The following is a 225,716-nucleotide window of genomic DNA, read 5'->3' as shown; positions in this document are numbered from 1 at the left end:
GCTTCACCGGCGCCGCCGCCGCGGTTGGCGCGACCTGCTCGAAGCGGCCGACATTGCCGCAGGCCGACAGCGTCAGGGCCGCGCAGACGAGCGCCAGCGCAGCCGAAAGCCGGCGGCCAGTTCCATCTTCACGCGGTCCAGCGCGCTCAATCACGTCAAAAACCCACAACTTGTCCCGTAATCGGCCAGGCCGTGACCTGTGGGCCCCTAGTTCCCGCCGAGTACTTCAATCTGCCCCACCCGGAGCAATTCGATTCGCGGCCCACGTCGTGCTTCCACCCAGCCTCGGACACGAATCCTACGATTTTCCAGAGACTTGGGCGCAAGGCCAGCCGCCTCAAACGCAGGGACTATGCGCCTTGAAATAGTCAGAGCAAAGTCCCGTGTCCAGTTTCGGCCGAAATTCAGGTAGGTCGTCGCCCCCGCCTGGCGCACGGACAAAACCCTGCCCTCGACCACGGTAAAGCGCCCAATCCCGGCCAAAATATCGTCCGGACTTTCGGCGTTTTTTATGACCGCGGACTCGGCCCAGGTTCCCGATCGGGCGGCCCGCGCCTCGGCCTCCGCTGCCATCAGCGCCACGGCACAGTCCTTGTCGGCAATCTCGGACGACACCAGCGCGAGGCCCTGGCGCAGCAGCTCGCTTTGCACGGGATGCTCGCTGCCTTCGAGGAATGCGTAGGCCGGCTGCCGGCCGTAGCGGTCCGGCGTGTCGTCCTGTCCGCGCAGCGTCACCTCGCGGCCGACCAGCAGCGCCGACAGCGCTGCCATGGCCTTCGCCCGGTCCGCCACCTCGATGCCGGCGAGCTTGACCTCGCGACCGTCATCCAGCCGCAGGCTGCGCGCATCGATCACAGCAGCGACGCGACCTTCGCCCTGAATCTCGAAATTGCATCCGGCCGCATGACTTGCCCCGCAGGCAAGCAGCATCGTGTAGGCGAGGAGAGTGCCGCGAGCCAGCATCGACAGATTCTGCATCGACAATATCTGCATGGCTCGATCTTCGCACATCTTGACCATTCCGTTCAGCGGAAAACACGTGTCAGCTCCGCGGCTTGCCGCTCTGCATGGCATGCGGCATGATCCGGCCCTCGACACGGACCTGATGGAATGAGGTCTGTTCTTCAAGGGAGGATCTGAATGAGACGGGTTTTGGCCGGCGTGTTGGCCTGTGTGTTTGCGATCTCGGCGAATGCGTCGCTGGCGCAGGACAAGCCTCCGCTGAAGCTCGGCGGCATCCTCGATATGTCGAGCCTCTATGCCGACATCACCGGTTCGGGCAGCGAAACCGCCGCCAAGATGGCGGTGGAGGACTTCGGCGGCACGGTGCTCGGCCGCAAGGTCGAGATCGTGGTCGGCGACCATCTCAACAAGGCCGACCTTGCCGCCAACATCGCCCGCGACATGATCGACAACCAGGGCGTCGAGATGATTTTTGACGTCGCGGCGTCCGCGACGGCGCTCGCTGCCGGCGAGATCGCCAAGGCCCGCGGCAAGATCATCATGTTCAACGGCCCGGGTTCGATCCGCCTCTCCAACGAGGCCTGCGGCCCCTACACCGTGCACTACGTGTTCGACACCTTCGCGCAGGCCAATGTGACCGGCCTTGCCGCGGTGAAATCCGGCCTCGACACCTGGTTCTTCCTGACCGCGGATTACGCATTCGGCCAGGACCTCGAAAAGGACACCAGCAATGTCGTGGTGAAGTCGGGCGGCAAGGTGCTCGGCAGCGTGCGGCATCCGATCAACACCTCGGACTTCTCCTCCTTCCTGCTGCAGGCGCAGGCCTCGAAGGCCAAGGTGATCGGGCTCGCCAATGCCGGCGGCGACACCATCAACGCGATCAAGCAGGGTGCCGAGTTCGGCATCACCAAGGGCGGCCAGAAGATCTCGCCGCTCTTGGCTTTCGTGACCGATATCGACAGCGTCGGGCTCGAGACCGCGCAGGGGCTGCTGCTCGCGGAAGCGTTCTATTGGGATCTCAATGACGACACCCGCGCCTTCACCAAGCGCTTCATGGAGCGCACCAAGCGGGTGCCGACCTCGGCCCAGGCCGGCGTCTACTCCTCCGTGACGCATTACCTGCAGGCGGTGAAGGCCGCCGGCACTACCGATGCGGCCGCCGTCATGAAGGTGATGAAGGAGACCCCGATCAACGACATGTTCGCCAAGAACGGCAAGATCCGTGAGGACGGCCGCATGGTGCACGACATGTATCTGTTCGAGGTCAAGAAGCCGTCGGAGTCGAAGGGCCGCTGGGACGACTACAAGCTGCTCGCGACCGTGCCGGGTGACCAGGCGTTCCAGCCGCTGTCAGAGTCGCGCTGCCCGCTGGTGAAGAAGTGACGAAGTCATCCCGGGGCGATGCGCAGCATCGAACCCCGGATCTCGAGGTTCCGGGTCTGGTGCTTGCGCACCATCCCGGAACGACGGGGTAACCAACAACAACGAAAGGCAAAACGCCATGAGCGATAATCAGATGGTTCTCCAATCCCTCGACAAGGGCCTGCTCACCATCACCATGAACCGCCCGGATCGGCGCAATGCGCTCAATCCGGACATGACGCGCGGCCTGGTCGAGGCGGCGCGGCGGGCGCAGGACGATACCGAGGTGCGCGCGGTGCTGATCCGGGGCGCCGGCGGCACCTTCTGCGTCGGCGGCGACGTCAAGTCGATGGCGGAAGGCCGCGCGCCGCTGCCGTTCGAGGCCAAGATGGCGAATTTGCGCCGCGGCATGGAGGTCTCGCGCATCCTGCACACGATGCCGAAGCCCGTGGTGGCGCAGCTCGACGGTGCGGCGGCCGGTGCCGGGCTCTCGATCGCACTGTCCTGCGATCTGCGCGTCGCCAGCGCCTCCTGCAAGATCACCACGGCTTTTGCCAAGGTCGGCTTCTCCGGCGACTACGGTGGAACGTATTTCCTGACCAAGATGCTCGGCAGCGCCAAGGCGCGCGAGCTCTACATGATGTCGCCGGTGCTGTCGGCGCAGGAGGCCTATAACCTCGGCATGGTCTCCAAGGTGGTGCCCGATGCCGAAATCGAGGCCGAGACGCTGGAGCTGGCGCGGTCGCTGGCGCAGGGCCCGTCGGTGGCGCTCGGCTACATCAAGCTCAACATCAACAATGCCGAGACCATGACGCTGGAAGCCTGCTTCGACGGCGAGGCGATCCACCACACCCGTGCCGGCGAAACCACCGACCACAAGGAAGCGGCCAAGGCCTTCGTCGAGAAGCGCAAGCCCACCTTCCAGGGGCAGTAGGCCGTGACCAATCTCATGGCCGAGTACATGCGGTTGCGCCAGATCTGCCTGGTGGCGCCGCAGCTCGCGCCGGTGATCGCGGACATTTCTGCGATCATGGGCCTCGATGTCTGCTATCGCGACGGTAACGTCGCCAAATACGGCCTCGAGAACGCGCTGCTGCCGGTCGATACCATCCTGCTGGAAGTGGTCGCGCCGTTCCAGCCGGGTCCGGGCACCGCGGCCGGCCGCTTCATCGAGAAGACCGGCGGCCGCGGCGGCTACATGGCGATCTTCTGCTGTGAAGATCCCGACGCGCGGGGCGCCAAGGCCAATGCGATCGGCGTGCGCACCGCCAACGTGATCACGCACGCGCCCTATCACGGCGTGCAACTGCACCCGCGCGACTGCCGCGCTGCCTTCATCGAGTTCAATCACACCGACGGCAGCGACGATATTCTTGGGCCATATCCGCCGGCCGGCCCGGACTGGCAGAAGTCGATCCGCAAGGACACGACTTTGGCGCTGACCGAGGTCGAGATGCAGAGCCCCGAGCCCGAGGGGTTGGCGGCGCATTGGGGGAAGATCGTCGGCATTCCCGCGGCTGATGCCGTGGTGAAGCTGCCGAACGCGACCTTCCGCTTCGTCAAGGGCGACGGCGAGATCATGAGCGGCTTGACCTTTAAGGTCGCCGACAAGGCGAAGGTGCTGAATGCCGCGAAAGCGAGGGGCTGCGCGGTGAAGGGCGATGAATTCCAGCTTTGCGGCGTGACGATCAAGCTGACGGCATGATGTCGTAGCCCGGATTGCGCTCCGCTCCATCCGGGCTACGCGAAGATATCCTTCCCCGTCATCCTGAGGTGCGAGCGGAGCGAGCCTCGAAGGATGCACGGCCACAGACGGGCCGATTCATCCTTCGAGACGGCCGCATTGCGGCCTCCTCAGGATGACGGGGTAAGGTTGAGCCCGCGGCCGCTATCCAATATCGTCGAGCGCAATAACAACAGGGAACGCCCCCATGCCGCATCCGCTCGATTCCTTCTTCGCCCCAAAGAGCATCGCGCTGATCGGCGCCTCGCGCGATCACGAGAAGATTCCCGGGCGGCTGCTCGCGATGCTGCGCAAGAACGGCTATCCGGGCGGGCTCTATCCGATCAATCCGAACTATGACGAGATCGACGGGCTGAAATGTTTCAAGTCGATCGCCGACGTCGTCGCGCCGATCGATCTCGCCGTCATCGTCATTCCAGCGCGCGCGGTGCTGCCGGCGCTGGAGCAATGCGCGGCTGCCGGCGTCAAGAACGCGGTCATCATTTCGTCCGGCTTTGCCGAGGAGGGCGGCGACAGCGCAGACATGCAGGACGCGATCGTGGCGCTGGCGAAGCGGACGGGGATGCGGATCTCCGGTCCGAACGCCGAAGGGTTTTACAGCCAGGTGCAGAAGGTCGCCGCGACCTTCAGCCCGACCGTCGACGTCAAGCCGGATGCACCTGACTTGGCTGCGAGCCAACGGCGGATCGGTATCGTCGCGCAGAGCGGCGGCATCGGCTTTGCGATCTATCATCGCGCCAAGGCGCTCGGTGTCGCGCTCAGCTACGTCGTCAGCGCCGGCAATGAGAGCGATCTCGGCGCCGGCGAGTTCCTCGACTACATGGTGCAGGATCCCTCGACCGACGTGATCCTGCTGTTCATCGAGGGCATCCGCGACGTCGACAAGTTCCTGGCCGCGGCGAAGCGGGCGGCACAGCTCAGGAAGCCCATCATCGTAACTAAAGTGGGCCGCTCCGGTGCCGGCGAGCGCGCCGCAGCCTCGCACACCGCGAGCATGGCGGGCTGGTCGGCGGCCTATGACGCGGTGTTCGCGAAATACGGCTTCATCGTCTCCAACGACCTCGACGAGGCGGTGACGATTGCGGCCGTGTTGACCACCAATCCGCTGCCGAAAGGCGACCGTGTCGCGGTGCTGACGGTGTCCGGCGGCGCCGGCATCTGGGGCGCCGACACCGTGTCGATGCAGGGCCTGCGCGTGCCGGAGCTCTCAGTCGCGATCCAGAGCCAGATCAAGCAATGGATGCCGTCCTATGGCGCGGCGGGCAATCCGGTCGACGTCACCGCGCAGGGCGTCTCCTCGGGCGGCCTGCAGAAGAGCATCGAGCTGTTTGACGCGTCAGATGAAGTGGATGCGACCCTGGCCGTGCTGTCGCTGTCGAGCGAAACGCGGATGCCGTTCAAGGAAGCCGAGCTGAAGCCGGTGATCTCAAGGCAGAACAAGCCGGTGGTGTTCTATTCCTACACGCTGCCGTCGCAATTCGCGCGGCAGGAGCTTGCGAAATCGGGCGTGGTGGTGCTCTCGGGGCTGACCCATGTCGGCGTCGCGATGCGGCGGCTGGCGGACTATGCAGCCTTCAAGCCCACGCCGGAGATGGCGGCATCTGCCTCGCAGATGCGCGATCTTTCCGTGCATCTCACGGCGAAGACCCTCTCCGAACATGACAGCAAGTCGCTGCTGCGCGCGGCCGGCATCGCATTGCCGGACGAGGTGCTGGTGACCGACCGCGACGGGCTCGACGCGGCGATCGAGCGGGCCGGATTTCCGCTTGTCATGAAGATCCAGTCGCCCGCGATCGCGCACAAGAGCGAGGTCGGCGGCGTCCGCGTCAACATCGCCGCCAAGGGCGCGGCGTTCACCGCCTATCGCGACATGCTGGAGACGGTGCGGAAGGCGCGGCCGGAGGCATTGATCCAGGGCGTGCTGGTCGGGCCGATGGCGAAGAAGGGCGTCGAGATCATCGTCGGCACCATGACGGACGGTACATTCGGGCCGATGGTGATGGTGGGGCTCGGCGGCATCACGACCGAGCTGTTCAAGGACGTCGTTTATCGTCCGGCGCCGGTGAGCCCGGCTGAGGCGACCGCGATGCTGGAGACGCTGAAGGCTGCGCCGCTGCTGCACGGCTTCCGTGGTGCGCCGAAAGCCGATGGCGCGGCGCTGGCGCGGCTGATCTCGCAGATCTCAATGCTGGCAGCGCAGCATGCAAGCGAGATCGCCGACATCGAGGTCAATCCCGTGCTGGTGCACCCGGAGGGGCAGGGCGTGACGATCGTCGATGCGCTGGTGGTGCCGAAATAGCTTTCCCTTTCGTGACCCCGATTCTTGAGCCGCCGCGCAAACTGCGCGGCGGCTCAAGGGCTGCGAACCGGCTTGCCCCGCGCTCGGCGTTATTTTCCGAGAGCGATCCGGACGAGGTCCTTCAGCGCGAAATTGGGGCCGGATCCGGGGAACCAGTTCTTGTTCATGTTGAGGATCGAGCTGTTGTCACCGAACATCAGCCCGACGAAGACTTCCGCGACGATCCGCCCGCCGACCGGTCCGAGCCGCGGCGTCGTCACCTCGACGTCCGATTTGACCGGAATTTTCACCTTCACCGCGTGATGCATCGCCTCGGCGAGAATGTAGGTCCACAACGGACAATTCTTGCGGAAGACCGGATCCACCGAGAGGATGTTCGGCAGTGCGGTGTCGGGCTTGTCCACGCCCTGACCGATCAGAATCTCCTCGTCGTTGAGCGGCTGAACGCCCATCGCGTAGGCGATGTCCTGGCCCGACGGCAGGCCCAGTCGCCAGCCACGCAGCAGGTTGCGCTCCGCAAGCACCGACGGGTTGGAAGCGACCGCGGGGGGTAGATTCGCCAGCGGATTGACCAGCGCAGTATCGATGCGATAGGCGAACTGCAGCCGCTTGGCCTTGACCGCGTCGTCGCCGTCATAGTCGCGCGTGTCGATGTCGATGAAGCGGCCCCAGTCGATGGCCCAGGCCGGGTTCATCTCGCGGAAGCCGGTCAAGCCATCCTTGTTCTGGCCGCTCGGAAAGATCGGAAGCAGGACGCCGTCGTTCAAACGGTATCCCGGCCGGATCATCGAATGACCGAGCCGATAGCCCGCAACCGAGAACTCGACGGGCATGAAGGGCCCGTTCTTCCAGTGGAAGTATTTCAGCTTCGACTGGTCATATCGTCCGCCGGTCTTGAGCTGGTCGAGCACGCCGTGATCGACGATCCGCGGCAGGAAGTCGTACAGCACGATATACTGGTAGTAGTGTCGCACGATCCGTTGCAGGTCGGAGAATTCGGCGTCGGGGTGCCGCTTCAGCATCGCATTGTGAAAGCGATGAAACAGGCCCTGCAACTGCGAGACGATCGCGTTTTCGTCGTTGCGTGGATCGCCGATCAGGGCGCGTTTCACCGGCGCTCCGTTCCTCGGGAGGTCGTGGGCGTCTGGGTCGCTGGCGCCATGTATGGGGTTGCCGAGCAGGAAGCCGTTGCTGCCGTCATACAGATAGGGCTGGTCGTCCGGGCCGCGGCCGTAGATGCAGTCGAGATCGAATGCAGGCGTCCGGTAGTCGGTCAACGCATCCGGATCGTTGCGCTTCTGCAGTGAGCTGTTCGGGTCGAATGTCAGGTCGTGGTCGATGAACTGGCCGAAATACGTATAGAGCGCGGGGATCCCGCTCTCCTCGTCGTCGCGTCCGTCCTTCGCATCATCGGGGGGCGACGTCATCGTCTTCGCAAGCTTGGCAAGCGCGTTCTGCGCGTCGGTGTCGGTCTTTCCAAATGTCGCTGGCTCCATGCGGAACATGCGACCGAAGCGACCCTGAAAAAGCGGTGAACGGGCCGTTGTGGACAGCCCGCGAACGGGAACGGAATGCTTGGCAGTCATTGCGTTGCTCCATGCTGCGATGAATACGGAGCGCCCAATGTCGGACTGTATGGCCGGTAGCGGACTTCAAATGTGAATTATCTCTCAGGAGTCGCATAAATACATAATACCACTCATGATCGTTCGAATGGATTGTCCGGCGATCACGCGTGATGCATGCATCGCCGAGATTGAGGTTAATCCCGTGCTGATGCCATCCGGAGGGGCAGGGCGTGACGATCGTCGATGCGCTGGCGGTGCCGAGAAGTTAGCGAGCCATCTCCCGAGCGTCGTCCCGGGCTTGACCCGGGACCCATACGCCGCGGCCCGCGGAAAGGGCACAAGGGGAGACGGCTTGTCTCGCCACTCCCATCGGTGGCTACGGGTCCCGGCTTTCGCCGGGACGACCGTGTTGATAGAGCAGCGCTTGCGGTCTCACCGGCCCTTGAAGTTCGCGACGCGGCGCTCGGCGGTGGCTTTGACGCCTTCCTTGAAGTCTTCGGTCGCGCGCAGCTTGGTCTGCTCTTCGAGCTCATGGTTGGTCGCGGCGAGCACGCGGTCGGCGAGGCCGGCGCGCATGGTGGCGCGGGTTGAGACCAGGCCGAGCGGCGAGCATTCGGCGATCTCCTGCGCGAGCTTCATCGCCTCGGCGCGCACTTGGTCCTGCGGCACCAGCACGTTGGCGAGACCCCAGCGATAGGCCTCTTCGCCGGTGACGCGGCGGCTGGTGTAGAACATCAGCTCGGCGTTGTTCTTGCCGATCAGTTCCGGCAGCGTGGTGGTGAGGCCGAAGCCCGGATGGAAGCCGAGCTTGGTGAAGTTCGCCGCGAAGCGCGCCTCGGGGCAGGCGACGCGGAAGTCGGCCGACACCGCAAGGCCGAGGCCGCCGCCGATCGCGGCGCCGTGGATCGCCGCGACGATCGGCTTCTTGTTGCGGAAGATGCGCACCGCTTGAACATAGAGATGGTTGATCGGCAGGTTCGAGGCCGGATCGCTCTTGGCGCGCTCTTCCTGTTCCTGGCGGACAGGATCGCCGAAATTGGCGCCGGCGCAGAACGCCTTGCCTTGGGCGGCGAGCACCGAGGCGCGGATCTCGATGTTGTTGTCGAACTCCTCCAGCGCGTCGGCGATCTGGTTGATCAACGCGACGTCGAAGAAATTCAGCGGCGGCTTGCGGATCTCGATCAGGCCGACATGGCCGTGGGTTTCGACGCCGATATCAGTATATTTGGTCATGATCTGTCCTCGTTGAATTAACGCAAGCCCAAACCGCGGGCGATGATGCCGCGCAGCACTTCCGTGGTGCCGCCCTGGATCGTCAGCTTGGGCGCGGTCTTGATGGCGAAATCGAGCTGCTTCTCCAGTGTCTCGCGATTGGTCGCGGTCTCCTCGACGAACGCCGCGAGATCGCGGACGCGATGCGGCAGCTGCTGCTCCCACACCGTGCCGATGTCCTTGACGATGGAGGCCTCGACCACCGGCTCCTTGCCGGCCTGCAGCATGCCGGCGACCGACACCGACATGCGTCGCATGGTGTGGACCTGCGCGACCAGCCGTCCGATACCCTCGGCGCTGCGGGTGTCCGGGTTCTTGCCGACGGCGCGCACGAGCTCGGTGAGCACGTAATAGGTTTCGAGGAAGCGCTCGGGGCCGGAGCGTTCATAGGCGAGTTCGGACGTCGCCTGCTTCCAGGCGCCGTCGACTTCGCCCAGCACGTGATCGTCGGGTACGAAGTAGTCGGTGAACACCACTTCGTTGAATTCGAACTGGCCGGTGATCTGGCCGATCGGATTCACCTGGATGCCGGGCTGCTTCATCTTGACCAGGAACTGGGTCAGGCCGTGGCGGCGGTTTTCCTTGGTCGGCGGCGAGGTCCGGAAGATCGCGATCATGTAGTCGGCGATGTGCGCCGACGAGGTCCAGATCTTGGTGCCGTTGATCAGATAGCCGCCATCGGTCTTGGTGGCGCGGGTCTTCGCCGCGAACAAATCGGAGCCGGAGTTCGGCTCGCTCATGCCGATCGCGAAGCAGACCTCGCCGCGGCAGATGCGCGGCAGGATATCCATCTTGATGTGCTCGGGCGCGTATTTCAAAAGCACCGGCCCGCTCTGGCGATCGGCGACGAAGAAGCGCCGGGTCGGCGCGTTCGCCACCCGCATCTCCTCGGTCACCACATAGCGTTCGAGGAACGAGCGTTCCTGGCCGCCATATTTCTTTGGCCAGGTCATGCCGAGCCAGCCCTTGGCGCCGACGCGGCGGGAGAATTCCGGCGCGTCATTGTCCTCGCGGTTCGGCGCGTGGGGATCGAAGGTGCCGGCGGCGATTTCCTCGGCGAGGAAGGCGCGCACCTCCTTGCGGAGCTGCTCGCACTTTTCCGGCAGGCGGATCGGATCGAAACGAAGGGCTGCAGTCATGATGTCCAGTCCTGATCTTTCTGCCTGATCTCAGCGCGAAGCCACCAGAGGCCACAATTCATCGGCGCCACGCTCGGCGACGAGCTTGCCGAGCTCGACCGCCCAGTAGCTCTCCGAGCCGAAATCGTCGCGCCACGCCAATGCGCGCAGCGAATAACGGTGCAGGATGTGCTCGTTGGTGAAGCCGATCGCGCCATGCACTTGGTGCGCGATGCCACTGCCTTTCTCGGCGGCTTCCGAACAGCGAATCTTGGCCGCCGCCGCTTCGAGGAACACCGCGTCATTGTCGAACGATGCCGCACTGGCGATGGTGTCAGCCGCGGACGTCGCGGCGGCCAGCGCCGCGGCGGACTCGCCGGCGAGGCGGGCGAGGTTGTGCTGCACCGCCTGGAACTTGGAAATCTTCTTCTCGAACGCGACGCGTTCGTTGGAATAGCGCACCGAGATGTCGAGCATCGCTTCCAGCGCGCCTGCGATCTGGAGCGCCCGCACCACGCCGCCCATCAGCATCAGCGTGGTCTGGTCAAAACCCTTCGGCGCCGGCCTGGTCGTGACCGGCTGCACCTTGTCGAGCGTGACGGTGTCGTTGTGATCGCCACCGAGCCCGATGCCGGATTCGATCCGGCACTTCGCGGCATCGACCAGCGCGATCGAGATGCCGCCATTGCCATCAGCCAGCACCGCGAAATGTTTCGCGTCTTTCGCGAACGGTACGCCGCGGGCGCGACCGGAGAGCGAGCCGTCAGCGCCAACCGTGACGCGGTCCTTCGGGCTTGCCGGCAGCACGGTCATCTCGCCTTCCGGGGAGGTGATCTTGGCTTGCGTCAGCAGCCAGCCGGCCAGCATTGTTTCGGCCAGCGGAACAGCGATCGCATGCCGTCCGGCGACGTTGAGGACGCTGAAACCTTCCGCGAGACTGGCGCCGGAACCACCGAGATCATCGGGCACCCAGGACAGCGGCAGGCCGGCTTCGGTCAGCGCCCGCCACAGCGGCGCCTTCCATGCGCCGTGCTTGTCGTGATTGATGGTTTGGGCATCCGCGAGATCGGCGAAAATCTTTTCCGCGGTCTCGGCGACGATGTTCTCACTCTCCGCCACAGCGTTCCTCGTGTTGATTGGCTTGGGGCTCGCCGTTCGGCTGGCCCTGCTTGCGATGTTGTCTTGCGCTCAATGATGCGGAAAAGCCATAGCCGTGACAAGCGTTGCCCGCAGGGCCACTTGCGCGGATGGCATGAAGCCGGACGAGGCGCATGAATTCCGCATAGTGAACTTTCGACCGCCCCGGTTTGTATGCCACGCGCGGCAGTAAATTGACGGGCAACATGCGTTCAGTCCGCCAGATGAAACTCGATCGCCTTCCGCATCAGGTTGGCGAACTCGGTTTCCTGGGTGACCAGCGCATCGTTTAATCCGGCCACGCACAGCACAAGCGGCTCGTTTGATTCCGCTATCGGCGGCAGGTTCATGGCAACGGCGCCGGCGCCCGGCGTGACCAGGCCGAGCGAGAAGGCATGCCCCTTGGCGCGGACCTTCTTCAGCTCCAGCAGCAACGCCTTGATGTCGATCTGCCGATCGGGTCGCGGCTCGTTGGCGTTGATCAGGCGCACCAGGCGGCGGACCTCCTTGTCCGGATAGGCCGACAGCAGCGCGTAACCCGATGCGGATCGCGCCAGCGGCCGCAGCGTTCCGGCCTTGACATAGAGCCGCATCGGCAGTCTGGCCTGAACGATATGGACATACTGCGCGCTGAGCCCGTTGCGCACCGCGAGCATGATGGTCTCCCCGGTTTTCTCGGAGAGCTCGTTCATCAGATTGATCAGGCGCCCCCGCGTGAACAGCGCCGGGCTCAGCCAGTGCCCCAGCATCGAGATCCGCGGCGTCGGGATATAGGTGCGGCGGCTGGTGTCGTAATGCAGATAGCCGAACGCGGTCATCGTCCGCATCAGCGCCGAGGTGCTGGACTGCGGGAATTTGAGCGCGGCTGCGACCTCGATGGCGGAAGCGGCGCGCTGGTGCTCCTCGAAGAATTCAAGCACGTCGAACACGCGCCGCGCCGACTTGACCGCATTGTCCATCTTCGGCAGGTCGCGCGAGGTATCGCCGGGGAAATCGGGGCCGTCGAAAGACCGCGGGCCGGCGACCGCGCCGGCTTTCGCTGCATCTTTCTTCACCACCGGCATCGCTATCGTCCCTGCTGTGCCACCCGCCGCTTCAGCCACCAGCCATATTGCTCGGGCCAGCTCGTCCACTCGGGATCGCATCCGAGCGCGAGTGCTGTCTGCGCGGGCCAGTTCGGATTCCACAGCAGTTCGCGGCCGAGCGCAATAAGCGTCGCCTTGCCGTCCCGCAAGATGGCTTCGGCGTAGTCCGGCTCGCGGATCAGCCCGACCGCGACCGTCGGCATGCCGGCCTCCTTCTGGATGCGCTCGGCGAACGGCACCTGGAAGCCCGGAGTACGCGACACCAGCGAGTTGCCGCGCGGCAGCTTCATGCCGCCCGATGAGCAGTCCACCATGTCGATCCCGATCGCCTTCAGCTCGGTGGCAAATGCGATCGAGTCTTCGATCGACCAGCCGATGTCGACGCCGTCGACCGACGAGATGCGGACGAAGGCGGGCAGGTGGTCGGGCCATTCCTCGCGCATGATGCCTGCGATCCGCAGCGGCAAACGCATGCGATTTTCGCGCGACCCGCCATACTCGTCGTTGCGGTTGTTGGCGAGTGGCGACAGGAAGGAGTGCATCAGGTAGCCGTGCGCGCAGTGCAGCTCGATGACGTCGTAACCCGCAGCCCTGGCACGGCGAAACGCCTGGCGGTAGTCGTCCACCAGGGCATCGATCTGCTCTGACGTCAGCATCTGCGGTGCCGGCCAGCCGTCGTCGAACGGAATGCCGCTCGAGGCCGCGATCCGCCACGGGCCTTCACCGCGGGCCGTGATGTCGGCTTCGCCGAGCGGATTGCCGCCTTCCCACGGCCGCTGCGCCGAGCCCTTCCGGCCGCCATGCGCGATCTGGATCGCGGCCTTGGCGTTGAAGCTGTGGATCAGCGCAGCGAGGGCGGCATGATCTGCGATGTGCGTATCATCCCAGATGCCGAGGCAGCCATGGGTGATGCGTCCCTGGATGTTCACCGAGCTCTGCTCGACGAACACGAGACCAGCGCCGCCGGCGGCGAGCTTGCCGATATGCGCGGTGTGCCAATCGGTGGCGCGCCCGTCCTGCGCCGAATAGGTCGCCATCGGCGAGACCATGATCCGGTTCTTCAGTTCGAGGTCGCGGAGTTGCAGCGGGGTAAAGAGCAGCGGCAGTTCGGTCATGCGATGTCCAGCCTTGCTTGTGATTTCTTGCCTGTGGTCCTGCGAATTCGTGAGAGCATCATTTCTTCAGCAGCGGGCATGCGCTCTCCTCTGGCGTCGCAAAGGCCTCCTTGCCCGGGATGACCTGAACCAGTTTCTCGTAATCCCAGGCGCCCTTGGATTCCGCAGGCGATTTCACCTGCACGAGATACATGTCGTGGATCAGCTGGCCATCCGCGCGCAGGAAGGCATTGCGGGCAAAGAAGTCGTCGATCGGCATGTCCTTCATCTGCGCGATCACCTTGGGGCCGTCGTCGGTGCCGGATTTCTCCACCGCCTTGAGATAGTTCATTACTGCGGAGTAGAGCCCGGCCTGCACCATGGTCGGCCGCTTGTTGGTCCTGGCCATGAAGCGCGCGGCGAAGTCGCGGGTCTTGTCGTCGAGATCCCAATAGAACGCGGTCGCGAGCTGCAACCCCTGGGCGGTCTGCAAGCCGATCGCGTGAATGTCGCTAGTCTGCATCAGGAAGGCCGCCAGCTTCTGCTGCTGCGCCAGACCGAATTCCTGCGCCTGCCGGATCGAATTGGCGAGGTCGCCGCCGGTGTTGGCAAAGGCGATAACATCCGCCTTCGAGCTCTGGGCCTGCAGCAGATACGACGAGAAATCCATGCTGTTGAGCGGATGCCGCACCTCGCCCGCGATCGTGCCGCCGACCTTCTCCACGGTCTTGGCTGCATCGTTGCGCAAAGCGTGCCCGAAGGCGTAGTCGACCGTGACGAAGTACCAGCCCTTCGCGCCTTCCTTGGCCAGTGCCCGAACTGTGCTGTTGGCGAGCGCATAGGTGTTGTAGGTCCATTGCACCGAATTGGCCGAGCAGCCCTTTCCGGTCAGATCGGAGGAGCCGGCCGACGATACCAGCATCGCCTTGTTCTTCTGCTTGGTGAGTTCGAGCACGGCGAAGGCGACGGCGGAATTGGCGAAATCGACGATGACGTCGACATTCTCCTGCTCATACCAGCGCCGCGCGATGCCGGCGCCGATGTCGGCCTTGTTCTGATGGTCGGCATCGACCATCGCGATCGGTTTGCCCAACACCTTGCCGCCGAAATCCGCGATCGCCATCCGCACCGCCTCGACCGCGCCGGGGCCGGCAGCGTCGGCATAGAGGCCGGCCTGATCGGTCAGCACGCCGATCTTCACCATATCGTCGGAGGTCTGCGCGTGCGATGGCGCGGCTGCGAAGGTGGCCGTCAGCAACGCAGCGCTCGCGGCGATCCATCCGTAACTCGATGTCATTGTCCCTGGTTTCCTCTAGTTCGATTGCCTTATGGCGTTGGTCTTTTCTTGCCGCAGGTCGATCATGCCGGGATGCGACAGCGGGTCTTTGTCCGGGCCGAGCAGCGTGTGCTTCTGGATCTTGTTGGTCGAGGTCAGCGGCAGTTCGCCGACGAAGGCGATCCACGCCGGCAGCTTGAACGGCGCAAGGCGCTCGCGGCAGAAGTGGAAAATGTCCTGCGCAAGTTCGCGCGACGCGGCGGCGCCGTCGTTGATCACGATGAAGGCCGCAACCTCCTCGTCGCGGATTGGATCGCGCGCGGCGACGACGGCCGCCTGTTTGACCAGGTCGGATGTTGTCAGGACGGCCTCGATCTCCGCCGCCGAGATGTTTTCCCCGGCGCGCCGCACCAGATGCTTCAGCCGGTCGACGAACACGAACGCGCCATCCTCGTGCTGCCAGGCGCTGTCGCCGGTGTGAAACCAGCCACCGCGCCAGGCCTGCTCGGTGGCCTCGGGGTCTTTCAGATAGCCCGAGAAAAAGCCGCGCCGCGGCGTCGCTTCGGAATGGCGCACGCAGAGTTCGCCGACCGCGCCCGGCGGCAGCGCATTGCCGTCGGCATCGAGGATGGTCATCTCGAGGCCCGGTACGCTGCGGCCGATCGTGTTGGTTTCGAGATGGCGCGGCTTGGCCGTGTTGAAGGGGCTGCGTCCGGTCTCCGTCATGCCCCAGCCCTCGACGAAGGGGATGCCGAAGCGTTCGCGGGCTCGCGCGCGTTGCTCGGGGTTGGCGCCGACGCCCATCGAGAAGCGCAGCGCATGGGCCTTCTCGTCCGGCGTTTCCGGCTGGGCGAGCAGGGCCGCGACGATCACGCCGAGATAATGCAGCACGGTTGCGCGGCAGGAGACGATGTCGCGCCAGGCCGATTTCGCGTTGAAGCGCTCCGGCAGGATGAGGCAGCCGCCGGTCAGCATCATCGCGATCGGGGTCAGCGTCAGGCCGGCCATGTGGAATAGCGGCAGCGGGCTGTAGAGGCGCTCCGTTCCGGCATGATACGTCGCCTCGCCGCCGTGGCTGACGTACCAGCGGCCGGTCGAGACCACATATTCGTTGGTCAGGATGCAGCCCTTCGGACGCGCCGTTGTGCCCGACGTGTAGAGCAGCGCGGCCTCGGTCTCGCTTCCCGGCTCGCCGGCGTGCGGTGGCGGTCGCCGGACAAGCGGGATTTTCTGCACACTCGCGCCGAGATCGTCGCCGGATACCTCGAGCACGGGCACAGTGCCGATCAGCGCCTTCTGCAACTCCTTCTGATCGTGCAGCGTGATGATCAGGTCGGGTTCGGCATGCGCAATCAGATACGCAATCTCCGCCGCACGATAGGCCGGGTTGATCGGAACGATCGAGACCCCGAGGCCGTTGAGCGCCAGCCAATGCACGATGAAATCCGGCCGGTTCTCCAGCAACAGGCAGGCGCGGTGTCCGTGACCGAAGCCGGCTGCGCGGTAGTGTTCGCGCAATGCGCAGACCTGCCGCGCAATGTCGCCATAGGACAGTTCGACGCCATCGGCAAAATAGCCGCGGTCGGGACGCGCGGGAATGCAGAGGAAGGGTTTGAACGCTGCCGCATCTGCAGTCGCAGCGAACACGCTGAACACGGTGTACATCGTAGCGAAGCTTCCCTCTGGCGGCCGCAGGTCGATGTCAACGATGCCGGTCCATAGAGAGCTGCTTCGTTGAGCGCGTTGCCGCGATCGCGGCGTTGCGCGGAAGCTATAAGGGCGGGTAATGTGCTGTCAAATTGATTATGAGTTTCCAAAAAACTCATATGTAGTTTGAGGCCAAATCGGGAGGTAACGAGATGAAGATGCATATGCTGTCGGGCGGGCGTTTGCGGATGTCCAGGCGGACCTATCTGCCTGATGCCGCACGCGGCGAGATGATCGATCTGCCGGTCGCCTGCGTGCTGTTGCGGCACACGCAGGGCAATGTGCTGTTCGACACCGGATGCCATCCCGATGTCGCGACCGATCCCGAAGGGCGGCTCGGCACGCTCGCCAAATACATGCAGCCGATCATGCCGGCAGACGATCATGTGCTGACGAGCCTGAAGGCCGTTGGCCTTGGCCCCGACGATATCGATGTGGTGATCTGCTCTCACCTGCACACCGATCATTGCGGCTGCAACGCCTTCTTCAAGAAGGCGACGATCTTCGTTCACGCGCTCGAGGTCGAGGCCGCGAACGCCGATAACGCGCTCGAGCGCGGATACATCAAGGCGGATTGGGACCATCCGTTGAAGATGGAAATCTTCGACCGGCAGATGGATGTGTTCGGCGATGGCAAGTTGACGCTGGTGCCGCTGCCCGGACATTCGAAGGGAACGACCGGCGCGCTGGTCAAGCTGGATCAGAGCGGCGAATATTTGCTCGCATCCGACGCGCTCAGCGTGCGCGCCAATCTCGATCAGCGGACCTCACCGAGGAACAGCCTCGACGTCGACCAGTTCCTGCACTCGCTCGACGAGATCGCCAGGCTCGAGGCATCCGGCGTCAAGATCATCTGCGGGCATGACGACGCACAGTGGGCCAGCCTGCAAAAGGGTCCGAACGCGTATACCTGAGGCCCTGTACGTGAGGTTTTGGCGCGGTTTGCAGATGGCATCCCGCGCGATATGGTATGCCGCCGCCGGAGTTCATCTGGCTCACAACAACAAGGAAAATGCAGATGTCCAAGGATGGTTTGTGCGCGATCGTGACGGGATCGGCATCGGGCCTCGGCGCCGCCACCGCGCAAATCCTCGCCACGCAGGGCGCGCGCCTCATCATCAACTATTCCAACAGCAAGGCGGAAGCCGAGGCGACCGCGGAAGCCTGCCGCAAGCAGGGCGCCGAAGTGCTGGTGGTGCAGGGCGACGTCTCGCGCGACGAGGACTGCAAGAAGATCGCAGCCGCCGCGCAGGGCTGGGGCCGCCTCGACGTGCTGGTCAACAATGCCGGCACCACGAAGCATGTGCCGCATCACGATCTCGACGGCCTGACGGCGGAGGATTTCCAGCGCATCTATGCCGTCAACACCATCGGCCCGTTCCAGATGGTCCGTGCCGTGCGCGCTCTGCTCGAGACCGGTGCAAAGGCATCCGGCCGTCCCTCGGCGGTGGTCAACGTCTCCTCGATCGCCGGCATTTCCGGCGGCGGTTCGTCGGTGGCCTATGCCGCGAGCAAGGGCGCGCTCAACACCATGACGCAGTCGCTGGCGCGCGCGCTGGCGCCGTTGATCCGCGTCAACACGGTGTGCCCGGGCTATATCGATACGCCCTGGTTCACCAAGGGCCGCGGCGAGGACGGCGCGAAGCAGGTGCGTGATACCGTGATCGCGCGTGTCCCGCTGAAGGTCGCGTCAACGGCCGAAGATATCGCCAATCTCGTCTGCTTCCTGGCGAGCCCGGCGTCGAGCAACATGACCGGCGAATTCGTCCGCATGGACGCCGGCATGCATCTCATTCAGTGAGCTAGCCATCCACGTCTTCGGAGTGGTTGCAGAAACGAAAATGCCCGGGCAGGCCCGGGCATTTTGATTTTGAACCAGTGTTCGGCTACGGCGTCACCTGTTGCCGATGTCCGGGATCACGCGCGCCGCGACCAGCCGGTTCCAGATGAACAGCACCACCAGCGCGCCGATCGTGGCGGTGATGAAGCCGGCGCCCTGTTCAGGACCGTAATGGCCGATGGCCTGGCCGATGAAGGTCGCGAGAAACGCGCCGACGATGCCGAGCACGGTGGTGAGAATGAAGCCGCTTGGATTGTTGGGTCCCGGCGACAGGAGCCGCGCAATGATCCCCGCGACAAAGCCGACGATGATGACCCAGATGATGCCGCCCATGACTGTCGTCCTCCTCAGATGGAATCAACGCTGGCGCTAAAGCCGGCCGTTCAGCTCGTCGCCGCTCGGCAGCCGGCCGTCCGGCGTCAGATGATTGATCGCGTCGGGCAGATACTGGCTCAGGCCCTGCAGCAATTGGTCGCGCGACATGCCGCTCTGCGACGCCAGCGAGTCGATCTGGTCGGCGCCGAGAGCGTTGGCAAGATCGCCGGGCGCGATCTGCTTGTTGGGGCCGTTGCTGACCCAGGAATTGGCCGCGTCGCCGTGGCCCTTCTGCTGCAATTGGCTGAGCAGATCGCCGAGGCCGCCGCTGAGCACGGTGCCGGCTGCGCCGCCGGCGAGCAGGCCGCCAAGGCCGCCCTTGAGCAGATCACCGAGCCCGCCACCACCGGCGCCGCCGGGCAGGCTCGCGGTGACGTTGCCGGGGAGTGACGGCGCTTGCGCTGGCGTCGGCGGAGGGGCGGTTGCGCCCGGTTGGCCGCCGGAGAAATGCTTGACCGCCTTCCAGGCGAGCAACGCCAGGATGGCCATCGTCATCGGCGACATTCCGCTTCCGCCGCCGCTGGAGCTGTCGGATGGTGTGCTTGGCGCGCTTGGACCGCGTGGGCCGTTCTGCATGCCGTTGAGTACGTCGAGTAAACCCATGATCGTCTCCTGCCGCAACCGTGCCCCGAGCCGGAAACATAGCTTCGGGCCATGACGGTTACAAGGCGGGCCACCCGGGGCGGCGGCGCGTGGAAATAGGCAGGCAACCCCAGTTCTGCTATCGAGCTCTGCTATCGAGGTCTGCTATCGAGCCCTGATGAACGGACATTTAGCCAGATGAACGCGGACCGGCCGATCGCCATCGCGGGCGCCGGAAGCATCGGTTGCTTCGTCGGCGGCATGCTGGCTGCGTCCGGCCGCCGCGTCGTGCTGCTGGCGCGGCCGCGGTTGATCCAGGAGATCGCAGGCAACGGCTTGCGGGTCAGCAGTTTCGACGGCTCGGAGCGGATGGTATCCGCGGACCGGCTCGTTCTGTCCGACGATCCGTCGAGCCTGCGCCACGTCGAGACGGTGCTGGTGACGGTGAAGAGCGCCGATACCGCCGAGATCGCCGAATTGATCGCGCGCCACGCGGCTGCCGACGCCGCGGTGATCAGCCTGCAGAATGGCGTCGGCAATGTGCCGCTGCTGCGCGACCGCCTGCCGGGCCGCAAGGTGCTCGGCGGCATGGTGCCGTTCAATGTGGTCGCGCTCGGCGACGGCCGCTTCCATCGCTCGACCTCGGGCGACATCGTGATCGCGCAGGACGATGCCGGCACCGCCGCGCGGCTTTCGGTGCCGGGCCTTGCGATGAAGGCGACCTCCAACATCGACGGCGTGCAGTGGGGCAAGCTGATCGTCAATCTCAACAACGCGCTCAACGCGCTGTCCAACATTCCGCTGCGGCAGCAGCTCGCACAGCGCAGCTGGCGACAATTATTCGCCGACCAGATGGCCGAGGGTTTGGCCGCGATCCGTGCCGAAGGGATTGTGCCGGTGTCGCCGACGCCGCTGCCTTCGAGCTGGATGCCGGCATTGCTGCGGCTGCCTGACGCGCTGTTCGACATGCTGCTCGGCCGCACCATGAAGATCGATCCCGAAGCGCGCTCCTCGATGTGGGAGGATCTGCAACGTGGCCGGCGCACCGAGATCGACTATCTGCAGGGCGTGATCACCGCGATCGCGGATCGCCGCGGGCTGGAGGCGCCGCTGTCGAGACGTATCATCGCGCTGATCCGGAAGGCGGAGGCCGACGGCAAGGGGTCGCCGGGGCTGACGCCGGAGCAGATTCGCGATGGCCGCTGACCGTGAGCGCCGACGATCGTCTGGCATAGCGTTCGGATAACCGAGGAGGTGACATCATGAAACGATCCTGCATCATGCTGCTCACGTTTGCTGCGCTTGGCACCGTGCCGGTCCGCGCCGCGCCGCCGACCGTGACACCTTCACCAGGCTATGATGCGCGTTTGCAGGAGCAGCGCGCGGCGGCGGCGTCGAGCCAATCGGTCAGGCCTGCGCGCAAACCGGTCACGCATCGACACAACAAGCGCGGTCGCGCGCACTGATCCATTGCAGAGAAGACCTCAGATGAAGCTGCTGTTCCTCGCGCTCACCTTCGTGCTCGGCATCGCTACGACTGCCGACGCCGCCGACTATGCCGGTTCGATCAGTGCCTACCGACGCGCCAACGGCATGCCTGCGGTGAAGCTCGACGCGAAGCTGAATGCGATGGCGCTGAAGCAGGCGCAGGCGATGTCGGTGACCGGATCGGTCAGCCACTCCGCGGGCGGCAGCTTCTTCACCCGCATCGCGCCGCTGAAGAAGCAGCGCGCCGCCGAAAATATCGGCGCCGGTTTCATCGCCTTCGCCGAGATGCTGAAGCAGTGGGAGAACTCGGCGGGGCACCGCGAGAATCTGCTGATGCCGGGCGCGAAGCGCGTCGGCGTGGCCTTCGTCGACAATCCGAAGTCGCCGTACCGCAGGTTCTGGGCGATGGTGATTACCGATTGACCATAGCGTTTTCGAGCGAAGTGGACGCCGGTTCGCGTGAAGAAAACGCGTCAAAACAAGAATCTAGAGCACTTCGGTTCTGATTCAATCAGAACCGAAGTGCTCTAGCGTCAGTTTCGCTTCGCAACCTTGGTCGGCGGCGGAGATGCCGGCGTGAACAATTTCTTCAGGCCGTCCAATCCTTCGGAAAGCCGCGGCCATTCGCAGGAGAACGTACCCTTCACGCAACTCGCTGCCTGCGGCCGTACCCTGGGAAGAGGGGCAGCAGCAACCCGCGGCTTGACCGGCCGTGCGACCGGGGCCGGGACTTTCGCCGGCTCGCTGTGCACCGGCTCGCCGTGCAGTGACGCCTGCTGAAGCGGCGGCGGCCGCACCGGCTGCTTTTCCTGCCGCTCGAGCTGCTTGGCATTGAACGCCGCGACGATGCTCGAGCGGCGCTCCTTCTCGAGATAACCGGTATATTCCTGGTCGATCTTCCTCTGCTCGTCCGGCGTCGGATTGGGGCCGGCGATGTCGAAGCTGCGGTCCTGCATGAAGTCGTAATAGGTGTAGCCGCCGCCGGGCTTGCGGCGTCCGGCAAACTTGGCATTGCAGTCGGCGAGTTGCGCGGTCTTGTCTTCCCTGGACTTCGCCTTCTCGGCGAGGTCGGCGCAATCCTCAAAATCCTTCGGCGCGCTGCGCCACCATTGCGCGTGCGCGGTCGTCGGCGCCAGCGCGAACGCGGCGACAAAAGTGGCAATAGCCAACGTCGATGATCGTGACGGCATCACGGACATTGCAACCAAATCCGAACGACACAGAGTGACCAGATTGTCGCCATTTTAGTGACGCTTGTCACCCCGGAACCGGACGATTTCCCTGATCATTTAAGTCGCAGATCAGCCGTTGGGCTGATCGAGTAATCGCTGTACGCAATTGCAATTTATCAAGAATTCTTACCGTAACGGCGCGCCGGAAATTGGAACAATTCGCCTCGAATAGTTCATTTCACCCGGTGCAGCAATGCGACGAGTTCCGCCTGCCGATGCGTGCCGGTCTTCTGGAAAATCGTCTTGAGCTGATTGCGCGCGGTGGCAAGGGCAATGCCGGCTTCCCGTGCGGCCGCCTCGATCGAATCGCCGCGCGCAAGTCGCGTGGCAAGGCGCGCTTGCGCCGGCGTCAGCTCGAACGCCGCCGCCAGCAGCGCCTGATCGAATGCGGCGTTGCCCTCGAGATCACGGATCAACAGGATCGCGCGCGCGCCCAGGAACGGTGAGCGTGCGGCCGGAGGCACCGGCTGCATCTGGATCACGATCGGCCGCTTGTCGATCCTGCGCACCACGATCGGCGATGTCGGGAGCGGGTGCAGGTCCGAGCTGTGGGCCAGCAGATCGATCAGCCTGGTCAGATCGATATTGGCCTGCCGGTCGAGCAAAGTGAGGCGGTTGTTGCGGATCGCAAGTTCATGGCCGAGGCAGGCTTCCGCCTGGCTGTTCATGCCGATGACGGCGCCGAAGCGGCCGACGGCAATCGCCGCGACCTGGATCAGGTCGAGCGCGCTGGTGATGCCCGAGATTGCGGAGCGCCCGACGACGGTGGACAGCGTCGCGGCTTCGGTCAGCCGCGCCGATATTCTCGAGAGTGCCTTGACCTCGTCGGCATCGAACATGCCTTCCTTTGGCGTGCGCTGGATGCTCAGCGCCCACAATGCCGGGCCGGCGCGGAAGCCGATCCCCGCGAACCATTTCAGCCCGAACTCGCCGAGCGTGGCATAGAGCGGGTCGCGCAGCATCTCGGTTTCGCCGCCGAACAGGTCGGCGTCGGTGATGACGTTGGTGCCGGCGAGCATCAGCGGCACGCCGCGCGCCGCGCGAATGTCGGTGAGATGAAAATTCTGCGGGAAGTAGGTCTTGGTGAAATAGTCGGTGATCGATTGCGTGCGCGGAATGTCTTCGGTGCGGATATCGCTCTGAAGCATCGCAGCCCCGGTCGCGCCGACGGCCGCGCAGACCTCGTCCATAAAGGACGGCCAGGTCGCGGGATCGAGAACCACGTCGCCAAGGCGCGCGGTCACGTCGTCCAGCCTGTGCACGTCGACCAAAGGCTCAGCTCCGCCTGATGCTGTTTTTGTTGTTTCACAGGACGAAACAGGTCGGACCCGTTTGCTCCCGCTACCGTGCATAAGAAAGCCCGGACCGCCAGATATGCAAGCTAAATCAGCGGCACGGCCGAGGGGCGGGCCCGCAAACCCTGACGAAACATGATCGAAAATCGGCGAGTGGCGCGAGCCCGCCGCTACAGCAAATGCAGATCCCGGCGGCGATCGGCCTCGGTCAATGCCACGCGGCAGAAGCTGGCGGCGATCGCGACGACGTCCTCGACGGCTTGCGGATATTGCTTCGAGACCCAGCGCAGCGCGATCGAGATGACCGCGCCGACCATGCCGATCGAGAGCAGCGTGGCAGCCGCGGCCTTGTCGCCGTGTCTGGGATCGAGCGTCGGCGGCACCAGGATGTCGCTGAAGACGCGCAGGGCGTCGAGCTTGACGGCATCGACCGCCGGACTGATGCCGGAAATCTCGAGCAGGAAGACCCGCGCGGGCTTCGGGTGCTCCTTCAAACGCGTGAAATACAGCGTCAGCGCGGCGCGCAGCCTCATCTCGGCATCACCGCCGGCGGCCGCCGCGGCAGCCGTCATCTCCTCGTGGAGGTGGCCGACGACATGGTTGTAGGCGGCGATCAGCAGGGCTTCGCTGTTGGAAAAGGATTCGTAGAAATAGCGTTCGGTGAGCTCGGCCGCCTCGCAGATCGCCTTCACGGTGGCGACCCGATAGCCGACCTCGCCATAGACCTCGATCGCCGCATCGATCAGCTTCAGCCGCCGCTCGGCGCGGCGTTCCTCGGCGTCCATACCGCCATAGAGGCGGGCTTTCCGGCTGCTTGCCATGAAATGTGTATTGACACGCGCCATTGTCAGATGTCAAGTTATCTGACAATACAGATTGTCAATTTTGCCGCCGGAGGGTCAGGGCATGTCTGCTCATTTCGACGTGTTGATCGTGGGTGCCGGGCTGTCGGGCATCGGTGCCGGCTATCATCTGCAGGCCAACAGCCCGGACCGCAGCTACGCCATTCTCGAAGGCCGCGATTGCATCGGCGGGACCTGGGACCTATTCCGCTATCCCGGCATCCGCTCCGACTCCGACATGTACACGCTCGGCTATTCGTTCCGGCCCTGGACCGAGCCGAAGGCGATCGCCGATGGCCCGTCGATCCTGAATTATGTGCGCGAGACCGCGCGCATGTACGGCATCGACAAGAACATCCGCTTCAACCACCGCGTGGTGCGCGCCGACTGGTCGTCGGCCGACTCGCAATGGACAGTCGAGGTCGAGCGCGGGCCGGAGAAGACGATCGAGCGTCTCACCTGCAGCTTCCTGTTCATGTGCAGCGGCTACTACAAGTATGAGCACGGCTACACGCCTGACTTCCCCGGCATCGCCGATTTCGCCGGCCGCGTCGTCCACCCGCAGCAGTGGACCGATGACATCGACTATGCCGGCAAGAACGTGGTGGTGATCGGCAGCGGTGCGACCGCGGTGACGCTGGTGCCGGAAATGGCCAAGACCGCCGCCCATGTCACGATGCTGCAGCGTTCGCCGACCTATGTCGTGGCGCGGCCCGACGAGGACAAGGTCGCCAACTGGCTGCGGGCGCGGCTGCCCGCAAAACTCGCTTACGGCCTCACGCGCTGGAAGAACGTGCTGTTCGGCATGTATTTCTACCGGCTCTGCAAGCGCGATCCGGAGCGCGTGAAGAAGCTGATCCTCGGCGGCGTGCGCCACGCGCTCGGCCCCGATTACGACGTCGCCACCCATTTTACGCCGAGCTACAATCCGTGGGACCAGCGGCTCTGCCTGGTCCCGAACGGCGATCTCTTTCAATCGCTGCGCAGCGGCGGCTCGTCTGTCGTGACCGACCAGATCGAGACCTTCACGCGTGGGGGCATCAAGCTCAAGAGCGGCAATGTGCTCGATGCCGACGTCGTGGTGACCGCGACCGGCCTCGATCTTCAGGTGCTCGGCGGGCTCGAGATCAAGGTCGACGGCGTGCCGGTCGATCTGTCGAAGACCATGAACTACAAGGGGCTGATGTATTCGGGCGTGCCGAATCTCGCCGCGGCCTTCGGCTACACCAACGCATCCTGGACGCTGAAATGCGACCTGACCTGCGAATATGTCTGCCGCATGCTCAACCACATGAAGGCGAACGGCTACGCGCAAGTGACGCCGCGGCGGAACGATCCGACCGTGGCCGAACTGCCCTGGGTGGATTTCTCCTCGGGCTATATCCAGCGCGCCGCCGCCAGGTTCCCCAAACAGGGCTCGCGCCGGCCGTGGCGGCTCTACCAGAACTATGCGCTCGATATCATGACGCTGCGTTTCGGCTCGCTGAAGGACGAGGCGATCGAGTTTCTGCCGGCGCGCCGGGCCAGCGCGGCGAATGCTGCCGCGAATCCGGCCCGGCAGGTGGCGTAGCGCGCGCAGCGCCGAACTCAGTGCAACTTCGCGCCCGCCTCGAGCAGCGGTTCTGATTGGATCAGAACCGCTGCCCTAGCTTCTTGTTTTGACGCGTTTTCTTCACACGAACCGGCGCCCACTTCGCTCGAATACGCTCTAGTGTGGCGCGGGCTGGCGATCATTCGGCACCTCTGCTATGGGAGGGTGACGCCCGCATGCTTTGCAGCGGGCGGTGCGGTCCCGTAGCTCAGCCGGATAGAGCGACGGTTTCCTAAACCGTAGGTCGGAAGTTCGAGTCTTCCCGGGATCGCCATTTTTTGCCTGGCTGCGCCCAATGCGCGCCTCCTCCACCTCTCATCGAAGCCGTAGCGGCCTTTGCGCAACGTGCTCCGCACGGTCTGCCGGGCGTCCGCCCCCTCGGTTCACCCCAAATTAGGGAAAGCCCGGGACAATGGGGAGGGGGCCACCGGAAAACCGCGCGCATGCGAGCCAGCGTTCCAGAACGGGTTGAAGAGGGCGGCAGCGACGCCCTTCGCGATCCGCTGCGCTCGAAGGGCCGGCCGCTCGTTGTCGATGTCGACGAGGTGATGGTCCCGCGAAGCTCCTTCCCGGCGGATATCGCTTCCGAGATCGCTGGCCGCTTTCGCGCCGTCACCACGGCGATCGCCACCGCCTTGGGACTGGCAGCGCGTATTGCCGATGCATCGGGCTTCGATCCATCCCGCGCACGGTTCGACCACGACGTTGTGACCTTCCTTTTGCAGGTGCTGGGCGAAGGCCGCCCGGTCTATCTCTGTTCGGAAACCCATCCCGAGCCGTTCGTCAGCGCGGTTGCCCAGCATCTCGGCGTCTTCACAGCCTGGGCTGCCGCTTCGGGCGGCCGTTCGCCCGCTTCGCGGAGCGACGACCTGCCGCCCGTGCTCCGGCACGGCTTCGACTACATCGGCGGCGAAGCGGTTGCGCTGCCCGGCTTCGCGTCACGCGTGGCGGGCCCCGGTCGATCCGCCCCGGCTGCACCTGCGCCGGCCGGTGTGCGCAGCTGGCTGAAGCTGCTTCGGGTGCATCAATATGCGAAGAACGCTCTCGTGCTGGTGCCGTTGCTGACCGCGCATAAATTTGCATTCGGGTCGGCGGCGACGTCGCTGTTTGCGGTGATCGCATTCTCGCTCTGTGCGTCGGCCGCCTACATCCTGAACGACATTCTCGACATCAACGCCGACCGCGCCCATCCGGCCAAGCGCAACCGTCCGATTGCAAGCGGCGCCATCGCGGCGCCGCAAGCTGCCGGCGCGATGGCCCTGGCATTAGTCGCCGCGTTCGTGATCGCACTGTGCATATCGGTCGAATTCAGCGGCGTCCTGCTCGGCTATTTCGCGCTGACCACCTCCTATTCATTGTGGCTCAAGCGCATCGCGATCGCCGACGTCGTCGTGCTGGCGACGCTTTACACCGTCCGCGTGATCGGCGGCGCGGTCGCGATCAGCGTGCCGATGTCGGAATGGCTGCTCGCGTTCTCGCTGTTCATCTTCATGTCGCTGGCGCTGGTGAAGCGCCATATCGAACTCGCGAGCCAGCCGGACGGCGCGGTGCTGGCTGCGCGCGGCTACCGGATCGAAGACAAGTCGATGGTCGCGATCCTCGCCGCCGCGTCGGGTTTCAATGCCGTCGTGATCTTCACGCTCTACATCTCGTCCGATACGGTTCGCGCGCTCTACAGCCATCCGCAACTGCTCTGGGTCTGCTGCCCGATCCTGATGTACTGGATCGGCCGCGTGATGCTGTTCGCGCAACGCGGATTGATCGATGATGATCCGGTGATGTTCGCGCTCCGCGATCGCGCCAGCTGGGTCGCGCTTGGCGCGATCGGCGTCATCATGCTTGCCGCCATCTAGCGATGCCGGCGGCTGCATTGCCAGGACGCGTGATGACGACCTTCGATCCGGGCGAGATTTGCCTCTCTGGCTGGGGCAACTATCCCAAAATATCGACCGAACTGCTGGCGCCACCGACGCCAGCGGCCGCACGGGATGATCTGCTCGGGCGGTCCGGCGTCGTCGCGCGCGGAGCGGGCCGCGCCTATGGCGATGCGGCGATCGGCACGCAAGCCACGATTTCATCGCGCGGCCTGAACCGGATGCGGCGCTTCGATGCCGCGACCGCCCAGTTGACGATTGAAGCCGGCGTGACCATCGCCGACATCCTTGCCGCGTTCGAGCCGCGCGGCTTCTTCCTGAAAGTCGTGCCCGGTACGAAATTCGTGACGGTCGGGGGCGCGATCGCGGCCGACGTTCATGGCAAGAACCACCATCGCGACGGCGGCTTCGGCACGATCGTCGATTCATTCCGCCTTGCGTTGCCGGGCGGTGAGATCGTTTGCTGCTCAAGGTCGGAGAACGTCGCGCTGTTCGCGGCGACGCTGGGCGGCATGGGCCTGACCGGCATGATCCTCGACGCGACACTGCGGCTGCTTCCGATCGAGACGGCCTGGCTGCGGCAGGACACGCGCGTCGCCGGCAATCTCGACGCGGCGATCGATCAGTTGGAAAGCAACGCGTCCTCGACCTATTCGGTGGCATGGATCGACTGCCTTGCGCGGGGCGCGGCGCTCGGACGGTCGCTGGTCTATCTGGCCGAGCATGCCACGCGCCGCGACATGGACGTTCTGGGGCCCGACCTCGCGCCGTTCCCCAGCCCTCGCACGCAGCGTCTGTCGGTGCCGGAGCTGTTTCCCGGATGGCTGCTCAATCGCGCATCGATGCGGGTGTTCAATGAGCTGTATTTTCGCCGCGGCGCTGCGCATCAGGGCGAACAGAGCCTCGTCCACTGGGATCCCTATTTCTTTCCGCTCGATGCGATCGCCGACTGGAACAGGATCTACGGCCGGCGCGGCTTCGTGCAGTATCAATGCGTGATCCCGCTCGAGCGCGCCCGCCGCGTGCTTGCCGACATCCTGGATCGGGTGTCCCGGCGCGGCGATGCGTCGTTTCTTGCGGTGCTCAAGCAGCTCGGCGACGGCGGCGGGCCGATGTCGTTTCCGCTGCGCGGCTACACCCTGACGATGGACTTTCCCGTCAGCGACACGCTGCTCGCGTTTCTTGATCAGCTCGACGCGCTGGTGGTCGATGCAGGCGGCCGGCTCTACCTCGCCAAGGATGCGCGGCAATCCCGCGCGACATTCGAATCCGGATATCCCGGCCTCGCGGCCCTGCGGGACATCCGCCAGCAGACCGGGGCGACCACGCGCCTTGCGTCCCATCTTTCAGCACGGCTTGGAATTTGATGACCGGCACAAAATCAATTCTGGTGATTGGCGGCAGCTCGGATATCGGGCATGCGACGGCGCTGCGTTATGCAAAGGAGGGGTGGCGCGTGACGCTCGCCGCCCGCGATCTTGCGGCCGCGCAGCGCAACGCGGACGATATCAGGACGCGAAGCGGCGTCGACACAACGGTTCAGTCGCTCGACGTGCTGCAGACCGGGCAGCTTGCCGGCTTCGTCGCCGGCCTTTCCGTGCTTCCGGACACCGTCGTGTGCGTTGTCGGAGAACTCGGCGATCAACTGCGTGCCCAGACCGATCCCGAGCTTGCGACGACAATCATACGGACCAATTTCGAGGCCCCCAGCCTGCTGCTCGAACAGTTCGCGCAAGCCTTCGCGGCGCGCGGCTCGGGAACGATTGTCGGGGTCAGCTCGGTCGCCGGCGATCGCGGGCGGGCGTCGAACTACTACTACGGCGCGGCCAAGGCCGGCTTCACGCAATTCCTGTCCGGCCTGCGCAACCGCCTCGCGCTCGCGGGCAAGGTCCGCGTTGTCACCGTCAAGCCCGGATTCGTGCGCACCAAGATGACGGCGCATATGAAGCTGCCGGCGCCCCTGACCGTGCAGCCGGATCGGGTCGCGGAGGATATCTACCGGGCCGACGTGACGAGGCCGCGGGACGTGATCTATGTGGCCAGGCGATTTTGGCTCGTGATGGCGATCATCTGCGCGCTGCCGGAGACGATCTTCAAGCGGATGCGCATCTGACGCTGGCTTCGCTGATTGCTTCCGCTCTTGAGCTGCGTAGCAGCACAATTCCGACAATGAGCGCGATCAGCGGAATGATCGCGAAGCCGCCGATCGAGAGCGTGCCGAGTGACTGCGCACCCGGGTGAGCGGTCGTCATCTGCGTCGCTTGCAGGTAGCCGAACGCTCCGATCGGGATCGGCAAGGCGTAGATGATGCCTCGCTCCCACTCACGCGCGCTCGCCAGCAGCGCCGGCAACAGCAGTGCCAGTCCGACGCTGAAGATCAGAAAGTCGTAATCGTAGGCGTAGGGGCTGATGCAGACCGACACGATCGCGACCAGGCCGAGGCGCTCGCGCGCCGGCATCGTCCGGTAGGCGGCGATGAGAACGACGGCAAGCGCCAGGACCGCAATAGTGCCCTGGGCGACAAACGCTGCCGACGCGGACATCCCTGCCGTTCGCAGCGCGGCATAGATCGAGATCATGCGATGCATCGGGTAATTTCCTTGCTCCAGGAACACCGACGAATCGCGCACGCTCTGCAGGAACGCGCTCCAGATCTCCGCGCCGAAAACCGCCGTGCAGATCGCTGAGCTGATCAGCACGACGGCGGCCGCAATTATCACCGCGATCCAGGAACGCCGCAGCATGGCGTAGACCGCGAACGCGATGGCGAGATGCGGCTTGATGATCATCAGACCGAGGGCGGCCCCGGCGAGGATTGGCCGCTCTTCAAAAAACAGGCAGACCATTCCGATCAGCGCGGCGGTCAGCAGGCCGTTCTGTCCGCAGGCCAGCGTGATCCCGATTGTCGGAAAGAAGACGATGAGCAGGAGCACAAAGTTCTCACCTGCGAGACGGCGCAGCACGGCAAGGTAAAGCGTCAGCGTCGAGGCGGCGAACAGCAAATAGGCAATCCCGACCGGGATCAGCGCGAACGGCGCCAGCAGCAGGCTGAACTGCGGCGGATAGGTCCACGACATGAAACCATCGTGCCCGCCCGATGCCTCCCTCTGGATGACGATCAGCTTCGCGAACTGATAGGCCTGATCCACGGTGCCCAGCCACACCAGCTTTGCGGTGATGTAGAAGGCGGCAAAGTCGACGAGCTCGCGGCCATGCCCGAGCCCCACTAGGGTGAGCCACACCGCCTTGAAGACGATGGCGATGACCAGGAGCGCGAGGATTCCACGGATGTAGGCGGTCCGCTTCGACGTGGTCGACCGAATTGCTTCGAGGGTAGTTGCGAACATCAAGCCGGGCCCTGTTTCGGCCGTTCAGGCTAGGTCGAATAGGTTAAGCAGTCGAAAAATCGCGCAGGAGAGCGTGGTTCGGCGCCTGTCGCCTGACAGCCGCCGGGACACATCACATCGGCCCGTGCGGGCGTTGCCGGAACCGGGCGGTATCTTGGTGCAGGGGTGCGACTTTCGCTGGAGCTCCGTCGGCGGCAGTGATAACGGCTGGGGAAACCATCTCATGACGGGCCGCATGCCGAAACCTCCGCCTCCTTCCCATCGCGGGCCCAGCCCACCCCCGGCTCTGCAACGCGCCATGGTCGCGTTGCAGATGGGGCAGGTCGTCGAAGCCGAGCGGCTGGCGGCGGAGGTGTTGAAGGCAAACCGGACCGATGTCGGCGCGGCCTCGATCCTGGCACGGGCGCTGATGGCCCAGCGGCGCAACGAGGAGGCGATCGCGCCGCTCGAGCGCGCCACGCGCCGCGTCGAGGATGCCGGCCTCGAAACCCTGCTCGGCGCGGCACTCGGCGGCGCCGGTCGCCGCAGCGAGGCAATCGATCTGTTGCGGCGAACCACCGCGCGGCGGCCGCCGTTCCTTCCCGCATTTCAGGAGTTGGCAGGGCAATTGGCCGCGGCCGGCCGCTTCGACGAGGCGGTTGCCGTCATCGATAGCGCGCTTGCTCTCGCGCCCGCGAGCCTCGAATTGCAGCTCCTGCTCGCGCAGATCTTGCCCCATCGCAATGAGCGCGGCCGCGCGCGCGCGATTCTGGAGAAGCTGCGCACGGTGGCGCCGGGCCATCCCGATATTCTGGCCGCGCTCGCGCGCGTGCTGCTGCTCGATGGCGAATACTCGGCTGCGGCGGATCTCTACCGCCAAGTGCTGGCGCAGCGCCCCGACGATCCCCTGACGCGTACCAGCTTCTCCGCCTGTCTCCTGGAAATGGGCGACCGCGCTGCCGGCGAAGCCAATCTGCGTCTGGCGTTGCGCGGCCGGCCGCAAATGATCGGCCGCACCACGTCCGCGCTGGCCATGGCATCGCATGGCCGCTTCTTCTTCCGTCCCAGCGCAGTTGCGAAATTTCTGAGCTAAGCAAGGCTCGGGCAAATCGTGTCGCGAGACTGTGGGTGTATGATTCACAAGCGGCGCAACGCACTCGGTGTCGTCCCTGCGAAAGCAGGGACCCATAACCACAGCTAGTCATTGTTGTGCGATCGTGGAATGACGAGTCCCGTTCACAATTCGGGCCGCGGAGTATGGGTCCCTGCTTGCGCAGGGACGACGAATGGAGGGAGCCGCCCCGAACGCGGCCACGCCCGCCCGCTCTAGGTCCGAAACTGGCGGCGATAGAGTCCGGGCTCGCGGGCCATCCTGTTGGACAGTTCCTGTGCGCGCGACGTTTCATCCGGCGTCATCGCCGCGGTCTGCGCGACCCAGTTTTCGCGCTTCACCGGGAAGCATTGCGCAACCGGCGTGCCCTTGGGCAAGGTGCCGCTGAAATTGGTGTCGTGCCAGCGCGCCGGGAAATGAATCCAGCTGTCGTGAAACTGATCGCAATCGACCATGCCGGTCAGTGTGGTGAACGGCAGGTCGAACCGATTGACCGGATGGGTGAAGAACAGCGAGTAGCCCGCCGGCGCCTCGATGGTCCACAGATTGACGAACTTGATGAGGAAGCGGTCCTGTTCGAACAGCGGCGAGCCGATCACCTGGCTTTCGTCGTGGAATCCGACCGGCGAGCGCGGGAATTCGAGCACGCCCCCGGACGGAAGGTCGTTGTCCCATGTGATCTCGCCATTCTCGATCTTGAGATCGCAGACCAGCGGCATCAGGAAGCCCGATGTCATCGCATCGACGAATGGCGGGCAGCGCTTGACGGTATCCTCCTCGCGGTTGCTCATCGCATTGAAGGCCTGCGTCGGCATCGCCTTGAGCCATCCGGGAAGGCCCAATGACGCAGGCACTGGCGCTGGAATCTTACCCTCGAGCTCCGCTGGGCAGCGGAATTTGATGGCTAACGCTTCGTTGTTGTTGGACACGGTTTGGCCCTTGGTTCGTTCAGTGTCGGCAGCGCCCTTGCGCCAGTCGATGCTGATCTAGCACGCGATGAGGGGGCGGAGAAAGCAGCCGCATCTCGCGCAGCGCGAGCCGCGGTGTAGATCTATAAGTAGTTGTTATCATGACGGATAAGGTACGCCCTCAATTCTCCGTGCGGCGCGCATGCCGATCCCGTTTTGACGCGTCTTTTCGTTCGCCGGTGTGCAAGACTTTGCCGATAGGCATTGGCTTTCGATGCCTGTCCGGCGCATCATGGCTGGTGTCGCCGACGACGAGATCTGCAGCAGGTAACGGAGGGACAGATGGCCGAATCGAAGGTTGAGACCGCCAACACTGCAGGCGCCGCGCCACCCTCCGGCGACAGCGGCGGCGTCAGCGAGCTCGCGATCGCGACCGTCCGCACCGTGCCGATCGAGCAGGCGCAGTCCCGCACCGAGCACGATCTGCTCGGCGAGGACGATGTGCCGGCCAATGCGCTGTGGGGCATCCACACCAAGCGCGCGGTGGTGAACTTTCCGATCACCGGCGTGCCGGTCGGCCATTTCCCGGAATTCGTCCGCGCGCTGGCGCTGGTGAAGCAAGCGGCCGCCCGCGCCAACAAGCGGCTGGGTTATCTCGCGCCGGAAAAGGCCGATGCGATCGACAAGGCCTGCACCCAGATCGCGACCGACAAGGTCTATGCCGAGTCCTTCGTCGTCGACGCGATCCAGGGCGGCGCCGGGACCTCGACCAACATGAACGCCAACGAGGTGATCGCCAATGTCGCGCTGGGGCTGATGGGCAAGAAGCCCGGCGACTATCACGCGCTGCATCCGAACGACGACGTCAACATGGCGCAGTCGACCAACGACGCCTATCCGACAGCGCTGCGGCTCGCGGTGATCTTTGCCACCCAGCCGCTGGTGCGGGCGCTCGATGACCTCGCCTATGCCTTCAAGGGCAAGGCGGTGGAGTTCGCCGATGTCCTGAAGATGGGCCGCACCCAGCTGCAGGATGCGGTGCCGATGACACTCGGCCAGGAGTTCGACGCCTTCCACGCTACCGTGAAGGAGGACGTCGCGCGGCTGAACGAGATCTCCAGCCTGTTCCGCGAGGTCAATCTCGGCGCCACCGCGATCGGGACCGGCATCAATGCGGATCCACGCTATGCGGCGCTTGCGGTCGAGGAGCTGTCGCGGCTGTCGGGCCAGCCCATGGTGCTGGCTTCGAACCTGATCGAGGCAACCTCCGACCTCGGCGCCTTCGTGCTGTTCTCCGGCGTGCTGAAGCGCGTCGCAGTGAAGGTGTCGAAGATCTGCAACGACCTCCGCCTGCTGTCGTCGGGGCCGCGCACCGGCATCGGCGAGATCAGGCTGCCCGCGGTGCAGGCCGGCTCGTCGATCATGCCCGGCAAGGTCAACCCTGTGATTCCGGAGGTGGTCAACCAGGTCGCCTTCCTCGTGATCGGGCACGATCTCACGGTGACGATGTGCGCCGAGGGCGGCCAGCTCCAGCTCAATGCCTTCGAGCCGACCATCGGCTATTGCGTGTTGAGCTCGCTGCGCATGCTGACGGCGGCGATCGATACGCTGACCAAGCGCTGCGTCGACGGCATCGAAGCCGATCGCGAGCGTTGCCGCAGCCTGGTGCAGGGCTCGATCGGCCTGATCACGGCGCTGGCGCCGGCGCTTGGCTATGAGGCCTCATCGCGCGTGGCGCGCCGCGCGCTGAGGGAGAACCGCTCGGTCGCCGACATCGTGCTGGAGGAAAAGCTCCTGACCGAGGATCAGCTCAACCAGCTGCTCGAGCTCGAAGCCATGATCCGCCCGGCGCGCCGTCAGCCCGTGCCGAAGTTGAAGGACAGTTGAGAGCAGGCGTTACGGATCCCGCGCGACGAACATCCATTTTGACCTTTGCAGGACGGACCTGCCGGCCGCATGCCGACGCGTCCGTGATGGCGCTTTGTGAAGCCGATCACACGTCCATGGGAGATGTATGATACGATGAAGCAACTTTAGATAATTGATGTACCGCGCTCGCGGCACAGGGATTGCGAGGTTTGCCATGGCCACGCCGAACCTGCCGACGCCAGATTTTGCCTTCGATCCCGATCAGCCCGGCGCCTGCATTGCCGGCGTGCGGCCTTATCGCAACGGATCGTACCGGCTCGATGCCGAAACCATCTCGCAGAGCTTCATCGTGCATAATTACGGCCATGGCGGCGCCGGCATCACGCTGAGTTTTGGCTGCGCCGCGAAGGTCCGCGACATCGTCAGGGATCATCTGGCCGCAAGCCGTGGGGTCACCGAAGCCGCCGTGCTCGGCGCCGGCGTGATGGGTCTGACCGCCGCGACATTGCTGCTCGATCTCGGGCTCAAGGTCACGGTCTATTCCGATCGCGCGCCGCTCGAGACCACCTCCGCGAAGGCCGGCGGCCAGTGGGCCGTCTCGGTGGTGGAATTCGCCGGCAAGGAGCGCGAGCTCACCGACATCATCAAGAGCGCCTATCGTGCTTTCAAGGATCGGATCGGGCAGGGGTTCGGCGTGTTCGAGCGGCCGAACTACACCGCGACGCGTGCGCACAATCTCGACATCGTGCTGCAACTCGCGCCCGGCCTGATCCCGCCGCGGCAGCCGCTGCAGCGCTTGCCGTTCGCGCACCACACCAAGCCCGGCTTCGTCTACCAGACCCTGCTGATTGAGCCGCCGGTCCTGCTCGCCAGGCTGAAGGCCGATCTCGACCAGCGCGGCGTCAGCTTCGTGTCGAAGCGGTTCGTCAACCGTTCCGATATCCTGGCCAGCGTGCCGCAGCCGATCATCGTCAACTGCACCGGGCTCGGATCGATGACGCTGTGGAGCGACACCAAAATGATGCCGATCAAGGGACAGCTTGCGCTGCTGCGGCCGCAGCCGGCGCTGCAATATCTCTACGGCCAGAACGGCTACCTGTTCCCGCGCAGCGACCACGTCGTGATCGGCGGCACCTTCGAGCCCGGCGTCAACAACGAGACCCCGGACAAGGCGGTATGCCAGGGCCTCGTCGATCACATCGCCTCGCTGTTCGGCAAGGCACCGGCGAGGCCGCTGCCCGACATCCATATCCACAACCCCGTCCACGCGCCGATCGTCAACCCGGCAATTCCCGAGGTCTGAGGGTTCGCCATGGAACATCCGCTTCGCGTCGACGAGTTCTTGCCTTCCGATGCGCCGGTTGCCGCCGCCGACGCCGAGATCGCCGCGCCGCCGGCGGAGGGCGTGGCACCGCTGCCGCCATTGCCGAACCTGCCGGTGACCGACGTTGAGTTCCTGCGGCCGCAGGACGCGCACTATGCGGATTACCTGCCTGCCGCGAGCAAGCGCAAGCAATTGGCGCCGGCGCTGCGGGCGGTCTGCAAGACCGAGCACGCGGTTGCCGTGATGGTCGACTGGGTGCGCAGCAACGGATTGAGCTTCGCCGTTCGCTGCGGCGGGCATTCCTATGAAGGCCTGTCGCAATCGTCCGGGGTTGCGATCGACGTGCGCGGATTGAAGCAGATTGTGGTCGACAAGGCCTCGAACCTCGTCACGGCAGGCTCCGGCGTATCGCTCTACGAGCTCTATTCCGCGTTGGCCGCCCAGGGCCTCGCACTGCAGGCAGGGAGTTGCCCGACCGTCGGCATCTCCGGTCATCTCACCGGCGGTGGCCACGGCCTGCTCGCGCGCTCGCATGGACTGACCTGCGACGGCCTGCTGCAGGCGAATGTCGTCGACGCCCAGGCGCGTGTGCTGCAGGCCAATGCGACATCGGAGCCGGACCTCTGGTGGGCCTGCCGCGGCGGCGGTGGTGGCAGCTTCGGCATCGCGACCGAGTTCAGGATCGAGGTGTTTCCCCTGAAGACGGCGCGGGTGTTCGGTGTCTCCTGGAAACTGTCGCAGGCCCACGCCGCGCAATTGTTCGCCGCCTGGCAGGACTGGGCGCCGAATGCGCCGTCGAACATCACCTCGATCATGAAGGTCGGCCCGGCCGGCCACGGCCTGATCACGATGCGCTGCATTGGCCAGTCGGTCGGCAGCGAGAGCGAGCTGCGCAGCGAACTCCGGCGATTGACGGCGGTGCGGCCGCCGTCATCGGCGCTGTCGGTGCAATCGCTCGCCTTCCTCGATGCGGTCAAGCACTTTGCCGGACCGCTCGCCTACGAGTCGGTGCTGATGAAGGCGAAGTCGGACTACGTGCTGACGCCGCTCGCCTCCGACGGCATCGAAGCCATGATGGCGGCGGTCGCGCCGATCGCGCCGGGCGGCATCGTGCTGCTGTGCGATTCCTATGGCGGTCGGATCGCCGATGTTGCCGCCGACGCCACCGCATTCCCGCGCCGCGCCGGCACGCAGTACTGTATCCAGTACTTCTCGAGCTGGAGCCGATCCGCCGACACCGCGGCGCATCTCGCTGACGTCGCGAGGGTCTATGCGGCGATGCGCCCTTTCATGCCGGGCGCGTCCTACGTCAATTATTGCGATCTCGACCTCGACGGCTATGCGTCAGCCTATTGGGGCAACAACCTCGCCCGGCTGGTCGCGGTGAAGCAGCAATACGATCCCGATGATCTGTTCCACCACGCCCAAAGCGTGCCGCTCAGCGTCCCGACGGCATGAGGAGCAGGCCGAAGCTCAAAGCGTCTTGATGAACTCGATCAGGGCGCGGCGCTCGTCTTCCTTCAACTCCGGCCCGATCACGCCGAGGCGCTTCTCGTTCGAGAATTCGTGCCCGGAATTGCTGTTGCCGCGTTTGCTGGTGTCGAGCACGAAGGCGTTCTTGATATTGTCCTTCCAGACATGGCCGAGATCCTTGGGGTCGTACTCCCGGTTGCCGAGATAGAAGGTCGAGGGACGATCCTTCACCGGCGACAGCAGCGCGTAGATGGAGGGCACCGATCCGTTGTGCAGATAGGGCGGGGTGGCCCAGATGCCGTTGAGCGGCCGGACCTTGTAGGCCAGCGGCGCCTGGATCTCGTTCGGCCGGTAGCCGTTGATGCGCTTGCGATCCTCCGGCGGGGTCTTGTTCTGGTCGTACCAGGTGTCGACGGTCTTCTCGACCAACTCGCCGAGCGCGGGTCCGAAACCACCGTCCTTGATCTTCAGATTGGCGGGCGTCTCGACGGTGCGGCTCGCAAGGCCCTCGGCCTGCGCGCTGTCGGTGCCGATATGGCTGATCGGAATCATCTCGACGTCGAGCAGCGGCTGGCCGGCGTCGTTCTTGATCCAGCGCTTCTTGTCCTTGAACAGCGCAAAGGCTTCGCTCGCGGGCAGCGCCTTGCTGTCGATCGCCGGGCCATGGCAGCCCTGGCAGTGCGTCTTGTAGAGCTCGCCGCCCTTCTTCGCGAGATCCATGTTGATCTGCCCCAGGATATTCTCCGGCCATTTCGGCGACGCCAGGCCGCCAAAGCCCTTGTCCTCGCTGGGCGGCTCGCCGGCGATCATCCGCTCCATCTCGTGCAGCACGTCGATCCGCGCGCTGGATTTGAACAGGCCCCTGGACTCGTCGAGCAGATTGAGCTCGGCGCTGACGCCGAGCGCCTCGCCGGCATTGCGCACCATCGGCTGCATGATCGAGCCGTCATACTGCACCCAGCTGAACCACGGCGCGTTCCAGATCCGCGGGAAATGCACCGGCGCCGAATGCGAGGCATAATTGTTCGGATTGTTCAGATCGATCGAGAACACCTGGTTGCCGATCCGGTTCAGTGCGTCGAGCCGCGCATAGCCTTCCTCGACGCTGTTGGCGGCGACCTTGGTCTCCAGTGCATTGATGTTGGCGTATTGCTTCAGCACGAGATCGAGCTGGCTGCGCAGCGCCATGCGCTCGTCGAGGCTGGCATCCTTGCCGAGGATCTCGTCGGCGAAGCGCGAGAAGCGGCCCGGCCAGAACCGCGTCAACAGCAGCGAGACGCCGACGCTCTTCTGGAATTCGAACAAATTGGTGTTGGCGGGCCCGCCGTCGATCACGATCTCGGTGCCGCGGTAGCTGAAGCTTCCGGTGTGGCAGGCGGAGCAGGTCAGCCCGACCCCGTTCATGTCGGCCTTGCTATGCGGGTTGCGCCAGGGCGCGCCGTTGGCGTCGGCCATCGGGCCACTCGGCGCGAAGCCGATCGGCAGTGCATCGGGGCTACCCGGAATCACAGTGTCGGGAATAAAGCCGAAGCGGCCGAGATAATTGGTCTCGCTGAGCCGCGGTGCCGCTGTGAGTAGTGGCCAGACCGTCGGCTGCTCCAGCGCCATGAACCATTCAAGGGGAATGCCGAAAGTCCGCGTGCCCTGGTCGGCGTGATAGAACCAGCGCAGCCGCTCGGCGCTGACGTTCTGATCCAGCCACACCGTCTTTGCCGGCGGCTGGTAGTCGACGACCTTGACGCGGAAGCCGCTCGCCACCGTCTCGATATCGTCCTTGAGGTAGAGGACGCCGGCGACAATCAGCAGCCCGATGAAGAATATCGTCTTGCGAGGCATGCCCCATTCCCCAATTCGCGGTACTCGCGCGTCATATTGATGAGATATTAAAAATCGCCGAAACAGGTTCGCGTTAAGCGTGTGATGCGCTGGGCGCCATCCTACAGTGGCGGCGCTCGGTCTACCAACGGAAATGTTGCAAAGGAAATGTTGGTTGGCTGTGAGCCAGTTCACTTGCGGCGTGTTCGCCTCGGCGGCATTTGCGCGCATGGCTGCCCGCGGCTAGAAATGACGGAGCAACAATTCTTCGAGATGTCATCTTGAACGCGCCAAGTGCACAACCGCTCACGATCACGGTCTCGGACGACAACTCGGTGTCCGCACTGCTGCTGCGCCCGGCGCAGGCCCGTGGCGCCTATGTGTTCGCGCATGGCGCCGGCGCCGGCATGGCGCATCCGTCGATGGAGACGATTGCGGTCGGCCTCGCCGAGCGCGGCATCGCGACCTTGCGCTATCAGTTTCCCTACATGGAGAAGGGCAGCAAGCGGTCCGATCCGCCCGCCGTCGCGCAGGCGACGGTGCGCGCCGCGGTGGCGGAGGCCGCGCGCCGTTGCGGCGAACTGCCGCTGTTCGCCGGCGGCAAGTCGTTCGGCGGACGCATGACCTCGCAGGCGCAGGCCAAAGCGCCGCTCGCCGGCGTGCGCGGGCTGGTGTTCCTCGGCTTTCCCCTGCATCCCGCCGGCCAGCCGTCGAGCGAGCGGGCCAAACATCTCGCCGAGGTCAAGGTCCCGATGCTGTTCCTGCAGGGCACGCGCGACGCGCTGGCGGAGCTCGACCTGCTCGAGCCCGTCGTGAAGGGGCTGGGTGCGCGCGCCACGTTGCAGTTGGTGCAGGAGGCGGATCACTCCTTCCATGTCCTCAAGCGTTCCGGCCGCAACGACCGCGAGGTGATGGCCGAAGTGCTGGACGCATTCGCGACCTGGGTCGCGAAGCATGTGTAGGTGGGTAGCCCGGATGCAGCGAAGCGAAATCCGGGGCCGGCCTTTCCACCTGTGACACCGTCCCGGATTGCGCTTCGCTGCATCCGGGCTACTAATCTCGACCCATGACCAAAATCCTGATCGTCAATCCCAACACCACCGCGTCGATGACCGCGACCATCGCCGCTGCGGCCCAGGCGGTTGCCGCTGATGGCACCGAGATCGTGGCCGTCACGTCATCGATGGGACCCGCCTCGATCGAGGGCTTCTACGACGAGGCGTTCGCCGTTCCCGGGCTGATCGACGCATTGCTGAAGACGCCGGACGCCGATGCCGGCATCGTCGCCTGCTTCGACGACACTGGGCTCGATGCCGCGCGGTCGGCAGCGCGTTATCCGGTGGTCGGCATCTGCGAGGCGGCGCTGGTTACGGCCGGGCAGATCGCCAAGCGCATCGGCGTCGTCACCACGCTGCCGCGCTCGATCGTGCCGCTCGAGGAGCTGGTCCGCCGCTACGGCTTTGCCGACCGCGCCACGGTCACCGCCTGCGACGTCGCGGTGCTCGATCTGGAGAAACCGGGTTCGGGTGCGAGGGAGAAGCTGGAGGCGGAGATCGCCCGCGCGTTGGAGAAGGGAGCCGACGCCATCGTGCTCGGCTGCGCCGGCATGGCCGATCTCGCCCATGAGCTGTCTGCGCAATTCGGCGTGCCTGTCGTCGACGGCGTGGCCGCCGCGGTGAAACAGGCGGAAGCGCTCGCCGGCCTCAAGCTCACGACTTCGCGCCGCGGCGCCTATGCTTCGCCTGGAGTGAAGAGATACACGGGTCTGCTCGAAGGATTCGCACCAGGTCTCAAGGAATGACGGTGAGGTGGTTATGACGCCGCGCCGCCATAGATCCGGTCGCGCAGGCGGCGCATGCCGGACAGCCAGCGCTCGCGATTGGTGGCCTTGCGCTGCATGTATTCCTGCACCTGGGGATGCGAGAGAATCAGGAAACGTTCCTCGGCCATCGCCTCGATCACCATCCGCGCCACTTCGCCAGGCTGCAACACGCCGTCGACGCGCGCCGCGCTCGGGCCCGGCGTAGTCATCCCCGTCTGCACCGATTGCGGGCAGAGCACGGAGACGCGGATGCCGCGATCACCATACTGGATGGCGAGATGTTCGGCGAGCGCGACCGCCGCGTTCTTGGTCACGCCGTAAGGCATCGAGTTCAGCGAGGCCAGCAGCCCCGCCGCGGACGCCGTATTGAGCAGATAGCCGGAGCCGCGCGCGAGCATGCCGGGCACCAGCGCGCGCGCCGCGAACACATGGCTCATCACATGCACCCGCCAGCTCACGTCCCAGTCGGCATCGGACGCGGCTTCCTGTCCCTTGCGCGACAGCCCGGCATTGGAGAAGAACACGTCGACCGGGCCATACTTGTCCTCGGCCGCCGCGATCAGCGCCTTGACGTCCTCCTCGAGCCCGACATCGGCGGTAACCGCGAGCCCGTCGATATCGCCGGCGACGCTGGCGAGCCGGTCGCGCGAGGTCTTGAGGTCGGCGACCACGACGCCGCGGGCGCCGGCGTCGGCATAGGCCCGCGCCACCGCTTCGCCGATCCCGCTCGCGCCGCCGGTGACGATGCAGACCTTGTCCTTGACTTGCATGGTTCGATATCCCCGCTTGTTAGCGTCGTGGGGCGGATTGTCAGCTCTGACAGAGCCCCTTGTCACGCGCCTTCTGGATCGCGAGCGCGGCCATCAGGTCGAGCATCGGGGTCGGAAGGCCGGCCGCGCGGGCGAACGCCGCCGGTGCGCGCACCAGCACATCGATCTCCATGGCGCGTCCGAGCTCGTAGTCCTGCAGGATCGATGGCTTGTGGTCCGGCGCCGGGCCTGAGCGGGTGACGCGCTTGACCTCGGGAATGTAGTGCGTCGCCACCGCATTGGCCTCGTCGAGCAGGCGCGGGATCACGTCCTGCAGGTCGGAATCGTCGCGGACGCCGCGTGCGGTCAGCCCCGTCAGCAGGCAGAGCACCGACATCGACATGTTGGTCAAAAGCTTCGACCAGATCGTCTCGCGGATCTCGTTGACCGCGGGCGATTCGATCGATGCGTCATTGAGTGCCGCACGCAAATTGGCGATGCGCTCGCTCCGTCGGTCGTCGCATTCGCCGATCAAAAGCCGGTTGCGATCCGGCGACAGGTTCGCCGCCACGCCGGGCGCAACCACTTCATTGGAGGAGAAGATCACGCCGCCGATGATCCGCTCTTTCGGGACGGCGCTGCGCAGGCGCCCGCCGGGATCGAGGAAGCCGAGATCGGGGATGGCGGGATGCTGCGGCGACAGGCCGAGATCGTACCACCAGGGAATGCCGTTCTGCGCGAACACGATTGATGTGTCGTGCTGAAGCAGCGGCGGCAGTCCGGTTGCGAGCGCGCCGATGCCGGTGGCCTTCAGCGTGCTGATGACGACGTCCTGCGGCCCCAGTTCGGCAGGATCGGCCGACGCCTTCACCTTCGCGGTGACGCTGGTGTCGCCGACCTTCAGCGTCAATCCGCGGGATTTGACCGCGTCGAGATGCGGCCCGCGCATCACGCAGGACACATCGTGGCCGGCGCGTGCCAGCCGGACTGCGAAATGGCTGCCGACCGCGCCCGCGCCGAAAATGCAGATACGCATGGGTGGAACAATTCCTTCCAACGTGCCGCATCAGTTTCCACAAGCGCAGGGCATCGCGCAACCCGTCATGCGCGGGGCGCGGTCGCACGCGCTCGAAAGTGATGGATCAAGGCATCACCTCTCGCCATAGTGGCTTGGCAAGAGCAATTCCGAACGAGGGAGAAACGTCATGTCGGCCAGCCCAGTCCTGTGGAGCCTCGATGCGCGCGGGGTCGCGACCGTCACGCTGAACAGGCCCGAGGTCAACAATGCCTATGACGGCGCGCTGATTGCGGGCGTGCTGGCCGCGATCGACGATCTCTCGACCAGACCGGTGCGCGTCGTCGTGCTGAACGGCAACGGCAAGCATTTCCAGGCCGGCGCCGACCTGAAATGGATCAACGGCGTGCGGCCGAAATCATCCGAGGAGAACGAGGCGGCGTCGCGCGCCACCTTCGAGGCGGTGCAGCGCCTCAACACGCTGCCGGTGCCGACCGTGGCGCTGGTGCAGGGCGGTTGCTTCGGCGGCGGCACCGGCGTGATCTCGGCCTGCGATATCGTGATCGCGGCCGACAACGCGCTGTTCTCGATCACCGAGGTGCGTTGGGGCCTGACGGCTGCGATCATCATCCCGCAGCTTTGCGACGCCATCGGCGCGCGCCAGGTGCGCCGCTACGCGCTGACCGGCGAGCGTTTCGGCGCCGAGGATGCCCGCCGCATCGGCCTCGTCCATGAGGTGGTGCCATCAGCCGATCTCGAAAGCGCGGGCGCCAAGGTCGTGGAGCAGCTGCTCGGCAATGCTCCGGATGCGATGGCCGAGACCAAGAAGCTCGCGATGGAGAGCTCGTTCGGCGGCATGGGTGTGGATGATGAGGCCTACAAGCGCCTCGTCCATCTGCACTCGGCCAAGCGGCAGACCGCCGAGGCGGCCGAAGGACTCGCGTCCTTTGCCGAGAAGCGCGCGGGCCGGTGGGGCGGCGGCGGGGCATAGGCCCGGCCGCTCAGCTCAGCAGCCGCGGCAGATGCCACGCATGCTGCGATAGACCTCTTCGTCGTCACGACGCATCTGCTGCAACTGATCGAACGTCTTCGATTCGCTCGACTGGGTGATCGGCGGCGGCTCGGGCTTGCGCTTCGCCGCCAGCTCCTGCTCCTGGCGATGGTAGCAGGCCTCGCGCTCCGCCTTGGCCTCGATGAAGCGGCATGTCTCGACCGCCGCGGCGGGCGTCGCGACAATGATGAGACCAAGCGACACTGACATCAGGAGTTTCAAGCGGGCGATCCTTATCCGTCCTTGTCTCAGGTCGGCGTGCGGCGAGCAAGACCGCGGCCGTGTCAAAGCGATTGCGCCAGCGACTTTTTCAATGTCTTCAGCAGCGCTTGCACCGCGGCGGCATTGATGCGGCGTTCTGGAACGGCGGCCTTCACCCACAGTTCCGGGATCGGAAACTCGGCGAGGATCGGCTGCAGCGCGCCGTCGCGCAGCGCGTCCGCGACGAGATAGTGCGAGAGCAGCGCGATGCCGTTGCCGGCGATCGCGCTTTGCGTCAGCACGCGGCCCTCGTTCGACGAGAGAATCGGGCGCACCTGGACATTGATGCGGCCGCGTGGTCCCTCGAACGGCCATTCCGGTCCGGTCGGCAGGAAACTGAGGCAGCGGTGATCGACCAGGTCGCGCGGATGTTTCGGCGTGCCGTGCTTCTTCAGATACGCTGACGAGGCGCACAACAGCCGCGGCAGCCGGCACAAAGGCTCGTCGACGACGCCACCGAAGGAATGCGGGAAGGCGCCGATCGCGATGTCAAAACCTTCGGTCACCGGATCGACCGGACGGTCGATCATCACGATCTCGAGCTTCACGCTTCTGTTCTGCTTCTGGAAGATCGTGAAGGCATCGGCGAGCCGCGCGACCGTTAGCGAGGTCGGCGCCTTCACGCGCAGATGATCGGTGAGATCGCGCTGCTTCTCGCCCATCCGCGACAGTAGATCGCCGACATCGGCCACCACGCCGCGGGCGCGATGGACATATTGCTGCCCGGCCTCGGTCAACCGCAACTGGCGGGTCGAGCGGTGGAACAGCGCGGTGCCGATCCGCTCCTCGAGCTGGGTGACGCGCTTGGCGACGACCGACGTCGCGACGTTGAGCTTGCGCGCCGCGGCCGAGAAGCCGCCGGCATCGGCGGTGGCGAGGAAGGCTTCGAGGTTGACCAGCGTGTCCATCCGCTCTTTTCTCTTCCCTTGCCTTTCTCGATTCGCGAAAGCTGATTACATAATCTGGTGGATTGTACTGCAATCCGCATCAATTCATAGTTGGCCCAATCAACTTTGTTCAGGGCGGAAATGATGCTGATGAGCACGATCGAAGAACCTGCGCGGCAGGTCCCGGTCTATGGCGAATATGACGTGGTGGTGCTTGGCGGCGGTCCGGCGGGCATCGCGGCAGCCGTCGGCGCGGCGCGCGCCGGACGGCGGACGCTCCTGATCGAGCGCTACGGCTTTCTCGGCGGCATGGGCACCGCGGCGGGCGTGACGAATTTCTGCGGGCTGCACGCCAACATCTTCGGCGAGATGCATCGGGTGGTGCAGGGCATCGCCTCCGACCTCTTGGCGCGGATCGACCGGCTCGGCGGGTTGAACGCGCCGCATCTGATCCTCGGCAAGATCCTTGCGCAGGCCTATGACACCGCGGCCTACAAGATCGCGGCCGACGACCTGCTGGCGCATCACAAGGTCGATATCCTGTTCCACGCACTCGGCGCCGGCGTCGTCATGGACGGCGCGCACATCCGCGCGCTGATGGTGGAGACCAAGGCCGGCCGGCAGGCCGTGCGGGCCGGCATCTTCATCGACTGCTCCGGTGACGGCGACCTCGCGGTGTGGGCCGGCGCGTCCTATGAGGTCGGCGACAACAAGGGCGGCATGCTCTACCCCTCGATGATGTTCCGCCTCAACGGCATCGATCCGGCGAAAGCCGGCGATGCGTGGCGGACCATCCCGGCGCTGATGGCGCAGGCCGAGGCCGCCGGCACGCATAAATTCCCGCGCAAGTCCGCGATCGTGCGTCCGCAGAAATCGCAGATCGAATGGCGGGTGAATTTCACCCAGGTGACGCGAAGCGATGGCGGCGCCATCTCGGGCATCGATCCTGACGACATGACGCGCGGTGAGATCGAGGGCCGCCGTCAGGCGGTCGAGGCGTTCAAGTTCCTGCGCACGGTGCCGGGCTTCGAGAATTCCTACATCGTCGATCTGCCGCCGCAACTCGGCATCCGCGAGACGCGGCGTGTGATCGGCGGCTACATGCTGTCCGGCGAGGATGTGCTGGGCTGCGCCTCGTTCGAGGACTCGATCGGCGTCAATGGCTGGCCGAAGGAATCGCACGTGCCGGGCGACGTGATCTTCGAGTTTCCGCCGATCCCGGAAAGCCGCGGCTACAACGAGTTGCCGTATCGCATGCTGGTGCCTGATGGCGTCGATAATCTGCTGGTCGCCGGCCGTTGCGCCTCGATGACCCATGAAGGGCAATCGGCGGCGCGCGTCTCCGGTGCCTGTTTCGTGATGGGCGAGGCGGCCGGAACCGCGGCCGCGCTGGCACTGTCGGGCAATACGATTCCGCGCGACATTTCCGTCGAAAAGTTGCAACAACAGCTTGGCAAGCAGGGCGCGTTCATCGGTCGCGATCAGGCCGTGCCTGAAGGAATCTAGAGCGTTTTCAAGCGAAGTGGACACCGGTTCGCGTGAAGAAGATGCGTCAAGACAGGAATCTGGAGCCCCGTTCCGATCTCGTCGGAACGGAAAGGGCTCTTGGCGGAGGACGGCAATGAGAGGTTGGGCGCGGCTCGCACTCGCGGGTCTGCTGGTCTGGGCCGCGAGCGGCATCGCGCGGGCCGATGATCTCCTGAAGGCGAAGGTCGGTGTGTTGCGTCTGTCGTCCTCGGCGCCGGTGTTCATCGCACAGGACAAGGGCTACTTCCGCGACGCCGGCCTCGATGTCGAGCTGAAGTTCTTTGACGCGGCGCAGCCGATCGCGGTCGCGACCACGTCGGGCGATGTCGATTTCGGCATCACGGCGTTCACCGCGGGGCTCTACAATCTCGCCGGCAAGGGCACGCTGAAGGTGATCGGCGGCATGAGCCGCGAGAAAGCCGGCTATCCCCTGATCGGCTATTTCGCCAGCAACAATGCCTATGCGGCCGGCCTCAAGACCCCGAAGGATCTCGCCGGCAAGCGCGTGGCGGTGACCCAGGTCGGCTCCAGCTTCCATTATTCGCTCGGCCTGCTCGCCGACAAATACGGCTTCAGGCTGTCCGACGTGAAGGTCGTGCCGCTGCAATCGCTGTCGAACGCGGCCGCCGCGCTGAAGGGCGAAACCGTCGACGCGGCGCTGCTGCCGGTCTCGACCGCGCGGACGCTGATGGATTCCAACGGCGCGAAATTCCTCGGCTGGGTCGGCGACGAGACGCCGTGGCAACTAGGTGCCATCTTCGCTTCGCCGAAGACACTGGGCAACGCAAAGCTGGTGACCAGGCTGCTCACCGCGCTCACCCGCGCCGACCATGAATACCACGACGTGATCCTGACCGCGATCAAGGATGGCGTCGCGCCGATCAACGAGAAAACAAAACCGCTGCTCGAGATCATCGCCAAATACACCAATCTGCCCGTCGAGCAGGTGGTCGGTAACTGCGCCTATGTCGATCCCGACGGCAAGCTCGACGTGAAGAACGTCGACAACCAGATCAAATGGCTGCAAGGGCAGGGTTTTGTGGACAAGGGCTTTGACGCCGGCACGATCATCGCCAAGGATTATGTGAAGGCGGATTGATGGTGGACGACATCGATCACAACTCTCTCCCCGTCATCCTGAGGTGCGAGCGGAGCGAGCCTCGAAGGATGGACGGCCGAGACATCCGGGCCGTCGACCCTTCGAGACGCCGCTGCGCGGCTCCTCAGGGTGACGGATCCGGCAGTGAGGCTGTAACTCCATGGACCTGATCGCCGACCATATCAGCCATCGCTTCGGCGCGCTCGACGTGCTCGACGATGTCTCCTTCACGGTTCGCGCCGGCGAGATCGTTGCGATCGTCGGGCCGTCCGGCTGCGGCAAGAGCACACTGCTGTCGATCCTCGGCGGCCTGCTGCGGCCAGCCGCGGGCGCCGCCGAGCTGCGCGGGACGCCGCCGGCCGGCAGCCTCAATCCGTTGACTTTCGTGTTCCAGGATTTTGCTTTGCTGCCGTGGAATACGGTCGAGGAGAACGTCGCGTTTCCGCTGCTGCACGCGGCCTTGAGCGCCGGCGAGCGCCGTGCCGTGATCGACGACGCGCTGCGCCGTACCGGGTTGTCGGACTTTCGCGCCGCCTATCCGAAGCAGTTGTCCGGCGGCATGCGCCAGCGGGTCGGCATCGCGCGCGCGCTGGCGGTTCGCCCGGCGATCCTGCTGATGGACGAGCCGCTGTCGGCGCTGGATTCGCAGACCCGCGAGCTCCTGATGGAGGATTTCGTCGGCCTGCTCGCCGACGGCGCGATGGGCGCGGTCTATGTCACGCATAATCTCGAGGAAGCGGTGCGGCTTGCCGACCGCGTCGTGGTGCTGTCGCGCCGCCCTGGCCGCATCAGGGAGATCGTGACCATCCCGATGACGCGCGCCGAGCGCGGCGCGGCGGATGCGCGCGCGCCCATGGCCGCCTTGCAGGGCGAATTGTGGTCGCTGATCCGGAAGGAAGCGATCGATGCCGAGCGCGAGGTCCAGCATGCTTGACCGCTCCCCACAGGAGACGAAGGACCAATCGGCGGAAGCGACGCGGCCGGTCGCGTTTCGCGGCGCCGGCTTCACTCCCGGCGGCAGCCGCTATGCCGGCTGGATCGCGCTCGCGCTCGTCATCGCGGTCTGGCAGCTTGCCGGCAGTGCGGGATTGGTCAACCCGCTGTTCCTGCCGGCGCCGTCGGCGATCGCGGTTGCGATCTATAAGCTCGCGATGTCGGGCGCGCTGTGGCAGCATTTGTCGTGGTCGATCATGCGGATCGGCACCGGCTGGATCATCGGCACGGCAGTGGGCGTCATCGTCGGCTTCGCGATCGGGCTGTCGACCATGGCGCGTGGCGTCGGCATCACCTTCATCTCGGCGCTGTTCCCGATTCCGAAGATCGCGCTGCTGCCGCTGCTCATCCTGTGGCTCGGGATCGGCGAGGAGCCGAAGATCGCGACCATTGCGCTCGGGGTGTTCTTCTCGACCGCGATCTCGGTCTATAGCGGCGTCGACGCGGTGCCGCGCAATCTGATCCGGATGGCGCAGAGCTTCAACGTGCCGTTCCGCGCCATCGTGCGCCGCGTGATCTGGCCGGGCGCGCTGCCCTCGATCCTCGCCGGCTTCCGCATCACTTCGTCGGTCGCGCTGTTGCTCGTCGTCAGTGCCGAGATGATCGGCGCGCAATACGGCATCGGCGCTTTCGTGCTGCAGGCCGGCAATCTGATGCAGACCGATCAGCTGCTCGCCGGCGTCGTGATCCTGTCGCTGTTCGGGCTTGTGGTCGGGAAGCTGATCAACCTGCTCGAGGTGAGGCTGCTGCACTGGCGGTGAGGGCCACACTGCCGGCCACACCCAAGGTGTCGTCCCGGGACCCATAACCACAGGGCGTGGTTGTTGGGAAAAGCTGGGCCCAAGCGCGTTCAACCAATCGAGAGTGGTGGTAATGGGTCCCGGCCTTCGCCGGGACGACGTGGGGTGGGTGCTGCGTGCCTTGCGACGACGGGCCTTATGCGTTGCCGCGATCCTCGCGGAACAAATCCAGCTTCTGCTGCACCGGGCGGTCGGAGAACGAGAACAGCACGGAGTCGGCGTCGGCCTCGTGGGTGACCCAATGCCAGCTCGGCACCACGAACAAATCGCGCGGGCCCCACTCAAATGTCTGGTCGCCGACCCGGGTGCGGCCCTTGCCCTCGATCGCCGCGAACACGGTGGCATCGGTTGACCGATAGCGCGCGGTCTTGAAACCCTTCGGCAGCAGCTGGATGAAGGTGCCGATGGTCGGCATCGCGAAATCGCCGGTCTCGGGATTGGAGAATTTCAGCTTCAGCCCATGGCAGGCGTCCCACTCGTTACTGACCCTGGCCTTCTCTAGCGCCTCGCGGGTGTATTCATATGGATAGTTGAAGATCGGCGAGGTCTTCGAGGTCCGCTTCTGGTCGATCGGCAACAAATTGTGGCCGTAGCGCGCGAAGCTGGCGCCGGCGGGCTTGGAGATCGACTGCTGATCTTCCTTGGCGCCCTCGGCGAACGAGCAATCGAAGAACTGCACCATCGGGATGTCGAGCCCGTCGAGCCAGAACATCGGCTCACTGGTTTCGTTGGAATGGTCGTGCCAGGTCATCGACGGCGTGATGACGAAGTCGCCCGGCGCCATCGCAGTGCGCTCGCCATCGACCGCAGTGAAGGCGCCCTTGCCCTCGAGCACGAAGCGCAGCGCCGACTGGGCATGGCGATGGGCGGGGGCGATGTCGCCCGGCACCACCATCTGCACGCCGGCGAACAGCGAGGTCGTGATCTTGGACTGGCCGCGCAGCCCCGGATTTTCCAGCACCAGCACGCGGCGCTCGGCTTCCTTGGCCGTGATCAATTTGCCGGCCTCGTTCATGTAATCGCGGATCTGGTCGAACTTCCACAGATGCGGGCGGCAGGCGCTCTTCGGCTCCGGCGTGATCAGATCGTTCATCACGTTCCACAGCGCCGAGAGGTTCTGGCCGTCGATCTTCTTGTAGAACGCTTCGCGCTCGGGGGTCTTCTGCACGGCTTCCATGGCAAGCCTCCCATCATCATTCTTGTCGGTTCAATTGATTGACAGTATACTTACAATACGGCTAGCGTCAATGAAGCCGGAGCGTTTTCGAGCGAAGTGGATACCGGTTCGCGTGAAGAAAACGCGTCAAAACTTGAATCTAGAGCTTCGTTCCGATTCCATCGGAACGGAAAAGCTCTAGCCAATGAGGAAATGCAAGGGAGGTTCCGATGAAGCTGCATGGCTATTTCCGGAGCAGCGCGTCCTACCGGGTCCGGATCGCCCTCAATCTGAAGGGGCTGACGTCAGAGCATCTGCCGCATCATTTGCGCAAGGGCGAGCAATGCGCGCCGGCCTATCTCGCGATCAATCCGCAGGGGCTGGTGCCGACCTTGGAGAGCGACGCCGGCGCAATCCTCACCCAGTCGCTTGCGATCATCGAATGGCTCGACGAGACCAATCCCAATCCGCCGCTGCTGCCGAACGACCCATTGCGGCGCGCCAAGGTGCGCGCGTTCGCACAGGCGATCGCCTGCGACACCCACCCGGTGCAGAATCTGAAAGTGCTGGCGCGGCTGCGCCAGCTCGGCCTGCCTGAGGAGCAGGTGACGGGATGGGCGGCCTGGGCCAATCGCGAGGGCCTTTTGGCCTGCGAGACCTTGATCGCGGCGGAGGCCGGGCCATTCTGCTTCGGTGATGCGCCGACGCTGGCCGATCTCTGCCTGGTGCCGCAGCTCGCCAATGCGCGGCGCTTCGGCGTCGACGTCTCGGCCTATCCGCGCCTGCTCAAGGCAGAGGCCGCGGCAAAACAAGTCAAGGCGTTCGCCGACGCCGCCCCGGACAAGCAGCCCGATGCCGAGTAGCAAGCCAACACCCGTCACGATGGACGCGGTCTACACCGCGCCCGGCTATCTGTTCCGGCGCATGCAGCAGATCGCGGTCGCGCTGTTCATCGAGGAGTGCAAGGCGTTCGACCTGACGCCGGTGCAATACGCCGCGCTGGTCACGATCTCGACCCATCCCGGCATCGATGCCACAAGGCTTTCGGCGGTGATCGCGTTCGACCGCTCGACGCTCGGCAATGTGATCGAGCGCCTGCAGGCCAAGGAATACATAGTCCGCAAGCCGGCGTCCGAGGACAAGCGCGTCAAGCTGCTCTACCTCACCAAGGCCGGCGCCGCAGTGCTCAACGACATCATGCCCTCGGTCGACAAGGCGCAGGCGCGGATGCTGCAGCCGCTGAAGCCGGCCGACCGCAAGACGCTGCTGGCGCTCTTGACCCAGCTCGTCGACCTCAACAACGAGGCCTCGCGTGTGCCGCTGCGCGCCGAGGATGCGCTCGAGCATCTCGGGAGGTCAGGCTGATGGCGGAGGGCAAGCCGGTCCTGATCGCGGGCGGCGGCATCGGCGGTCTCGCCGTGGCGCTCGGCCTTGCGCAGAAGGGGATTCGCTCCATCCTGCTGGAGAAAGCTTCAGCACTCGGCGAGATCGGCGCCGGCATCCAGCTTGGGCCGAACGCGTTCCACGCCTTCGACTATCTCGGTGTCGGCGAGGCCGCGCGCAACATGGCGGTCTATATCGACCAGCTCCGGCTGATGGATGCGCTGACCGCCGACGAGATCACGCATATCGACCTCGGCGACAGCTTCCGCGCGCGGTTCGGCAATCCCTATGCCGTGGTGCATCGCGGCGACCTGCATGGCGTGTTCCTGCGCGCCTGCCAGAGCCATGAGCTGATCGAGCTGCGCGTGTCCAGCGAGGTGACAGGCTACGCGCAGGATGGTTCGTCCGTGACCGCAAACCTCGCCAATGGCGAGCGCATCACCGGACGCCTGCTGATCGGCGCCGACGGGTTGTGGTCCAACATCCGCAAGCAGGTGACGGCGGATGGCCCGCCGCGCGTCTCCGGCCACACCACCTATCGTTCCGTGATCCCGACCGAGCAGATGCCCGAGGATCTGCGCTGGAACGCGGCGACGCTGTGGGCCGGTCCGAAATGCCACATCGTGCATTATCCGCTGTCGGGCTGGAAGGTGTTCAACCTCGTCGTCACCTATCACAACGATGCGCCGGAGCCGGTCGCGGGCAAGCCGGTCTCCGAGGACGAGGTGATGAGGGGTTTCACCCACGTCCACGAGCGGGCGCAGAACATCATCCGGCACGGCACCAACTGGAAGCTCTGGGTGCTGTGCGACCGCGACCCCACCGAGCGCTGGATCGACGACCGCGTGGTGTTGCTCGGCGACGCCGCGCATCCGATGCTGCAATATTTCGCGCAGGGCGCCTGCCAGGCGATGGAGGACGCGGTGTGCCTGTCGCACATGCTGGCCAATCACGACGATCATGCGGCCGCGCTGGAAGCCTACCGCGCGCAACGCTTCCCGCGCACCGCGCGCGTGCAACTGATGTCACGCGCAATCGGCGAGCACGTCTACCATCCCGCCGGCGACCACGCCCGCATCCGCAACGCAATCATGAGCGCAAAGTCGCAGACGGAATGGTGCGACGACATCGCGTGGCTGTATGGCGGGACCGGGCTGGGCGGCTAGCTGCTCGATGTGAGATGCGCAACATGCGGCACATTCTCCGTCGTCGTCCCGGACAAGCGAAGCGCGATCCGGGACCCATAACCACCGATAGCTGTTGTTATGACTAGCTGTGGCCCCAGCCTGCTCGCCACAAGCATTTGTGGTTATGGGTCCCGGCTCTCGCCGGGACGACACCGAATTTGCGGTGGCCGCGTCCATCGACCCGCCCCTCACATCCGCATCACCGCCTGGCGATCGATCTTGCCGGTGCCGGTCTTCGGCAGCTCGTCGATGAATTTTACCTCGCGCGGATATTTGTACGGCAACAGCTTTGCCTTGACATAGTCCTGCAGCCGCCGCGTCGCTTCATTGGCGTCGAAGCCGGCCTTGTTCATCACCACCACGGCCCGCAGCGTCATGCGGCGGTCCGGCAGCTCAGCGGCGTAGACGGCGCACTCGCGGACATCGGGGTGATCGGCAAGACACAGCTCGACCTCCAGCGGATAGACCCACTGGCCGGAAATCTTGACCAGATCGTCGGCGCGGCCGCGGAAGAAATGAAAACCGTCGCTGTCGCGCACAAAACGGTCGCCGGTGTAGATCCAGCCGTCCTCGCGCACGGTCTCGGCGGTCTTGTCCGGTCGGTTCCAGTACAGTGGCGTCGCGGAATCGCCGCGCACCCACAAAATGCCTTCCTCATTGTCGCCGACCTCGCGGCCGTCGCTGTCGCGCAGCATGATCTCGTAGCCGGGCACGCGCAGGCCGGCGGCGCCGAGCTTCTTCTGCTCCGCGCGGTTGCTGAGATAGACGTGCAGCACCTCGGTCGAGCCGAGCCCTTCGATGATCTCGAGCCCGGTGAGCCGCTTCCAGCCGTTGAACACGTCGGCCGACAGCACCTCGGCGGCCGAGACCGCCATCCGCAGCGAGGAGAAATCGGCCTGCTCGGCGCCTTCGGTTTTGGTCAGGGTGATGTAGAGCGTCGGCAGGCCGAAGAACACGGTCGGCCGGTACTGCGCAATCGCGGCGAAGATCGCGGCCGGCTTCGGCTGGCCCGGCAACAGCAGCGTCGCGGCGCCGACCGAGAAGGGAAACGTGATCGAATTGCCGAAGCCGTAAGCGAAGAAGATCTTCGGCACCGAGAAGCAGATGTCGCCGGGCGAAAGCTTCAGCACGCTGCGGGCAAAGGCCAGCTCGCTATAGGCCATATCGTGCTGCAGATGCACGATGCCCTTGGGACGGCCGGTCGAGCCCGACGAATACATCCAGAACGCCATCTCGTTGCGGTGGGTGTCGGCCGCGTCAAGCTCGGTCGGAAACGCTTGCAGCCAGTCGCCGGCGTTGCGCGCCTCCGCGACGGCATGCCCGGTACCCGTGCCATTGACCACGACCAGCGTGCGCAGCGACGTGTCCTTGCAGGCCTCGGCGTCGAAGCGCGAACAGAACTCCGCATCGGTGACGGCGACCTGCGCGCCGGCATCGGACAGATAGAATTGCAACAGCTCCGGCGTCGTCAGCGTGTTGATCAGCAATGGCACGAAACCGGCGCGCACCGCGCCGAAGAACGCTGCCGGATAGGCTGGCGTGTCGTCGAGGAACAGCAGCACGCGGTCGCCGCGCTTTAGCCCAAGCGACTGGAAGGCGTGGCCCCAGCGCGCCGCCTCGGTGCACAGTTCGCGATAGGTCCGCGTGCCGGCGGGACCGGTCAGCGCCAGGCGGTCGGCATTGCCGTTGCCGAGATTGTCGAACAGGATGCGGCTCGCATTGTAGCGCTCGGGAAGCGCAAAGCCGATCTCGCGCGCACCGGGATTGTCCTGCGGAACCAGGTCGGCGATCCCAGTCATGAGCGTCCCTTTGCGGCCTCAAAACGGGCCATGAAGGCGGGCGACATCGCGCGCAACCGCGCATCGTCGATCCGGCCGGAGCGGGTGATGTAGCTGTAGGCGAAATCCATCAGGCCGCGCTTCATGTGCGCGGGGAAATGCTCGTACCAGTCGGCGCTGGTCCGCGCTGCGGTAACGAGCTTCTTCACGATCGGCTTGCGCTCGGCCTCGTAGCGGGCAAGCGCAGCGGCGATGCTGCTTTCGGTCTCCAGCGCCTTGGTCAGCGCGATCGCATCCTCGATCGCAAGCCGGGTGCCCGAGCCGATCGAGAAATGCGCCGAATGCAGCGCGTCGCCGATCAGCACCATGTTGCCGTGCGACCAGCGCTCGTTCCAGATCCACGGGAAATTGCGCCACACCGATTTGTTCGAGATCAGTCTGTGACCGTCCAAGGTCGCGGCGAATACGTCTTCGCAGATCGCCTGCGATTCCTCGATCGTCTTGTCGGCGAAGCCGTAGGCCGCCCAGGTCGCCGCGTCGCATTCGACCAGGAAGGTGCTCATGTCCTTTGCATAGCGATAATGATGGGCGTTGAAGTTGCCGCGCTCGGTCGCCACGAACGTTTGCGACAGTGTCGCGAAGGGTTTGCTGGTGCCGTACCAGGCGAATTTGTTGGTCGAATGCGAGACCGACGCGCCGAATGCGGCCTCAAAATCGCGGCGGACCATCGAGTTCAACCCGTCGGCGGCGACGATCAGGTCGTAACCCCTGAGTTGGTCGACCGATTGCACCACGGTGTCGAAGCGCGGCGTGACGCCAGTGCTGCGCACGCGCTCCTGCAGGATCGTCAGCAGCGCCAGCCGGCCGATCGAGGAGAACCCGACGCCGTCGATCTCGACGCTCTCGCCGCGCAGATTGAGCCTGATGTTCTTCCAGCTCTCCATCCGCGGCGCGATGGCGTCGACCGTCTCGGGGTCGTCGGCGCGCAGGAACTCCAGCGCCTGTTCGGAGAACACCACGCCGAAGCCCCAGGTGGCGCCGGCGGCGTTCTGCTCGAACAGATCGATCTCGGCGTCAGGATGACGCTTCTTCCAGAGATAGGCGAAATAGAGCCCGCCGGGCCCTCCGCCAATCACGGCGATCCGCAACGTCTGCCTCCCAGATTGACAGTGTACTTACTATTTGGGTCCAGACTAATCGCCCTCTGGCGGGAACGCCAGAGGGAAAATGCACGCGGCGACCAGAAGCGTGGCCGCGAACGGCTCAGTAGCAGCGGCGGACCTTGACCCCGCCGACCCACACCCAGCGGCAGCCGGCGACCACGGGCTTGCGGACGACCACCGCGCCGCGCGTGCTCGCGCATCCGGCACGATAGGGGCCGCGTCCGCACACCACGGCGTTGGCATCGGAGGACTCGAAGGTCATGGTCGCGGCAAAGGACAGCAGGGCCGCAGCGATCAGCAATAATGAGCGCATGATATTCCCTCTCCCGGAGTGAGGTTGGTTGGCCTGTTTGTGACAACAAGGTGCTGCGGCTCCGTGCCCGGCAAATCACCGCGCAACTATCGTCTCACCGCCTGCGCGGCTATTTCTTTTCCGCTGCCGCCAGCACTTTCTTGCAGGCGGGCGTCAGCTTGTCGCTCTCCTTGGCAAGACAGGCGATGATGCGTCCGCCGCCGGGCGTCACGCTTTTGCAGAACTTCTGATAGTCGCCCATGCAGGCGTCGCGTTGCGCCGATGTCAGCTCCTGGGCGTAGACGGCGGTTGAGCCGCAAAGCAGAACGGCGGTCAGGACAAGACGCAGCATCGATCGCTCCCTTTTCCGATCAGTCGCATGACAACAGGGTTACCGCGCCGCGAACGGCGCCAGCACCTCGCGGCACGCCGGCGACAGTGAGCCGGCATTGGTCGCCAGGCATTGCACGATCCGCCCGCCGCCCGGCTGGACGCCGCCGCAGATCGAGCGGACGTCGGCGCCGCAGGCCGAACGCAGCACGAAAATCTCTTCGCGCGGCCGCAGCGGCCGCAACGCGATCACCGCCGGTGCAGCCGCCGGAGCTGCCGTTGTCGCGGCACCCGCGGCCGGCGCGGCGCCACCGCCGCCGGCGGCCGCCACGGCCTTCTCGCAGGCCGGCGAAAGCTTCTCCTTGTTCTTCTCGAGGCACTGCAGCGCCGGCGCACCGCCGGTCGGCACGCCCGCGCAGACCTTGGGATAATCGGAGCGGCATGCGCTGCGGATCGCGGAGATCTGCGCGCTGCTTGGCTTTCCTGCGGCGGCCTTCGGTGCCGCCGTCTCCGCGGGCTTGGCCGCCGTCGCCGCCGGAGCCGCGTCGGTCTTGGCTGCTGCGGGCGCAGCGCTTGGAGCTTCCACGGCCTTCACGGCGCTGGCGCAGCCAGGGCCGAGGCTTGCCATGTTCTTCTGCAGGCATTGCAGTGACGCTTCGCCGCCGGGCGGAACGCTGGAGCAGTGTGCGATGTAATCGTTGCGGCATTGCGACTTGATGGCGTCGCGCTGCGCCTGGGTCGGCGCCTGCGACAAGGCCGGTGCGGTGCTCATCAGTGCCGCAAGCGCGAGCCATGCGGAGAGCCTCGTTGCACGTGTCAACGCGTTGATCATTTGAATAAATCCTCTCGTCGCGCCGGAAGCCTCCGGCTCAACTGAACTGAGTCTCAAAAAGTTTTGCTCTAACAACCTTCGCGAGCGACATCATTTTCGCTTTCGAGTTCCGCTGCAAGCGGATTGTTGCTATGGAATACGTCGGCTGAATTTTTTGCTCGCTTCTATATCTTTGAATTAAGACATTTGAATTGAGGCTCGGAAATGAGGCATGCGCGCGCGTCGGCACATTTCAGTCAGAGCGATTTTGTGCGGCTGCGAAATGCGCCGCTTGTGCGCATCGCCTTCGTCGTAGCAGCCCTGGTCAGTTTAAGTGCCTGCGAGCAAAACAGTTTTGTTGCGCCGCCGCCGCCCAAGGTCGAAGTCGCGCCGCCGGTGCAACGCGCCATCACGCGCTACCTGGACGCCACCGGAAACACCGCGCCGATCAAGACCGTCGATCTGGTCGCGCGCGTGCAGGGTTTTCTGCAGTCGATCAACTATCAGGACGGCTCGCCGGTGAAACAGGGGACCACCCTGTTCACGATCGAGCCCGAGACCTACAAGCTGAAGCTGGAGCAGGCGCAGGCCGCGGAGGTCGGCGCACAAGCAACGCTGAAGCAGGCCGAGTCCGATTTCAAGCGGCAGCAGGATCTGGTGCAGCGCCAGGCGGTCTCGCAGGCGACGCTGGAAAACTCGACCTCGACGCGGGACAACGCGCAGGCCAACCTGCAGCAGGCCCAGGTCAACACCAAGATCGCCGCGGTCAATTACGGCTACACCAATGTGGCCGCCCCGTTCGACGGCATCGTCAGCAACCATCTCGTGTCGGTCGGCGAGCTGGTCGGCGTGGCCTCGCCCACCCAGCTTGCCACCATCGTGCAGCTCGACCCGATCTATGTGAATTTCAACGTCAGTGAGCAGGACGTGCAGCGGGTGCGTGACGAAGCGCGTCGCCTCGGCATGACGGTCAACGATATCAGGCAGTTGCCGGTCGAGGTCGGCCTGCAGACCGAGACCGGTTATCCGCACAAGGGCAAGCTCGATTACGTCGCACCAACCGTCAATCAGTCGACCGGAACGCTTCCCGTTCGTGGCTTAATACCCAATCCGGATCGCGTGCTGCTGCCGGGATTCTATGTCCGCGTTCGCGTGCCCTTCACCAAGCAGGAGAACGCGCTGCTGGTGCCGGACGTTGCGATCGGCAGCGACCAGGCCGGCCGCTACGTGCTGGTGGTCAATGCCGACAATGTGGTCGAGCAGCGCAAGGTGACGATCGGTCCGCTCGACGAAGGGCTGCGCGTCATCGAGAGCGGGCTGAAAGCCGATGACCGCGTCGTGACCGCCGGATTATTGCGCGCGATCCCCGGGCAGAAGGTCGATCCGCAGATGCAGAAGGGCGACGCGACGCCGGCACCGGCCAAGTGAGGGGCGCGCCATGATCTCGAAATTCTTCATCGAGCGGCCGGTCCTTTCCAACGTCATCGCGATCCTGATGATCCTGATCGGCGGCGTCGCGCTGTTCAATCTTGCGGTCGCGCAATATCCCGATGTGGTGCCGCCGACGGTCCAGGTGACGACGCGCTATCCCGGCGCGTCGGCAAAAACCGTGATCGACACCGTGGCGCTGCCGATCGAGCAGCAGGTCAACGGCGTCGAGGACATGCTTTACATGCAGTCCTACAGCGGCGCCGACGGCACCTACACGCTGACGGTGACCTTCAAGATCGGCACCGACCTCAACTTCGCGCAGGTGCTGGTGCAGAACCGCGTCTCCTCGGCATTGTCGCAACTGCCGACCGCGGTGCAGAACCAGGGCGTCACGGTGCAGAAGCGGTCGACCTCAATCCTGCTGTTCGTGACGCTGACCTCGCCGAACAAGACCTACGACAGCCTGTTCCTGTCGAACTATGCCACCATCAACATTCGCGACGAGCTGTCGCGCCTGCCAGGCGTCGGCAACGTCACGGTGTTCGGCGCCGGGCAGTATTCGATGCGGGTGTGGCTCGATCCGAACAAGCTGCAGGCGCGCGGGCTGATGCCGCAGGACGTCATCCAGGCGATCCAGCAGCAGAGCCAGCAGGTCACCGCGGGTCAGGTCGGCGCGCCGCCCGCGCCGCAGGGGCAGGCGTTCCAGTACACACTGAACGTCAACGGCCGGCTCGACGATGCGAGCCAGTTCGAGAACATCATCGTCAAGACCGGCAATGTCGGCGACGTCACCCGCGTCCGCGATCTCGGCTCGGTCGAGCTCGGCGCGCAGACCTACAGCCAGGTGTTCTCGCTCAACCAGAAGCCGGCCACCGGCATCGGCGTGTTCCTGTCGCCGGGCGCCAACGCGCTGCAGGTCGAGAAGGAAGTGCAGAAGAAGGTGGCGCAGCTCGCCAAACAGTTCCCGCAGGACATCAAGTACGACACGCCGTTCGACACCACCAAATTCGTCCAGGCCTCGATCGACGAGGTCTACCGGACGCTGATCGAGGCCGGCCTGCTGGTGCTGGTGGTGATCCTGGTGTTCCTGCAGGACTGGCGGGCGATGCTGGTGCCTGCGACTACGGTGCCGGTCACCATCATCGGCGCGTTCGCGGCGATGGCCGCGCTCGGCTTCACCATCAACCTCTCGACGCTGTTTGCGATCGTGCTGGCGATCGGCATCGTGGTCGACGACGCCATCGTGGTGGTCGAAGGTGCCGCGCACAATATCGAGCGCGGCATGTCCGGGCACGATGCCGCGATCAAGGCGATGGACGAATTGTTCGCGCCGATCGTCGGCATCACGCTGGTGCTGATCTCGGTGTTCCTGCCGGCGGCCTTCCTGCCGGGGCTGACCGGCCGGATGTACGCGCAATTCGCCCTAGTGATCGCGGCGACCGCGCTGCTCAGCGCCGTCAATGCCGCGACCTTGAAGCCGACGCAATGTGCGCTTTGGCTGCGCCCGCCGGTACCACTGGCGCAGCGCAATGTCTTCTACCGTGGCTTCAACGCGGTCTATGACCGGGTGGAGCGGGGCTACACCCGGATGATCGGCGGCATTGCCGGCCACGCCAAGACCTCGGTCCTCGTCGCGCTGATCCTGATCGGAATTGCCGGCTACGGGCTGTCGCGGGTGCCGACCGGCTTCATTCCGATCGAGGACCAGGGCTACGTGCTGGCCGCGGTGCAGCTGCCCGACGGCGCCGCGATCGATCGCACCCAGCGGGCGCTCGATCAGGTCACCGAGATCGCTCGCAAGACACCGGGTGTCGAGCAGGTGGTCGCCATCGCAGGCATCTCCGCGCTCGACAACTCGTCGAGCCTCGCCAATGCCGGCGTCGCCTATGTCATCCTGAAGGATTGGGGCTCGCGCGGCCCCGGCGAGGATCTGCGCTCGCTGGTCTACGGGCTCAACGACAAGCTTGCGGTGATCCCGGAGGCGCGGATCCTGGTGATCCCGCCGCCGCCGATCCAGGGCATCGGCAATGCCGCCGGCTTTGCCATGCAGGTGCAGCTCCGTGACGGCAACGCCGATTACGGCAAGCTGCAGGCGGTGACCGGCGCCGTCGTCGGCAATGCGCAGACCCAAAGCGCGCTGCAGCGGGTGCAGTCGTCGTTCCGCTCGATGGTGCCGCAGTTCGACGTCCAGGTCGACCGCGTCAAGACCGAGACGCTGCACGTCACCACCGACCAGATCTTCTCGACACTGTCGACCTATCTCGGCGCGAGCTACGTCAACCAGTTCACCAAGTTCGGCCGCACCTTCCAGGTCTACACCCAGGCCGATGCGCAATACCGCCTGACGCTGCGCGACATCGAGAACATGATGGTGCGCAACAGCAATGGCGACATGGTCCCGCTCGGCACCGTGGCGAAGATCACCCCGTCGGTCGGGCCGTCGCTGATCAGTCTCTATAACCTCTATCCGTCCGCGACCATCATCGGCCTGCCGTCGCAGGGCTACAGCTCCGGCCAGTCGATGGCGCTGATGGAGGAGATCGCCGCCAAGACGCTGCCGCCCGGGACCGGCTATGAGTGGACGGCGATGTCGTACCAGGAGAAGGAGGTCGGCAGCCAGATCTACTATGTATTCGCGCTGGCGCTGCTGCTGGTCTATCTCGTGCTCGCCGGACAATATGAGAGCTGGTACGCGCCGATCTCGGTGATCCTGGCGGTGCCGCTGTCGCTGCTCGGGCCCATGCTGGTGCTGACGTCGCTTCGGATCGAGAACAATCTCTACACCCAGATCGGCACCATCCTGCTGATCGCGCTGTCGGCCAAGAACGCGATCCTGATCGTCGAGGTCGCGCTCGAGCATCACATCCGCGACGGCAAGCCGGTGCTGGAATCGGCGATCGACGCGGCCCGCGCCCGGTTCCGGCCGATCCTGATGACGTCGTTCGCCTTCATCCTCGGCGTGCTGCCGCTGGTGCTCGCGACCGGCGCCGGCGCCAGCGCCCGCAAGTCGATCGGCATCACGGTGTTCTCCGGCATGATCGCCTCGACCTGCCTCGCGGTGCTGTTCGTGCCGGCATTCTTCGTCGTGGTGCAGAATTTCGAGAACTGGCGCAAGGCAAAGAAAGGCAAGGCGGCCACGCCGCAAGCCGCACCGCAGGCGTCGGGGACCGTGCATTAGGGCCGCGCGCACCAAACCCATCCCCGTCACCCTGAGGAGGCCGCGAAGCGGCCGTCTCGAAGGGTCGACGGCCATCAGCCGGCCGTGCATCCTTCGAGACGCGCTTCGCGCTCCTCAGGATGACGGGTTTGAGAGCGCTTCCCGCTACACCCTCACCATGCGCTTGCCGCGGTTCTCGCCGGCCAAGAGCCCGATCAGCGCTTGCGGCGTGTTCTCGATGCCGTCGATGACGTCTTCCTGGACCTTGAGCTTGCCCGAGGAGACCCAGGATTGCAGGTCGGCGAGCGCGGCATCGCGCTGGTCCATGTAGTCCATCACGATGAAGCCCTGCATGACCAGCCGCTTCACCACGATCAAGCCGGGCACGCCGCGCGGGCCGTGCGCGGAGGGCACGCCGTCATATTGCGAGATCGCGCCGCAACAGGCGATCCGGCCGCGATTGTTCATCTGCGCCAAACAAGCTTCGAGGATGTCGCCGCCGACATTGTCGAAATAGACGTCGATGCCCTTGGGCGCCGCTGCGCGCAGCGCCTTGTAGGTGGCGCCGTCCTTGTAATCGACCGCGGCGTCGAAGCCGAGCTCCGAGGTCAGCCAGTGGCACTTGTCCTTGCCGCCGGCGATGCCGACCACGTGGCAGCCCTTGATCTTGGCGATCTGGCCGACGATCGAGCCGACCGAGCCTGCGGCCGCCGACACCACCACGGTCTCGCCCTCCTTGGGCTTGCCGACATGGAGCAGGCCGAAATAGGCGGTCAGGCCGGCAATGCCATAGACGCTGAGCAGATGCGTCATCGGCTCGAGCTTCGGCATCCTGGCTAGGTGCTTGGCGGGCACGGCGGCATAGTCCTGCCAGCCGGTGTCGCCGAACACGATATCGCCCGGCTTCAAGCCGGGGTCATTCGACGCCACCACTTCGGCGATGCCGCCGCCGGCCATCACGGTGTTGGCTTCCACCGCGGCGCGGTAAGTGGCGCCGTGCATCCAGGCGCGGTTGGCGGCGTCGAGCGAGATGTAGCGCGTCCGCACCAGCGCCTCGCCGTCCTTCGGCGCGGGGACCGTGCCCTTGGTCAGGCGAAAATGCTCGGGGCCAAGCTTGCCGGTCGGCTTCTCAACAAGCAGGATCTGGCGATTGACGGTGTCGTTCATTGGCGGTGTCTCCCCTCTTGGCTTCCCTTGGCGTTGGTCGTTTCGCATGCAGTTTGACTGCACTGTGCGCAGCTCATTGCACAGATTGTGCGCTGCATGAACGCTAGTCCGCGCGCTGGCATTCCACAACGGGAACATATCGGCAAAGTCCCGCTCGGCGCGAAGCGTGTTGCGTAGCTGCGTAAATCTGCCACACTTGCCCTTCGCCGGGAACTTACGGGGGTAAGAGAATGTCGAACAGGTTTACGCAATACATCCTGCTTGCGATGGTCCTTGGCATCGCAATGGGGACGATCGTCTTCAACTACTTTCCTGACAGCCGTGCCGAGATCGCAGCCGACGTCAACCTGATCGCAATGCTGTTCCTGCGCCTGATCAAGATGATCATCGCGCCACTCGTGTTTGCAACCCTCGTCGGCGGCATCGCCCATATGGGAAGCGGCGCCAAGCTCGGGCGCATCTTCGCCAAGACCATGGGCTGGTTCGTTTCCGCCTCGTTCGTTTCGCTGCTGCTCGGCCTCGTGATGGTCAACCTGTTGCAGCCCGGCGCCAATTTCCCCGGCACGCTGCCCGACAAGGCCCAGTCCACCGGCCTGCCGGTCTCGGCCTTCTCGATCGAGAAGTTCCTGACCCATCTGATCCCGACCTCGATCGCGGATGCGATGGCGCAGAACGAGATCCTGCAGATCGTGGTGTTCGCGGTGTTCTTCGCGGTGGCGCTCGGCGCCATGCCTGAGCGCGCCAAGTCGATCATGAGCCTGATCGACGATCTCGCCCACATCATGCTCAAGGTCACGAGCTATGTGATGCTGTTTGCACCGATCGCGGTGTGGGCCGCGATCATGGCGACCGTTTCCAAGAACGGTCTCGGCGTGCTCTGGAAGCTGATCGTCTTCATGGGCGGTTTCTATCTGTCGCTGCTGATCCTGTGGGCCATCCTGGTCGCGGTCGGCTTCGTCGTGATCGGGCCGCGTTACAGCCATCTGCTGCGGCTGATCCGCGAGCCGCTGATGATCGCGTTCTCGACCGCCTCCTCGGAGGCGGCCTATCCGAAGACGCTGGAAGGGCTGAACAGGTTCGGCGCCTCCTCGCGGATCTCGGCCTTCGTGCTGCCGCTCGGTTATTCCTTCAACCTCGACGGCACGATGATGTACTGCACCTTCGCGAGCATCTTCATTGCGCAGACCTACCACATCGAGATGTCGCTCGGCACGCAGTTCGCGATGCTGGCGACGTTGATGATCACCTCGAAGGGCGTGGCCGGCGTGCCGCGCGCTTCGCTGGTGGTGATCGCCTCGACGCTGTCGCAGTTCGGCATCCCCGAGGCCGGGCTGCTGATGATCATGGGCATCGACACCTTCCTCGACATGGGCCGCAGCGCCACCAATGTGATCGGCAACTCGCTGGCCACCTCCGTGGTCGCGAAGTGGGAGGGCGAGCTGAAGGCCGAGCACGAGCTCGGGCCCGACGACGCGGTGCCGCAGGATGCGGTGCCCGGCGCCGTGATGGCCGGTCATTGACGGGAGGGATGCATGCATCGCGCCCGCTGGAGGCCGAAACGGGCTGAGGCGCCTCTACTGTCGACATGCCTGCTGTCAGCATGTCTGCTGGCGGCAAGCCTGCTGATCGGACCGGTGTCCGCACAGCCGGTGGGCGAGGGGCTCAGCCCCACGCTCGCCAACATCAAGGCCACGCACGCGGTGCGGATCGGCTATCGCGAAAGCTCGCCGCCGTTCTCGTTCCTCGATCACTCCAACCGGCCGATCGGCTACAGCCTCGAGCTGTGCGATGCGATCGTCGACGAGATCGCAGCCGAGGTCGACGACGCCAACCTCAAGGTCGACTACGTCAAGGTCACCTCCGACGACCGCATTCCGGCGGTCGTCGACAAGAAGATCGATCTCGAATGCGGATCGACCACGGCGAATGCCGAGCGCGGCAAGCAGGTCGCATTCTCGCCGCTGATGTTCGTGGCCGGCACCAAGCTGATGGTGCCGAAGGCCTCCGGCGTCAACCAGGCCGCCGACTTGAAGGGCAAGACGGTGGTGGTGACCAAGGGCACCACCAACGAGCAGGCGTTGCATAATGTCGACGCCAAGCAACAGCTCGGCCTCAACATCGTGACCGCCGGCGACCATGAGCAGTCCTACCAGATGCTGGTGGACGGCAAGGCGGATGCGTTCGCGACCGACGACATCCTGCTCTACGGCCTGATCGCGCGGCACAAGTCGCAGGACAAGTTCCGCGTCACCGGCGACTATCTGTCCTACGATCCCTACGGCATTATGTACCGCAAGGGCGAGCCGCAGATGAAGGACGTGGTCGAGCGCGCCTTCCGCAAGCTCGCCTCGAACCGTGACATCATCCCGCTCTACAACAAGTGGTTCGTCGCCCGCCTGCCGACCGGCGAGAAGCTCAACGTCGCGCTCTCACCGCAGCTCGAAGACGCCTTCAAGGCGCTCGACGATTCTGCGGGCGGAGCGAACTAGCCTCGAAGTCCGGCCTCTCTCCTTGCGGGAGAGGCCGGATTGCGTTGCAGACGCAATCCGGGTGAGGGCAACCGAACCGTTCCCGAACGGTCCCGACGAACCGCAACCTCGTTTATCGCCAATAGCGATGCGACAAATCCAGGCACTGCCGGACCCAGAATCCGTTCACATGGATCAACTGGCATGTGCTCGGCGGCGGCTCCTTGATGATCGGATATCCGTGGATGTCGATATTCGTCGGGGCGGTGACGCCGCGCCAGAACACGGCGTTAGCGGCCGGAGGATTGAAGGCGGCGACGAACGCCATGATTGCAAGGAAGCTCAAAAGAAGTTTGCGCATAATCTGTATCCGGATCGATTAATGCGCATCAGCGTACTCCCTTGAGCGGGATGAGCAAGCCGCTGAATGGATCAAAATGGCGGCGAGAATTTTGCGGCAAGCTGTACTGCCGCATGCGCGTAGCCGCCGTGGACCGCCATAGAAGCGAGGGCAACGATGCCGACCGCCGCCAGAACAACCATGACCTGGAAGATCGCGCGTCCAAGGATCGCTACCATCAAAACTCCATTGATCCGGCGGGGATCTTGGTTCGAGTTTCCGCGCCGCGATCTCTGGAGCATCATCGGCAGGCGAGATTCCGCTGTTGAAGTCTGCGAACTCGTCGCTTCACCAGCTGGAGCGTTTTCGAGCGAAGTGGATACCGGTTCGCGTGAAGAAAACGCGTCAGAACAAGAGTCTAGAGCCCCGTTCCGATTCAATCGGAACGGGATAGGCTCTAGTGTCGCTCCGCGACAAGCCGATCGACCTGCTGCTTGAGCTCTGCTTCCATCTCGGAAACGATATCGTGCGGCAGGCGAGCGCCAAAGGGATCGCCAAGCGAACCGGTCGTCTCTCGCTCCATCGCCTGATACCGCATGTCATTGGCATCCGGGACCGGGTCTTCGACCCGTCGTCGAGAGGATAGATAGCTGGGCGCGCCAGCCGCCGCGTCGGCTTTGTAGGGTTCAGAAAAATCCTGATCCGACCGTACAGCATTCTTCATCAGCTTTGCCTCCTGGCACGACGTCCTGTCCCCAGGCCCGAACCATCCGGCTCGTCTCTCATCAATGACGCGCCAGCCTCGAATGTTGTTCCGCTCGGAACTTGCAAACGTCCGCCGGAACCCGCCGGTTATCGGAGTCCGGAACCAGAACTTTATGCGTCCCCAGTCATTGAACACTGGGGTTGACCGTTTGGAGGTTGCCATGGGCTACGCGAGGTCAATTCACCAAACCGCTATTGTGGTCGAAGACGACACGATCCAGCGCGACATGATTGCGCTGTTGTTGAAGGAAGGGCATTTCGACGTCATCCAATGCGAAGACGGCGAGACGGCTGCGCTCGCCATCAAGATGCGTCACCCGTCACTGCTGGTCACCGACGTCAAGCTCACGGGCAGAATGAACGGCATCGAACTCGCACAATGGGCGCTGGATTGCGATCCGGGCGTGCGCGTGCTCGTGATCTCGGGCCTGGCGCCGCCCAGCGATCTGCCTGACGGCGTCAAATTTTTTGCCAAACCGGTTTATCCATCCACTCTGCTGCGCGAGCTGGCGTCGTAAGCCCTGGCCGATCGAGACATAGATCCATGCAAGACGATCCCGAAATCGATTGGCACCGCGAGCAGATCACGAGGAATCGTGAACTGCTCGCGGAGTTGCAATCCGGAAATACGGCAGGCGCTGGCGTGTTTCCGGAGACGCAAGCCGAGATCGACCGTCTCACCGCACAGGTCGAGCAATCGGAACTGATCGTCGCTGCCTATGAGAAAGAGCACCCGCGAGAATGATCGGAGGCTCAAGGCGAGCGCGTCGCACGTCGCTTACGCGAACACGGCGTCCAGCGCAGTGTGATACGCCGCCTCGACCAGCGCCGGATGGCGGCGGCCCAGTGCCTCCATCTTCACGCCCGAATTCACTTCCAGCACCTGCCACGCGCCATCAACGTGCACGACGTCGATGGAGGCGAACCGGATGCCGACTGCCTGCGCAGCCTTGATCGCGAGCGCGACGCAAGCGTCGCGTGTCGCAACATCGGTGAGCAGCACCGGCTCGGCGCCGGCATCGAGATTGTGCCGCCAGTTGAGCAGAAGCCGTTCGCCGGCCGGCGGAACGGCGTCGAGCGCGGCGGCATCGAAATCCGCGGAGAGGGCCTTCAGCTGTTCGGCCGGCGCGGTCGCCTGCGCCAGCGCGCGCAGCGAGCGGACGCCGTCGCCAACCACCGACGGCCGTGTCTTGCGGTAGACGATCAGCGCGCGATCATCGAGCAGCACCACGCGAACCTCGTCCTTGATCTCGACGTAAGGCGAGATCGCAAGGCTCGGATGCGCGGCGAGGATGCGGGCGACCGCGGTCTCCAGCTGCGTTCGTGTCGTCACGCGGAAGACGAGCTCGCCGGAGGTCCCCTCGTTGGGCTTGACGACGAGGCCGCGCGGATGCTGGTCGAGCAGAAGCAACATCGTATCCAGCGAGTCCGATCCGGGGATGTGCTTGCTGAGTTTGCTGCCGAGAAACAGGCTGTGCGGAATGGCTGATATGCCGGCCGATGCCAGCACTTCGGCGCAGGCCGATTTGTCGTTGGCGACCTGATGCGCGACCGCGCTGTTCAGCCCGATGTCATAGCCGATCGCAAGCCGCCGCGCGTCGCCCTTGGTCATGATGACCAGCCAGCCGCCGGACCGCACCTCGACGGCAATGGAGTGCGCCAAACAATATTTTTTGATGGTTTCCAGGAAGATTCGCTGGCTGATCAGGACCACGAGATCATTTTCCCTTCGACCTACGGTTTTCGTAGCAATTAATTGCCAGATCGGCGCCGATCTCAGCAAGTAAATTACCTGCAGCACCACGCGTTAACGATGTCGTGGCTGAACCTCTGCGCGAAATCGAACGACTGCCATTCTGAGATCGCAATTGCACGCCAGTTGATCTTGACTATCTCATGCATTGGCGCAATGGAAACGCGAGATCTTCAATGATTTCGGCCACTTCAGCGCCGTCGCGAGCAGTCTAGAAATCAAACCATTCTAAATCTGATCAGTCGAGAAAACGAAAACCCATGAGCGCGTTCTATCGAGAGAAAGTTCTTTCTGTCCAGCACTGGACCGATACGCTTTTCAGCTTCCGAGCCACCCGCGATTCCGGTTTCCGCTTCCAGAATGGCCAGTTTGCCATGATCGGCCTTGAGGTCGATGGCCGGCCGCTGCTGCGCGCCTATTCGATGGCGAGCGCCAATCACGAGGAGGAGCTCGAGTTCTTCTCGATCAAGGTGCAGGACGGCCCGCTCACCTCCAAGCTGCAGAAGATCCGCGAGGGCGACACCATCCTGGTCGGCCGTAAGGCGACCGGCACGCTGATCACCGACAATTTGATCCCCGGCAAGCGGCTGATGCTGCTGTCGACCGGCACCGGCCTTGCGCCGTTCGCGAGCCTGATCAAGGACCCCGAGGTCTACGATCGCTACGATCAGATCCTGCTGGTCCATGGCTGCCGCCAGGTCTCCGAGCTCGCCTATGGCGAGGAGCTGGTCGCCAAGCTGCGCGACGACGAGCTGTTCGGGCCGCTGCTGTCGGAGAAGCTCTCCTACTATCCGACGGTGACGCGCGAGCCGTTCCGCAATCGCGGTCGCATCACCGACCTGATCACCTCGAACCTGCTGTTCACCGACCTGCATCAGGGCCCGCTCGACATCGAGACCGACCGCATCATGATGTGCGGCAGCCCGGCGATGCTGGACGAGCTGAAGCAGCTGTTCGAGACCCGCGGCTTCAAGGAAGGCAGCGGCAACACCCCCGGTCACTTCGTGATCGAGAAGGCGTTCGTCGAGCGCTAGTTGTCGTCCCGGCCAAGCGAAGCGCGAGCCGGGACCCATAACCACCGTTGCTGATTGGACAAAGGCTGGGGCCCCATCGGGCTCCAGCCTTTTTCATTTGTGGTTATGGGTCCTGGCTCCTGTGCGCAATTCCGCACTAGGCCGGGACGACGATGGTGTTTGTGGCGCCGTCCAATCCCCCACTGCTATAACGCCCACCAACGCCGCGCAGCGGTTTCCCGAACGCGGCGATAAGGGAGCAGCACCTTGTCCATCACCGATCCGGATGCGCCGAAGACCGCCTTTGTGTTCGCCGGCGGCGGCAGCTTTGGCGCGGTCCAGGTCGGCATGCTGCAGGCGCTGGCCGCGCATGGCGTCGCCGCCGACATGGTGGTCGGCTCCAGCGTCGGCGCCTTGAATGGTGCGTTCTATGCCGGCGACCCGACGGTCTCGGGCGTGGCGCGGCTGGCCGAGATCTGGCGCGGCCTGAACCGGCAGGACGTGTTTCCGGTGAGCTGGCGGACGCTGGTGGGCTTCCTGTGGCGGCGCGACTTCCTGATCTCGCATGACGGCGTCCGCAAGTTGATCGACGATTACATCCCGTTCCGCAATCTCGAGGACGCGCGGCTCCCGATCCACATCGTCACGACGGACATCATCAGCGGCGACAGCGTGGTGCTGTCGGAGGGCTCGGCGGCCGAAGCGATCGTCGCATCGACCGCGATCCCCGGCGCATTCACGCCGGTACATTACCGCGATCACTACCTCGCCGACGGCGCGATCTCCAGCAACACGCCGGTCCGCGTCGCCGTGAAGCAGGGGGCCAAGCGCCTGATCGTGCTGCCGACCGGGCATGCCTGTGCCAACCAGGCGCCGCCGGTCGGCGCGCTCGCCAATGCGCTGCATGCGCTGACGCTGCTGATCGCGCGGCAGCTCGTCAACGAGCTCGAGAATATCGGTCCCGACGTCGAGTATTTCGTGGTGCCGCCGCTGTGCCCGCTGGTCGGCTCGCCCTACGATTTCTCCCGGACCTCCGATCACATCGCCCGTGCCCTCGACACCACCAACGCGTGGCTCGCCAGCGACGGCCTGAAGGCGGGGCATATCCCCCACGAAATGCGGCCGCACGTCCATTGATGCCGGACAGGGCTCTCTTCCCTGTGAGGCTACATCCTCGTCCACAACTGTCATCGCCCGGCCTGTGCGCAATTGCGCACATGGACCGGGCGATCCAGTACGCCGCGGCTCCTCGATTCAAGCACGGACGTCTCTGGAATACTGGATCACCCGCATGCGCGGGTGATGACACTGCCAGAGGCGTCTGCACGATTTCGGAATAATGGAATAATGCCGGTGAGTTGCCCGACGTGTCAAGTTGCCCGGTCGAACGCCGGCAGCCGCCGGCTACTGTGCATGGGGTTGTTTTCGATATTTTGACAGGGCGCCCCTCGCTCCACTGCGTTGCACTGCAAAAGGCGATTTCGTTTCAATTTGACTGGTGCCGTACCCGCCCATCCGGGCGGTTGTCACATCTGTGACTGCTCGGCCGTATAACCGTAGTGCACTTGTTCCGCGAGTTGGATTAGCTTACGGCCGACGGGGTATTCAAGGCAGACCGGAGGGATTTGATGGATACGATGCTGCTTCCGTTCTCGCCGCGCTTCATCGTGCTGACGATCTGCGCCGTCGTCACCGCGCTCCTGCTGCTGGTCGGGATTTTCGACCACAAGGTCTTCAAGATCGTTGTGGTCCCGCTGGCGATCTTCGGCGCGCTGACATTGCTCGGCATCCGCGACCTGACGCAGAAGAACCATGCGGTGCTGCGCAACTACCCGATTTCGGCGCATGTCCGCTTCCTGCTCGAGGAAATCCGCCCGGAGATGCGGCAATATTTCTTCGAGAGCGAGAAGGACGGCATGCCGTTCTCCCGCGACACCCGCGCGGTGGTCTATCAGCGCGCCAAGATGGTGCTCGACAAGCGGCCGTTCGGCACCCAGGAGGACGTCTATCGCGAGGGCTACGAGTGGATGCACCACTCGGTGGCGCCGAAGCCGCATGCCGACCAGAAATTCCGCATCACCGTCGGCGGCCCCGACTGCACCAAGCCGTATTCGGCCTCGGTCTTCAACATCTCGGCGATGAGCTTCGGCGCGCTCAGCCCGAACGCGGTGCGGGCGCTGAATGCCGGCGCCAAGAAGGGCGGCTTCGCCCACGACACCGGCGAGGGCGGCGTCAGCCCCTATCACCGCGAGATGGGCGGCGACATCATCTGGGAGGTCGGCTCCGGCTATTTCGGCTGCCGCAACCGCGACGGCACCTTCAATCCGGAGCTGTTCGCAAGCGTCGCCGGCGACGACCAGATCAAGATGGTCGAGCTCAAGATCAGCCAGGGCGCCAAGCCCGGCCATGGCGGCGTGCTGCCGGCCGCGAAGGTCTCCGAGGAGATTTCCAAGATCCGGGGCGTGCCGATGGGCGAGGACTGCATCTCGCCGGCCTATCACAAGGCGTTCTCGACGCCGCTGCAGATGATGGAATTCGTGGCGCAGATGCGCAAACTGTCAGGCGGCAAGCCGGCCGGCTTCAAGATGTGCATCGGCCATCCCTGGGAGTTCCTGGCGATCTGCAAGGCGATGAAGGAGAGCGGGCTCTATCCCGACTTCATTGTGGTCGACGGCAATGAAGGCGGCACCGGAGCCGCGCCGCTCGAGTTCATGGACCATCTGGGCATGCCGATGCGCGAGGGCGTCAGTTTCGTCCACAACGCGCTGATCGGCATCGGCGCGCGCGACCGCATCAAGATCGGCGCCTCCGGCAAGATCGCGACCGCTTTCGACCTGGCGCGCGCAATGGCGATCGGGGCCGACTGGTGCAATTCGGCGCGCGGCTTCATGTTCGCGCTCGGCTGCATCCAGTCCCTGAGCTGCCACACCGATCGCTGCCCGACCGGCGTCACCTCGCAGGACCCGATCCGCAACCGCGCGCTCTACGTGCCGGACAAGATCGAGCGCGTGTACAACTACCACCACTCGACCCTGCACGCGCTGACCGAGCTGCTCGCGGCCGCCGGCCTCGAGCACACCAAGGATCTGCGCCCGATCCACTTCTCGCAGCGGAGCTCGACCACCGACGTCCGCACCTTCGCGCAGCTCTATCCGGCGCTGCGCCCGGGCGAACTGCTCGAAGGCACCCAGGATCCCCGCTTCCGCGAAGCCTGGGCAATGGCGCGCGCGGACTCGTTCCAGCCGGCGGGGTAGGGACGAAAACGTCGCGCCCGTAGCCCGGATGGAGCGTAGCGAAATCCGGGGCCGCTCTCTCTGCGGATCGACCGATCCCGGATTACGCTTCGCTCCATCCGGGCTACACTCACGATATACCGCCAGGCACGCCGAACCATTTGGTCAGCGCCTCGGCGAGGCGCAACTGACTCCGGTCTCCGACCCACGCCACGTAGCCGTCGGGCCGGACCAGCACCGCGCCGGGTGCCGGAACCGTTCCGAGGGCGGGAAGCTCCCACGCGCCGGCGTAATCGGCGTCGACCAGCTGAACCCGATCTCCCCATCCCGCGATGTCGAGGCTGCCGGGCTCGCCAAAGTTGAGCAGCGCCGGCCGCGCCTGGTGCAGCAGCGCGAAGACCCGCAGCGGGCCGTTGGTCGTCACCAGATCGAGATCGGGCATGCGGCGTCCGAGCAGCGGATGGCCATCGCCGAGATCGTAGTGCAGGTCCAGGCCGGACATCATCGCGGCGAATTTTCGGCGCGGCTCGTCCATGCGCAGCAGTTCGGAGACGATCTCGTGCAGCGCCTTGCTGCGCGGGTCGGTCCGGCTGAGCGCGACATGCGCCATGGTGTTGCGCAGCACGCGTGCCGCGACCGGATGCCGTTCGGCCTGATAGCTGTCGAGCAGGCCGTCCGGCGATGTCAGCTTGACCACCTGGGCGAGCTTCCAACCCAGGTTCACCGCGTCCTGCACGCCGATATTGAGGCCCTGACCGCCCATCGGCGGATGCACATGGGCGGCATCGCCGGCCAGCAGCACGCGCTGCTTGCGATAGGTCACGGCCTGCCGGGTCATGTCGGTGAAGCGTGATATCCAGACCGGGCTATGGATGCCGAAATCGGTGCCGTACACGGCGACCAGCCTCTCGCTGACGTCACCCAGGGTCGGCTCCCTGTCGGTGCCGAGTTGCCGCTCGGTCAGCACGAGCCGCACCCGTTCACCGTCTTCCACCTTGCCGATGGCATAGATGCCGGCGTCGTCGTGGCGAAAGCCCCATTCCGGCTCGTCCGATATCTCGGCCTCGGCGATCAGCCAGCTCCTGGTCGGATCCCATCCGGCGAATTCGATGCCGGCCGCCTTGCGGACGATGCTGCGGCCGCCGTCGCAGCCGACCAGATACCGTGCGCGGAGCAACTGGCCATCCGACAGCGCGACATCGACGCCATCATCGTCCTGCGTGAAGCCGGTCACGTCGCGCCCGCGATCGATCGGCACCGCCAGTTGTTCGGCCCATTCGCCGAGCACGCGCTCGATATGGTTCTGCCGCAGCCCCAGCGTGAAATTGCGCCGGGTCGGGAAGTCCCTGATCTCAAGCGGAACCAGATGGGAGTGGAACAGCACCGCCGGATGGCGCGTCCCCAGCGCGACGAAGCGGTCGCCGATGCCGCGCTGATCGAGCACCTCGATGGTGCGCGCGTGCAGACCGCCTGCCCGCGCGCCGATCAGGTCCGGATTCTCGCGCCGCTCGACAATCGCAACGTCAACGCCGGCCAGCGCCAACTCGCAAGCCAGCATCAGCCCGGTCGGTCCTCCGCCGGCAATCACCACAGCATGTTCCCGCATCGCGCACTCCTCCGTTCGATTGGGCGCGCGTTCTACGGGATGACCCCGGGCTTGCGGCAAGCCCGGGGGGTCTACATATATTTGAGTGGGGAGAGGGCTTTTGTTGCCCGAACCAATTCAGCCGTCATTGCGAGGAGCGAAGCGACGAAGCAATCCATGCTTCTGCGTGCCCGGAGCTATGGATTGCTTCGCGGCGCTCGCAATGACGGTGAGGCTTCGTAGCCTGGATGCAGTGAAGCGAAATCCGGGGGCCGGTCTATCGACGAGAGAGCAGATCCCGGATTGCGCTGCGCTGCATCCGGGCTACGTGATCGCTCAAAACTCGCCGTGGATGCGGCCGGAGAAGATGTGAACCGGGCCGCGATCGGCGTTGTAGGCGGGGTTGGTGATGAACTGATAGTCCGCGGTCAGCGTCAGGCTCTTGTTCACCTGGTAGGCATAGTAGGTCTCGAAGATCCGCTCCAGACTGTAGTTGAGCGCGCCGTCGCCGATCAAAAGACCCAGGCCGCCGGCGGCGAGGTAGTCGCGATGCGCCGATGACAGCCCGTTGACCGCGCCGCCGATGCCGATCGTGTCGTTCGCCCGGCCCCAATAGCTACCCTTGACCGACACGCCGCCGGAGACGCTGCGGTCGACGTCGGTGAACGACAGGATCTCGTTCCGGCCGTCGTTCCAGCTCAGGCGGCCGAACAGGCCGACATCGGTTGCGATCTGCTGCTCGCCGTTCAGGTAGAAGCCGTATTTGGTGTTGTCCTTGCGGATACCGGCCATCACGTCGTTGATGTCGAGCCCGGGGTTGGCGTCCTCGATCGCGAGCGCCTGGCGATAATTGCCGGTGTTGCCGCGATTGCCGAACACGCCGACGCGCAGCTTGCCGGGTTGATCGAAGATCGAGTAGCGGCCTTCGAATTCCACCACCGCGCCGCCATTGTTGGCGTTGGAGATCAGCACGTCGCTGTTCGGTGCATTGGGCACCTGGAACACGCCGGCGCGCACCGCCCAATCCTTGCGGTTGAGCTCGACCACGGCGCCGCGGGTGTACCCTGGCAGATCGGCCGGGAAGTCGTAGGCGGCGGAGGCCCACATCGCCCAGTTCATGAAGTCGGCGCGTGGGTCCTTGGCGTAGGAATTGCCGTCGAAGAAATCGCCCACCGCAAAGCGGCCGACGATGATCGTGAGGCGGTCGATGTCGCGCTTGCCCGCGATCTGGTTGGGGCCGTCGGGGACGTCTTCCTGCTCGCCGCCGAAGCCGAAGGTCTGCTTGAAGTAGTAGCGCTGCGGCCGGATCTTCGGGAACGCGGCGCCGGCCTTCTGCGCCTCGCCGTTCGAGAAACCGGCCAGGCCGAGCGTGCCGTTGAGGCCGAAGCCCTGCGCCGTCTCCGGATTGAAATAGAACTCGCCGCCTTCCCAGAGCCGCACGCCGAGAAACGCCGTCGTGGTCCAGGTCTGTTGCATTTGCCCCGGGCCCGGAAGGCTGTTGGTGCCGGTATAGGGCGCGCGGAACGACGGATAGCCCTGACCGAGCAGCGTCGTCTGTCCGTGCACGCTCCAGTCGCTGGACTCAGGCAGCGCGGTCCGGGTCGGCGTCGTCGACCAGGGCGAATCGCCGAGCTGGTAGTTCAGGCCGAACTTCAGGAGGTGAATGCGCGGGTCGACGCTGACGCCGGGCATGCCGAAATCGTTGAGACCGAGCGTGCGGCGCGACAGGTCGATGTAGTCGTATTCGACCTTGGCCGTCCAATTGCCGCTCACCGCGAATTCGGCACCGGCGCCGACGGTCCAGCCGGTCTGGTACTGGCCGGGCTGCGAGATCACATTGCCACCGGCATCATTGACCCTGACCTCGGTGTGTCCCCAGGCGAAGCCGCCGGTCACATAGGGCATCCAGGTGCCGAAGCTGTAACCGGCGCGGCCGCGCAGCGTGCCGACATAGTCGATCGACGAATTGAAGGGCCCCGGCACGCGCCGCGGCTGGTCGGTCGGGCCGGTGAAGGTCGCATCCGCCTCGATGCCGAGCACGAAGCGGTTGGCGAATTCCTTGTTGTATCCGGCCTGGAAGCCGCCGATCCCGCCGGTGATCGTGGGCGGGAAGAACACGCCCTGTTCCAGGATCGGATTGGTGCCCGGACCCAGCGTGCCGTCGCCATAGCCGACATGGCCGCCGACATAGAAGCCGGTCCAGCTGTAGACCGCCCTGGCGGCGGGGGACTTGACGGGCAGGTCGGCCGCAGACGCCGGCGTGCCGAATGCTGCCGCACCGAGCGCTGCGCCGGCGGCGATCCGAACCCGGAAGAGACGGACGCAGGTCATGACGCGGCTTTCCGCGAACGGTTGGCGGTTTTGCCCGGCATTGCAGATTTGGCGGCCACTTGCCACCCGAGATTTGAATTCATCGCCCGCCGTCCCCGGTCCGATCCGTGTCGTCCCATCCAACGCCAGATCAGCACCTAGCATCCTCAGCGACTTGTTGCAAGTAATTCGCAATAGCAACTGAGACGCGACGGATACCTCTCCGATTTGCACGCCACTATGACAGTCGCGTAACACCCCGAGGCCGTGGGCCTCATCCGCTGCGATCGCCCGCACATCTGTGGCAAATCGGTCGAGAACCGACCGTTCAATCGAGGCCACCATTGTCTTCGTCCCTTGTCTTGATGAATGCCGGCTGTGAGGTGCTGCCCAGCACGACCCTCGCGCCGGCCCGTTCGACGCATCGCGCCATCGACAGCGCCGTCCGCAGGTCGGCGCCTGAAATCACACGCCGCCGATAGAGCGCGGTGGCGCCGCGCAGGATGGCGCTTGCCAGCCTGAACAACACGATCGCGCCCCATCGTCGGCCGCGGCCGAGTCTCGTCACGCCCCCACCGTGGCGAGCTGGACGATCCGCAGCAGCACGAGCCCGGCGGCGACGACCAGATAGCCGCGCAGCACCAGCATCCAGATCCGGCTCAGCGGGCTGAGCCGTGCCGGCGGCAGCCGGTCGAGCGGCGGCATCCGCCAGGTGTCGCGGTCGAACAGCGGCGGCTTGTGCGTGAAACGGGAGGACGCGCGACCGTGCGACAGCATCTCGTACAGCTTGACCGCCGCGGTGACTGCGAGCGCAAGCAGGCTGCCGCCGACCAGGATGCCGATGATCCATTGCTCGCTGAGATCCGGGAACAGCACCGCGGCGGTCAGGATCACCGACAGCATCACGAGGCCCGCCACCACCGCGCCGGTGAACAGGTTCAGCCTGACAGAGTTGACCCACGGCCCGAGGATGTGGCGGTCGTTGCACAGCAAGAGCAGGAACACGGTCGCGCTCGGCAGCAGCACGCCGGCCAGCGTCTGCACCGCGTTGGTGAGCAGTCCGAGCGGCGTGCCCGGCGTCAGCACCAGCACGGCGGCGAGCACGATCAGCCCGCAATAGACGCCGTAGAAGCCCTTCGCATCCCACGGCTTGCGGTGCAGCGAGTGCTTGACCGCGAACACGTCACCGATCGCATAGGCAGTCGAGAGGGAGACCGCGGCCGCGCCGATGATGCAGGCATCCAGCAGTGCGAGGGCAAACAGCACCGCCGGCAGCCGGCCGGCATATTTCTCGAGTCCGACCGCGGTCCCCAGCGCGTCGGTGTAATTGCCGAATTCGGGCTTTCCGGCGAACACTTCGGCGCAGAACGAGATCATCGCCACGGCGCCGACCACGACCAGCACGATGCCGATGCACAGATCCGTCCGCTCATAGCGGATGAAGCGCGGGGTGATCCGCTTGTCGACGATGTAGCTCTGCTGGAAGAACAATTGCCACGGCGCCACCGTGGTGCCGACGATGGCGACGATCAAAAGCATCACCTCGCTGAGCTTGGCGTCTTGCGGCATCTTCGGCACGAAGAAATCAGCTGCGATCTGCCCGATCGGCGGATGCACCATCAGGATGACGGGCACCAGCAGCAGGCTGCCTGCGACCAGCACGATGCCGAAGCGTTCGAAACGGCGGAAGTCCCCGGTCGAGACCGCCAGCATCACGATAACAGCCGAGGCCAGCACGCCCCAGAACTGCGAGACGCCGAGAAAACGAAGCGCGAATGTGATGCCGATGAACTCGGTGACGATGGTCAGCGCGTTCAGCACCAGCAGGTCGATGACGCTGAAGGCGCCCCAGAACTTGCCGAAGCGCTCGAAGATCAGCCGCGCATGGCCGACGCCGGTCACGGCGCCAAGCCGTACCACCATCTCCTGGTTGACGTAGAGCACGGGAATCAAAAGCAGCAGCGTCCACAGCAGCGTGGTGCCGTAATTCTGACCGGCCTGGGTATAGGTGCCGAATGCGCCGGCATCGTTGTCGCCGACCATCACGATCAGGCCGGGGCCGACGATCGCCAGCAGGGTCTTCAACCGGGCCAGCAAGGTCGCGCGCGGCGCGGTGTCGTCCCGCGCGATGCTGCCGAGCGCGCCGCGGATGTCGCCGGCATGCGCGGTGTCGAGAATGGCGGTTTGGGTGGACTTGGTTTCGGTCATATCGCGTCTCCTCGCCGCCCTTCGGGCACGGCAAGGGACGCGGACCGTCAGGCGCGCACGTCTCCGCTACCGTGAGCAGCGGCATTTCCGGATGTGATGCAGGTCGAGGGTCCCGCTGCCGCGCCGCAATGGCGCGCAACGGGACGACTAGGTCCTTCGTCCATATTGGCCTCCTAAGCGCACAGCCGCGGCTTTGCCGCGGCGTGACGCGCAGTTGTCGCGCGCGGGCCAAGATGCCGGCCCGCGCGCCGCTGATGATCGAAATCACCGCTGGTGTCGTCGACGGTCCACCGGCATTCCAGTTGGCCGTCGATCAGGATCCAATGACAGGCCGGGGTTGGACGCCGGCGATCCGGCGGGCGGCGAAAACCCGGCAGGTTGTCATTGGAATAGGTGGCCGCCCGCGGCGGGATCTGCCGCGGCTCAAACGGCCGGAATTTTGCGAGCTTTTCGAACATCGCTCACCTCCACTTCCGCTGTCTCGCGGCAGGCCGGTGAGGAGCAGGCGGTTACGTGAGGCGTGACCACCCATCCACGCAGGCGAAATCTGCGCGATCAGTCTTGCTGTGTTGCGGCGTCAATAGTCCCGTCAGCGGTCTACTGTCGCCTGAGTTGCTACTGCCCATGTGCCTTCTGTGTTGGCTCGTGGTCGGGTTGATGTCCGGGGTCAGACCCCGGTGCGGAACGCATGTTCCGACGATCGGGCACTACGCCTGCCACAATGGCCTGTCAAGCCGATTCTGCTATCCTCCGGGGAGGATCATGATTATCCTCCAGGGAGGATAGGAGAACCGCATGCCAGACGACCATCCGCACGCAGCGATTGCCCGGCGCCTGAAGCGCGCCAACGGCCATCTCGAGACCATCGTCGAGATGATCGAACAGGGCCGGCCCTGTGCGCAGATCGCCCAGCAATTGCAGGCGGTGGAGAGTGCGATCGAGAGCGCCAAGAAGGCGCTGATCCACGATCACATCGGCCACAGCCTGGAGGAGACGCTAAAGGTATCGGGCCCGAAGGGCCGCAACGTGCTGCGCGACTTCCGACTGATCGCAAAATATCTGTGATCGCCGCCTTCAAGAATCGACCCGCCCGGGGGGATCACCGGACGGGTCGTGTGCGACACGGGGTGGATGAGGACCCGCGCCGAACGCAGGATCCGCAGCCTTCAAAAAATCCCGTCGATCAGTAGCAGGAGCGCACGCGGCCGATGTAGTTGCCGTAGGCGTCGAACTGGCGGACCCAGGCGCAGCGCCGATAGCCGCCGTCGTAATAGCCGTCACTGGCCGCGATCGCGCTGCCGACGATGGCGGCGCCGACGAGGCCCGCGCCGACGCCCCAGCCCCAGCCATACGGCTTGGCGTTGGCCTGCGACGTCGTGGACGCGATGGTGCCGGTCACGGCGAGCGTAGTGAGGGCGAGGGCGGCAAACTTGGTCTTGATCGACATGGGATACTCCATCCTGTTTGAGCGCGGCGCCGGTATGGTCCGCATGCCCGTTGGACGGAGGCTTTTCGGTTCCGGTTCGAAGGCCGTGCCGGAAATATGGTTTCGTGGATTGTTTCGTCGCCTCCGCCAGGACGAAGGAATTCCCGGTCAGTCGCCCCGAAATACGCCCGGATCGAACCTGTCGACGTCGGCCAGCAGCTCGCAGAACGCACGCGCGCCGTGCTCGAGCAGCTGCTCGCCCTTCGCGGCCGAGGCCTTGGTCGCATCGCCGATCGCGCCGCTCGGATTGAGGTCCTGCGCCTGCCAGGCGAACGGCGCTGGCCGCTGGGTCGACAGCAAGCGATGGTCCTTCTCGATCTGTACGCTCGCCGGCTTGAAGTCCGCGATCGCATCCTTGCGCACATGTTGCGGATACTTCGCCAGCATGATCGAGGTCTCGACCGCGCCGCCATGGATGCCGTGGCGCAATTCGTCGGCATCGAACAGCCCGTCCGGCGTGCCGAAGCGCGACCAGCTCGTGGTCACCACCAGCATCTTGTGTTGCGCGTGCAGGTCCTGCGCCACGAGCTGCATCGCGGCGGAATTGCCGCCATGGCTCGTCACCATCACGAGCTTCCTGACGCCGGCGCGCGCCACGCTCTCGCCGAGCGCCATCCAGCTGTTCAGCGCCACCTTGGTCGGGAGGGTCAGCGTGCCCGGAAAATCGATGTGCTCGGTGGAGATGCCGACCGGCTGCAGGGGCAGGAACGTCGCCGGTATGGCCGCCGGCAGCAGCTCCCGAACCCGTGCCAGATACGCCTCACCGATCATGACGTCGGTTCCGAGCGGCAGATGCGGCCCGTGCTGCTCGGTCGCGGCCAGCGGCAGCACCGCGATCCAGCGCGCGGCCGCACCCTTGGCGAGGTCGGGCCAGTGGATGGCGGTCCAGTCACGGGGCGGAAGCTGAGAAGTCATCAAAGCCGGTCGTTTCAATACAAGCGTTTCATGGGATGGATTTGCAGGCTAGTTTGTTTAACATCGGTGAGGCGTTCGCGTCTCCGGGCGCGGTCCACCTCTTCCCGCCTTCCATCATGGGCCATAATGATCGACGGAGTCCAACCATGATCCCGGCCTTTTTGCCGCGAGCGTTAACCACGGCCCTTCTGGCCGCCACCCTCGGCGTTTCCGCGGGCCTCCTCCCGGCGCGGGCGCAGACTCTGGACAAGGTCTCGTTCGGCACCAACTGGGTCGCCGAGGGCGAGCATGGCGGGTTCTTCCAGGCGCTCGCCGACGGCACCTACAAGAAATACGGCCTCGACGTGTCAATCGTGCCCGGCGGTCCCAACGAGAACAACCGCATGCTCTTGATCGCGGGCAAGCTCGACTTCTTCATGAGCGCGAACTCGCTGCAGACCTTCGACGCCGTCACCAACAACGTGCCGCTGGTCGCCGTCGCGGCGATGTTCCAGAAGGACCCGCAGGTCTTCCTGACCCATCCTGAGGTCAAGGTCAGCAAGATCGAGGACCTGAAGCCGCTGACGCTTTTGATCTCGAAGGAAGGCATCACCAGCTACTTCCAGTGGCTGAAATCCGAATACGGCTTCGACGAGAACAAGGTGAAGCCCTACACCTTCAACCCGCAGCCCTTCATCGTGAACAAGCAGACCGCGATGCAGGGATATGTCACCTCGGAGCCCTTTGCGGTGGAGAAGACCGCCGGCTTCAAGCCGAACGTGCTCCTGCTCGCAGACTACGGCTTCAACTCCTATTCGACCCTGATCGAGACCCGCCGCGACCTCGTCGACAAGAAGCCGGATCTGGTGCAGCGCTTCGTCGATGCTTCCGTTGTCGGCTGGTACACTTACGTCTACGGCGACAACTCGGCCGGCAATGCGATGATCAAGAAGCTCAATCCCGAAATGAACGACGAGCTGCTGGCCTATTGCGTCGCCAAGATGCGCGAACACGGCATCGTGGATTCCGGTGACTCCATCAAGAACGGCATCGGCGCCATGACTGACGAGCGGATGGCGAGCTTCTTCGACAAGATGGTGCGCGCCGGTGTGGTCAAGAGCACCATCGACTATCGCCAGGGCTACACGCTGCGCTTCGTCAACAAGGCGGTCGGCGTCGAGCTCAGGCCGAAGAACTGACGGGGTGCGGACGCGCGATGGCGGAGCCTGCGTTGTCTGGACCTGATGCCGGATGGGCGGTGCGCCTGCGCGGCGTCACCAAGACCTATGACAGCGGGGTGATGGCGCTCGGGCCGCTGGACCTCGACGTGAGACGCGGCGAGTTCGTCTCGCTGCTCGGGCCCTCCGGTTGCGGCAAGTCCACCGCGCTGCGCCTCATTGCGGGGCTTGCCACCCCAAGCGCCGGCACGGTCGAGCTCTCGCATCAAGGCGCCGAGCAGCGCGGCAGCCACAGAGTAGGCTTCGTGTTTCAGGAGCCGACGCTGATGCCGTGGGCCAATGTGCGCGACAATGTCCGCCTGCCGCTGAAGCTCGCCCGCGCGCCGGCGACTGACGCCGATGCGCGCATCGATGCGGCGCTCGATCAGGTCGGGCTGGCGGAGTTCGCGACCGCCTATCCGCGCGAATTGTCCGGCGGCATGAAGATGCGGGTGTCGCTGGCGCGCGCGCTGGTCACCGATCCCGATATCCTGCTGATGGACGAGCCGTTCGCGGCGCTCGACGAGATCACGCGCTTTCGCCTCAACAACGACCTGCTGTCGCTGTGGCGCAATTTGCACAAGACCGTCATTTTCGTGACGCACTCGGTGTTCGAGTCGGCCTATCTCTCGCAGCGCGTGATCGTGATGACGGCGCGCCCGGGCCGGATCGGCGCCGAGTTTCGCATCACCTCGCCCGAGCCGCGCGGCGAGGAGTTCCGCACCTCGGCCGAATATGCCGCGTTCTGCCGCGAGATCTCGGCCGCGCTGGCGCCGTCTTATGCAGGGCAGGCGGGCGCATGAAGTCTCCGCAGGATCTCGTCCGCTTTCTGCTTCCGCTTGCGGTGTTCGCCGCGGGCCTTGTGCTCTGGGAAGCGATCGTCCGCGGCTATGGCATCCAGCCCTATGTGCTGCCGAGCCCGCTATTGGTGCTGAAGACGCTGGTTGCGGACTGGCCGGTGCTGTCGCAATCGCTCGGCGTCACATTGCTGACCACGCTCGAAGGCTTCGCCGCCGCCGCGATCGGCGGCGTCGTGCTGGCGCTGCTGTTCAACCAGTCGAAATGGCTTGAATATTCCCTGTTCCCTTACGCGGTGGTGCTGCAGGTCACGCCTGTGATCGCGATCGCGCCGCTGCTCCTGATCTATCTGCAGCAGCAGACCGCCGTGATCGTCTGCGCGTGGATCGTGGCGTTCTTTCCGGTGCTGTCGAACACCACGCTCGGCCTCAACTCGGTCGATCGCAACCTCGCCGGATTGTTTCAACTTTATGGCGCATCACGGCTGCAGACGCTGCTGTTGCTGAAGCTGCCCGCGGCGCTGCCCTATATCCTCGGCGGCCTGCGCATTGCCGGCGGTCTGTCGCTGATCGGCGCTGTGGTCGCGGAGATCGCGGCGGGCAGCGCCGGCGCCGGCTCGGGCCTTGCCTTCCGGATCGCTGAATCGGGCTACCGGCTGAATATTCCCCGCATGTTCGCAGCACTTCTGCTGCTATCGCTGGCCGGGATTGTCATCTATGGGGTGCTGGCGTTAGTTTCGCACCTTCTGTTGCGGCGTTGGCATGAAAGCGCGTTAGGAAAGGACAATTGATGGCCCCGATTTCTTCCGAAAAGATCGATCTCCTGATCTATGGACCGATCCGGCCAATCCTCGAAAACGGCTTCTCCGATCAATACGTGCTGCACCGGGCCGAGAGCCGCGGCGACCTCGAGCGCCTGACTCCCGACACCATGGCCAAGATCCGCGGCATCGCCGTCACCTATCACACGATGGCGACCGACAAGACCGCGATGGCGATGTTTCCGAAGCTCGAGATCGTCGGCAGCTTCGGCGTCGGCTACGACCACGTCGATTCCGCCTATGCGCGGGATCACAATATCGTGGTCACCAATACGCCCGACGTGCTGACCGAGGAGGTCGCCGACGTCGCGATGGGCCTGTTGATCGCGACGCTGCGCGAATTCGTCAAGGCCGACCGCTATGTACGTTCCGGCCTGTGGCAGACCCAGAACTATCCGCTCAGCGTTGGCTCCTTGCGCGACCGCAAGATCGGCATCGTCGGCATGGGCCGGATCGGCCAGGCGATCGGGCGCAGGCTCGAGGCCTCGCGCGTGCCGGTGTCCTATCACTCGCGCAATCCGTCCAAGGACGTCGCCTACAAGCACTATCCCGATCTGATCGAGATGGCGAAGGCGGTCGATACCCTGATCGTCATCGTGCCGGGCGGCGCCTCGACGGCGAAGATGATCAACGCCGACGTCCTGAAGGCGCTCGGCCCGCGCGGCGTGCTGATCAATGTCGCGCGCGGCTCGGTGGTCGACGAGCCGGCGCTGGTCGCGGCGCTGAAATCCGGCACCATCCTGGCCGCCGGTCTCGACGTGTTCGCAGCCGAGCCGAACGTGCCGGACGAATTGAAGGCGATGCAGAACGTCGTGCTGCTGCCGCATATCGGCTCGGCCTCGGTGGTGACGCGCAATGCGATGGACCAGCTCGTGGTCGACAACATCACGAACTGGTTCGCCGGCAAGCCGCCGCTGACGCCGGTTGCGGAAACGCCGGTGAAGGGCCGCTGATGTCATTGTCCCGCTTCAGCGTCGTGCTGCTTATGCTGCTGGCCGCGTGCGGTCCGGCCGCCGCGCAGGACGCCTCGACGTTGAAGAAGGACATGATCGGGCAGTGGGAGCTCGCCACCACCGAGCGCAGCAAGACCTGCGTCGTGACGCTGAAGAGCGATGCGACGCCGCAAGGTTTCAAGCTCGAGCTCGAGCCGGCCTGCGCCGCCGCGCTGCCTTTCACCAAGGACATCACGGGCTGGAGCATCAAGGGCCTCGGCGACATCGTGCGGCTGCAGAATGCGGCCGGCGACGCCGTGATCGATTTCACCGAGGTCGAGACCGGCATCTTCGAGGGCATGCGCACCAATGAGGGCGTCTACATCCTGCAAAACCTCGCCGCTGCCCGCGCGCTCGCCAAGTCGATGGACCAGATGATCGGCGACTGGTCGATGGTCCGCGGCAACGGCCAGGCGATCTGCGCCCTGGTGCTGACCAACACCGACGCCGGCAACGACAATTTCCAGCTGTTCCTGAAAGGCAAATGCGATCCCGCGGTCGCAGCCTTCAACCCGACGCTGTGGCGGCTCGACCACGGCCAGATGATCCTGATGTCGCCCAAGGGCGAGACCTGGCAGTTCGAGGCCGACGACAACGCCCAGTGGCGCCGCGTCCCCGACAGCGCCGACCCGCTGATCATGCTGCGGGAGCAATAGGCGGCGCTGGCACAAACTCGGTGTCGTCCCTGCGAAAGCAGGGACCCATAGCCACGATGCCAGTTGGTTTTGCGCGGCTGTGGCGACCGCTCGCCTCAACAACTCAACCCTGTGGTTATGGGTCCCTGCTCCCGTGCGCAATTGCGCACTAGGCAGGGACGACGATGGGGGGCGATCTGCTTCTCGATGACACCCCCAAAATAATTCCCTGGCCCCTGTCGATCCGACGGCTGCCGGATCGTCGTTCCCCATAGCGAGCCGATTTCACCGCGATAATCCCGTGGCTTGCCGCAAACAGGAGCAGTTCATGCGCTTTATGTCGATCGTCACCTCTCCCCAGCCGCCCGCACAGCCGACCACGGCGCTGCTGGAGGCCATGCACAAGCTCGCCGACCGCGAGATCAAGGCCGGCCGCATGGTCGATACCGGCGGGCTGATGCCGCTCGCGACCGGCGCGCAGGTCCGCATTGTCGACGGCCATCTCAGCGTCGTCGACGGTCCGTTCGTCGAGGCCAAGGAAGTGATCGGCGGCTACGCGATCTTCGAGCTGGGCAGCAAGGAAGAGGCGGTGGCGCTCGCAGTCGAGTTCATGCAGCTCCACAAGGATCACATGCCCGGCTGGCAAGGCACCTGCGAGGTCCGCGCCTTCGCGGGCTTTGCCGGACAGTGTCCCGAGTGAGCCGAAGGAGGACAGGCGATGCGCTTCATGTATGTCCTGGTGGCGGAGAAGCCGATGCTGCCGAATCCACCATTGAGGGAGGCGATCGGCAAGCTCGCCGAACGCGAGATCGCGGCCGGCCGCATGCTCGATACCGGCGCGCTGTTGCCGCGCACGGCGGGCGCGGAGGTGAAGATCAAGGACCGCAAGCTCACCGTCACCGACGGTCCTTTCATGGAGGCCAAGGAGGTGGTCGGCGGCTACGCCGTGTTCGAGCTGAAGGACAAGGAGGAGGCCGTGGCGCGCGCCGTCGAGTTCATGCAGCTTCATCTCGACCATATGCCGGATTGGGAACTGTCATGCGAGGTTCGCCCCTTCATGGACTGCTGACGGCCGCCTCGGTCGCATACCGGTGGCCGGCGTGACGGAGGACGAGGTCAAGCGCACCATCCTCGGTGTGTGGCGCATCGAGCAGCCGCGGCTGATCACCAGCCTGTCGCGGATGCTGCGCGACGTGCCGCTCGCCGAGGATCTGACCCAGGAAGCGCTGATCGCGGCGCTCGAGCACTGGCCGCTCGGTGGCGTGCCGGAGAAGCCGGGTGCCTGGCTGATGGCGACCGCCAAGCGGCGTGCGCTCGATCATATCAGGCGCAACCGCATGCTGACCGAGAAGCACGGCATGCTTGCGCATGATCTGGTGCGGGAGCAGGAGACCATGCCCGATTTCGATTCCGCGCTCGACGACGATATCGGCGACGAATTGCTGCGGCTGATCTTCACCGCCTGCCATCCGCTGCTGTCGCGCGAGGCCCGCGCCGCGCTGGCGCTTCGGATGATCTGCGGTCTCACCACCGAGGAGATCGCGCGCGCCTTCCTGCAGGCGGAGGCGACCATCGCCCAGCGCATCGTGCGCGCCAAGCGCACGCTGTCGGAATCCGGTCTGGCCTACGAGACGCCGCGCGGCGCGGCGCTGTCGGAGCGGCTCGCCTCCGTGCTCGAGGTCGCCTACCTGATCTTCAACGAGGGCTATACCGCGGCAAGCGGCGCCGAATGGCTGCGGCCGCAGCTCTGCAACGAGGCGCTGCGCATCGGCCGTGTGCTGAGCTCGATCGCGCCGCACGAGCCGGAGGCGCACGGCCTGCTGGCGCTGATGGAATTCAACGCCTCGCGGATGGCGGCGCGCACCGACGCGGCCGGCGAGCCGATCCTGTTGATGGACCAGAACCGCGCGCTGTGGGATCGCCTGCAGATCCGCCGCGGGCAACTGGCGCTTGCGCGTGCCCGCGAGCTCGGCGGCGCCGGCGGCTTCTACGCGCTGCAGGCCGCGATCGCCGCCTGCCACGCCGAGGCCGATACGCCTGGCGCGACGGACTGGCGCCGCATCGCCGCGCTGTACGGCGATCTCGCCGCGCTGCTGGATTCGCCTGTCATCGCGCTCAACCGCGCGGTCGCGGTCGGCATGGCCGAAGGGCCGCTGGCCGCGCTTGCGATCGTCGACGGCCTCGCCGACGAACCGGCGCTGAAATCCTATCATCTGCTGCCGAGCGTGCGCGGCGATCTGCTGCACCGGTTGAGCCGCTTCGCGGAGGCGCACGCCGCGTTCGAGGCCGCTGCCGCATTGGCCGGCAACGCACGCGAGCGCGAGTTCCTCAAGCGGCGCGCCGCGGTCGCGGCACGCGCCGCGCAGGATCACGACGGCCGTTGAATGGCTTCGCGATTTCGACGCAAAGCGCCGGCATGTTAGCCGAATCGCAGTGCGTCAGGGAACCGCGACCATGACGAAACCATCCGTGCTGGCGATCGGGCTCGACCCCACCTTCGTCGATCTGTCCGTCATGCCCCAATTCACGCCCGAGCTCGTGCGCAGCTACATCGACGCGCAGATCGAGGGCCTGCGGACGCTTGGCTACGATGTCGAAAGCTGTCTCATCGACCTCGGCGATACGGCCGAAGCGGTGACGGCGGCGGCCCTCAACGCGCGCCGCTACGATTGCGTGGTGATCGGTGCCGGGTTGCGCGAGCCGCCGGAGCGGCTGTTGCTGTTCGAGACGATCCTCAATCTGGTGCACCGGCTCGCGCCTGGTGCCGCCATCTGCTTCAACACCAACCCAGCCGACACCACTGCTGCCGTGCAGCGCTGGGTCAAGCCTTAGCGCGCGGCGCGCGCAGCCTTGCCGCGCAGCCCCCACAACAGCAGGATCGCTGCTGCGATGATCGCAAGACCGATCGAGACGAATCCAGTGGTCACCAGCGCCTCCTGCCACGGCGCGGCGCCACGCCCGGCCGCAGTCACCGGCGACAGCGCGCCGGTTCCGAGAACGGCGGCGAGCGTCGCCACGGCCCAGTTGCCGTACGTCCCGCACAGCAGCGCCCAGTAGGCTACGGCGCTCGCGCGCGGCGGCAGCCTGACCTCGCTCCAGATCGCGCCGACCGCGAGCAGGAATGTGCCGTTCATCACGCCTTCGAGATGCGCCGCGAGCGCCATCCGCACATTGACGAAGTGCTGCTCGAGAAGGCCGGTCAACAGCCCGATCAGGAACAGGGTCATGCCGTGAAAAAGCAGCCGCCGCCGATCATCCATTCTCGTCCCCTCAAATCACTGGTGTGAATAACGGCCGACCATAGCAGAATGCGCCAAGACGCCCGCGCGCGAATGGCGCCTGCCGCGCCGGCTGCCGGCCGAAGCATGGGCTGGCCGCACGCCCGGACTGGACCTGAGCCGGCACGGGCCGGGGCCGCCCGTCTGCAAAAGCCCGGCGGTTGTTGCCGGCGGCAACCTATGACACCATCCCGATTCCGGTTTGTTTTTTGACTTTGGAAGCCTATGCCGCGCCGCAAATTTGCCTGGGAGAAGCTCACGGATGCGCAGTTGCTCGAGCAACGCCTCAGCAGTCTGAGGGTTGCGGTCGATGGCACCTGGCTCGCGGATTGTGTCAGCACGCTCTACGAAGAGCTCGAAGAGCGGGGGATACGGCTGCGGCCGCACGCATGGATCTCGAGCGAATGGTTTAGCCCGGCCGATGTGCCCGGCATCGCCATTCCGTTCTATCTCGCCCATCCGCGCCTGATGAAGCTCGAGAAGAAGATGATGCTCGACGTCGAGGGCGCCTCGTGGTCCGAGTGCATGGCCATTCTCCGCCACGAGGCGGGGCACGCCATCCAGCACGGCTACCAGCTGCAGCGCCGCCGGCGCTGGCAGCAGCTGTTCGGTCCATCGTCGCAACACTATCCGCGCTACTACCGGCCCAATCCGGCCAGCCGCAATTATGTCCAGCATCTCAGGCTCTGGTACGCGCAGAGCCATCCGGACGAGGATTTCGCCGAGACCTTCGCGGTGTGGCTGCGGCCGCGCTCGAACTGGCGGACGCGCTATGCCGGCTGGCCGGCGCTGAAGAAGCTCGAATATGTCGACGAGCTGATGGGCGAGATCGCCGGCGAGCGGCCGCTGCTGACGACGCGCGAGCGGGTCGATCCGCTGCATACGCTGAAGCAGACGCTCGGCGAGCACTACAAGAAGAAGCAGGCGTTCTACGCCTTCACGCCGCCGAAGACCTACGACCGCGATCTGTCCAAGCTGTTCTCTGCCGATCCGCGGCATCACCGGCATCCGCCGGCTGCGTCCTTCATCAGGCGGCACCGCGCCCAGATCAGGCAGCTGGTCGCGCGGTGGACGGGCGAGAACCAGTTGACGCTCGATGCCGTGCTCGACGACATGATCTTGCGCTGCCGCGAGCTCAATCTGCGTGCCGTCGGCCCCGAGCAGAAGCTGGTGACCAATTTCACCATCCTGCTGACAGCCAAGACCATGCACGCGCTGTTCGGCCCGTCGCGCCGCAAATGGATCGCGCTATGAAACACTTTCGCATTCTGGTGCTGATGCACCCGGACTGTGTGCCGCCGGACTCCAGCGACGGATACTCGGCGCGGGAAATCAACGAGTGGAAAACCGAATACGACGTGGTGAGTACCCTGCGCGCGGCCGGCCATGAGGTGCGTCCGCTCGGCGTGCAGGAGGAAATCAAGCCGGTGCGCGACGAGATCGAGGGCTTCAAGCCGCACGTGGTGTTCACGCTGCTGGAGGAGTTTCACTACGACGTCGTGTATGACCAGCACATCGCGAGCTATCTCGAGCTGATGAAGATCCCCTATACCGGGTGCAATCCGCGCGGCCTGATCCTGGCGCGCGGCAAGGATCTGTCCAAGACGCTGGTGCATCACCGCCGCATCCCGGTGCCGGCCTTCGCCGTGTTCCCGATGCGCCGCAAGGTCAAGCGGCCGCCGCGGCTAGCGCTGCCGCTGATCGTCAAGAGCCTGAGCAGCGATGGATCGCTCGGTATCTCGCAGGCGTCGATCGTCGATACCGACGAGAAGCTCGCGGAGCGCGTCGCCTTCATCCATGAGCGGATCGGAACGGCCGCGATCGCCGAGCAGTTCATCGAGGGACGCGAGCTCTATGTCGGCGTGATCGGCAACAACAGGCTGCGGGTCCTGCCGGTTTGGGAATTGAAGTTCGGCAGCATGGGCGGCCCCGCCGCGCGCCAGATCGCCACCGAGAAGGTCAAGCACGATACCAGCTACCAGGAGCGCATCGGAATTGCGGACGGGCCGGCGGAGGACCTTACGCCGGAACTATCAGCGCATATTCAACGGCTGGCGAAGCGGATCTACCGGACCTTGGGGCTCGACGGCTACGCGCGCATCGACTTCCGCCTGTCCACCAACGGCGTTCCGTATTTCATTGAAGCCAATCCCAATCCCGAAATCGCCAAGAGCCAGGAGTTCGCGACAGCCGCCGGGCATGACGGACTGGACTATCCGGTTCTGTTGAATCGCATTGTGGCACTCGGGATCAGCCGCGCCAAGGCCGGCGTATCCCTGGGCTGAAACGAAGCGGTTAGAGGCTGCGCTGCAGCGCGTGGCGTCGCGCGTCCCTGGGGATGAACATCGCAAACGTTTCCCTAACGCGCGCCGCCGGCGTCGCGGCGGCAGTGGCTGTGGGAGCGGGTGCCGCCTCCGGACGAAACGCATCCGGTTCCGGCCAGCGCCGTGCAATCACGTCGCTCACGGCAGTCGCCCTGAGCAAGCCGTCGCTGCGGCAGGCATCGTAGACGTACAAAACGGCAAGAAAAATCGATACGACAACAAGGATCGTCTTGAAAATCGGCATTGTGATTGCGCCTTCTTGATTGAGGCGAACAATGCCCGGTCACGGTGAACCGCGCGTTTAGCGCGCCGGCCGACCGGCCGATACGGTTCCCAACTCATGAACGGGCTTGCGTAAACGGCTCGCTTACCAACGCCTTCAAGGTTGCGGCAACCAGCTTTCCTCACCGGCGGGAAAGAAGTCTCTGGCATCAAGAGACCAACAAGAAGACTGAGGAGGCACCATGTTCGTCGCCATTCGAGTCATGATCCTGATCGCCAGTGCGTACGCCGGCTCGGCCGTCGCGGAGATGCAGTTCGCGCCGCTGCCGAGCCTTGCGGCGTCGTCCGCGCCGTAGCACCGGCAACCGACGCAGTGCCCCGGCGCTTTACGCCGGATTGGGTGTTGCCGCGGCAACCCCGATTGCGCGGGCGGCGTTTTCCGTCATCCGGGTCGCCGTTAGCCGGAGGAAATACAGCGACAACCCCGGATTGCGTTCGCACAGCTTCCGCAGTGCGCCGTCGCTGATCCACAGCAAATCCACATCGGTTGCTGCCATGGCCGTCTGCGTGCGGCGCCGTTCGAGGGAGAACAGTCCGATCTCCCCGAACAATTCGCCTGCCGAGACCCCACGATCGATCTCGGGAAACCTGACGTCGCCCGATACGACCATGTAGAGCAGGTCGGCGTCGTCGCCTTTCCTGAAAATCGTTTCTCCAGCCCTGACGTGCTTCGCGTGCATGAACGGTTGCAGCCAGTTCGGAGAAAGGTCCGTCGCGGCAGCGCGCCTGGCCTTGCGAAGCAGCCGAACCATCTGGAACAGCAACACCACGTTCAGCGGCAGCAGAATGATGTGCAGGATGAGCACCGGGTAGATCCGGTCGCCCAATCCATAGCTGATGAATGCCAGATTGCTGAATATCGCGACGGTGCGCAGGCTCAACATCGTGCTCATGCAGAACGTCAGCAACACAAGAGCTGACGCCAGGTAACCCAAGCCATCGATCAGCGTCATGACAGCGCCTCGTCGGAAATGAATTGCAAGAAATGCGCTCTGAAAACGACTGGAAACATATACGAGTGCGCTTATTCTCTTGGGCAGAAATGAGGCCGAGCCGCCATGCATCTCAAACGACTGGCCGTATCGATCCTGAGCGGAGTGCTGCTCGCAGCCTCGGCCTGGTCAGGCGCAGCCCGTGCGGAGGGCGCCGCCGATCCGGCGTGGCCGACCCGGCAGTGGCAGAGTTCGACGCCGGAAGAGCAGGGGATGGATTCCGCCGCGCTGGCGCGGCTCGTCAACTTTGGCGCGGCTCACAGTTTCGATAGCCTCCTGATTGCGCGTCATGGCCGGATCGTGCTCGACGCTTACTATGCGCCGTACACGCCGGAGATCCCGCATCTCTTCAATTCCGTCACCAAGGCGGTGACCGGCACGCTGGTCGCGATGCTGCTCAGGGACAATTTGCTCGACAGCCTCGACCATCGCATGGTGGATTTCTTCGGCGACCGCACCATCGCCAATCTCGATGACCGCAAGCGGGCAATCACGATCCAGACCATGCTCGACATGACCTCGGGGATGGCCTGGACGGAGGGCGTCGAGGGCGGCAGGCCGGAGTCGCTAATCGAATGGGGGCGCAGCCCCGATGCGATCCAGTTCATCCTGGACCGTCCGATGGCGAAGGCGCCGGGCGAGGCGTTCTACTACAACACCGGCAATCCGCAGCTGCTGGCCGCGATCATCAACAAGCTCACCGGCGTGCGCGCGCGGGATTATGCGGTGACGAAACTGTTTCGTCCGCTCGGGATCGCCGCGCCCTACTGGCACAGCATCGGGCCGGGGCTGACGCAAGGCGGCGGCGGGCTGCTGCTCGCGCCGCGCGACGCCGCCAAGATCGGGCTGCTGTATCTGCATGACGGCGAATGGGAGGGGCAGCGGCTGCTGCCGTCCGGCTGGGTCGATCGCATCAAGCACGCGACGACAGAGATGCACGCTTCGTTCGATCGGTCCCTGCGCTATGCCAATTTCTTCTGGGTGATGCCGAAGCAGCAGGCCTTCATGGCGGTCGGCGACCGCTGCCAGCTGATCATGATCCTTCCCGCGCTCGACATCGTCACGGTCGTGACCGCGCGCGACTACTGCTCATTCGGCAGGATGGCCGACGACATTTCCGGCGCCGTCAAGTCCGACACGGCGCTGCCGGTGAACTCCGCCGGCGGCAATCAGCTTGCCGCGGCGCTGCGCGATGGCGCGACGGAAAAGCCGTCGGCGGTTGGTGCGGTGCCCGAGACTGCGGCCGCCATCTCGGGCAAGACCTGGCGCTTCCCGCCCAACGGCCTCAATCTGCGGGCGCTGACGCTGCATCTGACCGATCCGTCCGCGCACTACGAGCTGGAAACGGCGACGCCGGATGCGGCGAGGCCGGTAGTCAAATTGGCGGGACCGATCGGGCTCGACGGCACCTATCGTCTCGGCCAGCCAACGCCGCTCGGCGTGATGGCGCTGAAAGGGACGTGGCAGACCGCTGAGACGTTTGCGATCGACCTGCGTCTGGTCGGCGGTGATACCGACCGCAGATGGCTGCTCACGTTCGACGGCGGCAAGGCCAGGCTCAGCGGCAAGGATAGCTTCGGCCACGAAGTGCAGGTCGATGCGGAGGCGCAGGGCGCGCAATAACGATTCGCTATTTTGAGGCAACGCGCACGGTGCAATGACGGTGATGTGTGCACGCACCCGGCTTTCCCTGCGCCCTCTGTTCAAGAGAGAGGGCGGAATGAGATGCAAAACTCGGACGAAACGCGCCGCGAGAATGCGGACGCATGGTCCGCAGGCGGTCCAACAAACGCGATGTCGTCCCGGCGAAGGCCGGGACCCATAACCACCGAAGATGATTGTTGCGCGACGCTGGGGCCACAGCCCTCTTCAACAACACGACCCTGTGGTTATGGGTCCTGGCCTTCGCCAGGACGACAGTCGTGTGTGGTACCCGCACTGTCATCGCCCGGCCTCGACCGGGCGATCCAGTACGCCCCGGCTTCTCGGCTCAAGCCCTGGCGTCTCTGGAATACTGGATCACCCCGCATGCGCGGGTGATGACACCGAGTAGCTGTTTGACAGGTGAATCGGAATCGCCCCGTCGTTCCCGCACGGTGGCCTCGCCGTCGTGACCGGAGCAGGGCGCATCACGACTGACGCACGCCAACGCGCACGCCGGCCATTGTCAGATGGCCGCGCGGGTCAGCAATGCTGCGGAGATTGTGCGCCCTCGCGTCGAGGCGCGGCAGCGCGCCTAGTGGTCTGTCTTCGGTGTCTTGGCTGCGAAGTCGAGGCCGAGCCGAAGGGCGCGTTCCTGGCGCTCTTCCGTCAGGAACTGCAGCTCCCGTTCCAGCGACCGCGCCACCTCGTCCTGCGTTTCCTTGGAGTGGCGGCGGGAGCCGCCTTGCGGTTTGGCCGATTGGGCAGTCACGGGAGAATCCCTGTCATCGCAGTGTCACAGGCCCTGATGCCACGGCCGGAGTCCGGCGGACAATCAAAAAGAATTCAGCGGGGTCCCTTTGGAATGTTTGTTGTGCATCTGACTCAAATTTAAGCAGGAAATTCTCCCGGCCTTGTCGCGAACGCCGAAGCCGTAGACCCGCGGTCTCATCAATTCGGATGAGACGGCCCGGTTCCCACGAAATCATTTCTGGATTCGCACGAAGACGTCCCGAAACCGACAAGGTCTAACCTTAGTAGCGTTGTGAAGGACGGGTGTCTGGTGAGACGCTGACGATTGAGGTCGTGAGATTCTCGACCGAGGTTGTAAGGTTCGTCGGTGCACCTGAGACGTTGGGGATGATCTCGGAAATGAACAAGCCGAATGCTGTGCCATATGTCTGGGCGGCCGCGCTGATCGCGGTCGTGGTCTGGGGCGTGGGCGGCACCCCGCAGATGGCACATACCTCTGCCAGCAGCACGCATCTGGCCCGGGCGCGCTAGCGCGATTTCAAGCGAAGCGGCTTCCGGCTCGCGTCAAGGCAACGCGTCTCCACAAAAGCCTAAAGCTTCGGCCGCAGCGAGCGCTGCATGTCCATCGTGTAGGTGTAGCGCCCTTCCGGGTGCGTGGTGATGGTGACCTCGAACAGTTCCTCGCGCAGGCCGAAGTAGCGGCGTACCACGGTGAGCGCCGGCGATCCGGTCTTGACGCCGAGTGCCTTGGCGATCGGCGCCGGCATGCCCCGCACGAAGATTTCCATCTGCGCGCGCTCGGTGACCTGGCCATACATCTTGGCGATCTGCTCATGCACCGGAGTGCGGCCGTGGTCGGGCCGCGTCACGACATCGGCGAACCGGCGCAGCACGTAGATCTCGGTCCAGCCGAGCGGTGCTGCGAACTGGTCGGAGCGGCGCACGGCCTCGATCAGGAACCAGCTCTTGCCGGGCTCGCATTTCAGGAGCGCAGCCAGCTTGCGGTCGGCGACGATGTCGCTGCTGCCAACCACGTCGCGGTAGGTCTCGTTGGAATAGCGCAGCCACTCGCCGAGCGACTTGACGCTGTGGGTGAACAGCACCGGCGGCTCGGAGGCGATCACCACCGAACCGAGGCCGGCGCGGCGCACGATCAGGCCCTGGTCGATCAGGATGCGCAGCGCCTCGCGCACGGTCTGGCGGCTTGCCTGATAGCTCGCCATCAACTCGGTTTCGGTCGGCAGCAGATTGCCGACCGCGTAGGTGCCGAGACGGATGTCCTTCTGCAGCCCGGTGGCGATGTCGCGGTAGCGGGACGATCTCGCCCTCTCCGGTTGTTCAGACATGGCGGATCACTGGTATGCCGTATGGCAGGCAACCGGATGTCCAGACTGCATCGACTGCAACGCGGCCTCGAACGCGGCGAGCGTAGCCAGCACATCTGCTTCGGGCGCCGGGAACGGCAGCTTGCGTTCGACCGCGTCGGCAAAGGCGGCAAGTTCCGCGGTGAGCGTGTTGACCGCCGGATAGCGCGTCGTCGCAGGCGCCTCGCCGGATTTCCGTAGCACCATCGTCCCCTCGTCGAGCACCTCTGCGGATCCCTTCGTCCCGAACACATGCACGCGCCAATAGAACGGTGTTGCGCGGACCGTAGCAAGGGTTGCACTCACGCCATTCACAAATTCAATCGCTAAAGTTGCAGTGTCGAGCGGCGGCGGTCCGGGCTCGCGTTCACTCAACCGGGCATAAACCTGTCGGGCAGGACCAAGGAGGCTGACGAAGCCGTCGAGCACATGCAGCCCGGCGCCGGTCAGCCCGCCGCCCGGCGACTCCGCGGGCGACAGCCGCCAGCCCTGCGTGATGCCTTGCGAGTTCTCGTTGCTGTTGTGGCCCTCGACATGCAGGATCGTGCCGAGCTCGCCGCTGGCGACAATCGCGCGCAGCGCCTGCATCGACGGCCAGAACCGGCGGTTATGTCCGACCGCGAGCAGCACGCCGGCGTTGTGGCAGGCCGCGAACATCTCGGCCGCATCGCGACGTTTGAGCGCCAGCGGCTTCTCGCAAAACACCTGCTTACCGGCCGCGGCGGCCGCGATCACCTGGCTCCTGTGCAGCGAATGCGGTGTTGCCAGCAGCACGGCATCGATGTCGGGCTCGGCCAGCACGGCCTCGAGGCTGGCCGCGGGGGACAGACCGTGCGCTGCGCAAAAGCTCGCGGCGGCGCTCATGTCGGGTTCCACCGCGCGGACGATCCGCAGCCGCGGCTCGCCCTGCGCAGCCTCGACCAGTGCGCGGCCCCATCGTCCGAGGCCCGCGATCGCACAGTTGATCATGTGTGTTTCCTGTCCTGATCGCGTCCGGCTCGGATCGCCTCGATGACCGCGGCGCTGTCGCTGTCCGGGCCTTGAAGCGCGATCGCCTTGCGCAGCAGCTCGGCCTGTATCGAGGTCAGCGGCAGAGGCAGGCCGTGCCGGCCGGCTTCCTTCAGGATCAGTTCGGCGTCCTTCAGGGTCTGTGCGATATGCGATTGCGGCGCGAAATCCCGCGCCAGCATCTTCGGTCCCTTGCTGTCCATCACGGCGGAATATGCCGCCGATTGCCGTGCCGTCGCAAGGAACGTCGCGCCGTCGAGGCCGAGGCTCTCGGCAAAGGCGATGCCTTCGGCGAGCGCGGCGCGGTTGTTCTGCAGGATCAGGTTGATGGCGAGCTTGGTGCGGCTGGCATTGCCGATCGCGCCGACATTGATCCGTTGCGGGCAGAGGATGTCGAGCGTCGCCGCGGCGGCTGCGATCACGTCGCGATCGCCGGCGACCAGCGCGGTGGCCGTCCCCGCGCGGACCTCGGCGCTGGTGCCGGAGATCGGCGCTTCGATGAAGGAGAGGCGCGAGCGCGCGGCGAATTCGGCAATCGTCGTGATCTCGCCCGGCGCGCAGGTCGTGGCGCAGATCACGAGCGGCGGCGGCTCGGCGTTCGCAAGGTCCGGCAGCAAGCCCGTGACCTGGGTCGCGTCGTACACCGCAATGACGATGGTCCGGCACCGCGCTGCCACATCGGCGGCGAAGGCCGCGAACTCGGCGCCGCTGGCCCGCAACCCATCCGTCTTCGCGGCATCGATGTCGAAGCCGATTACGCCTAAGCCGACATCGATCAGCCGCGCGGAAAGCGCCGATCCCATCAGGCCCAGGCCAATCATGCCGACAGGTGTCTCGCGAGCCATGATGCAATGCCGCTTCGCGCTATTGCGGCTGGATGCCGGCCGCCTTCACCTCGGCCGACCAGCGCACGACCTCGCTCTTGACGAAGGCGCCGAACTCGGCCGGCGCCAGCGGCGCCACCATCACGCCGACATCGGCGAGCTTCTTCCTGGTCTCCGGCATCGCGAGGTACTTTGCGCACTCGGCGTAGATCTTGTTGACCACCGGTTCCGGCGTCCCGGCGGGCGCGAACAGCCCGTACCAGATGGTGGCCTCGAAGCCCGGCATCGCTTCGGAGAGCGCGGGCAGGCCGGGCGTCAGCTCGTTGCGGGTCGCCGATGTCACGGCGATGCCGCGCAAGGTGCCGCCCTGCATCTGCGGGATCGCGACCGAGAAGTCGCCGAAGGTCAGGTCGATGACCCCCGCCATCACGTCGGTCATCGCTTGCGGCACGCCGCGGTAGGACGCCGCGATCAGCGACAGGCCGCCGCGCGACTGCAGCTGCGCGATCGAGATCTGCGATGCGCCGGAGCCGTAGCCGGCAGTCAGATTGGCGGTGGCCTTGGCGTAGCTGAGGAACTGCGGCAGGTCCTTGGCCGCGAGCTTGGGGTTGACCAAAAGCACCATCGCCGTGGTGGTGGTGCGGATCACCGGCGCGAAATCCTTCACCGGGTCGTAGGGCAGGCTCTTGAGCGTCGCGACGTTGCTCGCATGGGTGGTGTTGGTGCCCATCAACAGCGTGTAGCCGTCGGGCGCGCTGCGAGCGACTTCCTGGGCGCCGATGCTGCCGAGCGCGCCGGCGCGGTTCTCGATCAGCACGGTCTGGCCGAACGCGTCCTGCAGATGCTGGCCGACCAGCCGCGCGACGTTGTCGGGCCCGGCGCCGGCCGGGAAAGGCACGATGATCTTGATTGGCCGTAGCGGGAAATCGTCCGCCGCGAAAGCCGGCAGGGCCGGAAGCACAGCGAGCAGGACGACGAGTAGCCCCAGCCGTAACTTCATCCCGGTCCCCTCCGCCTCTGCTTTTGGCAAATTTATACGGACAAATAGCTCGGAAAGGCAAGCATCAAGCCTATCCGAATATTGAGGTGCGGCATATTTATCCGTATAAATAGCCCATACAGGGGAGCCAGACGACGATGGTGGACACCAGCGATCTCCATGCCCGCGGACTGCGCCGGCGCCAGAAGATGTTCGGCGAGGTCGATGTCGCCAAGCGGATGGCGGCCGCCGGCGATTTTGGCACGCCGCTGCAAAACATCATCAATGCTTACGTCTATGGCGACGTCTGGGAGCGCAGCGGGCTGTCCGACCAGATCCGCAGCCTCGTGATGCTCGGCATCACCGCGGCGAGCAGCAAGCCGACCGAGTTCCGCGTCCATGCCAAGGGCGCGCTGGCCAATGGCTGCACCGCCGCGCAGGTGCAGGACGTGCTGCTGCTGGTCGCGATGTATTGCGGCATTCCGGCCGCGATCGAGACCAGCAAGATCGCAGCCGAGGTGTTCGGCGAGGCGCCGGCGGAGGGGTAGGGCGCGGGCCTGCGCCGTGATAGGGACGTTGCCGACTGCGAACGGCAACAGGATTTGCCCATGTCCGCCTTCCCGACCTCGACCACCGTGCTCGATTCCGTGCTGTTTCGCGATGCCTTCGGCACAAGCGCGATGCGTGAGGTGTTTTCCGACCTGCGGCTGCTCCAGCGCTATGCCGAGGTCGAAGTTGCGCTCGCCAAGGCCGAAGCGCGCTGCGGCGTGATCCCTGCGGAAGCGGCCGAGGAGATCGCAAGGCGCACCGATGTCGCCGCGTTCGATTTCGATCTGCTGCGGCAGGAAACCGATGTGGTCGGCTATCCGATCCTGCCGCTGGTGCATCAGATGGCGAAGCAGTGCGGCGAAGCCGGCCGCTATGTCCATTGGGGCGCCACCACGCAGGACATCATGGACACCGCTGTGGTGCTGCAACTGCGCGATGGCCTGACAATCATCGAGGACGACATCGCCGCGCTGCGCGGCATCCTCGCCGATCTTTCGAAGAAATACCGCGACACGCCGATGGCCGGCCGCACCCATCTGCAGCAGGCGCTGCCGGTGACCTTCGGCTACAAGACCGCGATCTGGCTCGCCGCCTTCGATCGCCACGCCGCGCGGCTGGCGGAGCTGAAGCCGCGCGTGCTGGTCGGCCAGTTCGCCGGCGCCGCCGGCACGCTGGCCTCGCTGGGCGACATGGGCTTCGAGGTCCAGCAGGCGCTGTGCGAGGAACTCGGCCTCGGCGTGCCTATCTCCACCTGGCATGTCGCGCGCGACGGTCTGGCGGAAGCGGTGAACTTCCTCGCGCTGGTGACGGGAACGCTCGGCAAGATCGCACTCGACGTCATGATCATGGCGTCGACCGAGTTCGGCGAAGTCTACGAACCCTTCGTGAAGGGACGCGGCGCCTCCTCGACCATGCCGCAGAAGCGCAACCCGATCTCGTCGGAGCTGATGCTTGCCGCTTCCAAGGCGGTGCGCCAGCATGCAGGGTTGATGCTGGACGCGATGGTGCAGGATTTCGAACGCGCCACCGGCCCGTGGCACGCCGAATGGATGGCGATCCCGGAGAGTTTCGTACTGACCGCCGGCGCCCTGCACCAGGCCAGGTTCGCGCTTGGCGGCCTGATCGTCGACGAGAAGCGGATGGCCGGCAATCTCGACATCAGCCGCGGGCTGATCGTCGCTGAAGCCGTGATGATGGGCCTCGCGCCCGCGATCGGCCGGCAGGAGGCGCATGATGTGGTCTACGACGCCTGCCGTGTCGCCAACGACAGGGGCCTGACGCTGGCCGAGGCGCTGGCAGCGGATGATCGCGTCGCGAGCCGGATCGACCGGGCGACGATCGACCGCCTCACCGCGCCGAAAAACTATCTCGGCCTCGCGCCCGAGATGGTCGACCGGGTGCTGGCGTCTGTGAAGCGGTAAAATTCGCGGCAATTGCTCGCCGTCGCGTGATCGGGTGCGGCGGGCGGGAACCTTGCGAATGCGGATCGAATTGGACTACGAATCCTTTAAAGCCCTCAAACGACATGGCCGGACACTTCATGACTGCACACCAACGCAACCTTTCCGCCTCGATCGATCCTGTCAAACTCGATCGGCTCGCCGAAGTCGCGATCAAGGTCGGCCTGCAACTGCAGCCGGGGCAGGATCTGCTGCTGACGGCGCCTGCGGCGGCAATGCCGCTGGTGCGGCGGGTCGTTGAGCATGCCTACAAGGCCGGCGCGGGTCTCGTGACCCCGTTCTTCTCGGACGAAGAGCTCACGCTGGCGCGCTACCGCTACGCCAACGATGCGAGCTTCGATCGTGCCGCGAGCTGGCTCTACGAGGGCATGGCGAAGGCGTTCGGCGCCAACACGGCGCGGCTTGCGATCGTCGGCGACAATCCGATGCTGCTGTCGGGCGAAGACCCGACCAAGGTGGCACGCGCCAGCAAGGCGAATTCGATCGCCTACCAGCCGGCGCTGCAGAAGATCGTCAATTTCGACACCAACTGGAACATCATCGCCTATCCGAGCACGTCCTGGGCGAAGCAGGTATTCCCCGATGATGCCGAGGACGTCGCGGTGGCGAAACTCGCGGACGCGATCTTCTCCGCGTCCCGGGTCGATCAGGACGGCGCCGTCGCCAACTGGGAACAGCACAATGCCAGGCTGCGCGAGCGTACCGAATGGCTGAACGGCCAGCGCTTCCACGCGCTGAAATATTCCGGTCCCGGCATGGACCTCACCATCGGCCTTGCCGATGGTCATGAATGGGAAGGCGGCGCGTCGACCGCCAAGAACGGCATTGTCTGCAATGCCAACATTCCGACCGAAGAGGTGTTTACGACGCCGCACTGCCGCCGCGTCAGCGGCCACGTCGTCAGCTCCAAGCCGCTGTCCTATCAGGGCACGCTGATCGACAACATTTCGGTCAAGTTCGAGGACGGCCGCATCGTCGAGGCCAAGGCCTCGCGCGGCGAGGAAGTGTTGAACAAGGTGCTCGACACCGACGAGGGCGCACGCCGCCTCGGCGAGGTCGCGCTGGTGCCGCATTCCTCGCCGATCTCGAAGAGCGGGCTGTTGTTCTTCAACACGCTGTTCGACGAGAATGCCGCCTCGCACATCGCGCTCGGCCAGTGCTACTCGAAATGCTTCGTTAACGGCGACAAGCTGACGCCGCAGCAGATCGCCGAGCAGGGCGGTAACAAGAGCCTGATCCATATCGACTGGATGATCGGCTCCGCCCACACCGACATCGACGGCATCCACGCCGACGGCCGCAGCGTGCCGGTGTTCCGCAAGGGCGAGTGGGCGTAGCAGCCGCTAACCACTCAGTCCCGTCATCCTGAGGTGCGAACGAAGTGAGCCTCGAAGGATGCACGGCCCGGATATCGCGGTGCGGAGAGACCTCGGCCGTTCGCCCTTCGAGGCTCGCTTCGCTCACACCTCAGGGTGACGGGGAAAAATTAGTGTGCTCGAACCATTACAAAAGGCCGGCTAGTGGAATCGCAGCTCACGCGCGGCGAGCAATTCGCCTCGCGGTGCGCTGAAGCGGCAGGTCTCGTGCTGGGGCCGGAAGCCGAGCCGGCGGTAGATCTTCAGCGCGGGTGCGTTGCGGCTCGAGACGTTGAGCCAGCAGGGATGTTCGACCGACACGTCGTGTGCGGCCAGCACGCGATAGACCAGCAGCTGGCCGAGCCCGCGTCCCTGCCGTGCCGGGTCGACGGCGACCGACTCGATCCACATCGAGTTCCGCTCCGGCTCGGTCAGGCAGAAGCCCGACATCTGGCCATCTTCCGACGCGATCCAGACTTCGCTCTCGGTCAGGACCTGCGCCATCTCCTCCGGCGAATACCGGCGGAACGCGGAGTCCGAGGCATAGGCGGCGTTGTGGAGGCGCGCCACCTCGCCGGCGCAGGCGGTGACGTCGCTGACCTGTTCGATGGTGGCGCGGGCCGCCGCGAGCGTGCGCGCCGGCTGCAACGGCTCGACGCATTTCATCCCGATTTCGGACTCGACATGAACAAAGCCGAAAGCGGCCACGAACGCCATTCCCGCCGGCCAATCGCTGCTCACCAGCGTCTGGACGGTGAGATCGGGATCGGTGTCGATCGCAAGCACGTCGTCGAACAGCGCGAGGCCAATCCGCCGGCGCCGGACCTCAGGCGCGACGACGATCTTGAGGAACCGGGAATGATGCGCGCCCTGATCGCGCAACGATGACTCAGCGAGGCCAAGGAGTCGGCCGTTCCGCTCGGCAATGCGGAAGTCGCGGCCGCCACGGTTCTGCGGCAGTTTCAGGAACTGATCCCACTGCGGCAGCGTGACAGGGCCCAGCCGCGGTTCCACCGCAGCCGCCTTTGCGTAGAGTTCGACCACCGCTTCTGCATCAGCCTCACGAAGCGGCCGGATGGTGATGCTGTCATCCATGAGTCGCAAGTTTACCCGATATCGAGCCGATAGACATCCTTTGCCGTCTGCAAGAACAACGCCGTCTTCTCGGCTTCGCTATATTGTGATGCAAGTCGTTTAAAGGTGTTGAAGATCACCTGATAGCTGCACTGTCCCTTATCAGGTGGGAAGTTGCTTTCGAACATGCAACGGCTCGGGCCGAACGCCTCGATGCAGGTCTCCACATAGGGCCGCCAGGCGGCGGCGAGTTCCTCCGACGACGGCGGCCTGGGGCGGAGGTGGAAGTCGTAGCCGAGCAGGCACATCGCCAGCCCGCCGAGCTTGACCACGACGTTCGGGCATTTGGCGATCTCCTGGATCGACGCCTTCCAGACCGGAAAGGTCTCCTCGCGCTTGCCGGCGAAACGGCCGGTGCCGACCGGACCGCCGCAATGGTCGAGCACGATCCGGGTGTCGGGAAAGGCGCGGGCGAGGTCGGTCAGCTGGCCGATCTGCGGGTGGAACAGCCAGGCATCGAAGCTGAGGCCGAGCGGCGCCAGGCAGGCGAACCCCCTACGAAAGGTGGAATCGAGCAAAATCCCCTTCGGCCGGTTCGCATACATGTGGGCGACGTTGGGGTCCTCGTCCCAGGCCGAGGAGTGGCGAATGCCGCGGAACCGGCCGTTGCCGGCTGATATCTCCGCCTCCAGCACCGCTTTGGCCTGGTCGCCGATCAGAAGGTTAACGTGGCTGACGATGCCGGCGCAGATCGCCGCCTTGCCATAGCCGCCGCTCGCCGCCATCGCCGCGACGCCGTTGGCGAACTCGACCTCGCCGACCGGCCGGAACGCCTCCGGCCCGTCGGCGCGATACATCGACCGGCAGTCGACATAGACGGTCGCCACGATGTTGTGGCCCGAGGCGATGTCGTCGCGCATCTCCTCGATCAGATAGCGCAAGCCCCCGCGGTCCCAGAGATGATGGTGCGGATCGACGATCGGCCTGTTGGGATCGATGATCTCCTCGGTGTATTGGGCGAGCCAGTCTTCGCGCGGATTGGCATAGAGCCCGCTCGCAGAGGCGGGCAGAGTGCTGGCCATGGATGATACTCCCTGTTCTTGCTCTTGTCGGCCGCCGATCCGGTGTCGGCTGCAGGGAGGATAACGAGCCGCGCGCGAACAGGTCAAATGCGCAGGCGTGGCGCCTCGTGCCCCGTCACCATCCACGCCACGCCGGCGCCAGCGAACTGGACGAGGCTTCCGGCGATCATCGTGAGCAGCAGGCCGTGGCTGCCGCCGCCGGTTGCCGCGTAGCACGCGCCGAGCACCGCAACCCCGATCGTCGCGCCGCTGATCCGGGCCACGTTGATCAGCGCCGCAGCCGTACCGGCCCGCGCGGCGGCGACGTCGCCGACCGCCATCGCCGAGAGCGGCCCGGCCGCGAGGCCGAGCCCGAGGCCGGTGATGGCCAGTCCGAACTCGGCCAGGGCGATGTCCGGTCGCAGGCCACCAAGGCCAATCATCAGGAGGCCGACACCCATCAGCGTCACGCCGCCCGAGGTGGCCGCGCGCAGCCCGAGCTTTTCCGACAGCATGCCGGAGAACGGTGAGACCATCACGAAGACCAGCGACATCGGCAGCAGCGCGGCGGCGCTTGCCGCGGCATCGAGCCGTCCGCTCGACTGCCACGCCAGCGGCAGCACGAAGACCATGCCGTACCCGCCGAATGTCATGCCCGTGGTGGCGATCATGGCGGCGCGGAACCGGCGTGCGCTGAGGATATCCGGCGACAGCAGCGCCTCCGAGCCCTTTCTCCTTTCGACCGCGATCAACAGGGTCGCTGAAAGCGCAGCAACGAGCAGCGCGGCGGTCATCGCGCCCGGCGCCGATTGTGCGCCGATGGCGGCATAGGTCAGGCTTCCAAGCGCCAATGCACCGCAGAGCTGGGCCGGAATGTCGACCGCGCGCCGCTGCGGGTTCACCGATTCCGGGATCGTCGACCCAGCCATCAGTACGACGAGCAGGCCGAACGGCACGATCACCAGGAAGATGCTGCGCCAGCCCAACCATGGGATCAGCAGCCCGCCAAGGCTCGGTCCCAGTGCCATGGCGACGCCGTTGCAGGCGGCCCAGATACCAAGCGCACGGGCGCGCTCCTCCGGCCGGTCCCAGACCACCCGGATGATCGCAAGCGAGCCGGAATCATCAGCGCGCCGCCGGCGCCGGTGAGGGCGCGACCGCCGATCAGCACCAGCGCGGACGGCGCGGCCGCGCACAGCAGCGACGCGAAAGTGAAGATCAGAGCGCCGCAGATCAGGATTCGGCGCCGGCCATATCTGTCCGCGAGCATTCCGCCGGTCAGCAGCGAGACCGCGTAGACCAGATTGTAGCTGTCGACGATCCATTGCAGCTCATCGACACCCGCACCGAAATGATTACCGATCGCGCGCGCGCCGAGATTGACGATGAACGTATCGATATGCGCGATCGTGACGGCGAGGCACAGCGTCAGCAGCGTCAGCCGCTGCGATGCGCGCATGGCAAAGGGTTTACGCCGAAGCATATCGTCCATCGCGGATACTGCTATTCGATGTCGGGTTGGGCGTTCAGGCCCTGGTGGCGGACCGCTTGGCGCGGGCGCGCTGCTGTGGCGAGACCTTGGGCCGCGTGCCTGCCGCGACCCACTCGTCGTAGAACTCGATCTTGGCGTCGACCAGCGCGAGCGCTTCGGTCCATTTGGCGATCATGGCCCGGACGCGGAGCTGGTGCTCGGCGAGCAGCGCGCGGCGCTTGCGCAAGGTCGCGCTGCCCTGCTTCACGAGCGTGGTATAGTCGCGAAGCTGCTTGATCGACATCCCGGTCAAGCGCAGCCGCTCCATCAGATCGAGCCAGCCGATGTGATAGTCGTTGTAGACGCGGCGGCGGCCGCGGTCTCTGACGACGCCGGGCATCAGGCCCTGCGCTTCATACCAGCGGATGGTATGCACGCTTCGGCCGGAGCGCCGCGCGATGTCGCCGATGTAGAGTGCGTTCGGCGTCGCCTGCAAATTGGGTGTCCGGGCGTCCATCACAGATAGACCGCCTTCATCGCGCCGGCCGGATAGCGCTCACCTGCCGCGGCGCCGGCCGGGATGGCTGCTGAGATCCGTGCCAGCTCGTCCGGCGAAAGCACCACGTCGAGGGCGTCGATGTTCTCGTCCAGCCGGCTACGCTGCTTGGTGCCGGGAATCGGCACGACGTCCTGTCCCTGCGCCAGCAGCCAGGCGAGCACGAGCTGAGCCGGTGTGCAATTCTTCTCGCGTGCGATCGTCACGATGCCGCTGACGAGATCGCGGTTGCGGGCAAAATTATCGCCGGCGAAGCGCGGATGGTCGCCGCGGCGATCGCCCGCGATGTCGGCCTGCGACTGGATCTGGCCGGTCAGGAAGCCGCGGCCGAGCGGCGAATAGGCGACGAAGGCGATGCCGAGCGCCCGCGTCGTCTGCAGGGTCTCCTCGGCCTCGCTGCGGTACAGCAGGGAATATTCGGTCTGCACCGCGGCCAGTCTGTGCACCTTGTGCGCGCGGCGAATGGTTTCAGGGCGCGCCTCGCACAGGCCGAGATGGCGAACCTTGCCTTGCTCGACGAGGCGCGCCATCGCGCCGACCGTATCCTCGATCGGAACGTTCGGATCGATGCGGTGCTGGTAGTAGAGATCGATAGTTTCGATGTTGAGCCGCTTCAGGCTCGCCTCGCAGGCTCCTTGGACATAAGCGGGCCGTCCGTCCACGCCCTGTCCGGTCGCGGTCTTCACCTGACCGAATTTGGTCGCGATCACGACCCTGTCGCGCAGGCCCTTCAGCGCGCGGCCCAGCAATTCCTCGTTGTGGCCCCAGCCATAGAGATCGGCGCTGTCGAGGAAGTCGATGCCGCGGTCGATGGCGTAGCGGATGAAGTCGGGCGTCGCCGTATCGTCGTTGGCGCCGTAGACGCCGGACAGCGACATGCAGCCGAGCCCGACGGCGGAAACCTGCGGGCCGTCATTGCCGAGTCTGCGGTGCGGGAGCTTGCTTGAAGGTGTCATGCGATTGGTCCTCGTGGCCGGGTGTTGCCGGACAATCCCGAGTGAACAAGCTAGAGTATACTCTAGGTCAAGCGCGAAAGTGCCGGCGCACGAAATCGTGTCAGGGGCAGTCGGGCGCCTTACACGCCGTCGAGGATGATCACCGTTGGGGTCGCCGGCAGCGTGTCGCGCGAAATCCGCAAGGTGCGCTCACCGCCGCGGCGGTCGATCTCGAATTGCTGGCCGATCAGGCGCATGAACTCGTCGAGCGGGGTGGCGAACCGGTGCATCGGCAGCACGACGGCGGCGCGCAACCGCTTGGTGATCTCGGAGATGCCGTCGAGCGACATCGTATAGGTGCCGTCGATCGGCACCATCACGATGTCGAGCCGGCCGATCGCCGCGAAATGGCTGTCGTCGAGCTTGACGTGGAGGTGGCCGAGATGGCCGATGCAGAGGCCGGCGACCTCGAAGATGAAGATCGAGTTGCCGTCCTTGATCATCTCGCCGCCGGAGTCCTCGCCCCAATAGCGGCGGATGTCGGTGGTGACGTTGCGGATATAGACGTCGCCGATCCGCATCCCGTAATGCGCGGCCTGGCCCTTCTCGCCCCAGCCATGCAGCACGTGCGGAATCCCGGGGTCGGGAAACAGCGTATAATGCGTCGCGTGGGCCCGGTTCATGGTGGCGATGTCGGGCAGCCGCCCGGTCTGATAGACGCCGTTGTAATCGGTCGCGATCCTGATGCCGCCGGGCGTGTCGATGTAATAGGTCGAATGGCCGGCATAGGTGATCGCGACCTCGTCGGCTTTGGCCGCGATGCGCCGGTAGTTCACCGGGACGGCGCGGGGCGGCGCATTGGCCATCGCCAGGCACTCGCTGCGCTGGGCATCCTGCGCCAGGGTGTGGCTGGTGAACGTTCCCAGCAAGACGAGCGCGGCGAGCAATCTCAGCATGACCTGTTCCGCCTTCGGCGATATCCGCCGGCATCAGATTATCGCGCAATTGGCGTGCCGTCATGATGAGGCGGGCGCATCGCTCCATGGCGTAGGCTGCAATACGATCCGGGCGATTATTTCATTGGCAGGCGCTATCATGCCGCGCAGATCAGCGATCAGGGAGTTCTGCGTGACTGACAATAGCTCCGCGCCGCGCGCATCATCCACCAAACGGCTCGAGCCATTGCGCCATGTCGACGCAGGCGTGCTCGACATCGCCTATTATGAGGCTGGCCCGGCCGATGGTCCCGCCGTCATGCTGATGCACGGCTTTCCCTACGACATCCATTCCTATGTGGACGTCGCTCCGCTGCTGGCGGCGCAGGGCTGCCGGGTCATCGTGCCCTATCTGCGTGGCTACGGCCCGACGGCGTTCCGCGACAAGGCGACGCCGCGCTCGGGCGAGCAGGCGGCGGTCGGGGCCGACCTGATCGCGCTGATGGATGCGCTCGGCATCAAGCGCGCGGTGGTCGCCGGCTATGACTGGGGCGGCCGCGCCGCCTCGATCGGTGCGGCGCTGTGGCCGGGGCGCTGCATCGGGCTCGTCTGCACCAACGGCTACATGATCCAGGACATCGCGCATGCGATGGTGCCGGCGCGCCCGGAGCGCGAGGTGCCGCTGTGGTATCAGTACTACTTCCAGCTCGAGCGCGGTCGCGCCGGGCTTGCCGCCAACCGGCGCGGCATCGCCAGGATATTGTGGTCGCAATGGTCGCCGAGCTGGGTATTGGACGATGCGTGCTTCGAGCGGACCGCGGTCGCATTCGACAATCCCGATTATGTCGACGTCGTGATCCACAGCTACCGGCATCGCTACGGCGTTGTCGCCGGGGATCCGCAATATGCGGATTTGCAGCGGCGGCTGGACGCGCTGCCGGTCATTACGGTCCCCACCATCACGCTCGACGGTGCCGATGACGGGGTGACGCCTGCGCGCGACGGCAGCGCCAGCGCGGCAAGATACGCCGCCCGCCGGGCGCATCGCGTGATCCCGGGCGCCGGACACAATCTGCCGCAGGAAGCGCCGGAGGCGTTCGCCGCGGCGGTGATGGAGCTGGTGAAGGGTTAACGTGGTTCCTACCCACGCCGCGGGCTGATCTTCCAGGCGATGGCGAGTGTCAGCAGCGTCAGAATGCCGCTGACGAGCGCGGCCGTCGGGATCGTCAGGGCCAGCGCTGCGGTTGCGGCCCAGCCGATCGAGGAGAAGGCTTCCGCGAAGGTGGCGATGCGGGAGGAGGTCTGGCGCCGGCGGAACTGGCTGCGCTTGGCCTGCGCGCGGAACCAGAGCTGGACCGCGGCGGCGGATGCGGTCGCGATGACGATCGCGATCGCCGTCACCACGGCCTGCCCCGGCGAGGCGAACGCCAGCGCGGCCACCAGCGGCGCGAAAACCGCGGCGATCGCAAGCAGGACGACCTCGACCTTGGCGCGGATCACACGCGACGGCGGCAGCGGCGCCGTCGCCACCAGATCGGGCGCGTCTTCGCCCGAGATGGTCAGCCACGCCAGTCCGCCGGCGAGCTGGCCTGCGGCCATCACGATGACAGGCGTGATCAGCACGATCGCGGTCGACGTACCGGAGAAACTTCGCCACAGCATCAGCGCCGGCGGCACCAAATAGAGCATCTGCATCAGGCTCTGCGACAGCAGCCACGGATCGCGGCGCAGCAGCAGGACTTCCTTGCGCCGCAGCGCCTGCTGCCGCGAGCCGGTCCGGAACGCGCGGGCCCGTCCCTGCGTGACCGCAGCCGGATTGGCGGCAACGCGCGCGACGGTGTCGGCAAACCGCGGCGCGAACACCGCCATCACGACGCCGAGCAGCACGAGCGCGGTGGCGAGCAGCAGCATCATGATGTCGACATCGCCGAGCGACGCGCGGGCCGGCCACCAGACGAGGCTGTCGGGGGCCGGGGCAATGCGTGCCGCGGTCTCCGAGGTCAGAAAGGCAAAGCGCGACAGCGTGCCGTAGGACAGCACGGCGACGACCTGCAACGCGATGACGAAGCCGGCGCCGATGACGGCGGAGACGATCTGTGCCACCAGCCGCGTCCGGCCCGGTCCGATCAGGCGAAACAGTAACGCGGTGACGGCGATCGCCGCGGCCGCCGCCGACAGCCCGATCGCAAGGACGACGCCGAAGCCGGCAAGCCAGCGTGCACCGCCGAGATACACCAGTACGTCGATGAACGGCGTCGACAGCAAGAGCGCCATGCTGCTCACGGTCAGCGCGATCGCGGCGATCCGGATCGAGAAGATGTTGGTGAGTTTTGCCGGCGACGACATGATCAGATCGAGATCGGCGCGGGCGTAGAACACCCGTGTCACCGACTCGATCGCCTGCGAGAGCATCAGCGCCCAGGACAGGAAGATCGTCGCGGTCAGTACGATCAGCGAGGACGGATCGAGCGGAAACCGCAGGTCGACATAGCGGGCGACCACGGCATAGGCCGGCAGATGCAGGATCGCCGCGAAGATCAGCAGGCCGATCACGGCGCGATTGCGCCGGCGCCGGCCGCCGGTCATCATCGCCAGCCATTCGCGCCACGCCAGGCGGAATTCGTGGCGGGCGAACCAGGTGAGATGGGCGGTCGAGCTCACGCGGCGGCCGCCTCGGTATCGACCAGCGCGATGAACATGTCCTCGAGGGTGGTGTCGTTGCGGCCGTTCTGCTCGCGCAGCTCGGCCAGCGTGCCCTCGGCGATCAGCCTGCCGGCCGCGATCACGCCGATCCGGTCGGCCATGCGCTCGGCGACCTCGAGAATGTGGGTGGTCATGATCACGGTGCAGCCGGCGCGGACGCGCTCCTGCAACAGCCCCTTGACGTGACGCGCCGACAGCGCATCGAGGCCGGTCAGCGGCTCATCGAGAATGATCAGGCGGGGATCGTGCACCAGCGCACCGGCGAGCGCCACCTTCTGGCGCATGCCCTTGGAGAAGCCTTCGCAGCGCGCGTTGAGATGGGGCTCGAGCCCGAGCGACCCCAGGAGATCGCGCGCCGACTTCTCCGACGTGCGGGGATCGATGCCCCACAGGCCGGCGACGAATTCGAGATATTCGAGCGGCGTCAGCTTGTCGTAGATCATCGGCTCGTCGGACACCCAGGCCATGATCTGCTTGGCTGAGACCGGGTCGGCCAGTGCATCGATGCCGAGGATCGACACCGAGCCGGCATCGGGCCGCAATAGCCCCGCCACCATGCGCAACGTCGTGGTCTTGCCGGCGCCGTTCGGCCCGAGCAGCGCATAGAATTCACCGACACGGACGGTGAGATCGAGCGCGTCGACCGCCGGGCGGTCAAAACGCTTGGTTAACCCTCGCACGGCGAGTGCGGACAGTTCCGAAGTCATGGTGCGTTGGCGATCCGGGAGTTCGCTCGTCGGTTGCGCAAGCTTGGACAAAAACCGTTTCGGTGCAGTGAATCGCACGGGGCAAATCGAACGCGATATCCGTATTAGTCCGTGCTGCGGCATATCTCCGCAAATGTGATGATACAGCCGGATCAGCGGTTTGTTGACAGGGATCGGGCCTTTTGGCTCAATCCGAGCGGACATAGGCAGCTTTCAGCGCTTCCGACACAAGGGCGTGAAGGCGGGATGCAACGAGCGATCGGGAAGAATCGCCGGGCATCGGGGAGGGAACGATGCTGGACTTTGTTCAGCAGCTCGTCAGCGGCATCGCGCTCGGCTGCGTTTACGGCCTGATCGCGCTCGGCTTCGTGCTGGTCTACAAGGCAACCGAGGTCGTCAATTTCGCGCAAGGCGATTTGATGATGCTGGGCGGCTTTTTCGCCTTCACCTTCATCGGCATGCTCGGACTGAATTACTGGGTCGGCTTCGCCGGCGCGGTGATCTGCATGGCGCTGTTCGGCATGCTGGCCGAGCGGGTCGTGGTGCGGCCGATCCTCGGCTATCCGCAGTTCTCCATCATCATGGCGACGATCGGGCTCGGCTATTTCCTGCGCTCGGTCTCCGGCATGATCTGGGGCACCGACGACTTCAAGATCGAAACGCCGTTCAGCCAGGGCGTCCTGAGGATCGGCAGCCTGGTGCTCGCGTATGACAAATTGTCGGTGATCGCGGCGACCATCATCCTGTGCGCGCTGCTGTATCTGTTCTTCAACCGCACCACGCTCGGCACCGCGATGCGCGCCAGCTCCGAGAATATGCTGGCTGCCTATTACATGGGCATCCCGGTCAAGCGTGTGGTCTCGATCGTCTGGGCGATCTCGGCGGCGGTGGCGACCTGCGCTGGCGTGCTGCTGGCGCCGATCACCTTCATCCATTCCAATGTCGGCCTGGTGTTGGGGCTGAAGGCGTTTCCGGCCGCCGTGCTCGGCGGTTTCGGCTCGATCCCGGGTGCCGTGGTCGGCGGCGTGCTGATCGGCGTGATCGAGAGCATGGCCGGTTTCTATCTGCCGCAGGGATGGAAGGACGTCGCGCCCTACATCGTGCTGCTCGCGGTGCTGCTGCTCAAGCCCGAGGGCCTGTTCGGCCTTCACGTCCGCAAGAAGGTTTGAGGAGTAACGCATGCGGTTTCTCTTCAAGACCGACTACGAAGACGACATCAGGCTGTTCCCGCATTCGGGCTATATCTATTCCTACGGCCTGCTGCTGGCGGTGCTGCTGATCGCGCCCTACGTGCTCTCAAGCTATCTGATGAGCCAGCTCGTCTTCGTCTGCATCTATGCGACCGTCGGCGTCGGACTATTGATCCTGACCGGCTTCACCGGACAGGCCTCGCTCGGCCATGCCGCGTTTCTGGCGATCGGTGCCTACACCGCGGCCTATCTGCAGCAATTCAGCGTGCCGTTTCCGGTCTATTTCCTCGCCGCGGGGCTGTTGACCGGCGTGGTCGGCGCGCTGGTCGGATTTCCGGCGCTGCGGCTGCAGGGCATCTATCTCGTGATCGCGACGATCTCGTTTGCCTTCATCGTCGAGGAAATCCTGGCGCGCTGGGAAAGCGTGACCCACGGCAATGAGGGCATGCGGGTCAAGACCATTCAGCTGCTTGGCACCACGGTGTCGCGCGACGGCCCGACCTTCTACTATCTGTGTCTCGCGGTGCTGGTGCTGACCATCGTCGGCACGCTCAACCTGCTGCGCTCGCCGACCGGGCGCGCCTTTGTCGCGATCCGCGACAGCGAGACCGCGGCGCGCAGCATGGGCATCAACGTCGCGCTCTACAAGGTGAAGTCGTTCGCGATCTCGGCGGCCATCACCGGCTTTGCCGGCGTGCTGTTCGCCCACAAGCTGTCCTTCATCTCGCCCGAGATGTTCACTTTGCAGCTCTCGATCGAGTTTATCATCGTGATCCTGATCGGCGGCACCTTCAGCCTGCACGGCGCGGTGCTGGGCGCGATCTTCCTGGTCATGATCGATCCGTTCCTGACCTATCTGAAGGACGACATGCCCGGCGTGATCAGCGGCGTCGCTGCCACGCTCGGCGCCGGCGCGGAACGCGTGGGCCACATCCAGGATGCGGTCGCGGCGTTTGCCTCGGCCAACGGGCTGAAGGGCGCGATCTACGGCATCATCATCGTGGTGTTCGTGTTGTTCGAGCCACTCGGACTCTATGGCCGCTGGCTCAAGATCAAGCTCTTCTTCCAGCTGTTCCCGCTGTACAAGCGCGCGACCTTCAAGCGGCAGAAGATCTACGTGAAATCGGAGCGGAACCGATGAGCTATTTCCGCGCCGAGAACCTGTCCCTGCATTTCGGCGGCCTCAAGGCCGTCGATGCGGTCAGCTTCGCGGTCGAGAAGGGCGAGATCCTCTCGATCATCGGGCCCAATGGCGCCGGCAAGAGCTCGATCTTCAACCTGATCTCGCGGATCTATCCGCCGACCTCGGGCAAGATCTTCTTCGAGGATCAGGACATCACCCAGCAGCCGGCCTACGACATCGCGAAGCTCGGCATCGCGCGGACCTTCCAGAACATCGAGCTGTTCGAGAATGCCACTGTGCTGAGCAACCTCCTGGTCGGCCGGCATCGCCATTCCACCACCCAGCTGTGGCAGGAGCTCTTGTTCCTGCCGAGCGTCCGCGCCGGCGAGAAGGCGCATCGCCGCCGGGTCGAGCAGGTGATCGAATTCCTCGATCTCGAGCCTTATCGCGACAAGCTGATCTCGGGACTGCCTTATGGCGTGCGCAAGGTGATCGAGCTGGCGCGCGCGCTGTGCTCGGAGCCGAAGCTGATCCTGCTCGACGAGCCGTCGTCCGGCCTCAACGTCGAGGAGACCGGCGACATGTCGTTCTGGATCCGCGACATGAAGAGCGAGCTCGGCATCACGGTCTTGATGGTCGAGCACGACATGACGCTGGTCAACCGGGTCTCCGACCGTGTCATCGCGCTGAACTACGGCCGCGTGCTGGCGATGGGGTCGCCGTCCGAGGTGCAGCACCATCCCGATGTCGTCGCAGCATATCTCGGCGCATGAGGATGATGCCATGAGCGCAGCAGACATCATCCTGAAACTCTCCAACATCGAGAGCTATTACGGGCCGATCATGGCGATCCGCGGCATCAGCCTCGAGGTGCCGCGCGGCCGGATCGTGACGCTGCTCGGTGCCAACGGCGCCGGCAAGACCACGGTGCTGAAGACGATCTCCGGCATCCTCGATCCGCAGAAAGGGTCGATCGAATTCCTGGGCAAGCCGATCCAGCGCATGGAGGCCGACCGGATTGTGCGGCTCGGCCTCAGCCACGTGCCGGAGGGACGCGAGGTGTTTCCGTTCCTGTCGGTGCGCGAGAACCTGATGATGGGCGCCTATCTGCGCAAGGACCGCGACGGTGTGGCGCAGGACCTCGAACGCGTCTACGGCTATTTTCCACGGCTGAAGGAGCGGCTCGGCCAGCCGGCCGGACAGCTTTCGGGCGGCGAGCAGCAGATGCTTGCGATCGGGCGGGCGCTGATGAACCGGCCGACGCTGCTGCTGCTGGACGAGCCGTCGCTCGGGCTGTCGCCGATCCTGGTGAAGGAGATCTTCACCATCATCCGCCGCGTCAATGAGGAGCAGGGCATGTCGATCCTGCTGGTCGAGCAGAATGCCAAGATCGCGCTGGAGACGGCGCATTACGGCTATGTGCTGGAGATCGGCCGCGTCGTCATGAACGACACCTGTGAAAGGCTGTTGAATTCGCCCGATATCCAGGAGTTTTACCTCGGCGCCAAGGAAGCGGGCGCGCGGGGCGAGCGGCGCTGGAAAAAGAAGAAGACGTGGCGCTGAGAAGGTCGGCGTTGGCGAAGGTTGGCGTCGACTAAAGTTGGCCGAGGAAGGTTTGGCGCTGAGAGCCAGTTGGAGCTAGATTTCAGGCCTGCTTCGCGAACAAGACCGGCATTCGAGCCGGCGGGTGAGGCAAGCGGCAGAGGAGGGAGCGCGCATGGCAGGACCAGCGGTGCTGACGGTTGCCGACACGATCGCGAGGAGCTTTCTGCTCGCGGTGCAAACGCGTGGCGACAGGCCCGCGATCCGCGAGAAGAAGTTCGGCATCTGGCAGCCGACCAGCTGGCGCGAATGGCTGCAGATATCCAGGGACATCGCCTTCGGCCTGCATGCGACCGGCTTCCGCCCCGGCGATGTTGCCTCGATCATCGCCAACGCGGTGCCGGAATGGGTCTATGCCGACATGGGCATCCTGTGCGCCGGCGGTGTGTCCTCCGGCATCTATCCGACCGATTCGGCGGCGCAGGTCGAATACCTGGTCAATGATTCCCAGACGCGGGTGATGTTCGTTGAGGACGAGGAGCAGCTCGACAAGGTGCTGACCTGCCGGTCGCGCTGTCCGACGCTGGAAAAGATCGTCGTGTTCGACATGGAGGGCCTCTCCGGCTTCTCCGATCCGATGGTGCTGTCGCTCGCCGAATTCACCGCGCTCGGCCGCAATCATGCGCAGGGCAATGATGCCTTGTGGGATGAAATGACCGGCAGCCGCACCGCCTCCGATCTTGCGATCCTGGTCTATACGTCGGGCACCACAGGTCCACCGAAGGGGGCGATGCACTCCAACCGCAGCGTGACGCACCAGATGCGCCACGCCAATGATCTCTATCCCTCGACCGACAGCGAGGAGCGGCTGGTGTTCCTGCCGCTCTGCCATGTCGCCGAGCGGGTCGGCGGCTACTACATCTCGCTGGCGCTGGGTTCGGTGATGAATTTCGCCGAGAGCCCGGAGACGGTGCCGGACAATCTGCGCGAGGTGCAACCGACTGCATTCCTCGCGGTGCCCAGGATCTGGGAGAAGTTCTACTCCGGGATTACCATCGCGCTGAAGGACGCGACCCCGTTCCAGAACTGGATGTATGCCCGCGCGCTTGCGATCGGTAACCGGATGACCGAGTGCCGGCTGCAGGGCGAGACGCCGCCGCTGTCGCTGCGGCTCGCCAACCGCGCCGCCTACTGGCTGGTGTTCCGCAACATCCGCCGCATGCTCGGGCTCGACCGCTGCCGGATCGCGTTGACGGGCGCGGCGCCGATCTCGCCGGATCTGATCCGCTGGTATCTCGCGCTCGGCATCGACATGCGCGAGGTCTACGGCCAGACTGAGAATTGCGGTGTCGCGACCATGATGCCGGCGGACCGCATCAAGCTCGGCTCGGTCGGCAAGGCCGCGCCCTGGGGCGAGGTCATGATTTGCCCGAAGGGCGAGATCCTGATCAAGGGCGACTTCCTGTTCATGGGCTATCTCAACCAGCCGGAGAAGACCGCCGAGACGATCGACGCCAAAGGCTGGCTGCACACCGGCGATGTCGGCGCGATCGACAATGAAGGCTATGTGAAGATCACCGACCGGATGAAGGACATCATCATCACCTCCGGCGGCAAGAACATCACCCCGTCCGAGATCGAGAACCAGCTGAAATTCTCGCCCTACGTCTCCGATGCGGTCGTGATCGGCGACAAGCGGCCGTATCTCACCTGCCTGATCATGATCGATCAGGAGAATGTCGAGAAATACGCCCAGGACCAGGACATCCCCTTCACCAACTACGCGAGCCTGTGCCGTGCCCGCGAGATCCAGGACCTGATCCAGCGCGAGGTCGAGGCGGTCAACGCCAAGTTCGCGCGCGTCGAGACCATCAAGAGATTCTACCTGATCGAGCGCCAGCTCACGCCCGAGGACGAGGAACTGACGCCGACCATGAAGCTGAAGCGCAATTTCGTGAACAAGCGCTACGCGGCCGAGATCGACGCCATGTATGGCGCGCGGGCGGTGGCATAGCCAACGACGAGGAAATTGGCGAAGGAGCGAGCAGGCCCGACCCTTCGCTCAACATGGGCCATGTAAGGAGGAGACTGCAATGTCGAAATCGCTGAAGGCGCTGGGCCTTGCGGTGAGCGCGCTGGCGCTGACCTGTCTGCCGGCCGCAGCCCAGACCAAGGTCACCAATGAAGGCATCTCGCCGACCGAGATCGTGATCGGAACGCATCAGGATTTGTCCGGCCCGATCAAGGTCTGGGGCGTTCCGGTGTCCAACGGCATGAAGATGGCGGTTGAGGAAATCAACGCCAGCGGCGGCATCAACGGCCGCAAGATCAAGATGATCCTGGAGGACAACGGCTACGACCCGAAGAAGGCCGTGCTGGCCTCGCAAAAGATGGTCGAGCGCGACAAGGTCTTCGCGATGATCGGCCCGATGGGCTCGCCGACCGTGCTCGCCGCGCAGGACATCCTGTTCGATGCCGGCGTGCTGCAGCTGTTCCCGCTGACCGCCGCCGAATTCACCTTCAAGTTCGATCCCGCCAAGCCGCAGGAGCGGCTGAAGTTCAACAACCTGCTGCCCTATGTCGAGAGCACGCGCGCCGCGATCCAATACATGATGGAGTGGAAGAACTTCAAGAAGCCCTGCATCATGCACCAGGACGACGAGTACGGTAAGAACGTGCTCGACGGCTTCACCCAGCAGCTCGGCGCGATGAAGGTGCAGCCGGCCTCGGTCACGAGCTACAAGCGCGGCGCTTCCGACTTCTCGGCGCAGGTCGCCAAGATGAAGTCCGACGGCTGCGACCTCGTCGTGCTCGGCACCGTGATCCGCGAGACCATCGGCGCGATGAACGAGGCGAAGAAGCTCGGCTGGGACGTCACTTTCCTCGGCGCCACGCCGACCAACGTGCTCGAAGTGCCGGCGCTCGGCAAGGAAGCCGTCGAAGGCCTCTACGCAGCGTCGGGCTTCGAGATTCCCTACGAGGACACGGCCAAGGGCAAGGTGAAGGACTGGCTGGTCAACTACAAGAAGATGTTCAACAGCGAGGCCAACACGCAGGCGATCATCGGCTACAACGCGGTGATGACCTTCGCGTTCTACGCGCAGAAGGCGGGCAAGGATCTCACCGGCCAGAAGATGCTCGACGCGCTGGAGTCAGGCGACAAGTTCCTCGACATCTTCAGCTCGCCGCCGACCAAGTTCTCCAAGACCGATCATCTCGCCAACACCATCACCCAGGTGCAGCAGGTCAAGGGCGGTCGCTGGGTGCTGGTGAAGGACAATTTGATGTTCTGAGGGTAGGCGCTCCTCTCGATTCAGTCGTCATTGCGAGGAGCGAAGCGACAAAGCAATCCACCTTTCCGCGGAAGGATGGATTGCTTCGCTTCGCTCGCAATGACGGAAACTATGTCTGGCGATCTCTCAGTTCACCGCCGCCGTCGGCCGCCACGCGGCCTCGATGACGAGCGGCGCATCGACATAACGGCTGACACCGTTGTGGTCGATCACGAAGGTCGGCCGAAAGCGCCTGATGTCGGCATCCTCGATCATCGCCATGCGGCGGTTGTCGAGCGTCAGCCAGTGGCCGTCGAGCCGCGCCGCGACCACGGCATGATCCTCGCCACCGAGCAGGTCATGCATGACGACGATGCGCAAATCTTCCGGCGCGACGCCGGCCTTGCCGAGCGCCACGAATTTCGCGATCGCATAGTCTTCGCAATCGCCGCTTCCTCGAGCAAACGTGGTGAGCGGCGTGGCCCAGACGTCGGGCTCGCCATAAGTCGCGAGATCGCTGCCCGGGCGGATCGCCAGATTGATCGCGCGGTTGATCTCGCCGAGACGGGCGCGGCCGGTGCGCGCGCGTCCGGCATCGACGATCGCCAGGAATCGCAACGCCTCCGGCGACGCACACCCCGCGCGGTCGCTCTCGCAGGCTGCGAGCTGCACCAATTCGTCGGCAAGCTGGCGCTGCACGCCGAGCCATTTGTCGCGCAGGCCGCCGTCGGCAAGCAGGCTGGTCGACAGGCCGAACGGCTCGGTCGACTTTCTGAGCAGTGTCGCCGGGCCGGGCGAAAGCACCGAGGCGGCATTGAGCTCGGCAATTGGCCCGGCCAAGGCCAAGCCGAAGCCCAGCATGATGGCGCGCAGCGCAAACGAGCGAAGCGAGTTACCCATGTGACACCCCCTGTCCGCTCATCGACGGGTGGATACTGCACCGCGCACGCGACCGGATCGTTTCATGCCGACAGCATGGCAACGATCCCTTCGAATCGACTTAAGATGTGGGGAAACCGGGCAGGAGGCTAAAGGGCGTCTGCTCCGGGTCCCGAAAACTTTACTGGTTTGTGAAACGAACCGGCGAACCTTTTTCCACCGCAAAACGCCTCATCCTTGCCTTCTGGTTAACCCGGCCGGTCCGCGCACGGGATAGCTTCGATTTGTAAGCCAGGTCACAGCTTTAGCCGGAAAATTGGGGTCAAATGCCCTCTCGGGGCTCCGGGGAAATAAAGGCAAGTAGAGAAATGCCAGTCAATACCACGAATACGTGGCGCAGTACCCATCTTGGCTCGAATCCCATCTCATGGTACCGTCAGATCAGTCTGAACTACACGACTCATGACAGCGTGAGCCAAGTCACACCCAGTCAAACCGCGCGATCAGAGCACCTTGCGAAAGCACAGGATGGTTTCGCGAAGCTTTATCCGATGATATGCAGGCGTAATCATCTGGATATTCTACCAATATTAACCTTCGTGCGGTGATCCGCAGTGAACTTTGTCGAGAAATTCGACGGCTATTTGCCGAACACGGACGCTTATGCCCGTGGATCAGTGCATGTCGACAGCGTTTCCACGCACGCTCCGCCCGGCGCGATCACCGTCGACGACGGGCAATTGCTGTTCACCGGCGACTTCAAGCGGGCCGGGCTCGATCTCGTCATCTCGAAGGACGACCGGGAACTCGTCCTGCACGACTACTTCAAGGGCGAGAAACACGCGGCCCTGGCATCGCCTGAAGGCGCGCATCTCACCGGCGACCTCGTCAAGGCGCTCACCGGCCACACCCAATATGCCCAGGCCGGCGGCGCGGTGGAACCGGCGAAGGTCATCGGCCATGTCACCAAGCTGGCGGGCAACGCCACCGCAATCCGTAACGGCGTCTCGATCGTCCTGAACCAGGGCGACAACGTCAACAAGGGTGACGTGGTTCAGTCCGGCAGCGACTCGACGCTCGGCATCACCTTCATCGACGGCACCGTGTTCGGTCTCGGGCCGAACGCCAAGATGGTGCTGAACGAGATGATCTACGACCCGAACGGGTCGAGCAATTCGTCGTTGATGAGCCTCGTCTCGGGCACCATCTCGTTCGTTGCCGGCGCGACTGCCAAGCATGGCGACATGAAGGTCGATACGCCGGTCGCGACCATGGGCATCCGCGGCACCGCGGTGCTGGTCGAGATCGATTTCGACGTCCAGGGCACGGGTGGTGTGCCGCCGGCCAAATTTCAGGTGCTGGTCGAGCCCGACGGCGCCACCGGCTCCTACATCCTGTTCGACAAGACGACGCTCAATCCGATCGCAACCGTCGATCAGGCCGGCACCCAGACCATCGTCAACGGCCAGGGCAGCGTCAGCTTCGTCTCGTCGGCGCAACTGTCGACCGATGCGCAGAAGCTGATCTCCGACGTCTTCGCGCTGAAGTTCACCGACAATTCGAATCCCAACACCAAGCTCACGACGAACTTCACGGACAGCGTCGTCCCGGTCACGATCGGCCTGAAGCTCGCGACCGGCGACGCCTTCGTGCCGATCAACTTTCTGCTGGGGTTGACCAACAATTCCGGATCGCAGGCCGCTGCCCCCAAGTCCGACCACATCGCCGGGGCGCCGCATGTCGTGACACAGAATGCGGCGTTCAGCGAACAGGCCGGGCAGACCCATAGCGGACTGCCCGACACGGTGAGCGGCCAGATCACGTGGGTGGATGTCAACCTCGGCGACAAGCCGACTGCAACGATCAACTTCAGCTCGTTCAGCTACCACGACGCCAGCGGCAACGACGTCACCTCGTCGCTGACGGCGGCGGAACAGGCGGCCATCGCGGCCGTCGAGGTCCCGGTGCTGCTCGACCCCAATCCGCTGAACAACAACATCGGCTCGGCGACCTGGACCTACAGCCTTGCCGACGGCGCCTTCGACTTCCTCGCCGCCGGCGAAACGCTGACGCTCACCTATATGGTGCGTGTCGATAACAACTACGCGCTGAGCAACGAGACCGCGTTCAAGACCATCACCATCACGATCACCGGCACCAACGACACGCCGGTCGTGACGTCCTCGGCACAGGTCGGTTCGATCACCGAACTGCCATGGACGACGAATTCCGCCGTGCACGATACGGCGCATGGCACGGTGACGTTTACCGATGCGGATTTGACCGACACGCACACGGTCGCCATCACCGGCGTCGCGGCGACCGGCTTCACTGGCGGAATTCCCAACCCGGCCACCATGCTGAGCTGGCTGTCGCTGGGCGCACTGACCGATTCGACCGACGGCATGACGGGATCGCGCTCCTGGACGTTCTCGGCCGCCGACAAGAGTTTCGATTATCTCGCCGCCGGCGAGACGCTGACGCTGATCTACACGGTCCAGATCGACGACCATCATGGTGGCGTCGTCACGGTCCCGATCACGATCACGATCGTCGGCACCGACGACAGGCCGGTGATCACCTCGCCGACCCAGGCAGCCGCCATCACCGAGGCCGAGGGCGTAACCGGTTCGGCGAATTCCGATACCGCGTCCGGCACCGTGACCTTCACCGATGCCGATCTCAGCGACACCCACAGCATCACCGTGGCCAGTGTCACCGAAACGGGCGTGACCACCGGGCTCCCCGATCAGGCGACGATCCTGAGCTGGCTCTCGCTCGGCACGCTGAAGGACACGACCGGCGGCGTGGCCGGATCCAATGCCTGGACGTTCTCGGCCGCCGACAAGAATTTCGACTATCTGGCGGCCGGCGAGAAGCTGACGCTGACCTACCTGATCCAGGTCGACGACCACCATGGCGGCGTCGTCACCCAGCCGGTCACGATCACCATCACCGGCATTAATGACACCCCGACATTCACGTCGGAGCCGTCGACCACCTCGGTGCCCGAGGCGATCGGCGAGACCGGCTCGACCAAGCCGGACGTGGCTCAAGGCGTGGTGGCGTTTGCCGACGTCGATCTCAGCGACACCCATACCGTGTCCATCACCGGTGTCGCGGAATCCGGCACGACCAGCGGCCTGCCGGAGGACCAGTCCACGGTGCTGAACTGGCTCTCGCTGGGGGCGCTGACGGATTCGACCGGCCGTGTGAACGGATCGCAGGCCTGGACCTTCTCGGCCGCGGACCAGAATTTCGACTATCTCGCCGCCGGCGAGACGCTGACGCTGACCTACACAGTCAAGATCGACGACCATCATGGCGGCGTGATCAGCCAACCGGTGACGATCACGATCGTCGGCAGCAATGACGCACCCACCGTCACGTCGGCGCCGCAGACCGCCACCATTCCCGAGCAGCCCGACACGACGGGTTCATCCAAGCCGGACGTCGCATCGGGCGTGGTGGGATTTGCCGATGTCGATCTCAGCGATAATCACACCGTATCCATCACCGGCGTGATCGAATCCGGGGCGACCGCGGGCCTGCCCGAGGACCAGTCCACGATCCTGAACTGGCTTTCGCTGGGGACGCTGACGGATTCGACCGGTCATGTGAACGGATCACAGGCCTGGACCTTCTCGGCCGCGGACCAGAATTTCGACTATCTCGCCGCAGGCGAGACGCTGACGCTGACCTACACGATCCAGATCGACGACCATCATGGCGGCGTCATCACCCAGCCCGTGACGATCACGATCAACGGCGCCAACGACGCACCCACGCTCGCCGACGTCAATGCCGGCACGCTCACCGACACCGCTGCTAACGACACGTTCAGCCCGCTCACCGGCGCGCTGCACGGCCATGACGTCGACGACGGCGAGACGGCGACGCTGACCTATGCCGCCCTCAATTCGGACCACGTCGCGGTCAACTCCTCGATCGCGGGCCTCTACGGCTCGCTTACGGTCAACGCCGACGGCACCTACAGCTATGTTCCCGACGCCGCCGCGATCAACGCGCTGGCCAAGGGCACCTATGCCGACACGTTCACCGTCGAGACCATCGATGCCCATGGCGCGACCGGGACTGCGACGCTGACGGTCGATGTCGTCGGCGCCAACGACGCGCCGGTGATCCATGCTGACAACATCAGCATCACCGATAATCCCAACGGGACCGAAACGATCTCCGGCTTGACGGTCACGGATGTCGATGCCGGCGCCAACGAGAACCTCACCCTGGCGGCCGCGACCAACCCCGGATCGGGCAGCAGCGTCGCGCCGCCACCGTTGGTCGGCCATCTCCCGGATATCAACACCGCGCTCGGGTCGCCCGGCCTTGTCTACAATCCGGGCCAGACCCCGCCGGCGACCGACAAGATCGCGCTCTCCGTGACCGACGGCCACGGCGCGAGCGATACGGTCAACCTGATCTTCAACGTCCAGCAAAATCCGCCCCAGCCGGTGACGCTGACGGGCACCAGCGACAAGGACGTGTTCTTCGGATCGGGCTATCAGGACAAGTTCGTGTTTGCGCCGAACTTCAATCACGACACGATCCTGAACTTTACGCCGGGCCAGGACCAGATCGACCTGTCCACGGTCGTCTCGACAAGCACCTTCAGCAGCTGGTTCGATCAGCATGCGACGACGTCGCCGACGAATTCGGCGGATACGCTGATCACGGTCGACAGTGCAGACACGATCACGTTGCACAATGTCTCGAAGGCGAGTTTGCATCAGAGCGATTTCATCATTCATTATACCTGATGGGCGTCGGCCTCCTGAAAAAGGCCGGCTGGATCCTGCATTGCGCAACGTCTGCTCGATTGGAACAACTCTCCGCGCGTGATATCCAGACGGTATGAGACGGCTGAAGGCGATACGAAGGTGGTTCGGACGGCGCTTCGGCTATGCGCGGCTGGCCTGCGTGGCGCTGTTGATCGGCATTGCCGCGCTGCGGATCGCGGATCCGGCTCCGATTCAGGAGCTTCGCGTCAGGACGTTCGACACATTCCAGGTGATCGAACCCCGCCAGAAGACCGCGCGGCCCGTCACCATCGTCGATATCGACGAAAAGAGCCTCGCCGATCCCCGGCTCGGGCAATGGCCGTGGCCGCGGACGCGGCTCGCCGACATCGTCATCAATCTCACCCGGCTCGGCGCCGTGGTGATCGCGTTCGACGCGGTGTTCTCCGAGCCCGACCGTCTCAACCCCGATATCGCGGCCGATACGTTCAGCAGCCTCGACGAGGAGATGCGCGCCAGGCTACGGCAGCTGCCGAGCAACGACAGCATCTTGGCCGACGCCATCAAGAACTCGCGTGTGGTGCTCGGCGAGTCCGGCGGCCCCAACGTGCGCGCCGACCTCAACGAAAAGCTGCCGGTCACCGGGCTTGCGATGCTCGGCGAGGAGCCGCAGAGCTTCATGTTCCAGTTTCCGGGATTGTTGCGCAACGTTCCGGTGCTCGAGGAGGCCGCGGCCGGGCGAGGCCTGTTCACGATCAGGCCGGAACGCGACGGCATCGTCAGGCGGGTGCCGATGATGATGGTCGCGCAGGGCATCACCATGCCGTCGCTGACCTTCGAAATGCTGCGGGTGGCGGGCGGTTCGGGCACCATCCTGATCAAGGCCGACAAGGCCGGCATCAAGAGCCTCGGTATCAAGGGCTTTGCGATCCCGACCGACCTCTATGGCCAGCTCTGGATCCATTACGCACGCCGTGACCCCTCGATCTACGTCTCGGCCGTCGACGTGCTGGACGGGCGGGTGCCGCCCGACCGGATCGCCGGCAAGCTAATCCTGATCGGCACCTCCTCGGTCGGGCTCAACGACATCAAGACCACGCCGGTGACACCGGCGATGCCCGGGGTCGAGGTTCACGCCCAGGTGCTGGAGAGCGCGCTGACCGGCGACGTGGTTTCGCAACCGAACTACGGCATCGGCATCGAGTTCTTCGCCGCGCTGATCATGGGGCTGCTGGTCATCGCCTTCGCGCCGAAGTTCGGTCCGATCACGCTGGTCGTCGTTGGCGGGATGTTCGCCTCGGTGCTGACCGGCACGTCCTGGTATTTCTATTCCCAGCATCGGCTCCTGATCGATTTCACCTATCCGCTGATGTCGACCACGGCGATCTACCTCACGCTGATCTTCTCCGCCTTCGTGCGCGAACAGCAGCAGCGCCGGCAGATCAGGTCGCAATTCGTGCAGTACATGTCGCCCGCGCTGGTCGAGCAGCTGGCGCAGTCGCCGGAGCGGCTCGTGCTCGGCGGCGAAGAGCGCGAGATGACCATCATGTTCTCGGACATGCGCGGCTTCACCTCGATCTCGGAAACCTACAAGCGCGATCCGCAAGGCCTCACGGCGCTGATGAACCGTTTCCTCACGCCGCTCACCAACGCGATCCTCGCCCGCAAAGGCTATATCGACAAATATATGGGCGACGCCATCATGGCATTCTGGAATGCGCCGCTCGACGACAAGCAGCACCAGCTCAACGCCTGCGACGCCGCGCTTGACATGCTGGAGCACGTCGGCGACCTCAACCGCAAGCGCGAACAGGAAGCGCAGGACGGTGGCCACGTCTATGTGCCGCTCAACATCGGCGTCGGCCTCAACACCGGCACCTGCGTGGTCGGCAATATGGGGTCTGATCTCAAGTTCAATTATTCGGTGCTCGGCGACAGCGTCAATCTGGCGGCGCGGCTGGAGGGGCAGTCCAAGGAATACGGCTTCCCGATCATCGTGGGATCGAAGACCGCGCTCGCGGTGAAGGAGAAGTTCGCGATCCTCGAACTCGACTTCATCATGGTGAAGGGCAAGAAGGAGCCCGAGGTGATCTATGCGATCGCCGGCCGCGAGGACGTGGCCGGTTCTGGCCGCTTCCAGCGGCTGCGCAACCTGACCATCGAGATGCTCGCCTGCTACCGCGGCCGCGACTGGGACGGCGCGCTCGCCGCGATCGAGCGTGGCCGCAAGACCGACGAGGCGCAGACGCTGCAATATCTCTACCGCCTCTATGAGGCGCGCATCCGCGCCTTCCAGAACGAGCCCCCGCCGGACGATTGGGACGGCGCCTTTGCGTTGACGACGAAATAGGCGCCGCAAACGCAGTGTCGTCCCGGCTGACGACGAAATGGGCGCCACAAATCCGGTGTCGTCCCGGCGAAGGCCGGGACTCATATGCCGTGGCCGGCGTAGTGGGCAAGCGGCCAGACGGCTTTCTAACAACACCCATTCGTTGTTATGGGTCCCGGCCTTCGCCGGGACGACGAGAGACCTACTCCAGACCGATCTGCGTCAGATCCTGGAACCAGTGCTGCGCCTGCACGAAGGTTTTCACCTTCGGCGACAGCGCGTGCGGATTGGTGTCGTGCACCACCCACACCAGCGCAGCATCGTCGACGATCAGCGCGTGCGCCTGCGCCAGCAGCGCATCCTGTTTCGCGCTGTCGAAGGTCTGTTTGGCCTCGTCGATCAGCGCGTCGACCTTCGGATTCTTGTAGCCGCCCCAGTTAACGCCTGTCGGCGCCACCTGGCCGGAATGGAAGAACCGCACGATGGCGTAGAGCGGATCCGAGGTGACATAGGCGATGTTGTTGGCGGTGATGCCGGCGTTCATCTCGTCGGCCGCGCCCTTGCGCCAGTGCGAATAGAGTGTCTCGAGCTCGACGACCTTGAAGTCAATATCGATGCCGATCTCCTTGAAACTCTGCTGCAGGAATTCGTTCATCGGCAGCGACAGCATCTGCCCGGTGCCACCCTGGGCGATGATGAAGGTGGTCTTCAGCGGCTTGTCCTTTGAATAGCCGGCTTCCTCCACCAGCTTTTTGGCGGCCGCGAGGTCGTATTTCAGTTCGAAGCTCGGCTTGCCGAACCACGGGCTCGACGGGTCGACCTGGCCCTTGGCCGGCTTGGCCAGGCCGTTCATCAGGCCAACCACCGCATCGCGGTCGATCGCGAGGTTGAGTGCCTTGCGCAGGCGGATGTCGGTCCAGGGCGAACCCGGCAGCACGCTCAAGTGATAATTCCAGACATGCGGCGTCACGTTGTCGACGATCCTCATGCCGGCGGCCTTCAGCTGCGGCACGGCGTCGGGCGCCGGTGTTTCGATCAGGTCGACCTGGCCGGCCAGCAGCGCGTTGGTGCGGGTCAGCGCCTCCGGCATCGGGATCAGGATCATCTTGTCGACCTTCGCCAGCCGCTTCTTGTCCCAATAGTCCGGGTTCTTGGTCAGCTCGGCGAGCTCGCGCGGCACCAGCTTGGTCAGCTTGAACGGGCCGGTGCCGGAGGGCTGGCTGGCGAACTTGTCCCAGTCCTTGCCGAGCTTCTCATATTGCGCGGGGCTCGAGACCAGGAACCAGAGCATCTGGTAGGGGAAGAAAGAGTCGACCGTCTTGGTGGTGATCTCGATGGTCTGGTCGTCGATCTTGGCGTAGCTCGCGACCGAGGGCAGTCGGGTCTTGACCTGCGCGCTCTGCCGCTTGTCGAATTGCGGTGCCTTGTCGTTCAGCACCTTGTCGAGATTCCAGATCACCGCGTCGGCGTTGAAGTCGCTGCCGTCGTGGAATTTCACGCCCTTGCGCAGGGTGAAGCGCCACTTGGTCTTGTCGTTGTCATCGACCTTCCATTCGGTCGCAAGCCCGGGCACCAGTTTTCCCGGCCGGTCGGCCACGTCCATCTCCCAGGCCACCAGCGGATCGTAGATCGTGTAGGCCGTGAACTGATAGGCGCCGGCGCCGCGATCGGGCTGGCCGGTCGTCAGCGGAATGTCGGCCATCGAAATGCCGTAGCGCACAATGGACTCTGCTCGCGCCGAGGTGGCCGGCCAGCCCGCGGTCAGGGCGAGCGCCATTGCCGCCGTCAGGATCGAATTGCGCGCGCGCATATGAAGGCTCCGTTGGTGGGAAGTCGGGGCCAAATCCTGCAAGCATGATGCCAGAATAGGCATCTTCGCACGGTTGGGGCGCGAGGTGGGAAGAAATGACGCGCCCAGCGGTTATTTGCTGAAGAACTATTCCCCTTGGCACAGGCATTGCATACGCTTGCCCAAGAAATAATCACTAAAACGTCACCAGACTTCGAAGGGGTTGCTCAGATGCGTAACAGGAAGACCAATGCGACGGCGATCATGCTGGCGCTTGCGATCGCCAACTGTGTGCCGGCGATCGCCAGCGCCGAGACCGTGCTGCGCATTGGCATGACGGCTGCCGATATTCCGCGCACGCTCGGGCAGCCCGACCAGGGTTTTGAGGGCAACCGTTTCACCGGGCTCACGATGTACGACGCGCTGACGATGTGGGACCTGTCGTCGTCGGACAAGGCGAGCGCGATGATCCCGGGCCTCGCCACCGAGTGGAAGGTTGACGATGCCGACAAGACCAAGTGGGTCTTCAAGCTGCGTCCCGGCGTCAGCTTTCACGACGGCTCACCGTTCAATGCTGACGCCGTGGTCTGGAACGTCGACAAGGTGCTGAAGCAGGACGCGCCGCAATACGATGCGAGCCAGGTCGGCGTTACCGCCTCGCGCATGCCGACCTTGGTCTCCGCGCGCAAGATCGACGACATGACGGTGGAGCTGACCACCAAGGAGCCGGACAGCTTCCTGCCGATCAACCTCACCAATCTGTTCATGGCGAGCCCGGCCAAGTGGCAACAATTCTACGACAAGGCCGAAGGTGCCGACGCCAAGGCGAAGTCGCAGGCCGCATGGGCCGCGTTCGCCAAGGACGCTTCGGGCACCGGCCCCTGGAAGATGTCGAGCTTCACCCCGCGCGAGCGGCTTGAGCTCGTGAAGAACGAGAACTACTGGGACAAGGCCCGCGTGCCGAAGACCGACAAGATGGTGCTGTTGCCGATGCCCGAGGCCAACGCGCGCACTGCGGCGCTGCTGTCGGGGCAGGTGAACTGGATCGAGGCGCCGGCGCCCGACGCGCTGCCCGAAATCAAGCAGCGTGGCTTCAATCTCTATTCCAATGAGGAGCCGCATGTCTGGCCGTGGCAGTTCTCCCGCGTCGAGGGCTCGCCGTGGAATGACATCCGCGTCCGCAAGGCCGCCAATCTCTGTGTTGATCGCGAAGGGCTGCGTGACGGCCTGCTCGCGGGGCTGATGGTGCCGGCCACCGGCACGTTCGAGCCCGGCCATCCCTGGCGCGGCAACCCGACCTTCCAGATCAAATACGACAAGCCGGCCGCGCAGAAGCTGATGCAGGAGGCCGGCTTCGGTCCGAACAAGAAGCTGACGGTCAAGATCCAGACCTCGGCGTCGGGTTCGGGCCAGATGCTGCCGCTGCCGATGAACGAGTATCTGCAACAGGCTCTGGCCGAGTGCTACTTCGATGTGCAGCTCGACGTCATTGAGTGGAATACGCTGTTCACCAACTGGCGGCGCGGCGCCAAGGATCCGTCGGCCAACGGATCGAACGCGACCAACGTCACCTATGCGGCGATGGATCCGTTCTTCGCGCTGGTGCGCTTCCTGCAATCGGGCATGGCGCCGCCGGTCTCGAACAATTGGGGTTTCATCAACAATCCGAAGTTCGACGAACTGGTGAAGAAGGCCCGCCAGACCTTCGAACCGGCGGCGCGCGACGCTGCGCTCGCCGAACTGCACGCCGCCTCGGTCGATGATGCGGCGTTCCTGTACGTCGCTCACGACGTTGCGCCGCGTGCGATGAGCCCGAAGGTCAAGGGCTTTGTGCAGCCGAAGAGCTGGTTCGTCGACTTCTCGCCGGTCTCGGTTGTGCCGTGAGATAACCCGCGGCGCTCTTGGGTACCCTCTCCCCTTGTGGGAGAGGGTGGCTTCGCGAGAGCAAAGCCGAGTGAGGGGTTGTCTCCGCGGGCACTCCTCGCTGAAATGAAATGACTGTATCCGCGGATAGAACCCCTCATCCGGCGCGCTCTGCGCGCCACCTTCTCCCACAAGGGGAGAAGGAAGAAAGAACCCAACGTGCTCGCCTATACGTCCAGACGGATCGTCTACGTCATTCCGATCGTGCTCAGCGTTGCGCTGGTGTGCTTCCTCTTGGTGCACATCACGCCCGGCGATCCGCTGGTCGCGGTGCTGCCGGCTGACGCCTCGCAGGAGCTCGCCGCGCAATTGCGCAGCGCTTACGGCTTCGATCGCCCGCTACCGGTGCAGTTTGGCCTGTGGCTGTGGCGCGCGATCCATGGCGATCTCGGCAATTCGATCGCCACGGGACGGCCGGTGCTGTCGGAAGTGATGCGCGCGGTCGGCAACACCGTGATGCTGGCGATTGCGGCCGCGATGATCGGCTTCACGCTCGGCCTGCTGTTCGGGCTGATCGCCGGCTATTTCCGCGACACCTGGGTCGACAAGGTCGCGACGTCAGTTGCCATCGCCGGCGTCTCGCTGCCGCATTACTGGCTCGGCATGGTGCTGGTCATCATCTTCTCGGTGCAGCTCAACTGGCTGCCCGCGGTCGGCGCAGGTCCCGGCGGCTCCGGCGCCTGGGCATGGGACTGGGAGCATCTGCGCTATCTGGTGCTGCCCGCGATCACCACCTCGGTGATCCCGATGGGTATCGTCACCCGCACGGTGCGCGCGCTGACCGGCGATATCCTGAGCCAGGATTTTGTCGAGGCGCTGCGCGCCAAGGGCCTGCGCGAGACCGGGGTGTTCCGCCACGTCATCAAGAACGCGGCGCCGACCGCGCTTGCGGTGATGGGTCTGCAACTCGGCTACATGCTCGGCGGCTCGATCCTGATCGAGACCGTGTTCTCCTGGCCGGGCTCGGGGCTCCTGCTGAACTCGGCGATCTTCCAGCGCGATCTTCCGCTGCTGCAGGGCACGATCCTGGTGCTGGCGCTGTTCTTCGTGCTGCTCAATCTCCTGGTCGATATCGCGCAGGCCGCGATCGATCCGCGCATCAAGCGGAGCTAGCCATGAGTGCGATGTCAGATACTGCATTGCAGGCCGCCCCCGTGACCAAGGCACGCGGCTACTGGGCGACGGTTGGGCGCCGCATCAGGCGCGACAAGGTCAGCATGGCCTGCGCCACCATCCTGGTGCTGATTTTCGCCTCCGCGCTGCTGGCGCCATGGCTGCATCTCGCCGATCCCTATCAGGGCTCGATGATCCGCCGTCTCCGCCATATCGGCACGCCGGGCTATCCGCTCGGCACCGACGAACTCGGCCGCGACATGCTGGCGCGGCTGATCTATGGCGGACGGCTGTCGCTGGTGATCGGCATTCTGCCGGTGATCCTCGCCTTCATGATCGGCACCTCGCTCGGCCTCGTCGCCGGTTACGTCGGCGGCAAGCTCAACACCGCGATCATGCGCACCGTCGACGTGTTCTACGCATTTCCGTCGGTGCTGCTGGCGATCGCGATCTCGGGAGCGCTCGGCGCCGGCATCACCAATTCGATCGTATCGCTGACCATCGTGTTCGTGCCGCAGATCACCCGCGTGGCCGAAAGCGTCACCACCGGTGTCCGCAACATGGATTTCGTCGAGGCGGCGCGCGCGTCTGGCGCCGGTCCTTTCACCATCATGCGCGTGCACATGCTCGGCAATGTGCTCGGCCCGATCTTCGTCTACGCCACCGGCCTGATCTCGGTGTCGATGATCCTCGCGGCCGGTCTCTCCTTCCTCGGGCTCGGCACCAAGCCGCCGGAGCCGGAATGGGGCTTGATGCTGAACACGCTGCGTACCGCGATCTATGTCAATCCATGGGTCGCGGCGCTGCCGGGTGCGATGATCTTCGCGGTCTCGATCTGCTTCAATCTGCTCAGCGACGGCATGCGCAGCGCCATGGACATCAGGAACTAAGGCATGAGCGAGGCAAATATCCCCGTCGATATGCTGGAGCCGGTCGCCGATATCGGCGGCGCCGCGCAGCCGCTGCTGCAGGTCAAGGGGTTGACCAAGCACTTCCCGGTGCGCGGCGGGCTGTTCAGCCCGCGCAAGACCGTGCGTGCCGTCGACGACGTCAATTTCGCGGTCATGAACGGTGAGACCGTCGGCATCGTCGGCGAATCCGGCTGCGGCAAGTCGACCACCGCGCGGCTGCTGATGCACCTGATGGCGCGCGATGCCGGCGACATCATCTTTGACGGCCGGCAGGTCGGCCCGGCGCTCTCGCTGCGCGATTTGCGGCGCGGCGTGCAGATGGTGTTCCAGGACAGCTACGCCTCGCTCAACCCGCGCCTCACCATCGAGGAGTCGATCGCCTTCGGACCCAAAGTCCACGGCATGGCCGACGACACGGCGCGGACGCTGGCGCGCGAGCTGCTCGGCAAGGTGGGCCTGCGGCCAGAGATCTTCGCCAACCGCTATCCGCACGAAGTGTCCGGCGGCCAGCGCCAGCGCGTCAACATCGCCCGCGCGCTAGCGCTGTCGCCGCGGCTCGTGATTCTCGACGAGGCGGTTTCTGCGCTCGACAAATCGGTCGAGGCGCAGGTGCTCAATCTGCTCGCCGACTTGAAGCGCGAATTCGGCCTGACTTATCTGTTCATCAGCCACGATCTCAACGTGGTCCGCTACATCTCCGATCGCGTGCTTGTGATGTATCTCGGCGAAGTCGTCGAGCTCGGCCCGGTCGACGCGGTCTGGGACGCGCCGGCGCATCCCTATACCCGCGCGTTGCTGGCGGCGATGCCGTCATCCGATCCCGACAGGCGCACCGAGGTGCCCCCGATCTCGGGCGATCCGCCCAATCCGATCGATCCGCCGGCCGGCTGCCGGTTTCACACCCGTTGTCCGTTTGCGGAGCCGCTCTGCGCAAACGACACGCCAAAACTCAGCGATCTCGATACAATGGGCCATCAAGCGGCGTGCTACATGGCCATTCCTGGCTCGGGGCACAGCCGCGCGCCGGCAAAAGCAAAAGGAGAAAACGCGGCATGACCAGACCAACTCCCAAAGACGTCAAGGTGATCGCGCACGTCGCCGACGTGCCTGCCGATGACGATGTCGCCACCCGCATCGCCAACTCGATCGGCCCCGCATTCGACGGCTTCGCACCGATCTCGGGCACGCTGCCGTTCGATCTCGAACCCGCGAGCTTCCTGCTGGCACAGAAGGTGTCGAAATGAGCACCGAGCCAGCCCTGATGACGCTGACCGCGGTCGCCAAGGCGATTGCCGACAGGAAAGTCTCCTCGCATGAGGTGACGCGCGCCGTGCTGCATCGCGTTGCGGAATGGCAGCCGCGCCTCAACGCCTATATGGCGATCGAATCCGAACAGGCGCTTGCCGCCGCCACCGAGGCCGATGCCGCGCTCGCCAAGGGCAACAGCCGCGGCCCACTGCACGGCGTGCCGCTGGCGCACAAGGACATGTATTACGAGGCCGGCAAGGTCGTGACCTGCGGCTCGCTGATCCGCCGTGACTTCGTGCCGAAGACGACCGCGACGGCATTGCAGCGGCTGAAGGATGCCGGGCAGGTCCGGCTCGGCTCGCTGCAGATGGTCGAGTTCGCCTATGGGCCGACCGGCCACAACGTGCATTACGGCGCGGTGCGCAATCCCTGGAACGTCGAGCACATCACCGGTGGTTCGTCGTCGGGCTCGGGCTCGGCGGTCGCCGCGCGGCTCACCTTTGCCGCGCTCGGCTCCGACACCGGCGGCTCGGTCCGCATGCCCGCGCATTTCTGCGGCGTCACTGGCCTCAAGACGACGGTCGGCCGCGTCAGCCGCGCCGGCGCGATGCCGCTGTCGCAGTCGCTCGATACCGTCGGCCCGCTGGCGCAGACCGCGGAGGACTGCGCGCTGCTGCTCGGCCTGATGGCCGGCGCCGACCCCGAGGATCTGACGGCGTCGACGCAGCCGGTGCCGGACTATCTGGCGGCGACAAGGCAGTCGCTGAAAGGTCTCAAGATCGGCGTCCCGACGGCGTTCTATGTCGACGACCTCGATGGCGAGGTGGCGCGCATCCTCGATGAGACGGTGGCCACCTTGAAGAAGGAAGGCGCCGAGATCGTCAAGGTCGAGCTGCCCGATCAGCGCCAGCTCAGCGCCTCGTCGCAACTGGTGCTCGCGGCCGAGGCCGCGGCCTACCACAAGCGCTGGATGATCGAGCGGCCGCGGGATTACGGCGCGCAGGTCCTGATGCGGCTGCAGAATGGTCTCACCATTCCCGCGGTCACCTACCTTGAGGCGATGCGCTGGCGCGGCCCCGCACTCGCCGCGCACAATGCGGCGGTCAGCGGTGTCGATGCGGTGATCGCGCCGTCGGCCCCGGTGCCGGCCCCGACGATCGCCGAGAGCGACGTCGGCAATAGCCCGGGCGCGGAAGCGGTGATCCAGCGGCTGACGCGGTTCACCCGCCCGGTCAACTATCTCGGCCTGCCGTCGCTCTCGATCCCCTCGGGCTTCACCAAGGCGGGCCTGCCGGTCGGCATGCAGCTGATCGGCCGCTCCTTCGAGGAAGCGGTGTTGGTCCGGATCGGCGCCGCCTTCCAGCGCGCGACCGACTTCCACGCCAGGGTGCCCAAGCTCGCATGACCAATCTCGTCGAGATCAACAACCTCAGCATCCGCTTCACCGGAGATCGCACGGTCCATGCCGTGAACGACCTCAGCCTACAGCTCGGCGAGGGCGAGGTGTTGGGGCTGCTCGGCGAGTCCGGCTCGGGCAAGAGCGTGACGCTGCGCGCGCTGATGCGGCTGTTGCCGAAGAAGCGCACGCAGATCACCGGCAGCGTCAGTGTGCTCGGCCGGGACGTGCTGGCGATGGATGACGAGGCGCTGTCCGCATTCCGCGGACAGACCGTCTCGATGATCTTCCAGGAGCCGGCGCTGGCGCTCGACCCGGTCTACACCATCGGCCGCCAGATCGCGGAAACGGTGATGCGTCACGAGGGCAAGAGCGAGCGCGACGCCACGGCGCGCGCGCTCGAAATGCTCGAAGTGGTGCGGATCCCCTCCGCGAAACGACGGCTGGACTCCTATCCGCACGAGATGTCGGGCGGCATGCGCCAGCGTGCGATGATCGCGCTGGCGCTGGCCTGCAAGCCGAAGATCCTGCTGGCGGACGAGCCGACCACCGCGCTCGATGCCACCGTGCAGATTCAGATCCTGCTGCTGCTGCGCGAGCTGCAGCGCGAGTTCGGGATGTCGGTCATCTTCGTCACTCACGACATCGGCGTTGCCATCGAGATCTGCGACCGGGTCGCGGTGATGTATGCCGGCCAGATCGTGGAGCAGGGCGCCTTGCGCGATATCGTGCGCACGCCGGTTCATCCCTATGCGAAGGGCCTGCTGGCCTCGACCATTCACGGCGCGATGCGCGGTCAGCGGCTCGAGACCATTCCGGGCACGCCGCCCTCGCTCGATCACGCGCCGGCCAGTTGCTCGTTTGCGCCGCGCTGCAAGTTCGCCGAGCCGCGCTGCAGTGAACAATTGCCGCTCAGCGTGCAAACCGCGCCCGGGCATCTGGCGCGCTGCGTTCTCGCAGAACCGGCAGTCGCCGCGGTTTAGCTTGCCCGCTCCACTGCGTCGGCGATCCAGCGCCGCACCGCCGCGATCCGCCGGTCTCGTGCCTGCTCGGTGCGGGAGATCAGGTAGATCGTCTCGTGATGCGCGGCCTCGAACGCAAACGGCGCCACCAGCCGCTTGCCGAAGCCCGGCCGGGCCTTGATCAGGGGCGCCATAGCGAGCGCCACGCCGAGCCCGTGTTCGGCGGCCTCCAGCATCGCCGGCACGCTGTCGAGCCACAGATGCCCGCGCGGGGCGAGATGCGGCAGCCCGGCCTCCTTCAGCCAGGCCGGCCACGCCCGCGGTTGCGTCGTGACATGGATCAGCACCTCGCGCGACAAGTCCGCGGGGCTCCGAAGCCCCGCCTTGACCATCGCCGGCGTGCAGACCGGCAATCCCTTGACCTGGACCAGCGGTTCGACCTTCAGCCCGGCGGCATGTTCCCGCCCGTAGCGGATCGCGACATCGACGCGCGAGCCGTTGAAGTCGGCATATTGGTGCGTGGCCTCGATCCGCAGCGTCAGTTGTGGATGGCGCTGCTTGAACTCTGGCAGCGCCGGCAGCAGCACGGCGCTGGTGAAGAACGGCAGTGAGCTGATCCACAGCTCACCGCTGGTCTCGCCGCGTTGCCGCAGCATGTCGCGGCTCGCCTCCTGCAGCGTCGCCAGCGCGGCCGACACCTTTGCAAGATAGCGCTCGCCGTCCGCGGTCAGCCGCACTGAGCGCGCGCCGCGGACGAACAGCTTGGTGCCGAACTGCTGCTCCAGTCCGCGGATCTGATGGCTGATCGCCGACGGGCTCAGCGACAGGTCGCGCGCGGCGCGGCGGAAGCTGAGCTGGGTTGCCGCGCGCTCGAAGGCGAGCAGCGCCGGCAGCGGTGGGATGGCCCGTGGATCCGGGGCATCCCATGGATGAATCCTGTTCACCTGAAGTGATGAATGGCCTTTTGTCATGGTCGCTATTCTTGGATCAGATTGCTCCCACGCTCAATCCTGCTCACCTCAGGAGATATCATCCGCCTTGGCCATCTTCGAACCTCTCGCCACGCCGCATCACTGGAAGCCCGCCGCGCTGGCGGCGGGGCCGTTCGCTGGCCTCCAGGGCGGAGCGGTCGCAAGCCTCTTGACCGCCGAGGTCGAGGCGATGGCAGGTCCGCGCAACTGGGGCACCGCGATATCGGCGTCAGCCTGGTTCCTGCGGCCGACGCCGATGGCGGAATTGCGCACGCAAGTCGCCGTCGTGACCGAGGGCGGCCGGGTCAGCGTCGTCGACAACACGCTGTGGCCGGCCGGCGAGGAGCAGCCCTGTGCGACGGTGCGCGTGACGCTGTCGCGCGAACGTGCGGTCGAGGTCCCCGGTTTTCACGGCAGCGCAGCCGACCCGGTGGATCCCACGGTCTTTCCGTTGCGCAGCCCGCACGCCGTCCACGGCCGCAGCTGGTTCATGGACGCGATGGAAGCCCGTGCCGGCGGCGACGTCGCCTGGTTTCGTATGCATCATAGCGTGATCGCGGATGCCGGCCCGCTGGCGCGCGTGCTCGGTCCGGCCGACTGGACCCACGGCATCGCGCGCCCAGTGCAGAACGTGGTGGCCGACCCCAATCCGAACCTCGCGGTGCAGCTGTTCAGGCCGCCACGGGGCGCGTGGATCGGTATTCGCGCCGAGGCCCGCTGGCGCCCGGAGGCCGGGCTTGGCGTCGGCAGCGGGGTATTGCTCGATGTGGATGGCGAGATCGGCCGGGTCTCAATGTCGGTCATTCTCGTGCCCTTTCCAGGAAGCGCACCTGCCTCAAGCCCGGGTTCCGCGGCGGGCTAACGCTAATTATTCCTTCAACTGTCTGTGGCATCACAAAAATAGGCCGCGAACCATGCTTTGGTCGGCGCGACTTGAATTGGACGGTGGTCGCAAACGTCTATACAACGTGGTGATCACGTAGCCCTTTTGATTTGCAGAGATCGGTTTTTATGGCAGTCGCGCCCGCTGTCCGGCGTTCCGAACTGGCTGAGGCGCTGCGCGCATGCCGCAGTGCCTTTATCGGCGTCGGCCTCATCAGCTGCATGATCAACCTGCTCTATCTGACAGGTTCGATGTTCATGCTGCAGGTCTACGACCGCGTGCTGCCGAGCCGCAGCGTTCCGACCCTGGTCGGCCTCGTCGTCATCGCCGCGGTCCTCTACATGGCCCAGGGCATGCTCGATCTGTTGCGCGGACGAATCCTCGGCCGCGTCGGCACCTCGCTCGACGAAGCGCTCAATGCGCGGGTGTTCGACACCATCGTGCGGCTGCCGCTGATGGCCGGCAATCGCAGCGAGGGCCTGCAGCCGCTGCGCGACCTCGACAATGTGCGATCCTTCCTCGGCAGCATGGGTCCCGGCGCGTTCTTCGACCTGCCCTGGCTGCCGTTCTACATGCTGATCTGCTTCGCGTTCCATTGGCTGCTCGGCGTCACGGCGCTGGTCGGCGCTGTCATCCTGGTGACGCTGACGCTGATCACCGAATACATGTCGCGCACGCCGGCCAGGGAAGCGATGTCGCTCGCGGCGCGACGCAACGATCTCGCCGCCTCCAGTCGCCGCAACGCCGAAGTGCTCGTAGCGATGGGCATGGCCGGGCGGATGAACAAGCGCTGGAACGAAGCCAACGAGGAGTATCTCTCCGGCAACCAGCGTGCGAGCGACGTGAGCGGCGGGCTCGGTGCGGTCGCCAAGGTGCTGCGCATGATGCTGCAGTCGGCCGTGCTCGCGGTCGGTGCCTATCTCGTGATCCACCAGGAGGCCACAGGCGGCATCATCATCGCCGGCTCGATCCTGAGCGCGCGGGCGCTGGCGCCGGTCGATCTCGCGATCGCGCATTGGAAGAGCTTCGTCGCCGCGCGGCAGAGCTGGCAGCGCCTCAACCGCCTGCTGCAGCAGATTCCGGCGCGGCCGGAGCAGACGCTGCTGCAGGCGCCGCAGAAGAAGCTCTCGGTCGAGGCGGTGACCATGGTTGCGCCGGGCGACCAGCGCCCGATCGTGCAGGATGTCACCTTCGCCGTCGAAGCCGGCAGCGGCGTCGGCGTGATCGGCCCGAGCGGGTCCGGCAAGTCGTCCCTGATCCGGGCGCTGGTCGGCGTCTGGGTGCCGGCGCGCGGCAAGGTACGGCTCGACGGCGCCGCGCTGGATCAGTGGTCATCGGACCAGCTCGGCCGCCATGTCGGCTATTTGCCGCAGGACGTTGAACTGTTCGCCGGCACGGTCGCGCAGAATATCTGCCGGTTCGATCCCGACGCCAAGTCCGACGGCATCATCGCGGCGGCCAAGGAGGCCGGCGTGCATGAGATGATCATCAAGATGCGCGAGGGCTACGACACCCAGGTCGGCGAGCAGGGCACTGCGCTTTCCGCCGGCCAGGCGCAGCGCGTCGCGCTGGCGCGCGCGCTCTACGGAAATCCGTTCCTGATCGTGCTCGACGAGCCGAACTCCAATCTCGACAGCGAAGGCGACGAGGCGCTGACCCGCGCCGTGCGTGGCGCCCGCGAGCGCGGCGCCGTCGTCATCGTGGTCGCACACCGGCCGATCGGCATCGAGGGCGTCGACCAGCTGCTGGTGCTCAAGGACGGCCGCATGCAGACCTTCGGGCCGAAGGAGACCGTGCTCGCGCAGGTGCTGCAGCGCGTCGCGCCGCCGGCGCCCACACCGATCAAGATCGTCGCCGACGCGGGGGCGACCAAGTCATGAGCGATCGCATGACCGATCAGCCGCGCAACGCACATGCTTCGATCAGAAAGCACCTCGTGGTCGGCCTCGTCGTGGTCCTGGTTCTGGGCGTCGGCGTCGGCGGCTGGGCCGCGACGGTGCCGATCTCGGGCGCGCTGATCGCGCCGGGCTCGGTGGTGGTCGATACCAACGTCAAGAAGGTGCAGCATCCGACCGGCGGCGTCGTGGGTGAAATCCTGGCGCGCGACGGCGACACGGTCAAGGCGGGCGACGTCGTCGTGCGTCTCGACGAGACCGTCGTGAAGGCGAGCCTTGCGATCGTGGTCAAGACGCTGAACGGTCTCTATGCGCGTGCGGCCCGGCTCCAGGCCGAGCAGCAGGGCCTCGACAAGATTGCGTATCCGCCGCAGCTCACCGAGCAGGCGCGGGATCCCGACGTCCGCGATATCATGGCGAACGAAACCAAGCTGTTCGAGGTCCGGGTCAACGGCCGCGCCGGCCAGAAGGCGCAGCTGCGCGAACGCGTCACCCAGCTCAACGAGGAAATCGCCGGCCTGCAGGCGCAGGAAACCTCCAAGGACAAGGAGATCGCACTGGTGCAGCAGGAGCTGGTCGGCGTCCGCCAGCTGTATGAGCAGCATCTGGTGCAGCTCACCCGCCTCACCACGCTGGAGCGCGACGCGGCGCGGCTCTCCGGCGAGCGCGCGCAGTACATTGCGTCGCGCGCCCAGGCCAAGGGCAAGATCACCGAGACCGAGCTGCAGATCATCCAGGTCGACAAGGACATGCTCTCGGAGGTCTCCAAGGACCTGCGCGAGGCCAACGACAAGATCGGCGAGTTCGTCGAGCGCAAGGTGACCGCCGAAGACCAGCTCCGCCGCATCGATATCCGCGCCCCGCAGGACGGCGTGGTGCTGCAATCGACCGTCCACACGGTCGGCGGCGTCGTTACCGCGGGCGATGCCATCATGATGATCGTGCCCAGGGCCGATGACCTATCGGTCGAGGCCAAGGTCAATCCACAGGACATCGACAAGCTCCAGGTCGGACAGAAGACCGTGCTGCGGCTCTCCGCCTTCAACCAGCGCACCACGCCGGAGCTGAACGGCGTCGTCACCCGCGTCTCCGCCGACGTCAACACCGACCAGCGCACCGGGCAGAGCTACTACACGATCCGCGTCTCGATGCCGCCGGAAGAAGTCGCGCGCCTCGGCAGCGAGGTGAAGATCATCCCCGGCATGCCGGTGGAAGCCTTCGTCCAGACCGGCGACCGCACCATGATGTCGTACCTGATGAAGCCGCTGAGCGACCAGTTCATGCGCTCGTTCCGCGAGAAGTGAGTTTTTTCTAGGCCACTCATCTTTGCCCCGTCATCCTGAGGAGCGCGAAGCGCGTCTCGAAGGATCGACGGCCCGGCTGGTTGCCGTGCATCCTTCGAGGCTCGCCGAAGAGGCTCGCGCCTCAGGATGACGGGGTGAGATTGAGTTGTAGCCCGGACGAAGCCAACGGGTCGCGCGAACGCGCGCCCGATGACAGGCTCCGCGAAATCCGGGGACGGTTACGCGGCAGATACAGTTGCCCCGGATTGCGCTTCGCTCCATCCGGGCTACGGTCCCTTAACCCAGAGCGGGCTCTTTCCCCATGTCGTCCCTGCGAAAGCAGGGACCCATAACCACCGCAGATCATTGCGGCGCAACGCTGTGGCCGCAGCGTTCTTGAACGATGGCATCGTGGTTATGGGTCCCTGGGGTCGCGCTGCGCTTGCCCGGGACGACGGCGGAAAACTATTGCGCCAGATTCTTCAGCAGCAGCTCCAGCGCCGCCTTCGCGAACGCCTGCATGTTGGCCTGTCGGTCGCCGCTGGCAGTCTCCAGCGTGATCACCTGTTGCCGGGGACCTGCGACCGCCATGCAGCTGTGGCCGGCGGCATCGCCGTAGCGGTTGCCGGTCGGGCCGGCGGCGCCGGTTTCGGACAATCCCCAATCGGTCGAAAGGCGTTCGCGGATCTGGCGTGCCAGCAGTTGCGCGTAGGGTTCCGACGACGAGCGGAGGCCGCGCATGGCGTCGTCGGGAATGTCCATCAGCGCGCGCCGCGCATCGCGGGTGTAGATCACGCCGCCGCCGAGGAAATAGGCCGACGCGCCGGGCACGGCGAGCAGCGACGCCGAGATCAGCCCGCCGGTGGACGATTCCGCGACCGCAATCGTCTGCTTGTTCGCGATCAGCTTCGCAGCGACCTGTTCGGCGATGGATATGAGTGCGTTCATCGGCGCTCTTTCTCGTTGCTTGCCATGAAAATCCCGTGGGGCGTTCTGCCTTCCTAGCACACCACACCGGCCCCTGCCGAGTTGCGGACCGCAGCCTGGCCTGATTGAATATCGGACAAGAACCAAGCGGCGCCCGACAAGTTGTTGTGAGAGCGTGCGCCGGAGGAAACACCATGACGTTGCCGATCGCGGGTGGCGTGGATTGCGATCTGCATCCCGCCGTGCCTCACCTCACCAGCCTGCTGCCGTACATGAACGACTACTGGCGCGACCAGGTGACGACGCGCGGCATGACTGACCTGATCTCGCAATCCTATCCGACCAATTCGCCGATCGCCTCGCGGCCGGACTGGCGTCCCGCCCAAGGCAAGCCGGGTTCGAGCCTTGCCGACATGCAGCGCCAGGCGCTCGACCGGTTCGGCACCGCCACCGGCATCTGCAATCCGCTCTATGGCGTGCAGATGGTGTTCTCCGAGGACATGGCCGATGCCTTCTGCCGCGCGCTGAACGACTGGCTGGTCAGGGAATGGCTCGACAAGGACGATCGTCTGCGCGGCTCGATCGTGATCCCCGTACAGAGCATCGAGAAGGCGGTCGCCGAAATCGAGCGCTGTGCGCAGGACAAGCGCTTCGTGCAGGTGCTGATGCTCGTGATGGGCGACATGCCACTCGGCAAACGTCATTATTGGCCGATCTACGCCGCGGCCGAACGGCTCGGCCTGCCGATCGGCATCCATGCCGGCAGCGCCTATCACAACCCGCCGACCTCGGTCGGCTGGGGTTCCTACCACATCGAGGATTATGTCGCGCAGGCGCAGGCGTTCCAGACCCAGCTCACCAGCCTGATCGTCGAGGGCGTGTTCGCGCGCCATCCGAACCTGAAAATGGTGATGCTGGAGTCCGGCTTCACCTGGCTGCCGCCGTTCTTGTGGCGGCTGCATAAGTTCTGGCGCGGCGTGCGCATGGAGACGCCGTGGGTCGACCGCGCACCGCTGGAGATTGTGCGTAGCAACATCCGTTTCTCGCTGCAGCCGGTCGATGCGCCGCCGGACGGCGACACCCTGAACCGGCTGTTCGACCATATGCAGTCGGACGAATTGATCCTATTCTCGACCGACTACCCGCATTGGCAGTTCGACGGTGACGAAGTGCTGCCGAAGGGGCTGTCGCAGGATCTGGTCCGCAAGATCATGATCGACAATCCGCACGCGACCTATCCGCGCTTGCAGGTGAAGGAGACGACGCCATGAACATCCAGATTCGGGAACGTCCCGACGCGGCTGCGTCAGCTGGCATCAAGACCGCGATCGCCGATTGCGACATCCATCCCGCACGCGCGACCAAGGACGAGCTGCATCCTTATCTGGCCAAGCGCTGGCACAGCCATCTCGAAACCTTCGGCGTCCATCCCTATCAGGGCATGATGGAGGGCCCGCCCTATCCGAAGGCGCAGCCCAATGCCTCGCGCCGCGATGCCTATCCGCCGGAAGGCGGCCCGCAGGGCTCGTCGCTGTCCTTCATGCAGAAGCAGCATCTTGATCCCAACAATGTCGCGCTCGGCGTGCTCAACCCGCTCAACACCGGGCAGGGCATCCGCAACCAGGATCTCGCGGCCGCGATCTGCTCTGCGATCAACGACTGGCAGATCGAGAAATGGACAGCTAAGGACTCGCGCCTGAAGGGCTCGGTCGTCGTCGCCAATGAGGACGGCGTGTCGGCCGCGGCCGAAATCCGCAGGCGCGCAGGCGATACGAATTTCGTCCAGGTGCTGCTGCTGAGCCGCAATGTCGAGCCGCTCGGCCAGCGCCGTTACTGGCCGATCTATGAGGCGGCGCAGGAGGCCGGTCTTCCGATCGGCGTGCACGCCTTCGGCTTCGGCGGCAACCCGATCACCGCGTCGGGCTGGCCGAGCTATTACATCGAGGAGATGGTCGGGCATTCGCAATGCCAGCAGACCGCGCTGGCGAGCCTCGTGCTCGAGGGCGTGTTCGAGCGTTTCCCGAAACTGAAGATGGTGATGGTCGAGGCCGGGTTCGGTTGGGCGCCGTCGTTGGCGTGGCGGCTCGACAAGGTGTTTGCGCGGCTGCACGCCGAGGTGCCGCATCTGAAGCGCAAGCCGTCGGAGTATATCCGCGATCACATCTGGTGGACGACGCAGCCGATGGAGGATCCGGAGAGCCGCGACCATCTGTTCCAGACCATCGAGTGGATCGGCTGGGACAAGCTGCTGTTTGCGACCGATTACCCGCACTGGGACTATGACGAGCCGTCGCGTGTGCTGCCGGCCGGCGTCAGCGACGCCAATCGCCAGGCATTCTATCTCGACAATGCGAAGCAGCTTTACGGTATCTCATAGATGGCCCGTCATGTGATCGCCCCGGTGGACGAGCTGCCGCCGGGGTCGCGAAAGTTCCTCGAGATCGACGGGCGGCCGATCGCCGTCTTCAACGTCAAGGGCGAGTTCTTCGGCTTGCTGAACCGCTGCCCGCATCAGGGCGCGGCGTTGTGCGAGGGTCCGCTGATCGGGCTTGCGTCGTCGTCTGACCCCGGCGAGATCGAATACACCAAGCTCGGTGAGATCCTGCGCTGTCCCTGGCACGGCTGGGAGTTCGATATCCGCACCGGCCAGTCCTATTGCGACCCGCGCCGCTTCCGCGTGCGCGCCTATCCTGTGAGCGTCGAGCCGGGCACCAATGTGGTGAAGGGGCCGTATGTCGCCGAGACCATCAAGGTCGCGGTGGAAAGCGACTACGTCGTAGTGGATCTCTGACCACCCGTCATTCCGGGGCGCCGCGAAGCGGCGAGCCCGGAATCCATTCCACCGCTTGTTCGGTGGCCCGATGGATTCCGGGTTCGCTTCGCGCCCCGGAATGACAGTGGTCGGAGCTTACTCCGCCTTCCCCTGCGCCATCATCTGCCGTTCCCGCGCGTAGCGCACCATCGCAACGAAGCGGTAGATGCCGTGCACGAACTTTCCGTAGGGCATGGTGATGAACAGCGCGAACACCACGCCGAGATGCAGCGCCAGCAGCGGACCCATCGCGGCGCTCTCGCGCCACAACAGCAAGGCAAGGCCGGTGACGCTGGTCAGGAACAGCATCAGGATGAACGCGGTGTCCATGCCCATCTGCTGCTCGTCGACCAGCACGCGGTCGCGTTTCCATTTTTCTGACAAGAGCCCGATCGGGCCGACCACGAGGCCGATGCCGCCGAGTGTACCGAGCACCACCGGCAGGTCCCACCACGCATAGGGCGCTTCGCGCGCCAGCAGATAGTGGTACAGCGTGCCGACGCAGGTCGCGGCGAAGCACAGCACGAAGCCGTAGAAGGTGAAGTGGTGATACAGCTTGCGGCGGTCGGTCGGGTGGTCGTCCTCGTTGAAGCAGCCGACACCGCCGCCGTCGAGATAGCGCAGCTCGCCGGCGTCGCGGACCGCCTGCAACAGCGACTTCGCGTCCGTTTTCATGCCGACGGGCTCGCCGATCGCGCGCCAGAATGCGCGCACGCCCATCACCAGCGCGAGGATCGCATAGAGCAGGGCGGCGCCGAACAGCAGCGCCATCGCATTATGCGGCATCAGCTTGTAGAACACGCCGGGGCCGGTGTGGATGCCATAAAGCACGCCGCGGTCGTTGATCGCGGCGAAGCCGAAGATGAACGCGGCGACGCTGAGTGCGGCGATCAGGCTGATGACGAGGCCGTTGCGCGCAAACGCGCCGGCAAATGCGCGCGGCCAGGCATAGGCGGCGTAGGACTCGGCGCGCGCCACCGCCAGCGTCTTCGGGACATTGACGTTGAATTCGTGCGGTGGCGAGAACTGGCAGTCGGTGTAGCAGGCGCCGCAGGCATGGCAGAGATTGGCGAGATAGTTGAGGTCGCCGTCGGAGAAGGCGCGGCGCATCTCCATCGCGGGAAACACCGCGCACAGGCCCTCGCAATAGCGGCAGGAATTGCACACCGTCATCAGACGGTCGGCTTCCTGCAAGATCCTCGTCCCGTGCATCTCGCCAGCCTTGTCCTCAGTTCCGCGCATTCTTCGCCGCTTCCTGCCCGGCGACGCGGCCGAACACGCTGCCGATGGTCATGCCGATGCCGGCGGCGTAGCCCTTGCCGAGCACGTTGCCGGCCATGATCTCGCCGGCGGCGAACATGTTGGCCGACGGCTTGCCGTCCTTCATCAGCATCCGCGACTGCTTGTTCACGCGGGTGCCGAGATAGGTGAAGGTGATGCCGGGCCGCACCGGATAGGCGAGATAGGGCGGCGTCTCGATCTTGCGCGCCCAATGCGTCTTCGCCGGCGTGATGCCTTCGGTACGGCAGTCGTCGAGGATGGTATGATCGAACGTGCCGGGCTGCACCGCGGCGTTGAAGTCGGTGATGGTCTTTTCCAGCGCTGCCGCATCGAGCTCGAGCTTGCCGGCGAGCTCGGCGATCGTTGCGCCCGCGATCGGCGGAAACAGCGTCGGCATGAAGCTCGTCACGACGGTCGAGTCGAAGATGATGTAGGCGATCTGGTCCGGCTGGGCTGCGACCAGACGGCCCCAGATCGCATAGCGCTTCGGCCAGATGTCCTCGCCCTCGTCGTAGAACCGCTCGGCGTGCTTGTTGACGACGATGCCGAACACGACCGAGTCGTGGCGGGTGATGATGCCGCCGTCGAATTTCGGCGCACGCGCATCGATCGCCACCGCATGGCATTGCGTGGGATCGCCGATCTCCTGCACGCCCTTGGCGAGCAGCATCTTCAGGATCGCGCCGCGATTATAGGGTGTGCCGCGGATCAGGAAATTGTCGGCGGCCTCGCCCCAATATTGTTTCAGCCATTCGATATTGGCCTCGAAGCCGCCGGCCGCCGCGACCAGCGTCGAGGCGCGCACCTCGGTCCTGCCGCCGACCGGCTGCTTCAGCTGCGCCGACAGGAACATGCCGTTCTCGATCACGAGATCGATCACCTCGGCATCGTAAAGGACGTCGACGCCGAGCTCCTCGGCGGTGCGATAGAGCGCGTTCAGCATCGCGCGGCCGCCGCCGAGGAAGAACGAGTTGGTGCGGCCGAGGCTGAGCGTACCGCCGAGCGAGGGCTGCCAGCGTACGCCCTGTTCGACGATCCAGTTCAGGATGTCCTTGGACTCGCGGATCATGAAGCGGGCCAGTTCCTCGTCGGTCTGGCCGCCGGTCACCAGCAGCAAATCCTTCCAGAACTCCTCCTCGGTGTAGGGACCGGTGAGGATCTCGGTCGCCGCGTCATGGGCGCAGCGCATGTTGCGGGTGTGGCGGGTGTTGCCGCCGCGGTAGAATTTCGGGGCGCCCTCCAGCACCAGCACGGAGGCGCCGGCGCGCCGTGCACTGATTGCGGCGCAGAGGGCGGCGTTGCCGCCGCCGATCACCAGCACGTCGAACCTGCGCGTCAGATCAGCCATGCGCTCTTGTTATCGTTGTTGGCATGGAAAGCAACATGTCGGGGCAGGCGATCGGCCTGCCCCGAATGCATATGCCAATTACGCCGCAACCGTCTCGCGCTGCTCGATGGTCTGGCCGCCACGGTAGACGATCAGCGCGGCGATGATGCCGAGAACAGCGCCGAACATCAGCCAGTAGGCCGGCGAGGCCTTGTCCTGCCCGGTCATGGCGATCAGCTTGGTCGCGACGAAGGGAGTCGACGTGCCGAATATGCCCGCCGCCAACGCGAACGCGATCGAGAAGCAGGTGGTGCGGACATGCGCCGGCACGATCTCGACCAGGCATCCCAGCATCGTGCCGCTGTAGACGCCGAAGTAGAACGAGAACATCATCTGCACGGCCAGCAGTTTTCCTAGCGTGGGCTCATGTGCGAGCCACGACAGTGCCGGGTAGGCGGTCACGAATGACAGGCTCGCGATCGCGATCAGCACCGGCTTGCGGCCGATCCGGTCCGACAGCGCGCCGCCGACCGGATTCCAGATGAAATTCGTCACCGCAACGAGCAGGGTCACCAGCAGCGTCCCGGAGGCCGAAAGGTGCAGCTCCTTGCCGAAGCCGGGCGCATACACGGTGATGAAATAGAACGTCGTGGTGGTCAGAACCGCGATCATCATGCCCAGGATCACGATGCGCCAGTTCTCCAGCGCCGAGGCGAACACTTCGCTTGGCGTCGGATGCTTCTTCATGGCCAGGAAGGCCGGCGTTTCCTCGAGCGAACGCCGCAGCATGAAGATCACGGGAATGATGAGGCATCCAATGAAGAACGGGATGCGCCATTTGGCGACGCCGCCGCCGATCGCATCCAGGAAGGTGTCGCCCGGGATCACTTCTCTCAAGAAGAAGCCGATCACGGCTGCGACGAAGATCGCGACCTGCTGGCTGGAGGATTGAAACGAGGTGTAGAAGCCGCGGTTGCCGGGTGTTGCGATCTCGGAAAGATAAACGGAGACACCGCCCAGTTCGACGCCGGCGGAGAAGCCCTGGATCAGCCGGCCAATCAGCACGATGATCGTTGCGGCAATGCCGATCGATGCATAGGACGGGCAGAACGCAATCACCACCGTGCCAAGCGCCATCAGCGCGAGCGTCACGATCAGGCCCTGGCGGCGGCCGATGCGATCGATATAGGAGCCGAGCACGACCGCGCCCACGGGACGCATCAGCGCGCCGAGCCAGAACACGCCATACGCATTGAGCAGCGCCGCGGTCTCATTCTGGGCGGGGAAGAATGCTTTCGCGATGTCCTGCGCATAGAAGCCGAACAGGAAGAAGTCGAATTGCTCGAGGAAATTGCCGCTGGTCGCGCGCAGGATGGCGCCGAGACGCGACTTGATCTGCGGGACTTGCGATGAACTCGACTGCGACATAACGCCCTTTCCTCCCCGTGACAAAACGGCCGGCGCAAATTGTGTCGCCGGCCAAGGCAGTTAACTGCCATATGCGGCAATTTGGCACGGCTGTCCGGCGCGACCAACCCGAAATCGCGCCGCCGCTATGGGAAAAAAGCCGTAGGTGGAATTTGATGAGAGCGTTTTCGAGCGAAGTGGGCACCGGTTCGCGTGAAGAAAACGCGTCAGAACAATAATCTCGTGCGGCGTGCGCCGCATCAAGGCGCTGTATGCGCCGCGGCGAGCCAGGATCGGAATGCAGAGAGCTTTGGGGAATCGGCGCGTCCCTGCGGCGTGACCAGATAGAAGCCGGCATCGGCGGGCAGCGCGATCTTGAAGGGAACCACGAGGCGGCCCTTGGCGATGTCGTCCTGCACATAGGAGGTGCGGCCCATCGCAATGCCGATGCCGTCGATCGCGGCCTGGATCGTCACGAACAGCAGGTCGAAGGTGACGCCCGGCTGCTTGGAAATGTCGGTCGGCAGTCCCGCCGCGGTCAGCCACAGCCGCCAGTCGTCGCTGTTGGCATTGCTGGTGTGCAGCAGCACATGGTCCCTGAGGTCTTCGGGGCATTTGAGCGGCTTGGTTCCATCCAGCAGCGACGGGCTGCATACCGGAAACAGCTCGTCCGCCATCAGCCAGTCCGCGCGCAGGCCCGCCCATTGGCCCCGGCCGTAGCGGATCGCCGCGTCCACCTTGTCGCGCTGGAAGTCGACCAGACTGGTCGAGGTGGTGATGCGGACATCGATGCCGGAATGCGCCTCCTGGAACGCCGACAGTCGCGGCAGCAGCCATTTGGCGGCGAGCGATGCCAGCGTCGAGACGGTCAGCACATGATCGTCGTCCCGGCGCAGCAGGCGGTCGGTCGCGAGCCTGAGGTCATTGAAGGCCGCGCGGACGCCGGGAAGGTATTCGGCGGCCTCCGGCGTCAGGCTCAGTGAGCGGTTCTGGCGGACGAACAGACGAACGCCGAGCTCTTCCTCGAGGCGCCGGATCTGATGGCTGATCGCGGTCTGCGTCACGTTCAATTCGGACGCTGCGACCGTGAAGCTCATATGCCGCGCGGCGGCCTCGAACGCCCTCAGGCCGTTCAACGAAGGCAGGCGGCTGGTCATGTCAGATGGTCTCCAAATGCATGATTTTAATTCATGCGAAGCGGTACAAAGTGTCGTTTGTGAACAGGCCGAATAGCTCCGATATTACCGCCAACAGGTTACCGATAGGAGCCGCAGATGTCCATTTTCACCCATGAATCGATGACAAATCATCATACGCTTGGGTTGCTGAACCAGGTCGGCGAGACCCTGCACGTCTGGTGGGATCGCTACGAGCGCCGCCGCGAGCTGTCGCAGTGGACCGAGCGCGACCTGCACGACATCGGCATGTCCCGCAGCGACATCGTTTTCGAGACCGACAAGCCGTTCTGGCGGGCCTGAGAAGGACGCCATCGCCGGCGCCGCCTCGATCGAGGGGTGTCGGCTAATTCTTCACCCGAGGAGCGTGTCATGACTGCGCTGCATCTCGACGATCTCAAGCAATACTCTGACGTGCTGCGCGCCAAGAACGGCAGCGAGATCAAGGTGCGCTTCGTCGAGCCGCGCGATCGTGAAGAGCTGCAGAATTACATCCGCTCGCTCTCCGCCGGGTCCCGTTACAACCGCTTCCTGGGTGCACTGAGCGAGCTGCCGAAGATGGAGCTCGAGCGCTTTATTCACGTCGGCGAGGCTGACCGGTTCACGGTGGTCGCGACGATGGTGGTCGATGGTTTTGAGACCATCGTCGGCGAAGCCCGTTACGCCTTCCATGCCGATACGTCGAGCGTCGAGTTCGGCCTGTCGATCGATGACCGGTGGCAGGGCCACGGCATTGGCAAGGCGCTGCTGAAGAATCTCGAATGCCGCGCGGCGTCTTTCGGAGCCGAGCGCATCTTCGGCGACACGCTGCGGTCCAACGCCACGATGATCGGTGTCGCCCGCAAGTCCGGCTATGCCTTCACTGCAAGCCCCGGCGATTGGAAGCTGGTGCGCTTTGCGAAAGAGATCTACGTCGAACCACAAGACATTCCCTGTGCCAGCTGGCGGCTTGCCGCTACTTCCCGCTCGGCCACGATGTCCTCGCTTGCGGTTTGACTGACTAGGCGGCGTGGACAAATTTGAGCCAGTATCTGGCCGTGGCGATGTTGACCATGCCGAGGAAGGTTTCGGGGAGCTGGTCGTAGCGGGTAGCAATGGCGCGATTGACTTTGAGATGGCCGAACATGCGCTCAATGCGGTTGCGCTGTTTGTAGAGGGTGCGGTTGTGCTCGATTTTCACGCGTCGGTTGGACCGTCCCGGAATTACGGCCTCGATGTTGCGAGCGGCAAGGTCAGAACGGATCGCATCGGCATCGTAGCCCTTGTCTGCGAGCAGTGCGTCTGGCACGCGTTCGGGCAAATCGATCAACGCATCATACGCCTTGCAATCTGCTGACTCACCGCCTGTCAGATGGAAGGCGAGCGGTCGTCCGAGGGCATCAGCCAGGCAGTGAAGCTTACTGGTGAACCCGCCCCGCGAGCGGCCAAGAGCGCGTCGATGAGCCCCCCTTTTCCGCCCGCTGCCGAGACGTGGGCGCGAACCGTGGTGCTGTCGATGCTGTAGTGACCGCTGTCTGCCATGATCTCGGCCAGCGTCACTGCCACCGTTTCCCAGATGCCGGCTTCGCTCCAACGTCGGAACCGCCGATAGATCGTGTTCCAGTTGCCGTATTTGGACGGCACGTCGCGCCACGGAGCGCCGCAGCGAAGTCGCCACAGTATCCCATTAATGATCGAGCGGTTCTCTTCAGGAGGTCGGCCTCGACCTCGGTTCGACGCTTCGATCGGGAGCAAGCCTTTCAAAACACGCCATTCCGCTTCGCTCAGGTCGCCTCTGCTCAAGTCTGCCTCCAAAAAGCAGTCTTGAATCAATGCTTTTGGCTCAAGTCAATCAGGTCCGATTGCCACCATTGCTGTGTCGTGCCAGAAAACTCTTCATGAAAAATATCCAGATCGTCGACGGCGCTGCAAACGCCACTTACAGCGTGTATCAGGCAACAGAGGAAGAGTTCGTTGCCATCTTCCCGGACGGACGAGACATGGAACTGGTCGAAGACTTAATCGAACGGCTTGGCGACGAGGTCGCAGGTTCCGTGCTGAAACCGCTTTGGAATCGCCCGATCCTGAAGCGTGATGCGCTCGGAATCCATGGGACGCTATTCTACGACAATGAACATCGACGGGACCATATCCCGCCGTCGAAGCGCGAAATTGATTGGGATGATCGCTCGGTCAATCAAGCCCAGCGAGACCTATTCGCCAGACATCGCTAATTTGTCCACGCCGCCTAGGCCCGGTTCTGGCCCCTCCAGAACCGGGCCCTTTTCTTTTTTGCTTGCTCGGAACCTGTAGCCCGGATGAAGCGCAGCGAAATCCGGGGCAGCCCTTACCGCGGCGAGACTTGTCCCGGATTGCGCTGCGCTCCATCCGGGCTACATTTCTTCAACCAGAGTTGCCGGGTTACCTCCCCTTGAAAAGGGGAGGTCGCTTTGCTCGTCAGAGCAAAGCGGGTGGGGATCTGCTCTCTCCACGAGCAATGGTGCGTGTGGCTGGACCCCCCATCCCGACCTTCCCCCTTTCAGGGGGAAGGAGAAGACGCGCCTAATTACCCCGGAACACCGGCTTGCGCTTCTCGATGAAGGCCTGCACCGCCTCCTTGTGATCCGCCGTCGCGGTGAGGCGGATCAGCCGCTCGGCCTCGTGGTCGCGCGCGGTGGCGAAGTCGAATTGCAGCGCCTCGTCGAGATTGTCCTTCATGTAGCGCAGCGCCAGGGTCGGGCCTTCGGCCATCGACTTCGCCAGCGCGAACGCCTCGTCCTGCAGCGTCTCGTCCGGCACCACGCGGTTGACGAGACCGATCTGCTCGCATCTGGTGGCATCGACCTTCTCGGACGTGAACATCAGCTCGCGGGCGCGCGAGGTGCCGACCAGGCGCGTCAGCAGCCAGGCCATGCCGTAGTCGCCGCTCAGCGCCACGCGCAGATAACCGGTCGAGATGAAGGCGGATTGCGCCGCGATCCGGATGTCGCAGGCCATCGCGATCGCAAGGCCGGCGCCGACCGCCGGGCCGGGCAGCGCGGCAATGGTCGGCTTGCGTACCGAGGCGAGCGCGCCGGTCAGCAGGCGCTGGCGCTCCTGCAGGTCGGCGACCTTGTCCTCATAGGACATTTCGAGCTTCTTTGGATCGCGATTGGCGCCCATGCCCTTGACGTTGCCGCCGGCGCAGAACGCCTTGCCGGCGCCGGTGATGAGCAGCACGCCGACCTCGGGGTTCTCGCCGCAGGTCCGGATCATCGTGCGCAGCGCCGGCGTCAGCGTGTCCGACAGCGAGTTGCGGGCGTCCGGGCGGTTCAACGTGATGACGGCGACGCGGTCGCGGATCACGCAGAGCAGTTCGTCGGTGCCGGTCTCGATCTTGATTTCAGCGGTCATGATTCCTTCCCCTGTTTCCTTCGTCATTGCGAGCGCAGCGAAGCAATCCATGCTGCCACGCGTGGAGAAATGGATTGCTTCGTCGCTTCGCTCCTCGCAATGACGGACGGCGCTCAAGCCAGCCTACGCCGCTTGCATGATCTCCGTCATCTCAAAACTTCTCAACCCAGGGCCGCAATTCCAGCTCCCAGGTCCAGGCGCTGCGCGGCTGCTGCAGCACGTTCCAGTAGCTCAACGCGATCGCGTCGGGATCGAGCATCGAATCCGGGCGGTCGGCGGGCTCGGCGCGCGCGGAGCTGCGGATGCCGCCGTCGATCACGAAATGCGCGACATGGATGCCCTGCGGCGACAATTCGCGCGCCATGCTCTGCGCCAGCCCGCGCAATGCGAACTTGCCCATCGCGAACGGCGCCGATTGCGCATAGCCCTTGACGCTGGCGGAGGCGCCGGTGAACAGGATCGCGCCCTTCTTGCTGGGCAGCATGCGCTTCGCCGCCTCCTGCGCCACCAGAAAGCCGCCGAACGCCGAGATCGCGATCGCCTGCTCGACCTCGGAGGGGACGAGTTCAACGAAGGGCCCGCGCGAGCGGCCGGAGGCGTTATAGACCACGAGATCAGGTGTTCCGATCTCGCGCTCGACCAAACCGAACAGACGCTCGACGTCTTCGGCCTTGGTGGCGTCGCAGGCATAGGCGCGCGCGCCGGTCTCCGTGCAGAGCGCGCCGAGCTTCTCGATGCTGCGCGCGCCCAGCGCGACGCGAATTCCCTCCCGCGAAAATAGCCGCGTCAACGAGGCGCTGAGGCCCTCGCCGGCGCCGACGATCAGGGCGATCTTGTACTTCGGAATATCCATTGGGCTTTCCTTTGCTCGGCCGGAGGAGGATAGTCGTGCCCAAACAAATGAGCACCGCAGCCGGGAATTCAATGCAGCCGCACAAGCAGGATCTGAAAACGTCGTCCGCCAGCCAGCCGGGCCTTTTGGCGCCCGACACGACGGGAATGAATTTCTACCGGGCCGATCCCGCGCTGACCGATCTTCTGAAACTGCATCTGCCCGAGGCGTTGTTCCGCCACATCGCGCCGCATCTCGACCGGCTCGGCGGATTGGCCGGCGGCTATCTCGACGAATGCGCGCGGCTTGCCGACCGGCATACGCCGGTGCTGCACCAGCGCGACAAGTTCGGCCGCGACGTGCAGCACATCGAATATCATCCCGCCTATCGCGAGATCGAGAAGGCCGCGTTCGGCGAGTTCGGCATTCACGCGCTGTCGATCCGCAAGGGCATCATGGGCTGGCCCGACAAATATCCCGTGGTGGCCAAGCACGCCTTCACCTTCCTGTTCAACCAGACCGAATTCGGCATGGGCTGCCCGATCAACGTCACCGATGGTTGCGCAAAACTGCTGGCGAATTTCGGCAGCGAGGCATTGAAGGCGAAATATCTCGACGGCCTGACCCAGACCGACATGAGCAAGCTGACGCAGGGCGGCCAGTTCATGACCGAGAAGGAGGGCGGCTCCGACGTCGGCACGCTGACCACGCGCGCGGTGCAGGAGGGCGACCACTGGCGGCTCTATGGCGAGAAGTGGTTCTGCTCGAACGCCGATGCCAAGGTGGTGATGCTGCTGGCGCGCCCCGAGGGCGCGGGGCCGGGCACCAAAGGCGTCGGCCTGTTCCTGATGCCGCGTTTCCTCGATGACGGCTCGCAGAACCACTACCGGATCGTGCGCCTGAAGGACAAGCTCGGCACCCGCTCGATGGCCTCGGGCGAAATCAAGTTCGACGGCGCGATCGCGTATGCCGTCGGCAAGCTTGATCGCGGCTTCGTGCAGATGGCCGAGATGGTGAACTCGTCGCGGTTGTCCAACGGCGTGAAGTCGACCGCGCTGATGCGCCGTGCCTGGCACGACGCGATCACGGTCGCGAAGGGCCGCGTGGTGTTCGGCCAACGGATCATCGACCTGCCGCTGGCGCGGCGCCAGCTGATGAAGATCATGCTGCCGACCGAGCAGGCGCTGTCGATGAGCTTCCTGACCGCCGACGCGCTCGACCGCGCCGAGGCCGGCAGCCAGGACGCCGCGGCGCTGCTCCGCATCCTCACGCCGACCCTGAAATTCCGCGCCACCCGCGATGCCCGCAAGGTCTGCGGCGACGCCATGGAGATGCGCGGCGGCATCGGCTACATCGAGGAATTCGTCACGCCGCGGCTGCTGCGCGATGCGCATCTCGGCTCGATCTGGGAGGGCACCGGCAACATCGTCGCGATCGATACGCTGAAGCGCGCGGTCGGACGCCATGGTGCCGACAACGCGCTCGCCGCCGATCTGCATGCGCGGCTCGATGACAGCCCGAATGTGCCGCAGGCGTGGCGCAACCGGCTGCGTGATCTCAGCGATCGTGCGATCGGATTTGCGCGCGAGATCGCAAGCCGTATCGACAATGAGGGCGATGCGCGGCGCGCCACCAGCCTGCTCTATCATGTCGCGAGTGCGGTGGCGCTGGCATGGGAGGGCGGACGCATTCATCAAATGCGCGGCGACGCGCGCCGGCTGCTGCTGTCGCGGATGGTGATCGACCACCGCGTGATGCCGGGCGATCCGTTCCGGCTTACGGAAAATACCGTTCAGCGCAGGATGACCGAGCACCTACTCGGCGATCGCGCCGTCGGCATGGCCGAGGTTGGCGAATTGCTCGTCGCGGCGTAGTCTGCCGCGCGAGCGCAACGCTTAATCAAAACAGAAACGCCAAGGGAGACCCCGATGAAGGCCGCCGTCCTGCATGAAGTCAATCAGCCGCTGGTGATCGAGGATGTCAGCGTACCCAATCCGGGGCCGCGCGAGGTCTTGATCCGCACCGCGGTCGCGGGTCTCTGCCATTCCGACCTGCATTTCATGGAAGGTCTTTATCCGCATCCGCTGCCGGCGGTGCTCGGCCATGAATCGGCCGGCGTGGTCGAGAAGGTCGGCGCCGACGTCAATTACGTGAAGCCCGGCGATCACGTCGTCACCTGCCTGTCGGTGTTCTGCGGCACCTGCGACAATTGCACGACCGGCCGCACCGTGCTGTGCACCGACACCACGGTGAAGATGCTGCCCGGCGCCTCCAACCGCCTGTCGTGGGGCCGGAAGGAGAAGCTCAACCAGTTCCTCAATCTGTCGTCCTTCGCCGAGCAGATGCTGGTGCACGAGAACGCGATCGTGAAGATCAAGAAGGAGATGCCGCTCGATCTCGCCGCGCTGATCGGCTGCGGCGTCATCACCGGCTATGGCGCCGTGGTGAACACCGCGAAGGTGACTGCCGGCGAGACCGTCGCCGTGATCGGCTGCGGCGGCGTCGGCATGGCCGCGATCAACGGCGCGCAGATCGCCGGTGCCGGCCGCATCATCGCGATCGACACCAATCCGGCGAAGCTGCAACTTGCGACCAAGCTCGGGGCGACCGACATCGTTGATCCCGCGCGCGGCGACGTCGTCCAGCAGGTGCGCGAGCTTACCGGCGGCGGCGTGCATCACTCCTTCGAGGTGCTCGGCCGCAAGGAGACCGCCGAGCAGGCCTTCGCCATGCTGGCGGCGGGCGGCACTGCGACCATCGTCGGCATGATCCCGTTCGGCCAGAAGATCGAGCTGCACGGCTTCGACTTCCTGCGCGAGCGCCGCATTCAAGGCTCGTCGATGGGGTCGAACCACTTCCGCGTCGACATGCCGCGCCTCGTCGACTTCTACATGCGCGGCAAGCTGCATCTCGAGGACTGGATCTCGGCCAAGCTCAAGCTCTCCGAGATCAACGAGGGCTTTGCCAACATGAAGGCCGGCAAGACGCTGCGCAGCGTGATCATGTTCGACAGCTGAGGCGCCATCGTCCCGGCCAAGCGAAGCGCGAGCCGGGACCCATACGCCGCGGCTCCGCTTTGGGCACGAAGGTGGACGACTTTCTTTACTCGCCACAGATGGCGGTGGTTATGGGTCCCGGCCTGCGCCGGGACGACACCTGAATCGTTCACCGTGCGACGTGCGCAGACACCGCGAGCCATTTCCCGTTCTGCCGTGCCCAGCAATCGGTGTAGCGGCCGTGCGCGGGCTCACCGTCCGCGCCGGTGTAGCTGGTCTGGGCGTGGATGATGGCGAAATCGCCGAGGATGCGGATCTTGACGTCCTCGGCCTTCAGTCCCTTGATCTTCACCGGGATCGCCGTCTGCTTCAGGAAGGCGGCGCGATCGACCAGGCTCTTGTCGGGATTGGTGCAGTAGAAGTCCTGCGCCAGGATTTCATCGAAACGCTTGACGTCGCAGTTCTGAACTGAGTCGACGTAATCCTTGTTGAGCTTTGTCAGCTCTTCGAGGTCCTTGCTCATTGGTGTTCTCCCTGTTGTCGTCATTGCGAGGAGCGGAGCGACGAAGCAATCCATCGTTCCGCGTACGTTGCTATATGGATTGCTTCGCTTCGCTCGCAATGACGGCAGCAACCCACCTAATCGTCGAACATCTTCGGCGGCACGAAGCCGCCAAACTCGCGCTCGATCAGCTCTGCGAGCTTCAGCGGCGTGCGGTCTTCCAGCATGGGACCGACGATCTGCACGCCGACCGGCAGTCCGTCGGGCGCAAAGCCGGTCGGGATCGCAGTCGAAGGCAGGCCGGGCAGCGTTGCGATGCCGGGCCAGGCGAGCTGGTCGGTGTAGACGTGCGGTTCACCGTCGATCAGGATTCGCCGCTGCTCCTGGTCCGGCGAATGATCGTGCGGATAGGCCGGCGTCGGCATGATCGGACAGATCACGGCGTCGAACGATTTGAACAGCTCGCGCCATTGCGCGCGCAGCCGCGCGCGGGCGTAGGTTGCCTGCACCCAGTCGCGATGGCTGAGCGCGATGCCGCGCAACCGCTCGGCACCCAGGCTGTTATCGCTGGCCGGCAGCGCCGCCGCAGCTGCGCAGGCGCCGGCATAGACCTCCGGCGGGAAGCTAGCTGCGAGGAACGATAGCAGCATCCGCATATAGAGCCGCGAGGAGGACGCGAAATCGGGCAGCAGCGGGCTCGAACGCGATATCTTCGCGCCGGCCTTGTCGAGATTGCTGGCGAGCTTGTCGATGCTGCCGCGAACTGCCCTGTCGGTCGGCAGCACCGGATCGGTGTCGATGACGAGGATGTGGAAATCCTTCAGGCTCGTGTGGCGCGCCGCGGGCAGCTCGAGACGATAGGCCTTACCGGTATCGAGCGGGTCGGGGCCGGCCATCACATCGAGCAGCAGCGCGAGGTCGGCCGCGCCGCGCGCCATCGGGCCGATCACCGCAAGGTCACGCTCGTAGATCAGCGGCGGCGCCGGCGGCGCGGTGTGGCCGCGAGACGCCAGCAGATCGAAGGTCGGCTTGTGCGCATAGATACCGCAGTGGAATCCCGGCACGCGCAGCGAGCCGCCGATGTCGGAGCCGAGCGACAATGCGCCGTAGCCCGCGGCAAGCGCCGCCGACGATCCGCCGGAGGAGCCGCCCGGCGTGCGGCCGAGGTCGTAGGGGTTGTTGGTGGTGCCGTAGATCTCGTTGTAGCTCTGCCAGTCGGCGAGGGCGACCGGCACGTTGGTCTTGCCGAGGATGACGCCGCCGGCGTCCTTCACCCGCGTGATCGCGAGCGCGTCCTCAGCCGGCACGAAATCCTTTTGCGGCGGGAAGCCCCAGGTGGTCGGCAATCCAGCGACGTTGAAGGACTCCTTCACCGTCATGGGGATGCCGAGCAACGGCTTGTGCTCGCCGCGCGCGATCGCGGCGTCCGCAGCGCGTGCCGCAGCGAGGCCGCGCTCGAAATCGCGCACGCAAACCGCGTTGACCTTGCCGTCGTGGCGCTCGATGCGGCCGATCGCGTCTTCTGCGAGCTCGACGGCGGAGACCTGCTTGTTGTGCAGGGCTTTCGACAGTTCGACGGCGGTCTTGAAACTGTATTGTGATTTGGCCACGGCGTGCTCCCTGATTTTGGTGGCGATCATGCGCAGAATGGAGCGCGCGGGCAAGACCGGCTTGATCGCAATTGCGCTGGCGCGGCGCGTCGACGTCACACATCGCCTAACGCGATCGTGATCATCGGGCTCTGCCGGATGCTGACGCGCGCCTAATAAGGCGTGCTGCGCGCGGACAGATGCGCCATTGGATTGATGAGGCCGCTCGCGCTGGCGCGCTCGCTGCTCTCCTTGGTCCCGGGCACCGGGAAGGCGTATCCGATGATGGTCTTGACGACGAGCCGGTCGGATGCCCGCGTCAGGCCGTAGCCGACGCCGAAGTCGATGTCGACGTCGCCCACCTTGAAGTCGGTCACCGCGAACAATGTGTGCTGCTGCTCGGCGAGCGGGCTGAAGGCGCCGATCTTGCCGAAATCGGCGTAGTATTCGAGGCCGACATACACATCATTGTTGAGCTTGCGCGCCACACGAGCGGCGGGAGCGAAGTCCGCCTCGCCGTATTTGCCGAAACCGACGTCGACAATCGGATTGACGATGAATTCATAGTCCGCGTTGCGCACGCCGATTATCGGCCGGATCTCAAGGCCCCAGCGGGTCTGTGCGAATTTCGGCATCTGGTAGCTCAGCTCGAAATTGATGCCGTAGAACAAATTGCGCTTGTCGGCGTTCGGCGAGACGAACAGCGTGCGTAGCTTGAATGCGTCGGACAGGAATTGCCGGTCCTGCACGGCAAACGGCAGATAGAGCCCGAGCTCCCACCAATCGGTCATGCCATAGGCAAACTCCGGCGTGCCGTTGAGGCTGCCCTTGGAGGGAAAGCCGCCGGGGAAGGGCGGATCCTTCTGCCCGATGCCGACATAGTTGAGATGCTGCTGGATGGTGAACTGGCCGACCGCCGCGATGCCGGCATTGTAGACTTGGATCTCGTCGGTCGCCTGCGCGCGACCGCTGCATCCGAGCGCGCCCAGCATGGTCAATGCTGTGCCGGCCAGAACGCGATGTTTGCGGAGACGGGACATCGGATACCTCGATTCCGCGCTACGCCGCGCCGATCAATATGCCGACCGCGAGCACGATCGCGCCGCCGAGCACGATCTGGAACACCGCCTGCAGGAACGGCGTATCCATGTAGCGCGAGCGGATGAAGGCGATCGCCCACAACTCGAAGAACACCACGATGCCGGCGATCGCAGTCGCGATCCAGAATGCGTTCGGCCAGGCGTCGGGCACCAGATAGGGAATGGTGTGGCCGAGACCTCCGAGCGTCGTCATCAATCCGCAGGTGATGCCCCGCAGCCAGGGCGAGCCGCGGCCGGTCAGCGAGCCGTCGTCGGACAGCGCTTCCGCAAAGCCCATGCTAATGCCGGCGCCGATCGAGGCCGCAAGGCCGACCAGAAAGGTCTGCCAGTTGTGATGCGTGGCGAAGGCGGCGGCGAACAGCGGCGCCAAGGTCGAGACCGAGCCGTCCATCAGTCCGGCGAGGCCCGGCTGCACATATTGCAGCACGAACATTCGCCGCCGCGTGCGGTCTTCCTCCGCGCGCACGTCGGGCTTGAGGATCTCGCCGGTCAGGCGGACGGCGAGCTTCTCGTGGCCCTTCTCCTCCTCGGCGAGATCGCCGAGCAGCCGGCGCACGCCGACATCTTCGGCCCTTTCGGCGGCGCGGGCATAGAAGCGCTCGGCCTCCAGCTCCATGGTCTCGACTTCCTTGCGGATGGTGTCTAGCGGCAGGTTCTTGGTCAGCCAGATCGGGCGCCGGCGCAGAAAGCCTTTGACGTCCTCGCGCCGGATCGGTGGCAGATGCGGGCCGAAGCGCTGCTCGTAGGTTTCGAGCAGACGGTGGCGATGGCCGCGCTCTTCCTCCGCCATCTCCTCGAAGATCTTTGCGGTATCTGGATAGCGTTCGGTGAGGTCCTCGGCGAAGGACATGTAGATGCGGCTGTCCTCCTCCTCGGAGGCAATCGCGACCGCCAGCACCTCGCGCTCGGTCAAATCGGCGAAATTCTTCACGGCAACGCCTTCGTTTCCAATTTAGAATTAGAATAATTCTAATATTTGCTCGTCAGGCCGAGGTCAATCCTGGATGGGTGCGTCTCTGCCCGTTCGTGATCAAGATCAGGGGAACTAGGCTGTGCTACGTCCGTTCGAGTTCCTGCTGTGCACGAGAGGATGCCATGGACACCGTCAAATTCCGCCTGAACGACGCGCGACTGGCGCCGCGGCGGACGAAACTCGAGATTCCGGGCTGGGCCGGCAACCGTGAGCCGCGCAGCGATGGTTCGCGCGAGCAGGTCTGGCATTGCGTGCCGTTCTCGGAAGGCGCGCAATACGGGATCGAGCTGTTCTATCCCTATGATTTCGAGCTGCACGTCACCACGAAGGACGGAAGATTACAACTCGACGCCGACTGGGGTGAGCCGCCGGACAGCGGCGTGCAGTGGCCGCCGTTCCGGAATTTCGGCGACGCGTTCTACACCTATCAGATATTGCTCGATCTCAAGGTCGAGAAGGGCATGGCAATCCGTACCGAACCGCATCCGCGCTTCTACACCGATCGCTCCGACACCGTGCCGATCGCCGTTCCGGCGCTCGTGCGCAATTGGTGGCCGATGATGTTCTTCACGGTGTTCAAGGCGCCGGCGGAAGGGCGCACCCACATTTTCCGGCCGAACGAGCCGTTCGCCCAGATCATCGTGATTCCCGAGGAAGCGAACTTTCAACTCGAGCAGATGGGCGAGGAGGAGGCCGCCGAACGCGAATTGCAGGCGCGCCGCATCTACAACAATCGGCCCAAACTGGCCGCCGGAACGGAATGGACGTCGTCATCGGACACGGTGTTCGACGGCACATATCGCCATCTGCACCGCGCCGCAAAGGAGAAGGCGCGCAACGATTGAGCGAGATGCCGCATCATGGTTGACAAAACAACGGGGCCCGCGGGCCCCGTTGTGGTATCGCCGATCGGTCGCCATCGCTCAGTAATCGCGACGGTAGAAGCTGTGATGGTGATGGTGGTGATGATGGTGATGGTGGTAGCGCCGATAGCGCGGCACCACGATGACCGGGCGGTCGTAGTAGTCGCGGCGATAGTAGCCGTGATGATGGTGGTGGTGGTGATGGTGGTGGTAGTACTGTGCAAGCTGCACGTTCTCGCGGACCGGAGCGGGCGCAGCCTCGTCGAGCGCCTGCAGCTTTGCGGAGGCGTTCGAGATCGGCTCCAGCAGGTCCGCGTATGAGTTCGCCTGCAGAACGTCGGCCGGGTTCGGCCCAGGCGCAGCTTCGGCGGCACCGACCGCGCCGAACGCGGCCACCGCTCCCAGAAGTCCAGCGATTTTCCTATCCATCTTTGCTCTCCTCAAAAAGTCGCCGGACCGAGCGCCGGTTTGTAGCAACGCCAATCATTGCCCAATGTTTCGTGAACCGCGCATTAACGCCCTGTGACGGGATCGTGGCGGCAGGCACCCGCATCTGACACGGGACGGATGCCGATTCGCGCAAAGAAAACCTGCCAAAACAAGAATCTAGAGCGACTGATTCGATCAGAACCGAAGTGGCTCTAGCTTGCACGCGCGAGGAACTGAAGCAGCAGCCGGCTCACTTCGTCCGGCTGCTCCTGCTGCACCCAGTGGCCGGCGCCGTCGACCAGATGGCAGCCGATCATTTTGGTACAGGCCCTGGTCTGCATCGCCTCGAACACGCCGGGCCGCTGATAGGTGCCCCAATCCTGCTTGCCCGAGATGAACGCGGACGGCTGGTCGATGCTGCGGCCGCTCCAGGTTTGCAATTCCGAAGTGAACGCGCCTGACGTCCCGCAGCGATACCATTGCAGCCCGCCCTGGAATCCCGTGCGCTGATACTCCGCGCTGTAATAGGCGAGGTCGCGGTCCGGCAGCCATGCGTTGGCGGCGATCGCCTCGTGCGACGGCATCTCCTCGGCCACCGTCGCGGCCATGTCCTTGGCGAGGTCCATCACATAGTAGGTCGGCAGCTTGGCCAGCTCCCCCGCTGACCAGAATTGCAGCGGATACGGCTTGTTGTCTTTCCAGTCCGCGCTCTTGTGATGGTAGTAGGCGCGCAGGAAGTCGTGCACCCCCTGTGGGGCGCGATGCATGTCGGCATTGGCCGGACGCGTCGAATAGTACCATTGGTAGTGCTTGCGCGGACGCGGCAGCGCCGCCAGCTCGCGATGCACGGGGTCCTCGCTCGCGGGGTTCGCGGGCTCACTTGCGGTGTTGAACGGCAGCGACGGCGTTCCTCCGAACGGCGCGCTCATCATGACGACAGCGCGGAACACGTCGGGGCGGATCAGCGCGCACCATGCCGCGACCGACGAGCCGAAATCGTGCCCGATCACGGCATCGACGTGCGTGTAGCCGAACGCTGCGACCAGCCCGAGCGCATCGCGCACCAGATTGGGCAGGCGGAATGATGTGAGGTCGCCGTCATAATCCGCGCTCCAGCCTGTGGTGCGGCCATAGCCGCGCTGGTCCGGCGCGATCACGTGATAGCCGGCCGCGGCGAGCTTCGGCATCACCTTGCGCCAGGAAAACGCCAGCTCCGGAAAGCCGTGCAGCAGCAACAGGCAGGGCCGGCCGGCTGTTTCGAAGCCCGCCTCCAGCACATGCATCCGCAGGCCGTTGATCCCGTCGACATAACGTGAGCGGATGGTGGCGGGGAGCGGGACGTCGGGGAGCGTTTCCATCGTGCAGATCACCTGTTGGGCATCGCCGCAGAACCAGCGCATTTTGCTGTATGCTGGCGGCCATTGATTCACGATAGCAACTTTGGCCACGGGATGCATACCGCATGCGCCACGCGAGGATTGCAGAGCTGCCCGGCTGGATGTCGCGTCTCGGCCTGATGATCGTAGCCGCCGGCCTGGTGCTGATGCCTGCGGTCCGTGCGGCCGACATCAAGGAGCTCACCGAAAAATTGCCGCGCGCCTATATCGGCGAATTCCTGTGGGATGGCGACAACACGGTGCAGAACGTCGTCATCACCTTCGACAAGGTGCAGGCCCTGAACGAGCAGAATGCGGAGGCACGCGGCTGCGGTTCATATGAGGTCGGCCGTCACGTGACCAGGATCGGCGTGCAGATGTTCATCCGGCTGTCCGATCTCGAGGTCGAGATCTTTGAACAATCGCCCGATGGCAATGGAGCGTTCGAGACCGACGGCAGCCATCGCGGCAAGCTGTCGGAAGATTTTCAGCAGATCGACGCGCAATGGACCAGCACGGCATCAGGCAAGCACGGCCAACTGCACCTGCGTGCTGCGGCGTCGGTGGCATGCGGACCGGCGGAGGACTTGTAGTGCTGCATAACGCTAGAAGCGTTGTCCATCCTTCACCCTCCCCTGGAGGGGGAGGGTCGGCTCACAGCGAGCGAAGCGAGATGTGAGGCGGGGTGGGGTGATCTCTCAACACGGCAAGTCACCGATACGAGGGACTTTCACCCCACCTCGGTTCGCATTCCATGCGAACCAATCCTCCCCTCCAGGGGAGGATAAGAGGAATCACGCCTTGGCTGACGCCTTCGGCCAATAGCGGTCACGCAGATGCCGCTTCACCAGCTTGCCCGTCGGGGTGCGCGGCAGCTCTTGCTCGAAATCGATGCTCTTCGGGCATTTGATCGGCGACAGATGCTGGCGGCAGAATGCGATCAGCTCGGCCTCGAGCTCCTTGCCGGCCCTGGTGATGTCGTGCGGCTGCACCACGGCCTTGACCTCTTCGCCCATCTCCTCGTTCGGCACGCCGAACACCGCGACGTCGGAGACCGCGGGATGCGTGATCAGCACGTCCTCGGTCTCCTGCGGATAGATGTTCACGCCGCCGGAGATGATCATGTAGCTCTTGCGGTCGGTGAGATAGAGGAAGCCCTCTTCGTCGAGGTAGCCGACGTCGCCGAGCGTCGACCAGCCCTTGGCGTTGTAGGCCTTCTTCGTCTTCTCGGGATCGTTGTGATAGGTGAACGCGGGCGCGTCGGCGAAATAGACCTGGCCGATCTGCCCGGTCGGCGCCTCCTCGTCGTTCTCGTCCAGAATCTTGACCTTGCCGACCACGGCGCGGCCGACCGTGCCGCGGTGGGTCAGCCATTGCTGCGAGGTCGAGACCGTGACGCCGTTGCCCTCGGAGCCGGCGTAATACTCGATCAGGATCGGTCCCCACCATTCGATCATCTTCGCCTTGACGTCGACCGGGCAGGGCGCCGCGGCGTGGATCGCGCCCTTCAGCGATGAGATCTTGTAGCGGGCGCGTACCTCGTCGGGCAGCTTCAGCATGCGCACGAACATGGTCGGCACCAGCTGCGACTGCGTCACCTTGTGCTTCTCGACCTGCTTCAGAAATTCCTCGGCGTCGAAATGCTCCATGATGACGGAGGTGCCGCCCAGCACCGTTGCCATCATGTTGAAGCGCAGGGGGGCCGCGTGATAGAGCGGCGCCGGCGACAGATAGATGCTGTCGGCATTCATGCCGCACATGTCGGCGGTGAGAATCCGCAGGAACGGGCTCGGCACGTCAATCCGGTTTCCCTCGAACTCCCTCTTGATGCCCTTGGGCCGGCCGGTGGTGCCGGAGGAATACAGCATGTCGTAGCCGGCGACCTCGTCGGCAACCGGCGTGTTCGGCTGCGCGGCGGCCTCCTTGTCGTAGGAGCGGAAGCCAGGGGCCGGCTCGTCCATCATGTAGAACAGCGGCTCGCCCGCCTCGCCCTTGATCAGGCCCTTCACCTTGTCGGCGCATTGCGGTGTGGTGATGAATACCTTGGCTCCGCAGTCTTTGATGATGTAGGCGATCTCCTCTTCGGTCAGGTAGCGGCTGATCGCCGTGTAATAGAGCCCCGAGCGCTGCGCCGCCCAGCAGATCTCCATGAAGGCGAGGCGGTTTTCCATCAGTAGCGCGATGTGGTCACCGGCCTTCAGGCCGAGCGAGCGGAACAGATGCGCGCCCTGGTTCGAGAGCTCGTCGAGCTCGCGATAGGTGATCGCCTTGCCGGACGCCGCCATCCGATAGGCGATCTTGTGCGGATGGTTGCGCGCGTGGATGGACGGATGGGTCATTGTGTTTCCTCGGAGCATCAATAGTGGTCGTCCCGGCCTAGTGCGCAATTGCGCACGGGAGCCGGGACCATAACCACTGATTTTTGTTCTTGGACTGGGTTGTGGCCCCAGCCGGGCCTAACCACAAGCACCTGTGGCTATGGGTCCCGGCTCAAGGCCGGGACGACACTTTTTTCGTGGAGGCCCTTCGGACCTAATCGAACGCTTCTTACAGTCGCTCGACAATCGTCACATTCGCCATGCCGCCGCCTTCGCACATGGTCTGCAGGCCGTAGCGCTTGTTGCGCTGCTTCAGGGCATGCAGCAGCGTCGTCATCAGCTTGGTACCGGAGCCGCCGAGCGGATGGCCGAGCGCGATCGCGCCGCCATTGACGTTGAGCCGGGCCGGATCGGCGCCGGTGGTCTTCAGCCACGCGGTCGGCACCGAGGCGAACGCCTCGTTGACCTCGAACAGGTCGATGTCGTCGATGGTCATGCCGGCCTTCTGCAGCGCGCGCTGGGTTGCCGGCAGCGGCGCTTCCAGCATGATCACGGGGTCGCCGCCCATCATGGTGAGGTGATGGATGCGCGCCATCGGTTTGACGCCGAGCGCCTTCAGGCCCTTCTCGTTGACGACCATCACGCCGGATGCGCCGTCGCAGATCTGGCTGGCGCTCGCCGCGGTCAGCTTGCCGTTCTCGGCGATCAGCTTGACGCCCTTGATGCCGTCGAGGCTGGCGTCGAAGCGGATGCCTTCATCGATATGGTGGGTGTCGGTCGAGCCGTCGGCGCGGGTGATTGTCACCGGCACGATCTCGTCCTTGAAGTGGCCGGCTTGCGTCGCCGCGATCGCGCGCTGATGGCTGTTGTAGGAATATTCGTCGAGTTCGTCCTTCGATAGGCCGTACTTCTCGGCCATCATCTCCGCGCCGGTGAACTGGCTGAACACGATGTTGGGATACTTCGCCTCGATGCCCGGGCTCTTGTAGTGGCCGAAGCCGTTCTTGGCGGGCAGCGAGGAGGCGAGCCCCATCGGCACGCGGGTCATCGATTCCACGCCGGCGGCGATCACGCAGTCCATGGTGCCGCTCATCACGGCCTGCGCCGCGAAGTGCAGCGACTGCTGCGAGGAGCCGCACTGGCGGTCGATCGAGGTCGCGGGCACGCTCTCCGGCAGCTTCGAGGCCATCACCGCGTTGCGCGCGACGTTGTTGGACTGCTCGCCGGCCTGCATCACGCAGCCCATGATCACGTCTTCGACCTGCGCCGGGTCGGCACCTGATCGTTCGACCAGCGCATCGAGCACGGTCGCGGCCAGATCGGCCGGATGCCAACCGGAAAGACGCCCTCCCTTGCGGCCGCCGGCGGTGCGGGCGGCGGCGACGATATATGCCTCGGCCATGTCTGATCTCCCTGGTGTTTCTGGATTGGGCGGTTTCAAAGTTGGGCCGGATTTAAGGGGCGGCTCAGCATTTAGTCAATCAATCAATTAACTCTTGAGTGCAGCCCCGCCATGGGCTTATGTGCGGCCTCGATTTACCGGCGAGCCAAGAAACAGCCGGGGACACAGAGCGGGACCAGAGCGCAGTTGAATACCAGCGTACCGACGAAACTTCCGGCCGGCAAAAATGCCACTGCCGACAAGCTATTGGTCGCAGCCAGCGAGCTGATGATCGAGCGCGCCTCGATCGAGGTTTCGCTGTCCGACATCGCCCAGAAGTCGGGCGTCAACGCCGCGCTGGTGAAATATCATTTCGGCAACAAGGACGGGCTGTTGCTGGCGCTGCTCGCGCGCGACGCCGCCACCGAGATATCGCAACTCGAATATCTCCTGGCACAGCCGATCACGCCGTCCGCGAAACTGCGGCTGCATATCGGCGGCATCATCCGCGCCTATCACCAGTTCCCCTATATGAACCGGCTGATCCATTATCTCCTGCACGAGAGCTCGACTGCCGCCGCGAACGAGGTGTCGAAATTCTTCGTCGCGCCGCTTTTGGATTTTCACCGCCGGCTGCTCGCCGAGGGCATCAAGGCCGGCGAATTCCGCAAGATCGATCCGGTGCTGTTCTACACCAGCCTGATCGGCGCCTGCGATCACCTGTTCTTCGGCCGCCACGCGATGTCGCGCGCAGTCGGTGTCGGTCCGGTCACCGACGAGGTCTGCCGCGAATACATCAGGCACATGGAAGCCTTGATCTTCGGCGGCGTGCTGGAAGCGAAGGAATCGCGGATGGCGAATAGCGAGTAGCGGATTGGGAGAGGTCATCTTTTCCACTCGCCATTCGCTGCTCACCATTCGCCATAACAAGTCTAGAGAAGAAACGCCCAAGGAAAGGTTGTTCCCATGCAGTTGAAAGACGTTGCCGTTCTCATCACCGGCGGTGGCTCCGGCCTCGGTGCCGCCACCGCGCGCGCCATGGCCGCCAAGGGCGCCAGGATCGGCGTGATCGACCAGAACAAGGAAAACGCCGAGAAGGTCGCCGCCGAAGTGAAGGGCGTTGCCCTGCACGCCGACGTCACCGACGAGGAAGCGATCAAGGCGGCGATCGCCAAGGCCGAGGCCGCGCACGGCATCGCGCGCGTGCTGATGAACTGCGCCGGCATCGGCGGCTCGCAGCGCATCGTCGGCAAGGACGGCGTCTATCCGCTGGCGAAGTTCGTCCGCATCATCAACGTCAATTTGATCGGCACCTTCAACGTGCTGCGCCTGTTCGCCGAGCGCCTCGCCACCGAAGCCCCGATCGGCGAGGAGCGCGGCGTCGCGATCAACACCGCGTCGGTCGCGGCCTATGAAGGCCAGATCGGCCAGATCGCCTATTCGGCCTCGAAGGGCGGTGTCGTCGGCCTCACGCTGCCGGCCGCGCGCGACCTCGCCAGCCTGAAGATCCGCGTCAACACCATTGCACCCGGCCTGTTCCTGACGCCGCTGCTGATGGGTCTCAACGAGGAAGCCCGCAAGAGTCTGGGTGCCCAGGTGCCGCATCCGGCCCGCCTCGGCGATGCTTCCGAATACGGCAACCTCGCCGTCCATATCGTCGAGAACCCGATGCTCAACGGCGAAACCATCCGCCTCGACGGCGCCATCCGCATGGCCCCGCGCTAGCGGCGAGTTCCACTGTCGTCCCTGCCTTGCGCGCAATTGCGCGCTGGAGCAGGGACCCATACTCCGCGGCGTCTGTAACAGGCAAACCTGGCAGACGTCGCGCAAAACAACAAAAGCCTGTGGTTATGGGTCCCGGCTCGCGCTTCGCTTGGCCGGGACGACGGTCGGGAGGACCAAGCGCGTGTCTCAGCCGCTGCTGATCGAACATCACGATGGAGTCGATTGGGTCACGCTCAATCGTCCCGAAAGCCTGAACGCGCTCGATCCCGCGCTGATCGATGCGCTCAATACCTATTTCCAGGGCCTGCAGCGCAATCGCGACACCCGCGTCGTGGTGTTGAAGGGCGCTGGCGTGAATTTCTGCGCTGGGCTCGACCTCAAGCACGCGATGGCGCGCCGCGGCGGCCAGGCCGAGCCGCCTGGTGTCACGGAGTCGCTCGACTCGCAGCGCCGCATTGCCGACATCGTGATGCTGATGCGGCGCTGTCCGCAGCCGATCATCGCGCTGGTGCAGGGCGCGGCCGCCGGCGGCGGCTTCGCGCTGGCGCTCGCGGCCGACATCCGCATCGCGGCCAAGAACGCGCGGATGAACTGCGCCTTCATCAAGCTCGGCCTGGGCGGTTGCGACATCGGCACCAGCTACTTCCTGCCGCGCCTCGTCGGCGTGTCGGTCGCCTCCGAATTGATCCTCACCGGGCGCTTCATCCATGCCGACCGCGCGCTTGCGCTTGGCCTGGTGTCCGAGGTGGTCGAGGCGGCCGATCTCGACGTCGCGGCCAATCCTTACGTCGAGGCGATGATGACGGCCTCGCCGACCGGTCTCCGCCTGTCGAAGGAATGCCTCAACATGAGCGTCGATGCCGGCTCGATCGAGGCCGTGATCGCGATGGAGGATCGCAATCAGGTGCTGTGCAGCCGCTCGGAAGATTTCCAGGAAGGCATCAAGGCCTTTCTCGAGAAACGAAAGCCTGTCTATATCAGGCGCTGAGAACAGATCCTCAAAAGGACAAGAATTCCGGGAGACGCAAAATGGATGGAGACGCGGCGATGCTGACGAAGCCTGCCTTTCGCAAGGTGGACTGGCTCGCACGTGACATCGCGGTCGAGCGGCGCGCTGACGGTACCGTCGTGCTGAAGTCGCGGATCCCGTTGCAGGCTTACGAGACCCACATCCCGGCCTATCTCGCCAAATGGGCGGTGCAGGCGCCGGAGCGGATCTGGCTGGCGCAACGCGGCGGCCCCGACCGGCAATGGCGCAAGGTCTCCTACGGTGAAGCCAAGCGCACCGTCGATGCGCTGACACAAGGCCTGCTCGATCTCGGCATTGTCGACGGCCGGCCCGTCGCGATCCTGTCAGGCAATTCGATCGAGCACTCGCTGATGACGCAGGCTGCGATGCAGGCACGGCTGCCGGCCGCGCCAGTGTCGCCGGCCTATTCGCTGATGAGCCAGGATCACCTCAAGCTCAAATATCTCTTCAACCTGATCAAGCCCGCCGTCGTGATGGTGCAGGACGGCCCGACCTTCGAGAAGGCGCTGAAGGCGATCGATCTCACCGGCATCACGGTCATTCACGTCCTGCGTCCCTGCGAGGGGATCAAGAGCACAGCCTTTGCCGAGCTCGCAGCAACGCCGGTGACGGCTGATGTTGGCGCCTCGATCGCGAAGATCACGCCTGATACCGTTGGCAAGCTGCTGTTCACCTCGGGCTCGACCGGCATGCCCAAGGCCGTCATCAACACCCAAGAGATGATGTGCGCCAATGCGGCGATGATGATGCAGGTGCGCCCACGTGAAACGGCCGGCCCGATCCCGACCGTGCTCGACTGGATGCCGTGGAATCACACCATGGGCGGCAATGCCGCGTTCAACCCGGTGCTGGTCGACGGCGGCACGCTCTATATCGACGACGGCCGGCCGATGCCGGGCCAGCTCGAGGAGACCATCCGGAATCTGCGCGAGGTGTCGCCGACCTACTACGCCAATGTGCCGGCCGGCTATGCCGCGCTCGCGGCTGCAATGGAAAAGGACGAGGAGCTGTGCCGGAGCTTCTTCAAGAACCTCTCGATCATGGCCTATGGCGGCGCGCGGCTGCCCGACGATCTCTATGACCGGATGCAGGCGCTGGCCGTGAAGACCACGGGCGAGCGCATCGTGTTCTACACCGGCTGGGGCTCGACCGAGACCGCGCCGACCTCGACCGGCACCTATTGGGACACGGAGCGCGTCGGCCTGATTGGCCTGCCGTTCCCCGGCGTCGAGCTGAAGATGGTGCCGTGCGGCTCGAAATACGAATTGCGGCTGCGCGGCGTCAACGTCACGCCGGGCTATTTCGGCCAGCCGGACCTCACCGCAAAGATGTTCGACGAGGAAGGCTTCTACTGCATCGGCGATGCCGGCGTGTTCGTGGATCCTGCGGACCCGCTGCAGGGCATCATCTTTGCCGGCCGTGTGGTCGAGGACTTCAAGCTGACGACCGGCACCTTCGTCCATGTCGGCTCGCTGCGCACCGATGCGATATCAGCCGCGACCCCGGTCGTACACGATGCATTGGTGGCGGGGCAGGACCGCGAGTTCATCGGCCTGTTGTGCTGGCCCAACCTGCATGCCTGCCGCCAGCTCGTCGGCAATGCGGATGCGAGCTACGAGGACGTGGTCCGGCATCCCGAGGTGGTCGATTGCCTCAGGAAGGGCTTGCAGGCGCACAATGCATCTTGCACCGGCAGCAGCATGCGCATCGCGCGTGCGATGCTGATGGCCGAGCCGCCGTCGATCGACGGCAATGAACTCACCGACAAGGGCTACATCAACCAGCGCGCCGGCCTCGAACGCCGCGCCGCGCTGGTGGAGAAGCTCTATGCCGACAAGCCCGGTGATGAGGTGATCGTGCTGTGATGAAGCTGATGCTCTCTCAACACGTCATTCCGGGGCGCGCGAAGCGCGAACCCGGAATCCATTTTGCAGCGAGTCCGGAGCCCGATGGATTCCGGGCTCGCGACTTCGTCGCGCCCTCAGATGCGCAATTGCGCATCGGGGAATAACGAAGAACAAGTGACCGCAAGAAAAAGGTAGCCGCCATGAATTTCGATTTCTCCGACGAACAGAAGCAGATGCGTGACGAGGCGCGGAAGTACCTCGCCGAGCAGTGCCCGCCCAAGGCTGTGCGCGAGGTGCTCGACGGCAAGGTGCCCTACGACAAGGCGCTGTGGAAGGGCCTCGCCGAGATGGGCTTCCTCGGCGTCGCGATCCCGGAGAAGTTCGGCGGCGCGGGTGCCGGCCATCTCGAGCTCTGCGTGATCGCGGAAGAAATGGGCCGCGCGCTGGCGCCAGTGCCGTTCTCCTCCACCGTGTATCTTGCGGCCGAGGCGATCCTGATCGCAGGCAGTGACGCGCAGAAGCAGAAGTGGCTGCCGAAGATCGCCTCCGGCGATGCCATCGGCACGCTGGCGCTGTTCGAGGGTAAGGGCAACCCGTCGCCGAAGGCGGTCAAGGTCACGGCCAATGGCGGCGTGCTCAATGGCGTCAAGAAGCCGGTTGCTGATGGTGCGATCGCCGATTTCGCCGTGGTGGCCGCGCGCACCGGTTCGAGTGGGCGCGAGTCTGATATTTCCTTGTTCATCGTCGATCTCAAGGCCGGCGGTGTCGCGGTCAAGTCGCTGACCAACATCGATCTGACCCGCGGCCAGGCCGAGATCACCTTCAAGGACGCCAAGGCCGAGCCGCTCGGTGCGGCCGGCGAGGGCTGGAGCGTCATCACCCAGGTGCTGGATCGTGCAGCCGTGTTGATGGCGTTCGAGCAGGTCGGTGGTGCCGACCGCGCGCTCGAAATGGGCCGCGACTATGCGCTCGACCGCATCGCGTTCGGCCGTCCGATCGGCTCGTTCCAGGCGGTCAAGCACATGCTGGCCGACATGTATGTGTCGGCGACGCTGGCGCGCTCGAACTGCTATTACGGCGCCTGGGCGCTCTCGACCAATGCCGGCGAACTGCCGGAAGCGGCCGCTGCCGCGCGCATCAGCGCGACGCAAGCGTTCCAGCACTGCGCCAAGAACAACATCCAGGTCCATGGCGGCATGGGCTTCACCTGGGAGTTCGACTGCCACATGTACTATCGCCGCGCCAATGCGGTGGCACTCGGCCTCGGCAGCCTGTCCTATTGGGAAGACGCGCTGATCGACCGCATGCGCAAGAAGAACGCGGCGTAACCTAGCGCGTCATTCCGGGGCGCGACGAAGTCGCGAACCCGGAATCTCGAGATGAGAAAATAGCCTCTAGATTCCGGGTTCGAAGCTCCGCTTCGCCCCGGAATGACCGAAAGAGAACCGTCATGAATTTCGACGACACCCCGCAGGAGGCCGCATTCCGCGCCGAGGCGAAAGCCTGGATCGCGGCCAATGCGCCGAAGCAATATGAGGACGAGCTGCGCAAGGCCTCGCTCGGCCGCGTGCAGCTCAAGGGCGCCAACATTCTCGAGGTCGCCAAGGCCTGGCAGAAGAAGAAGGCCGATGCCGGCTGGGCCTGCCTGCACTGGCCGAAGGAGTATGGCGGCCGCGGTTCGTCACCGATCGAGCGCGTGATCTGGCAGCAGGAGGAGGGCCCGTTCGGCCGCCTCAGCTCGATGTTCATCATCGGCCACGGCATGTGCGGCCCGACCATGATGGCGTTCGCCGGCGAGGAGCAGAAGCGCAAATATCTGCCGCCGCTGGCCTCCGGCGAAAAGGTCTGGTGCCAGCTGTTCTCCGAACCGGCCGGCGGCTCCGACGTCGCTGGTCTGCGCACCCGCGCCGAGAAGCAGGGCGACGAATGGGTGATCAACGGCCAGAAGATCTGGACCTCGGGCGCGCATTATTCCGACTACGGCATCCTGTTGACTCGCACCGATCCCAATGTCGCGAAGCACAAGGGCCTCACCATGTTCTTCCTGGACATGAAGAGCCCGGGCGTCGAGGTCAGGCCGATCAAGCAGGCGAGCGGCGCCTCCGACTTCAACGAGGTCTATTTCACCGACGTGCGCATTCCGGACTCGCAGCGGCTTGGCAATGTCAATGACGGCTGGAACGTGTCGCTGACGACGCTGATGAACGAGCGCATGTCGATCGGCGCGGGCGTTGCCACCGGCTTCCCCGAGCTGTTCGACTTCTGCAACAGCCTGATGCTGGAGGATGGCCCCGCGATCGAGAACCGCGCGGTGCGCGCGAAGCTCGCGAACTGGGCGGTGAAGGCGAGCGGGCTGAAATACACCAGCATGCGCGCGATCTCCGCGCTCTCCCGTGGTGAACGCCCGGGGCCCGAGAACTCGATCGGCAAGCTGGTCGCCGGCCCGATGATCCAGGACGTCGCAACCTACGCGCTCGACCTGCAAGGCGCCGCCGGTGCGCTCAACGGGCCCGAGGATGCCGAGGTCGCCGGCAAGTTCCAGGCGATGCTGCTGCGCGCGCCGGGTACCCGCGTCGAGGGCGGCACCGACGAGATCATGCGCAACATCATCGCCGAGCGCGTGCTGGGCCTGCCCGGCGACATCCGGGTCGACAAGGACGTTCCCTTCAACAAGATCCCGACCAAGGGTCGAGCATAGAAAATCGTAGGGTGGGTTAGCGCAGCGTAACCCGCCATTTCGCAACAACGTTTCGATGGAATCGGTGGGTTACGCCTTTGGCTAACCCACCCTACGCAAAAAAAGAGGTTCGCCATGAATTTCGATGACACGCCGCAGGAAGCCGAATTCCGCAAGATCGCGCGCCAGTGGATCGCGGCCCATGCTCCGAAGGAGTTCGAGGAGGAGTTGTCAAAATCCTCGCTCGGCCGCATCAGGCTCGCCAAGCACGACATGGTCGAGGTCGGCAAGGCCTGGCAGAAGAAGAAGGCGGAGGGTGGCTGGGCCTGCCTGCACTGGCCGAAGGAATATGGCGGCCGCGGCGCCACCCCGATCGAGCGCGTGATCTGGCAGCAGGAAGAGGGCGTCTACGGCAAGCTGACCCAGCCGTTCCAGATCGGCGAGGGCATGTGTGGCCCGACCGTGATGGCCTGGGGCTCTGAAGACGCCAAGCGCCGCTATCTGCCAAGGCTCGCCTCCGGTGAGGAGATCTGGTGCCAGCTGTTCTCCGAGCCGTCGGCGGGCTCCGACGTCGCCGGCCTGCGCACCCGCGCCGAGAAGAAGGGCGACAACTGGGTCGTCAACGGCCAGAAGATCTGGACCTCCGGCGCGCATTACTCCGACTACGGCCTTCTGATCGCGCGCACCGATCCGAATGTGCCCAAGCACAAGGGCCTCACCATGTTCTTCCTCGACATGAAGAGCCCGGGCGTCGAGGTCAGGCCGATCAAGCAGGCCAACGGCATGCAGGAGTTCAATGAGGTCTATTTCACCGACGTCGTGATTCCGGACAGCCAGCGCCTCGGTGCGGTCGGCGAGGGCTGGAGCGTGTCGCTGACCACGCTGATGAACGAGCGCATGTCGATCGGATCGCGGCTCGCGACCGGTGTCCCTGAAATGTTCGAGTTCTGCTCCAATCTGATGCTGGAGGATGGCCTCGCGATCGACGATCCGGCGGTGCGCTCCAAGCTTGCGAGCTGGGCAGTGAAGGCGAGCGGGCTGAAATACACCAGCTACCGCGCGATCTCGGCGCTGTCGAAGGGCGAGCGTCCGGGCCCAGAGAACTCCATCGGCAAGCTCGTCTCCGGCCTGATGCTGCAGGACATCGCGACCTACGCGATGGACCTCGAGGGCGCCGCGGGCAGCCTCACCGGCACCGATGAGGAGCAGGCCAACGGCCAGTTCCAGCAGATGCTGCTGTCGTCGCCCTCAATGCGTATCGCCGGCGGCACCGACGAGATCCTGCGCAACATCATCGCCGAGCGCGTGCTCGGCCTGCCGGGCGATATCCGCGTCGACAAGGACGTGCCCTACAACAAGATCCCGACCAAGGGGCGTTAGGGGAACGTAGGGTGGGTTAGCGAAGCGTAACCCACCATTGGCTATCAACCACGTGCGATAGAGGCGGTGGGTTACGCCTTTGGCTAACCCACCCTACGCAGACAATGGGACGCGCAATGGACGCTGCAGTGAACCAACAAGAACGCATTGACGTACTTCAAAGCCTGCTCAACGAGCGCTACTCGGTGCGCGCGTTCCAGCCGCGCGAGGTGCCGCGCGACGTCATCGAGCACATCCTCGCCACCGCGCAGCGCACAGCGTCGTGGTGCAACAGCCAGCCCTGGGAAGTCCTGATCGTCTCCGGCGAGGCCAAGGAGCGCTTTCGCAAGGCGATCTATGCCGAGGCTTCGCGCGGCCTCGGCGAGGACTACGACTTCACGCCGCCGCGCGAATATGTCGGGGTCTATCTGGAGCGCCGCCGCGAGAGCGGGTTCCAGCTCTACAACACGCTCGGCATCGCGCGCGGCGACAGGGGGGCCTACGCCAAACAGGCGCTGGAGAACTACAATTTCTTCGGCGCGCCGCACATTGCCGTGATCCACACCAACGAGCCGCTCGGCATCTATGGCGCGATCGACTGCGGCGGCTATGTCTCGAACTTCATGCTCGCCGCCCAGGCGCTCGGGCTCGGCACCATCCCGCAGGCCGCGATCGCGCGCCATTCCGGCCTGATCCGCCGCCATTTCAACCTGGCTGGGGATCGCCGGGTTGTCTGCGGTATCTCGTTCGGCTATGCGGATCATGCGCACAAGGTGAACAGCTACCGCACGTCGCGCGCAACTGTGGCGGATACTGTCACATTTGTGGATGTATAGTTTCCTCAAGGCGGGAAGGTCGGTTCACCCTCCCGCCGAGGACAAGAAGAAACGACAAGAAGAACGACTAGAACAACAATGGCGAATAACGCCTCCCTGACGCCGGCGGAGATCAGCTGGCAACTGCACCGTCTGCCTGCGCTTGAGCGCGACGCGTTCATCGCCGCGCATTACTTGGGACAGCCCGTCGCCTGGCAGACCCGCTTCTTCGATGCGATCGACTGGGGCGCGGGCTCCGTGCTGCAATTCAGCTTCCTGCAACGCGGCTGGCATCGCCATTCCCGGCTCGACAACCCGATCTATGCCTATATCGACATCGAGCAACATCCGGAAACACGCGGCCTGCGCCGCGGCCGGCGGATCGATCTCGAGGGCACGATCAAGGGCGTCGACTTCGTGACCGGGATTACGCTCACGCTCGACCGGTTCGAGATCCTGCCCGTCAACTTTCTCGACCGCTTCGTCATCAGCTCCGACAGCCGCTATTAACATGCGCCCAGCGGCTCAACCCTTGCGTCCCGCCACGGCGCGGCGCGGCGGCGCGTCCGCATAGCGCGCGGCCATCGCGCCCGCCAGCTCCGCCATCTTCTCGCGCAACTCCGCGGGCGCGATCACCTCGGCCTCGGCGCCGAGCCGCAGCAATTCGGAGGCGGCGTGCCACACCGTCTTACCGACCGGCATGGTGGCGATCCGCCAGCCGTCGGTGTCGGCGGCTTCAGCAAGCCGCATCCGCGCCTTCACGTAAGGGTGGGCCAGCGCATCGAACAGTTGCAGCCCCAACGGCGACAGCCGCACCGTGGCCTCGTTCGGATGAAGCTCGGCCTCGAGCCGCGCGATCGAGGCGCGCCAGTAGGTGGCGAGATCGAACTCCGCCGGCCGCGCGAACGGCGTCTCCAGTGCGGTGCAATCCAGCACCCGCGCGACCCGGTAGGTGCGCACATTGCCGTCGACGAGGCCGGCGAGATACCAGCTGCCGCCCTTCAGCACGAGGCCGAGCGGCGCCACGCGCCGCCGCTTCTCGGCCTTCCAGCTCTGGTAGCGGATCTCGATCAGGGTCTCGCGCAGCACCGAGGCTGCAATGGCGCGCAGATGCTTCGGCTCCTCGGTCTCGCCGAACCAACCCGGCGCGTCGAGATGGAAGCGCTGCTGCATGCCCCGCGCGTTGGGGCGAAGATTCTCCGGCAGCGCCGCCATCAGCTTGGTCTGCGCCGCCGACATCGCGACATCGAGGCCGAGTGCGGCGGCGGGGCCGGGCAGGCCGGCCATGAACAGCGCCTCGGCCTCGCCCTGCGACAGCCCGTTGAGCCGCACCCGATAGCCGTCGAGCAGGCGATAGCCGCCCTCGGCGCCGCGGTCGGCATAGACGGGGACGCCGGCGGCCGAGAGCGCATCGATGTCGCGATAGATCGTGCGCACCGAGACCTCGCAGGCTTCGGCCAGCTCGGGTGCGGTGACCTGTCCCCGTGCCTGCAGGGTGGTGAGGATGGAAAACAGCCGGCTCGCGCGCATGGGACGATCATACCTGACACAAGATGTCAGGTATAGGCGCACATAAGGAGGCCACGCCCCTGACGGCGCAAGGAGACCCGCTGATGACCACCGTTGCCCCCACCGACCGCGTCACGCTGTATTACTCGCCGCAGAGCCGCGCCACCGGCACCCGCGTGCTGCTGGAGGAGCTCGGCGCGCCTTATGATTTGCATATCCTCAACATGAAGGCGGCAGAGCAGCGCAAGGACGCCTATCTCGCGATCAATCCGCTCGGCAAGGTGCCGGCGATCCGCCATCGCGATGCGCTGGTGACCGAGCAGGTCGCGATCTTCATCTACCTTGCCGATCTGTTCCCGCAGGCGGGCCTGACGCCCGCGCTGAACGACCCGCGCCGCGGCCCCTATCTGCGGTGGATCGCCTATTACGGCGCCTCGTTCGAGCCGGCGGTGATCGACCATTTCATGAAGCGCGAGCCGGCGCCGATCACGCAGTCGCCCTACGCCGATTACGACACCATGCTGGGCACCCTCGAGGCGCAGCTCGCAAAGGGGCCCTATCTGCTCGGCGAAGAGATCACGGCGGCCGACATCCTTTGGGGCATCGCGTTCAGTTGGACCATGATGTTCGGCATCGTGCCGAAAAGGGACGTCTTCGTCCGCTATTCCGAACGCATCGCCGCGCGCCCGGCTTTCATCCGGATCTCGAAGGCCGACGACGAGATGGCGGCGCAGCATGCAGCCGCCGCCGGAGTGTGATACGGATCGTGCCGATGGCGAAACCCCTGTACAGCACCAACTGCTTCAACACCCTGATCCGCGTCGCCGAGGATTGCCCGGCGCAGCGCGGCGAGGAGCCGCAGCTGCGTGGCGGTCAGCCGACGGTTGCCGTGCTGCAATACCGGATGATCGCCGGAGCGCCCTACAAATACACCTCCGACGACGTGGTGTTCGCGACCTCGTCGGCCGGCCGCGCGCTCGATGCGAAGGCGGCGAAGAAGGCGCGCAGCCTCGCCCGCGAGACGTTCTTCTCGCGCGGCCAGGCCTGCATGCGCGCCTCGCCGCTCGGAAAGCGTTTCGGCTGGGGCGTCCACGCCGACGCCGAAGGCCGCATCGCAATCTACGCCGTCGACAGCAAGCGTTATCAGGCGCTGGCCGGTGATCCGGAGATTGCGCAGACGCGCGCGATGCGGTCGAAGCGGGCGTGACGCTTTTTATCCTCCCCTGGAGGGGGAGGATCGACGCGAATGAAATGAGCGGCGAGGTGGGGTGAAAGTCTCTCCAATCGGGCACTGCCCGCGTTGAGAGATCACCCCACCCCGTCTCACATTCCGCTGCGCTCCATGTGAGCCGACCCTCCCCCTCCAGGGGAGGGTGAAGCATCGGTGCATCCTCCCAGTCCCGTCATCCTGAGGTGCGAGCGCAGCGAGCCTCGAAGGATGAATCGGCCACCAGCCGGGCCGTCGACCCTTCGAGACGGCCGCTTCGCGGCCTCCTCAGGGTGACGGTAGTTAGAGCGCGAAGGGTCAGCTAAAACCTCGGCGCCCGCTTCTCGGCGAACGCTTTGATGCCTTCCTTGATCTCATCGCCGCGCATGCTGTCGCTGTGGCGCTGGTCGGCGGCGGCCTCATCCAGCTCGCCGCGGGCGAATTCGTTGATCGCGCGTTTCATGCCGGCCATCGCCTTCGGAGCATTGCCGGCCAGGATCGTGGCGAGCTTGTCGACCTCCTCGTCGAGCAGGTCGAGCGACACCATGGCGGTGAGGTAGCCGATCCGCAGCATCTCCGGCGCCGTAATCTTCTGCGCGGTCAGGAACAGCATCTTGGCGTTGTCGACGCCGAGCCTCGTGACGTAGCGCCGGATGCCGCTCTTGTAATAGTGCAGACCGAGCCGCGCCGCCGGCATGAACATCTCCGCGGTATCGACGCCGATCCGGAAGTCGCAGGCGAGCGCCAGGTCGGTCGAGCCGCCATAGACGCCGCCATTGAGCCGGCAGATCGTCGGCACGCAGAGATCCTCGATACGGTTGACCACCACCTCGAACGCCGAGCCCGCACTCTGCTGCTCGCTCGCGCTCACCGCGCGCTCGGCCACCGAGTTGAGGTCGTAGCCGGCGGAGAACGCGCGGCCGGTTCCGGTCAGCACCAGCACGCGGATCGCGGGATCGGCCTCGATCCGGTCGAACAGCCTGACCAGCTCGCCGAGATCCTCGGCCTGCAGGCGGTTGAGATGCTTCGGCCGGTTGAGGCGGATCGTGGCGCGTGCGCCCGCGATTTCGAGCACGGGTCCGCTGGCGGTGTCGGCCGCGTCGGCCATCTTGGTCTCCATCATTGGTTCTCACGTTCGCGCCGCTTCGCCTCGGCGTCGATGGTCTCGGCGAGATCGGGATGCCTTGCCATCAACAGGCGGAAATCGACGAGGTCAAGCACCAACAGCCGGGTCACCTTGCTGGTCGAGACGCTGGCGCCCCGCTTGGCGTTGCCGAGCAGCGCCATCTCGCCGAAGAATGCGCCTTCGCCGAGCTTCACCTTGCGTCCGGGCAGGTCGACCTCCACCTCGCCGGCGGCGACGAAATACATGCAGTCGCCATTGGTGTCCTTGCGGATGATCATGGTGCGCGGCGGCAGGTCCATGGTCCGCAGCACCTGAGTGACGTCGGCGATCGCGGCCGGGCCGAGATGCGCGAAGAACGGCACCTTGCTGACGGTCTCCCAGGTTCTCAGAAAATTGTCGCGGCGGGTTTCCGCGGCAAAGCCGGTCGCCAGAATACCGGTCCACAGCCCGAACACGCCGAGGCCCGAGATCATCACCATGGCAGCGACCATGCGGCCGAGCGGGGTGATCGGCACCACGTCGCCATAGCCTGTCGTGGTCAGCGTCACCACCGCCCACCACAGCGCCGCCGGCACGCTGCCGAAGGTCTGCGGCTGGACGTCCCGCTCCAGGAAGTATTCGGCGACGGAGGCCAGGAACACCACCATCAGGAAGATCACCAGCACGCTGAGCAGCGGGCCGGATTCCACCACGAGCACGCGCCGGAGCTGGCGCAGGCCGGGAATGCCTGGCACCACCTTGAGCATCCAGAGCACACCGAGCAGCCATGCGGTTTTCGGCTCGATGCCGCTGAGCAGGGCCAATGGCACCGCCAGCGCACCGACCGCATCGACGACGCCAGCGCTTGACAGCGCGTAGAACCAGAGCTTGTCCTGCCGCCGCATGTGCCGCAGCCGCACCAGCCATTCGAACACGAAATAGGCAAGGCAGGCCCACAGCAGCGCATCGACCCAGTGCGGGACCGTGTCATAGGCCGGCGCGACCGTCAGCAGCGTCATCATGGCGACACCGACCGTGACCGCGACATAGGCCGCCGTGGTCATGTTGCGGCCGGCGGTGGCGGAAACGAAGCGCGTCAAGGCCGGAAGGACGATCGGCTTGGACATCGGAACGGAGCTTGCCTGTCGCTGAACTACTGGAATTGAGGCGCCCCTGCGAATGGCGGAGCCTGTGTCACAACGTGCCTCTCCCGGTTGAGGCCGTCAACGCGCAGGCGGTGGCGGGATGGTCGCGGCGAAAGTCCCAAATGTTGGACGAATGGCCTAACCATGTTGGCCCGTTTTTGCGCCCGCGAATGTGAGAAATCAGACAAATCGTCGCTTTTTCACCGTATATCAGGGATGCTGGTCACCGATGCGACCTCGGCCGGAATGAAGCGACTAATAAGGCGATCTTGTTCACTTCTTGAGAAATTGGTTGGTTTCCGATGGATACCTCACATCTCGCGGAGCACGCCGGCGCCGCCGGCAGTTTCTTCGCATCGATCTTCGTGGTCGCCACGCTGTCGATGCGGACCATGATCCCGTTGCGCGTCTTTGCCATCCTGACCAACATCATCCTGATCGCGACCGCCGTCCCGACCCATAATTACGCGACGCTGATTCTGCATGCCGTGCTGCTGCCGGTGAACACCTATCGTCTGCACCAGATGCTGCAACTGGTCCGCAACGTGAAGAAATCGGTCAACAGCGATCTGTCGATGGACTGGCTGAGGCCATTCACGACGGAGCGCAAATGCACCGCGGGCGAAGTCCTGTTCTACAAGGACGAGAAGGCCGACAGCATGTTCTACATTGTCAGCGGCCGCTTCCGCCTGGTCGAATCCGGCATCGAGCTGCCGGTCGGCGCCCTGGTCGGCGAGTTTGGCATGCTGTCGCCGTCGAACACCCGCACCCAGACGCTGGAGTGCGTCGAAACCGGCATGGTGCTGTCGGTGACCTATGACCAGGTCGAGCAGCTTTACGTTCAGAACCCGGCGTTCGGCTTCTACCTCCTGCGTCTGTTCAGCGCCCGCCTGTTCGAGAATATCTCGACGCTCGAGCAGCGGCTCGCGCAGCACGCCACCCCACAGGTCGCGGAGCCAAAACCTGCATGAGCCCCGCGACGAGTTCTGGAGGCGCCGCAGTGCCGGATGACGACAGTCTGCTGGCTTCGCTTCGTTACCTGTTTGCCGATATCATCGGCGATGAGGACGAGGGGCCGCCGGTGCTGCCCGACGCCTGCCCGGACCACCTCGGGCCCGCGGTCACCGATGCCATCCATCTGTTGATCGCCTATCAGAGCACGAGCTACGCCCAGCTCTACATCGACCGGCTCAAACGCTTCGTCGGCCGCCGCGGCGTTGACGACGCCCTGCTTGCCGAGATCGCGCGGCTGATGGCCGAGCGCATGGCCTATGAGGACGCGATCCGCATCGCGCAGCTCAAGCTCGGCGAAGTCAACGCGGCGGGCGGCCTTGCGGCGCGCTCGGCCGACGACGTCAAGAAACTCCGCCTCGACGAGTTGATCGACGCCCTGCCGGAGATGATCGCCGATCCGGTGCTTGCCGTGCTCGACCGGCTCGGCTGGCGCCGCCGCCGGGTCTCGATCCGTTTCAGCGCCAACACCCGCTTCAGCGTTCGCCGGCTCCGGATCGAGGCCGGCCTGAAGCGCTGGCGGCTGTTCTCGGGGCGCTACGCCAAGGAACGCATCTGGGTCGAGCGCTGGCTGCACATGATCGACCGCAGCCTGACCAAGCAGCCGGGCGCGGCCTCAGCGATTGTGCAGACCGCGACCATGATCCAGGGCTACGGCGATCCCTATCGCCAGGGCATCGCGGACTGGCACGTGATCATCGACGGACTGGTCAAACCGACCTTCGACGGCGTGCTCGCGCTTCCCGATCTTGCCGCCGCCATCACCGAGGCCCGCGCCGCCATCATGCCCGATCCACGGCAGGCCTCGCTCAAGCGCAAGATCGCAGAGATTCGCGCACGGGTGCCGGCGGCGGCGCCGTAAGAGTGCAGACATTCTCGCTTGCAATGACGTGGAGAACGTGGACCGTCACCCTGAGGTGGCCGCTTCTTCAGCGGCCCTCGAAGGGTCGACGGCCTGACTGTGGCCGTGCATCCTTCGAGACGCGCTGCGCGCTCCTCAGGATGACGGAGCTAGAGCTTTGTTACGCGCCGTCCGAGCCGACTCACCGCTTGATATGCGGCCGCTCGTCCTAGCCGGTACGCAGTGTCGTCCTGGCGAAAGCCAGGACCCATTACCCCAAATGCAAATTGTTGCGCGACGTTGGGGCCGCGATCCCGTTCGGCACCGAAAGCGGTGGCAATGGGTCCTGGCTTTCGCCAGGACGACAGCAGTGGATTTGGCGCGACCGCCTCATCCGTTCGCGGTCTTCACCACCACGAGATTGTCATCGACTGCCGGCGGGTGGCGCTTGAGATGGTCGCGGCGCAGCGCGATCTCGTCGCGGACCAGCTCGTAGCCGAGCTTGAAGGTGTCGAGGCCGTCGCCGGAAACGGTGCCGTCGCGCAAGCCGATCACCGCGCCGCGCAGGATCGCCTCGAGCTCGTCCTGCAATTCGTCGAGATGCTCGGCGCAGGTGGTGTGCTCGACGCGCTCGCCGATGTCGAGGATCCGGCCCGCCAGTTCGCTGGCCTTCTCCGGCGCGACGCGGGTGATCTTGGTGTAGATCGCAGCGAAGATCGAGCCGATGATGCTGAGCGCGGCGGCGCCGAGATACATCACGTCGCTGTAGCGATCCATGAACGATTTGGTATCGTCATTGATGTATTCGGCCGCGCCCTGATGGGCGACGATGAAGGCGTCCTTGTCGGTCGCCGCCGGCTCGATCTTGGAGGCGAAGCCGTCGTCGAGCGCGAGCTCGGACTTGTTCTCATAGACGATGCGCGCGAGCTCGGCCGCCGTGGTCGTGGACATCGAGGATTGCGCGACCAGCAGCCATTCCAGCCCAATGCTGTCCACGTCGTCGTCGGGGATCGCCGGCGAGGACGACAGCATGCCGGTCGAGATCGTCTCCTCCGAGATCGCCGGATATTTGCGCGCCAGCGCCTTGGCCTCGTCGATCGCGTTCAAGGTGAAGCCGCCGGCGCGCTTGGCATATTGCTCGTAGGTCTTGTCCTTGATGATCTTCGAGGCATGTTCGATCACGACCACGGCGGCGAAGCCCGAAGCGAACAATTTGTCGAACGGCGTGTTCGGCGGCGCCTGCTGCACCCGCTGCGCCGCATCCGGGCTGTCGGAAATCTCCAGCGCGCTGCGGACGAAATTGACGCTGTTCTCGCCGTCGCCGACGACTGCGATCTTCCTCCTCTTCAGTTCGGTCAGCGACTTGATCTTCTTGCCGCCGGGGCTCAGCACCAGCACCACATCATGCTCGAGGATCGCGATGGCGCGGGCGCGCGGCGGTACCTTGGCATCGGTGCGCAGGATCGCAAGCGTTGCGGCGCGACGATCGAACTGCACCAGCGCCTTGGCGTTGTCGGGGTTCGGCGCGATCTTCAGCCGCAGCCGCGACGAATTGTTTTTCAGCACGGTGGCGAGGCGGGCGGCGAATTTGGCCTCCGGGCCGTTGGCATCGCCGACCGCGAACACCAGCGTTTCCGAATTGCGCAGCCAGACCCGGCCGCCGATCACGGTGATCGCGCTCAAGAACAGCGTCAGCATGGTGAAGATGATGATCTGCGCGCGGTTGCTCTTGGCGACCGGAGGGCGTGGTCGCGGCAGCACTGGCGAAGGCGCGGGGGCTTCGGCACTCATGGCTGATCACCCGACCGGGACGGCCCGTTGCCGCAACGGCGCGGCGCTGCCCGATGAATCCGTAAATGACTATAAAAGAAAGAAAATTTCCTGTGCCGCCGACGATATACCTCCGCGGCGGGAATGCAAACCGGCCACCCGCCGTAACCTTAATCCCGATTGACCTGCGCCGCGATGCCACATGACCATCGCCACTATCGACGTCCGAACCCAGATGTGATTTTCGGGGGACCGCAGGTGCATTCCGCCGCCGGAGATGTCATAAATGACACAAGCTCCGCTTTGCGGAATTGTGCTGACGGCCTGACCCGGATTTCTTGCAATCACATTCATCGAAGTAAAAGGGCGTCAGCTTGTTGTTTCCTTCCATGTCATCGTCGGTGTCGGTTGGTGCCCTGGTGGGATGGATGTTGCTTCTCACCGCAAAGCACATCATCGCTGACTTCATGCTGCAGAACGCCTGGATGGCGATCGGCAAGGATCAGAAGACCGGCTGGGCCATGCCGCTGCTCGCGCATTGCCTGGTCCATCTCGCGGTCGCGCTGGCGCTGATCCTGGTGGTGGCGCCGCGCTTCTGGTACGTCGCCTTCGTGGACTTCGTGATCCACATCATCGTCGATCGCTGCAAGGGCATCTGCGCCTCGCATTTCGGCGTGACGCTGGAGTCCGGCCATCCCTGGTTCTGGACCCTGATCGGGGTCGACCAGGCGCTGCACCACCTCACCGGATTCGCGCTGTCGATCTACATGGCCGCGAACTGAGCGGCGCGCGGACGCCTCCTCCTACATTTCAGACCATGACCGGGCCGCAAGAGCCGCTTCCATTCCGATGGAATCGGAAGGGGGCTCTGGATTCTTGTTTTGACGCGCTCTCCTCACGCGACCGGTATCCACTTCGCTTGGAAACGCTCCAGCGGCGGGCGGATGTGATTCGCGTGCAACGGGCAAGGGCCCCCGGAGGCGACCGGAGGCCGTGGTTAACCTTTCGTTAGAGGATTGCGCGGCATCTTCCCGATCGAGGGGGATTTGCAAATGTTTTCAAGCCGCGACGCGTTCGAGAACGATGCCTGCCCAGTTGCGGACGACCTGCTCGGCCAGATGTACCGCGCCAATCCGAACGGGCTTACGCTGCTGGTTGCCAATGTCGCGCCCGACGTCAGGGCGATGCTCGCGCTGTTCTGCTATCGCCGCAGCCATCTGCACGCACTCGCGGTGGCGATTGCGTCGAGCTGCAGCGAATGGGAACTGGTCAATTCCGGCGGCCGCGTCGGGTCGACGCTGTACGCATTGTCGCGTGAGCCGGCCCGTGTTGCGACCGTATCGCATGGCGGCCGCAAGCCGATCACGCTGTCGACCAAGCCGCTGTCGAGCTTCGCGCCTGTTGTCGATGACGAACTCGACGACGAGGACGTCAGCGAGACGGTGACTGTGACGGCTTAAGCATGATCCGGAAAAGTGGAAACCGGTTTTCCCTCGCGACAAACGCGGAACGCGTTTGCGCGGAGATCATGCGCAAATAAAAGAGCCGTGCTCAATCCGGCTGCGCGCTCGGGATGAGCGGCAGCCCGTGCCGGCGCCGCGCCATCGCGCATTCTGCGTCGCCCGGCAGACAGGTTCGGCACACCTCCGGTCGCACCGCATAGACCTCGCAGCGCGTGGCCTCGCCGACCCGGCCTGACAGCGCCGAGCAGCGGTCACCCTCGCAGCGCATCCCTGATTGTCGCGCGTTGACGAATTGCGCTGGGATCAGATCGAGCTGCGCGTCGTCTTCCACGGTGAAGCGCGGCCAGTTCTCCGAATAGCTGCAGCAGGCGCCGCAGGACTGGCAGGGGCTCGCCTCCGCCGCGTCAATCGCGTTGCCGGTCATCAGGTGTCCCTCGGTGCTTCCCACACCAGGCTGCGCCGCCAGCGTGCCCTGAGCAGGTCGCGCCGCTCCGGGTACTTCTCGTCGTGATAAACAGCGGTGACCACGCGGTCGGTGCGGAAGCTACGGAAATCCTTGCGTAGCTCGCACCAGGCGGCGAGCAACCGCACCGCCTCGTGATAGCCGACCGCGATCGGCCAGACCGTGCGCTCGCTATCGCGGCCATGCTCGTCGCGATAGTTGAGCGTGATCTTCTTGCCTTCGTGGATCTGGCTGCGGGTCCGGACCATGTCGATGCGGTCCGGCTCCCGGTTCCAGGCGGAGCGGGCGCGGCTTGCCGGCTCCAGCACGAACGGCCGTAAGCGGTCCGGCACGGTCTCCGCGATCTTGGCCATCAGGTCCTCGGCCGCGCGCGCCAGCGCCGGATCGGCGTGACCGACCACCCATTGCGCGCCGAGCACGCAGGCCTCGATCTCGTCGGGTGTCAGCATCAAGGGCGGCAGGTCAAAACCCTTCTCCAGGATGTAGCCCATGCCGGCCTCGCCGCGGATCGGCACCCGCTGCTCGATCAGGCTGGCGATGTCGCGATAGATGGTCCGCTTCGATGTCTCGAGTTCGGCTGCGATCGCATCCGCGGTCAAAGGCTTACGGGTGCGGCGGAGCACCTGGATGATCTGAAACAGCCGGTCGGCGCGTCTCATGGCAATTCTCTTGGTCGCTCTCTTGGCGGGTGTCTTGGCAGTGTTTTGGCAGCTGTCTTGACGAGTGTCTTGACGGGTCTCGCAGTGTCTCGGCGCGTCGGCTTTTCGCGCCCCCTGTCACTGCTGCTGACAGCATGTTGGCAGCAGGTGGGGGCTATAGCAGGACAACACCTCAAGTGAAGGGAATTTGTCCATGACGAATCTTGATGAACTCGGTTTCCGGCAGGCGCAGAGCTTCGCGCTGGAACAGCTGGTCACGGTCTACTCCACCTCCGGCGACCTGCGCTGGGCCCTGGTCGCTCTGGTCGCACAGTCGATCAGTGCCGCCTGGTCCTACGGGCGGGCACGGCTGGTCAAGCGCGTTCGCGAGGCGGTTCGCCGCCTCGCGCCCGTCGGCCCGCTCGACACTGAATGCCACTACTGCTGACACCATGCTGGCAGCAGGGGGCAGCTAGCTTCAATTCACGACCACAGGCGATCGGGAGCTTCATATGATTACGCTTTTTGGCTTTGGCACGGGCTTCGGCTTGCCGGAAATCAGCCCCTTCGTGACCAAGACCGAGGTCCAGCTCAAGATGGCCGGGCTTGAGTATCGCAAGGAGAAGGCGACGCCGCCGGCCTCTCCCAAGGGCCAGTTGCCCTTCATCGCCGATGACGGCGAGACGATCGCCGATTCGACCTTCATCCGCGCCCATATCGAGGGCAAATACGGCTTCGATTTCGACGCGCCGCTGAGCTTGCAGGCGCGCGCGCAGGCCTGGGCCTTCGAGCGCATGATCGAGCATCACGTCTACTGGGCGCTGGTCGGCGCGCGCTGGGTCGACGACACCAATTTTGCCAAGGGGCCGGCGCATTTCTTCGACGGCGCGCCCGACCACATGCGCGACAAGATGCGCGAGGACGCCCAGTTCCGCGTCGCCGAGAACTATCTGTTGAGCGGGCTTGGCCGCCACGGACCCGATGAGGACGTCGATCTCGCGCTCCGCTCGCTGTTTGCGCTGTCGGTGCAGCTCGGCGACAAGCCGTACCTGATGGGGAACGCGCCGTGCGGCACCGACGCCACCGCGTTCGGCGCGCTCGCGGGAATCCTGACGCCGTTCTTCGATTCGCCGCTGCGCGAGCGCACCGAGAAATTCGACAATCTCACCGCCTATGTCGGCCGGATGATGCAGCAATATTATCCGGAGTTCGCCTGGGCGCCGCTGCAGCAGCAGGCGGCCTAACCGGCTGGGGCTGGAGCGGGCTCGCCCTTCAACGCGGCGAGCTCCGCCTCGAGCTCGGCGATGCGCTGGTCGCGCGAGGCGAGCGCGCTGGCCACATCGGCCGCATCGAACTTCTGTGGGATGTGCTGCGGGCAGTTGGTGTCCCACGCCGCGACCTTGAACAGGATCACCTGCTCGGGCCGCGCGCGATAGCCCTGCGGCATCAGCGAACGGGTCAGCGCCGGATCGTCTTCAACCACCCGCGCCTCGCCCCAGATCTTCACGCGCTGCCGGTACGCGTAGTTCATCACGAAGATGTAGGCCTTCGGGTTCTCCGAGAGATTGCCCTGGGTGATGAATTGCCGGTTGCCGCTGTAATCGGCGAACGCGATGGTGTGCTTGTCGAGCACCTTGATGAAACCCTTCGGCCCGCCGCGGTGCTGGATGTAAGGCTGGCCGCCGGCCGAGGCGGTGGCGAGATAGAAGCTGTTGGTGTTGGCGAGGAAGGCGGTGAGGTTCTCGTCGACCTCGGTTTGCCAGCCGCCATGGGCCTCGACCTCGGCATAGGTCTCGCGCGAGCCCTTGCGGGTCTGAATTTCCTTCACCGCCGGGGTGAACCCGACATCGCTCGAATAGCTGCGAACCTCTGACATCTCAGCCTCCCGCCCACGGGCGACAAAGCGGCCGTCCTCGGCCCGCTAAGGTGGGTATTTCCGGATCGTAGGCAATCTTGGGAATTGACACTTCACTGTTGCCGATTATGCAATAGTGTCATGGACCGGATCGACGCCATGCAGGCCTTCGTCGCGGTGGCGGACCTCGAGGGGTTTGCCCCCGCCGCCCGCAAGCTCGGCCTGTCTCCGTCAGCCATCACGCGGCTGATCGCGGCGCTGGAGGAGCGGCTCGGTGCGCGGCTGCTGCAGCGGACCACGCGGCAGGTGACGCTGACCGACGCCGGCTCGCGCTATTTGGAGCGGGCGCGGCGGATCCTTGCCGACGTCGAGGAGGCCGAGGACGCGGTAGAGAGCGAGCGCACCCGCCCCGAAGGCCGCTTGGTGATCTCGGCGCCGTTCGGCTTCGGGCGGCTCCATGTCAGCCCGGTCGTGACCGCCTACCTCAAACGCTATCCCGATGTTGGCGTCGACCTGCGGCTGTCGGACCGCCGGATCAACCTCGTCGAGGACGGCGTCGACCTCGCGGTCAGGCTCGGGCACTTGCCGGATTCGACGCTGGTGGCGCGCCATGTCGGCCAGATGCGCCGCATCGTGGTGGCTTCGGCCGGCTATCTCAAGCTTCGCGGCGAGCCGAAGCGGCCGGCGGACCTCACCGCCCATGACACCATCCAGTTCGGCGCGATGACCGCGACGCCGGATTGGCGCTTCGTTGAGGACGGCCAGGAGATCCGCATCACGCCGACGCCACGCTTCACCAGCAACAGCTCGGACGCTGCCATCCAGTACGCCGAGCAGGACGGCGGACTGACTCGGGTGATGGCCTACCAGGCCGCCGAATCGCTGAAGGCGCAGCGGCTCAGGATCGTGCTCGCCGAATTCGAGCAGCCGCCGGTGCCGATCCATGTCGTCTACCCGACATCCCGGCTGTTGTCGGCCAAGGTGCGGACCTTCATCGATCTCGTCACCGAGATCACCGACTGGCAGTTCGGTTAGCGCCAAGCGCCTAGCTGACCGGCGCCTTCTTCGGCACCACGCGGAACGTGCCGCTGGCGCGCGCGATCGTGACGCCGTCGGCCTTGATCAGGCTCTGCGCGAAGCAGATCGTGCTGCCGGTCTTGATCACATCGCTCTCGATTGCGAGCCACTGCCCGACATTGGCGGAGCCGACGAAATCAACCGTGAGCGAGATCGTCACATACGAGGTGGTCCAGCCGGTCGCGTGGCCGCAGCTATAGCCCATCGCATTGTCGGAAAGTGCTGCGATCAGCCCGCCATGGATCAGGCCGCGGCCGTTGGTGTGCGGCCTCGCCAGCCGTAGGCCGATGATGACGGATCGCTCGGTCTTCTTTGCATAAAGCGGCTCCCAGGGCTCGGTGAGCGGGCTCTTGCGGAACAGCGGCTCGAAGCCTTCGGGGACGTCTTGGGGAATGTCGGGGGCGACCTGCGTATCGGTGGTCATCTGAATCTCGTGCATGGCGTTGCGTTGACGCCATTGAACGCGATGTCGATCGCGGTTTCACCGCCTACAAAGTTTTAAACGGGATTTGCGTGGGTGTTTGAAAGCGCGACGCGCCGACTGGTCACGCCGGCAATTCGTAGCCGACTTCGCTCTCGATCTCGATCGTCTTCTGCACCGCCGGGCGCGCCATCATCTTCTCGTAATGCGCCGTGAGGTTGGAGAACGTCTCCAGCGGCAGCTTCAGCGAATTGGCGAGCCGCCAGTACAGGCGGAACAGATGGATGTCGGCGATCGAATAGCTGCCGATCGCCCAGCCGTGACCGAGCCGGCGGTCGGCGATGCCCCAGACCGCCTTCGCGTAGTCGAGCCCGCGCGCCCTTGCCGGATGCAGCGTCGAGGCGATGAAGGACATCCACGACAGCGCCTGCGCCTCGGCCTCGATATCGTCGCGCGGCAGCAGCTCAGCTTCGGGGAATCGCCTCGCGAGATAGAACAGGATCGCCGCGACCTCGGTCATCGGGCGGCCGTCGATCAGGAGCGTCGGGACCTTGCCTTCCGGATTGAGCGCGAGATAGTCGGGCGCTTGCATGTCGTTGCGCTTGAACGACATCGGGCGCGCCTCGAAGCCCGTGCCGATCTCGTGCAGGGCGATATGCACTGCCATCGAGCTGGCGCCCGGTGCGAAATAGAGGGTGAGCATGGCGGCTGCTCCTAGCCGGGAACACTCGCGATGCTAGGGCTTTCAGGAGGGACTGCCTAGCGGCGAGCGAAATTCTATCTCCGTCACCCTGAGGTGGCCGCTTCTTCAGCGGCCCTCGAAGGGTCGACGGCCCGGCTGGTGGCCGTGCATCCTTCGAGGCTCGCTCCGCTCGCACCTCAGGATGACGGGACGAAAATTGCAAGCAAAGCAAGCAAAGCCGCTCCCGCTAGAACGGCAGCCCCACATAGTTCTCCGACAGCGAGGTCGACGCCGCCTTCGAACTGACGAGATAGTCGAGCTCGGCGATCTGGATGCGCGCGGCGAATTCGCCCTCGTCGGGGAATTTATGCAGCATCGAGGTCATCCACCACGAGAAGCGCACCGCCTTCCAGACCCGCGCCAGCGCCTTTGCCGAGTAGCCGTCGAGGCCGGCAGAGGATTTCTCGTCGTAATATTCGCGCAGCGCCTGCGACAGATAATGCACGTCGCTGGCCGCAAGGTTCAGCCCCTTGGCGCCGGTCGGCGGCACGATGTGCGAGGCGTCGCCGGCGAGGAACATCCGGCCGAACCGCATCGGTTCGGCGACGAAGCTGCGCAGCGGCGCGATGCTCTTTTCGATCGACGGGCCGGTGATGATTTCGTCGGCGGCCTTCTGGTCGAGCCGCCACTTCAATTCATCCCAGAACCGCTCGTCCGACCATTGATCGACGTGGTCGTCGAGCGGGCACTGCACGTAATAGCGGCTGCGATGGGTCGAGCGCATCGTGCAAAGCGCAAAGCCGCGCGCATGGTTGTTGTAGATCAGCTCCGGCGAGACCGGCGGCGTCTCCGAGAGGATGCCGAGCCAGCCGAACGGATATACCCGCTCGTAGCTGGTGATCGCCGACGCCGGCACGCTGGCGCGGCTGACGCCGTGGAAGCCGTCGCAGCCGGCGATGAAATCGCAGGCGGTCTCGTGGGTGACGCCGTCCTTGACGTAGGTGACGCGCGGATGATCGGTGTCGAAATCGTGCGGTGTGACGTCGGCGGCGGAGTAGACCGAGGTCAGGCCGGCCGCCGTGCGGGCGTTCATCAGGTCGAGCGTGACCTCGGTCTGGCCGTAGATGGTCACGGTCTTGCCGGTCGCCGCATGCATGTCGATGCGGTGCCGCGCCCCACCGAACGCCAGCTCGACGCCGTGATGAACCAGGCCCTCCTGGTGCAGCCGGGCACCCGCGCCGACGCTGTCGAGCAGCGACACGGTGCCTTCCTCGAGCAGGCCGGCGCGGATCCGCCCCAGCACGTAATCCGGGGTCTGCCGCTCGAGAATGACGTTGTCTACGCCGAAAGTATGAAGTAGTTGCCCAAGCAACAGTCCGGCCGGACCTGCGCCTATGATTGCTACTTTTGTCCGCAACACCTGCTCCTCCCGATCGGATAGGTTTTCAGCAGGCGCCCGCGCCGGGGCGGTCGCCATCAACTTGCCAAGGCAACTATATCATATAACAGTTTTGGCAAGGCGGATTTGCGCGGCAAGCGCGTTCGCCGCAGCGCAAGATGCCGGAGGGGCCGGGTGCGACGAGGCGTCGTCCCTGCGGATTTCGTCTTGAATATCCGCGCGAATTAGATAACATGTTAAGTAATGAGACCGGGCACGAAGCCCGTCCTGGAGAGGAGGAGAGGTGATGAGGAAGAGTTTGTTGGCGCTGCTGATGGCAGCCGCCGCCGTCGTGCCGGCCGCAGGTCCTTCGCAGGCGCAGGACAAGACCGTCAATCTCAAAGTGTCGCTCTGGGTGCCGCCGGCGCATCCGCTGGTGCCGGCGACGCAGGCCTGGGCCGCCGATATCGAGAAGGCATCGGGCGGCACCATCAAGGTCACCGTGTTTCCGTCCGAGCAGCTCGGCAAGGCGTTCGACCATTACGACATGGCGCGCGACGGCATCGCCGACGTCACCTATGTCAATCCCGGCTATCAGCCCGGCCGCTTCCCGATCGCGGCCGCGGGCCAGCTCCCGTTCGTGTTCTCGGACGGCAAGAAGGGCACGCTGGCGCTGAACGAGTGGTACCACAAATACGCGCCAACCGAGATGAAGGATACCAAGCTCTGCTTCGCCTTCATCCACGATCCGGGCGCGCTGCACGGCAAGAAGAAGATCCTGCTGCCGAGCGATCTCTCCGGCGTGAAGGTGCGGCCCGCGCAGAGCACCATCGGCGAGATGGTGAAGATGTTCGGCGGCACCAATGTGCAGGCCTCCGCGCCGGAATCGCGCGACGCGATCGAGCGCGGCGTCGCCGACGAGATCACCTTCCCCTGGGGCTCGATCTTCCTGTTCGGCATCGACAAGGTGGTGAAGTACCACATGGATGTGCCGCTCTACACGACGGTGTTCACCTACAACATTAACCTCGCCAAATATAATGCGATGTCGGATGTCCAGAAGAAGGTGATCGACGATCATTGCACGCCGGAATGGGCCTCCAAGGTCACCGATCCCTGGACCGATTTCGAAGCCAATGGCCGCACCAAGATGAAGGCGCTGCAAGGCCACGAGGTCTATCCGCTGACGGCGGATCAACTCGCCGAGTGGAAGAAGGCGGTCAAGCCGCTGCGCGACAGCTGGGCCGAGGCCGTGAAGAAGGCCGGCGGCGATGCGGAGAAGATCGAGGCCGATCTGCAGGCCACGCTGAAGAAGTACGAAGCGGGGATCTGATCCCGTTGCCCCTTCACCTCTCTCCGCTTGCGGGGAGAGGTCGGATCGCATCGTCAGATGCGATCCGGGTGAGGGGGTACAGGTCTCACCGCGTTCACAACTCGTGGAAGCAGTCCCTCACCCCAACCCTCTCCCCGCAAGAGCGGGGCGAGGGAGTTCATCGAAGCAACGCATGACGCAATCTGCCGAAGTTTCCCAGGACGGCGCGATCACCGGTCCACCCGAGCCGGTGCGCAAGAATTTCATGGACCGCTTTATCGATTCGATCGAATGGGTGGCGGCTTTCTTCGTCGGCGTCGTCGCGCTCAACACCTTCACCGCGGTGTTCATGCGCAAGTTCTTCTCGGTGACGATCCCCGACTACTACAATTTCGGCCAGTTCCTGCTCGGCATCCTGATCTTCTGGGGCATCGCGGCGACGAGCTATCGCGGCACCCACATCACCGTGGATCTGGTCTGGGCCAATGCCTCGCCGCGCTATCAGCGCTGGATCGACATCTTCGCGACACTTGTGCTGCTGTTCGTGGTGACGGTGCAGACCTACACGCTGGTCGACAAGGTGATCGACACCAGGAACAGCCACATCGTCACCATGGATCTCGGCGTTCCGGTCTGGCCGTTCTTCCTGGTGTCGTGGCTCGGTGACGTCTCCGCGGTGTTGCTGATCGCGATCCGGACCTACCGCCTGATCTTCCATCCGGAAGATATCCATGATGCCAAGATCAAGACTGCGGAGTAGACGGCCATGAGTCTCGATTTGAGTCCCGAGGCCGTCGCCGTCATCGGCTTCGTCTGCCTGTTCGCGCTGATGCTATTGCGCGTGCCCGTCGGCATGGCGATGGGCCTCGTCGGCATCACGGGCTTTGGCTATCTCACCGGCTTCGCCCCGGCGCTGAAGCTGGTCGGCCAGACCACGATGCGCACGGTGACGGATTATTCCTTCGGCGTGATTCCGATGTTCCTGCTGATGGGCGCCTTCGTGTCGGTTTCGGGCATCAGCCGTGAGCTGTTCCGCGCCGCAAACACTTTTGTCGGCCACTGGAAGGGTGGGCTCGGCATTGCGACCATCGCCGCCTGCGGCGGCTTTGCCGCGATCTCGGGCTCGTCGGTTGCGACCGCCGCGACCTTCTCGGCGGTGGCCTATCCCGAGATGCGCCGCTTCGGCTATCCGCAATCGTTCTCGACCGGCGTGATCGCGGTCGGCGGCACGCTCGGGGCGATGCTGCCGCCATCCACCGTGCTCGCGGTGTACGGCATCATCACCCAGCAGGACATCGGCAAGCTGTTCATCGCGGGCGTGGTGCCGGGCCTGCTCGCGATCGCGATGCACATGATCACGATCGGCATCATCGGCGTGACGCGGCCGGGGTTCCTGCCGGCAGGCAAGAAGGCGTCGTGGCATGAGCGCGCCATGGCTATGCGCGACGTCTGGTCGCCGCTGCTGCTGTTCCTGTTCGTGATCGGCGGCCTCTATGGCGGCTTCTTCGTCCCGACCGAAGCGGGTGCGGTCGGCGCCGTCGGCGCCTTCATCATCGGCATCCTCCGCGGCAAGCTGACCAGGGACGGCATCCTGCAATCGCTGCTGCAGGCGACGCGCACCGCGGCAGCGGTGTTCACGGTGCTGATCGGTGCGCTGTGCTTCGGCTACTTCCTCACCATCACCCAGACGCCGCAGAACGTCACCGAATTCCTCACCGGGCTCGGCATCGGTCCTTACGGTGTGCTGGCGCTGATCCTCCTGATGTATCTGGTGCTCGGCTGCCTGATGGACGCGATGGCGATGGTGATCCTCACCGTGCCGATCGTGTTCCCGGTGGTGACCGCGCTCGGTTTCGACCCGATCTGGTTCGGCATCATCATCGTCATGACGGTGGAGCTCGGACTGATCCATCCGCCGGTCGGCATGAACGTGTTCGTGATCAAGAGCGTGATCAAGGACGTCAACATGTCGACGATCTTCGTCGGCGTGCTGCCGTTCGTGATCACCGATTTGATCCGGCTGGTGATCCTGATCCTGTTCCCGCTGCTCGCGACCTGGCTGCCGCAGCGCATGATAGGCTAAGCATGATCCCGGAAAAGTGGGACCCGGTTTTCCCTGCGACAAACGCAAGCGTTTGCGCGGGGATCATGCCTCAATAAATAGGTTCTCCATGGCTCCCGAGCTTCAGACCAGATACGTCTTCACCATCACCGCCCGGATCGCGGAGGTGACCTCCGCCGGCGACATCGGCACCGGCGTCCGCCGCATCATTCCGATCATCGGCGGCGAGGTGAGGGGCGAGACCGTCAACGGCAAGGTGCTGCCGTTCGGCGCCGACTTCCAGATCATCAGGCCCAGCGAGCTGATCGAGCTGGAGGCAAAATATGCCTTCGAGACCGACGACGGGGCCGTCGTCTATGTCGAGAACAAGGGCATCCGCTTCGGGCCGGTCGATCTGCTTGAGAAGCTCAAGCGCGGCGAACCGGTCGACCCCAAGCTGATCTATTTCCGCACCGTGCCGAAATTCGAAACCGGCGCCGAAAAGTACCGCTGGCTGATGGAGCACATCTTCGTTGCCTCCGCCGCCCGCCACGCCGACCGCGTCGTGATCGACGTGCATCAGGTGTTGTGAGGCTCCGCTCCCATCCTCCCCTGGAGGGGGAGGATCGACGCGCATGAAAATGCGCGGCGAGGTGGGGTGATCTCTCCACACGGGCACTGTCCGGGTGGAGAGAGCGTCACCCCACCCCGCCTCACATTCCGCTTCGCTTCATGTGAGCCGACCCTCCCCCTCCAGGGGAGAGTGAAGTCCTGCGCCGCCACGCCCGTCTTGACTCCTGTGATGATAGTTATAGAATATAACTATTCTGAATAGGAAACAATAACGCCATGGGAAACGCTGCCGACGCGGGTGATGCCTCGCTGCTCAGGATCGAGATGCGAGGGGCGGTGCTGACCGTCGGGCTCAACCGGCCGGCCAAGCGCAATGCGCTCAACGACGGCATCATCCTGGCGCTGCGGGACTGCTTTTCCGCGATTCCCGACGCGGTCGGCGCCGTCGTGATCCATGGGGTCGGCGATCATTTCTCGTCCGGCCTCGATCTCTCCGAACTCACCGAACGCGACGCCACCGAGGGTTTGGTGCATTCCCAGATGTGGCACCGGGTGTTCGACCGCATCCAGTATTGCCGCGTGCCCGTGATCGCCGCGCTGAAGGGCGCGGTGATCGGCGGCGGGCTGGAGCTGGCCTGCGCCGCGCATATCCGGGTCGCCGAGCCGTCGGCGTACTTCGCGCTGCCGGAGGGCCAGCGCGGTATCTTCGTCGGCGGCGGCGGATCGGTGCGGCTGCCGCGCCTGATCGGCGTGCCCAGGATGGCCGACATGATGCTGACCGGCCGGGTCTATTCGGCGACCGAGGGCGCGGCCTACGGCTTCTCGCAATATCTCACCGAGGCCGACGGCGCGCTGCCGAAAGCGCTGGAGCTTGCCGAGCGCGTTGCCGCCAATGCGCCGCTGACCAACTTCGCGGTGTTGCAGGCGCTGCCGATGATCGCCGAGGCCAATCCGCAGACTGGCCTCTTGATGGAATCGCTGATGGCGACGGTAGCGCAGAGCGACAAGGAAGCCAAGAAGCGCATCCGTGCGTTCCTGGATCGCAAGACCGCCAAGGTGAAGCCGACATGAACGCCACGCCGTCTGTGTCCACTGCGAGTGCGCATCCGCTGCGCCCGATCTCGTTCGGCAATCCCGACGTCACCGTCGAGCGCCGCGCCGACGGCACGATCTATCTTCGCCCCAAGCTCAATCTCGCCGACTATCCCGTTCGCCTCACCGATCGCCTGCATCACTGGGCGACGGCCGAGCCGAACCGCGTGTTCATGGCGGAGCGCGCAGCCGGCGGCGGCTGGCGCCAGATCAGCTACGCGCAATTGCTGGTGACAACCCGACGCATCGCGTCCGCGCTGATCGCGCGCGGGCTGTCCGCCGAGCGGCCGATCGTGATCCTGTCGGGCAATTCGATCGATCACGCGCTGATCGCGCTCGGCGCGCTCTATGCCGGCATTCCGTTCTGCCCGGTCTCGCCGGCCTATTCGCTGGTGTCGCGCGACTACGGCAAGCTCGGCTTCGTCATCAAGCTTCTGACGCCGGGCCTGGTCTTCGTCGACGACGCCGACAAGTTTGCCGACGCGCTGCGCGCCAATGTCGGTCCCGATGTCGAGATCGCGGCAAGCCGCGGGACCGTGCCCGGCCGCGAGGTGACGCGGCTCGCCGATCTGATGGCAACGCCGGAAGAGCCGCGGCTCGACGCGACCCACGCCGCCATCGGTCCGGATACGATCGCAAAGTTCCTGCTGACGTCGGGCTCGACCGGCAATCCCAAGGCCGTCATCAACACCCAACGCATGATCTGCGCCAACCAGGTGATGCTGCGCGAGACATTGGCGTTCCTGAAGGACGAGCCGCCGGTGATTGTCGACTGGCTGCCGTGGAATCACACCTTTGGCGGCAACCACAATGTCGGGCTGACGCTCTATAACGGCGGCTCGATGTATCTCGACGAGGGCAAGCCGATGCCCGGCGGCATCGAGGAGACCGTGCGAAACCTGCGCGAGATCTCGCCGACGGTCTATTTCAACGTGCCCAAGGGCTATGAATCGCTGCTGCCCTATCTCCGCGACGATGCCGGCCTGCGGGCAAAGTTCTTCCACCGGCTGCATGCGATGTTCTTCTCGGGCGCCGCACTGTCGCCGTTCATCTGGAACAGCCTCGATGCGCTCGCGGTGCAGGAGAAGGGCTATCGCGTACCGATGCTGACCGGGCTCGGCGCCACCGAGACCTCGCCGTTCTTCATGTCGGTGCGGCCCGATACCAGCCGTTCCGGCCATGTCGGACTTCCGGTGTCGGGCAATGACGCGAAGCTGGTGCCCAACAACGGCAAGCTCGAAGTGCGTGCCAAAGGCCCGAACGTGACGCCGGGTTACTGGCGGCAGCCTGAACTGACCGCCAAGGCGTTCGACGAGGAGGGTTTCTATAAATTCGGCGACGCGCTGAAGCCCGCCAACGCTGGTGATCTCGATGCCGGCTTCGATTTCGATGGCCGCATCGCCGAGGATTTCAAGCTCGCAAGCGGCACCTGGGTCAGCGTCGGGCCCTTAAGGGCGCGCTTCGTCGGCACCTGCGCACCGCTGGTGCGCGATGTCGTGATCGCGGGGCTGAATCGCGACGAGCTGGCGGCGATCGTGATCCTCGATCTCGATGGCTGCCGCCTGATCAATCCACAGCTTGCCTCTGGTGACATCGCGGCTGCGGCCAACGACCCGCTGGTGCGTGCTGCCTTCCGTGAACGTTTCGCGCGGGTCCTTGCGAGCGCCACCGGCTCGTCGAACCGGATTGCGCGGGCGATCCTGCTCGACACACCGCTGTCGATCGATCGCGGCGAGGTCACCGACAAGGGCTCGATCAACCAGCGTGCGGTGCTGGAGCATCGCACTGACATCATCGAAGCGCTCTATGCGCCGGTGCCGCCGGCATCGGTGATCAAACTCGTCTGACCAATTAAGGAGAGAATGCCATGCAGTTGAAGGACCAGGCCGCCATCGTCACCGGCGGCGCATCGGGATTGGGTGCTGCGACCGCGCGCCGTCTGGCTGCGCAGGGCGCCAAGGTCGCGGTCTGCGACCTCAACGCCAAGCTGGCCGAGAGCGTCGCCACCGAGATCGGCGGCATTCCTGTGGTCTGCGACGTGGCCGATGCAGCGGCGGCCGAAGCCGCGGTCGCTGCTGCCGCCAAGGCGCACGGTCCGGCCCGCGTGCTTGTCAACTGTGCCGGCATCGGGGTGGCCAAACGCGTGATCGGCCGCGAGGGGCCGATGGCGCTCGCTGACTTCGACAAGGTGATCAAGATCAATCTGATCGGCTCGTTCAACATGCTGCGGCTTGCGACCGCCGAGATGGCGAAGCTCGAACCGCTCGCGACCGGCGAGCGCGGCGTCGTGATCTCGACGGCTTCGGTCGCGGCCTATGACGGCCAGATCGGGCAGGCGGCCTATTCGGCCTCCAAGGGCGGCATTGTCGCGATGACCTTGCCGATCGCGCGCGAACTCGCGCAATTCGGCATCCGCGTGCTGACCATCGCGCCCGGCCTGTTCATGACCCCCTTGCTGGCCGGCCTGCCGCAGGAGGCCCAGGATTCACTCGCTGCCGCGATCCCGTTCCCGCGCCGGCTGGGGCATGCCGACGAGTTCGCCTCGCTGGCGCTGCACATGATCGACAATCCCTATCTGAACGGCGAAGTGGTGCGGCTCGATGCCGCGCTCCGGATGGCGCCACGCTGAAGCATGATCCGGAAGAGCACAAAACGCCCTTCCGGATCGATCACGCTCAACCGAGGATAGACCATGTTCGTCAACCGGCGCGACGTGCAGATCCAGTGGGGTGATTGCGACCCCGCCAACATCGTCTACTATCCGCGCTACTTCGCGATGTTCGACGACTCGACCTCGATCATGTTCGAAGCGGCCGGTTGCTCGAAGCAGGACCTCGTCCACAAATACGGCCTGGTCGGCATTCCCATGGTCGACACGCGGGCGAAATTCCACATCCCGTCGACCCATGGCGACTGGATTACCATCGAGAGCCGGATCGAGAGCATCAAGCGCTCGAGCTTCGAGGTGGTGCACCGCGTGTTCAAGGGCGAGGCATTGGCGATCGAGGCATTCGAGACCCGGGTGCTGGTCGGCCGCCACCCGGACGATCCCGCCAAGCTGAAATCGGCACCATTTCCGCAGGAGATCATCGACCGCTTCCTGAAGGGCTGACTTGTTCAGGGCTGACTTGCGGCCCCTCATGACCTAAAGAAGGGGCTGAATTGGCCCGCAAAACTGGTTTAAACCCAAAGAACATATCCGCAGGGAGGAATGAATGAGGAAGGCCACTCTCGCCGCAGCAGTGCTCGCAGCTGCTATCGCGCTGCCGGGCGCGTCAGCACTGGCGCAGACCAATGAAATCACCATCGGCATCTCGATCTCGACCACCGGCCCCGCCGCAGCGCTCGGCATTCCTGAGCGCAACGCGCTCGATTTCGTGCCGAAGGAGATCGGCGGCGTACCGCTGAAGCTGATCGTGCTCGACGACGCCGGCGATCCGACGGCAGCGACCACCAACACGCGGCGCTTCGTCACCGAGTCCAAGGCCGACATCATCATGGGCTCCTGCATCACGCCGACGACGATCGCGGTATCGACCGTCGCCAACGAGGCCGGCATCCCGCATCTCGGTCTCGCGCCGTTCCCGATCAATGAGGCCCGCGCAAAGTGGTCGGTCGACCTGCCGCAGTCGATTCCGATCATGGGCAAGGTGCTCTACGAGCACATGAAGGCGCACAACATCAAGACCGTCGGCTATATCGGCTATTCGGATTCCTACGGCGATCTCTGGGTCAACGACTTCAAGGCGCAGGCTGTGCCGATGGGCCTGACCATGACCGATGAGGAGCGCTTCGCGCGTCCGGATACATCGGTCGCGGGCCAGGTGCTGAAGCTCGTCGCCGCCAATCCCGACGCCGTCCTGGTCGGCGCCTCCGGCACCGCCGCGGCGCTGCCGCAGACCGCGCTGCGCGAGCGCGGCTACAAGGGCCTGATCTACCAGACCCACGGTGCCGCCACGATGGACTTCATCCGCATCGCCGGCGCGTCGGCGGAAGGCGTCATCATGTCGGCGGGCCCGGTGATGTCGCCGGAAACCCAAGCCGACAGCGCGCTGACCAAGAAGCCGGGCCTGACGCTGAACGCGGCCTATGAAGCCAAGTACGGCGCCAACAGCCGCAGCCAGTTCGCCGGCCATTCCTTCGACGCCTTCGAGGTGCTGAAGCGCATCATCCCGACGGCGCTGAAAACCGCCAAGCCCGGTACGCCGGAATTCCGCGAGGCGATCCGCCAGGCGTTCATCTCCGAGAAGGAGATCGTGGCGAGCCAAGGCGTCTACAACTGGACCGAAAAGGACCGCTACGGCCTCGATGACCGTTCGCGCATCCTGCTGACGGTCAAGGACGGCAAATACGTCCCGGCGATGTGAGCTGGTCGCGATCTGCGGTAACGAAGAGCCGGTCCCGATGAGGGGCCGGCTTTTCCTTACCCTCCCCTGGAGGGGGAGGGTCGCTTCGCATCGCGTGAGCGATGTGAAGCGGGGTGGGGTGACACTCTATCGTCGTCGGTGGTGCTTCAGCGGCACAGCTCCCGCTTCGCGAGCGCCGTAGAGCTCGACATAAATCCGCTCCAGCACAGCGCCGAGGTCAGCCATGATCTCCGAGTTCCAGAACCGGATGACGCGGAAGCCCTCTTTTTCGAGCCATTGTTGTCGCTCGCGATCGCGCATTGCCGTTTCATCGTCGTTGTGATGCCCGCCGTCGAGTTCGATGATCAGCCGCTTGGCCGGGCAGAAGAAGTCGACGATATAGGAGCCGATCGGAGCTTGCTTTCGGAAATGCGTGCCTTCCGTCGGCAGCTCCTTCAGCGCACGCCATAATACCCGCTCGTGCGGCGTGGCATTCGCGCGCAGCTTCTTCGCAGCCGCTCTTCGGATCGAAGCTGAGACCATTTGTGCGGCTTCACCCCACCCCGATCGCACCCGACGATGCTGCGCATCGCCGCGCGCGCTCGACCCTCCCCCTCCAGGGGAGGGTGAAGTGAAGCGCAAGCTTTGCGCGAATGCAAGCGTGGTCGGACGTGGGTCATCAGAACACGCACCCGCTTTCATCCTCCCCTAGCGGGCGAGGTGGGGTGACGCTCTCTCCGCGCTGGCGCGGCGCGTTCTAGATCGCGCTCTCGCCTTCGAGCTGGAAGCCGAGATAGCTCGCGGCGACGCCCTTGTTGGCGGCGATCTCCTTCGCGGAGCCGCTGAGCACGAGCTCGCCGAGCTCCATCACATAGGCGCGGTCGGCGATCTGCAGCGCGGCCTGGGCGTTCTGCTCGACCAGCAGCACCGAGACGCCGGCTGCGCGGAGCTCGCCGACGATGCGGAAGATGTCGGCGACGATGATCGGGGCGAGGCCGAGGCTCGGCTCGTCCAGCATCAGCAATTTCGGCGCGCCCATCAGCGCGCGGCCCATCGCCAGCATCTGCTGCTCGCCGCCGGACAGCGTGCCGGCGAGCTGCTTGCGCCGCTCCTTGAGCCGCGGAAACAGCGTGTAGACCCGTTCCATCGAGGCCGCCGCGGTTGCCTTCGCGATCCGGAAGGCGCCGAGCTCGAGATTGTCCTCGACATTCATGGTGCCGAACAATTCGCGATGCTCGGGCACCAGGCCGAGGCCCGTTGCGACGCGGTCCTCGATGTCGAGCGGCGCCATGTCGACGCCGGCGAAGGCGGTGCGGCCCCGCAGCGGCAGCACGCCCATGATGGCGTTGAGCAGCGTGGTCTTGCCGGCGCCGTTGGCGCCGATGATGGTGACGATCTCGTTCTCTCCAACGTCGAGCGAGACGCCGCGCACGGCCTCGACCTTGCCGTAGGCGATATGGACGTCGGCAACCGTCAGCAGCGCACTCATGCGGCGGCTCCGAGATAGGCCTTGATCACGTCGGGGTTACGCTTGATCGCGGCCGGCGTGCCCTCGGCGATCTTGGTGCCGAAATCCAGCACCACGATGCGGTCGGCGAGATCCATCACGAACCCCATGTCGTGCTCGACCAGCAGCACCGACATGCCGCCGTCGCGCAATTGCCGGAGCAGCGCGGCCAGCCGCTGCTTCTCCATGTGGCGCAGCCCGGCCGCCGGTTCGTCCAGCAGCAGCAGCATCGGGTCGACGCACAGCGCACGCGCGATCTCGACGATGCGCTGCTGCCCGAGCGACAGCGAACCCGCGAGCTGGTCGATCTGGTCGGACAGGCCGACGCGCGCGATCTGCCGCGCGGCTTCCGCCAGCAGTTTCGCCTCGTCGGTGCGGTCGAGCCGCAGCATGCTGGAGACCGCCCCGGAATTGCCGCGCAGATGCGCGCCGATCGCGACGTTCTCCAGCACGGTCATGTCGGGCACCAGCTTGACGTGCTGAAACGTGCGGGCAACGCCCAGCTTGACTACCTCCTGCGGCGGAGCGTTCGCGACCTCGTTGCCGAGCACGGCGATCTTGCCGCTGGTCGCGCCCAGGACGCCGGTGATCAGGTTGAAGGTCGTGCTCTTGCCGGCGCCGTTCGGGCCGATCAGCGCGACGATCTCGCGGGCGTTGACGTCGAACGAGACGTCGTTCACCGCGAGCACGCCGCCGAACTGCTTGCGCGCCTTGTCGATGTGCAGCAGGACCGGAGACGTTCCCACCGCCCGTTCACGGTGTTCCAGCTTCACCGATGTGTCCGGCGTCTTGCGGGCCGGCTTGAACGGCAGGTGCGACATCAGCCAGGGCCAGACGCCCTGCGGTGCGAGCTGCAACAGCAGTACCAGCATGATGCCGAACACGATGGTCTCGAGCTGGCTCTGGCCGCCGAAGATGTAGGGCAGGTAGCTCTGCAGCACCTCTTTCAGGATCACGACGATGCCGGCGCCGAGCACGCCGCCCCAGACGTAACCGGCACCGCCGACGACTGCGATGAACAGATACTCGATGCCGGCCTGCGCGCCGAACGGGGTCGGGTTGGCGGCGCGCTGGAAATGCGCATAGAGCCAGCCGGACAGGCCGGCCAGCACCGCCGCATAGATGAACACCAGGAGCTTGGCGCGCGGCGTCTGCACGCCGAACGCTTCGGCCGCGATATGGCCGCGCCGCAACGCGCGGATGGCGCGCCCGGTGCGGGAATCCAGCAGGTTCATGGTCAATAGCGCGGAGAGCAGCACCGCGACCCAGATCGCGTAGTAGATCGTGTCCGGGCTCAGCATCTTGAACGAGCCGATCGAGAGCGGCGGGATACCCGAAATGCCGTCGTTGCGGCCGAGGAATTCCAGCTTGCTGAACAGGTAGAACAGGCCGATGCCCCAGGCGATGGTGCCGAGCGGCAGATAGTGGCCTGACAGCCGCACCGTGACGATGCCAAGCAGCACCGCCGCAATGCCGCTGACCACGAGCGAAGCCGGCAGCGTCAGCCACGGTGAGACGCCGTAGGCGGTGGTCAGCACCGCCGTGGTGTAGGCGCCGAAGCCGCAGAATGCGGCCTGTCCGAACGAGGTGAGGCCGCCGACGCCGGTGAGCAGCACCAGCCCCATCGCGACCAGCGCGGCGAGGCCGATATTGTCGAGCAGCACGATCCAGAACGGCGGGATGCCCGGTAGCAGCGGGATCACCGCCATCACGAGCGCGAAGATGATGAGAGGAAGCCGCTGTGTCATCGCGCTCAGTCCTTCTCTTCCTCGACCTGGGGTGCTGCGAGCGAGCGCAGCACCAGGACGGGAAGGATCAGCGTGAACACAATGACTTCCTTGAAATTGCTCGCGTAGAACGATGAGAAGGCCTCGACGATGCCGACCACGATGGCCGCGACAGCGGTCAGGGGATAGCTGACCAGGCCGCCGATGATGGCGGCGATGAAACCCTTCAGGCCGATCAGGAAGCCGGTGTCGTAATAGAGTGTCGTGATCGGCACGATCAGGATGCCGGAAATTGCGCCGATCACGGAGGCGAGCAGGAATGCGATCTGGCCCGACAGCGTGGTGCGGATGCCGACCAGGCGGGCGCCGAGGCGATTGACCGCGGTGGCCCGCAGCGCCTTGCCGGTCTTGGTGTAGCCGAAGAACAGCCACAGCCCGACGATGAAGCCGATCGTCAGGCCGTAGACGGCGAGGCTCTGGCCGGTGAAGCGCAGCGGACCCGCGGTCACCGCGGCGCTCGACAGCGCCGGGGCGCGCAGGCCCTCGGCGCCGAAGAACACCAGGCCGAGCCCTTGCAGCGCCAGGTGGCAGCCGACCGAGGCGATCAGCAGCACCAGCACGGAGGTGTGTGCGATCGGCTGGAAGGCGATGCGATAGAGAAACAGCCCGATCGCCGCCACGATCAGCAGCGCAAGCGCAATGTTGACGGCGATCGGCGTGTTCGGACCAACCAGCGCATAGACGAGGCCGAGCAACGCTGTGGGAAAGACGATATTGAGCGCCACCGAGCGGATCACCAGCCGGGCATGCAGCGCCTTGCGGGCGAAGAATAGATCGAGCGCGAACGCGACGAGGCCCATCGCGACGGCAAGGCGCACGGTGCCGGGCACCTGGCCGGTCGCCAGCATGGCGTAGCTCAACGCGCCGTAGGTGACGAATTCGCCCTGCGGGATCAGGATCACCCGCGTTACTGCGAACACCAGCACCAGGGCCAGCCCGAGCAGTGCGTAGATCGCGCCATTGGTGATGCCGTCCTGCAGCAGGAACAGCATGATCGTTGTGTTCAAGGCCGAGCGCTCCCCCTCAAGCGTCGGACCGCCGCAGCCGGCTGTGCCGGTCGGGTCGGCCGAGATCGGCTGTTGATAGCCGTCGATATTTGATATGGTGCATAACGATTATTAGATATAATCTCAAGGTCCCCGAGCGTCCCGCGGGGTTTTTTGTACCGGGATTGCGAGCCTGGAGCGATGACTGTTTCCAAAACCGCCTCCGATGCCGTCAGATCGTCGCGTGCCCTGCGCAGGGAACCGGTCGATCCTGCCGGGGACGACAGCATGCTGCAACTGGGCGAACTGTCCGGATTGCTCGGCTATTCGTTGAAGCGTGCGCAGCTCAAGGTGTTCGAGGACTTCCTGCGCTGCGTCGCGCCGCTGCAACTGACGCCGGCGCAGTTCTCGGTGCTGCTGCTGCTGGACAAGAATCCGGGCCGCAACCAGACAGAGATTGCCAACACGCTCGGCATCCTCAGGCCGAATTTCGTCGCCATGCTCGACGCGCTGGAGAGCCGCGACCTTTGCGCGCGGATGCGCTCCACCAATGACCGCCGTTCCCACATCCTGGTCCTGACCGACAAGGGCCGTGCCGTGCTGGCGCGCGCCAAGAAGCTGGTCGCCAATAAGCACGAGGCGCGGCTGATCGAGGTGCTCGGCCCGGCCAACCACGCCGCGCTGCTGGAGATGCTGGCGAAGCTCGCGCAGGAGTTTTGAGGCCCTGTCATTCCCCGGTGCGCAATCGCGCACCGGGGAATGACGAAGGTGGATCAATCCACCAGGATCACCCGCACGTCGTTGACGTTGGTCAGCGTCGGGCCGGTCAGCAACAGATCGCCGGTTTGCGCGAAGAAGCCCGTGGCGTCGTTGTTTTCGAGATAGGCCCCGGGATCGAGGCCGATCGATTTCATCTTCGCGAATGTCGCCTGATCGATCACGGCCCCGGCGGGATCAGTGGCGCTGCCGGCACCGCCATCGGCACCATCGGTGTCGGCGGCGAGCGCCGAGATGTCGGGCGTGTCCTTGAGCAGGTCGGCCAGCGCCAGCGCGTATTCCTGGTTGGGGCCGCCGCGGCCGTTGCCGCGCACCGTCACCGTGAGTTCGCCGCCGGAGATGATCGCGACGCGCTTGCCCTCACCGCGGGCTTTCAGTGCGAGCCTGGCGTGCCCGGCCGCGACGTCGCGGGCCTCGCCTTCGAGATCGGCGCCGAGTGCGATCGTCTCGTAGCCGGCGTCCTGCGCGACCTTCACCGCGGCGTCGATCGAGGCCTTGGGCTTTGCCAGCAACTCGAATGTCGCCCGCGCAAAGGCGGGATCGCCCGGCTTGCAGCTCTCGTTCCTGGGATCGTCGAGCGCGCGGCGGACCGCGTCATCGACCGAGAGGTTGTACTTGGCGACCAGCGCGCGGGCATCCGCGAGCGTGGTCGGATCCGGCACCGTCGGCCCCGAGGCGATCGCGGAGGGATCGTCATGCGGCACGTCCGAGATCGCCAGCGTCACGATCTCGGCGGCGTGCTGGCCGGCGCGTGCCAGCCGCCCCCCTTTGATGCGCGACAGATGCTTGCGAACGATGTTCATCTCGCCGATCGGCGCGCCGGAGCGCAGCAGCGCGCGATTGACCTGCTGCTTCTGGGCAAAGCTCACACCCTCGACGGGCGCGATCCAGTTCGCCGAGCCGCCGCCGGTCAACAGCACGAGCAGAAGATCATCAGGCGTGGCTTCCGCCGCCAGCCGCAGCGTATCGTCGGCCGCACGCAGGCCGGCCTCATCGGGCACCGGGTGGCCGGCCTCGACCACCTTGATGCGACGGGTCGGCACGCCATGGCCGTGGCGGGTGGTGGCGATGCCGACCAGTCGCGACGGTTCGAGGCCGAGCGTGTCGAGATAGTGCCGCTCCGCCGCCGCGGCCATGGCGCCGGCGCCCTTGCCGGCGGCGAGGCAGATCACGCGTCCCTTCGGCGTCGGCCGAAGCCGCGATGCCAGCACGACATCGGGATGCGCAGCCGCCACCGCGGCATCGAAGATCGAACGCAGGAAGGGACGACGGTCGGTCATGGCTGTGCTTTCGTTACGCGGTCAGTTTCCGGCGACTTCGCCGCTGATGACGTCGCCGAACAACTGCCAGCGCTCGCCTTTGAACTGCATCAGCTGCAATTGCTCGATCGGCTGGAAGTCGGCAGGACCGGTCGACAGCGTCACGCCGGGCAGCAGGCCGCCCTGCGCAAACTGCTTCAGGCTCGCCGCCTGCTTCATCACATTGGCGCGGGTGAGGTCGTCGCCGCAGCGGCGCAGCACCTCGACCATCGTGGTCGCCATGTTGTAGCCCGTCATCGCCGAGGCATCGACGCGGTTGGTGTCGGGCATGTACTTGGCGAGCAGTTCGTCGAACGCCTTCATGCCGGCGTCGTCCTTCCACTGCGGGTCGCTGGCGTCCTTGGCGTAGGCCGCCGAGATCACGCCCTGCGCATTGTCGAGCCCGGCGGGACGCATCACCGTCGCGGTGGAGGCCGAGACGTTGGAGACGATGGTCACCGGCTTCCAGTTCATCTCACCGAGCTTCTTGATCGCCTGGGCGCCGAATTTCGGCGTGGTGAAGAAGATGATGACGTCGGGGTTGGCGGATTTCAGCCGCACCACATGGGAATCGATGGTGGGCTCGGCAACTTCGTAACTCTCCTTGGCGGCGATCCGCGCCGGATCGCTGGCGAAGCCGTCTTCCAGGCCCTTGAGGTAATCCTTGCCCATGTCGTCGTTCTGGTAGAGCACCGCGACTTTGGCGGCGGGCTTCTCCTTGAGCAGATATTTCGCGTAGATCCGCGACTCGCTCTGGTAGCTCGGCAGCCAGCCCATGGTCCACGGGAACGCTTTCGGATCGTTCCACTTGGTCGCGCCGGTGGCGACGAACAGCTGCGGCACCTTCTTGGCGTTGAGGTATTTCTGGATCGCGGTGTTGGAGGCGGTGCCGAGCGTGCCGAACAGGAACAGCACCTCGTCGCTCTCGACCAGCTTGCGCGCCTGCTCGACCGCCTTCGGCGGCGAATAGGCGTCGTCATAGGAGATGAAATTGATCTTGCGGCCGTTGATGCCGCCATCGTCGTTGACCTTCTTGAACACCGCCGCCATCGCCTTGCCGACCACGCCATAGGCCGACGCCGGACCGCTATAGGGCACGATGTTGCCGATCTTGATCTCGGTATCGGTTGCACCGGTGTCGTATTTCTTCTGCGCCCATGCGGCATTGCAGCTCGCGGCGGCGACGGCGAGGCCGAGCAGGGCGGTTGCGACACGGTGACGGATCGGCTTCGGCATTTCCCGAAAACTCCTTGTTGTTGCCGGCGCGCTGGGGGGCCGGGTTCTCTTCGGTTGTTGCCGGTTTTCCTAGCGCATTGCCGGGCAAAGTGTAAGCAGGCATTGCCCCGGGCCGGTCGCCCCATGATGAATGAAAAGCCCCCTGCGACGGTATCGCAGGGGGCCATTGTCGGTCGATTGTCGGCAGGAAATCAGCCGCCGACGTCGGCGCTGATGACGTCGCCGAACAGTTCCCATTTATCGCCCTTGAACTTCATCAGCTGCAACTGGCTGATCGGGGCGAAATCGTTCGCGGCGGTGTTGATCTTGATGCCGGGCAGCAGCACTTCGGTGCGGAAGTCCTGCAGGCTCGCCGCCTGCTTCATGATGTTCTCGCGGGTGAGGTTGTCGCCGCACTGCTTCAGCACCTGAACCAGGGTCTGGGCCACGCCGTAGCCGACCACGGTGCCGCCGTCGAGCTTGTCGCCCTCGGGGAAGTCCTTGGCCATGAAGGCGTAGAATTCCTTCATGCCGGGATCATTGTCCCATTGCTTGTCGGAAGCGTCCTTCAGGTAGGCGGCGGAGATGATGTCCTGCGCATTCTCGAAGCCGGCCGGTTTGATCACGCTGCCGACCGAGGCCGACACGTTGTTGAGGAAGTGGGTCGGCTTCCAGCCGATCTCGGCGACCTTCTTGATCGCCTGCGCCGCGAATTTCGGCGTCGCGATGTCGATGAAGACGTCGGCGTTGCTGGCCTTCAGCTTGACGATGTTGCTGTCGATGGTCGGCTGGGAAGTCTCGAAGCTCTCCTCGGCGACGATCATGCTGGCGGCCTTCTGGCCGAGACCGTCCTTTAGTCCCTTCAGATAGTCCTTGCCGTAATCGTCGTTCTGGTAGAGCACGGCGATCTTGGCGTTCGGCATGTTCTTCAGGATGTACTTTGCGTAGATCTGGGTCTCGCTCTGGTAGTTGGGCTGCCAGCCCATGGTCCAGGGAAAGTCCTTCGGATCGTTCCACTTGGTGGCGCCGGTGGCGACGAACAGCTGCGGCACCTTCTTGGAATTCATGTATTTCTGGATCGCCGAGTTCGACGGCGTGCCGAGCGAGTTGAAGATCAGCAGTACCTCGTCGCTTTCGACCAGCTTGCGGGCCTGCTCCACGGCTTTCGGCGGCGAGTAGGCGTCATCGTAGGAGATGAAGTTGATCTTGCGGCCGTTGATGCCGCCGGCGTCGTTGATCTTCTTGAAATAGGCGGCCTCGGTGCGGCCGATGATGCCGTAGGCGGAGGCAGGTCCGCTGTAGGGCATGATGTTGCCGATCTTGATCTCGGTATCGCTCGCGCCGGTGTCGTATTTCTTCTGGGCAAGCGCAGCGCTGCTGGATGTCGCGACGAGCGCGAGCGCGGCCCCGAGGACCGCAAGTCTTGTGGTGGCGGACATCTATGTCTCTCTCCCTGTTGTCAGACGAATGCGTCGCGGCCCCCTGCTTCGAGGACTCTCTTGTTATTCGGTGAAAATACCATCTTACCCGGGTCACCTCAATGAAAAGCCCCTGCGACAACGCCGCAGGGGCTCTCGTCTTTAGTCGACAATTCCGGGTTAACCGCCGACGTCGCCGCTCAAAATATCGCCAAAGCGCTCCCAGGTCTGGCCCTTGAAGCGGATCAATTGCAGTTGCGAGAGCGGCGCGAAATCGGTCGCCGAGGTGTTGACCTTGACACCCGGCAACAGGCCGCCGGGTTCGTAATCACGAATGCTGGCCGCCTGCTTCATGACGTTCTCGCGGGTCAGGTCGTCGCCGCACGCCTTGAGCACATGCACCAGGCCCTGCGAGACGATGTAGGCGTACATCACGGAGGCATCGGCGCGGTTCGCTTCCGGATAGTATTTATCGAGGAACTCGTTCCAGGCGATCATTGCCTTGTCGGTCTTCCACTGCGGGTCGGTCGGGTCCTTGAAATATTGCGACGAGATGATGTCCTGGGCGTTCTCGAAGCCCGCTGGCTTGATCACGCTGCCGATCGATCCGGAGACGTTGTTGAGGAAATGCAGCGGATGCCAGTTGAGTTCGGCGTTCTTCTTGATCGCCTGCGCCGCGAATTTCGGAGTCGTGATGTTGAAGAACACGTCGGCGCCGGAGGCCTTGAGCCTGACGATGTGGGAGTCGATGGTCGGCTCCGTCACCTCGTAGCTGTCCTCGGCGACGATCATCGATGCGGCCTTGGCGCCGAGCCCGTCCTTGAACCCCTTCAGATAGTCCTTGCCGTAATCGTCGTTCTGGTAGAGCACCGCGATCTTGGCGTCCGGCTTGTTCTTCAGGATGTACTTTGCGTAGATGATGGACTCGCTCTGGTAGTTGGGCTGCCAGCCCATCGTCCAAGGAAATTCCCTCGGGTCGTTCCACTTGGTGGCGCCGGTGGCGACGAACAGCTGCGGCACCTTCTTCTGGTTCATGTATTTCTGGATCGCCGAGTTCGGCGGCGTGCCGAGCGAATTGAAGATCAGCAGCACCTCGTCGCTCTCGACGAGCTTGCGCGCCTGCTCGACGGTCTTCGGCGGCGTGTAGGCGTCGTCATAGCTGATGAAGGTAACCTTGCGGCCGTTGATGCCACCCTCGGCGTTGATCTTGCGGAAATAGGCCTCCTCGGTCTTGCCGATTACGCCATAGGCGGAAGCCGCCCCGCTGTAGGGCATGATGTTGCCGATCTTGATTTCGCTGTCGGAGGCACCGATGTCGTATTTCTTCTGCGCGACGGAGGGACTCGTGGTCGCTGCGAGCAATGCGAGGGCAGCCGAAAAGGCCCCCAACCGCAAACGGATAGCAGGCATTTTGATCTCCCTTGGATCACGGTGAATGTGTCACGATTTTTGGAGTTGGAGCACTTTGCGGCTCCTTTCGGCATTGAATACCTTTCGTCAGGTGCCAGCAACAGAAAGCCCCCCGCGGCGCTGCCGCGGAGGGCGTCATTTAGTCGAACGCGTTGCGAGGAAAGCCGGTGCCGCGAAATCGCTTCGCAACACACGCGAAGCGTTTGCGTGGAGATCGTGCGCCGTCCTAGTTGCTGAGCCCGCTCGAGATGATGTCGCCGAACAGCTCCCACTTCTCGCCCTTGAAGCGCATCAGCTGCAACTGCTTGATCGGCGCGAAGTCGGTCGCCGAGGTGTTGATGCTGATGCCCGGCAGCAGCGTGCCGGGGACATAGTCCTTCAGACTCGCGGCCTGCTTCATGATGTTGGCGCGGGTGAGATCGTCACCGCACATCTCCAGCACCTGCGCCATGGTCTGTGCGGCGGCGTAACCGTAGGAGGTGGCACCGTCGAGCTTGTTGGCGTCGGGATAATCCTTCTTGAGGAAGGCAAGGAATGTCTCCATGCCCGGATCCTTGTCCCATTGCGGATCGGCGCCGTCCTTGAGATAGGACGCCGACAGGATGCCCTGCGAGTTCTCGAAGCCGGCCGGCTGCATGACGCCGCCGACCGAGGCTGAGACATTGGCGACGAATTGCAAGGGGGTCCACGCGATTTCGGCGGCCTTCTTGATCGCCTGTGCCGCGAATTTCGGTGACGTGATGCTGATGAAGGTATCGGCGCCAGCGGCCTTCAGCTTGACGATATGACTGTCGATCGCAGGCTCCGACGTCTCGTAAGCTTCTTCGGCGACGATCATCGAGGCCTTGTCGCCGAAGGCGTCCTTCAGGCCCTTGAGGTAGTCCTTGCCGAAATCGTCGTTCTGGTAAAGCACGGCAATCTTGGCGTCGGGCTTGTGCTTCATGATGTATTTTGCGTAGACCCGCGCTTCGTCCTGGTAGGACGGCTGCCAGCCCATGGTCCATGGATAGTTCTTGGGGTCGTTCCACTTGGAGGCGCCGGAGGCGATGAACAGCTGCGGCACCTGCTTTTCGTTCATGTATTTCCGGATCGCCGCGTTGCCTGCGGTGCCGACCGAGCCGAACAGCAGCAGCACCTCGTCGTCCTCGACCAGCTTGCGCGCCTGCTCCACCGTCTTGGGCGGCGAGTAGCCGTCGTCATAGGAGATGAACGTGATCTTGCGGCCGTGGATGCCGCCGGCCTGGTTGATCCTCTTGAAGTAGGCCGCCTCGGTCCTGCCGATCACCCCATAGGCCGAGGCGGGGCCGCTGTAGGGCATGATGTTGCCGATCTTGATCTCGGTGTCGCTGGCCCCGGTGTCGTATTTCTTCTGCGCCAGCGCGACATTGCAGCTCGTCAGGATCAGAGCCAATGCGGACAAGAGCGCCGTCAGGGACGGACGTGCGGCAGTCATGGTTTCCCCACCTCGGGTTCTTAATTTGGAGTATTCAATACCATCGGCGCAGGGCGTCAACAAAAAGCCCCCGCGACTGATATCGCGGAGGCTGCTGTTTTATTCCCGCAGTGCAACCTCACTCGGAGGGCACGTCGCCGGAAATGATGTCACCGAACAGTTCCCACTTCTGACCCTTGAAGCGCTGCATCTGCAGCTGGGCGATCGGGGCGAAGTCGGTGGCGGCGGTGTTGATCTTGACGCCGGGCAGCAGGGTGTCCGGCGTAAAGTCCTTCAGGCTCGCCGCCTGCTTCATGACGTTGGCGCGCGTGAGATCATCGCCGCACATTTCCAGCACCTTGGCGAGCGTCTGTGCGGCGCCATAGCCGTAGACATAGCCGCCGTCGGTCTTGTCGGCGCCCGGCATGTACTTGTCGAGAAACTCGGACCACTTCTTCATGCCGGGGTCGTTGTTCCACTGCGAGTCGGCACCATCCTTGGCGTAGGCTGCCGACAGCACGCCCTGCGCGTTGTCGAAGCCGGCCGGCTGCATCACGCTGCCGACCGAGGCCGACACGTTGGTGATGATCTGCAGCGGCTTCCAGCCGAGCTCGGCGGTCTTCTTGATGGTCTGCGCGCCGAACTTCGGCGTGGTGTAGATCAGCAGCACGTCCGGATTGGCGGCCTTGATCTTGACGATGTGGCCGTCGATCGACGGCTCGGACACCTCATAGCTCTCCTCCATGATGATGCTGGAGGCTGCCTTGGCGCCAAAACCGTCCTTGGTGCCCTTGAGGTAGTCTTTGCCGAAATCGTCGTTCTGATAGAGGATCGCGACCTTGGCGTCGGGCTTCTCCTTCATCAGCCACTTGGCGTAGATCTGCGCTTCGCTCTGGTAGCTCGGCTGCCAGCCCATGGTCCACGGGAAGTTCTTCGGATCGTTCCACTTGGTGGCGCCGGTGGCGACGAACAGCTGCGGGATCTTCTTGGAATTCAGGTATTTCTGGATCGCGGTGTTGGACGGCGTGCCGAGCGGGTTGAAGACCAGCAGCACTTCGTCGCTCTCGACCAGCTTGCGCACCTGCTCGACCGCCTTCGGCGGCGAATAGGCGTCGTCATAGCTGACGAAATTGACCTTGCGGCCGTTGATGCCGCCGCGGTCGTTGATCATCTTGAAGTAGGCTTCTTCGGTCTTGCCGATCACGCCGTAGGCGGAGGCCGGTCCCGAATAGGGGATGATGTTGCCGACCTTGATCTCGGTATCGCTTGCGCCGGTGTCGTATTTCTTTTGGGCGAATGCGGCAGTGGACGTCGCGGCAACAGCGACGATCGCCGCGGAAATCGCGGCGATCCGAACGGTAGAAAGCATAATGTCTCCTGGTTTGGTTCTAAAGATTCTTAGTTTTTCTTGAGCTTTGCGGCCAGTTGCTGGGCAACGATCGCAACCTGCCTGGCGCCGTGCGGCACGAGGAAGATGACGAGGAACAGCAACACGCCGAACACCGCGCCGGAGAGGCCCTTCGAGATGCCTTCGGCGATGTTCGGCACGAAGATGATGAAGGCGGAACCTACGATCGAGCCGGGCAGCCAGCCGACGCCGCCGACGACCATGCCGAGGAACAGCGAGATCGCAAGCTGGATAGTGTAGCCGTCGGGCGCCACGAACTGCACCGCGATGGCGCCGAGACCGCCGGCAACGCCGGTGATGCCGGCCGAGACGCCGAACGCCAGCGTCTTGTACAGCGCGACGTCGACGCCCATCGCGGAAGCCGCGATCTCGTTGTCGCGGATCGCCATGAAGGCGCGGCCGGAGCGCGAGCGCAGCAGGTTCACCGAGGCGACGTAGATCGCGATCGAGACCGCCAGGGTGAAGTAGTAGAGCCACATGTCCTGCCCCATCGGCAGCCCAAACGGGGCATCCGGCTTGGTGACGACGAGGCCCTGCACGCCGCCGGTCCAGTGCTCGAAATAGCCGAGCTTGAGGAGCTGCGGCATTGCGGTCGCGAGCGCGAAGGTCGCGAGCGCCAGATAGACGCCGGATAGCCGCAGCGCCGGCTGGCCGAACAGGAAGCCGAAGCCGAAGCAGACGATGCCGGCGACCGGCAGCGTCAGGGCATAGTTCATGCCCGCATGCTCCATCAGGATCGCCGACGTATAGGCGCCGACGGCATAGAACGCGCTCTGGCCGAGCGAGAACTGGCCGCTTCCGCCGGTCAGGATGTTGAGCGCCATCACCGCGAGGGCGTAGATCAGAAGCATCGTCATCTGGAAGATGATGAAGTTCTTCACGAACAGCGGGATCAGGATCAGCGTGGCAAGCACGACGAGCGAGGTGCCGTAGCCCAGCGTCATGGCACGCTTGGGCACAGCCTCGACGGCGGGGGCTTCTGTGACGATTTCTTCAGCGGCGCTCATGATCAAACTCGCTTGACGATGGCGCGGCCGAACAGGCCTGCCGGTTTAACGACCAGGACGACGATGATCAGCGCGAGCGCGATCGGAAGTTTCAGTTCATTGCCGACGCCGGGGATGTAGGTGCCGACGAGGTTCTCGAAGATGCCGACCAGGAAACCGCCCATCACGGCGCCGAACGGCGAGGTCAGGCCGCCGAGCACGGCTGCGGCGAATCCGTAGATCAGCACGCCGAGCATCATGTTCGGCTCGAGGAACACCACCGGCGCGATCATCATGCCGGCGATCGAGCCGATCGCAGACGCCATGCCCCAGCCCAGCGCGATCATCCAGGAGGTATTGATGCCGACCAGCCGGGCCGATTCAGGCAGCGAGGCGGCCGCCCGCATCGCAAGGCCGACCCGGGTGAAGCGGAAGAAGAAGAACAGCAGCGCCAGCATCAGCAGCGTGATGCCGATCATGCCGGCCTGGTGGGTCGAGATCAGCTGGCTGCCGAGGAACGGCGAGGAGCCGAACGGCGTCGGATACTGCTTGATGGTGAAGTCCCAGATCAGGCCGGCGACCGAGTTGATGATCGCATACAGCGCGATGAAACCGGCGACATTGGTCAGGATCGGGGCCTTGGCCAGCGGCTTGAACAGCAACCGTTCGATGACGATGCCGGCGGCAAACGAAAACGCGACGGTGAGCACGAAGGCGCCCCAATATGGCACACCCCATTGCATCAGCTGCCAGGACACGAAGGTCGAGAACATCGCCATTTCGCCCTGGGCAAAATTCAGGTGGTCGATGGCCTGGTAGATCATAACGACCGCGAGCGCCATGCAGGCATAGATCGCGCCCGTGGCGATGCCGGCCAGGACCTGGTTGGCAAAAAGCTCCATTGTGCCAGCTCCTCAGTAGCCGAGATAGGATTTGCGGACGTCTTCGTTGTTCGCGATGTCCTTGGCATTGCCCGACATCACGATCCGTCCGGTTTCGATCACATAGGCCTGGTCGGCGAGCTCGAGCGCGAGCTGCGCGTTCTGCTCGACCACCAGGATGGTCACCTTTTCCTCGCGATTGATCTTGCCGAGGATGCGGAACAGGTCGCGTACGATCAGCGGCGCGAGGCCGAATGACGGCTCGTCGAGCAGCATCAGGCGCGGCCGCAGCATCAGCGCCCGCGCCACCGCGAGCATCTGCTGCTCGCCGCCCGACAGCGTGCCGGCCTGCTGGGTGTAGCGCTGCTTCAGCACCGGGAAATGTTCGTACATCCGGTCGATGTCGGCGCCGATGGCGTTCTTGTCGGAACGGCTGATGGCGCCGAGCTGCAGATTTTCCTCCACCGTCATGTTGGTGAAGGTGCCGCGGCCCTGCGGCACATGGGCGATGCCGAGGCGGACCACGTTCTCGGTGGAACGGGTGCCGATCGGCTTGCCCTCGAACTCGATCGCGCCGGTTGAACGCACCATGTTGCAGATCGCCCGCAGCGTGGTGGTCTTGCCGGCGCCGTTGGCGCCGAGCAGGGTGGTCAGCGAACCCTCGTTGAGCGAGAAGCTGAGGCCGTGCAGGGCCTGGACCTGGCCGTAATAGGCGCGCAGGTCCTTGACGTTGAGCATCGCGGTCATTGGTCCTTGCTCCCCAGATAGGCCTTGATGACGTCGGGGTCGGCCTGGACCTGGGCCGGCGTGCCTTCGGCCAGCTTGCGGCCGAAATTGAGCGCGACGACGTGGTCGGCGATCGACATCACGAGACCCATGTGATGTTCGACCAGCAACACCGTAATTTTACGGTCATCGCGGATTTTGCGGATCAAATCGCCGAGCACATAGACTTCCTCGTGATTGAGGCCGCCGGCCGGCTCGTCGAGCAGCAGGATCTTCGGATCCGCGGCCAGGGCGCGCGCCAGCTCGACGCGCTTCTGGGTGCCGAACGGAAGTCCCGAGACCACGGTGTGGGCGACGTCCTCGAGATCCAGATAACCGAGGATGTCGTGCACCTTCTTGTTCATGTCGTGCTCGCCGCGGCGAACCCAGGCGAGACGCAGCGAGTCGCTGACGATGTCGCTCGAGGTGCGGGCATGTGCGCCGACGCGCACATTGTCGATCACGGACAGATTGGGAAACAGCGCGACGTTCTGGAAGGTGCGGCCGATGCCGATCTCGGCAATCCGGTGCGGCGGCCGCGACAGGATGCTCTTGCCTTCCATCAGGATGTCGCCGGACGATGGCTGGTAGAGCCGCGACAGGCAATTGAACAGCGTCGTCTTGCCGGCGCCGTTCGGTCCGATCAGGCCGAGGATCTGCCCATGGCGCATGTCGAACGACACGCCATTCAGTGCGATGATGCCGCCGAACACGACGCTGACGTCGCGAACCGCGAGCAGGGGATCGTTCCCCTGCGCGAGCTGTGCCTGCGTCATCTCGTCTCGCCCGCCATCTCTGAGCGGTGCGAGCGGCCCTGCGATGGATTTCGCCGGACGCGATGGAGGCTATCTGATCCCCTCGGCCAAACGTGCAACTTTCCCTCCTACTCTAGACTTTTTGCTTTGTTCTTTTTTGGATTGCGGCGCTATTCCACCGAGCGCCTGCTCGATGTTCCTTACCATCGCGACAAGGCGAGGTCCAATGTCGTTGAGTAATCTATCTTCCGTGAAGCGGAATGCCGGCGCGCCGCAATTGAAGGCGTAAGGACCGGTTCCGTCGTTCAGTCTCAATGCAACGCCAACCGCGGCGACGTCGTCCTGCCAGTCGCCGGTAGACATGGTGAAGCCGTACTTCGCCACCGTCTCGCCGGAGCGCTCGATGCCGTCGCGCATCTTGGCCCAGCGGCTGCCATAGTGATCCCGCAGCTCGCGTAATAAAGCCGCACGTTCTTCGGGTGGCAATGCCCAAATGTAGGCACGGCCCATCGCGGTGGTCGCGATCGGCACCCGCGAGCCGACGTCGAGCTGCACGCCAAGCGCCAGGCCGTTCCGGCTCTGGCCGAAATAGATCATGCTGTGACGGTCGCGGCCGCCGACCGCGACCGCGCCGCCGGTCGCGCGCATCACTTCTTCTCGATACGGCTCGGACAAATGCCGAACGCCGAGATTGGCGAGCGCGGCATAGCCGAGCGCCATCGCCGACGGCGCGAGCTGATACTTTTCGAATTTCGGTACAGGTGTAAGGTATCCCAGCTTGGTCAGCGTGTAGGTCAGCCGGGAAATGGTTGGCTTAGGTAACTTGGTGCGGGCTGCAATCTCCTGATTGCCGAGCAGCCCGTCATTGGGTTGAAATGCACGCAGGACATCCAGTCCGCGGGAAAGCGCGACGACGAAATTGCGATCGGTCGCTGCTTTCTTGCTGGCGCGCTTCATTCCCTGCCCTTGTCATGCTCGTTGACAAGGCTCGTGCTTCAAAATAACCCTCCGTGTCAAGATGTGGAATTAAATTTCGCAGTGCGAAATTGGTCTAATCTAGCCGCTCGACGCCAGTCGCGCAGCTACTCAACGCAAGTTCAAGAACAAAGCATCCAGGGAGAGTCCCGGTGAGTGAAGTCGTCAAGCTCGAACGTCATGACAACATTGCCGTCGTCACGGTTAACAGTCCGCCTGTAAACGCGCTGAGCGCCGCCGTGCGCGGCGGCATCTTCGATTGCGTCAAGAGCGCGATCGATGACGCGCAGGTCCAGGGCATCGTGCTGACCTGCGCCGGCCGCACCTTCATCGCCGGCGCCGACATCACCGAATTCGGCAAGCCGCCGAAGCCGCCCGGCCTCGCCGAAGTGCTGAGCCTGATGGAGAGCTCGCCGAAGCCGATCGTTGCCGCGATCCACGGCACCGCGCTCGGCGGCGGCCTCGAGGTTGCGCTGGCCTGCCACTATCGCGTCGCCACCAAGGACGCCAAGCTCGGCCTGCCCGAGGTAAAGCTCGGCCTGCTGCCGGGCGCCGGCGGCACCCAGCGTCTGCCGCGTGCGGTCGGTCCCGAGCTCGCGGTCAAGATGATCGTCGGCGGCGATCCGATCGGTGCGGATGCCGCGCTGAAGGCCGGCCTGATCGACGAGATCGTCGAGGGGCCGGCGTCGGGCGGTGAGGCATTTGCGCGCAAGGTGGTCGCCGAGAAGCGTCCGCTGCGCAAGCTGCGCGATGACGACAGCAAGCTCGCCGCGGCTAAGGCCGACCGTTCGATCTTCACCAATGCGGTTGCGGCGCTGACCAAGAAGTCGCGCGGCCTCGAGGCGCCGTTCGCCGCCGCCGACGCCGTCGGCGCCGCGATCGACCTGCCGTTCGATGAGGGCCTGAAGAAGGAGCGCGAGGGCTTCCTCAAGCTGATGAACGGCGAGCAGTCCAAGGCGCAGCGTTACGCCTTCTTCGCCGAGCGTGAAGCCGCCAAGATCTCCGGTGTCCCCGAGGGCACCAAGGGCCGCAACGTGGCGCGCGTCGCCATCCTCGGCGCCGGCACCATGGGCGGCGGCATCGCGATGTCGTTCGCCAATGCCGGCATCCCGGTCACCCTGATCGAGACCGGCGAGGAGCAGCTCAAGCGCGGCATGGGCATCATGCAGAAGAACTACGAGGCGACCGCCGCGCGCGGTGGCATCCCGGCGGACGCGCCCGCCAAGCGCATGGCGCTGATCAACGGCGTCGTCGGCATCGAGAACATCGGCGACGCCGATCTGGTGATCGAGGCGGTGTTCGAGACCATGGCGGTCAAGAAGGAAGTGTTCGGCAAGCTCGATCAGTACGCCAAGCCGGGCGCGGTGCTGGCCTCCAACACCTCCTACCTCAACATCGACGAGATCGCGCAATCGACCAAGCGTCCGCAGGACGTGCTCGGCATGCACTTCTTCTCGCCGGCCAACGTCATGAAACTGTGCGAGATCGTGCGCGCCGACAAGACCGCGCCGGATGCGCTGGTCACCGCCGTCTCGATCGCGCGCAAGATCGCCAAGGTGCCGGCCGTGGTCGGCGTCTGCGACGGCTTCGTCGGCAACCGCATGCTGGCGCAGCGCGGCAAGCAGTCCGAGAAGCTGTTGTTCGAAGGCGCGCTGCCGCAGCAGGTCGACGCGGTTGTCACGAAGTTCGGCATGCCGATGGGCCCGTTCGCGATGGGCGATCTCGCCGGTCTCGATATCGGCTGGCGCTCGCGCAAGGACCGCGGCATCAAGTCGGAGATCGCGGACGCGCTCTGCGAAGCCGGCCGCTTCGGCCAGAAGACCGGCAAGGGCTACTACAAGTACGAGCAGGGCTCGCGCGCGGCGTTGCCCGATCCGGAGGTCGAGAAGCTGATCGACGAGACGCTGGCGCGGCTCGGCCGCAAGAAGCGCGTCGTCAGCGACGACGAGATCCTCGAGCGCATGATGTACCCGATGATCAACGAAGGCGCGAAGATCCTCGCCGAGGGCATCGCGGCGCGTCCGTCTGACATCGACGTGGTCTGGCTCTATGGCTATGGCTGGCCGATCTATCGCGGCGGCCCGATGTTCTGGGCCGACACCGTGGGCCTCAAGCACATCGCCGATCGCCTGGCCTTCTATGCCAAGGAGACCAACGATCCCTCGCTCGAACCGGCGCCGCTGCTCAAGAAGCTCGCCGACGAAGGCAAGACCTTCGCCTCGCTCGCCGCCGCGTCGAAGGCGGCGTGATCGGCCGAAGGCCTGATCACATGTCGTTCCGGGCATCGCGAAAGCGATGACCCCGGAACCCGTCGCGCCTCGGCGCGTGTGGATTGATGGATTCCGGGCCTGGCCCTTCGGGCCATCCCGGAATGACGACTTCATAGAGTCCCTGCGAAGGCATCCATGACCTATCCCGGCGAACAATATTATCCCAAGGGCGTGCAGTGGAGCGACGAGATCACGCGCGGCACGCTGCCGGACCTGCTCTCGAATGCCGCCGCCGAGTTCGGCGCGCGTCCGGTGCTCGAATTCCGCGACCAGCAGATCAGCTACGGCGAACTCGAGGCGCTGGTCGAGACCGCAGCGGCCGCCTTCATGCGCGCCGGTTACGGCAAAGGCACCTCGGTCGCGCTGTTTCTCGGCAACTCGCCCGACCATCCGATCAACTTCTTCGGCGCGCTGAAGGCCGGAGCACGCGTCGTGCATCTGTCGCCGCTCGACGGCGAGATCGCACTGTCGCACAAGCTCTCCGATTCAGGCGCACGGGTGCTGGTCACCAGCAACCTGTCGGCGCTGTTGCCGACCGCGCTGAAATTTCTCGCCAAGGGTCTGCTCGACCGTCTGATCGTCTGCGAGGATGACAATTGGGGCAAGGTTGGTACGCCGCAGACCGCGTTGCCCGATAATCCCGCGATCATCACGCACCGGCAGTTCATCGACGGCGCAGTCAAGCCGTCGCAATGGCCCGCCGTCGACGTCGAGGACGTCGCGCTGCTGCAATATACCGGCGGCACCACGGGCCTGCCCAAGGGTGCGATGCTCAGCCACGGCAATCTCACCGCGGCCGTGTCGATCTATGATGTCTGGGGCAAGCCAGGGCGGCTCGAACGCAATGCGATCGAGCGCGTCATCTGCGTGCTGCCGCTGTTTCATATCTACGCGCTGACCGTCGTGCTGCTGTCGGTAATCCGGCGCGGCCATCTGATCTCGCTGCATCAGCGCTTCGACGTCGAAGCCGTGATGCGCGACATCGAGGTCAAGCGCGCGACGGTGTTTCCCGGCGTACCGACGATGTGGATCGCGATCGCCTCGCTGCCGGACCTCGACAAGCGCGATCTGTCCTCGCTGGTGGTCGCCGGCTCCGGCGGCGCGCCGTTGCCGGTGGAGGTCGCAAAGATCTTCGAGCGCCGCGTCGGCATGAAGCTGAAGAGCGGCTGGGGCATGACCGAGACCTGCTCGCCCGGCACCGGCCATCCCAAGGAGGGGCCGGAGAAGCCGGGCTCGATCGGGCTGATGCTGCCCGGCATCGAGATGGACGTGGTGTCGCTGGAGGATCCCACCAAGCTGATGCCGGTCGGCGAGGTCGGCGAAATCCGCATCCGCGGCCCGAACGTGACCAAAGGCTACTGGAACAGGCCGGCGGAGACCGCCGAGGCCTTCGTCGGCGACCGCTTCCTGACCGGCGACATCGGCTACGTGGATGCCGACGGCTATTTCTATCTGGTCGACCGCAAGAAGGACATGATCATCTCCGGCGGCTTCAACGTCTATCCGCAGATGATCGAGCAGGCGATCTATACGCATCCTGCCGTGCAGGAAGTGATCGTGATCGGTATCCCTGACGACTATCGCGGCGAGGCGGCAAAGGCCTTCATCAAGCTGCGCGACGGCGAGAAAGTGTTCTCGATCGACGAGCTGCGCGCGTTCCTCACCGGCAAGGTCGGCAAGCACGAACTGCCGGCCGCCGTCGAGTTCGTCGACGAACTGCCGCGCACCCCGGTCGGCAAGCTGTCGCGGCACGAGTTGCGCCAGCAGCAGCCCAAGGCATCTCCAACCCAACCGCAACAAACCGCATCAGGATCGCGCTCATGATGGACGATATGGTGCAATGAATCCGTCGTCCCGGCGAAAGCCGGCAACTGTTATGTTGGTTTGGTCTGCAGGTACGGCTTCCGGTCTCGCATCATGGCATTGAGGACCGTGAGCAGC

At 64.7% G+C, this 225,716-nt stretch carries 210 protein-coding genes, 1 tRNA gene and 2 pseudogenes (1 of these 213 running past the window's edge); 113 read left to right on the top strand and 100 right to left on the bottom strand.

From position 1 onward, the window contains the following. Window positions 1-154, bottom strand: the beginning of a protein-coding gene (locus JQ573_RS30040) for a M48 family metalloprotease (RefSeq protein ID WP_212311891.1). 1,340 nt of this gene lie to the left of the window's left edge; the window shows 154 of its 1,494 coding nt (coding positions 1-154); it begins with the start codon at window positions 152-154; its stop codon lies beyond the left edge, outside the window. A gap of 53 nt (window positions 155-207) precedes the next feature. After that, window positions 208-930, bottom strand: coding sequence for a thermonuclease family protein (locus tag JQ573_RS30035; protein ID WP_212312920.1), 723 nt, complete (start codon window positions 928-930; stop codon window positions 208-210). Between the two features lie 210 nt (window positions 931-1,140). Between JQ573_RS30035 and JQ573_RS30030 the strand changes: the two genes are divergently transcribed. From JQ573_RS30030 to JQ573_RS30015, 4 genes are all read left to right on the top strand, one after another. Next, window positions 1,141-2,346 carry an ABC transporter substrate-binding protein gene (locus JQ573_RS30030; RefSeq protein WP_212311890.1) on the top strand — a complete coding sequence of 402 codons (1,206 nt, stop codon included), beginning with the start codon at window positions 1,141-1,143 and terminating at the stop codon, window positions 2,344-2,346. A 118-nt stretch (window positions 2,347-2,464) separates the two neighbouring features. After that, a complete protein-coding gene (locus JQ573_RS30025) occupies window positions 2,465-3,259 on the top strand; it encodes an enoyl-CoA hydratase (protein WP_212311889.1) in 795 nt (264 codons plus the stop codon). A gap of 15 nt (window positions 3,260-3,274) precedes the next feature. Further along, window positions 3,275-4,030 (top strand): hypothetical protein, encoded by a 756-nt coding sequence (locus JQ573_RS30020; protein ID WP_212312918.1) that lies wholly within the window; start codon window positions 3,275-3,277, stop codon window positions 4,028-4,030. A gap of 226 nt (window positions 4,031-4,256) precedes the next feature. Continuing rightward, the gene (locus JQ573_RS30015; RefSeq protein WP_212311888.1) at window positions 4,257-6,368 is read left to right on the top strand and encodes an acetate--CoA ligase family protein; all 2,112 of its coding nucleotides are present in this window, start codon (window positions 4,257-4,259) and stop codon (window positions 6,366-6,368) included. Between the two features lie 89 nt (window positions 6,369-6,457). Here the strand turns inward: JQ573_RS30015 and JQ573_RS30010 are convergent, their stop codons facing one another. The 8 genes from JQ573_RS30010 to JQ573_RS29975 form a co-directional block, all read right to left on the bottom strand. Further along, window positions 6,458-7,864: a heme peroxidase family protein gene (locus JQ573_RS30010; protein ID WP_249132517.1), complete on the bottom strand. Its 1,407-nt coding sequence runs from the start codon at window positions 7,862-7,864 to the stop codon at window positions 6,458-6,460. Between the two features lie 504 nt (window positions 7,865-8,368). Beyond that, a complete protein-coding gene (locus JQ573_RS30005; protein WP_212311886.1) occupies window positions 8,369-9,169 on the bottom strand; it encodes an enoyl-CoA hydratase/isomerase family protein in 801 nt (266 codons plus the stop codon). 17 nt (window positions 9,170-9,186) lie between these two features. After that, window positions 9,187-10,347 carry an acyl-CoA dehydrogenase family protein gene (locus JQ573_RS30000; RefSeq protein WP_018269158.1) on the bottom strand — a complete coding sequence of 387 codons (1,161 nt, stop codon included), beginning with the start codon at window positions 10,345-10,347 and terminating at the stop codon, window positions 9,187-9,189. A 30-nt stretch (window positions 10,348-10,377) separates the two neighbouring features. After that, complete coding sequence (locus JQ573_RS29995; RefSeq protein ID WP_212311885.1) at window positions 10,378-11,445, bottom strand: acyl-CoA dehydrogenase family protein; 1,068 nt, start codon at window positions 11,443-11,445, stop codon at window positions 10,378-10,380. 230 nt (window positions 11,446-11,675) lie between these two features. Further along, a complete protein-coding gene (locus tag JQ573_RS29990; RefSeq protein ID WP_212311884.1) occupies window positions 11,676-12,527 on the bottom strand; it encodes an IclR family transcriptional regulator in 852 nt (283 codons plus the stop codon). A 2-nt stretch (window positions 12,528-12,529) separates the two neighbouring features. Further along, window positions 12,530-13,663: an NADH:flavin oxidoreductase/NADH oxidase gene (locus JQ573_RS29985; RefSeq protein WP_212311883.1), complete on the bottom strand. Its 1,134-nt coding sequence runs from the start codon at window positions 13,661-13,663 to the stop codon at window positions 12,530-12,532. A gap of 58 nt (window positions 13,664-13,721) precedes the next feature. Then, window positions 13,722-14,939, bottom strand: a complete 1,218-nt coding sequence (locus JQ573_RS29980) for an ABC transporter substrate-binding protein (protein WP_212311882.1) — start codon at window positions 14,937-14,939, stop codon at window positions 13,722-13,724. 15 nt (window positions 14,940-14,954) lie between these two features. Next, on the bottom strand, window positions 14,955-16,583 hold the full coding sequence (locus tag JQ573_RS29975) for an AMP-binding protein (protein ID WP_249132514.1): 1,629 nt from the start codon (window positions 16,581-16,583) through the stop codon (window positions 14,955-14,957). A 194-nt stretch (window positions 16,584-16,777) separates the two neighbouring features. Here JQ573_RS29975 and JQ573_RS29970 point away from each other — a divergent pair, with 194 nt between their 5' ends. Together JQ573_RS29970 and JQ573_RS29965 are read left to right on the top strand one after the other, a co-directional pair. Next, the gene (locus tag JQ573_RS29970) at window positions 16,778-17,539 is read left to right on the top strand and encodes an N-acyl homoserine lactonase family protein (protein ID WP_212311881.1); all 762 of its coding nucleotides are present in this window, start codon (window positions 16,778-16,780) and stop codon (window positions 17,537-17,539) included. 104 nt (window positions 17,540-17,643) lie between these two features. Then, window positions 17,644-18,426 (top strand): SDR family NAD(P)-dependent oxidoreductase, encoded by a 783-nt coding sequence (locus tag JQ573_RS29965; protein WP_212311880.1) that lies wholly within the window; start codon window positions 17,644-17,646, stop codon window positions 18,424-18,426. A 93-nt stretch (window positions 18,427-18,519) separates the two neighbouring features. Here JQ573_RS29965 and JQ573_RS29960 read toward each other — a convergent pair whose 3' ends face one another. Next, window positions 18,520-18,798 carry a GlsB/YeaQ/YmgE family stress response membrane protein gene (locus tag JQ573_RS29960; protein ID WP_212311879.1) on the bottom strand — a complete coding sequence of 93 codons (279 nt, stop codon included), beginning with the start codon at window positions 18,796-18,798 and terminating at the stop codon, window positions 18,520-18,522. A 36-nt stretch (window positions 18,799-18,834) separates the two neighbouring features. Then, window positions 18,835-19,443, bottom strand: a complete 609-nt coding sequence (locus JQ573_RS29955; protein ID WP_212311878.1) for a YidB family protein — start codon at window positions 19,441-19,443, stop codon at window positions 18,835-18,837. 177 nt (window positions 19,444-19,620) lie between these two features. On the opposite strand from JQ573_RS29955, the gene JQ573_RS29950 reads away from it, so the two are divergent. Genes JQ573_RS29950 through JQ573_RS29940 form a run of 3 tightly spaced genes read left to right on the top strand, consistent with a single transcriptional unit; the run spans window position 19,621 to window position 21,333 of the window. Further along, entirely contained in the window at window positions 19,621-20,628 is a 1,008-nt protein-coding gene (locus tag JQ573_RS29950) for a 2-dehydropantoate 2-reductase (RefSeq protein ID WP_212311877.1), read from the top strand. Window positions 20,629-20,684: 56 nt separating this feature from the next. Beyond that, window positions 20,685-20,888, top strand: a complete 204-nt coding sequence (locus JQ573_RS29945; protein ID WP_212311876.1) for a hypothetical protein — start codon at window positions 20,685-20,687, stop codon at window positions 20,886-20,888. A gap of 22 nt (window positions 20,889-20,910) precedes the next feature. Further along, window positions 20,911-21,333: a CAP domain-containing protein gene (locus JQ573_RS29940; protein ID WP_212311875.1), complete on the top strand. Its 423-nt coding sequence runs from the start codon at window positions 20,911-20,913 to the stop codon at window positions 21,331-21,333. A gap of 110 nt (window positions 21,334-21,443) precedes the next feature. Here the strand turns inward: JQ573_RS29940 and JQ573_RS29935 are convergent, their stop codons facing one another. The 3 genes from JQ573_RS29935 to JQ573_RS29925 form a co-directional block, all read right to left on the bottom strand. Next, window positions 21,444-22,100 (bottom strand): hypothetical protein, encoded by a 657-nt coding sequence (locus tag JQ573_RS29935; protein WP_212312916.1) that lies wholly within the window; start codon window positions 22,098-22,100, stop codon window positions 21,444-21,446. 215 nt (window positions 22,101-22,315) lie between these two features. Then, window positions 22,316-23,413 (bottom strand): helix-turn-helix transcriptional regulator, encoded by a 1,098-nt coding sequence (locus JQ573_RS29930; protein ID WP_212311874.1) that lies wholly within the window; start codon window positions 23,411-23,413, stop codon window positions 22,316-22,318. A 194-nt stretch (window positions 23,414-23,607) separates the two neighbouring features. Then, the gene (locus JQ573_RS29925) at window positions 23,608-24,282 is read right to left on the bottom strand and encodes a TetR/AcrR family transcriptional regulator (RefSeq protein ID WP_212311873.1); all 675 of its coding nucleotides are present in this window, start codon (window positions 24,280-24,282) and stop codon (window positions 23,608-23,610) included. Window positions 24,283-24,343: 61 nt separating this feature from the next. Here JQ573_RS29925 and JQ573_RS29920 point away from each other — a divergent pair, with 61 nt between their 5' ends. The 5 genes from JQ573_RS29920 to JQ573_RS29900 all read left to right on the top strand — a co-directional run bounded on the left by JQ573_RS29920 (window position 24,344) and on the right by JQ573_RS29900 (window position 29,857). Next, a complete protein-coding gene (locus JQ573_RS29920) occupies window positions 24,344-25,849 on the top strand; it encodes an NAD(P)/FAD-dependent oxidoreductase (protein WP_212311872.1) in 1,506 nt (501 codons plus the stop codon). A 218-nt stretch (window positions 25,850-26,067) separates the two neighbouring features. Continuing rightward, window positions 26,068-26,144 (top strand) — tRNA-Arg (locus tag JQ573_RS29915). A gap of 169 nt (window positions 26,145-26,313) precedes the next feature. Continuing rightward, window positions 26,314-27,723 (top strand): UbiA family prenyltransferase, encoded by a 1,410-nt coding sequence (locus JQ573_RS29910; RefSeq protein ID WP_212311871.1) that lies wholly within the window; start codon window positions 26,314-26,316, stop codon window positions 27,721-27,723. A 32-nt stretch (window positions 27,724-27,755) separates the two neighbouring features. After that, on the top strand, window positions 27,756-29,111 hold the full coding sequence (locus JQ573_RS29905; protein ID WP_249132512.1) for an FAD-binding oxidoreductase: 1,356 nt from the start codon (window positions 27,756-27,758) through the stop codon (window positions 29,109-29,111). Next, entirely contained in the window at window positions 29,111-29,857 is a 747-nt protein-coding gene (locus tag JQ573_RS29900; protein WP_212311869.1) for an SDR family oxidoreductase, read from the top strand. The genes JQ573_RS29905 and JQ573_RS29900 overlap by 1 nt, the downstream gene beginning before the upstream one ends. On the opposite strand, the gene JQ573_RS29895 is transcribed toward JQ573_RS29900, so the two are convergent. After that, window positions 29,838-31,091 carry a glycosyltransferase family 87 protein gene (locus JQ573_RS29895; RefSeq protein ID WP_212311868.1) on the bottom strand — a complete coding sequence of 418 codons (1,254 nt, stop codon included), beginning with the start codon at window positions 31,089-31,091 and terminating at the stop codon, window positions 29,838-29,840. The two genes, JQ573_RS29900 and JQ573_RS29895, sit on opposite strands and share 20 nt — an antisense overlap. 73 nt (window positions 31,092-31,164) lie before the next feature. Between JQ573_RS29895 and JQ573_RS29890 the strand changes: the two genes are divergently transcribed. Next, window positions 31,165-32,163, top strand: a complete 999-nt coding sequence (locus JQ573_RS29890; RefSeq protein ID WP_312011673.1) for a tetratricopeptide repeat protein — start codon at window positions 31,165-31,167, stop codon at window positions 32,161-32,163. Window positions 32,164-32,396: 233 nt separating this feature from the next. Here JQ573_RS29890 and JQ573_RS29885 read toward each other — a convergent pair whose 3' ends face one another. Next, window positions 32,397-33,110, bottom strand: coding sequence for a hypothetical protein (locus JQ573_RS29885; RefSeq protein WP_212311867.1), 714 nt, complete (start codon window positions 33,108-33,110; stop codon window positions 32,397-32,399). 321 nt (window positions 33,111-33,431) lie between these two features. Here JQ573_RS29885 and JQ573_RS29880 point away from each other — a divergent pair, with 321 nt between their 5' ends. The 3 genes from JQ573_RS29880 (at window position 33,432) to JQ573_RS29870 (ending at window position 37,740) form a co-directional block, all read left to right on the top strand. Next, window positions 33,432-34,976 carry an aspartate ammonia-lyase gene (locus tag JQ573_RS29880; RefSeq protein ID WP_212311866.1) on the top strand — a complete coding sequence of 515 codons (1,545 nt, stop codon included), beginning with the start codon at window positions 33,432-33,434 and terminating at the stop codon, window positions 34,974-34,976. Between the two features lie 196 nt (window positions 34,977-35,172). Beyond that, window positions 35,173-36,261, top strand: coding sequence for an FAD-dependent oxidoreductase (locus tag JQ573_RS29875; protein WP_212311865.1), 1,089 nt, complete (start codon window positions 35,173-35,175; stop codon window positions 36,259-36,261). A 9-nt stretch (window positions 36,262-36,270) separates the two neighbouring features. After that, complete coding sequence (locus JQ573_RS29870) at window positions 36,271-37,740, top strand: FAD-binding oxidoreductase (RefSeq protein ID WP_212311864.1); 1,470 nt, start codon at window positions 36,271-36,273, stop codon at window positions 37,738-37,740. 15 nt (window positions 37,741-37,755) lie between these two features. On the opposite strand, the gene JQ573_RS29865 is transcribed toward JQ573_RS29870, so the two are convergent. Then, on the bottom strand, window positions 37,756-39,591 hold the full coding sequence (locus JQ573_RS29865) for a cytochrome c (protein WP_212311863.1): 1,836 nt from the start codon (window positions 39,589-39,591) through the stop codon (window positions 37,756-37,758). Between the two features lie 260 nt (window positions 39,592-39,851). Here JQ573_RS29865 and JQ573_RS29860 point away from each other — a divergent pair, with 260 nt between their 5' ends. After that, the gene (locus JQ573_RS29860) at window positions 39,852-40,532 is read left to right on the top strand and encodes an alpha/beta family hydrolase (protein ID WP_212311862.1); all 681 of its coding nucleotides are present in this window, start codon (window positions 39,852-39,854) and stop codon (window positions 40,530-40,532) included. 104 nt (window positions 40,533-40,636) lie between these two features. Further along, window positions 40,637-41,371, top strand: coding sequence for an aspartate/glutamate racemase family protein (locus JQ573_RS29855; RefSeq protein WP_212311861.1), 735 nt, complete (start codon window positions 40,637-40,639; stop codon window positions 41,369-41,371). A gap of 11 nt (window positions 41,372-41,382) precedes the next feature. Here JQ573_RS29855 and JQ573_RS29850 read toward each other — a convergent pair whose 3' ends face one another. Together JQ573_RS29850 and JQ573_RS29845 are read right to left on the bottom strand one after the other, a co-directional pair. Beyond that, window positions 41,383-42,162, bottom strand: coding sequence for an SDR family oxidoreductase (locus JQ573_RS29850; protein WP_212311860.1), 780 nt, complete (start codon window positions 42,160-42,162; stop codon window positions 41,383-41,385). Window positions 42,163-42,202: 40 nt separating this feature from the next. Next, entirely contained in the window at window positions 42,203-43,177 is a 975-nt protein-coding gene (locus tag JQ573_RS29845; protein WP_212311859.1) for a ketopantoate reductase family protein, read from the bottom strand. A 169-nt stretch (window positions 43,178-43,346) separates the two neighbouring features. Between JQ573_RS29845 and JQ573_RS29840 the strand changes: the two genes are divergently transcribed. Continuing rightward, window positions 43,347-44,147: an enoyl-CoA hydratase-related protein gene (locus tag JQ573_RS29840; RefSeq protein WP_212311858.1), complete on the top strand. Its 801-nt coding sequence runs from the start codon at window positions 43,347-43,349 to the stop codon at window positions 44,145-44,147. Between the two features lie 15 nt (window positions 44,148-44,162). Here the strand turns inward: JQ573_RS29840 and JQ573_RS29835 are convergent, their stop codons facing one another. Further along, a complete protein-coding gene (locus JQ573_RS29835) occupies window positions 44,163-44,417 on the bottom strand; it encodes a type VI secretion protein (protein ID WP_249132509.1) in 255 nt (84 codons plus the stop codon). Window positions 44,418-44,491: 74 nt separating this feature from the next. Beyond that, window positions 44,492-45,376, bottom strand: a complete 885-nt coding sequence (locus tag JQ573_RS29830) for a LysR family transcriptional regulator (protein ID WP_212311857.1) — start codon at window positions 45,374-45,376, stop codon at window positions 44,492-44,494. A 123-nt stretch (window positions 45,377-45,499) separates the two neighbouring features. On the opposite strand from JQ573_RS29830, the gene JQ573_RS29825 reads away from it, so the two are divergent. The 4 genes from JQ573_RS29825 (at window position 45,500) to JQ573_RS29810 (ending at window position 49,735) form a co-directional block, all read left to right on the top strand. Next, window positions 45,500-46,861 (top strand): FAD-dependent oxidoreductase, encoded by a 1,362-nt coding sequence (locus tag JQ573_RS29825; RefSeq protein ID WP_212311856.1) that lies wholly within the window; start codon window positions 45,500-45,502, stop codon window positions 46,859-46,861. A gap of 115 nt (window positions 46,862-46,976) precedes the next feature. Further along, a complete protein-coding gene (locus JQ573_RS29820) occupies window positions 46,977-47,981 on the top strand; it encodes an ABC transporter substrate-binding protein (protein ID WP_212311855.1) in 1,005 nt (334 codons plus the stop codon). 160 nt (window positions 47,982-48,141) lie between these two features. Continuing rightward, window positions 48,142-48,915, top strand: coding sequence for an ABC transporter ATP-binding protein (locus JQ573_RS29815; RefSeq protein WP_212311854.1), 774 nt, complete (start codon window positions 48,142-48,144; stop codon window positions 48,913-48,915). Next, the gene (locus JQ573_RS29810; RefSeq protein ID WP_212311853.1) at window positions 48,908-49,735 is read left to right on the top strand and encodes an ABC transporter permease; all 828 of its coding nucleotides are present in this window, start codon (window positions 48,908-48,910) and stop codon (window positions 49,733-49,735) included. Before JQ573_RS29815 ends, JQ573_RS29810 begins: the two co-directional genes overlap by 8 nt. A gap of 175 nt (window positions 49,736-49,910) precedes the next feature. Here the strand turns inward: JQ573_RS29810 and gtdA are convergent, their stop codons facing one another. Then, window positions 49,911-50,951, bottom strand: a complete 1,041-nt coding sequence (gtdA, locus tag JQ573_RS29805; protein ID WP_212311852.1) for a gentisate 1,2-dioxygenase — start codon at window positions 50,949-50,951, stop codon at window positions 49,911-49,913. 209 nt (window positions 50,952-51,160) lie between these two features. Here gtdA and maiA point away from each other — a divergent pair, with 209 nt between their 5' ends. Genes maiA through JQ573_RS29790 form a run of 3 tightly spaced genes read left to right on the top strand, consistent with a single transcriptional unit; the run spans window position 51,161 to window position 53,479 of the window. Next, window positions 51,161-51,793, top strand: a complete 633-nt coding sequence (maiA, locus tag JQ573_RS29800; RefSeq protein ID WP_212311851.1) for a maleylacetoacetate isomerase — start codon at window positions 51,161-51,163, stop codon at window positions 51,791-51,793. Beyond that, window positions 51,783-52,295, top strand: coding sequence for a MarR family winged helix-turn-helix transcriptional regulator (locus tag JQ573_RS29795; RefSeq protein ID WP_212311850.1), 513 nt, complete (start codon window positions 51,783-51,785; stop codon window positions 52,293-52,295). Before maiA ends, JQ573_RS29795 begins: the two co-directional genes overlap by 11 nt. Then, complete coding sequence (locus tag JQ573_RS29790) at window positions 52,295-53,479, top strand: 3-hydroxybenzoate 6-monooxygenase (RefSeq protein WP_212311849.1); 1,185 nt, start codon at window positions 52,295-52,297, stop codon at window positions 53,477-53,479. Before JQ573_RS29795 ends, JQ573_RS29790 begins: the two co-directional genes overlap by 1 nt. Before the next feature lie 209 nt (window positions 53,480-53,688). Here the strand turns inward: JQ573_RS29790 and JQ573_RS29785 are convergent, their stop codons facing one another. The 5 genes from JQ573_RS29785 to JQ573_RS29765 form a co-directional block, all read right to left on the bottom strand. After that, window positions 53,689-55,299 carry a benzoate-CoA ligase family protein gene (locus tag JQ573_RS29785; RefSeq protein ID WP_212311848.1) on the bottom strand — a complete coding sequence of 537 codons (1,611 nt, stop codon included), beginning with the start codon at window positions 55,297-55,299 and terminating at the stop codon, window positions 53,689-53,691. Further along, a complete protein-coding gene (locus tag JQ573_RS29780; protein ID WP_212311847.1) occupies window positions 55,296-56,426 on the bottom strand; it encodes an FAD-dependent monooxygenase in 1,131 nt (376 codons plus the stop codon). The genes JQ573_RS29785 and JQ573_RS29780 overlap by 4 nt, the downstream gene beginning before the upstream one ends. A gap of 115 nt (window positions 56,427-56,541) precedes the next feature. Then, window positions 56,542-56,754 carry a hypothetical protein gene (locus JQ573_RS29775; RefSeq protein WP_097671005.1) on the bottom strand — a complete coding sequence of 71 codons (213 nt, stop codon included), beginning with the start codon at window positions 56,752-56,754 and terminating at the stop codon, window positions 56,542-56,544. 109 nt (window positions 56,755-56,863) lie between these two features. Continuing rightward, the gene (locus tag JQ573_RS29770; protein WP_092119845.1) at window positions 56,864-57,085 is read right to left on the bottom strand and encodes a cysteine rich repeat-containing protein; all 222 of its coding nucleotides are present in this window, start codon (window positions 57,083-57,085) and stop codon (window positions 56,864-56,866) included. A gap of 39 nt (window positions 57,086-57,124) precedes the next feature. After that, the gene (locus JQ573_RS29765; RefSeq protein WP_212311846.1) at window positions 57,125-57,895 is read right to left on the bottom strand and encodes a cysteine rich repeat-containing protein; all 771 of its coding nucleotides are present in this window, start codon (window positions 57,893-57,895) and stop codon (window positions 57,125-57,127) included. A 249-nt stretch (window positions 57,896-58,144) separates the two neighbouring features. Between JQ573_RS29765 and JQ573_RS29760 the strand changes: the two genes are divergently transcribed. Both JQ573_RS29760 and JQ573_RS29755 read left to right on the top strand, forming a co-directional pair. Beyond that, window positions 58,145-59,302 (top strand): efflux RND transporter periplasmic adaptor subunit, encoded by a 1,158-nt coding sequence (locus JQ573_RS29760; RefSeq protein ID WP_212311845.1) that lies wholly within the window; start codon window positions 58,145-58,147, stop codon window positions 59,300-59,302. A gap of 10 nt (window positions 59,303-59,312) precedes the next feature. Further along, on the top strand, window positions 59,313-62,483 hold the full coding sequence (locus JQ573_RS29755; RefSeq protein ID WP_212311844.1) for an efflux RND transporter permease subunit: 3,171 nt from the start codon (window positions 59,313-59,315) through the stop codon (window positions 62,481-62,483). Between the two features lie 144 nt (window positions 62,484-62,627). On the opposite strand, the gene JQ573_RS29750 is transcribed toward JQ573_RS29755, so the two are convergent. Continuing rightward, a complete protein-coding gene (locus JQ573_RS29750; RefSeq protein WP_212311843.1) occupies window positions 62,628-63,629 on the bottom strand; it encodes an NADP-dependent oxidoreductase in 1,002 nt (333 codons plus the stop codon). 230 nt (window positions 63,630-63,859) lie between these two features. On the opposite strand from JQ573_RS29750, the gene JQ573_RS29745 reads away from it, so the two are divergent. Both JQ573_RS29745 and JQ573_RS29740 read left to right on the top strand, forming a co-directional pair. Further along, on the top strand, window positions 63,860-65,149 hold the full coding sequence (locus JQ573_RS29745; protein WP_212311842.1) for a dicarboxylate/amino acid:cation symporter: 1,290 nt from the start codon (window positions 63,860-63,862) through the stop codon (window positions 65,147-65,149). 12 nt (window positions 65,150-65,161) lie between these two features. Continuing rightward, window positions 65,162-66,118, top strand: coding sequence for an amino acid ABC transporter substrate-binding protein (locus JQ573_RS29740; RefSeq protein ID WP_212311841.1), 957 nt, complete (start codon window positions 65,162-65,164; stop codon window positions 66,116-66,118). 112 nt (window positions 66,119-66,230) lie between these two features. Here the strand turns inward: JQ573_RS29740 and JQ573_RS29735 are convergent, their stop codons facing one another. The 3 genes from JQ573_RS29735 to JQ573_RS29725 all read right to left on the bottom strand — a co-directional run bounded on the left by JQ573_RS29735 (window position 66,231) and on the right by JQ573_RS29725 (window position 67,161). Further along, entirely contained in the window at window positions 66,231-66,458 is a 228-nt protein-coding gene (locus JQ573_RS29735; protein ID WP_212311840.1) for a hypothetical protein, read from the bottom strand. Between the two features lie 71 nt (window positions 66,459-66,529). Further along, window positions 66,530-66,676 (bottom strand): hypothetical protein, encoded by a 147-nt coding sequence (locus JQ573_RS29730; RefSeq protein ID WP_212311839.1) that lies wholly within the window; start codon window positions 66,674-66,676, stop codon window positions 66,530-66,532. 218 nt (window positions 66,677-66,894) lie between these two features. Next, complete coding sequence (locus JQ573_RS29725) at window positions 66,895-67,161, bottom strand: hypothetical protein (RefSeq protein WP_212311838.1); 267 nt, start codon at window positions 67,159-67,161, stop codon at window positions 66,895-66,897. A gap of 202 nt (window positions 67,162-67,363) precedes the next feature. Here JQ573_RS29725 and JQ573_RS29720 point away from each other — a divergent pair, with 202 nt between their 5' ends. Beyond that, on the top strand, window positions 67,364-67,720 hold the full coding sequence (locus tag JQ573_RS29720; protein WP_249132508.1) for a response regulator: 357 nt from the start codon (window positions 67,364-67,366) through the stop codon (window positions 67,718-67,720). 26 nt (window positions 67,721-67,746) lie between these two features. Beyond that, complete coding sequence (locus JQ573_RS29715; RefSeq protein WP_212311837.1) at window positions 67,747-67,947, top strand: hypothetical protein; 201 nt, start codon at window positions 67,747-67,749, stop codon at window positions 67,945-67,947. 33 nt (window positions 67,948-67,980) lie between these two features. Here the strand turns inward: JQ573_RS29715 and JQ573_RS29710 are convergent, their stop codons facing one another. After that, complete coding sequence (locus tag JQ573_RS29710) at window positions 67,981-68,916, bottom strand: RimK family alpha-L-glutamate ligase (protein WP_212311836.1); 936 nt, start codon at window positions 68,914-68,916, stop codon at window positions 67,981-67,983. A 299-nt stretch (window positions 68,917-69,215) separates the two neighbouring features. On the opposite strand from JQ573_RS29710, the gene JQ573_RS29705 reads away from it, so the two are divergent. From JQ573_RS29705 to JQ573_RS29695, 3 genes are all read left to right on the top strand, one after another. Continuing rightward, on the top strand, window positions 69,216-69,989 hold the full coding sequence (locus tag JQ573_RS29705; protein WP_212311835.1) for a ferredoxin--NADP reductase: 774 nt from the start codon (window positions 69,216-69,218) through the stop codon (window positions 69,987-69,989). A gap of 246 nt (window positions 69,990-70,235) precedes the next feature. Continuing rightward, window positions 70,236-71,105, top strand: coding sequence for a patatin-like phospholipase family protein (locus JQ573_RS29700; RefSeq protein ID WP_212311834.1), 870 nt, complete (start codon window positions 70,236-70,238; stop codon window positions 71,103-71,105). Between the two features lie 491 nt (window positions 71,106-71,596). Further along, window positions 71,597-73,222, top strand: a complete 1,626-nt coding sequence (locus JQ573_RS29695; protein ID WP_212311833.1) for an FMN-binding glutamate synthase family protein — start codon at window positions 71,597-71,599, stop codon at window positions 73,220-73,222. A gap of 109 nt (window positions 73,223-73,331) precedes the next feature. On the opposite strand, the gene JQ573_RS29690 is transcribed toward JQ573_RS29695, so the two are convergent. From JQ573_RS29690 to JQ573_RS29670, 5 genes are all read right to left on the bottom strand, one after another. Then, on the bottom strand, window positions 73,332-74,807 hold the full coding sequence (locus JQ573_RS29690; protein WP_212311832.1) for an FAD-dependent monooxygenase: 1,476 nt from the start codon (window positions 74,805-74,807) through the stop codon (window positions 73,332-73,334). A 315-nt stretch (window positions 74,808-75,122) separates the two neighbouring features. Then, the gene (locus tag JQ573_RS29685) at window positions 75,123-77,117 is read right to left on the bottom strand and encodes a carbohydrate porin (protein ID WP_212311831.1); all 1,995 of its coding nucleotides are present in this window, start codon (window positions 77,115-77,117) and stop codon (window positions 75,123-75,125) included. A gap of 307 nt (window positions 77,118-77,424) precedes the next feature. Beyond that, entirely contained in the window at window positions 77,425-77,664 is a 240-nt protein-coding gene (locus JQ573_RS29680; protein WP_212311830.1) for a hypothetical protein, read from the bottom strand. Continuing rightward, window positions 77,661-79,304 carry an NRAMP family divalent metal transporter gene (locus JQ573_RS29675; protein WP_212311829.1) on the bottom strand — a complete coding sequence of 548 codons (1,644 nt, stop codon included), beginning with the start codon at window positions 79,302-79,304 and terminating at the stop codon, window positions 77,661-77,663. Before JQ573_RS29675 ends, JQ573_RS29680 begins: the two co-directional genes overlap by 4 nt. Window positions 79,305-79,477: 173 nt before the next feature. Further along, a complete protein-coding gene (locus JQ573_RS29670; protein ID WP_212311828.1) occupies window positions 79,478-79,762 on the bottom strand; it encodes a hypothetical protein in 285 nt (94 codons plus the stop codon). 337 nt (window positions 79,763-80,099) lie between these two features. On the opposite strand from JQ573_RS29670, the gene JQ573_RS29665 reads away from it, so the two are divergent. Continuing rightward, window positions 80,100-80,369: a metal-sensing transcriptional repressor gene (locus JQ573_RS29665; RefSeq protein ID WP_212311827.1), complete on the top strand. Its 270-nt coding sequence runs from the start codon at window positions 80,100-80,102 to the stop codon at window positions 80,367-80,369. Window positions 80,370-80,487: 118 nt separating this feature from the next. On the opposite strand, the gene JQ573_RS29660 is transcribed toward JQ573_RS29665, so the two are convergent. Together JQ573_RS29660 and JQ573_RS29655 are read right to left on the bottom strand one after the other, a co-directional pair. Further along, entirely contained in the window at window positions 80,488-80,751 is a 264-nt protein-coding gene (locus tag JQ573_RS29660; RefSeq protein WP_212311826.1) for a hypothetical protein, read from the bottom strand. Window positions 80,752-80,898: 147 nt separating this feature from the next. Continuing rightward, window positions 80,899-81,705, bottom strand: a complete 807-nt coding sequence (locus JQ573_RS29655; protein ID WP_212311825.1) for a creatininase family protein — start codon at window positions 81,703-81,705, stop codon at window positions 80,899-80,901. A gap of 146 nt (window positions 81,706-81,851) precedes the next feature. Here JQ573_RS29655 and JQ573_RS29650 point away from each other — a divergent pair, with 146 nt between their 5' ends. The 9 genes from JQ573_RS29650 (at window position 81,852) to JQ573_RS29610 (ending at window position 88,978) form a co-directional block, all read left to right on the top strand. Further along, on the top strand, window positions 81,852-82,883 hold the full coding sequence (locus JQ573_RS29650; protein ID WP_212311824.1) for an ABC transporter substrate-binding protein: 1,032 nt from the start codon (window positions 81,852-81,854) through the stop codon (window positions 82,881-82,883). A gap of 17 nt (window positions 82,884-82,900) precedes the next feature. Next, on the top strand, window positions 82,901-83,704 hold the full coding sequence (locus JQ573_RS29645; protein ID WP_212311823.1) for an ABC transporter ATP-binding protein: 804 nt from the start codon (window positions 82,901-82,903) through the stop codon (window positions 83,702-83,704). After that, complete coding sequence (locus tag JQ573_RS29640) at window positions 83,701-84,489, top strand: ABC transporter permease (RefSeq protein ID WP_212311822.1); 789 nt, start codon at window positions 83,701-83,703, stop codon at window positions 84,487-84,489. Before JQ573_RS29645 ends, JQ573_RS29640 begins: the two co-directional genes overlap by 4 nt. Further along, window positions 84,489-85,472, top strand: coding sequence for a 2-hydroxyacid dehydrogenase (locus JQ573_RS29635; RefSeq protein WP_212311821.1), 984 nt, complete (start codon window positions 84,489-84,491; stop codon window positions 85,470-85,472). The genes JQ573_RS29640 and JQ573_RS29635 overlap by 1 nt, the downstream gene beginning before the upstream one ends. Further along, entirely contained in the window at window positions 85,472-86,167 is a 696-nt protein-coding gene (locus tag JQ573_RS29630; protein ID WP_212311820.1) for an AprI/Inh family metalloprotease inhibitor, read from the top strand. The genes JQ573_RS29635 and JQ573_RS29630 overlap by 1 nt, the downstream gene beginning before the upstream one ends. A 307-nt stretch (window positions 86,168-86,474) precedes the next feature. Beyond that, window positions 86,475-86,846, top strand: coding sequence for a YciI family protein (locus JQ573_RS29625; protein ID WP_212311819.1), 372 nt, complete (start codon window positions 86,475-86,477; stop codon window positions 86,844-86,846). An 18-nt stretch (window positions 86,847-86,864) separates the two neighbouring features. Further along, the gene (locus tag JQ573_RS29620) at window positions 86,865-87,215 is read left to right on the top strand and encodes a YciI family protein (RefSeq protein ID WP_173640245.1); all 351 of its coding nucleotides are present in this window, start codon (window positions 86,865-86,867) and stop codon (window positions 87,213-87,215) included. Window positions 87,216-87,246: 31 nt separating this feature from the next. Then, window positions 87,247-88,530: an RNA polymerase sigma factor gene (locus JQ573_RS29615; RefSeq protein WP_212311818.1), complete on the top strand. Its 1,284-nt coding sequence runs from the start codon at window positions 87,247-87,249 to the stop codon at window positions 88,528-88,530. Between the two features lie 70 nt (window positions 88,531-88,600). After that, entirely contained in the window at window positions 88,601-88,978 is a 378-nt protein-coding gene (locus tag JQ573_RS29610) for a hypothetical protein (RefSeq protein ID WP_212311817.1), read from the top strand. Here JQ573_RS29610 and JQ573_RS29605 read toward each other — a convergent pair. Beyond that, entirely contained in the window at window positions 88,975-89,406 is a 432-nt protein-coding gene (locus JQ573_RS29605; protein WP_212311816.1) for a hydrogenase, read from the bottom strand. The two genes, JQ573_RS29610 and JQ573_RS29605, sit on opposite strands and share 4 nt — an antisense overlap. 243 nt (window positions 89,407-89,649) lie before the next feature. Here JQ573_RS29605 and JQ573_RS29600 point away from each other — a divergent pair, with 243 nt between their 5' ends. Both JQ573_RS29600 and JQ573_RS29595 read left to right on the top strand, forming a co-directional pair. After that, complete coding sequence (locus tag JQ573_RS29600; RefSeq protein WP_212311815.1) at window positions 89,650-90,678, top strand: putative zinc-binding metallopeptidase; 1,029 nt, start codon at window positions 89,650-89,652, stop codon at window positions 90,676-90,678. After that, window positions 90,675-91,709: an ATP-grasp domain-containing protein gene (locus JQ573_RS29595; RefSeq protein ID WP_171947882.1), complete on the top strand. Its 1,035-nt coding sequence runs from the start codon at window positions 90,675-90,677 to the stop codon at window positions 91,707-91,709. Before JQ573_RS29600 ends, JQ573_RS29595 begins: the two co-directional genes overlap by 4 nt. Before the next feature lie 10 nt (window positions 91,710-91,719). On the opposite strand, the gene JQ573_RS29590 is transcribed toward JQ573_RS29595, so the two are convergent. Both JQ573_RS29590 and JQ573_RS29585 read right to left on the bottom strand, forming a co-directional pair. Next, entirely contained in the window at window positions 91,720-91,992 is a 273-nt protein-coding gene (locus JQ573_RS29590) for a hypothetical protein (RefSeq protein WP_212311814.1), read from the bottom strand. 364 nt (window positions 91,993-92,356) lie between these two features. Further along, a complete protein-coding gene (locus JQ573_RS29585) occupies window positions 92,357-92,983 on the bottom strand; it encodes a cyclic nucleotide-binding domain-containing protein (RefSeq protein WP_212311813.1) in 627 nt (208 codons plus the stop codon). A 105-nt stretch (window positions 92,984-93,088) separates the two neighbouring features. Between JQ573_RS29585 and JQ573_RS29580 the strand changes: the two genes are divergently transcribed. Continuing rightward, window positions 93,089-94,645: a serine hydrolase gene (locus JQ573_RS29580; protein ID WP_212311812.1), complete on the top strand. Its 1,557-nt coding sequence runs from the start codon at window positions 93,089-93,091 to the stop codon at window positions 94,643-94,645. Between the two features lie 613 nt (window positions 94,646-95,258). On the opposite strand, the gene JQ573_RS29575 is transcribed toward JQ573_RS29580, so the two are convergent. Continuing rightward, window positions 95,259-95,435 (bottom strand): hypothetical protein, encoded by a 177-nt coding sequence (locus tag JQ573_RS29575; RefSeq protein ID WP_212311811.1) that lies wholly within the window; start codon window positions 95,433-95,435, stop codon window positions 95,259-95,261. Window positions 95,436-95,719: 284 nt separating this feature from the next. On the opposite strand from JQ573_RS29575, the gene JQ573_RS29570 reads away from it, so the two are divergent. Further along, on the top strand, window positions 95,720-95,947 hold the full coding sequence (locus tag JQ573_RS29570; RefSeq protein WP_212408769.1) for a hypothetical protein: 228 nt from the start codon (window positions 95,720-95,722) through the stop codon (window positions 95,945-95,947). Between the two features lie 59 nt (window positions 95,948-96,006). On the opposite strand, the gene JQ573_RS29565 is transcribed toward JQ573_RS29570, so the two are convergent. Genes JQ573_RS29565 through JQ573_RS29550 form a run of 4 tightly spaced genes read right to left on the bottom strand, consistent with a single transcriptional unit; the run spans window position 96,007 to window position 99,612 of the window. Next, window positions 96,007-96,762: a GntR family transcriptional regulator gene (locus JQ573_RS29565; RefSeq protein WP_212311809.1), complete on the bottom strand. Its 756-nt coding sequence runs from the start codon at window positions 96,760-96,762 to the stop codon at window positions 96,007-96,009. Window positions 96,763-96,768: 6 nt separating this feature from the next. Then, the gene (locus JQ573_RS29560) at window positions 96,769-97,749 is read right to left on the bottom strand and encodes a Gfo/Idh/MocA family protein (protein WP_212311808.1); all 981 of its coding nucleotides are present in this window, start codon (window positions 97,747-97,749) and stop codon (window positions 96,769-96,771) included. Then, window positions 97,746-98,633 (bottom strand): NAD(P)-dependent oxidoreductase, encoded by an 888-nt coding sequence (locus JQ573_RS29555; protein ID WP_212311807.1) that lies wholly within the window; start codon window positions 98,631-98,633, stop codon window positions 97,746-97,748. The genes JQ573_RS29560 and JQ573_RS29555 overlap by 4 nt, the downstream gene beginning before the upstream one ends. Window positions 98,634-98,652: 19 nt before the next feature. After that, the gene (locus JQ573_RS29550) at window positions 98,653-99,612 is read right to left on the bottom strand and encodes a tripartite tricarboxylate transporter substrate binding protein (protein WP_212311806.1); all 960 of its coding nucleotides are present in this window, start codon (window positions 99,610-99,612) and stop codon (window positions 98,653-98,655) included. 137 nt (window positions 99,613-99,749) lie between these two features. Between JQ573_RS29550 and JQ573_RS29545 the strand changes: the two genes are divergently transcribed. The 3 genes from JQ573_RS29545 to JQ573_RS29535 all read left to right on the top strand — a co-directional run bounded on the left by JQ573_RS29545 (window position 99,750) and on the right by JQ573_RS29535 (window position 102,937). Next, complete coding sequence (locus JQ573_RS29545) at window positions 99,750-100,139, top strand: carboxymuconolactone decarboxylase family protein (RefSeq protein WP_097670965.1); 390 nt, start codon at window positions 99,750-99,752, stop codon at window positions 100,137-100,139. A 60-nt stretch (window positions 100,140-100,199) separates the two neighbouring features. Then, complete coding sequence (pcaB, locus tag JQ573_RS29540; protein ID WP_212311805.1) at window positions 100,200-101,561, top strand: 3-carboxy-cis,cis-muconate cycloisomerase; 1,362 nt, start codon at window positions 100,200-100,202, stop codon at window positions 101,559-101,561. A 119-nt stretch (window positions 101,562-101,680) separates the two neighbouring features. Next, a complete protein-coding gene (locus JQ573_RS29535; protein WP_212311804.1) occupies window positions 101,681-102,937 on the top strand; it encodes an aminopeptidase in 1,257 nt (418 codons plus the stop codon). A 180-nt stretch (window positions 102,938-103,117) separates the two neighbouring features. Here JQ573_RS29535 and JQ573_RS29530 read toward each other — a convergent pair whose 3' ends face one another. The 6 genes and pseudogenes from JQ573_RS29530 to JQ573_RS29500 all read right to left on the bottom strand — a co-directional run bounded on the left by JQ573_RS29530 (window position 103,118) and on the right by JQ573_RS29500 (window position 109,008). Further along, window positions 103,118-104,050: a GNAT family N-acetyltransferase gene (locus tag JQ573_RS29530; RefSeq protein WP_212311803.1), complete on the bottom strand. Its 933-nt coding sequence runs from the start codon at window positions 104,048-104,050 to the stop codon at window positions 103,118-103,120. A gap of 11 nt (window positions 104,051-104,061) precedes the next feature. Next, window positions 104,062-105,111: an amidohydrolase gene (locus JQ573_RS29525; protein ID WP_212311802.1), complete on the bottom strand. Its 1,050-nt coding sequence runs from the start codon at window positions 105,109-105,111 to the stop codon at window positions 104,062-104,064. 83 nt (window positions 105,112-105,194) lie between these two features. Then, a pseudogene (locus JQ573_RS29520) lies at window positions 105,195-106,549 on the bottom strand (MFS transporter). A 67-nt stretch (window positions 106,550-106,616) separates the two neighbouring features. Continuing rightward, window positions 106,617-107,078 carry a MerR family transcriptional regulator gene (locus tag JQ573_RS29510; RefSeq protein ID WP_212311799.1) on the bottom strand — a complete coding sequence of 154 codons (462 nt, stop codon included), beginning with the start codon at window positions 107,076-107,078 and terminating at the stop codon, window positions 106,617-106,619. Continuing rightward, the gene (locus JQ573_RS29505; RefSeq protein ID WP_212311798.1) at window positions 107,078-108,073 is read right to left on the bottom strand and encodes an aldo/keto reductase; all 996 of its coding nucleotides are present in this window, start codon (window positions 108,071-108,073) and stop codon (window positions 107,078-107,080) included. Before JQ573_RS29505 ends, JQ573_RS29510 begins: the two co-directional genes overlap by 1 nt. A gap of 119 nt (window positions 108,074-108,192) precedes the next feature. After that, window positions 108,193-109,008 carry an MBL fold metallo-hydrolase gene (locus JQ573_RS29500; protein ID WP_212311797.1) on the bottom strand — a complete coding sequence of 272 codons (816 nt, stop codon included), beginning with the start codon at window positions 109,006-109,008 and terminating at the stop codon, window positions 108,193-108,195. Window positions 109,009-109,234: 226 nt separating this feature from the next. Between JQ573_RS29500 and JQ573_RS29495 the strand changes: the two genes are divergently transcribed. Further along, window positions 109,235-110,119: an alpha/beta fold hydrolase gene (locus tag JQ573_RS29495; RefSeq protein WP_249132539.1), complete on the top strand. Its 885-nt coding sequence runs from the start codon at window positions 109,235-109,237 to the stop codon at window positions 110,117-110,119. Window positions 110,120-110,127: 8 nt separating this feature from the next. Here the strand turns inward: JQ573_RS29495 and JQ573_RS29490 are convergent, their stop codons facing one another. Next, a complete protein-coding gene (locus JQ573_RS29490) occupies window positions 110,128-111,648 on the bottom strand; it encodes a permease (RefSeq protein ID WP_212311795.1) in 1,521 nt (506 codons plus the stop codon). Further along, entirely contained in the window at window positions 111,645-112,397 is a 753-nt protein-coding gene (locus tag JQ573_RS29485) for an ABC transporter ATP-binding protein (RefSeq protein ID WP_212311794.1), read from the bottom strand. The genes JQ573_RS29490 and JQ573_RS29485 overlap by 4 nt, the downstream gene beginning before the upstream one ends. A 293-nt stretch (window positions 112,398-112,690) precedes the next feature. Here JQ573_RS29485 and JQ573_RS29480 point away from each other — a divergent pair, with 293 nt between their 5' ends. The 6 genes from JQ573_RS29480 to JQ573_RS29455 all read left to right on the top strand — a co-directional run bounded on the left by JQ573_RS29480 (window position 112,691) and on the right by JQ573_RS29455 (window position 119,545). Continuing rightward, window positions 112,691-113,566 (top strand): branched-chain amino acid ABC transporter permease, encoded by an 876-nt coding sequence (locus JQ573_RS29480; protein WP_212311793.1) that lies wholly within the window; start codon window positions 112,691-112,693, stop codon window positions 113,564-113,566. A 10-nt stretch (window positions 113,567-113,576) separates the two neighbouring features. Next, window positions 113,577-114,728 (top strand): branched-chain amino acid ABC transporter permease, encoded by a 1,152-nt coding sequence (locus tag JQ573_RS29475; protein WP_212311792.1) that lies wholly within the window; start codon window positions 113,577-113,579, stop codon window positions 114,726-114,728. Then, window positions 114,725-115,483, top strand: a complete 759-nt coding sequence (locus JQ573_RS29470; protein WP_212311791.1) for an ABC transporter ATP-binding protein — start codon at window positions 114,725-114,727, stop codon at window positions 115,481-115,483. The genes JQ573_RS29475 and JQ573_RS29470 overlap by 4 nt, the downstream gene beginning before the upstream one ends. Before the next feature lie 10 nt (window positions 115,484-115,493). Next, window positions 115,494-116,273, top strand: a complete 780-nt coding sequence (locus JQ573_RS29465) for an ABC transporter ATP-binding protein (protein ID WP_173640269.1) — start codon at window positions 115,494-115,496, stop codon at window positions 116,271-116,273. 154 nt (window positions 116,274-116,427) lie between these two features. Beyond that, the gene (locus tag JQ573_RS29460; RefSeq protein ID WP_212311790.1) at window positions 116,428-118,266 is read left to right on the top strand and encodes a long-chain fatty acid--CoA ligase; all 1,839 of its coding nucleotides are present in this window, start codon (window positions 116,428-116,430) and stop codon (window positions 118,264-118,266) included. Window positions 118,267-118,345: 79 nt separating this feature from the next. After that, window positions 118,346-119,545 carry an ABC transporter substrate-binding protein gene (locus JQ573_RS29455; RefSeq protein WP_212311789.1) on the top strand — a complete coding sequence of 400 codons (1,200 nt, stop codon included), beginning with the start codon at window positions 118,346-118,348 and terminating at the stop codon, window positions 119,543-119,545. A 126-nt stretch (window positions 119,546-119,671) separates the two neighbouring features. Here JQ573_RS29455 and JQ573_RS29450 read toward each other — a convergent pair whose 3' ends face one another. Further along, window positions 119,672-120,424, bottom strand: coding sequence for a transglutaminase-like cysteine peptidase (locus JQ573_RS29450; protein WP_212311788.1), 753 nt, complete (start codon window positions 120,422-120,424; stop codon window positions 119,672-119,674). A 593-nt stretch (window positions 120,425-121,017) separates the two neighbouring features. On the opposite strand from JQ573_RS29450, the gene JQ573_RS29445 reads away from it, so the two are divergent. Then, complete coding sequence (locus JQ573_RS29445) at window positions 121,018-125,181, top strand: VCBS domain-containing protein (protein ID WP_212311787.1); 4,164 nt, start codon at window positions 121,018-121,020, stop codon at window positions 125,179-125,181. Window positions 125,182-125,275: 94 nt separating this feature from the next. Continuing rightward, complete coding sequence (locus JQ573_RS29440) at window positions 125,276-127,510, top strand: CHASE2 domain-containing protein (protein ID WP_212311786.1); 2,235 nt, start codon at window positions 125,276-125,278, stop codon at window positions 127,508-127,510. A gap of 181 nt (window positions 127,511-127,691) precedes the next feature. On the opposite strand, the gene JQ573_RS29435 is transcribed toward JQ573_RS29440, so the two are convergent. After that, window positions 127,692-129,299, bottom strand: coding sequence for an ABC transporter substrate-binding protein (locus JQ573_RS29435; RefSeq protein ID WP_212311785.1), 1,608 nt, complete (start codon window positions 129,297-129,299; stop codon window positions 127,692-127,694). A gap of 210 nt (window positions 129,300-129,509) precedes the next feature. On the opposite strand from JQ573_RS29435, the gene JQ573_RS29430 reads away from it, so the two are divergent. The 7 genes from JQ573_RS29430 (at window position 129,510) to JQ573_RS29400 (ending at window position 136,852) form a co-directional block, all read left to right on the top strand. Beyond that, window positions 129,510-131,162 carry an ABC transporter substrate-binding protein gene (locus JQ573_RS29430; protein WP_176528671.1) on the top strand — a complete coding sequence of 551 codons (1,653 nt, stop codon included), beginning with the start codon at window positions 129,510-129,512 and terminating at the stop codon, window positions 131,160-131,162. 198 nt (window positions 131,163-131,360) lie between these two features. Next, window positions 131,361-132,314, top strand: coding sequence for an ABC transporter permease (locus JQ573_RS29425; protein WP_176528672.1), 954 nt, complete (start codon window positions 131,361-131,363; stop codon window positions 132,312-132,314). A gap of 11 nt (window positions 132,315-132,325) precedes the next feature. Continuing rightward, window positions 132,326-133,204, top strand: a complete 879-nt coding sequence (locus JQ573_RS29420) for an ABC transporter permease (protein ID WP_212312904.1) — start codon at window positions 132,326-132,328, stop codon at window positions 133,202-133,204. A gap of 3 nt (window positions 133,205-133,207) precedes the next feature. Beyond that, window positions 133,208-134,281, top strand: a complete 1,074-nt coding sequence (locus JQ573_RS29415) for an ABC transporter ATP-binding protein (RefSeq protein ID WP_212311784.1) — start codon at window positions 133,208-133,210, stop codon at window positions 134,279-134,281. After that, on the top strand, window positions 134,278-134,469 hold the full coding sequence (locus JQ573_RS29410) for a hypothetical protein (protein WP_092119665.1): 192 nt from the start codon (window positions 134,278-134,280) through the stop codon (window positions 134,467-134,469). Before JQ573_RS29415 ends, JQ573_RS29410 begins: the two co-directional genes overlap by 4 nt. Then, window positions 134,466-135,878: an amidase gene (locus tag JQ573_RS29405; protein ID WP_212311783.1), complete on the top strand. Its 1,413-nt coding sequence runs from the start codon at window positions 134,466-134,468 to the stop codon at window positions 135,876-135,878. Before JQ573_RS29410 ends, JQ573_RS29405 begins: the two co-directional genes overlap by 4 nt. Then, window positions 135,875-136,852 carry an ABC transporter ATP-binding protein gene (locus tag JQ573_RS29400; protein WP_212311782.1) on the top strand — a complete coding sequence of 326 codons (978 nt, stop codon included), beginning with the start codon at window positions 135,875-135,877 and terminating at the stop codon, window positions 136,850-136,852. The genes JQ573_RS29405 and JQ573_RS29400 overlap by 4 nt, the downstream gene beginning before the upstream one ends. Here JQ573_RS29400 and JQ573_RS29395 read toward each other — a convergent pair. Beyond that, window positions 136,849-137,802 (bottom strand): LysR substrate-binding domain-containing protein, encoded by a 954-nt coding sequence (locus tag JQ573_RS29395; RefSeq protein WP_212311781.1) that lies wholly within the window; start codon window positions 137,800-137,802, stop codon window positions 136,849-136,851. The two genes, JQ573_RS29400 and JQ573_RS29395, sit on opposite strands and share 4 nt — an antisense overlap. 67 nt (window positions 137,803-137,869) lie before the next feature. On the opposite strand from JQ573_RS29395, the gene JQ573_RS29390 reads away from it, so the two are divergent. The 3 genes from JQ573_RS29390 (at window position 137,870) to JQ573_RS29380 (ending at window position 141,884) form a co-directional block, all read left to right on the top strand. Beyond that, on the top strand, window positions 137,870-138,664 hold the full coding sequence (locus tag JQ573_RS29390; RefSeq protein WP_212311780.1) for an acyl-CoA thioesterase domain-containing protein: 795 nt from the start codon (window positions 137,870-137,872) through the stop codon (window positions 138,662-138,664). Between the two features lie 149 nt (window positions 138,665-138,813). Next, on the top strand, window positions 138,814-140,565 hold the full coding sequence (locus tag JQ573_RS29385; RefSeq protein WP_212311779.1) for a type I secretion system permease/ATPase: 1,752 nt from the start codon (window positions 138,814-138,816) through the stop codon (window positions 140,563-140,565). Then, a complete protein-coding gene (locus tag JQ573_RS29380; RefSeq protein WP_249132505.1) occupies window positions 140,562-141,884 on the top strand; it encodes an HlyD family type I secretion periplasmic adaptor subunit in 1,323 nt (440 codons plus the stop codon). The genes JQ573_RS29385 and JQ573_RS29380 overlap by 4 nt, the downstream gene beginning before the upstream one ends. Before the next feature lie 444 nt (window positions 141,885-142,328). On the opposite strand, the gene JQ573_RS29375 is transcribed toward JQ573_RS29380, so the two are convergent. Next, window positions 142,329-142,811, bottom strand: coding sequence for a CinA family protein (locus JQ573_RS29375; protein ID WP_212311778.1), 483 nt, complete (start codon window positions 142,809-142,811; stop codon window positions 142,329-142,331). Window positions 142,812-142,984: 173 nt separating this feature from the next. Here JQ573_RS29375 and JQ573_RS29370 point away from each other — a divergent pair, with 173 nt between their 5' ends. From JQ573_RS29370 to JQ573_RS29360, 3 genes are read left to right on the top strand one after another with little or no spacing between them, the layout of a single operon-like run. Further along, on the top strand, window positions 142,985-144,061 hold the full coding sequence (locus tag JQ573_RS29370; RefSeq protein ID WP_212311777.1) for an amidohydrolase family protein: 1,077 nt from the start codon (window positions 142,985-142,987) through the stop codon (window positions 144,059-144,061). Beyond that, on the top strand, window positions 144,058-145,167 hold the full coding sequence (locus JQ573_RS29365; RefSeq protein WP_212311776.1) for an amidohydrolase family protein: 1,110 nt from the start codon (window positions 144,058-144,060) through the stop codon (window positions 145,165-145,167). Before JQ573_RS29370 ends, JQ573_RS29365 begins: the two co-directional genes overlap by 4 nt. Further along, a complete protein-coding gene (locus JQ573_RS29360) occupies window positions 145,168-145,581 on the top strand; it encodes a Rieske (2Fe-2S) protein (RefSeq protein ID WP_016846808.1) in 414 nt (137 codons plus the stop codon). It abuts the gene before it with no gap. 117 nt (window positions 145,582-145,698) lie between these two features. Here the strand turns inward: JQ573_RS29360 and tcuB are convergent, their stop codons facing one another. The 4 genes from tcuB to JQ573_RS29340 form a co-directional block, all read right to left on the bottom strand. After that, complete coding sequence (gene tcuB / locus JQ573_RS29355) at window positions 145,699-146,814, bottom strand: tricarballylate utilization 4Fe-4S protein TcuB (RefSeq protein WP_212312890.1); 1,116 nt, start codon at window positions 146,812-146,814, stop codon at window positions 145,699-145,701. A gap of 16 nt (window positions 146,815-146,830) precedes the next feature. After that, complete coding sequence (tcuA, locus tag JQ573_RS29350; protein WP_212311775.1) at window positions 146,831-148,231, bottom strand: FAD-dependent tricarballylate dehydrogenase TcuA; 1,401 nt, start codon at window positions 148,229-148,231, stop codon at window positions 146,831-146,833. Between the two features lie 78 nt (window positions 148,232-148,309). After that, window positions 148,310-149,638 carry an MFS transporter gene (locus tag JQ573_RS29345; RefSeq protein WP_212311774.1) on the bottom strand — a complete coding sequence of 443 codons (1,329 nt, stop codon included), beginning with the start codon at window positions 149,636-149,638 and terminating at the stop codon, window positions 148,310-148,312. A gap of 239 nt (window positions 149,639-149,877) precedes the next feature. Further along, the gene (locus JQ573_RS29340) at window positions 149,878-150,774 is read right to left on the bottom strand and encodes a transcriptional regulator GcvA (RefSeq protein ID WP_212311773.1); all 897 of its coding nucleotides are present in this window, start codon (window positions 150,772-150,774) and stop codon (window positions 149,878-149,880) included. A gap of 117 nt (window positions 150,775-150,891) precedes the next feature. Between JQ573_RS29340 and JQ573_RS29335 the strand changes: the two genes are divergently transcribed. Beyond that, a complete protein-coding gene (locus JQ573_RS29335) occupies window positions 150,892-151,095 on the top strand; it encodes a DUF1127 domain-containing protein (protein ID WP_212311772.1) in 204 nt (67 codons plus the stop codon). Window positions 151,096-151,164: 69 nt separating this feature from the next. Next, window positions 151,165-151,788, top strand: a complete 624-nt coding sequence (locus JQ573_RS29330) for a GNAT family N-acetyltransferase (RefSeq protein WP_212311771.1) — start codon at window positions 151,165-151,167, stop codon at window positions 151,786-151,788. 4 nt (window positions 151,789-151,792) lie between these two features. Here the strand turns inward: JQ573_RS29330 and JQ573_RS29325 are convergent. Next, a pseudogene (locus JQ573_RS29325) lies at window positions 151,793-152,526 on the bottom strand (IS5 family transposase). Between the two features lie 143 nt (window positions 152,527-152,669). Here JQ573_RS29325 and JQ573_RS29320 point away from each other — a divergent pair. Then, window positions 152,670-153,005, top strand: a complete 336-nt coding sequence (locus JQ573_RS29320; RefSeq protein ID WP_212311770.1) for a hypothetical protein — start codon at window positions 152,670-152,672, stop codon at window positions 153,003-153,005. Between the two features lie 328 nt (window positions 153,006-153,333). Here the strand turns inward: JQ573_RS29320 and JQ573_RS29315 are convergent, their stop codons facing one another. Both JQ573_RS29315 and JQ573_RS29310 read right to left on the bottom strand, forming a co-directional pair. Then, the gene (locus tag JQ573_RS29315) at window positions 153,334-154,164 is read right to left on the bottom strand and encodes an enoyl-CoA hydratase (RefSeq protein WP_212311769.1); all 831 of its coding nucleotides are present in this window, start codon (window positions 154,162-154,164) and stop codon (window positions 153,334-153,336) included. 151 nt (window positions 154,165-154,315) lie between these two features. After that, complete coding sequence (locus tag JQ573_RS29310) at window positions 154,316-155,017, bottom strand: SDR family NAD(P)-dependent oxidoreductase (RefSeq protein WP_212311768.1); 702 nt, start codon at window positions 155,015-155,017, stop codon at window positions 154,316-154,318. Window positions 155,018-155,088: 71 nt separating this feature from the next. Here JQ573_RS29310 and JQ573_RS29305 point away from each other — a divergent pair, with 71 nt between their 5' ends. Further along, entirely contained in the window at window positions 155,089-156,870 is a 1,782-nt protein-coding gene (locus JQ573_RS29305; RefSeq protein WP_212312888.1) for an acyl-CoA dehydrogenase family protein, read from the top strand. Window positions 156,871-156,924: 54 nt separating this feature from the next. After that, a complete protein-coding gene (locus JQ573_RS29300; protein WP_212311767.1) occupies window positions 156,925-158,013 on the top strand; it encodes a Zn-dependent alcohol dehydrogenase in 1,089 nt (362 codons plus the stop codon). 148 nt (window positions 158,014-158,161) lie between these two features. On the opposite strand, the gene JQ573_RS29295 is transcribed toward JQ573_RS29300, so the two are convergent. The 4 genes from JQ573_RS29295 to mbfA form a co-directional block, all read right to left on the bottom strand. Then, window positions 158,162-158,515, bottom strand: a complete 354-nt coding sequence (locus tag JQ573_RS29295) for a nuclear transport factor 2 family protein (RefSeq protein ID WP_212311766.1) — start codon at window positions 158,513-158,515, stop codon at window positions 158,162-158,164. Window positions 158,516-158,631: 116 nt separating this feature from the next. After that, window positions 158,632-160,104: an amidase gene (locus tag JQ573_RS29290; RefSeq protein WP_212311765.1), complete on the bottom strand. Its 1,473-nt coding sequence runs from the start codon at window positions 160,102-160,104 to the stop codon at window positions 158,632-158,634. A gap of 152 nt (window positions 160,105-160,256) precedes the next feature. Beyond that, entirely contained in the window at window positions 160,257-161,123 is an 867-nt protein-coding gene (locus JQ573_RS29285) for a hypothetical protein (protein ID WP_249132502.1), read from the bottom strand. A 19-nt stretch (window positions 161,124-161,142) separates the two neighbouring features. Next, window positions 161,143-162,114 carry an iron exporter MbfA gene (gene mbfA / locus JQ573_RS29280; RefSeq protein WP_212311764.1) on the bottom strand — a complete coding sequence of 324 codons (972 nt, stop codon included), beginning with the start codon at window positions 162,112-162,114 and terminating at the stop codon, window positions 161,143-161,145. A 164-nt stretch (window positions 162,115-162,278) separates the two neighbouring features. Between mbfA and JQ573_RS29275 the strand changes: the two genes are divergently transcribed. Continuing rightward, a complete protein-coding gene (locus JQ573_RS29275) occupies window positions 162,279-163,001 on the top strand; it encodes a hypothetical protein (protein WP_176528698.1) in 723 nt (240 codons plus the stop codon). Window positions 163,002-163,079: 78 nt separating this feature from the next. On the opposite strand, the gene JQ573_RS29270 is transcribed toward JQ573_RS29275, so the two are convergent. Both JQ573_RS29270 and JQ573_RS29265 read right to left on the bottom strand, forming a co-directional pair. Then, on the bottom strand, window positions 163,080-163,448 hold the full coding sequence (locus tag JQ573_RS29270; RefSeq protein ID WP_212311763.1) for a hypothetical protein: 369 nt from the start codon (window positions 163,446-163,448) through the stop codon (window positions 163,080-163,082). A 212-nt stretch (window positions 163,449-163,660) separates the two neighbouring features. Beyond that, a complete protein-coding gene (locus JQ573_RS29265; RefSeq protein WP_212312884.1) occupies window positions 163,661-164,806 on the bottom strand; it encodes an alpha/beta fold hydrolase in 1,146 nt (381 codons plus the stop codon). 104 nt (window positions 164,807-164,910) lie between these two features. On the opposite strand from JQ573_RS29265, the gene JQ573_RS29260 reads away from it, so the two are divergent. Further along, the gene (locus JQ573_RS29260) at window positions 164,911-165,417 is read left to right on the top strand and encodes a hypothetical protein (RefSeq protein WP_212311762.1); all 507 of its coding nucleotides are present in this window, start codon (window positions 164,911-164,913) and stop codon (window positions 165,415-165,417) included. 201 nt (window positions 165,418-165,618) lie between these two features. Here JQ573_RS29260 and JQ573_RS29255 read toward each other — a convergent pair whose 3' ends face one another. Next, window positions 165,619-167,163 carry an acyl-CoA synthetase gene (locus tag JQ573_RS29255; RefSeq protein WP_212311761.1) on the bottom strand — a complete coding sequence of 515 codons (1,545 nt, stop codon included), beginning with the start codon at window positions 167,161-167,163 and terminating at the stop codon, window positions 165,619-165,621. Window positions 167,164-167,371: 208 nt separating this feature from the next. Next, the gene (locus JQ573_RS29250) at window positions 167,372-168,544 is read right to left on the bottom strand and encodes an acetyl-CoA C-acetyltransferase (RefSeq protein ID WP_212311760.1); all 1,173 of its coding nucleotides are present in this window, start codon (window positions 168,542-168,544) and stop codon (window positions 167,372-167,374) included. Window positions 168,545-168,730: 186 nt separating this feature from the next. Here JQ573_RS29250 and JQ573_RS29245 point away from each other — a divergent pair, with 186 nt between their 5' ends. The 9 genes from JQ573_RS29245 (at window position 168,731) to JQ573_RS29205 (ending at window position 178,486) form a co-directional block, all read left to right on the top strand. Beyond that, the gene (locus tag JQ573_RS29245) at window positions 168,731-169,393 is read left to right on the top strand and encodes a TetR family transcriptional regulator (protein WP_212311759.1); all 663 of its coding nucleotides are present in this window, start codon (window positions 168,731-168,733) and stop codon (window positions 169,391-169,393) included. Window positions 169,394-169,489: 96 nt separating this feature from the next. Continuing rightward, window positions 169,490-170,248, top strand: a complete 759-nt coding sequence (locus JQ573_RS29240) for an SDR family NAD(P)-dependent oxidoreductase (RefSeq protein ID WP_029077953.1) — start codon at window positions 169,490-169,492, stop codon at window positions 170,246-170,248. 181 nt (window positions 170,249-170,429) lie between these two features. Continuing rightward, on the top strand, window positions 170,430-171,236 hold the full coding sequence (locus JQ573_RS29235; RefSeq protein ID WP_212311758.1) for an enoyl-CoA hydratase/isomerase family protein: 807 nt from the start codon (window positions 170,430-170,432) through the stop codon (window positions 171,234-171,236). 41 nt (window positions 171,237-171,277) lie between these two features. Beyond that, a complete protein-coding gene (locus tag JQ573_RS29230) occupies window positions 171,278-173,143 on the top strand; it encodes an AMP-binding protein (RefSeq protein WP_212311757.1) in 1,866 nt (621 codons plus the stop codon). Window positions 173,144-173,325: 182 nt separating this feature from the next. Continuing rightward, a complete protein-coding gene (locus tag JQ573_RS29225; RefSeq protein ID WP_212311756.1) occupies window positions 173,326-174,453 on the top strand; it encodes an acyl-CoA dehydrogenase family protein in 1,128 nt (375 codons plus the stop codon). Window positions 174,454-174,575: 122 nt separating this feature from the next. Beyond that, window positions 174,576-175,823, top strand: a complete 1,248-nt coding sequence (locus tag JQ573_RS29220; RefSeq protein WP_212311755.1) for an acyl-CoA dehydrogenase — start codon at window positions 174,576-174,578, stop codon at window positions 175,821-175,823. A 114-nt stretch (window positions 175,824-175,937) separates the two neighbouring features. Beyond that, entirely contained in the window at window positions 175,938-177,182 is a 1,245-nt protein-coding gene (locus JQ573_RS29215; RefSeq protein ID WP_212311754.1) for an acyl-CoA dehydrogenase, read from the top strand. Window positions 177,183-177,298: 116 nt separating this feature from the next. Beyond that, window positions 177,299-177,997, top strand: a complete 699-nt coding sequence (locus JQ573_RS29210; RefSeq protein WP_212311753.1) for a nitroreductase — start codon at window positions 177,299-177,301, stop codon at window positions 177,995-177,997. A gap of 78 nt (window positions 177,998-178,075) precedes the next feature. After that, on the top strand, window positions 178,076-178,486 hold the full coding sequence (locus JQ573_RS29205) for a hypothetical protein (protein ID WP_212311752.1): 411 nt from the start codon (window positions 178,076-178,078) through the stop codon (window positions 178,484-178,486). A 15-nt stretch (window positions 178,487-178,501) separates the two neighbouring features. Here the strand turns inward: JQ573_RS29205 and JQ573_RS29200 are convergent, their stop codons facing one another. Next, the gene (locus JQ573_RS29200; RefSeq protein ID WP_212311751.1) at window positions 178,502-179,506 is read right to left on the bottom strand and encodes a YafY family protein; all 1,005 of its coding nucleotides are present in this window, start codon (window positions 179,504-179,506) and stop codon (window positions 178,502-178,504) included. Between the two features lie 83 nt (window positions 179,507-179,589). On the opposite strand from JQ573_RS29200, the gene JQ573_RS29195 reads away from it, so the two are divergent. Together JQ573_RS29195 and JQ573_RS29190 are read left to right on the top strand one after the other, a co-directional pair. After that, complete coding sequence (locus JQ573_RS29195) at window positions 179,590-180,243, top strand: glutathione S-transferase family protein (RefSeq protein ID WP_212311750.1); 654 nt, start codon at window positions 179,590-179,592, stop codon at window positions 180,241-180,243. 14 nt (window positions 180,244-180,257) lie between these two features. Continuing rightward, window positions 180,258-180,692: a DUF6157 family protein gene (locus tag JQ573_RS29190; RefSeq protein ID WP_212311749.1), complete on the top strand. Its 435-nt coding sequence runs from the start codon at window positions 180,258-180,260 to the stop codon at window positions 180,690-180,692. Window positions 180,693-181,014: 322 nt separating this feature from the next. Here the strand turns inward: JQ573_RS29190 and JQ573_RS29185 are convergent, their stop codons facing one another. Beyond that, entirely contained in the window at window positions 181,015-181,800 is a 786-nt protein-coding gene (locus JQ573_RS29185) for an enoyl-CoA hydratase/isomerase family protein (protein ID WP_212312882.1), read from the bottom strand. A gap of 11 nt (window positions 181,801-181,811) precedes the next feature. After that, the gene (locus tag JQ573_RS29180; protein WP_212311748.1) at window positions 181,812-182,924 is read right to left on the bottom strand and encodes a cyclic nucleotide-gated ion channel; all 1,113 of its coding nucleotides are present in this window, start codon (window positions 182,922-182,924) and stop codon (window positions 181,812-181,814) included. Window positions 182,925-183,244: 320 nt separating this feature from the next. Here JQ573_RS29180 and JQ573_RS29175 point away from each other — a divergent pair, with 320 nt between their 5' ends. Then, window positions 183,245-183,913 carry a Crp/Fnr family transcriptional regulator gene (locus tag JQ573_RS29175; RefSeq protein WP_176528717.1) on the top strand — a complete coding sequence of 223 codons (669 nt, stop codon included), beginning with the start codon at window positions 183,245-183,247 and terminating at the stop codon, window positions 183,911-183,913. Then, window positions 183,910-184,815 carry a DUF6537 domain-containing protein gene (locus JQ573_RS29170; protein ID WP_212311747.1) on the top strand — a complete coding sequence of 302 codons (906 nt, stop codon included), beginning with the start codon at window positions 183,910-183,912 and terminating at the stop codon, window positions 184,813-184,815. Before JQ573_RS29175 ends, JQ573_RS29170 begins: the two co-directional genes overlap by 4 nt. A 369-nt stretch (window positions 184,816-185,184) precedes the next feature. Here JQ573_RS29170 and JQ573_RS29165 read toward each other — a convergent pair whose 3' ends face one another. Further along, the gene (locus tag JQ573_RS29165; protein ID WP_212311746.1) at window positions 185,185-186,585 is read right to left on the bottom strand and encodes a TAXI family TRAP transporter solute-binding subunit; all 1,401 of its coding nucleotides are present in this window, start codon (window positions 186,583-186,585) and stop codon (window positions 185,185-185,187) included. A 407-nt stretch (window positions 186,586-186,992) separates the two neighbouring features. Here JQ573_RS29165 and JQ573_RS29160 point away from each other — a divergent pair, with 407 nt between their 5' ends. Together JQ573_RS29160 and JQ573_RS29155 are read left to right on the top strand one after the other, a co-directional pair. After that, window positions 186,993-187,346: a DUF3307 domain-containing protein gene (locus tag JQ573_RS29160; protein WP_083991990.1), complete on the top strand. Its 354-nt coding sequence runs from the start codon at window positions 186,993-186,995 to the stop codon at window positions 187,344-187,346. A gap of 270 nt (window positions 187,347-187,616) precedes the next feature. After that, window positions 187,617-188,024, top strand: coding sequence for a hypothetical protein (locus JQ573_RS29155; RefSeq protein WP_212311745.1), 408 nt, complete (start codon window positions 187,617-187,619; stop codon window positions 188,022-188,024). Between the two features lie 91 nt (window positions 188,025-188,115). On the opposite strand, the gene JQ573_RS29150 is transcribed toward JQ573_RS29155, so the two are convergent. Together JQ573_RS29150 and JQ573_RS29145 are read right to left on the bottom strand one after the other, a co-directional pair. After that, the gene (locus JQ573_RS29150; protein ID WP_212311744.1) at window positions 188,116-188,451 is read right to left on the bottom strand and encodes a YkgJ family cysteine cluster protein; all 336 of its coding nucleotides are present in this window, start codon (window positions 188,449-188,451) and stop codon (window positions 188,116-188,118) included. Continuing rightward, the gene (locus JQ573_RS29145) at window positions 188,451-189,149 is read right to left on the bottom strand and encodes a YafY family protein (RefSeq protein WP_029077927.1); all 699 of its coding nucleotides are present in this window, start codon (window positions 189,147-189,149) and stop codon (window positions 188,451-188,453) included. The genes JQ573_RS29150 and JQ573_RS29145 overlap by 1 nt, the downstream gene beginning before the upstream one ends. 193 nt (window positions 189,150-189,342) lie before the next feature. Here JQ573_RS29145 and JQ573_RS29140 point away from each other — a divergent pair, with 193 nt between their 5' ends. Both JQ573_RS29140 and JQ573_RS29135 read left to right on the top strand, forming a co-directional pair. Next, window positions 189,343-189,576, top strand: coding sequence for a hypothetical protein (locus JQ573_RS29140; protein ID WP_212311743.1), 234 nt, complete (start codon window positions 189,343-189,345; stop codon window positions 189,574-189,576). 64 nt (window positions 189,577-189,640) lie between these two features. Then, complete coding sequence (locus JQ573_RS29135; protein ID WP_212311742.1) at window positions 189,641-190,372, top strand: glutathione S-transferase family protein; 732 nt, start codon at window positions 189,641-189,643, stop codon at window positions 190,370-190,372. Here JQ573_RS29135 and JQ573_RS29130 read toward each other — a convergent pair. Beyond that, entirely contained in the window at window positions 190,369-191,004 is a 636-nt protein-coding gene (locus tag JQ573_RS29130; protein ID WP_212311741.1) for a pyridoxamine 5'-phosphate oxidase family protein, read from the bottom strand. The two genes, JQ573_RS29135 and JQ573_RS29130, sit on opposite strands and share 4 nt — an antisense overlap. A 120-nt stretch (window positions 191,005-191,124) precedes the next feature. Between JQ573_RS29130 and JQ573_RS29125 the strand changes: the two genes are divergently transcribed. Then, a complete protein-coding gene (locus tag JQ573_RS29125) occupies window positions 191,125-192,018 on the top strand; it encodes a LysR family transcriptional regulator (protein WP_212311740.1) in 894 nt (297 codons plus the stop codon). A 10-nt stretch (window positions 192,019-192,028) separates the two neighbouring features. Here JQ573_RS29125 and JQ573_RS29120 read toward each other — a convergent pair whose 3' ends face one another. The 3 genes from JQ573_RS29120 to pobA form a co-directional block, all read right to left on the bottom strand. Then, complete coding sequence (locus JQ573_RS29120) at window positions 192,029-192,484, bottom strand: PaaI family thioesterase (RefSeq protein ID WP_212311739.1); 456 nt, start codon at window positions 192,482-192,484, stop codon at window positions 192,029-192,031. 121 nt (window positions 192,485-192,605) lie between these two features. Next, window positions 192,606-193,184, bottom strand: coding sequence for a glutathione S-transferase family protein (locus JQ573_RS29115; RefSeq protein ID WP_212311738.1), 579 nt, complete (start codon window positions 193,182-193,184; stop codon window positions 192,606-192,608). Window positions 193,185-193,410: 226 nt separating this feature from the next. Further along, window positions 193,411-194,580: a 4-hydroxybenzoate 3-monooxygenase gene (gene pobA / locus JQ573_RS29110; protein WP_212311737.1), complete on the bottom strand. Its 1,170-nt coding sequence runs from the start codon at window positions 194,578-194,580 to the stop codon at window positions 193,411-193,413. 268 nt (window positions 194,581-194,848) lie between these two features. Here pobA and JQ573_RS29105 point away from each other — a divergent pair, with 268 nt between their 5' ends. From JQ573_RS29105 to JQ573_RS29065, 9 genes are all read left to right on the top strand, one after another. Continuing rightward, entirely contained in the window at window positions 194,849-195,874 is a 1,026-nt protein-coding gene (locus tag JQ573_RS29105) for a TRAP transporter substrate-binding protein (protein ID WP_212311736.1), read from the top strand. Window positions 195,875-196,103: 229 nt separating this feature from the next. Next, window positions 196,104-196,613, top strand: coding sequence for a TRAP transporter small permease (locus tag JQ573_RS29100; RefSeq protein WP_092126276.1), 510 nt, complete (start codon window positions 196,104-196,106; stop codon window positions 196,611-196,613). Between the two features lie 18 nt (window positions 196,614-196,631). Continuing rightward, window positions 196,632-197,936 carry a TRAP transporter large permease gene (locus JQ573_RS29095; RefSeq protein WP_212312880.1) on the top strand — a complete coding sequence of 435 codons (1,305 nt, stop codon included), beginning with the start codon at window positions 196,632-196,634 and terminating at the stop codon, window positions 197,934-197,936. A gap of 88 nt (window positions 197,937-198,024) precedes the next feature. Further along, complete coding sequence (locus JQ573_RS29090; protein WP_212311735.1) at window positions 198,025-198,486, top strand: DUF3237 domain-containing protein; 462 nt, start codon at window positions 198,025-198,027, stop codon at window positions 198,484-198,486. A gap of 257 nt (window positions 198,487-198,743) precedes the next feature. Continuing rightward, complete coding sequence (locus JQ573_RS29085; protein WP_212311734.1) at window positions 198,744-199,538, top strand: crotonase/enoyl-CoA hydratase family protein; 795 nt, start codon at window positions 198,744-198,746, stop codon at window positions 199,536-199,538. After that, window positions 199,535-201,406 (top strand): feruloyl-CoA synthase, encoded by a 1,872-nt coding sequence (locus tag JQ573_RS29080; protein WP_212311733.1) that lies wholly within the window; start codon window positions 199,535-199,537, stop codon window positions 201,404-201,406. The genes JQ573_RS29085 and JQ573_RS29080 overlap by 4 nt, the downstream gene beginning before the upstream one ends. Window positions 201,407-201,426: 20 nt before the next feature. Continuing rightward, window positions 201,427-202,188 (top strand): SDR family NAD(P)-dependent oxidoreductase, encoded by a 762-nt coding sequence (locus tag JQ573_RS29075; protein ID WP_212311732.1) that lies wholly within the window; start codon window positions 201,427-201,429, stop codon window positions 202,186-202,188. A gap of 63 nt (window positions 202,189-202,251) precedes the next feature. Further along, window positions 202,252-202,671 (top strand): thioesterase family protein, encoded by a 420-nt coding sequence (locus JQ573_RS29070; protein ID WP_212311731.1) that lies wholly within the window; start codon window positions 202,252-202,254, stop codon window positions 202,669-202,671. A gap of 103 nt (window positions 202,672-202,774) precedes the next feature. After that, the gene (locus JQ573_RS29065; protein WP_212311730.1) at window positions 202,775-203,926 is read left to right on the top strand and encodes an ABC transporter substrate-binding protein; all 1,152 of its coding nucleotides are present in this window, start codon (window positions 202,775-202,777) and stop codon (window positions 203,924-203,926) included. Between the two features lie 126 nt (window positions 203,927-204,052). Here the strand turns inward: JQ573_RS29065 and JQ573_RS29060 are convergent, their stop codons facing one another. Genes JQ573_RS29060 through JQ573_RS29045 form a run of 4 tightly spaced genes read right to left on the bottom strand, consistent with a single transcriptional unit; the run spans window position 204,053 to window position 208,206 of the window. Beyond that, the gene (locus JQ573_RS29060) at window positions 204,053-204,607 is read right to left on the bottom strand and encodes an endonuclease domain-containing protein (RefSeq protein ID WP_249132499.1); all 555 of its coding nucleotides are present in this window, start codon (window positions 204,605-204,607) and stop codon (window positions 204,053-204,055) included. Window positions 204,608-204,662: 55 nt separating this feature from the next. After that, window positions 204,663-205,394, bottom strand: coding sequence for an ABC transporter ATP-binding protein (locus JQ573_RS29055; protein WP_212311729.1), 732 nt, complete (start codon window positions 205,392-205,394; stop codon window positions 204,663-204,665). Then, window positions 205,391-207,160, bottom strand: coding sequence for an ABC transporter permease subunit (locus tag JQ573_RS29050; protein ID WP_212311728.1), 1,770 nt, complete (start codon window positions 207,158-207,160; stop codon window positions 205,391-205,393). The genes JQ573_RS29055 and JQ573_RS29050 overlap by 4 nt, the downstream gene beginning before the upstream one ends. A gap of 5 nt (window positions 207,161-207,165) precedes the next feature. Next, window positions 207,166-208,206: a branched-chain amino acid ABC transporter permease gene (locus tag JQ573_RS29045; protein WP_212311727.1), complete on the bottom strand. Its 1,041-nt coding sequence runs from the start codon at window positions 208,204-208,206 to the stop codon at window positions 207,166-207,168. 180 nt (window positions 208,207-208,386) lie between these two features. Between JQ573_RS29045 and JQ573_RS29040 the strand changes: the two genes are divergently transcribed. After that, window positions 208,387-208,905 carry a MarR family winged helix-turn-helix transcriptional regulator gene (locus JQ573_RS29040; protein ID WP_097676731.1) on the top strand — a complete coding sequence of 173 codons (519 nt, stop codon included), beginning with the start codon at window positions 208,387-208,389 and terminating at the stop codon, window positions 208,903-208,905. Window positions 208,906-208,958: 53 nt separating this feature from the next. Here JQ573_RS29040 and JQ573_RS29035 read toward each other — a convergent pair whose 3' ends face one another. The 11 genes from JQ573_RS29035 to JQ573_RS28985 form a co-directional block, all read right to left on the bottom strand. Next, window positions 208,959-210,242 (bottom strand): glycerate kinase, encoded by a 1,284-nt coding sequence (locus JQ573_RS29035; RefSeq protein WP_212311726.1) that lies wholly within the window; start codon window positions 210,240-210,242, stop codon window positions 208,959-208,961. 21 nt (window positions 210,243-210,263) lie between these two features. Beyond that, window positions 210,264-211,496 carry an ABC transporter substrate-binding protein gene (locus JQ573_RS29030; RefSeq protein ID WP_212311725.1) on the bottom strand — a complete coding sequence of 411 codons (1,233 nt, stop codon included), beginning with the start codon at window positions 211,494-211,496 and terminating at the stop codon, window positions 210,264-210,266. A 191-nt stretch (window positions 211,497-211,687) separates the two neighbouring features. Continuing rightward, the gene (locus JQ573_RS29025) at window positions 211,688-212,914 is read right to left on the bottom strand and encodes an ABC transporter substrate-binding protein (RefSeq protein ID WP_212311724.1); all 1,227 of its coding nucleotides are present in this window, start codon (window positions 212,912-212,914) and stop codon (window positions 211,688-211,690) included. A 159-nt stretch (window positions 212,915-213,073) separates the two neighbouring features. Then, window positions 213,074-214,303, bottom strand: a complete 1,230-nt coding sequence (locus JQ573_RS29020) for an ABC transporter substrate-binding protein (protein WP_212311723.1) — start codon at window positions 214,301-214,303, stop codon at window positions 213,074-213,076. Window positions 214,304-214,529: 226 nt separating this feature from the next. Further along, window positions 214,530-215,756 carry an ABC transporter substrate-binding protein gene (locus JQ573_RS29015; protein WP_212311722.1) on the bottom strand — a complete coding sequence of 409 codons (1,227 nt, stop codon included), beginning with the start codon at window positions 215,754-215,756 and terminating at the stop codon, window positions 214,530-214,532. A 118-nt stretch (window positions 215,757-215,874) separates the two neighbouring features. Next, the gene (locus tag JQ573_RS29010) at window positions 215,875-217,104 is read right to left on the bottom strand and encodes an ABC transporter substrate-binding protein (protein ID WP_212311721.1); all 1,230 of its coding nucleotides are present in this window, start codon (window positions 217,102-217,104) and stop codon (window positions 215,875-215,877) included. Window positions 217,105-217,133: 29 nt separating this feature from the next. Continuing rightward, complete coding sequence (locus JQ573_RS29005) at window positions 217,134-218,150, bottom strand: branched-chain amino acid ABC transporter permease (RefSeq protein ID WP_212311720.1); 1,017 nt, start codon at window positions 218,148-218,150, stop codon at window positions 217,134-217,136. A 2-nt stretch (window positions 218,151-218,152) separates the two neighbouring features. After that, the gene (locus JQ573_RS29000) at window positions 218,153-219,031 is read right to left on the bottom strand and encodes a branched-chain amino acid ABC transporter permease (RefSeq protein WP_163160471.1); all 879 of its coding nucleotides are present in this window, start codon (window positions 219,029-219,031) and stop codon (window positions 218,153-218,155) included. A 12-nt stretch (window positions 219,032-219,043) separates the two neighbouring features. Beyond that, on the bottom strand, window positions 219,044-219,757 hold the full coding sequence (locus tag JQ573_RS28995; RefSeq protein WP_212311719.1) for an ABC transporter ATP-binding protein: 714 nt from the start codon (window positions 219,755-219,757) through the stop codon (window positions 219,044-219,046). Continuing rightward, a complete protein-coding gene (locus tag JQ573_RS28990) occupies window positions 219,754-220,551 on the bottom strand; it encodes an ABC transporter ATP-binding protein (RefSeq protein WP_029077896.1) in 798 nt (265 codons plus the stop codon). The genes JQ573_RS28995 and JQ573_RS28990 overlap by 4 nt, the downstream gene beginning before the upstream one ends. Before the next feature lie 69 nt (window positions 220,552-220,620). Further along, window positions 220,621-221,487: an IclR family transcriptional regulator gene (locus JQ573_RS28985; RefSeq protein WP_212311718.1), complete on the bottom strand. Its 867-nt coding sequence runs from the start codon at window positions 221,485-221,487 to the stop codon at window positions 220,621-220,623. A gap of 170 nt (window positions 221,488-221,657) precedes the next feature. Here JQ573_RS28985 and JQ573_RS28980 point away from each other — a divergent pair, with 170 nt between their 5' ends. Together JQ573_RS28980 and pimA are read left to right on the top strand one after the other, a co-directional pair. After that, entirely contained in the window at window positions 221,658-223,754 is a 2,097-nt protein-coding gene (locus JQ573_RS28980) for a 3-hydroxyacyl-CoA dehydrogenase NAD-binding domain-containing protein (RefSeq protein ID WP_212311717.1), read from the top strand. Window positions 223,755-223,910: 156 nt separating this feature from the next. Next, window positions 223,911-225,599 carry a dicarboxylate--CoA ligase PimA gene (gene pimA, locus JQ573_RS28975; protein WP_212311716.1) on the top strand — a complete coding sequence of 563 codons (1,689 nt, stop codon included), beginning with the start codon at window positions 223,911-223,913 and terminating at the stop codon, window positions 225,597-225,599. Window positions 225,600-225,716: the final 117 nt, after the last annotated feature.

This window comes from Bradyrhizobium sp. AUGA SZCCT0105 (assembly GCF_018129565.1).
In the GTDB taxonomy this organism is placed as follows: domain Bacteria; phylum Pseudomonadota; class Alphaproteobacteria; order Rhizobiales; family Xanthobacteraceae; genus Bradyrhizobium.
This window is presented reverse-complemented; position numbering and strand designations above follow the sequence as displayed.

What these genes read in the sequence shown, in the direction of transcription:
- JQ573_RS30035 (WP_212312920.1), bottom strand. Translation starts at nt 930, where the DNA reads ATGCTGCTTGCCTGCGGGGCAAGTCATGCGGCCGGATGCAATTTCGAG.
- JQ573_RS30030 (WP_212311890.1), top strand. Translation starts at nt 1,141, where the DNA reads ATGAGACGGGTTTTGGCCGGCGTGTTGGCCTGTGTGTTTGCGATCTCG.
- JQ573_RS30025 (WP_212311889.1), top strand. Translation starts at nt 2,465, where the DNA reads ATGAGCGATAATCAGATGGTTCTCCAATCCCTCGACAAGGGCCTGCTC.
- JQ573_RS30020 (WP_212312918.1), top strand. Translation starts at nt 3,275, where the DNA reads ATGGCCGAGTACATGCGGTTGCGCCAGATCTGCCTGGTGGCGCCGCAG.
- JQ573_RS30015 (WP_212311888.1), top strand. Translation starts at nt 4,257, where the DNA reads ATGCCGCATCCGCTCGATTCCTTCTTCGCCCCAAAGAGCATCGCGCTG.
- JQ573_RS30010 (WP_249132517.1), bottom strand. Translation starts at nt 7,864, where the DNA reads ATGGAGCCAGCGACATTTGGAAAGACCGACACCGACGCGCAGAACGCG.
- JQ573_RS30005 (WP_212311886.1), bottom strand. Translation starts at nt 9,169, where the DNA reads ATGACCAAATATACTGATATCGGCGTCGAAACCCACGGCCATGTCGGC.
- JQ573_RS30000 (WP_018269158.1), bottom strand. Translation starts at nt 10,347, where the DNA reads ATGACTGCAGCCCTTCGTTTCGATCCGATCCGCCTGCCGGAAAAGTGC.
- JQ573_RS29990 (WP_212311884.1), bottom strand. Translation starts at nt 12,527, where the DNA reads ATGCCGGTGGTGAAGAAAGATGCAGCGAAAGCCGGCGCGGTCGCCGGC.
- JQ573_RS29985 (WP_212311883.1), bottom strand. Translation starts at nt 13,663, where the DNA reads ATGACCGAACTGCCGCTGCTCTTTACCCCGCTGCAACTCCGCGACCTC.
- JQ573_RS29980 (WP_212311882.1), bottom strand. Translation starts at nt 14,939, where the DNA reads ATGACATCGAGTTACGGATGGATCGCCGCGAGCGCTGCGTTGCTGACG.
- JQ573_RS29975 (WP_249132514.1), bottom strand. Translation starts at nt 16,583, where the DNA reads ATGTACACCGTGTTCAGCGTGTTCGCTGCGACTGCAGATGCGGCAGCG.
- JQ573_RS29970 (WP_212311881.1), top strand. Translation starts at nt 16,778, where the DNA reads ATGAAGATGCATATGCTGTCGGGCGGGCGTTTGCGGATGTCCAGGCGG.
- JQ573_RS29965 (WP_212311880.1), top strand. Translation starts at nt 17,644, where the DNA reads ATGTCCAAGGATGGTTTGTGCGCGATCGTGACGGGATCGGCATCGGGC.
- JQ573_RS29960 (WP_212311879.1), bottom strand. Translation starts at nt 18,798, where the DNA reads ATGGGCGGCATCATCTGGGTCATCATCGTCGGCTTTGTCGCGGGGATC.
- JQ573_RS29955 (WP_212311878.1), bottom strand. Translation starts at nt 19,443, where the DNA reads ATGGGTTTACTCGACGTACTCAACGGCATGCAGAACGGCCCACGCGGT.
- JQ573_RS29950 (WP_212311877.1), top strand. Translation starts at nt 19,621, where the DNA reads ATGAACGCGGACCGGCCGATCGCCATCGCGGGCGCCGGAAGCATCGGT.
- JQ573_RS29945 (WP_212311876.1), top strand. Translation starts at nt 20,685, where the DNA reads ATGAAACGATCCTGCATCATGCTGCTCACGTTTGCTGCGCTTGGCACC.
- JQ573_RS29940 (WP_212311875.1), top strand. Translation starts at nt 20,911, where the DNA reads ATGAAGCTGCTGTTCCTCGCGCTCACCTTCGTGCTCGGCATCGCTACG.
- JQ573_RS29935 (WP_212312916.1), bottom strand. Translation starts at nt 22,100, where the DNA reads ATGCCGTCACGATCATCGACGTTGGCTATTGCCACTTTTGTCGCCGCG.
- JQ573_RS29925 (WP_212311873.1), bottom strand. Translation starts at nt 24,282, where the DNA reads ATGGCGCGTGTCAATACACATTTCATGGCAAGCAGCCGGAAAGCCCGC.
- JQ573_RS29920 (WP_212311872.1), top strand. Translation starts at nt 24,344, where the DNA reads ATGTCTGCTCATTTCGACGTGTTGATCGTGGGTGCCGGGCTGTCGGGC.
- JQ573_RS29910 (WP_212311871.1), top strand. Translation starts at nt 26,314, where the DNA reads ATGCGAGCCAGCGTTCCAGAACGGGTTGAAGAGGGCGGCAGCGACGCC.
- JQ573_RS29905 (WP_249132512.1), top strand. Translation starts at nt 27,756, where the DNA reads ATGACGACCTTCGATCCGGGCGAGATTTGCCTCTCTGGCTGGGGCAAC.
- JQ573_RS29900 (WP_212311869.1), top strand. Translation starts at nt 29,111, where the DNA reads ATGACCGGCACAAAATCAATTCTGGTGATTGGCGGCAGCTCGGATATC.
- JQ573_RS29895 (WP_212311868.1), bottom strand. Translation starts at nt 31,091, where the DNA reads ATGTTCGCAACTACCCTCGAAGCAATTCGGTCGACCACGTCGAAGCGG.
- JQ573_RS29880 (WP_212311866.1), top strand. Translation starts at nt 33,432, where the DNA reads ATGGCCGAATCGAAGGTTGAGACCGCCAACACTGCAGGCGCCGCGCCA.
- JQ573_RS29875 (WP_212311865.1), top strand. Translation starts at nt 35,173, where the DNA reads ATGGCCACGCCGAACCTGCCGACGCCAGATTTTGCCTTCGATCCCGAT.
- JQ573_RS29870 (WP_212311864.1), top strand. Translation starts at nt 36,271, where the DNA reads ATGGAACATCCGCTTCGCGTCGACGAGTTCTTGCCTTCCGATGCGCCG.
- JQ573_RS29865 (WP_212311863.1), bottom strand. Translation starts at nt 39,591, where the DNA reads ATGCCTCGCAAGACGATATTCTTCATCGGGCTGCTGATTGTCGCCGGC.
- JQ573_RS29855 (WP_212311861.1), top strand. Translation starts at nt 40,637, where the DNA reads ATGACCAAAATCCTGATCGTCAATCCCAACACCACCGCGTCGATGACC.
- JQ573_RS29850 (WP_212311860.1), bottom strand. Translation starts at nt 42,162, where the DNA reads ATGCAAGTCAAGGACAAGGTCTGCATCGTCACCGGCGGCGCGAGCGGG.
- JQ573_RS29845 (WP_212311859.1), bottom strand. Translation starts at nt 43,177, where the DNA reads ATGCGTATCTGCATTTTCGGCGCGGGCGCGGTCGGCAGCCATTTCGCA.
- JQ573_RS29840 (WP_212311858.1), top strand. Translation starts at nt 43,347, where the DNA reads ATGTCGGCCAGCCCAGTCCTGTGGAGCCTCGATGCGCGCGGGGTCGCG.
- JQ573_RS29835 (WP_249132509.1), bottom strand. Translation starts at nt 44,417, where the DNA reads ATGTCAGTGTCGCTTGGTCTCATCATTGTCGCGACGCCCGCCGCGGCG.
- JQ573_RS29830 (WP_212311857.1), bottom strand. Translation starts at nt 45,376, where the DNA reads ATGGACACGCTGGTCAACCTCGAAGCCTTCCTCGCCACCGCCGATGCC.
- JQ573_RS29825 (WP_212311856.1), top strand. Translation starts at nt 45,500, where the DNA reads ATGCTGATGAGCACGATCGAAGAACCTGCGCGGCAGGTCCCGGTCTAT.
- JQ573_RS29820 (WP_212311855.1), top strand. Translation starts at nt 46,977, where the DNA reads ATGAGAGGTTGGGCGCGGCTCGCACTCGCGGGTCTGCTGGTCTGGGCC.
- JQ573_RS29815 (WP_212311854.1), top strand. Translation starts at nt 48,142, where the DNA reads ATGGACCTGATCGCCGACCATATCAGCCATCGCTTCGGCGCGCTCGAC.
- JQ573_RS29810 (WP_212311853.1), top strand. Translation starts at nt 48,908, where the DNA reads ATGCTTGACCGCTCCCCACAGGAGACGAAGGACCAATCGGCGGAAGCG.
- gtdA (WP_212311852.1), bottom strand. Translation starts at nt 50,951, where the DNA reads ATGGAAGCCGTGCAGAAGACCCCCGAGCGCGAAGCGTTCTACAAGAAG.
- maiA (WP_212311851.1), top strand. Translation starts at nt 51,161, where the DNA reads ATGAAGCTGCATGGCTATTTCCGGAGCAGCGCGTCCTACCGGGTCCGG.
- JQ573_RS29795 (WP_212311850.1), top strand. Translation starts at nt 51,783, where the DNA reads ATGCCGAGTAGCAAGCCAACACCCGTCACGATGGACGCGGTCTACACC.
- JQ573_RS29790 (WP_212311849.1), top strand. Translation starts at nt 52,295, where the DNA reads ATGGCGGAGGGCAAGCCGGTCCTGATCGCGGGCGGCGGCATCGGCGGT.
- JQ573_RS29785 (WP_212311848.1), bottom strand. Translation starts at nt 55,299, where the DNA reads ATGACTGGGATCGCCGACCTGGTTCCGCAGGACAATCCCGGTGCGCGC.
- JQ573_RS29775 (WP_097671005.1), bottom strand. Translation starts at nt 56,754, where the DNA reads ATGCGCTCATTATTGCTGATCGCTGCGGCCCTGCTGTCCTTTGCCGCG.
- JQ573_RS29770 (WP_092119845.1), bottom strand. Translation starts at nt 57,085, where the DNA reads ATGCTGCGTCTTGTCCTGACCGCCGTTCTGCTTTGCGGCTCAACCGCC.
- JQ573_RS29765 (WP_212311846.1), bottom strand. Translation starts at nt 57,895, where the DNA reads ATGATCAACGCGTTGACACGTGCAACGAGGCTCTCCGCATGGCTCGCG.
- JQ573_RS29755 (WP_212311844.1), top strand. Translation starts at nt 59,313, where the DNA reads ATGATCTCGAAATTCTTCATCGAGCGGCCGGTCCTTTCCAACGTCATC.
- JQ573_RS29750 (WP_212311843.1), bottom strand. Translation starts at nt 63,629, where the DNA reads ATGAACGACACCGTCAATCGCCAGATCCTGCTTGTTGAGAAGCCGACC.
- JQ573_RS29745 (WP_212311842.1), top strand. Translation starts at nt 63,860, where the DNA reads ATGTCGAACAGGTTTACGCAATACATCCTGCTTGCGATGGTCCTTGGC.
- JQ573_RS29740 (WP_212311841.1), top strand. Translation starts at nt 65,162, where the DNA reads ATGCATCGCGCCCGCTGGAGGCCGAAACGGGCTGAGGCGCCTCTACTG.
- JQ573_RS29735 (WP_212311840.1), bottom strand. Translation starts at nt 66,458, where the DNA reads ATGCGCAAACTTCTTTTGAGCTTCCTTGCAATCATGGCGTTCGTCGCC.
- JQ573_RS29730 (WP_212311839.1), bottom strand. Translation starts at nt 66,676, where the DNA reads ATGGTAGCGATCCTTGGACGCGCGATCTTCCAGGTCATGGTTGTTCTG.
- JQ573_RS29725 (WP_212311838.1), bottom strand. Translation starts at nt 67,161, where the DNA reads ATGAAGAATGCTGTACGGTCGGATCAGGATTTTTCTGAACCCTACAAA.
- JQ573_RS29720 (WP_249132508.1), top strand. Translation starts at nt 67,364, where the DNA reads ATGGGCTACGCGAGGTCAATTCACCAAACCGCTATTGTGGTCGAAGAC.
- JQ573_RS29715 (WP_212311837.1), top strand. Translation starts at nt 67,747, where the DNA reads ATGCAAGACGATCCCGAAATCGATTGGCACCGCGAGCAGATCACGAGG.
- JQ573_RS29705 (WP_212311835.1), top strand. Translation starts at nt 69,216, where the DNA reads ATGAGCGCGTTCTATCGAGAGAAAGTTCTTTCTGTCCAGCACTGGACC.
- JQ573_RS29695 (WP_212311833.1), top strand. Translation starts at nt 71,597, where the DNA reads ATGGATACGATGCTGCTTCCGTTCTCGCCGCGCTTCATCGTGCTGACG.
- JQ573_RS29690 (WP_212311832.1), bottom strand. Translation starts at nt 74,807, where the DNA reads ATGCGGGAACATGCTGTGGTGATTGCCGGCGGAGGACCGACCGGGCTG.
- JQ573_RS29685 (WP_212311831.1), bottom strand. Translation starts at nt 77,117, where the DNA reads ATGACCTGCGTCCGTCTCTTCCGGGTTCGGATCGCCGCCGGCGCAGCG.
- JQ573_RS29675 (WP_212311829.1), bottom strand. Translation starts at nt 79,304, where the DNA reads ATGACCGAAACCAAGTCCACCCAAACCGCCATTCTCGACACCGCGCAT.
- JQ573_RS29670 (WP_212311828.1), bottom strand. Translation starts at nt 79,762, where the DNA reads ATGTTCGAAAAGCTCGCAAAATTCCGGCCGTTTGAGCCGCGGCAGATC.
- JQ573_RS29665 (WP_212311827.1), top strand. Translation starts at nt 80,100, where the DNA reads ATGCCAGACGACCATCCGCACGCAGCGATTGCCCGGCGCCTGAAGCGC.
- JQ573_RS29660 (WP_212311826.1), bottom strand. Translation starts at nt 80,751, where the DNA reads ATGTCGATCAAGACCAAGTTTGCCGCCCTCGCCCTCACTACGCTCGCC.
- JQ573_RS29655 (WP_212311825.1), bottom strand. Translation starts at nt 81,705, where the DNA reads ATGACTTCTCAGCTTCCGCCCCGTGACTGGACCGCCATCCACTGGCCC.
- JQ573_RS29650 (WP_212311824.1), top strand. Translation starts at nt 81,852, where the DNA reads ATGATCCCGGCCTTTTTGCCGCGAGCGTTAACCACGGCCCTTCTGGCC.
- JQ573_RS29645 (WP_212311823.1), top strand. Translation starts at nt 82,901, where the DNA reads ATGGCGGAGCCTGCGTTGTCTGGACCTGATGCCGGATGGGCGGTGCGC.
- JQ573_RS29640 (WP_212311822.1), top strand. Translation starts at nt 83,701, where the DNA reads ATGAAGTCTCCGCAGGATCTCGTCCGCTTTCTGCTTCCGCTTGCGGTG.
- JQ573_RS29635 (WP_212311821.1), top strand. Translation starts at nt 84,489, where the DNA reads ATGGCCCCGATTTCTTCCGAAAAGATCGATCTCCTGATCTATGGACCG.
- JQ573_RS29630 (WP_212311820.1), top strand. Translation starts at nt 85,472, where the DNA reads ATGTCATTGTCCCGCTTCAGCGTCGTGCTGCTTATGCTGCTGGCCGCG.
- JQ573_RS29625 (WP_212311819.1), top strand. Translation starts at nt 86,475, where the DNA reads ATGCGCTTTATGTCGATCGTCACCTCTCCCCAGCCGCCCGCACAGCCG.
- JQ573_RS29620 (WP_173640245.1), top strand. Translation starts at nt 86,865, where the DNA reads ATGCGCTTCATGTATGTCCTGGTGGCGGAGAAGCCGATGCTGCCGAAT.
- JQ573_RS29610 (WP_212311817.1), top strand. Translation starts at nt 88,601, where the DNA reads ATGACGAAACCATCCGTGCTGGCGATCGGGCTCGACCCCACCTTCGTC.
- JQ573_RS29605 (WP_212311816.1), bottom strand. Translation starts at nt 89,406, where the DNA reads ATGGATGATCGGCGGCGGCTGCTTTTTCACGGCATGACCCTGTTCCTG.
- JQ573_RS29600 (WP_212311815.1), top strand. Translation starts at nt 89,650, where the DNA reads ATGCCGCGCCGCAAATTTGCCTGGGAGAAGCTCACGGATGCGCAGTTG.
- JQ573_RS29595 (WP_171947882.1), top strand. Translation starts at nt 90,675, where the DNA reads ATGAAACACTTTCGCATTCTGGTGCTGATGCACCCGGACTGTGTGCCG.
- JQ573_RS29590 (WP_212311814.1), bottom strand. Translation starts at nt 91,992, where the DNA reads ATGCCGATTTTCAAGACGATCCTTGTTGTCGTATCGATTTTTCTTGCC.
- JQ573_RS29585 (WP_212311813.1), bottom strand. Translation starts at nt 92,983, where the DNA reads ATGACGCTGATCGATGGCTTGGGTTACCTGGCGTCAGCTCTTGTGTTG.
- JQ573_RS29580 (WP_212311812.1), top strand. Translation starts at nt 93,089, where the DNA reads ATGCATCTCAAACGACTGGCCGTATCGATCCTGAGCGGAGTGCTGCTC.
- JQ573_RS29565 (WP_212311809.1), bottom strand. Translation starts at nt 96,762, where the DNA reads ATGTCTGAACAACCGGAGAGGGCGAGATCGTCCCGCTACCGCGACATC.
- JQ573_RS29560 (WP_212311808.1), bottom strand. Translation starts at nt 97,749, where the DNA reads ATGATCAACTGTGCGATCGCGGGCCTCGGACGATGGGGCCGCGCACTG.
- JQ573_RS29555 (WP_212311807.1), bottom strand. Translation starts at nt 98,633, where the DNA reads ATGGCTCGCGAGACACCTGTCGGCATGATTGGCCTGGGCCTGATGGGA.
- JQ573_RS29550 (WP_212311806.1), bottom strand. Translation starts at nt 99,612, where the DNA reads ATGAAGTTACGGCTGGGGCTACTCGTCGTCCTGCTCGCTGTGCTTCCG.
- JQ573_RS29545 (WP_097670965.1), top strand. Translation starts at nt 99,750, where the DNA reads ATGGTGGACACCAGCGATCTCCATGCCCGCGGACTGCGCCGGCGCCAG.
- pcaB (WP_212311805.1), top strand. Translation starts at nt 100,200, where the DNA reads ATGTCCGCCTTCCCGACCTCGACCACCGTGCTCGATTCCGTGCTGTTT.
- JQ573_RS29535 (WP_212311804.1), top strand. Translation starts at nt 101,681, where the DNA reads ATGACTGCACACCAACGCAACCTTTCCGCCTCGATCGATCCTGTCAAA.
- JQ573_RS29530 (WP_212311803.1), bottom strand. Translation starts at nt 104,050, where the DNA reads ATGGATGACAGCATCACCATCCGGCCGCTTCGTGAGGCTGATGCAGAA.
- JQ573_RS29525 (WP_212311802.1), bottom strand. Translation starts at nt 105,111, where the DNA reads ATGGCCAGCACTCTGCCCGCCTCTGCGAGCGGGCTCTATGCCAATCCG.
- JQ573_RS29510 (WP_212311799.1), bottom strand. Translation starts at nt 107,078, where the DNA reads ATGGACGCCCGGACACCCAATTTGCAGGCGACGCCGAACGCACTCTAC.
- JQ573_RS29505 (WP_212311798.1), bottom strand. Translation starts at nt 108,073, where the DNA reads ATGACACCTTCAAGCAAGCTCCCGCACCGCAGACTCGGCAATGACGGC.
- JQ573_RS29500 (WP_212311797.1), bottom strand. Translation starts at nt 109,008, where the DNA reads ATGCTGAGATTGCTCGCCGCGCTCGTCTTGCTGGGAACGTTCACCAGC.
- JQ573_RS29485 (WP_212311794.1), bottom strand. Translation starts at nt 112,397, where the DNA reads ATGACTTCGGAACTGTCCGCACTCGCCGTGCGAGGGTTAACCAAGCGT.
- JQ573_RS29480 (WP_212311793.1), top strand. Translation starts at nt 112,691, where the DNA reads ATGCTGGACTTTGTTCAGCAGCTCGTCAGCGGCATCGCGCTCGGCTGC.
- JQ573_RS29475 (WP_212311792.1), top strand. Translation starts at nt 113,577, where the DNA reads ATGCGGTTTCTCTTCAAGACCGACTACGAAGACGACATCAGGCTGTTC.
- JQ573_RS29470 (WP_212311791.1), top strand. Translation starts at nt 114,725, where the DNA reads ATGAGCTATTTCCGCGCCGAGAACCTGTCCCTGCATTTCGGCGGCCTC.
- JQ573_RS29465 (WP_173640269.1), top strand. Translation starts at nt 115,494, where the DNA reads ATGAGCGCAGCAGACATCATCCTGAAACTCTCCAACATCGAGAGCTAT.
- JQ573_RS29460 (WP_212311790.1), top strand. Translation starts at nt 116,428, where the DNA reads ATGGCAGGACCAGCGGTGCTGACGGTTGCCGACACGATCGCGAGGAGC.
- JQ573_RS29455 (WP_212311789.1), top strand. Translation starts at nt 118,346, where the DNA reads ATGTCGAAATCGCTGAAGGCGCTGGGCCTTGCGGTGAGCGCGCTGGCG.
- JQ573_RS29450 (WP_212311788.1), bottom strand. Translation starts at nt 120,424, where the DNA reads ATGGGTAACTCGCTTCGCTCGTTTGCGCTGCGCGCCATCATGCTGGGC.
- JQ573_RS29440 (WP_212311786.1), top strand. Translation starts at nt 125,276, where the DNA reads ATGAGACGGCTGAAGGCGATACGAAGGTGGTTCGGACGGCGCTTCGGC.
- JQ573_RS29435 (WP_212311785.1), bottom strand. Translation starts at nt 129,299, where the DNA reads ATGCGCGCGCGCAATTCGATCCTGACGGCGGCAATGGCGCTCGCCCTG.
- JQ573_RS29430 (WP_176528671.1), top strand. Translation starts at nt 129,510, where the DNA reads ATGCGTAACAGGAAGACCAATGCGACGGCGATCATGCTGGCGCTTGCG.
- JQ573_RS29420 (WP_212312904.1), top strand. Translation starts at nt 132,326, where the DNA reads ATGTCAGATACTGCATTGCAGGCCGCCCCCGTGACCAAGGCACGCGGC.
- JQ573_RS29415 (WP_212311784.1), top strand. Translation starts at nt 133,208, where the DNA reads ATGAGCGAGGCAAATATCCCCGTCGATATGCTGGAGCCGGTCGCCGAT.
- JQ573_RS29410 (WP_092119665.1), top strand. Translation starts at nt 134,278, where the DNA reads ATGACCAGACCAACTCCCAAAGACGTCAAGGTGATCGCGCACGTCGCC.
- JQ573_RS29405 (WP_212311783.1), top strand. Translation starts at nt 134,466, where the DNA reads ATGAGCACCGAGCCAGCCCTGATGACGCTGACCGCGGTCGCCAAGGCG.
- JQ573_RS29400 (WP_212311782.1), top strand. Translation starts at nt 135,875, where the DNA reads ATGACCAATCTCGTCGAGATCAACAACCTCAGCATCCGCTTCACCGGA.
- JQ573_RS29395 (WP_212311781.1), bottom strand. Translation starts at nt 137,802, where the DNA reads ATGACAAAAGGCCATTCATCACTTCAGGTGAACAGGATTCATCCATGG.
- JQ573_RS29385 (WP_212311779.1), top strand. Translation starts at nt 138,814, where the DNA reads ATGGCAGTCGCGCCCGCTGTCCGGCGTTCCGAACTGGCTGAGGCGCTG.
- JQ573_RS29380 (WP_249132505.1), top strand. Translation starts at nt 140,562, where the DNA reads ATGAGCGATCGCATGACCGATCAGCCGCGCAACGCACATGCTTCGATC.
- JQ573_RS29375 (WP_212311778.1), bottom strand. Translation starts at nt 142,811, where the DNA reads ATGAACGCACTCATATCCATCGCCGAACAGGTCGCTGCGAAGCTGATC.
- JQ573_RS29370 (WP_212311777.1), top strand. Translation starts at nt 142,985, where the DNA reads ATGACGTTGCCGATCGCGGGTGGCGTGGATTGCGATCTGCATCCCGCC.
- JQ573_RS29365 (WP_212311776.1), top strand. Translation starts at nt 144,058, where the DNA reads ATGAACATCCAGATTCGGGAACGTCCCGACGCGGCTGCGTCAGCTGGC.
- JQ573_RS29360 (WP_016846808.1), top strand. Translation starts at nt 145,168, where the DNA reads ATGGCCCGTCATGTGATCGCCCCGGTGGACGAGCTGCCGCCGGGGTCG.
- tcuB (WP_212312890.1), bottom strand. Translation starts at nt 146,814, where the DNA reads ATGCACGGGACGAGGATCTTGCAGGAAGCCGACCGTCTGATGACGGTG.
- tcuA (WP_212311775.1), bottom strand. Translation starts at nt 148,231, where the DNA reads ATGGCTGATCTGACGCGCAGGTTCGACGTGCTGGTGATCGGCGGCGGC.
- JQ573_RS29345 (WP_212311774.1), bottom strand. Translation starts at nt 149,638, where the DNA reads ATGTCGCAGTCGAGTTCATCGCAAGTCCCGCAGATCAAGTCGCGTCTC.
- JQ573_RS29340 (WP_212311773.1), bottom strand. Translation starts at nt 150,774, where the DNA reads ATGACCAGCCGCCTGCCTTCGTTGAACGGCCTGAGGGCGTTCGAGGCC.
- JQ573_RS29335 (WP_212311772.1), top strand. Translation starts at nt 150,892, where the DNA reads ATGTCCATTTTCACCCATGAATCGATGACAAATCATCATACGCTTGGG.
- JQ573_RS29330 (WP_212311771.1), top strand. Translation starts at nt 151,165, where the DNA reads ATGACTGCGCTGCATCTCGACGATCTCAAGCAATACTCTGACGTGCTG.
- JQ573_RS29320 (WP_212311770.1), top strand. Translation starts at nt 152,670, where the DNA reads ATGAAAAATATCCAGATCGTCGACGGCGCTGCAAACGCCACTTACAGC.
- JQ573_RS29315 (WP_212311769.1), bottom strand. Translation starts at nt 154,164, where the DNA reads ATGACCGCTGAAATCAAGATCGAGACCGGCACCGACGAACTGCTCTGC.
- JQ573_RS29310 (WP_212311768.1), bottom strand. Translation starts at nt 155,017, where the DNA reads ATGGATATTCCGAAGTACAAGATCGCCCTGATCGTCGGCGCCGGCGAG.
- JQ573_RS29305 (WP_212312888.1), top strand. Translation starts at nt 155,089, where the DNA reads ATGCAGCCGCACAAGCAGGATCTGAAAACGTCGTCCGCCAGCCAGCCG.
- JQ573_RS29300 (WP_212311767.1), top strand. Translation starts at nt 156,925, where the DNA reads ATGAAGGCCGCCGTCCTGCATGAAGTCAATCAGCCGCTGGTGATCGAG.
- JQ573_RS29295 (WP_212311766.1), bottom strand. Translation starts at nt 158,515, where the DNA reads ATGAGCAAGGACCTCGAAGAGCTGACAAAGCTCAACAAGGATTACGTC.
- JQ573_RS29285 (WP_249132502.1), bottom strand. Translation starts at nt 161,123, where the DNA reads ATGTCCCGTCTCCGCAAACATCGCGTTCTGGCCGGCACAGCATTGACC.
- JQ573_RS29275 (WP_176528698.1), top strand. Translation starts at nt 162,279, where the DNA reads ATGGACACCGTCAAATTCCGCCTGAACGACGCGCGACTGGCGCCGCGG.
- JQ573_RS29270 (WP_212311763.1), bottom strand. Translation starts at nt 163,448, where the DNA reads ATGGATAGGAAAATCGCTGGACTTCTGGGAGCGGTGGCCGCGTTCGGC.
- JQ573_RS29265 (WP_212312884.1), bottom strand. Translation starts at nt 164,806, where the DNA reads ATGGAAACGCTCCCCGACGTCCCGCTCCCCGCCACCATCCGCTCACGT.
- JQ573_RS29260 (WP_212311762.1), top strand. Translation starts at nt 164,911, where the DNA reads ATGCGCCACGCGAGGATTGCAGAGCTGCCCGGCTGGATGTCGCGTCTC.
- JQ573_RS29255 (WP_212311761.1), bottom strand. Translation starts at nt 167,163, where the DNA reads ATGACCCATCCGTCCATCCACGCGCGCAACCATCCGCACAAGATCGCC.
- JQ573_RS29250 (WP_212311760.1), bottom strand. Translation starts at nt 168,544, where the DNA reads ATGGCCGAGGCATATATCGTCGCCGCCGCCCGCACCGCCGGCGGCCGC.
- JQ573_RS29240 (WP_029077953.1), top strand. Translation starts at nt 169,490, where the DNA reads ATGCAGTTGAAAGACGTTGCCGTTCTCATCACCGGCGGTGGCTCCGGC.
- JQ573_RS29230 (WP_212311757.1), top strand. Translation starts at nt 171,278, where the DNA reads ATGGATGGAGACGCGGCGATGCTGACGAAGCCTGCCTTTCGCAAGGTG.
- JQ573_RS29225 (WP_212311756.1), top strand. Translation starts at nt 173,326, where the DNA reads ATGAATTTCGATTTCTCCGACGAACAGAAGCAGATGCGTGACGAGGCG.
- JQ573_RS29220 (WP_212311755.1), top strand. Translation starts at nt 174,576, where the DNA reads ATGAATTTCGACGACACCCCGCAGGAGGCCGCATTCCGCGCCGAGGCG.
- JQ573_RS29215 (WP_212311754.1), top strand. Translation starts at nt 175,938, where the DNA reads ATGAATTTCGATGACACGCCGCAGGAAGCCGAATTCCGCAAGATCGCG.
- JQ573_RS29210 (WP_212311753.1), top strand. Translation starts at nt 177,299, where the DNA reads ATGGACGCTGCAGTGAACCAACAAGAACGCATTGACGTACTTCAAAGC.
- JQ573_RS29205 (WP_212311752.1), top strand. Translation starts at nt 178,076, where the DNA reads ATGGCGAATAACGCCTCCCTGACGCCGGCGGAGATCAGCTGGCAACTG.
- JQ573_RS29200 (WP_212311751.1), bottom strand. Translation starts at nt 179,506, where the DNA reads ATGCGCGCGAGCCGGCTGTTTTCCATCCTCACCACCCTGCAGGCACGG.
- JQ573_RS29195 (WP_212311750.1), top strand. Translation starts at nt 179,590, where the DNA reads ATGACCACCGTTGCCCCCACCGACCGCGTCACGCTGTATTACTCGCCG.
- JQ573_RS29190 (WP_212311749.1), top strand. Translation starts at nt 180,258, where the DNA reads ATGGCGAAACCCCTGTACAGCACCAACTGCTTCAACACCCTGATCCGC.
- JQ573_RS29185 (WP_212312882.1), bottom strand. Translation starts at nt 181,800, where the DNA reads ATGGCCGACGCGGCCGACACCGCCAGCGGACCCGTGCTCGAAATCGCG.
- JQ573_RS29180 (WP_212311748.1), bottom strand. Translation starts at nt 182,924, where the DNA reads ATGTCCAAGCCGATCGTCCTTCCGGCCTTGACGCGCTTCGTTTCCGCC.
- JQ573_RS29175 (WP_176528717.1), top strand. Translation starts at nt 183,245, where the DNA reads ATGGATACCTCACATCTCGCGGAGCACGCCGGCGCCGCCGGCAGTTTC.
- JQ573_RS29170 (WP_212311747.1), top strand. Translation starts at nt 183,910, where the DNA reads ATGAGCCCCGCGACGAGTTCTGGAGGCGCCGCAGTGCCGGATGACGAC.
- JQ573_RS29165 (WP_212311746.1), bottom strand. Translation starts at nt 186,585, where the DNA reads ATGAGTGCCGAAGCCCCCGCGCCTTCGCCAGTGCTGCCGCGACCACGC.
- JQ573_RS29160 (WP_083991990.1), top strand. Translation starts at nt 186,993, where the DNA reads ATGTTGCTTCTCACCGCAAAGCACATCATCGCTGACTTCATGCTGCAG.
- JQ573_RS29155 (WP_212311745.1), top strand. Translation starts at nt 187,617, where the DNA reads ATGTTTTCAAGCCGCGACGCGTTCGAGAACGATGCCTGCCCAGTTGCG.
- JQ573_RS29150 (WP_212311744.1), bottom strand. Translation starts at nt 188,451, where the DNA reads ATGACCGGCAACGCGATTGACGCGGCGGAGGCGAGCCCCTGCCAGTCC.
- JQ573_RS29145 (WP_029077927.1), bottom strand. Translation starts at nt 189,149, where the DNA reads ATGAGACGCGCCGACCGGCTGTTTCAGATCATCCAGGTGCTCCGCCGC.
- JQ573_RS29140 (WP_212311743.1), top strand. Translation starts at nt 189,343, where the DNA reads ATGACGAATCTTGATGAACTCGGTTTCCGGCAGGCGCAGAGCTTCGCG.
- JQ573_RS29135 (WP_212311742.1), top strand. Translation starts at nt 189,641, where the DNA reads ATGATTACGCTTTTTGGCTTTGGCACGGGCTTCGGCTTGCCGGAAATC.
- JQ573_RS29130 (WP_212311741.1), bottom strand. Translation starts at nt 191,004, where the DNA reads ATGTCAGAGGTTCGCAGCTATTCGAGCGATGTCGGGTTCACCCCGGCG.
- JQ573_RS29125 (WP_212311740.1), top strand. Translation starts at nt 191,125, where the DNA reads ATGGACCGGATCGACGCCATGCAGGCCTTCGTCGCGGTGGCGGACCTC.
- JQ573_RS29120 (WP_212311739.1), bottom strand. Translation starts at nt 192,484, where the DNA reads ATGACCACCGATACGCAGGTCGCCCCCGACATTCCCCAAGACGTCCCC.
- JQ573_RS29115 (WP_212311738.1), bottom strand. Translation starts at nt 193,184, where the DNA reads ATGCTCACCCTCTATTTCGCACCGGGCGCCAGCTCGATGGCAGTGCAT.
- JQ573_RS29105 (WP_212311736.1), top strand. Translation starts at nt 194,849, where the DNA reads ATGAGGAAGAGTTTGTTGGCGCTGCTGATGGCAGCCGCCGCCGTCGTG.
- JQ573_RS29090 (WP_212311735.1), top strand. Translation starts at nt 198,025, where the DNA reads ATGGCTCCCGAGCTTCAGACCAGATACGTCTTCACCATCACCGCCCGG.
- JQ573_RS29085 (WP_212311734.1), top strand. Translation starts at nt 198,744, where the DNA reads ATGGGAAACGCTGCCGACGCGGGTGATGCCTCGCTGCTCAGGATCGAG.
- JQ573_RS29080 (WP_212311733.1), top strand. Translation starts at nt 199,535, where the DNA reads ATGAACGCCACGCCGTCTGTGTCCACTGCGAGTGCGCATCCGCTGCGC.
- JQ573_RS29075 (WP_212311732.1), top strand. Translation starts at nt 201,427, where the DNA reads ATGCAGTTGAAGGACCAGGCCGCCATCGTCACCGGCGGCGCATCGGGA.
- JQ573_RS29070 (WP_212311731.1), top strand. Translation starts at nt 202,252, where the DNA reads ATGTTCGTCAACCGGCGCGACGTGCAGATCCAGTGGGGTGATTGCGAC.
- JQ573_RS29065 (WP_212311730.1), top strand. Translation starts at nt 202,775, where the DNA reads ATGAGGAAGGCCACTCTCGCCGCAGCAGTGCTCGCAGCTGCTATCGCG.
- JQ573_RS29060 (WP_249132499.1), bottom strand. Translation starts at nt 204,607, where the DNA reads ATGAAAGCGGGTGCGTGTTCTGATGACCCACGTCCGACCACGCTTGCA.
- JQ573_RS29055 (WP_212311729.1), bottom strand. Translation starts at nt 205,394, where the DNA reads ATGAGTGCGCTGCTGACGGTTGCCGACGTCCATATCGCCTACGGCAAG.
- JQ573_RS29050 (WP_212311728.1), bottom strand. Translation starts at nt 207,160, where the DNA reads ATGACACAGCGGCTTCCTCTCATCATCTTCGCGCTCGTGATGGCGGTG.
- JQ573_RS29040 (WP_097676731.1), top strand. Translation starts at nt 208,387, where the DNA reads ATGACTGTTTCCAAAACCGCCTCCGATGCCGTCAGATCGTCGCGTGCC.
- JQ573_RS29035 (WP_212311726.1), bottom strand. Translation starts at nt 210,242, where the DNA reads ATGACCGACCGTCGTCCCTTCCTGCGTTCGATCTTCGATGCCGCGGTG.
- JQ573_RS29030 (WP_212311725.1), bottom strand. Translation starts at nt 211,496, where the DNA reads ATGCCGAAGCCGATCCGTCACCGTGTCGCAACCGCCCTGCTCGGCCTC.
- JQ573_RS29025 (WP_212311724.1), bottom strand. Translation starts at nt 212,914, where the DNA reads ATGTCCGCCACCACAAGACTTGCGGTCCTCGGGGCCGCGCTCGCGCTC.
- JQ573_RS29020 (WP_212311723.1), bottom strand. Translation starts at nt 214,303, where the DNA reads ATGCCTGCTATCCGTTTGCGGTTGGGGGCCTTTTCGGCTGCCCTCGCA.
- JQ573_RS29015 (WP_212311722.1), bottom strand. Translation starts at nt 215,756, where the DNA reads ATGACTGCCGCACGTCCGTCCCTGACGGCGCTCTTGTCCGCATTGGCT.
- JQ573_RS29010 (WP_212311721.1), bottom strand. Translation starts at nt 217,104, where the DNA reads ATGCTTTCTACCGTTCGGATCGCCGCGATTTCCGCGGCGATCGTCGCT.
- JQ573_RS29005 (WP_212311720.1), bottom strand. Translation starts at nt 218,150, where the DNA reads ATGAGCGCCGCTGAAGAAATCGTCACAGAAGCCCCCGCCGTCGAGGCT.
- JQ573_RS29000 (WP_163160471.1), bottom strand. Translation starts at nt 219,031, where the DNA reads ATGGAGCTTTTTGCCAACCAGGTCCTGGCCGGCATCGCCACGGGCGCG.
- JQ573_RS28995 (WP_212311719.1), bottom strand. Translation starts at nt 219,757, where the DNA reads ATGACCGCGATGCTCAACGTCAAGGACCTGCGCGCCTATTACGGCCAG.
- JQ573_RS28990 (WP_029077896.1), bottom strand. Translation starts at nt 220,551, where the DNA reads ATGACGCAGGCACAGCTCGCGCAGGGGAACGATCCCCTGCTCGCGGTT.
- JQ573_RS28985 (WP_212311718.1), bottom strand. Translation starts at nt 221,487, where the DNA reads ATGAAGCGCGCCAGCAAGAAAGCAGCGACCGATCGCAATTTCGTCGTC.
- pimA (WP_212311716.1), top strand. Translation starts at nt 223,911, where the DNA reads ATGACCTATCCCGGCGAACAATATTATCCCAAGGGCGTGCAGTGGAGC.